This is a genomic window from Amycolatopsis sp. WAC 04182 (assembly GCF_003947465.1).
Classification (GTDB): Bacteria; Actinomycetota; Actinomycetes; order Mycobacteriales; family Pseudonocardiaceae; genus Amycolatopsis.
In genome coordinates, this window is record NZ_QHJJ01000001.1 from 1 (window position 1) to 230,686 (window position 230,686).

Consider the following 230,686-nt stretch of genomic DNA (forward strand, 5'->3'; position numbering starts at 1 on the left):
TCACCCGTTCGCCACTAATCCACCCCGAAAGGCTTCATCGTTCGACTTGCATGTGTTAAGCACGCCGCCAGCGTTCGTCCTGAGCCAGGATCAAACTCTCCAACAATGTCAAATTTGATCGAGGCAAATTTTCTTGCTCTCAAAGGAACCCCAAAACGAGGTTCAAATACATAAGCTCTACTGGCTTAGTTCACTAGCACACTGTTGAGTTCTCAAGCAACACACCCCAGATCACACCGAGCAAAACCCGACCTTATCCGAAGCAGTCATTTCTTGGCTTTTGTCCGGAGCACACCCTAACACCTGCTCGAAACTGCCGTTTCAGCGGGGGTAGAGTTACCTCTCCGGTTCGGGACCACCCACTCTACCACCATCCGATGGGAGCTTGGTTCGTGTTCCCGGCGGCCGCTCGGTTTCCCTGGCGACGAAGAGAACATTACACGGCCCGAAACCGGCGTTTACAGGGGGGTCCCTTTTTTCGCGCCGGGGCTCTGACCTGCGTCGATCGGGCTCTCCCCCGGAACCGGCTCGCCATGGGTGGCGACCACCGTCAGGACGACGAGGGCGGCGGCGAGCCCGGCGGTGATGTGGATGGGCGCCGGCGTGAACGACGCGCCCAGCACGAGCACCGCGGTCACCGGGAAACCGATCGCGATCGGGCGGCATTCGTTGGTGGGTCCGATGTGCATCAGCCAGACGCTGAGCAGATAGATCGCGACGGGCACGGTCGTCGCCATGGCGGCGGGCAGGGATGCGACGTGCCCGGTGTGGGTGTCGTAGTCGACCGCGACTTCGAGGCCGGCGCCGAGCGCGGCCGCCGACGCGAAGATCAGGTAGTGCCCATAACCCCAGCTCGCGACGGTGAACAGGCTTTTCGCCTTCTCGAGGCGAGCATGCCCCGGCTGGTCGAAGTACAGCCACCACAGGGAGAACACCAGCACGAGCCCCGCGGCGGCGAGCGAGATCAAGCTGCCGGTGTGCTTGCCTTCGTCCAGGCCTTCCTTGACCGCGGTGGTCGCGCCGAGGATGGATTCACCCAGCACGATGATGGTGAACAGGCCGTAGCGCTCGGCGATGTGGTGCGGGTGCCAGCCCGTCCAGCGTTTGCGTTCGGCGATCACCGGGACCGCGAGTTCGGCCACCAGGAGCAGGAAGAACGACGGCAGCCCCAGCGAATCCGGAAGACCGAGGCGGACGACCCACAGGATCTGGACGATCGTGATGCCGACGGCGTAGCGCAGCGCGGCCGGGCGGCAGTGCGGATCGGTCCGCGCGGCGCGCAGCCATTGCACGACCATCGCCAGCCGCATCAGGACATAGCCCGCCACCACGATCCCGAAGTCGCCTTCGAAGGCCGACGAGACACCGGCGGCGACGGTCAGCCCGCCCGCGATCTGGACCAGCGTCACCAGCCGGTACGGGACGTCGTCGGTGTCGAACGACGACGCGAACCAGCTGAAGTTCAGCCAGCCCCACCAGATCGCGAAGAACACCATCCCGAAGCTGAGCACCCCGTGCCCGATGTGGTTTTCGGCTATCGCGTGGTGCAGACCGGCGGCGGCCTGCGCGACGGCGACCACGAAACACAGATCGAACAGCAGCTCCAGCGGGGTGGCGACCCGGTGCCCTTCACCGGAATCGCGCATCTTCATCGGCCGGTACCAGACCCGCAGCCGACTCCGCCGTACAGAACTCTCCGCCATCAGTGCTCCTCGCAATGTCGATCTGCGGAGATCTTCGCAGCCGAAAGCGGTTCACACACTCGGAGGAACGCGCGGCGGGTGGGTCCGGGCCGGGTGCACCTCCCCAGGCGACCCCGCGCGAACCCACCCGCGCGAATGCCTCACCGGAACTCGGCTCGCCAGTGGTGTTGAGCCGGCCGCCGCCGAACGGTCCCCCGCGGACGCCGACGGCTGTCCACCGGTTCGTGACCGCGGGTGTCCATTCCTGAGAACTCCGGACTCACCACGATCGCTCCCGCCGATCGATCCATCCCCGATCGATCGACAGAAATACCACTGTCGGTAGCCAAGTCACAGCGGTGAAGGCTCCGTTAGGTGTACCCGGTTGCTCTGAGTAGCACCAGGGGCTGACAGGTGCAGTCACTCGGATGGAGCATCCGATCTTGCCGAAAGTAGTCATCGGCAGGTGCGGAAGACTCAGCCGCGTTGACTGTCGGCGGCAGCCCGCTCGGCTTCCTCCCGCTCGGTGAGCAAACGCCGCTTCCGGCGGGCGCGAAGTTCGATCACGGCGAGTAAAAGCGCCGAGCTCGTCAGGACGGCGGCGCACAACATGGCCGCGGTCAGCGCCGACGGGTAGCCGCCGTTCGCGCCGAGTACCGCGTGGAAGACCGAGGCCAGCACGACCGTGCCGATCGCGGTGCCGATCCGCTGTCCGGTCTGCAACGCTCCCCCGGCCACACCGGCCATCGACGTCGGGACGCATTCCAGGGTCAACGTGGTGTTGGGCGAGATGACCATGCCGCCACCGACACCCGCGACGAGCAACGGCAACGCGAACCACCACCCCGCCGCGGCGCCGGGGTCCTGACCGGCGAGAACGGCGACCGTGACCATCCCGGCGATCACCATCACCAGCCCGGTGACGGTGAGTTTGCGGCCCCACTTCGGCACCAGCCGTCCCGCGATCGCCGCCGACACCGCCGAGCCGAGGGCGAAGGAGGTGACGGCGAGGCCGGATTGCAGGGGCGTGTAGCCGAGGCCTTGCTGGAAGAAGATGGCGAAGACCAGCCACATCCCGGTGAACCCGCTGAAGTACAGCGCGCCGACGGCCGCGCCCGTCGCGTAGCCCGGGGTTCCGGTGAACAGACGGGTGTCCAGCAGCGGCGGACGGCCGCGCCGCACCATCGAACGTTCCCAGCGCACGAACGCGAAACCGAAGACCACCGCGACGAGGAACAGCCACCACAGGCTGCTGAGCCCGCCCTGTTCGGATTCGATGAGCGGAAGCAGGACACCGAGCACGGCGACACCCAGCAGCATGATGCCGACGAAGTCGATCTCACCCCGCAGGCTTCTCGCCGGTGTCTCCGGTTTCGGCAGCCATCTCAGGGCCAGCGCGAACGCGAGGATCCCGATGGGCACGTTCACGTAGAAGACCCAGCGCCAGCCTTCCGGGTCACCGAAGACGGCCAGGATCACGCCCCCGAGCACCGGCCCGACCGCGGTCGAGATCCCGACGGTGGCGCCGAACATGCCGAACGCTCGGCCTCGTTCCGCGCCGCGGAACAGGTCCTGGATCATCCCGCTGTTCTGCGGCGTCATCATGCCCGAGGCGAATCCCTGCAGGAGCCGCGCGATGATCAACGTCGTCTCGTTCGGTGCCGCGCCGGCGAACGCGCTGGTCAGCACGAAGGCGGCGAGCGCGAACAGGAACATGCGGCGGCGGCCGAGCGCGTCACCGAGCCTGCCGCCGGACACCAGCACCAGCCCGAAAGCCAGCGCGTAACCCGAAACCACCCACTGGATCCCGCCGCTCGACGCGCCGAGATCCTTCTGGATCGAAGGCAGCGCCGTGTTGACGATGCTGACGTCGAGCAACCCCATGAACCCGGCGGCGAGGGAGACGGCGAGCGCCTTCCAGCGCCGGGGATCGGGTTCGTAGGCGTTCATCAGGTGCTGGCGGCGATCCCGGGGATGCCCTTGAGCTCACCGATCAGCATCGACGTCACCTTGACCGGGTAGTCGTAGAGCGCGAAGACCGTCTGGTTCTTGCCGACCAGTTTGAGGTGCACCGGCGTCTCGCCCTTGTGCGCCAGCAGGGTCTGCTTCAGTTCGCTGACCACCGACTGGTCGATCTTCTCCGCCGCGGCCAGGAGCACCAGCGGCAGATCCTCGTCACCGTTGCCGACCTCGGACAGGTCGAGCGGCACGAGCCCGCCGCCGAAGATGGACATCTTGTCCTCGCGCCAGTTCACCCGGCCCTTGACCAGCACCGCGTTGTCCTCGATGAGGTCGGCGGAGAACATCGCGTACGACTTCGGGAAGTACAGCACCTCGAGCGAGGCGTCCATGTCCTCGATGGTGCAGATCGCCCAGGGCTCGCCCTTTTTGTTGACCCGGCGTTCCAGCGAGGTGATCAGCCCGGAGACGACCAGCTCGCCTTCCTTCGGCGGGTCGGCGAGGATCGCGGCGATCGGGCGCGGCGCGTGTTTGCGCAGGATGCGTTCGGCGCCGTCCAACGGGTGCGCCGAGACGTACAGGCCGAGCATCTCCCGTTCGTAGGCCAGGAGTTGCTTGCGCGGGTACTCCTCTTCTCCGAACTTCAGATGTGCGAGCGGCGACGAGGACACCGCGTCCCCGGCGTCGTCGTCCCCGCCGAAACCGAAGAGGTCGAACTGGCCCATCGCCTCCTGGCGCTTGAGCGGGACCACGGCCTCGACCGCGTCCTCGTGCACCTGGATCATCGAGAGCCGCGTGTTGCCGAGCGAGTCGAACCCGCCCGCCTTGATCAGCGATTCGATGACCCGCTTGTTGCAGGCCACCAGCTCGGACTTGTCGAGGAAATCGGTGAAGGAGGAGTACTTCCCCTTCTCCTCGCGGGTCTTGATGATCGACTCGACGACGTTCGCGCCGACGTTGCGGACGGCACCCATGCCGAAGCGGATGTCCTCCCCGACGGCCGCGAACCTCAGCGCCGACTCGTTGACGTCCGGCGGGAGCACCTTGATCCCGAGGCGGCGGCATTCCGAGAGGTAGACCGCGGACTTGTCCTTGTTGTCACCGACCGAGGTGAGCAGCGCGGCCATGTACTCCGGCGTGAAGTTCGCCTTGAGGTACGCGGTCCAGTACGAGATCAGGCCGTACGCGGCCGCGTGACTCTTGTTGAACGCGTAGCCGGCGAACGGGAGGATCGTGTCCCAGAGCGCCTTGATCGCCTCGGACGAGAACCCGCCGGGGAGGAGGTCGCTCGACTTCATCCCGGCCTCGAAGCCCTCGAACTCCTTCTCGAGGACTTCCTGCTTCTTCTTGCCCATCGCGCGGCGGAGCACGTCCGCGCGGCCCATCGAGTAGCCGGCCACCTTCTGGCCGATGTGCATGATCTGCTCCTGATAGACGATCAGGCCGTAGGTGTCGGCCAGGATCTCCTTCAGGGGCTCGTCGAGCTCGGGGTGGATCGGCTTGACCTTCTGCCGCCCGTTCTTGCGGTCGGCGTAGTCGTTGTGCGCGTTCATGCCCATCGGGCCGGGGCGGTACAGCGCGCCCACCGCCACGATGTCGTCGAACTGGGTCGGCTGCATGCGGCGCAGCAGGTCACGCATCGGCCCGCCGTCCAGCTGGAACACGCCGAGCGTGTCACCGCGGGACAGCAGTTCATAGGTCGCCTTGTCGTCGACGCCGAGGGTGTCGAGGTCGATGTCGATCCCGCGGTTGGTCTTGATGTTGTCGATCGCGTCACCGATGACGGTGAGGTTCCGCAGGCCGAGGAAGTCCATCTTCAGCAGGCCGATGGCCTCGCACGACGGGTAGTCCCAGCCGGTGATGATCGAACCGTCGTCGCGCTGCCACAGCGGGATGGCGTCGGTCAGCGGGTCGCAGGACATGATGACCGCGCAGGCGTGGACGCCGGCGTTGCGGATCAGGCCTTCGAGACCACGCGCGGTCTCGAAGATCGTCTTGCACTCTTCGTCGGTCTCGACGAGCGCGCGGACCTCGGCCGCTTCGCCGTAGCGCTCGTGCTTCGAGTCGACGATGCCCGAGAGCGGGATGTCCTTCGCCATGATCGGCGGCGGGAGGGCTTTCGAGATCCGGTCCGCGATCGCGTACCCCGGCTGGCCGAAGTGGACGCGGGCGGAGTCCTTGATGGCCGCCTTGGTCTTGATGGTGCCGAAGGTGATGACCTGCGCCACCTTGTCGACGCCGTACTTCTCGGTGGCGTAGCGGATCATCTCGCCGCGACGGCGGTCGTCGAAGTCGATGTCGATATCGGGCATCGAGACGCGCTCGGGGTTCAGGAACCGCTCGAACAGCAGCTTCTGCGGGATCGGGTCCAGGTTGGTGATACCGAGGACGTACGCGACCAGCGAGCCGGCGGCGGAACCACGGCCGGGGCCGACGCGGATGCCGACCTTACGGGCGTAGTTGATGAGGTCGGCCACGATGAGGAAGTAGGCGGGGAAGCCCTTCCCGATGATGACGTCGAGTTCGATCTCGATGCGCTCGTTGTAGTACGGGTCCGGGACGCCGTCCGGGTACCGCCACTTGAGACCGCGCGCGACCTCTTCCCGCAGCCAGCTGCCCTGGTCGTAGCCCTCGGGGACCTCGAAGAACGGCAGCCGGTCCTTGTGCGTGTACACGTCCTTGTAGGACTCGACGCGCTCGGCGATCAGCAGCGTCGAGTCGGCGGCGCCGGGGACCTCCTTGTCCCAGTACTCCCGCATGTCGGCGGCCGACTTCAGGTAGTAGCCGTCGCCGTCGAACTTGAACCGGTTCGGGTCGTTCAGCGTCTTGCCCGCCTGCACGCACAGCAACGCGGAGTGGGTGTCGGCCTGGTCCTTGGTGACGTAGTGCGAGTCGTTGGTGGCCAGCGGCTTGAGGTCGAGCAGCTTGCCGATCTCGAGGAGGCCTTCACGGACCGACCGCTCGATCGGCAGCCCGTGGTCCATCAGTTCGAGGAAGAAGTTGTCGGCGCCGAAGATGTCCTTGTAGTCCGACGCGGCCTGGATCGCCTCGGTGCGCTGCCCCAGCCGCAGCCGCGTCTGCACCTCGCCCGAGGGGCAGCCGGTGGTCGCGATGATGCCGTGGTGGTTCTCCGCGATCAGCTCACGGTCCATCCGGGGCTTGCGGTAGTAGCCCTGCATGCTCGCGAGCGAGGAGAGCTTGAACAGGTTGCGCAGACCGGTGGAGTTCTCGGCGAGCATCGTCATGTGGGTGTAGGCACCACCACCGGAGACGTCACCGCCCTCACCGAACTCGTCGGCGCCACGCTGGTTCGACTGACCCCAGAAGACCGGCTTCTTGTGGAACCGGCTCTCCGGCGCGACGTACGCCTCGATGCCGATGATCGGCTTGAGGTCGTGCTTGACCGCCTGCTGGTAGAACTCGTCCGCGCCGTACATGTTGCCGTGGTCGGTCATCCCGACCGCGGGCATGCCCAGGCGCGCCGCCTCCTTGAACAAGGGGGCGATCTTCGCCGCACCGTCGAGCATCGAGTACTCGGTGTGCACATGCAGGTGGACGAAGGAATCGTTCGACACCAGCGAAAACCTCCCCTAGGCAGACGGATCCCTGGCTGCTTGACGCGGGCCGGTCCTCCCACCTTATGCGCCGGGGCTCGACGGCGCCCGGGCGGGATGGCACCCCGGCGAGGGCCAGTCTCCACCTCCTGCCCGCCACCGCCAAGCACCGACGCGGTGCGGTTCGCGATGACCTCGGTTACCCCCGAACGGGGCGCCGGATCAGCTCAGCCGGGCCAGCCGCTCGTCGACCACCTCCTTGTCGAACCACTCCGGATCGAACCCTTGGCCACCGAGCTCTTCGAGCAGTTCCTCGTTCTCTTCGTCGTACGGATCGCGCAGTGCCTCCAGCAACATCTCGAAGCTCGGGTGGTCCTCGCACTCGGCCGGAGGCGCGGCGCGTTCGCCGTCGAGACAGCTCGGTGCCCCGGGGAGGGCGACCAGCTGCTCGATGCGGATCCAGTGCCTCCAGCTCTCCGCCTCGTAGACGAGCCGGTGGCCTGGCGATGTGACGACCTGGCCGAGTGTCACTTCGTCGTCGAAACGGTCGCCTTCACTGCTCTGCGCGTCGACGCTGAAACCTCCGTACGTGGTCTCGAACCGGTGATACTCCCGTTCGTCACGGTCGAACGCGGCCGCGAGGATCCGGTGCAGCCCGGCGAGGGTGACGTCTGAGCGGACTTCGAGCCGTCGCCAGATGGCGTCGTCCGGCTCGGACAGCGCGACCGCCAGCCTGAACCCGGTGACCGGCACGGGCGGGGGAAGGACGAGCGGCAACGGATCGGCGGTCGACATGCGGGGCAGCGGTTCGTAGGCCGGAAGGCCGAGCCATCGGCGCAGCTGGACCGCACGCTCGGGCAGATCGGGCCTCGGATCGGTCCCCAGTTCCAAGAGTTCGGGGACCCGCTCCCGGATCCAGGCGCCGCGGTCCGCTCTGACGATCAAGGCCGCTTCGACCTGGCTCCGGAACTCTTCGGGAGTAAGCGGTGCCTCGGTCACCTCGAAGCCGTTGCGAAGGACGGCCAGGGCGTCCTCCGGTTCGGGATGGAGCTCGATCACGTCGACCTCGCGATCGTTGACCACCACCTCGACCCCGACCGAGCGTTTGCCCGCGGTCAGCTTGGCGGCCAGGACGACCAGATCCTGATCCGCCTGGCCTTGGACGACACAGTCCGAAAGCTCGATCGGCCCGTGGAGCAGCTTCGGCCAGCGCTCCACCCTGGTCACGTCCAGAGGCGGACGTGGCCGGCGGGAGCGCCGGCTCTTCGGTCGTTTGGCGGGCTTGCGGCCACGGCTGACGGGGGACACGGGATCAGTATCGCCACCGGCACCGACAGTTTCGGCGTCGTGAACTGCGAGGATCGAAAAATGCTTGCCGACCTGGGCGCGGGTGTGCAGACTGACCAGCCGCCAAGATCACCGAACCGCCCGGAGAGTTGATGATCGACCTGCAGGCCATGAACGAACAGGTGATCGCGGAGTTCCGCGCGAACGGCCGCCACGGCGACGGTCTCCCGACGTTGCTGCTCACCACCACCGGCGCCCGCACCGGACGACGGCATGTGACGCCGATGCTGTTCCTGGCCGACGACGACCGCTACGTCGTCTTCGCCGCCAACGGTGGCGCGCACGGGCATCCGGACTGGTACCGCAACCTGGTCGCGGAGCCGTCTGTCGACGTCGAGGCCGACGGAGAAGCCTTCACCGCGCACGCGGTCGAAGTCACCGGAGCGGCTCGGGACCGTTTGTTCGCGAAGCAGGCGAAGGCGTTCCCGCGGTTGGCCGAGCATCAAGCGAAGACCACGCGGCCGTTCCCGGTGGTCGCGCTCCATCGCGTTTGACGTTCGCGGGGTCGCGGCGGCCTTGACCGCATGCGAGTACATGAAGGCCCCCTTCCTTGCGCCTGGCGCAAGGAAGGGGGCCTTCATGTACTCGGGAAGGTGTGAAGGTCGAATTCACGCGCGCTCGCTGTGACTGTGGTGTGCGCGAGGTGCATGTGGCGATCGTCGATTCCGTGAAGGCCTCCTTGAGGGACTCTGGGTCCCTCAAGGAGGCCTTCACGGCACAGCAGACCGCTGCACACGACCTTGTGACACTGGCCACTCGCGCTCGGGAATCCCGTGTCCTCACGGAACTCCGTGCCCGCGAAGGTGCCCTGTACGGGTTCCCCTTACCTCGCTGAAGCGGACCTCGCAGGCTGGATCCAGGCGCTCGGCCGAACGCTTGACAAAGCGTTGGGCCGACCGCACGATCTCGTCTCATGAACCTGTCTGACAGCCAGACAGCCGGACACGGTGGTCCACGACGCGTCAGCGCGATGGAGGCCGTTCTGGCCCACCTCCGCGGTGCCATCGAGCGCGGCGAGTACCCCGTCGGCGAGAAACTGCCGTCGGAATCCGCGCTCGGCAAGGAGTTCGAGGTCAGCCGTTCGGTCGTCCGCGAAGCGTTGCGGGGGCTGCAGGCGCTCGGACTCACCGTGTCCAAAACGGGTAAAGGGACCTTCGTGACCGCCACCGGGCCGGTCGAGAACCCCACCTTCGGGACCTACTCGGCCCGTGACCTGTTCGAGGTCCGGCGGCACGTCGAGATCCCCGTCGCCGGTTACGCGGCCTTGCGCCGCAGCACCGACGACCTGGACCTCCTCGGTCACCTCGTCGAGCGGATGGACGTCGAAACCGACAACACCGCGTGGGTGGCGCTGGACTCGCTGTTCCACATCACCATCGCCCAGGCATCGGGCAATCCGGTGTTCGGCAAGGTCATCGAAGAGATCCGGGACGCGCTGGCCCGCCAGTCGTCCTTTCTCAACCAATTGGGGGACCGTCGGACCCGCTCGAACAGCGAGCACCGTGAGATCGTCACCGCCATCGCCGCCGGCTCCGAAGCCGACGCCGTCGCGGCGATGACCTCCCATCTCGAACACGTCGAGTACGCGCTCACCACCATCGTGCGGCCGGGCCACACGACGCAGCAGAACAAGGACGACTGACATCGTGACCGAACAGACCCTCAGCGCGGACGACAGCAAATCCGCGCCGGTGCTCGCCGACGCCGGTGACGCCGGCTACGACAAGGCGCTGAAACCCCGCCACGTCAACATGATCGCGATCGGCGGCGCCATCGGGACCGGCCTGTTCCTCGGCGCGGGCGGCAGGCTCGCGCAGGCGGGCCCGGCACTCGCGATCGTGTACGCGGTCTGCGGCCTCTTCGCGTTCTTCGTGGTGCGCTCGCTCGGCGAGCTCATCCTGTACCGCCCCTCTTCCGGCGCCTTCGTCTCCTACGCCCGGGAATTCATGGGTGAGAAAGGCGCTTTCGTCGCGGGCTGGATGCACTTCCTGAACTGGTCGACGACCGGTATCGCCGATATCACCGCGATCGCGCTGTACGCGCATTTCTGGTCGTTCTTCACGCCGATCCCGCAATGGGTACTGGCGCTCATCGCGCTGGCGGTGGTGCTGGCGCTGAACATGGTTTCGGTGAAACTGTTCGGCGAGATGGAGTTCTGGTTCGCCATCATCAAGGTCGCCGCGCTGGTGACCTTCATGGGGATCGGGATCTTCCTGCTGGTCACACAGCAGCCGATCGACGGCACCACGCCGGGCTTCTCGCTGATCTCCGACCACGGCGGGATCTTCCCCGCGGGTCTGCTGCCGATGGTGCTGATCGTCCAGGGTGTCGTGTTCGCCTACGCGTCGGTCGAACTGGTCGGCGTCGCCGCCGGCGAGACGGAGAACCCGCGCAAGATCATGCCGAAGGCGATCAACTCGATCATGTGGCGGATCGGGATCTTCTACGTCGGCTCGGTCGTCCTGCTGGCGATGCTGATGCCGTGGGACTCCTACTCGAAGAACGAGAGCCCGTTCGTCACCGTGCTCTCGCATATCGGGGTGCCGCAGGCGGGCAACGTCATGAACCTGGTGGTGCTGACGGCGGCCCTGTCCAGCCTCAACTCGGGCCTCTACTCCACCGGCCGCATCCTCCGGTCGATGTCGCTGGCCGGATCAGCGCCGAAGTTCACCGGCGTGATGAACAAGAACCACGTGCCCTACGGCGGGATCCTGCTCACCTCCGCGGTCTGCGTGGTCGGTGTCGGCCTGAACGCCGTCGTGCCGAGCCAGGCCTTCGAAATCGTGCTGAACTTCGCCGCCGTCGGCATCCTCGGCACGTGGGCGATCATCGTGCTGTCCCATCTGTTGTTCGTCCGCAAGGCCAAGCGCGGCGAGGTCGAGCGTCCGTCGTACCGCCTGCCGTTCTCGCCCTACACCGAGATCGCGACGCTGATCTTCCTCGCCGCGGTCGTGGTGCTGATGGGCTTCGACGAGACCGGCCGGATCACCCTGTACTGCCTGCCGATCATCGGGCTCGCGCTGGTGGCGGGCTGGTTCGGGGTCCGCAAGCGGATCAACATGGACGTGTTCGAAAAGACGAAGCTGTGACCCCGGAGATCCGCGTCCCCGCACACGAACCGCTGGTGCACCTCCTCCGCGACGGAATGGTCGAGGGGGTGCACCACGGTTCGGCCGTGGTGCTCGCTCCCGACGGCCGCGTGCTGTTCGCCGCGGGCGACATCGAGGCGGCGTTCTATCCGCGTTCGGCGGCGAAACCCTTGCAGGCCACGACGATGGCGCGGCTCGGGGTCGACCTGAGCCCCGCCGGGTTCGCCGTCGCGGCGGCCAGCCACTCCGGCGAGGAGTTCCACCTGGCCGAGGTGCGCAGGACGCTCGACGACGCCGGGCTCACCACGGAGGATCTGCGGACGCCGGAAGACCTGCCTTTCGACCCGGTCGAGCGCGACGCGTGGGTCGCTTCGGGGCGGACGGCTTCGCGGGTGGCGCACAACTGTTCCGGCAAGCACGCCGCCATGCTCGCGACCTGCCGCCTGCACGGGTGGTCCACAGAGGACTATCTGACTCCCGGCCATCCGCTGCAGCGCGCGATCGCGGAGTGCGTCGAAGACTTGACCGGGCAACGCATCCCGAAGGTGGCCGTCGACGGTTGCGGCGCTCCCCTGTTCGCGGTCTCGCTGCGCGGGCTCGCCCGTGCGGTCGGCAAGATCGCCGCGTCGACGCCGGAAACACCCGAAGGCCTTGTCGCCGAAGGGATCCGGAAGCATCCGGAACTGGTCGCCGGCACCCGTCGCGACGTCACCGCGCTGATGCGCGCGGTGCCCGGACTGATCGCCAAGGACGGTTTCGAAGCCGTCCAGGTCGCCGCTCTCCCGGACGGGACGGCGATCGCGATCAAGATCGCCGACGGCGGCGACCGCGCGCGGCGGCCGGTGCTCGCCGCCACGCTCGCGCTGTGCGGTGTCGACCCGAACGTGCTGGACCCCACCCCCGGCCTGCGCGTGACGGGCGCGCTGGCCGAACCCGACCTCGCCGCTTGAGGAGCCTTCGATGCACCGCGTGGAACACGATCTGCTGGGGGACAAGGAAGTCCCTGCCGACGCCTACTGGGGTGTGCACACCGCGCGCGCCAGGGAGAACTTCCCCATCACCGGCACCACGATCTCCGCGTACCCGCATCTGATCGAGGCGCTCGCGTCGGTCAAGGAGGCCGCCGCCCAGGCCAACGCCGACCTGGGGTTGCTGGCGCCGGACGTCGCCGACGCGATCCGCCGGGCGTGCCGCGAGATCCGCGAAGGCGCGCTGCACGACCAGTTCGTCGTCGACGTCATCCAAGGCGGCGCGGGCACCTCGACGAACATGAACGCCAACGAGGTGATCGCGAACCGCGCGCTCGAACTGCTCGGGCACGAGAAGGGCGACTACGCCCGAGTGCACCCGAACGAGCACGTGAACCTCGGGCAGTCGACCAACGACGCGTATCCGACCGCGGTCAACGTCGCGACGATCATCGCCGTCCGCGAACTGGCCGAGGCGATGGTCGTGCTGGAACAGGCTTTCGCGGCCAAGGCCGTCGAGTTCCGCGACCTGCTGAAGATGGGCCGGACGCAGTTGCAGGACGCCGTCCCGATGACGCTGGGGCAGGAATTCGGCACCTACGCGGTCATGCTCGGCGAAGACCGGCTTCGGCTCACCGAAGCGGTGACGCTGCTGCACGAGATCAACCTCGGCGCGACCGCGATCGGCACCGGGCTCAACGCCGCGCCCGGGTACGCCGAAGCCGCCGTCGCGCATCTGCGCGAGATCACCGGCCTGCCCGTCGTTTCCGCGGCGGACCTCATCGAAGCGACACAGGACTGCGGCGCCTTCGTGCACCTTTCCGGCGTGCTCAAGCGGATCGCGGTGAAGCTTTCCAAGAGCTGCAACGATCTGCGGCTGCTTTCGTCCGGGCCGAGGGCGGGGCTCAACGAGATCAACCTGCCGCCGGTGCAGGCCGGATCTTCGATCATGCCCGGCAAGATCAACCCGGTGATCCCCGAGGTGGTCAACCAGGTCGCGTTCGAGGTCATCGGCAACGACGTCGCCATCACGATGGCGGCCGAGGCCGGGCAGTTGCAGCTCAACGCGTTCGAGCCGCTGATCCTGCACTCGCTTTCGGAGAGCATCACGCATCTGCGGTCGGCGTGCCTCGTGCTGGCGGAGCGATGCGTCTCCGGGATCACCGCGAACGCGGACGTGATGCGGGGCTACGTCGAGAACTCGATCGGGCTGGTGACCGCGCTGAACCCGAAGATCGGGTACGCGGCGGCGACCGAGATCGCCAAAGAGGCGCTCCTGACCGGGCGCGGCGTGGCGGAACTCGTCGTCGAGAAGGGGCTTCTGCCCGCCGAAGAGCTGGCGAAGCTGCTGAAGCCGGAGACGCTCGCCCGGCTTTCCTGAGACCCGCGGGGCGGTACCGGGCGGTCCGCCCCGCGCCAGGAAAGCGTCCTTCATCGCAGATTTCGCGATGAAGGACGCTTTCCTTTCAGGCGGGTGTGGTGCCACGCGAGTACGGTCGTAAGCGGAAGGTGATCCTCCGCACGAAAGGCGGCCAGCGTGCTCGACCGACTTCTCGACCGGTACCTCGGGCTCCCGCCCGCCGAAGGCCCCCGCCCCTCGGTGACCAAGGCGATCCCCGTCCCGATGTCCGACGGCGTCCGGTTGCTGGCGGATCGCTACGCCGTCCCGGGCGACGAGCCGCGGCCGGTGGTGCTGATCCGCACGCCGTACGGCCGCAAAGGCCTGATGGGCAAGATCTTCGGCGAGACGTTCGCGCGGCACGGGTTGCAGACGGTCCTCCAGAGCACACGCGGGACCTTCGGCTCCGGCGGCGAGTTCCGGCCGTTCCACCTGGAGAAGGAGGACGGCCTCGACACCGTCGCCTGGCTGCGCGAGCAGCCATGGTGCGACGGCCGGGTCGCGATGGCGGGCGCGAGCTACCTCGGCCACACCCAGTGGGCCGTCGCGCCGTACCTCGACGAGCCGCTCGAAGCGCTGTGTCTCGGCGTCACCGCTTCGGAGTTCGTGTCGACCTTCTATCCCGGCGGGATCCTCGCCGTCGACAACATGGTTTCGTGGTCGGCGCTGATCGGCCGCCAGGAAGGCCGGTTCGCCGGCCTCCCGAACCCCTGGCAGACGAAGAAGACCCGTCGCGCCATGGCGTATCTGCCGGTTTCCGGCGCCGACGTCGCGGCCATCGGCAAACAGGTGCGGTTCCTGCAGGACGTCTCCGCGCACGCCGAACCCGGCGACGACTTCTGGGCGCCGTCGGACCACAGCGCCGAGGTCGCCGCGCTGCGGACCCCGGTGTCCATGGTGACCGGCTGGTACGACCTGTTCATCTCCGCCCAGCTGCGCGACTTCAAGGAACTCGCCGCCGCCGGACGCGCACCGCGGATCACCATCGGACCGTGGGCGCACGGCGAACCCGCCAGTCTCAAAACCCTGATCACCGACCAGATCGGCTTCCTCGCCGCCCACCTCCTGGGTGATCGCGCGCCGCTGAGGCAGTCACCCGTACGCCTGTACCTCCAGGGTTCCGGGCGGTGGCTCGACTTCGAAAGCTGGCCGCCGGAGTCCGACGTCACCCCGTATTTCCTGCGCCCCGGCAGGCTTTCCCCCGACGAGCCGGTGGAGTCGAAACCGGGCAGGTTCACCTTCGACCCCGCCGATCCGACGCCGACCGCCGGCGGTCCCCTGCTGTCGGGTGTGCAGAAACAGCAGGACAACAAGGACGTCGAGGCTCGGCCGGACGTCCTGCTCTTCACCGGTGACATGCTGAAACGCGACCTCGACGTCATCGGCGAGATCTCCGCGCTCGTGCACGTCCGGACCGACATCGGGCACGGCGACGTCTTCGTCCGGTTGTGCGATGTGGACCGTCGCGGTGTCTCGCGCAACGTCACCGACGGCATCCTCCGTCTCCGGCCCGGCCTGCCGGAGTCCGATGTGGACGGTGTGGTCGCCGCCGAGATCCTGCTCGACCCGACGGCGTACCGGTTCCGGCGCGGGCACCGCCTGCGGGTGCAGATCGCGGGCGGCGCGTTCCCGCGCTTCGCCCGCAACCACGGCACCGGCGAGGCGGTGCACAGCGCGGTGGACGGGAAACCCGCGCGGTTCGAGATCTTCCACGACCCCGCGCACCCGTCCCGGATCACGTTGCCGATGTTCGAGGGTTAAGCCGGGACGACCCGCTGGTGCGTGGTCAGCCTGCCGTCGTCGTGCAGTACGTGGAACAGCAGCGACGGCGGCAGGTCGTAGTCGACCGGCCCGCCTTCACCCCAGGACCGCAGTCCGTCGCGCTCCCACGGGAACAGGATGCTCGACCCGACCGACGGCGCCGATCGCAGCGGCACGCCCGCGAACATCGTCGACGCCGCGGCGTGGACGTGCCCGCACAACAGGGCGACCACGCGAGGGTGACGCGCGAGCACCTCGGCCAGCTTTTCCTCGCCGTACTGGCGCATCGCGTCCACCAGCGGCAGCCCGAGCGCCACCGGCGGGTGATGGAAGGCGATGAAGGCCGGCCCGTCGCCGTCGCCGAGTACATCGTCCAGCCAGGCCATGGTCTCGTCGTCGAACTGCCCGTCGGGTTTGCCGGGGATGGTCGAATCGGCCATGACGAAGGTGACGTCGCCGACGGTGTGCGCCCCGTTGACCGGGGCGTCGTCCGGCGCCTGGCCGAGCAGTCCTTCGCGGAACGGCCCGCGCTTGTCGTGGTTGCCGGGGCAGACGAAGAGCGGGACGTCGGTCTTGAAGAGCTCGGCCGCGCGCCGGTATTCCTCGAGGGTGCCGTGGTCGGTGATGTCGCCGGTCACCAGGATCGCGTCGGCCGGTGTCGCCAGGCCTTCCAGGTACCGCATGACCCGTGCGGTGCGTTCGTCGGCGCGCTCCCCGCCGTCGAGATGGTTGTCGCTCAGATGTGCCGTCACGAACATCGTGTCACCCCATGTCTTCCAGATATGCCAACGTTTTCACCCAGTTCCGCACGAGCAGCTCCACCGCCGTCGCGAGGTCGGAGACGCGGATCGCCTCGGCGATCCGGTGGTGTTCGTCGATACTCTCCTTGGAGCGTTCGACGCCACCGAAATAGCGCGCGTCATAGCGTTTCAGCAGTGGCTTCGTCTGCTCGAGCAGCCGCAGCAGATGCGGATTCGTGCACCGTGAGACGAGCAGCGCATGCCAACGGTCGTCCAAAGTGGACAGGTCGCCCTGCCGCGCGAGTTCCGCGGTCATCTCGGCGGTGATCCTGTCCAGTCCACCGGTGAGCCCGGCGAGATCCTGCGGCGAACTCCAGCGCAACGCGAGCGATTCGAGCTCCGCGACCAGCGGGTACAGCTGCCGGGCCTCGTCCGGATCGAACGGCGGCACGAGGAAGCCGCGGCCCGGCGCCGAGACGAGCAGCCCGCGGTCGGCCAGCCCGATCAGCGCCTCGCGCAACGGGGTCCGGCTGACCCCCAGTTCGCGGGCGAGGTGCACCTCGTTGATGCGGCTGTCCGCGGCGATGCGGCCGTCGAGCACGCGGGCGGTGATCTCCTCCGCGAGGTCGCGCCGGAGCAGGTTCCTCGTCATCCGTGCAGTATTGCATGCACTTCGGTCGTACTGTATTCAGTTAGGCATGACGGACTTCGATGTGCACCGCGCCCGCGCCGAGACACCGGGCTGCGCGGAGGTGGTCCACCTCAACAACGCCGGATCGTCGCTGCCGCCCGCACGGGTGACCGACACCGTCGTCGATTACCTGCGGGAAGAAGCCCTGATCGGCGGATACGAGCAGGCCGCGGCGACCGTGGAGCGGATGAACGGCGTCTACGCCTCGGCCGCGCGCCTCGTCGGCGCCGAACCCGAAGACATCGCCCTGACCGACAACGCGACCCGGTCCTGGCAGGCGATCTTCTACGCGCTGCCGTTCTCCTCGGGCGACCGGATCCTGACGGCGAAATCCGAGTACGCGAGCAACGTCATCTCCTTCCTGCAGATCGCGAAGCGCACCGGCGCCGTCGTCGAGGTGGTCGACAACGACGAGTCCGGGCAGCTGGACGTCGAGGACCTCAAGCGCCGCGTCGACGGCGACGTCAAACTGATCGCCGTCTCCCACGTGCCGACCCAGGGCGGGCTGGTGAACCCCGCCGAAGAGATCGGCGCGGTCGCGCGCGAGGCCGGGATCCCGTTCCTGCTGGACGCGTGCCAGAGCGCCGGCCAGATCGACCTCGACGTCGCGCGCCTCAACTGCGACGCCCTCAGCGTCACCGGCCGCAAATACCTGCGCGGGCCACGGGGCACCGGGTTCCTCTACGCGCACCCGCGACTGCGCGAGCGCGTCGAGCCCGCGATGCTCGACCTTCACTCGGCGGCGTGGACCGCGCCCGAAACCTACGAAGTCGATCCGACGGCGAAGATGTTCGAGGTCTGGGAACGCGATCATGCCGCTCTGCACGGCCTGGGTGCGGCGATCGACTACGCCCTCGAATGGGGAATGCCCGCCATCGAAGCCCGCGTCGCCGCCCTCGCGGCGAAACTGCGCGACGCGCTGCGCGAGATCCCCGGCGTCCGCGTCCACGACCAAGGCACGCGCCAGTGCGGGATCGTCACGTTCAACGTGGCGAAAACACCGTCGCAGGAAGTGAAACAGCGCCTGGCGACGGCGAAGATCAACGTCAGCGTCACGGAAGCGACGTCCGCCCAATTCGATTTCGTCGAACGTGGATTGCCGCCGCTGGTCCGGTCTTCGGTGCACTACTTCAACACCGAGGACGACATCGCCCTCCTCGTCGGCGAAGTCGGGAAACTGGCTTAGCGGCGCGAAAGCTGCGACTCGGACGGCGGGGCGTACGGCAGCCCCGTCGTCTTCGCGCGCATACCGAGCACCAACGCCTCCCCCAGCAGGCTGACACCGATCGACAGCGTCACCGGCCGCGCGTCGGGATGCGCGCCTGCCATCGTGGCCAGGAAGCCGATCCCGAAGTTCACCACGAGCGACAGCACCCAGACGCCGAACGTCCAGCCGGTGTAGCGCAGCCACAGCACGCCGTCGCGCTCGAACAGTTTCGTGGTGGCGGCGCGCACCGCGCCGAGGCCGCACCCGACGACGGAACCCAGCACGAGCCAGGCGCCGTCCGTGAAGGTGAAGCTTTCGAGCTTGGCCAGGCCGTAGACCCCGATCGCGAGCAGGACCACCGGCGCCCCGAACACTTCGCGGGCGACGAGCGGCTCGCCGCGCAACCGGCGCACGACGATCACGATCACCGCGGCGACCACCAGTGCGATCAGCAACCAGGTCCGCATGAACTCCCCCTTTGTAGCATGACTGTGCCAAATAAAATAGCAAGGTCGTGCTATAAAGGCAACATGCCCAAGATCGTCGACCCCGGCGCCCGGCGCCTGGAGATAGCCGAAGCCGTCTTCCGGGTGATCCAGCGCGACGGTCTCGCGCAGGCGTCGCTCAGGAGCGTGGCCGAGGAGGCCGGTCTCGCGATCGGTTCGGTGCGGCACTACTTCCGCGGCCACGACGAGCTGATCGTGTTCGCCATGAGGTCGCTCGGAGACCGGCTCGAGGCGAGGCTGCTCGGGCATCTCCCCGCTCTGCTCGACCCCTCGACACCGCGCTCGCGGCGGCAGGAGATCACCGAAGAGCTGCTCGGCGAACTGCTCCCGCTCACCGAGCAGACCCGGGCCGAAACCGACGTCTGGCTGGCGTTTTCGGCCGCCGCGAAGAACCGCCCGGACCTCGCCGAGGAGGCCGCCCGCATGTACGACGGGGTCCGCGCCCTCGTCCGGCGAGTGCTCGACGGCGCGAACGAAGCCGGTGGCCTCCTCGAAGACCTCGACCTGGCCGTGGAGACCGAACGGCTGGCCGCGCTACTGGACGGACTCGCGCTGTCGACGGGCCGGACGTCGCCGGAGCTGATGCGCACGGTGCTCCGTCGGCATCTGGAGACCTTGCGATGCCCGGAATGAGCACGTTCTACGAGGTCGCCGCCCACGACCCAGGTCGAGTCGCGGTGATCGACGTCGACGGACACGAGACCACCTTCGGCGAGTTGTCGGCGCGCGCGAATCAGCTGACCCACGCCTTGCGCGCGCTCGGCCTCGGTGAAGGCGGCGGCGTCGTCGCGATCATCCACAATGGACTCACCTATTACGAGCTCCTGCTGGCGACCTGGCAGGCGGGGATGTACTTCACGCCGGTCAACCACCGGTCCTCACCGGGCGAGATCGCCTACATCGCGGCGAACAGCGGCGCCAAGGTCGCCGTCGCGGACGCGGACATCGCCGTCACGTGCACCGCGGAATTGTGGAGCCTGCACCGGTTTTCGCGCGGAGAGACGCCAGGCTGGGCGGACTACACGGCGTGGGGCGCGGACGGGCCCACCACCACGCCCGACCAGCGGACCGCGGGCCAGACGATGCTTTACACCTCCGGGACCACGGGGCGCCCCAAAGGCGTCCGGCGCGCCTTGTCCGGCCGCCCGCCCGCGCTGCACCCGATCCACGCGAACGTCCTCGAACGCCTGGACGTCCGGCCGGGGCACGGCGTGCACCTCGTCGCCTGCCCGCTCTACCACGCGGCGCCGGGCATGTTCTCGACCGCGATCCTGCATCTCGGGCACACGCTCGTGCTGATGGACCGGTTCGACGCCGAGGAAACGCTGCGGCTCACCGAAAAGCACCGCGTCACGAGTACGCATCTCGTGCCGACGATGTTCCACCGCATGCTCCGGCTGCCCGCGGACGTCCGCACGCGGTACGACCTGTCGAGCCTGACTTCGGTCATCCACGGTGCCGCGCCGTGCCCCCGGGAGATCAAGGAGCGGATGCTCGCCTGGCTCGGACCGGTGGTCCACGAGTACTACGGCGCGTCCGAGGGCCTGATCACGGCCGTGCACGCGCGCGATTGGCTCGCGGAGCCGGGTACCGTCGGCACACCGCTGGACGGCGTGCGGGTCAAGGTGCTCGACGACGATGGCGCGGAACTTCCCGCGGGCGAAACCGGCACGCTCTACTTCAGTTCCGCGCACACGAAATTCGACTACCACGACGATCCGGGCAAGACGGCCGCCGCGCGCTCCGGGGAGTTCGTCACCGTGGGGGACGTCGGCTATCTCGACGCCGCGGGGCGGGTGTTCCTGTGCGACCGCCGGACGGATCTCATCCTTTCCGGTGGCGTGAACATCTACCCGGCCGAGATCGAGGCGCGGCTGCTGGGGCATCCCGACGTGGCCGACGTCGCGGTGATCGGGGAACCGGATCCCGAGTGGGGACAACGGGTCGTCGCGGTCGTCCAACCGGTCGAGGGGACGGCCGGGGATTCCGCGCTCGCGAAACGGCTCGAAGAGCACTGCCGAGCCGAGCTCGCCGGGTTCAAGACGCCGCGCCGGTTCGATTTCCGCGAGCGACTGCCGCGGACCGAGAGCGGCAAGATGCTGCGGCGGACGCTTCGGGCGGAGTGAACGGCCCTTTCGGGCAGCGCCGATCGCGGTACGGTTCGCTCATGCGCCTGCGGTCCGTGACCACACTGCTCGCCACCCTCGTTTTCGCCCTGGCCGTCCCCGCGACGGCCGAGGCGACGCCCGGTTCCGGCGTGACCGGGACGATCTTCCACCAGAAGACGTTCGGGGGCACCGATTACGTGCTGCGTGAGGTCGTCATCCAGCCCGGCGGCTACACCGGCTGGCATTATCACGACGGCACGCTGCACGCGTACGTCAAGGCCGGCACGCTGACGCACAACTCGGCCGACTGCGGGCTCGACGGCCTGTACCGGAAGGGCGCCGTCTTCACCGAGCCGAGCAACACCGTCCACATCGGACGGAACCTCGGGACGACGCCGGTGGTGCTGGAGGTGCTCTACGTGCTGCCGCACGGGAGCCCGCTGTCGCAGGACACGCCGAACCCCGGTTGCCCGTTCTAGGCGCCGAACCAGCCCGCGACGTCCAGGCGGAAGCCGTCCGCGGGCGCCATCGTGCGTAGGTCCGTTTCGAGCGCGCGGACCCTGTCGGCGCCCAGCGTGGCCGCCCACTCCTTGCGCAGCTCCTCGAAGATCGCCGCCGTCCGGCCGAGCGAGTCGAACCCGCGGCCGGTGAGCCGTACGACCTTGCGCCGCGCGTCGGCCGGGTCGTCGACGCGCGCGACGTAGCCGAGCTGCTCCAGCTTGTCGACGGTCTTGCCCGCCGCCTGCTTGCTGACGCCGAGCCGCCGCCCGATCTCGCTCGCCGTCGCGCCCTCGCGGCCGATCGCCTGCATGGCGAAGCCGTACGCCGGGCGGACGTCGGGATGCCCCTGTTCGGCCAGCTCGGCGTGCATCCGGTCGATGATCGAGCGGAAGCCCGCGAACAGCAGCAGCGGCAGCTCGAACCCGGGCGGATCCGAATCACGCTTGCCCAAATCGACAACTTGGTTTACCTTTTCGTCAACCACGTTGACCATCTTAAGGGGAAGCCTTGTTCACCGATCACACCGTCGAAACCGCGCCCGAAGCCTCGCGTCGCTCGATGGAAGCGACCATCCGGAAGTTCGGCCACCTCCCCACCGCCGTCGCCCGGCAGGCGTCGTCACCGGAACTGCTCGACGGGTTCCTGAAACTCAGCGCGAGCTTCGAGCGGACGACGCTCGAACCCCTCGCGCGGGAGACGGTCGTGATGACCGTGGCGACCCGCAACGGCTGCGAAGTGTGCATCGAGATCCACACCGGCAAGCTGAAGGGTCTCCACGCGGACGACGACGTCATCGCGGCACTTCGCTCACAGGAGCCGGTGCCCGACGAGCGGCTGGAAGCCGTCCGGCAGTTCACGCTCGCGGTCCTCGAAACCGCCGGCGCCGTCGACGACGACACGCTGCGGACGTTCTTCGGATACGGATACACCGAACGGAACGCCCTCGAAGTCGTCATGGGCATCGGGGCCTACACGATGTCGACCTTGGCGAACAGGCTCATCCGGGCCTAGTCGCTCTCCGTGATCGCCCCTCGCGGCCCGGATCACTCCAATGGCCGCCGATCTTGATGTATCTGGGCAGTCCCGACCGCCTCTTCTCTTGTGTAGCCGAAAGTTCGCCACCCGCGGCGCGGCGCACACCGGCGGTCTGGCCTGCCGAGGGGGCAGACCAGACCGCCGAAACCGAAAACGTTCCACAGGTGTTGGGGGTGCGTGAAGGCCCCCTTCCCTCGACTGAGCCGAGGGAAGGGGGCCTTCACGTGTCTTCCCTCCGCATTTAGTCCTCTGATTGCGTCAGACCTCGAGCGCCCAGCGCACGTACCGCATCGTCGTCGCGAAACCGGCTTTCTCGAAGACCCCGGACGGATCCGCCGAGTCCACGTTCAAACTCGCGCGGTCGTACCCCTGCGCGGCGGCGGATCGCAGCGCGTGCCCCATCAGCGCTCCGGCGACACCTCGCCGCCGGTACTCCCGAAGCGTTCCGATCACCATGAAGTGCGCATCACGGACACCGGAGGCCTCTGTGTCGGCGTCCCAGCTCATGGTCACCAGCATCCCGACCGCGCGGCCCGCCTCACGGAGCAGGAAGCTGGTCTCGGGCCGGAAGGTCTGATTGGTGATCTTGTTCCGCCAGAGATCGGCGGGCATCGGCACGGCGCCCCAGTGGTCCCGGTACGCCTCGTTCCGGACATTCCGGAAATCCTCGTCGTTCCGCTCCGACCACGGCTCGATCCGGAACCCTGCCGGGATCACCGGACCGTCGACGTCACCGAGCGAGTGCTCCATGCGCTGGAAGTGGCGCACCGGTACGAAACCCCGGCAACGGACGAGCTCGGCCAAACCGGCGATGCGCTCGGGCCGGTTTACGTCCACCACGAGCTTCGCCGACGCGTGATGCAGCTCGTGCACCACCTTGGCCGCCGCCACACCCGCGTCGACGAGCGCGCCACCGATTCCTCGGCGGCGATATCCGGGATGCACTCCGCCGTCGAGGAAGACCCGATGGACCTCTTCCGCGGACGGCTTGAAACGGATCTTCACATAGCCGGCCATCACGTCGCCGTCGAAGGCGGCGAGACTCGCCCGCTCCAGATCCGCGTACGGGTCGATCAGCTCCTGGAGGGTGTCCTCCGCCGTGTAGTTCTCGCCGATCCCGTCGACGGTCTCCATGGCGTTGAGGAGGTCGGCCGACGCCTGGGCGTCCCGCGGGGTGAGCGGCCGCCACGTGAGGTCGTGCATGCGGCCGAAGGTAGCGCCGCGCGGGCGGGCTGTCGCCGGGTTTTCGGTGGGCGCAGTAGGGATCGAACCTACGACCGCTCGGGTGTAAACCGAGTGCTCTCCCGCTGAGCTATGCGCCCGGGAGGTGGCACCCGCGCACGGGTGCCACCGGTGAAGACTCAGGCCAGCGAGGCCACGGCCTTCTTCCACGCCTGCTGGTCGCGCGCCTCGCCGGGCTGGTTGACCTCGGCGAACCGCACGACGCCGTCCTTGTCGATCAGGAAGGTGCCGCGGGTGGCCAGGCCGGCCGCCTCGTTGAAGACGCCGTAGGCCTTCGCGACCTCACCGTGCGGCCAGAAGTCCGAAAGCAGCGGGAACTGGTAGCCCTCCTGCTCGGCCCACGCCTTGAGCGAGAACGGGGTGTCCACGGACACACCGATGACCTGGACGCCCTGGCCGTCGTAGTCCGCGAACTCGTCGCGGAGCTGGCACAGCTCGCCGGTGCAGATGCCGCTGAACGCGAACGGGTAGAACACGAGCAGGACCGGCTTCTCGCCCTTGAAGGACGACAGCGTCACGGACTGCTTGTTGTAGTCGTTGAGCGTGAAGTCCGGGGCTTGCGATCCGACCTCGACGGCCATACCGGCGGTTTCCTCTCAAGAGCGAACAGGGGCCTGCGACGACAACCCTATCGTGTCGATCGCGCGCCCGGAGAGGTCACCGCTTGGTCTTGGACGACTTCGGCGAAACCAGCCGCGTGCCCGCCCACTTGGGACCGGCGCTGATGTTGGCCGTCTGCGCCAGCCCGACCTGCGGCACCGCTTCGGCGATCTCACTCGGCTCGACATGCCCTGGCTGGCCCGTCTTCGGGGTCAGCACCCAGATCACGCCGTTCTCGTTCAAGGGGGTCCGGACCTCGATCAGCGTGTCGCCGAGATCACCGTCGTCCTCGCGCCACCACAGCAGCACCACGTCGATGACCTCGTCGGCGTCCTCGTCGAGGATGTCGCCGCCGATCTGTTCCTCGATCGCCGCACGAAGGTCGTCGTCGACGTCCTCGTCCCAGCCGATCTCCTGGACCACCATGTCCGGCTTGATCCCGAGCCTTTCGGCGACGCTGCTCTGATCAGCGTCTCCCGCGGCGACCACTGCTGTCACTCCTCCAACTACGACGGAGCGTGGTGTCGCGTCGGCCTGATCGGCCGGGCGGGCACCACACTCGGGTACACGATGCCCGTTAGCGAACACTGGTGAAGCGATCCGCGCAACCGTCCACACCGGATCTTGAACAACTCGTGTCGCGGCGTACGGACATTCAGCCCACTCTCACGGGGTCAATCCGGGCGCGCCTGGGCGCCCCCGAACGCCCTGCTTTAGGGTGAGAGAGAAAACGCGCGCGCGAGTACAGGCGCGTGCGAGGCGTGTCGCAATCGGGTCCGCGAACGTTACCGATCAGTAGCGGTGACGAGAACGGAACCGGAGGACGACGATGGACGGCGAACACGCCCGCGTACGAGCACAACCAGCTACCACCTTTCGCAAGGAGACCCCTTGGCCCCGCAGAACGACGGCGCCTCCGGCAAGGAGACCCCGGCACGCGTCCGCGTCATCCGTGACGGATTGGCGGCGCACCTGCCCGACATCGACCCGGAGGAGACCGCCGAATGGCTGGACTCCTTCGACGAGGCGCTGGCCAGGGGTGGTCAGCAGCGCGCCCGGTACCTGATGCTGCGCATCCTCGAGCGGGCCAGGGAACGCCACGTCGGCGTCCCGGCGCTGACGTCGACGGATTACGTCAACACCATCCCCACCGAGAACGAACCCTGGTTCCCCGGTGACGAGGAGATCGAGCGCCGCTACCGCGCCTACATCCGGTGGAACGCCGCGATCATGGTGCACCGCGCGCAGCGTCCCGGCGTCGGCGTCGGCGGGCACATCTCGACCTACGGCTCGTCCGCGGCGCTGTACGAAGTGGGCTTCAACCACTTCTTCCGCGGCAAGGACCACTCGGGCGGCGGCGACCAGATCTTCATCCAGGGGCACGCCTCCCCCGGCATCTACGCCCGCGCGTTCCTCGAGGGCAGGCTGTCCGAGAACCAGCTGGACGGCTTCCGCCAGGAGTACTCGCACGCCGGCGAGGGCGGCGGCCTGCCGTCGTACCCGCACCCGCGGCTGATGCCGGAGTTCTGGGAGAACCCGACCGTGTCCATGGGCCTCGGCCCGATGAACGCGATCTACCAGGCGCGGTTCAACCGCTACCTGCGTGACCGCGGCATCAAGGACACCAGCGACCAGCACGTCTGGGCGTTCCTCGGCGACGGCGAGATGGACGAGCCGGAATCGCGCGGCCTCATCCACGTGGCCGCCGGCGAAGGCCTCGACAACCTGACCTTCGTGATCAACTGCAACCTGCAGCGGCTCGACGGCCCGGTGCGCGGGAACGGCAAGATCATCCAGGAGCTGGAGTCGTACTTCCGCGGCGCCGGCTGGAACGTCATCAAGGTCATCTGGGGCCGCGAGTGGGACTCGCTGCTGCACGCGGACCGCGACGGCGCGCTGGTCAACCTGATGAACACCACGCCGGACGGCGACTTCCAGACCTACAAGGCCAACGACGGCGCCTTCGTCCGCGAGCACTTCTTCGGCCGCGACCCGCGGACCAAGGAACTGGTCAAGGACCTCACCGACGCCGACGTCTGGAACCTCAAGCGCGGCGGGCACGACTACCGCAAGGTCTACGCGGCCTACAAGTCGGCGCTGGAGCACCACGGCCAGCCGACGGTGATCCTGGCCCACACCATCAAGGGTTACGGCCTCGGCCCGTCCTTCGAGGGCCGCAACGCCACGCACCAGATGAAGAAGCTCACCCTCGACGACCTCAAGCTGTTCCGGGACGCTCAGCGCATCCCGATCAGCGACGAGGAGCTCGAGCGCGACCCGAAGCTGCCGCCGTACTACCACCCCGGCAAGGAATCGCCGGAGATCGAGTACATGATCGGCCGCCGGAAGGCGCTCGGCGGGTTCCTGCCGGAGCGGCGCCCGAAGGCCTCGAAGGCCCTCGTGCTGCCCGGCGACAAGGTCTACGAAGGCATCCGCAAGGGCTCGGGCAAGCAGGAGGTCGCCACGACGATGGCGTTCGTCCGGCTCGTCCGCGAGCTGGCGAAGGACTCCGAGATCGGCAAGCGGATCGTCCCGATCATCCCGGACGAGGCGCGCACCTTCGGGCTCGACTCGATGTTCCCGACGGCCAAGATCTACAACCCGCACGGCCAGACGTACACGTCGGTCGACGCGAGCCTGATGCTGGCCTACAAGGAGTCCGAAAAGGGCGTCATCCTGCACGAGGGCATCAACGAGGCGGGGTCCACCGCGTCGTTCACCGCCGTCGGCACCTCGTACGCCACGCACGGCGAGCCGATGATCCCGATCTACATCTTCTACTCGATGTTCGGGTTCCAGCGGACCGGTGACGGCCTCTACGCGGCGGCGGACCAGATGGCCCGCGGGTTCGTGCTCGGCGCCACCGCCGGCCGCACCACGCTGACCGGTGAGGGCCTGCAGCACGCCGACGGGCACTCGCTGCTGCTGGCGGCGACCAACCCGGCCGTCGTGGCCTACGACGCGGCGTGGTCGTTCGAGATCGCCCACATCGTGCGGGACGGTCTTCGCCGGATGTACGGCGAGACCGGGCCGGACGGCAACGGCGAGAACATCTTCTACTACATGACGATCTACAACGAGCCCTACCAGCAGCCCGCCGAGCCCGAGAACCTCGACGTCGACGGCCTGCTCAAGGGGCTTTACAAGTACGCCGACGCGCCGTCGGGCGACGGCCCGGAGGCGCAGATCCTGGTCTCCGGTGTCACCATGCCGGACGCGCTCCGCGCCCAGCAGATGCTGGCCGAGGAGTGGGGCGTACGCGCGGCCGTGTGGTCGGCCACGTCGTGGACCGAGCTGCGGCGCGAGGCCGTCGAGGCCGACCACGACAACCTGCTCCACCCGGGCGACTCCCCGCGTGTGCCGTACATCACGCAGAAGCTGTCCGGCTCGAACGGGCCGGTCGTCGCGGTTTCGGACTGGATGCGCGCCGTGCCGGACCTCATCCGCCCCTGGGTGCCGAACGACATGCTGACGCTGGGCACCGACGGGTTCGGGTTCTCCGACACCCGCCCGGCGGCCCGGCGGAAGTTCCTGGTCGACGCCCAGTCGATCGTGGTCGGCACGCTGAGCGCGCTCGCCAAGCGCGGCGAGTTCGACCGGGCGAAGGTGGCCGAGGCGGCGCGGAAGTATCGCCTCGACGACGTCGCCGCCGCGGGTCCGCAGTTGTCGGACTCCGGCAGCGCCTAGCGATGCCATGAACGGTCCGTTCCTTGCGAAATTTGCAAGGAACGGACCGTTCATTGCGTTCGGGACCGGACGAGCTAGGGTGAGACATCGGATGTTTGCGGAAAGGGTGAGCGAGTGTGACCAAGCGTCGACTGCCGAAGCCGAGTGAGCTGAAGCAGATCCTGCGACCGAAGCCGATCGTGCTCAACCCGACCGACCGGCGGCTGGCGGGCGCGCACACGATCGCCGACCTGCGGATGCTCGCCCGCAAACGCACGCCACGGGCGGCGTTCGACTACACCGACGGCGCCGCGGAGCTGGAAGACAGCCTCCGCCGCGCCCGGCAAGCCTTCCGCAGCGTCGAATTCCACCCGAACGTCCTGCGCGGCGTGTCCGATGTGGACACCGGCAAGGAAATCCTCGGCAAGCGTTCGGAGCTGCCGTTCGCGTTCGCGCCGACCGGGTTCACCCGCATGATGAACCACGAGGGCGAGGCCGCGGTGGCCCGCGTCGCGCAGCGCAACGGCATCCCGATGGGCCTGTCGACGATGGCGACGACGTCGATCGAAGATCTCGCCGCGGCCGCCCCGGAGGCCCGCAAGTGGTTCCAGCTCTACGTCTGGCGCGACCACAAGGCGGGCGAAGATCTGATGAATCGCGCCTGGGCCGCCGGTTTCGACACGCTCATGCTGACGGTGGACACCCCGGTCGCGGGCGCGCGGCTGCGCGACGTCCGCAACGGGCTGACCATCCCGCCCGCGCTCACCCTCAAGACCTTCGTCGACGGCGCGATGCACCCCGCGTGGTGGTTCAACCTGCTGACCACCGAACCGCTGACCTTCGCGTCGCTGAGCCAGTTCGACGGCACGGTCGCCGAACTGCTCAACCAGCTCTTCGACCCGACCCTGAACTTCGACGACCTCGACTGGGTCCGCCAGACCTGGCCGGGCAAGCTCGTGGTCAAGGGCATCCAGAACGTCGACGACGCGCGGGACGTGGTCAAGCACGGCGCCGACGCGGTGCTGCTGTCCAACCACGGCGGCCGTCAGCTCGACCGCGCACCGACCCCGATCGAACTGCTCCCGGCGGTGCTCGACGAGATCCAGGGCGACGCCGAGGTGTGGGTCGACACCGGCATCCTCTCCGGCGGCGACATCGTGGCCGCGATCGCGCGCGGCGCGGACGCGGTGCTGATCGGACGCGCGTTCCTCTACGGCCTGATGGCCGGCGGTGAGCGCGGGGTTCAGCGGTGCGTGGACATCCTGCGCGCCGAGATGGTCCGGACGATGCAGTTGCTGGGCGTCCGCACCCTCGCCGACCTCAAGCCGTCGCACGCCACCATGCGTTAGGCCGCGGCCGAAACCCCGGCAGGCGCGCTGCGGACCTGCTTCGCCGTGCGGTTCCAGCTCCACCAGCCGTGCACGACCAGCCCGGCGAACACGATGTAGACCGCCGCGGAGAAGTACAGGCCCGACGAGAGCTGAAGCGGCACGCCGATCGCGTCGACGACCAGCCACACCAGCCAGAACTCGACGAGACCCGCGCCCTGCGCGGCGAAGGCGACCAGCGTGCCGACGAAGATCGCGGCGTCGGGCCATGGCGCCCACGAGGCGTTCAGCGCGTCGAGGACCAGCGCCATCGCGGTGGTGCCGATCGCGAACGCGCCGATCATCGCCAGGCGCTCGCCGAGCCTGCCCTTGCGGACGACGACGCCGTAGACCGGGTCGCTGCGGCGGGACCAGGCCCACCAGCCGTAGATCGAGATGGCGAGGATCGCGATCTGCCTGGTCGCGAGGCCGCCGAGATGCGCCGAGAGGTAGACCGAGAACAACAGCACGGTGGCCCCGACCTGCACCGGCCACGTCCACAACGTGCGGCGCTGGGCCAGGAACACCACGGCCAGCGCGAAGATCTGCCCCGCCAGCTCGGCGAAGGAAATCCACTGTCCGAGCACCGTGACACCGTTGTGCAGCAGGAAGTCCACGTCCGCACCCCTCTCCGTCTCCCGCTCCAACATGCTCCGTACCGACGCCATTCCCTAGGGAGTGTGAGGTGCGGAACAGGCGGACGGCTCGAGAGACGCTCACGGGACGCGAAAAGGGCCCTCCACCGCGTGTTCCGCGACGACGGGCCCCTTCGACTCCACGCGGGCCCGGTGCCTTCCTCGATCACCGGGCCCGCGCGGATGCTCAGGAATCTACGCGACCGATGCCCACAGGCGAAGTCGGCGGCTCCGAATGGACCTCCTGCTTGGCGTTCCCGGCCTCCAGCTGGCCCTGAAGGTTGGCCAGCCAGCCCTGCCAGCGGTCCTGCGCCGGCTTGATCAGGCCGCCGCCGAAGCCGACGACGATCACGCCGCCGATGGTGGCGAGGACGGTGATCAGGACCGGTCCGGTGACCGCGGTCGCGATGTTCACCTGACCGAGTGCCGCGATGATGCCGAACGCCATGATCATCCAGTAGGCGATCGTGCCGAGCAGCCGTCCCGCGGGCCGGGTGGACAGCGCTCCGGTCACCAGGTCGCGGACGACCTTCGCGACGGCGGCCGCGACGATCACCAGCACCAGCGCCACCAGGATCCGCGGCAGGAACGCGATGATGTCGTTGAGCAGCGCGCTGACCGGATTGCTCTCACCGAATACGCCGAACGCGAGCTGCAAGGCGATCAGGAGAATGAAGTAGTACACGAGTTTGACGAGGATCCCGCCCGCGTCGACATTGGCGTTTTTGAGCGTTCCGGTGAGTCCGGTCTTCTCGATGAGCTTGCCGAAACCGATCTTCGACAGAACCAGTCCCAATGCCTTCGACACGGCTTTCGCGATCAGCCAGCCGATCAGCAGGATGATCAGGAATCCGAGCAATTTGGGTACGAAGGTGGCGACAAGGTTCCATGCTTGTCCCAGACCGTCTTTCAGCTGCTCGCCCACGGCGAACTCCCTCCTCTGCGCATCCGCGACCTACCCGGTGCGGCTTGCGAGGGATCGTTGAGCACGAGCACCGCACCGGCAACTCGGCGACCCACGATCGAGTGAGTGAGCTAGCGGGAAAAGATCGACAAGTCGCATACTTGTTCCACCGGTGGGGACCGGGGAGACGAGGCCGTCCGGCGCAGCGAAAAACGCTGGCGCCGGGCGGCCTCGAGTTTTATGCGAACACCTTTCACCATTCATTCGCCCATGACTGTCCACTACGGACTCGGGCGGCGTAAGGCCGCAGGATGAAGGCGACCTTTGCCCAGCCGACCAGGCCGTGTCCGGCAAGTCTGTTCGATGGGCTTCGTGATCCAGGTGGTTCCTGACGGTGCGGGCGGGTCGGCCTCGTACCGGGTCGTACTCGGCCGAACCCGCCCGTGCCGTCAGGGAGCACCTGGGCGCGAAGACCGCGAACACGACTTGCCGGACACGGCCTAGGATCGGCTGACCATGGCTGATGCGACCTCCGGACGGCGTGTGCCCAAGCACCACGGGCTGTCCGCCAAGACCCTCCGGCGGCTCGAACACGCCTCCGGACGGCTCGCGAGCGCGAGTGTGGCGGTGATGGAGGAGCGGCTGAGCTGGTTCGCCAGGCTCCCCGCCGACCAGCGCGCGAGTGTCCTGCTGATCACCCAGGCGGGTGCCGCCGGGTTCGTCGACTGGCTCCGCGACGCCAAGGAGGCCCTCTCCCTCACCACCGAAGCCTTCCGCGAAGCACCGGCCGAGCTTTCCCGGTGGGTGAGCCTGCGGCAGGCGGTCGGCATGGTCCGGCTGGCGATCGAGGTGTTCGAGGAGCAGCTGCCGGAGTTCGCCGCGAACGAGGCCGAACGCGCCGCGCTGATCGAGGGGATCCTGCGCTACGGCAGGGAGATCGCCTTCGCCGCCGCGAACTCCTACGCGGCGGCCGCCGAGGCGCGGGGCGCCTGGGACGCGCGGCTGGAGGCGCTGGTCGTCGACGGAATCGTCCGCGGTGACGCCGAGGAAGCGGTGCTCTCCCGCGCCGCCGCGCTCGGCTGGGATCCGGCCGCGCCCGCCACCGCGCTGGTCGGCACCCCGACGTCGGACGACCCGCCCGCCGTCGTGTTCGAAGTGCGCAGCCGCGCCGCGCGGGTCGGGCGTCCGGTGCTGCTTTCGGTGCAGGGCTCCCGGCTGGTCGTGGTCGTCGCCGGGCCCACCGACGGCAGCGTCAAGGACCGCGAGATCCTCACCAAGCTTTCGGTCGCCTTCGCCGAGGGCCCGGTCGTCGCCGGACCGACGGTGCCCACGCTCGCCGAAGCGCACCACAGCGCGACAGAGGCGCTGTCCGGTCTGCGCGCCGTCGTCGGCTGGCCCGGCGCGCCGCGGCCCGCGAGATCGATCGACCTACTGCCGGAACGCGCATTGTCCGGCGACCCCGAGGCCGAGCGCCTGCTCGTCGAGCAGATCGCGCGACCGCTCGAGGAGGCGGGCCCGGCGCTGCTGCGGACAGTGGAGACCTACCTCGACAGCGGCGGCGTCCTGGAGACCTGCGCGCGAACGCTGTTCGTGCACCCGAACACCGTCCGGTACCGGCTGCGGAAGGCGGCCGAACTCACCGGCCGCCATGCCGCCGAATCGCGGGACGCCTGGGTGCTGAAGGTGGCGCTGACGGTCGGACGGCTGGCCCGGGCCCGCGGGCTTTGGTAAACCCATTGGTGACGCTGCGCAGTGATAGACCTCATAGGGAAAGCTGGTTGAACCCGACAAGGCTTTTGGGTTAAGCGCGGTGATCAGGAAGGCGCTTTTGGAGGGTTCCGACAATTACGTCGGCCGGACTTGGTGAGCGTCGGCATCACGACCATGGTGGCCGAGCGTGTTCTCTAAGGGGGTGACAGTTGCAGTCCTCGCCCCCGGTCAGGGTTCCCAAGCCCCAGGCATGCTCTCCCCATGGCTCGAGCTCGACGGCGCCCGCGCGCGCGTCGAAGCCTGGTCCGAGCGAGCCGGTCTCGACCTCGTCCGCCTCGGCACCGAAGCGGACGCCGAAGAGATCCAGGACACCGCGATCACCCAGCCGCTGATCGTGGCGCTGTCACTGCTGGCGTTCGAGCACCTTCAGCGTGAGGCCCCGGTCGCCGCGGACGCGCCGGTCGCCGGTCACTCCGTCGGCGAGCTGGCGGCCGCCGCCGTCGCCGGGGTGCTGAGCCCCGAAGACGCGGTCGCGCTGGCCGCCGTCCGCGGCGCGGAAATGGCGAAGGCGTGCGCGCTGGAGCCCACGAGCATGGCCGCGGTCATGCTCGGCGACCCGGAGCAGGTCGTCGCGTGGCTCGAAGGCCACGGCCTCGCCGCCGCGAACCGCAACGGCGCCGGTCAGATCGTCGCCTCCGGCGCCGCCGACGCGATCGAGAAGATCGTCGCCGAGCCGCTGGAGGGCACGAAGGTCCGCGCGCTCAAGGTCGCGGGCGCGTTCCACACCTCCTACATGGCACCCGCGCGTGAAGCGCTGGCGGCCCACGCTGCGAAGATCACCCCGGCGGACCCGACGCGTCCGCTGCTGTCGAACGCCGACGGCCAGGTCGTCACCAGCGGGGCCGAGTACCTCGACCGGCTGGTCAAGCAGGTCACGAGCCCGGTGCGCTGGGACCTGACCATGGACGGTCTGGTCTCCGCGGGTGTCACCTCGACGCTCGAACTTCCGCCGGCGGGCACGCTGACCGGGCTGGTCAAGCGGCAGCTCAAGGGAACCGTGACCACCACCATCGCTCTGAAGACACCGGCCGAGCTGGCGAAGCTTCAGGGGCAGGAGGACGCTTCGTGACCGACCGATCCACTTTGCGGCAGGCGCCGGGCGCCGCCGGGACCCGCATCCTCGGTGTCGGGAGCTTCCAGCCCGAGAAGATCGTGACCAACGACGATCTCTCGAAGATCATGGACACCAACGACCAGTGGATCCGCGAGCGGGTCGGCATCGTCGAGCGCCGGTTCGCCGAGAAGGACGAGTCGCTGGTCGACATGGCGGTCAAGGCGGGCACCGCCGCACTGGCGGACGCCGGCGTGGATCCGTCCGAAGTGGACACGGTCATCCTGCCCAACTGCACGATGCCCACCCAGATCCCGAACGCCGCCGCACAGGTGGCCGACCGGATCGGCATCACGCATCCGGCCGCGTTCGACCTCAACGCCGCCTGCGCCGGGTTCTGCTACGGCATCGGCGTCGCCTCGGACCTGATCCGGGCGGGCAGCGCGAAGAAGGCGCTCGTCATCGGCGCCGAAAAGCTCACTGACCACGTCGACCCGGTCGACCGCGCGAACGCGATCATCTTCGCCGACGGCGCGGGCGCGGCGGTGGTCGGCGCGGCCGACACCGCGCAGATCGGCCCGGTCGCCTGGGGCAGCGCGGGCGAGCACGTCGACCTGATCTACATGCGCGACGACAAGTGGATCTACCAGGAGGGCCAGTCGGTCTTCCGCTGGGCGACCACGCAGATCGCACCGATCGCCATGCAGGCACTGGAACTCGCCGGGCTCGAACCGTCCGATGTGGACGTGCTCATCCCGCACCAGGCCAATCTGCGCATCGTCGAGGCCATCGCCAAGAAGCTGCGCGCCAAGGGCGCTCGCGAGGACATGGTCGTCGCCGACGACATCAGGTACTCGGGCAACACCTCGTCCGCGTCGATTCCGCTGGCGCTGGACCACATGCGCAAGGCCGGCACCGCGAAACCGGGCGACGTCGTGCTCGCCGTGGGCTTCGGGGCCGGACTCTCCTACGCGGGCCAGGCCTTCGTCTGCCCGTGATGAATACTTCCCCTGCGGACACCGTGTCCGCAGGGCAGCCGAAAGCATCACCGAGAAGGGAACAACCAGTGGCAGACAACGCAGAGATCCTCGCCGGCCTCGCCGAGATCGTCGAAGAGGTCGCCGGTGTGGCGCAGGACGACGTGACCGCCGAGAAGTCCTTCGTGGACGACCTCGACATCGACTCGCTGTCCATGGTGGAGATCGCTGTCCAGGCCGAGGACAAGTTCGGCGTCAAGATCCCGGACGACGAGCTGGCGAACCTGAAGACCGTTGGCGACGCGGTGAACTACGTGTCGGCCAACTCCAAGTAAGTCCGACTTCTTGATTGGCGCCGACCTTGGGGAGACTCCAATGAGCAACATCGACGTCGTGATCACCGGGATGGGCGCGACCACGCCGCTCGGCGGGGACGTCGCGTCCACGTGGGACGGCCTGCTCGCCGGGGCGAGCGGGATTCGCCGTATCGAAGCCGACTGGGTCGACGAACTCGAACTGCCGGTGAAGATCGGCGCCATGCTCGCCGTCGACCCGTCCGAAGTCCTGCCGCGGGTCCAGGCCCGGCGGCTGGACCGCTGTGAGCAGGTGGCGCTCATCGCCGCCCGGCAGGCTTGGGCGGACGCGGGCTTCGAGCAGCCGACCGACGAGCATCAGGATGTGGAACCCGAGCGCCTCGGGGTGACCATCGGTACCGGTGTCGGCGGTCCGGTCACCCTGATCTCCCAGAACGACCTTCTGCACAAGCAGGGACTCCGCAAGGTCTCCCCGCTGACCGTGCCGATGCTGATGCCGAACGGCCCCGCCGCTCACGTCGGGATCGACCTGAAGGCGCGTGCCGGCGTGCACTCGCCCGCCTCGGCCTGCGCGTCGGGCGCGGAAGGCATCGCCGCCGGCTACGAGATGATCCGCTCGGGCCGGGCCGACGTCGTGGTCGCCGGTGGTGCCGAATCGTGCATCCACCCGATCACCCTCGCCGGTTTCGCCCAGGCGCGGACGGTGTCCACCCGCAACGACGACCCGACGAAGGCGTCCAGGCCGTTCGACGTGAACCGTGACGGTTTCGTCCTCGGCGAGGGCTCCGGTGTCGTGATCCTCGAGCGGGCGGACCGCGCCAAGGCCCGCAACGCGCGCATTTACGCGCAGCTGAGCGGCTACGGGATCACTTCGGACGCGTACCACATCACGGGCAACCACCCGGAGGGCGTCGGCCAGATCGCCGCCATGCGGCAGGCGATGACGATGGCCGGGGTCTCCCCTGCCGACGTCGGCCACGTCAACGCGCACGCGACCTCGACGGTCGTCGGCGACGTCGGCGAGGCCGCGGCGATCCGCAACGCGGTCGGCGAGCACGTCGTGGTGACCGCTCCCAAGGGCGCGCTCGGCCACCTGGTCGGCGGTGCGGGCGCGGTCGAGGGCATCGCCACGATCCTGGCGATCTACCACGGGCTCATCCCGGCGACACTGAACCTCGAGGACCTGGACCCGAAGGTGCAGCTCGACGTCGTCTCCGGCGAGGCGCGCAAGGTCGAGCTGGGCGCGGCGATCAGCAACTCGTTCGGCTTCGGCGGGCACAACACGGCGCTGCTGTTCACCCCGGCGGCCTGATTTCAGTACGTGAAGGCCCCCTTCACTGCGTCTAACGCGGTGAAGGGGGCCTTCACGTATTTCTAGCGGTGGATCAGGGATGGATGAGCCAATGCGTCATGGGATGGTCGTCCTGGCAGGTGTAGATCTGCATCTGCGTGAGATCCGCGGTCTCCCCCTTGGCGTCCAGGCACCGGATCGTGTTGTCGCCGCCGCCGACCCTGGAGTAGATGAATTTCGGCACGTCGTTGGGGACCACCAACGGTGGGATCCACCGCTGGTTGCTGTTGTCGTTGCATTCCACCTGGTTGACCGGGGCCCGGTTGGTGTTCTTGCCGACGACGTTGAGGCAGAAGCCGCTGGCCTGGTTGACGAAGTAAACGGTGTTGTGGGTGTTGGGGACGATCGTCCATTTCTGGACCGCGTTGTTGTTGCAGGGCATCTGCACGACAGCCGCGAGTTCCGCCAGCGGGTTGCCCGGGTGTGGCTGGATGCACTTGTTGCTGCCGTAGTTGCGCACGCGGTAGTAGCCGTCCGCCCCCGCGGGCGGTGCGGCCAGCGCCGTCACCGCGAGCGTGGCGCTCAGCAGTCCGATGATCTTGGCCTTCATGATTCCCCTCGTCTCCCTGGGTGCCGCCGACCGCGGCCCGACGCGTCGAGACTGACCGGGAGCGCTGCGCCACAGCTGCGCCCGCGCTGCGGTGGAACGTTTCCGCCTCGGGCGACGACCTCTCCAGGAGGGGGTCTCATGCTGGTGCGGATTCTCGGGCCGGTGGACGTGGTGGCCGGCGGTGTGGTGCGACCGGTACGGGGGTCGCGTCGCAAGGCGTTGCTCGCCGTGCTGGCCTTGCGGGCGGGCGAGATCGTGAGCGTCGACCGGCTCACCGACGCGGTGTGGGGCGCCCGGCCGCCCGCGGCGAACACGGTGCAGACCCACGTTTCGGCGTTGCGGCGGATGCTGGGCGACCGCGACGCGATCGTGGCTCGCTCCCCTGGCTATGTCCTGAACGCGGCGACGGATCTGGGAGCCGCGCAGCGCCTGATCGAGCAGGCCGCACAGACGACGGATCCCGCCTCGACCGCGGCACGCCTGCGGGAGGCAGTGGCGTTGTGGCGGAACGCACCGCTGGCCGACGTCACCGGGATGACGTGGCTGGACGAGCAGGCCGAGCGGCTCGCGTTGCTGTGGCTCGACGCCGTGGAAGCGCTCGGTGAGGCACGGCTGGCGCTCGGCGAGCACGCGCGGCTAGTGCCCGAACTGGAGGAGTTGTGCCGCCTGCATCCATTCCGCGAGCACCTGCACCGGCAGCTGATGCTCGCGTTGTACGGCGTGGGAAGGCAGGCGGACGCGCTCGACGTGTACGACCGCCTCCGGCGGGCGCTGGACGATCAGCTGGGTGTCGAGCCGGGTCCGGCGCTGCGCGAGTCGCATGCCGCGCTGCTCCGTCAGGACACCGCCTTGGACCGGTCACCGGCGCCCCTCACCGCCGAGCCGAACAGGTTCTGCATCACCGGCTCCGGCGCGCGGATCGCCTACAACGCCACCGGCCGGGGATCCCCGCTGGTGGTCCCGCCCGGCTGGATCGCGGCGCTGGAGCTGGGCTGGCAAGACCCGGGACTACGCGCGCTCTACGCGCCCTTGCTGGCCGGGCACCGGGTGATCCGCTACGACATGCCGGGTACCGGGTTGTCCGGGCCCGTTCTCCGGCCGCGATCGCTGGACGACGAGGTCGAAGGACTGCGCACGGTCGTCGACGCGGCCGGAGCGGAGCGGGTGGCGCTGCTCGGTGTGTCGATGGGGGCGCCGGTGGCGCTGGCGTTCGCGGCCCGCTATCCGCACCGGGTGAATCACCTCGTGCTGTACGGCGGGTACGCCGACGGCCGCGCCATCGCGCCCGCGTCCGCCCGGCGGGCGTTCGTGGGCCTGGTCCGGGAGAACTGGGGCCTCGGCACGGAACTGCTCGCCGACGTCCTGATGCCCGACGGCGACGCGGCGGCCCGCGCGCGGTTCGTCCGCATGCAGCGCGCGACGGCGTCGGCCGAGGAGGCCGCCTGCCTGCTGACCACCTGCTACGAATACCGCGTCACCGAACTGCTCGACCGGATCACCGTCCCGACGCTGGTGCTGCACCGGCGAGAAGACCGGGCCATCCCCTACGAATCGGGCAGGGAACTCGCCACCCGGATCCGGGACGCCCGGTTCGTCGCGTTGGAGGGCCGCAGCCACCTGCCGTACGTCGGAGACGCGCACGCGGTCGTGAACGCGATCGTGGACTTCCTCGCTGTCACGCCTCCTGACGCTTGACCAGGTACCGCCCGGCCCACCAGGCCACTTCCACCAGCACGATCCCCACCCCGGCGCAGGCGAACGCCGACAACGTGTACGCGCTCACGCTCGGGTCCAGCGCGAAGAACTTCTGCGTGAACGGGATCAGGAACAGCGCGAGCGTCAGCACGACCATCCCGCCGATCAGCAGGATCTTCCACCACCGGTACGGCCGCGCGACGATCCCGAGGACCCACAGCGCGATCGTGATGAGCGTGATCAACGCGGTCGTCCCCGCCTGGATCTTGTCCAGTTCGGACTGTCCGGAGCCCTTGTACACCAGCAGGTAACTCACGAACGTCGCGGTGGCGATGACCAGCCCGGCCGGGACGGCCATCCGCATCACCCGCCCGACGAAGCCGGTGCGGGCGCGTTCGTTGTTCGGCGCCAGCGAGAGCACGAAGGCGGGCAGGCCGATCGTGAACCACGCGGTGATCGTGATGTGCCGCGGCAGGAACGGGAACGGCACCTGCGCGATGCCGACCATCAGCGCCAGCAGTACCGAGTACACCGTCTTGGTGAGGAACAGGTTCGAGACGCGCTCGATGTTGCCGATCACCCGCCGCCCTTCGGCGACGACGTGCGGCAAGGTGGCGAACTTGTCGTCCAGCAGCACGATCTGCGCGACCGCGCGGGTGGCCGGGCTGCCGGCGCCCATGGCGACGCCGATGTCCGCGTCCTTCAGCGCGAGGACGTCGTTCACGCCGTCGCCGGTCATCGCGACGGTGTGCCCCTTCGACTGCAGGGCACCGACCATCGCGCGTTTCTGCAGCGGGGTCACCCGGCCGAAGACGGCGCGTTCCTCGACGGTGTCGGCGAGCTTCTCCGCGTCGTCCGGCAGTTTCCGCGCGTCGACGGGCTTGTCCGCGCCCGGCAGGTCCAGGGTGCCCGCGACGGCGCCCACCGAGATGGCGTTGTCGCCGGAGATGACCTTGACCGCGACGTCCTGATGCGCGAAGAAGTCCAGCGTGTCCTTCGCGTCCGGGCGGACCTTCTGCTCCAGCACCACGAGCGCGACCGGTTCGATCTCGCCGGGCCCTTCGGCCGCGTCGACGGCCCGCTCGGCACGGCCCAGCAGCAGGACCCGCAAACCGCGCGAACCGATCTTCTCGGCCTCCGCCCGATGCTCGCCCTCGGGCAGCAGGACGTCGGCCGCGCCGAGCACCCAGTCGCCGTCGGGGCCGAACGAAGCACCACTCCATTTGCGCGCCGAGGAGAACGGCATGGTCGTGGAGACCCGCCAGCCCGGATCGGTCCGGTGCGCCTCCGCGATCGCCTGGAGGCTCGCGTTCGGGCGCGGATCGGCGGCGGCGAGCGCGGCCAGCACGTCGTCCACCGGATGGCCCGGCGTGATCTCCCGGACCTCGGAAAGCCGCATCGCGTTCTCGGTGAGCGTTCCGGTCTTGTCCGCGCACACCACGTCGACCCTGGCGAGTCCCTCGATCGCCGGGAGTTCCTGCACCAGGCACTGGCGTTTGCCCAGCCGGATGACACCGACCGCCAGCGCGACACTGGTCATCAGCACCAGGCCCTCGGGCACCATCGGCACGAGCGCCGCGACCATGCCGCGCAGCGCGTCCGGCCACGCCTGGTCGCCCGCGAGCTGGTTGTAGATCGTCAGCGCGCCCGCCGGGATGAGCAGGTAGGTGATGAACTTGAGGATCTTGTCGATGCCCTGGCGCAGTTCCGACTTCACCAGGGTGAACTTGCTGGCCTCCGCGGCCAGCTTCGCCGCGTAGGACTCGTCGCCGATGATGTCCGCGCGATAGGTGCCGCTGCCCGCGACGACGAAGCTGCCGGACAGCACCTTGTCGCCGGGCTGCTTGACCACCGGATCGGATTCACCGGTCAGCAGCGATTCGTCGACCTCCAGCGCGTCGGCCGTCAGCGCCGGGCCGTCGACGACGATCTTGTCGCCCGGCCCCAGCTCGACGAGGTCCCCGAGCACGACGTCTTCCGGGGCGATCTCGGTGCTCTGACCGTCACGGCGGACCGTCGGCTTCGCCTGCCCGACGATCGCGAGCCGTTCCAGTGTCCGTTTCGCCCGGAGTTCCTGGATGATGCCGACCGCGCTGTTGACGATGATCAGCCCGCCGAACAACCCGTCGATGAAGTATCCCGTCGACAGGATGAGCACGAACAGCACACCGTAGATCGCGTTGATCCGGGTGAAGACGTTCGCACGGATGATTTCGCCGGTCGTCCGGCTGGTCTTCGTCGAGACCGTGTTGGTCTGGCCCGCGGCCACCCGCTGGGCGACCTCTTCGCTGGTGAGCCCCCTCGAGGCGTCGGTCAGCAGGGCCGGCTGATCTATTGCCATGCCCGCGACTCTATTCCGCCCGGCTCACGCCCGCGTCAGCCTCGGGGACGATGTCGCCCTTTACTTCAGCATCTTTCGTGTTCGGGGTTGGTGCCGCCGTCGGTCGTGTCGACGCGCCACGATCCGCTCTCCAGCCGCAGCGGCAGCACCAGCCGCCAGCGGATGCACCCCTCCGGCAGGTACAGCGGCGCGTCCTCGACGTCCTGCGTACTGGTGAACGCGACGAGTACCCGGAGCATGGTCGGCGTGCTCGGCTCGATGCGGTAGACGAGGATGCTGCCGTCCCGAGTGGACTGATAGTCCTTCCTCCACTCCGCCGCGGTCTTGGTCTTGGCCCGCTCGCGGGTGACCACCGATGTCCACTTCGGATAGTCGCGGTCGTTGATGGAGTCGAAATACCCCTGCAGCACCTGCCGGACGCTCTGGTACTGCGGATGCGCGAAGACGTCCGGGGTCACCTCGACGACGGGCGAGCCGGGCTGCTGCTCCGGGGCGACGGACGTCGGCGACTCGCTCACGACCGGCTGGGTGGGCGCGGCTTCCGGGCGCGTGTAGAGATCACGTGCCAGCAACCCCACGGCGACGGTCAAGGAGATCACGACCACGAGAACGGGGATCAGCCACCGCTGACGAGAGAGGGGGCGAGGCTGGGCGGTCACCCTGAAAGGTTAGCCGCCCGCCTCCTCCGTCATCACCGGCGTCTACCCGACTTGGTGCAGCCAGGTGACCGGGGCGCCGTCACCGGCGTGCCGGTACGGTTCGAGCGCTTCGTCCCAATTGGCGGCGAGGAGCTCGTCGAGCTTGTGCGCCAGCGATTCGCCGGTGCGGACCTTGCTCACCAAGGCGCGCAACTGGTCCTCGCCCACGACGATGTCGCCGTTGGCACTGGTCCTGCCGTGCCACAGGCCGAGGCCCGGAGCGAAACAGAACCTCTCGCCGTCGACCCCCGCACTGGGCTCTTCGGTGACTTCGAACCGGATCATCGGCCACGCCTTGAGCGCGGACGCCAGCTTTCCGCCGGTGCCCGAAGGCGCACGCCAACCACATTCGGCGCGGAGCTGTCCTGGACTGGCGGGCTGCGCCGTCCACTTCAACTCGACTCGGGCACCCAGGGTGCCCGAAATGGCCCACTCGACGTGCGGACACACCGCAGACGGCGACGAGTGGACGTACACCACGCCACGGGTGTTGCCACGGGTGCTCACTGCTGACCTCCGCTACTCGACGAGGGGCGTCTTCCCCTACGACCTCGCGAGCTGCGCTGGTCAGGTGGCTCGTGCCGCCTCCCGGTACGCGTGAGCACATTGTGCACCCCAACTGTGCTGTTTGGCCACATGAACACCACAAGTCGCACCTGATTGGGACGCAGGACTCGTGCGAAGGACGCCGCCACCTCACCGCGGGCACGTGCCGGCGACGCCGGGGGGATCCCTCACGCGGGTGATCGAGTTCGGCGGGCCCGGCGCGCGTGACCGCCTCGAGTACATGAAGGCCCCCTTCCTTGCGCCTGGCGCAAGGAAGGGGGCCTTCATGTACTGGCCAACGTTCCGTGAAGGCCTCCTTGAGGGACCCAGAGTCCCTCAAGGAGGCCTTCACGGACTTGCCGGCCTGCGGCCTCGGTCAGCCTTGGGCGCCGAGGGACTTCGCCGCGGCGAAGGTGTCCACCAGGCCGGTGCCCTTGTCGAAGCTCGACGTGTACGGCCCCGCGGCCACGTACGGCGAGCCGTTGGCGAACTTGTACGCCGTGCCCTTGATCGCTGCCTCGATGTCACCCGGGCTCGCGTTCGGCGCGACCTGGAACAGCTGCGCGACGATGCCGGCGATCTGCGGCGCCGCCATCGAGGTCCCGCTGATCACGTTGTAGGTGCCGAGGTCCAGCAGTCCCGGGCCGTTCTTGGGCTGGAGACCCTGTGTGCAGATCGGCTGCGTCGGGCGGCACGCCGAGAGGATGTTCTCCCCCGGCGCGGAAACGTCGGGCCAGCTCGCCTGGTCGGTCTTGAGGCCGCGCGAGGAGAAATCGGACACCGTGCCGTCGCGGGTGCCGGTGCCCTGGTCGTTGAACGACGCCGCGGAAAGCACGCCCGGCGTCTGGTCCTGCCCCGGCGGGTTGGACAGGTTCGCCGAACCGTCGCCGCCGTCGTTCCCGTTCGCCCACACCGTGACGACGCCTTCCGCGGCGAGAGCGCGCTGCAGCTTCACCGTCGCCGAGTTCGGGTCGAAGGCGCCGCCGCCGCTGGGGCCGTAGGAGTTGTTGGTCACCTTGATCGGCGGGCACACCGACGCCGCGACACCCGCGCCACAGGGCGCCTTGTGGTTCTCCAGCACCCAGTTCAGCGCCGCGTCCGTGCCGAGCACGAGCAGCGCGGCCCCGGTCGAGACCGAAACGATCTTCGAGCCCGGCGCCGAGCCGCCGACCTTGGTGCCGTCGGTCAGCGTCAGCTGGTTCCCGGCGGCGATGCCGGTGACGTGCGTGCCGTGGCCGCCCAGGGCGAGCGTGTCGGTGTCGACGGAGGTCGGGACGTCGACGATGCAGTTCGTGGCGGTGCCGTTCAGGCAGAGGCTCTTGAGGTTGCGCACCACCCGTGTCTTGCCGTCGGCGCCCTTGAAGGCCGGATGCGTCGGGTCGACACCGGTGTCGATGATCGCGACCGTGACGCCCCTGCCGTCCACGGGAGCACCACCGGCGTCCTTGAGCTGCGTCTGCGTCTGGAGGCTTCGCGTCGCCGTGGTGCCGGCACTACCGTGCGCCTTGAGCTTCTCGTTGCCTTCGACGTAGGTGACCCCGGCGGCCCCGCGGACCGCGCGCACCTGGTCCGCCGTGCCCCGGACGGCGACGACGCCGATCTTCCCGAACGAGGTGATCTTCTGGAGCCCGGCCGCGCGGGCGGCGCGTTCGGCGGTGGCGATGTCGTCGGCGTGCACGAGCGCGGTCACTCCCGTCCCGCCGGTGGCGGTCGAGAGCAGCCGGGAGAGTCCGGGGGCGACGGGTGCGAGCGGTCCCGCGGCCTGCGCGGGGGCCATCCCCGCGGCCGGGACGGCTAGCAGGGCGACGACGAGCGCAGCACGTCGACGCCAGTGGCGAAATGCGGCCATGGTGTTTCTCCTGGTGACAGGGGGCAGGAATCTGTCACCTACCAACGAGTACCACCCGGACGGGTGACGGTGCGCACGCGCATTACAACTTTTCGGAGCAACATCACCTCGCCTACCTGCGACGTGTCGTCTCGTTGCTCCGGATGGAGGCGCTAGTTTGTGCACCGAGACCGACGAGATGGGGAGGGGTTCGGTGCGACTCGTTCGCCTCGCTCAGCAGCCGTCCCGGGTGGCCGAGGACGTCCGCGCCGCGCTGGCTTCACTCGGCCGGGGCAGCAATGTCGTCGGCGGGGTCGCCCTGATCGGCGCCAGCCCGGTCGACGGCAGGCCCGTCGAAGCCGTCGTGGTCATGCCGAAGGGTGTCCTCATCGTCATCGGCGTCGACCTGCCGGATCCGGCACTGAAACTCGAAGCCCCGCTCGGCGGGCCGTGGAAGGCCGACGGCTGGCCGCTGGTCCACGGCGACACCTCGATCAATCCGGCCACGGACGCGCTCTCCCTGTCCGCCGCGTGCACCCACAAGATCGCGGACGTCGCCCCCGGCGCCGGGCCGATCGGCACGATCATCGCCGTCGGGCCGTATGTGGAGACGGTCGACCAGCCCGCCGCGGATCTCGCCGGCTCGGTCCGCGTCCTCTATCCGACGGCGACGACGATGCTCGCCGCGACGGTTTCCCTGGCCAGCGCACCGCATCCCCGCTCGGTCCAGCAGGCGCGGGAGCTGATCGCCGCGCTCGCTCCGGACGCGCCGCCGATGCCGGAAGAGGTGTTGCTCGGGGAAGGGTTCAGCGCCTACTCCGACAACGAGCCGACGGTGATCCGCGAGAACCCGCTCGTCGCGATCGCGCCGACCGTCCCGGTGCAACATCCGGGGAAGAAACCCGCGAAATCGGCAGCCCCTACCGCTCCTCCTCCGCCCGTCAAGCCTGTTCAGCAGGCCGTCGCCGTGAAGCCGGTTCCCCCGGCCACGCCGATCCCGCCACCGGAGTCCGCTCCCGCCGAGCCGGGTCCGAAGAAGCCGCCCCAGTCCAAGACGGTGAAATGGCTCCCGGTCGCCGCGATCGGCCTGCTCATCGTGCTGCTGGTCGCGGCCATCAGCGTCGCTTCCAGCGGCGACGACACCGCGTCCACCCAGACTCCCCCGCCGCCGACCCCGGCGACCAGTCCGCCGCCGCCACCGAGCAGCAGCGCGGTGGAGAGCATCCAGTTCACGTCGCGGGCGTCCGCCGCGGATCAGAAGTGCGCGTCGCACGCGTACGGCGACGTCCAGTCGAGCCTTCAGCAGACGAGTTGCTCCGCGGTGAAACGGGCCAGCTTCGCCGGCTCCATCGACGGCCGGGCCGCCGCGGTGACGATCGCCGTCGTGGAATTCCCGAACACCCAGCAGGCGACCGCGTTCAAGGCCACCGCCGACACCCCCGGCGGGGGCGGCATCCTCGACCTCGCCACCGAGACCAACCAGTGGCAGGGCGACGTCCCGGTGTTCGAGGGCGCCGCCTACCAGAGCGGCCTGGACGGGAAGGCGGTCCGGCTGGTCCAGGTCGTCTGGGTGCCGGGACCGTCCACTCCGGACGATCCCGGCCTCGTTCGCGGCGCGAAGGCCGCGCTCGAACTGCCTGTGAACGGCTAGAGCCCGTACGCCTCCAGCAAGCGCAGCCATACCTCGCTGATCGTCGGGAACGACGGGACCGCGTGCCACAGCCGCGACAGCGGGACCTCGCCGACGATCGCGATCGTCGCCGCGTGCAGCAGTTCCGCCACGTCCTGCCCGACGAAGGTCGCGCCGAGGAGGACACCGCGTTCGGTGTCGACGACGATCCGCGCCTTGCCCGCGTAACCGTCCGCGTGCAGTGACGAACCGGCCACCGCGATGTCGATGTCGACGACGCGGTGCGGCTTGCCCTCTTCCGGCCCGGCGAGCCCGACCGAAGCGACCTCCGGGTCGGTGAACACCACCTGCGGGATGGCGTGGTGATCGGCCGTGGCGCTGTGTTCGCTCCACGCGGCGGAGTCGACGGGCTTGCCCGCGGCCTGCGCGGCCACCGCGTCGCCCGCGGCCCTTGCCGCGTATTTGCCCTGATGGGTCAGGGGCGCCCGGCCGGTGACATCGCCGACGGCGAACAACCACTCACCGTCCACAGCGGACACCCGGCCGTTGTCGTCCGTCGTGAGCGGCGCGCCCGCTTCGAGCCCCAGTGTCTCGACGCCGAGTCCGTCGGTCGCCGGGCGGCGGCCGGTGGCGACGAGTAATTCGTCGACGACCAACCGCTCGCCGCCTTTCAAGGCCAATTCCTTACCGCCGTCCACAGCGGACACGGAGTCGATGCCGGAGCCGGTGTGCACGGTGACCCCGGCTTCGCGGAGACCCGCGATGACGGCGTCTCCCGCGAACTCCGGCAGCCGGGGCAGCGGACGTTCGCCCGAGATGATCAGGTGGACTTCGGCGCCGAGCGTGGCGAAGGCCTGCGCCATTTCGACACCGACGACACCGCCGCCCAGTACGCCGAGGCGGCCGGGAACCTTCTCCGCCGAAGTCGCCTCACGCGAACCCCACGGGGAAACGGTGTCCAGCCCGGGGATCGACGGCGTCCGCGGGACGCTGCCCGTGGCGACGATCACGGCGTGCCGCGCGGTCAGCACGTCACCGCCGTCGATCGTGATCTCCCGCTCACCGGTGATCCGCCCGTGGCCGCGGATCGGGACGATCCCGACGCCTTCCGCCCACTTGACCTGTCCGGTGTCGTCTCCCTTGCCGGTGAACCAGTCCCGGCGCGCGAACACCTCGGCCGGGTCGACCGCATCGCCCACCGGGACGCCGGGAACCCGTTTGGCGGCGGCGAGGAGGTTCCCCGGCCGCAGCAGCGCCTTGCTCGGAATGCAGGCCCAGTAAGAACATTCGCCGCCGAAGCGTTCGTGTTCGACGAGCGCGACCCGGAGGCCGCCCCGCGCTGCCCGCTCGGCGGCGACCTCGCCGACCGGGCCGCCTCCGATCACGATCACGTCAAAATCCTGTGCTGACATGCATTCAGCGCACACCACCGCGCAGCTTCGCGCAACCTGCCGCTATCCTCGTGTCGCTGCGTGAGTCATAGCCGCGGGTCAGATTTCGCCGTGCCGGTTACGCAGTAGAACGATCGAGCGCGGGAGGTTTTTCATGGCCAGGAACACTGCTGTGCATTTATTGGATGATCTGACCGGCGAGGCGGCCGAAGAAACGGTCGCTTTCGGTTTGGACGGAATCGCTTACGACATCGACCTTTCGGCCGACAACGCCACCGCACTCCGGGAAATCCTGCGTGCCTATGTGGCGAACGGCCGCCGGATCGGCGGACGCAAGCTGCGGCCGCGGGTCGTGCAGCGGCCCAAGGGCGCGCGCGTGGCCAAGTCGACCCCGAAGACCGCGGCCACCGCCGCGAAGGCCGAGTCGAAGACGGCCGCGAAGCCGGGCCGCAAGCCCGCCGCGAAGGGTGTCGCCGGCCGCAAGCCCGCTGCCGCCAAGGCGGCTCCCAAGACCTCCGCCGCGAAGACCACCGCGGCCAAGGCGGAGGCCAAGGCTCCGGCCAAAACCACGGCGAAAGCCACTGCCGCCAAGGCGAAGTCGGCCCGCGGCACGGCGGCGAAGGCCACCGCTGCCAAGGCCCCGGCCGGTCGCGCGAAGGCCGCGGCCGCGGCGAAGACCCCGGCCAAGGCCGCTCCGAAGGCCACCGCCAAGGCGACGGCCGCGAAGGCGGCTCCGAAGGCAGCTGCCGCGAAGACGACGGCTGCCAAGGCCGCTCCGAAGGCCGCGGCCAAGGCTCCGGCGAAGAAGACCGCGCGCGCCGCTCGCAAGGTGCCCGCCGTCACTTTCTCGGCCACGGAAAAGTAGTCGACAATCAAAAGGGCCCCATTCGGACAGTGACGAATGGGGCCCTTTTTGTGGCGTGAATGTTTCGGGTCGAATCACTCACGAATCTTTTCTCTGCGCGCCCTTGGCATGCCATTCCTGGTAGTGGTACCGCGTGTGCTGGAGCGAGCGGTGCCACCCCAGCTCCTCGGCCGAGGGCTTCCGGGTGGCGAGTTCACCCAGTCGCGCGGCCGCCGCCACGCGGACCGCGGCAGTGACTTCGGCGACACCTTTCCGCAGGCCATGCTCGGCGAGCGACGCGACGGGGCTTCGATGGGAGTCGAGCGGCCGGGGATCGGAGGGTGCCGAAGTGAGGTACCGCCCGACCCGTTCGGACGCGGTCGAAACGAGCAGCGTGGAATGCGCGAGCAAGCCCGTTCTCGTCCGGAAGACGGCGAAACCGCACAGCTTCGCGTCACCGACGAACAGGCCGCGATCACCGAGCCGCGACGGCAGCCCGAGTTCGGCCACCGTCGCGGTCATCAGTTCCCCGAGTGCTTCCAACGGTCTGACGGACTTCTCCGACAAACCGAGCCCCGGCAGGACGAGCGTGATGTTGAGATTGCCGGGGTCGTGGAACACGGTGCCGCCGCCGCTGGCCCGGCGCAGCACCGGGATGCCGTCCGCCGCGCAGACGTCGGCCTTGACCTCGCGTTCGATCTTCTGCCCCCGCCCCACGACCACACAGTCGGTGTTGCGCCAGATCCACAGGACCGGCGCCTCCGGTGCGGCGCGCAGGAGGGCTTCGTCGAATGCGAGGTTGTCGGCCGGGTCGTCGAACGAGGCGACGACTTCCGAGGGACCGATCACAGTGCTTTGAGTTCCTCCACGATCTCGCCCACCGACGATTTGGCGTCGCCGAAGAGCATGCTGGTCTTCGCATCGTAGAAGAGCTCGTTGTCGATGCCGGCGAAGCCCGAGCTCATCGAGCGTTTGAGCACGATCACCGACCGGCTGTGGTTCACCTTGAGGATCGGCATCCCGTAGATGGGCGAGCCCGGATCGGTCTCCGCGGCCGGGTTCGTGACGTCGTTCGCGCCGATCACCAGCGCGACGTCGGTCTGGGCGAACTCGGAGTTGATCTCGTCCATCTCCTTGAGCTGCTCGTACGGGACGTCGGCCTCGGCGAGGAGCACGTTCATGTGACCCGGCATCCGGCCCGCCACCGGGTGGATGGCGTACGCGACCGTGATCCCCTTGGCCTCCAGCAGTTTCGCCATCTCGCGGACCACGTGCTGCGCCTGCGCGACGGCCATGCCGTAACCGGGCACGACCACGACCTTGTTGGCGTACGCCATCTGGATCGCGGTGTCGGACGCGCTGGTGCTGCGGACCGGCCGGACCTCGCCGGATCCGCCGCTCGCGACCGCCGTGCCGCCGCCGAACCCGCCGGCGACGATGGCCGGGATCGACCGGTTCATCGCCTTCGCCATCAGGTTCGTCAGGATCGAACCCGAGGCGCCGACGATCATGCCCGCCACGATCAGCGCGGTGTTGTCGAGCGCGAGCCCCATGGCCGCGGCCGACAATCCGGTGAGCGCGTTCAGCAACGAGATGACGACCGGCATGTCCGCGCCGCCGATCGGCAGCACGACCACCACGCCGAGCACGCCCGCCGCGACCAGCAGGCCGATCATCAGCAGCTCGGCGTCACCGCCGACGGCGATGACGACCGCGAACACGATCGCGGCGATCAGCACCAGCGCGTTCACCGGCTGCTGCAGTTTGCCCAGGGTGATCGGGCGGCCGGAGATGAGTTCCTGCAGTTTCCCGAACGCGATGTTCGATCCCCAGAAGGACACCGAACCGACGATCGCGGCGAACAACGACGCGATCGCGACATACGCGGGCTCGTGCGCGTAGCCCTCGGTGGTGCGGAACTCGACCCACGCGATGAGCGCGACCGCTCCGCCGCCGACGCCGTTGAACAGCGCCACCATCTGCGGCATCGCGGTCATCTTCACCTTGCGCGCGGACGGCACGCCGACGACGACACCGATCGCGACGCCGAGCGCGATGAGCAGCCAGTTGCTCATACCCGGCGTCAGGAGCGTCGCGATCACCGCGATGCCCATGCCGACCGCGGCGATCCAGTTGCCGCGCACCGCGGTGCGCGGACCGGTCAGGCCCATGAGTCCGTAGATGAACAGCGCGAAGGAAATGATGTAGAGGACGGCGATGAAGGTCGTCACTTGTCACCACCGTCTTCCGGCTTCTTCGCCTTGAACATCGAGAGCATCCGGTCGGTGACGAGGAAGCCGCCGACCACGTTGATCGTGCCGAAGGCGATCGCGATCACCAGCAGGATCTTGTTCAGTACGCCGTCGACCCCGAGGCCGAGCACGATCAGCCCGCCGAGCAGGACGATGCCGTGGATGGCGTTGGTGCCCGACATGAGCGGCGTGTGCAACGTGTTGGGCACCTTGGAGATGACCGTGAAGCCCACGAATCCGGCGAGTACGAGGATCGCCAAACTGCCTACGAGCATCACTCGCCTCCTTCTTCTTTTCCGGCCACGCAGGCCCCGGCGACGATCTCGTCGGAGAAGTCGAGCGCGAGCTTGCCTTCGGAATCGACGAGCAGTTCGAGCAACTCGGTGACGTTGCGCGCGTAGAGCTCGCTGGAATGCGCGGGCATCTCCGCGGCGAGGTTGAGCGGCGAGCAGATCGTGACGTCGTGCTCGACGACCTCCTCGCCCGGTTTCGTCAGTTCGCAGTTGCCGCCGGACTCTCCGGCGAGGTCGACCACGACACCGCCGGCGGGCATCCCCTTCACCGCGTCGGCGGTGACGAGGACCGGTGCCCGGCGGCCCGGGACGAGCGCGGTGGTGATCACGACGTCGAACCTCGTGATCGCCTCGGTGAGCCTGCGTTGCTGCTCGGCCTTTTCCTCGTCGGTCAGCTCGCGGGCGTACCCGCCTTCACCGACCGCCTCGATGCCGAGGTCGAGGAATTTCGCGCCGAGCGACTTCACCTGCTCGCCGACCTCGGGCCGGACGTCGTACCCGGTGGTCTGCGCGCCGAGCCGTTTCGCCGTCGCCAAGGCCTGCAGCCCGGCGACGCCGGCGCCGAGCACGAGCACCTTCGCCGGTGGCACCGTCCCGGCGGCGGTGGTGAGCATCGGGAAGAACCGGGTGAGTTTCTCCGCGGCCAGCAAGACCGCGCGATAACCCGCGACGCTGCTCTGCGACGACAACGCGTCCATCGCCTGCGCGCGGGAGATCCGCGGGATCGCCTCGACGGCGAAGGCGCGCACGCCCGCCGATTCGAGCGCCGCTATCCCCTCGGGATCACCCCTCGGATTCAGGAAGCCGATGAGAATGGTGCCCTGTTTGAGCTTCGCGACTTCGGCCGCGCTCGGAGGCGCCACCTTCACCACGATGTCGGCATCCCACGGATCGCCGATCACCGCTCCCGCCTGCTCGAAGGTCTCGTCGGCGAGCAGCGCGCCGGCGCCCGCGCCGGGCTCGACCACCACCCGCAGTCCGCGTCCGGAAACGCGCTCGATGAGTTTCGGTACCAGCGCGATACGGCGTTCGCCTTGTCCGGTTTCCCGGACCACACCGACCGTGAGCTGCTCGTTCTCTGCCGCCACAGGCGACCTCCTCGCTGGAGAGGACCACACGAACCCGCACTTCTTACCACGCCCGGCCGACAACTTTCCTGGCTGAACGTATCCGGACGGCATCTTTCCGTGACATCACTCATCACGATCGATCCAGCCATCGATCCAGGTGCGCGACCTCATAAGGGGCCAGGCGGGCTGAAGGGGACTTTCACCGCATCAGATGTGACGAAAGCGTCCTTCACCGCGTGACATGCGGTGAAGGACGCTTTCAGCCCACCTTGCGGGGCAGCGCTTTCCGCATCACGGAACGCTGCGCCAGTTCGGCACGCCCAGAAAGATCAGCCGCAGCCGCCGTTCGGCCGTGCGCCCGATCTCGTCGTCCCGCGAAGGCGCTTCGAGCAGCTCCAGCACCGTCGTGAGCATGGTCGTCACGATCAGGTCGGCGAGCAGATGGAGATCTTCGGTGCTCCATTCGCGGAGATTGTCGAAGCGCGCGAGGTCGACGGCGAGTTCGCTGACGAAGAGCTTGAGTTCGAACGCGATCGCCTGCCGGACCGGCCCCGTGCCGCCGTACCGCTCCCTGGTCAGGAAATGGAAGTGGTCCTCGTGCGCCCGCACGTGTTCGCGGAGGATGCGCACGGACGTCTTGATCATGTCGTTGTACGCGGCCGGTTTGGTGCGCGCCGACCGGATCATCGTGCGCAGCGTGCGCATCGACTCCTCGACGAGCGCGACGCCCAGTTCGTCCATGGACGCGAAATGGCGGTAGAACGCCGTCGGCACGATCCCGGCCTGCTTCGCCACCTCGCGCAGGCTGAGCCCGGAGAACCCTCGTTCCGCCACCAGGTCCAGGGCGGCGTCCAGCAGCGCCTGCCGTGTGCGCTGCTTGCGCTCCTGCCGGGAAACGGGCTCCGTTGTCACGACGGACAGCGTAATCGCCTCCGCGGTATCACCCACGTCACATCACCCTCCTCTCGCGTTGACAAGCGCGAGTATCGCCACTTCACTATTCAGTGTACAAGCGTTCACTGAATTTGGGAGAAGTGATGACGGCACTGGTACCGCGCAGGGCCAGGCGGCTGGCCTCGCTGGCCGAGGCCCTGCTCACGCCCCATGGCATGGACCGCTACCTCGAACTCGTCGATCCGATGCTGGTCCGCCGCGAGATCCGCGGCCTGGTCACCGACGTCCGGCGGCAGACACCCGACACGGTCACGCTGACCATCCGGCCGAGCCGCGCCTGGCGGGGACACGTCGCGGGCCAGTACGTGCGGGTGACCGTCGAGATCGACGGCGTCCGCCGGACCCGCTGCTACTCACCCGCCGGTTCGGAGCACGACGGATCACTGGAACTGACCATCAAGGCCGACCCGCAGGGGCTCGTCTCGCGGCATCTGAACCGCACGGTCACCATCGGCTCGGTGCTCGGACTGTCCACTCCGGACGGTGAGTTCACCCTGCCGTCGCCGAGGCCCCGGCGGATCCTGCTGCTGAGCGGCGGAAGCGGGATCACCCCCGTCCTGTCGATGCTGCGCACGCTGGCGGACGAGAAATACGAGGGCGATCTCGCCTTCCTCCACTACTCCAACGGCGCCGAAGACGCGCTCTATCGCGCCGAACTCGCCGACCTCGCGCGCCGGCTCCCCGGGCTGCGGGTGGTACACGCGTTCACTCACGCCAAGACCGGCGGCGACCTCCACGGGTTCTTCTCGAAGGAGCACCTCGCCGAGGCCGCGCCGTGGTACCCGGACGCCGAAACCTTCCTGTGCGGTCCGAAACCCCTGATGGATTCGGTCTGCGAGGTCTTCGAGGCCGACGGTCTCGGCGCACATCTGCACACCGAGGAGTTCACGCCGCCGGCGCTCACCTTCGACACCGAGAACGCCGAAGGGCAGGTTCGGTTCGCGCGCAGCGGCCGCGAATTCGCCAACTCCGGGAAACCGTTGCTGGAGCAGGCCGAAGAGGCGGGACTCAGCCCGGAACACGGCTGCCGGATGGGCATCTGCTTCTCCTGCACGCAGATCAAGACCTCCGGTTGTGTGCGCAACGCCAAGACCGGCGAGACCTCCAGCGAAGAAAACGAAGAGATCCAGCTCTGCATCTCCGTCCCGGTCGGGGACGTCGAGATCAACGCTTAGAAAGGAGCCCGTGATGACCGGCTTGCAGGACAAGCTCACCCCCGCCCAGGTCGAGGAGTTCGGCCGCGAACTGGACGAGATCCGGCAGCGGATCGTCGCCGATCTCGGCCAGGCCGACGTCGACTACATCCACAACGTCATCAAGACCCAGCGCGCGCTCGAGGTCGCCGGCCGCGGGCTGCTGTTCGCCGGGTTCTTCCCGCCCGCGTGGGTCGCCGGGGTGACCGCGCTCTCGGTGGCGAAGATCCTCGACAACATGGAGATCGGCCACAACGTCATGCACGGCCAGTACGACTGGACGCGCGACCCGGCGCTGAGCTCGCAGAAGTTCGAATGGGACACCGTCGCGCCGTCGGAGAACTGGCGCCACTCCCACAACTACATCCACCACACCTACACCAACATCCTCGACAAGGACCGCGACATCGGTTACGGCGTGCTGCGGATGGACACCGCGCAGAAATGGCACCCGTACTACCTGGGCAACCCGGTGTACGCGACGCTGCTCGCGCTGTTCTTCCAGTGGGGCGTCATGCTGCACGACCTCGAGTTCGACCGCGTCGTCAAGGGCGAGCGCAAGTGGTCGGACAACAAGGAGGTCGGCCTGAAGATGCTCAAGAAGGCCGGTCGCCAGGTCGGCAAGGACTACGTGCTGTTCCCGCTGCTGACCGGTCCGCTCGCGCCGCTGACCTTCCTCGGCAACGCCACCGCGAACCTGACCCGCAACCTGTGGGCGTTCTCGATCATCTTCTGCGGGCACTTCCCCGCCGACGTCGAGAGCTTCACCGAGGAGGAGACCGAGAACGAGTCGCGGGGCCAGTGGTACCTGCGGCAGATCCTCGGCTCGGCGAACATCACCGGCGGCAAGCTCTTCCACATCATGACCGGGAACCTCTCGCACCAGATCGAGCACCACCTGTTCCCGGACATCCCGGCGCGCCGCTACCCGGAGATCGCGGGCGAGGTGCGGGCGATCTGCGAGAAGTACGGCCTGCCGTACAACACCGGCCCCCTGTACAAGCAGCTGTTCTCGGTGGCCAAGAAGATCGTGAAACTGGCCCTTCCGTGGAACGGTGAGCCCCGCACACCGGCTACCGTGGAGAGCGACAAGACCCTCCGAGCGGCTTAAGGTGTCTGACATGGTCGGTCAGTTCGAAAGCACCAAGGACGTGGTGCAAGAGGTCACCGAGTCCGCGGCCACCCACATCGGCAACATCGCGACGATCATCACCGGCGCGATCCGGGACATCGCCCGCGAAACCGGCGACTGGCTGACGGACGTCATCGAGATGCGCGAGGCGTCCCAGCGGGCGCAGGCCGACGAGGGCCGCGCCGAAGACTAGGGAAAACCGGATGGGCACGAGGCGGGTGGCCACGGCACGCTGAAGCCGTGATCACCTGCCTCGCCCTGCTTCGACGCGTCCTCGGCGCACAGCTGAGCCGCGCGTACTGGGCCGAGCTGGCGTGGGTGATCATCGGCGCGCCGCTGACGCTGGCGTTCGTGGTGCTCGTCGTCGTCGGGCTGTTCCTCGGCGCCGGCCTGAGCCTGCTCACGATCGGGCTGCCGGTGCTCATCGGTGTCCTGGCGGGCGCGCGGCTGATCGGCGTCGCCCACATCGGCCTGGCGCGTGGCCTGCTCGGGACGACGGTCACCCCGCCCGCCCGTCGCGAACCACGGCCGGGGCTGTGGAACGGCGTCAAAGGGCGGCTCGGGGATCCGCTCGGCTGGCGGTCGATCGCCTATCTGCTGATCCGGCTGCCGCTTTCGGTGATCGAGTTCTTCCTGGTCGCGAGCCTGTTCGTGTACGCCGTGAGCACGCTGACCTATCCGCTGTTCTGGTTCACCCTGAACGGCGAGGCCATGCCGGCGTTCGACCTCCGCGTCGACACCTGGCCCCTCACCCTTCCGCTCGCCCTCACCGGGCTGGCCGTGCTGCTGGCGATGCCGTGGGTGGTCCACGGCCTCGCCGAATTCGACCGCCTGCTGGTGCGCGGGGTCCTGGGCGCCGAGGACCTCTCCAAACGCGTCCGCGACCTCGAACGCAGCCGCGCGACGGCGGTCGACGACGCGACGCGGCGGCTGCGCCGGATCGAGCGCGACCTGCACGACGGCGCGCAGGCCCAGCTGGTCGCGCTGGCGATGAAGCTCGGCATCGCGAAGGACGAGCTCGCCGGCGGCGGCGACATCGAGCAGGTCACCGCCCTGGTCACAGCCGCGCATTCCAACGCGAAACAAGCTCTGATCGAGCTGCGCGACCTCGCCCGCGGCATCCATCCCGCCGCGCTCGACGCGGGCCTCGACGTCGCTCTGTCCACTTTGGCCGCGGGCTCGGGCATCGACGCGCGGATCACCGTGGACCTGCCGGACCGGCCGTCGCCGTCGATCGAGACCATCGCCTACTTCACCGTGGCCGAGCTGCTGACGAATGCCGCCAAACACACTTCCTCCGCGATCGAGGTCGACGTGGGTATCGTCGGCGAAGACCTGCGGCTCGTGGTGCGCGACGCCGGCGAAGGCGGGGCCCGGCCGGTACGCGGTGGAGGGCTCGCCGGGATCGCCGAGCGGCTCGCGACAGTGGACGGCGGGCTCGACATCGACAGCCCTCCGGGAGGGCCTACGGTGATCAGCGCGGTAATACCGATACGGAAATAGGGGGCGGCGTGCGCGTCGTGATCGCGGAGGATTCGGCCATCCTCCGGGCGGGGCTCGTCGAACTGCTGAACCTTCGGGGGCACGAGGTCGTCGCGGCCGTCGCCGACGGGGACAGCCTGTGCGCGGCGGTGCGCGAACACCGCCCCGATGTGTCCATTGTGGATATCCGGATGCCGCCCACGCACACCGACGAAGGGCTGCGCGCGTCCATCGCGCTGCGCGCGGAACTGCCGGGATGCGCGATCCTGCTGTTCTCGCAGTACGTCGAGACGCAGTACGCGACGGAACTCCTGGCGGATCGCGCGGGCGGTGTCGGCTATCTGCTGAAGGACCGTGTCGCGGAGGTGTCGGACTTCCTCGACGCACTCCGGCGGGTGGCCGACGGCGAGACCGTGCTCGACCCGGAAGTGGTCAGTCAGCTGTTCACCGCCACCCGGAAGACGGACGCGCTCGCCGGACTGACACCGCGGGAGCGTGAGGTACTGGGACTGATGGCCGAAGGACGGTCGAACTCGGCCATCGCGGCGGCGCTGTTCCTTTCGGCGGGCTCGGTGGAGAAGTACGTGTCGAGCATCTTCGGGAAGCTGGCGCTGCCTCAGTCCGAAGGGGACAACCGGCGGGTTCTCGCCGTGCTGCGGTATCTGGAGTCCTAAGACGGGCTGAAGGGGACTTTCCCCGCGTCTCATGCGGTGAAGGACGCTTTCGTCGCGTCGCACGGACCTGTCGGCGAATTCGCGGCCACGCGGAGGATGCCTGATCGGCGCGTGATCTTCAGCGAACTCGCGTGATTGGACGGCGAACTCACGTGACTGGAGAGCGAACTCGCGTGATTGGACACGGAACTCACGGCGGATCCGGCCTAGCGCGGCTCCAGCGGGACCCCGTCCACCTCCGGCAGGCACAGCTGCACCCAGGCGACATCCCGCCAGGCCCCGTGCTTGTACCCGATCCGCCGGTACGTCCCCACCGGCTCGAAGCCCAGCGCGCGATGCAGCCCGGCGCTCGCGTCGTTCGGCAGCACCATTCCCGCGCAGAAGTTCCGGAAGCCGCGCGACGCCAGCTTGTCCAGCAGCGCCTGATAGAGCGCGCGTCCGCCACCCGTCCTCCGGCGGCCGAGCTCCAGATAGATACTGACCTCACATGACCAGCGATAAGAAGGCCGACCGCTGAAGGGGCCTCCGTAGGCGTAGCCGGCGACGCGGCCTTCGTCGTCTTCGAGCACGAGCCATGCGTGCGATCGCTGTGCCTTGGCGATGCGCTCGGCCATCTCGTCCGGCTTGGGCGGCTCGGTTTCGAACGAGATCACCGTGTCGGTGACATACGGCGCGTAGATCTCCGCGCACGCCGTCGCGTCGGCTTCCGTCGCTTCCCTGATCACCATGGCGACCATAGTAACCGAGACTGCCACTATAGTGAGCAGCATGTCGGATCCCTTGTCCGCGTCGCTCGCCGCGACGCTCCAGTCCGCGAGACTCGACCAGAACCTTTCGGCCAACGCCCTCGCCGAGATGTCGGGCGTGTCGAGGGCGATGATCGGCAAGATCGAACGGGGCGAGGCGCAGCCGACGGCGGTCCTGCTCGGCAGGCTTTCCGCCGCGCTCGGGATGACGTTGTCCGAGCTGATCGCCCGCGCCGAACACGGCGACCGGCGCCTCGTGCGCGCCGCCGATCAGCCGACGTGGACCGACCCCGACACCGGGTACGTGCGCCGCGCGGTCTCGCCCACGCTCGGCGGGCCGCTGGAACTGGTCGAGGTCGTGCTGCCCGCGGGCGCCGAGGTCGCCTTCCCCGCGCACACCTATGCGCTGACCCATCACCAGATCTGGGTGCTCGACGGGCATCTGCGCTTCCGCGAGGGCGACGTCGAGCACGAACTCGACGCCGGCGACTGCCTTCAGCTCGGCATCCCCCAACCGTGCGCCTACGTCAACCCGACCGGCGAGCCGGTGCGATATCTGGTCGCCCTCGCCCGGCGGCACGCCTGATACTCGGGTGATGAACCGGCGGGCACTCGCGTACGTCGCGGCGAAAGCACGCGGCGGGCACGAGGCCGGGCTGCCGGTGACGCTGCACTTCCATCCGGACAGGTCCACAGTGGACGGACGACCGCTGCTGGCGGCGATGGCCGAGGACGGGTTCTACCGCAACCAGTTCGAAACCGGGACGAGCAACGGAGGGCTGACCGCGTATCCCGGTGGAGATCGCTGGCACTGGGAGAGCCGGATGTTCGGCGGCGCCTACGACGACGCGCCCGCCGCCGAACGGCCGAAGTACGGCGCCTTGAACTTCCGCCGCCGTGCGACCGGCGGCGCGCCGAGATTCGGCTCCGCCCATTTCCGGATGGCCGCGCACACGGTCTCGCGGACGACGTTCTGCTACCCGGACAGCGTGCTGAACCCGGCGGATTTCGGCTGCGGCACCAGGGTTTCCGCGCTGATCGCACTGGCGGAGCAGGACGAATCCGATCTTCTCGACGACTACATCGAGGCACACGTCCACGGTCCGGTCGATCTCACGAAGGACGTCGAAGCCCTCGCTCTCGACCCTAGCCACCGCGGCACCGACGTCGAAAAGGCCGCGGCGCGACTCGGCTGCCCGGTCGAATGGCATCCTGGTTTCCGCCTCTCCATCGAAGAACTCGAACGGCACCCCGGGTACCGCGGTCCCGAATTCGTCGAACTCGGCCTGGCGCTGGCCGAAGACGGTCACCTCGACCCCCGTGTCCTCGGCGAAGCCCGCGGCGTCGACCAGCAAGCCCTCAAACGCGTCTGGCACTACGTGGCGCGCTTCGGGGCACTACCGTGAAGAGCATGTATTCCACGGAGATCGAGGTGCGCACCGGCAGCGTGGCCGTGGTGCACGACCTGACCAGGGACGCCGAGGCCTTCCTGCGCGACGCGGACGCCGAGGACGGGATCCTGCACGTCTTCGTCCCGCACGCGACGTCCGGCCTGGCGATCCTCGAGACCGGCGCCGGCAGCGACGAAGACCTGCTCACCGCCATCGACGAACTGCTCCCCCGCGACGGCCGCTGGCGGCACCAGCACGGCAGTCCCGGTCACGGCCGTGACCACGTCCTGCCCGCGCTGCTGCCGCCGTTCGCGACGATCCCGGTGCTCGGCGGCGTGATGACGCTGGGCACCTGGCAGTCGGTCTGCCTAGTGGACACCAACCTGGACAACCCGGTCCGGCGTGTCCGCTTCAGCCTTCTGGAGGGTTGAGCGGCCCGGCCACAGCGCGAGCACCAGCCCCGCCGCGAGCAGTCCGGCGAGCACCCACACCCCGGTCGCGACGTCCGGCGCGCCGGGCACGCCCTGCAGCAGGCTCCGTAGCCCTTCCGCGGCGAACCGGAACGGCGTCCAGGACCACAGCACCGCGCGGTACGCGGGATTCAGCAGCTCGGGCACCTGACCCGCGACGGCGGGCGCGACCAGGTAGAGCGGGCCGAGGATCGCCATCGCCCGTACGCCGAGCAGCCGCAGCAGCCCGGTCTGCAGGGCGGCGAACCCGGTCGAGGTCAGGAGAAGGAAGCCGAGGACGTCCCAGCCGAGCGGGAGCGCGGAGTCCCACAGCTTCAGGAATCCGGCCAGCACTCCGGTGACCAGCACGCCCGCCGAAACTATCTGCGTGAAGCGCGCGGCGGCTCCCGCGTCCCGGCCGATCCGCCGTCCGGCCAGGATCAGCACGGCGCCCGCGGCCAGGCAGCCGACCCACGCCAGCGCGCTCAGCGCGAGCGGCGCGACCCGGCCCGCGGCGCTCGCGGGATGCAGCGTTTCGACCTTCGGTGTCCCGCCCATCGCTTGCGCGGCGCCGGTCAGTGCCTGTTGCGCGATCTGCGTTCCGGACGGGTTCACCGCGCCGGAGACCACGACCGTCGACGGCAGCTCGAGAACGCCGTAGACCTCCTTGTCCTCCAGCAGTTTCCGGCCCTCCTCGGGGGAGGTCACCCGCCACGAGACCTGGCCGCCGCCGTGGGACGCGATCTTCTTCGCGGCGGCCTCGAGCGGGCCAGGAGGTGCGGCGACGGCGATGGGCAGCCCGTCGGGCGCGACGGTGGCCTGCGCGCCGAAGGTGAGAAAGCCGAGCAAGACGGCGACCAGCGCACCGGCCGCCGCGGCGAGTAAGGCGAAGGCCCCGGCGGGGCGACGGTTCGACATGACCGTCCTCCATTTATTCGTCAGCTGTTGAATTAGCTGCCAAGGTAGGCGTCCCGCCCACGGAAGTCAACAGACGTTGAATAAGGTCACCGGTACCGTCGACCGCGTGACTACTCCGCACCGGCTCGTGCTGTGGGACATCGACCAGACCCTCGTGGACCTGCGCGGCACCGGCGCCGCCTGGTACACGACCGCGCTCGCCGAGGTCGCCGGCGTCGAACTGCGGGCGATGCCGAATTTCGGCGGCCGCACCGAACGCGCCATCAGCGCGGACATCCTGACCTCGCACGGCGTCGAGCCCACCGAGGAGAACGTGCGCAAGCTCTGGCTCGCGCTGATCGCGATCTCCGAAAGCCACGCCCCGACGCTGGCTTCGAGCGGCCGGGCGCTCCCGGGCGCGAAGGACGCGCTGAACGCCTTCGCGACGCAGGGCGGCGTCGTCCAGACACTGGTCACCGGGAATCTGCCGGAGATCTCCGTGCACAAGCTGACCGCGTTCGACCTGCACGAGCACGTGGACTTCGAGATCGGCGGCTACGGCTCGCTCTCGGCGCACCGCCCCGATCTGGTGCCCGCCGCCGTCGGCCACGCTTCGGCGAAACACGGCACCGAGTTCGCGCCGGCGTCGGTCGTCGTCATCGGCGACACCCCGGACGACGTGCGGGCCGCGCTCGACAACGGCGCCGTCGCGGTGGCCGTCGCGACCGGGCAGTTCAGCGCGGAGGAACTGGCCGACGCGGGCGCGCACACGGTGCTCGGAGACCTGTCCGACCTGGCAGCGGTGCGTGCGGCCGTGCTGGGGGACGTTAACTAAGCTCGCTTCATGGCATACCCAGGCGGCAACGGCTGGCCGGAGCAGCAACCGCAGCAGCCCTACCAGCAGCAACCCCCGCAGCAGGGCTACCCGCCCCAGAATCCGCCACAGTACGCCCAGCAGCCGTACCAGGGTTACCAGCAGTTCCCGCAGCAGACGTACCAGGGTTTCGCGCCGGAGCCGCCGAAGAAGGGCAACAAGGGGCTGTGGATCGGCCTCGGCGCGCTGGTGCTGGTGATCGCCGTGGGCGCCACGCTTTTCTTCGTGCTGCGTGACGGCGAAGAGCCGCAGCCCCAGGCCGGGCCGCCGCCTTCCTCCGCGCCGGTGCCGCCGTCGTCTTCGGCCTCGAAGCCGCCGTCCTCGAGCAGTGGCGCCCCGAAGGACAACAAAGTGCCCTCGACGACGCCCGGCTGGCAGGGGATCCTGTCGGTGAAGGACAAAACCGCCTACGACCTGCCCCCGTCGGGCTGGAAGACCGAGCCTGGCCAGATCGTCGGCTACAACGAGGGCGAGTTCAAGATGGTCATCCACGAGGCGTCGACGTACAAACTCGGCGCCTGCCCGGATGCCCGAGGCTCGAACCGCGGTGTCGTCGGCTTCGCCACCGCGGACCGGATCCCGGTCGAGAACGCCGCCAGGGGCGCCGTCCGGCTCTGGATCCAGTCCGCCACCGGCAAACCGGACGTCCCGATGCCCGACATCACGCAGGTCCCGATCGCGAGCGGGTCGATCCAGGCCGTCAGCTCGACCGGGACGTTCACCCCCGCCGAAACCGAGGACTGCCGCGCGCCGAGCGTGAAGGTCACTTCGGCCGCGTTCAAGTCCGGCGACCAGACCATCTGCTTCGTCATGGCCATCGACCAGGGCACACCGGACGCGCTGCCCGAGGCGGACGCCCAGAAGATCCTCGCGAGTCTGAGGCCGCAGCAATGACCGGCCCCGGTGGGCGGATCGACGAACCTCGGCCGTGGTTCGTCGATCCGCTCACCGGGCAGCCACTCGAAACCGAGGCCGAGCAGACGAGACCGCTTCCGGTCGTCCGGGACGCCATCCCGGCGCGCCGGCGCCTCCGCCTCAGGCCGACGCTGGGTGTCCTCGGGCTGGCCGCCGTCCTCGCCGTCGGCACGACGGCCACCTATCAGGCCAAGACCGCGCCTCCGCCGCCGTCCGCCCACGATCTCGTCCTGCCCGACCCCGCACCCGCCACGCGGATCCGGCCCGTGATCGCGGGCTGGCAACCGGTGGTGTCCGACGATCACCCGTTCGTCTACGACGTCCCGTCCGACTGGAAGCTCGAAGAGCCCGACGTCGCCATCGGCTACGAGACCCCGGCCGGGGACCTCGTCACCCTGCAGGGAGTCGCACGGTTCCGCCGCGCGTTCTGCCCCAGCACCGATCTCTCGGCGCGCGCGACGGCGGGATTCACCACCATCGACGAGGGCGAGGTCGGCGGCCTCGCCGAAGCCGCCGAGGAAACGACGCTGCGCTGGGCCGAAGCGGCGTACGGGCGATCCCCGAAGACGGAGATCGGCGAAACCGGGCCGGTGCCGGTCCTGGACGGCGGGACGACCGCCACCGCCGTGACCACCACCGTCGTCCCCGCCCCGGACGGACCGTGCCCCGCCCCGTCGGTCTCGATCACCGCCATCGCCCTCCCGCTGCGCGCGCTGCCCGGATCAGGCCGCTACCACGTCCTCCTGGTACTGGCGGACCAGCAGATCCCCGGCGCGATAGCCAGAGGTGTCGTCCTCAAGATGGGTGAGAGCATCCGTCGCGAGTAGCACTCCCCTAAGGGAAAAATGGGTCCCGTGCCGGATGTGTCCGAGCACCTCCCGGACCTAATTTGAGTTCCATGCCAAAAGGGGGAAGCGGGACGGCCGCGCCGGGCCGGACGCGCAAGATCATCACGGTGCTGAGGCACCGGCTGCCTTTCACCAGCCTCGTCACGCTGACCATGCTCGCGCTCGCCTTGGCCACGGGCGCGCTCTGGTCGGCCGCCGAGGACCGCGCGGTGTACCCGTACATCGCGTATGGGCTGCCGTCGCTCGAATCAGGCCGGTGGTGGACCTTGTTCACCGGACCGCTGTTCGCGGTCGTCCCGCTGTACTACTTGCCGATGGTGCTCAGCTTCGCGTTGTTCGCCGGGTTCGCGGAATGGCGGCTCGGCACCCGGCGGGCGATGGCCGTCGCCATCGGCGGCCAGTTCGTCAGCGTGCTGGTGGCGGTCCAGTTCCTGGCGCTGAGCCGCAACTCCGGCTGGGAATGGGCGGAACGGGTCGCGGGCAGCCTCGACGTCGGGTTCTCCGGCGGCGCGCTCGCCGCGGTCGCGGTCGCCAGCGCCACCCTGCGCCCGCCGTGGCGGCTGCGGCTGCGCGCCGGGCTGTGCGTCTACGCCGGTGTCGCGATCATCTTCGTCGGCACGCTCGCCGACCTCGTGCACTTCTTCGCCCTCGTCCTCGCCCTGCCGTTCGGCCGGAAGTTCCTCGGCGCCAAGGACTCCTCGCGTGAACGGAGGCCGAGCCTGCGCGAGTGGCGGTTCTACGTCATGGCCGGTCTGCTGGTGCTGACGGTCGCCGAACTGGTGATGTCCTTCGTGCCGGGCAACGGCCCCTTCGGTTCGTCCGAAGAGCTTTCGCTGTCCACCTGGGAAGTCGTCATCCTGTGCCTGATCGTGGTGCCGATCATGAACGGCCTGCGCAAGGGCAGCCAGGTCGCCTGGTGGTGCGCGATGATCCTGACCTCGTTCGTCATCCTGCAGGTGATGGTCTACGGCGGGGTGCTCACGCTGGCGGAGATCTTCGGCGAGGACGCCGGCGTGGTGGATCCGCCGCTGTTCTTCGTGGACAACCTGCTCTGGACGGTGGAATTCGCCCTGCTGGTCTCTTCGCGCGGCGCCTTCCGCGTGCCGTCGCGGCGGAAGTGCCGCCGTCTCGGCCGGATGGGCAACCCCGCGCTGGCCCGCACGCTGCTCAGCCGCCACGGCGGAAGCACCCTTTCGTGGATGACGACCTGGCCGCAGAACTCGTACTTCGTCGCCGCGGACGGCAAGTCCTACCTCGCCTACCGGCGGCACGCCGGGGTCGCCATCGCGCTGGGCGACCCGATCGCCCCGGACGGCGCCGCCGACCGGACGATCGCCGAGTTCATCACGATGTGCGAGAACACCGGTCTCGTGCCGTGCCTGTTCTCCGCGACCGGCGACACCACCGCCAAGACCGAAGAGCTCGGCTGGAAGCAGGTCCAGGTCGCCGAGGACACCCTGATCGAACTGGAAACGCTGGAGTTCCGCGGCAAGCGCTGGCAGGACGTGCGGACCGCGCTCAACCGGGCCAAGAAGGACGGCATCGAGTTCCGGCTCGTCCGGCTCGCCGACCAGCCGCGCGCGGTGATCTCGCAGGTCCGCGCGATCTCCGAGGAGTGGATCAGCGACAAGGGTATGCCGGAAATGGGCTTCACCCTCGGCGGCGTCGACGAGGCGATGGATCCCGAGACCCGCGTGGGTCTCGCGGTGGACGCCGACGGCGTGGTCCACGGCGTGACGTCGTGGCTGCCGGTCCACACCGGTGCGGGCGCGATCGGCGGCTGGACACTCGACGTCATGCGCAAACGCGCCGACGGGTTCCGTCCGTCGATGGAGTTCCTGATCGCGTCGTCGTGCCTGGCCTTCCGCGAGGAAGGCGCGAAGTTCGTCTCGCTGTCCGGCGCCCCGCTGGCGAGCTCCGGCGAACCCGCGCACGCCGTCGAGCGGGTGCTGGACGCGCTCGGCACGATGATGGAGCCGTTCTACGGCTTCCGTTCGCTGCACGCGTTCAAGGCGAAGTTCCAGCCGCGCCACGTGCCGCTGTACCTCGCGTTCCGCGACGAGGCGGACCTTCCGCGGATCGGGATCGCGCTCGGCCGGGCGTACCTGCCGAACACCGGGCTGCTGCGGCTGGCGAAGCTCGCGCGGTCGGGCAAGAAGCCTCAGCGTCTGTCGGTGAACCCGCAGCCGGCAAGGACTTCTTCGCTGGCTTCACAGTAGAAGCGGCGTGTTGCGAAAGCCACTTTCGCAACGTTGAAGGTTGTGGCGGAGGTACTGGTGCTGCGGGCTTCTACCTCGCCTTGCCCCAGGGGAAGCCTCAGCGCAACGTCGAAGGCGGCGGCGTGATGGTCTTGCGGTCGGCCTCCGGGACACCCCGGTAGGTCTTGAGGATCTTCAGGATCAGCTCGCGGTCCGCACCGCCCGGCGCGTCCTGGCCCGAATAGACGGCCAGGGCCGCCGAGGCGTCGCCCAGCTCCGGCGCGATCACTCCGACCAGGGCACGCTGGGCGCCACACGGGCCCGGCGGGGTGACGACCTCCGCGAGGACGATGCTCGCGGGGACCTTCTTGCCGGTACCGAGGGTGAACTCGGCCTGCTGGGGCGGTTCCGGGGTGATCTTGGCGGTCAGCGGGCCGTTCTCCGGGTTGTAGGCGCTGACGGCGAGGTCGTCGACCGCCTTCCGCGCCGCGGCGGTGGGATCGGAGACCTTCACGTTCGCCACGCCGGCGCCGCCGAGCCTGCTTCGCTTTTCCTGCGGGCAATAACCCTCGCCGACGAAGGCGCTGGCGACCATGCTGATGCCCGGGACCTGGGTGCCCTTCTCCCAGCCGTGGAGCGTGCCGGGTTTCGGCGTCCAGTTCGGCGGGACGTCGTAGGCGTAGACGCCGTCCTTCCCGGCCACCGACTGCCAGCCTTCGATCACCGGCGGCGCGACGACCTGGGGCGAAGGCGTGTAGACGACCGGGGCCCGGGTGGTCGGCGCGCTGCTGTCCGAAGAACTGTCGCTGCTGTTCGAGAGAGCGGCGACCGCGATGACACCGATCGTCGCGAAGAAGCCGAACATGGCCCTTCGCCCGCTCCGCGACATCGGCTGCTTCGCCGGCTTCTGCGGCTCCGGTTCGGCTGGAGCCGGGGTTTCGGGAGCAGGCGTGTAGCCGGACGAGTCCGAGGGCTGATAGCCCCCGAACCCGTCCAGCGCCGCGTTGTCCTCGTAGCCCGGGTAATCCCGGCGCTTCTTGCCGAACATCACGAACGGACGAGTTTGACCAGGTGCTCCACGACCGCGTCGACGGCGATCTCTTCACGGTCTCCGGTGCGGCGGTCCTTGACCTCGACGACACCGTTCGCCAGGCCGCGCCCGACGACGAGGATCGTCGGCACACCGACGAGTTCGGCGTCCGCGAACTTCACGCCGGGGGTGGCCTTGCGGTCGTCGAGGACGACCTCGATACCGGCGGCGTCCAGTTCGGCGGCGAGCTTCTCCGCGCCCGCGGCGACCGTCTCGTCCTTGCCCGCGATGACGACGTGCACGTCGAACGGCGAGACCTCGCGCGGCCACACGATGCCGAGGTCGTCGTGGTTCTGCTCGGCGAGCACGCCGACCAGCCGCGAGACGCCGACGCCGTACGAACCCATGGTGATGCGGATGGGCTTGGAGTCCGGGCCCAGCGCGTCGAGCTCGAACGCGTCCGCGTACTTGCGGCCCAGCTGGAAGATGTGCCCGATCTCGATACCGCGCGCGGCGACCAGGGTGCCCTTGCCGTCGGGCGACGCGTCGCCCTCGCGGACCTCGGCGGCCTCGATCGTGCCGTCACCGGTGAAGTCACGGCCCGCGACCAGGTCGACCACGTGGTGGTCGCGCTCGTCGGCGCCGGTGACCCAGGCGGTGCCGTCGACGACGCGCGGGTCGAGCAGGTAGCGGACGCCGTTGTCCTTCAGCGCCTTCGGGCCGATGTAGCCCTTGACAAGGAACGGGTTCTTGGCGAAGTCGGCCTCTTCGAGCAGTTCGAACTCGGCGGGCTCGAGCGACGCTTCGAGGCGCTTCGTGTCGACCTCACGGTCTCCGGGGAGACCGATGGCCAGCAGCTCCCACTCCTTGGCGCCCGGCTGGCGGGTCTTCACCAGGACGTTCTTGAGCGTGTCCGCGGCGGTGAAGGTGCGGCCGAGGCCGGCGTCGTTCAGGAAGGTGACCAGCGACTCGATGGTCGGGGTGTCCGGCGTGTGGTGGACCTTCGCCTCGGGCAGCCCCTCGATCGGCTTGGCCTCGGGAGCGGGCGTGGTGACCGCTTCGACGTTGGCCGCGTACCCCGATTCGGTGCTGCGGACGTAGGTGTCCTCACCCGTCTCGGCGACGGCGAGGAACTCTTCGGAGGCCGAACCGCCCATCGCGCCGGAGGTCGCCTTCACGACGACGTACTCGATGCCGAGGCGGTCGAACAGCTTCGTGTAGGCCTGGCGGTGCAGCTCGTACGACTTGGACAAGCCCTCGTCGTCGAGGTCGAAGGAGTAGGAGTCCTTCATGACGAACTCGCGGCCGCGCAGGATGCCGGCGCGGGGGCGCGCCTCGTCGCGGTACTTCGTCTGGATTTGGTACAGGACGACCGGGTAGTCCTTGTACGAGCTGTATTCACCCTTCACGGTGAGCGCGAAGAGCTCTTCGTGCGTCGGGCCGAGAAGGTAGTCGGCGCCCTTGCGGTCCTTGAGGCGGAACAACGCGTCGCCGTACTCGGTCCAACGGCCGGTGGCCTCGTAAGGCTCCTTCGGCAGCAGCGCGGGGAACTGGATCTCCTGCGCGCCGATGGCGTTCATCTCTTCGCGGACGACGTTCTCGATACGGCGCAGCACCCGCAGGCCCAGCGGCAGCCAGGAGTAGCCGCCCGGGGCCACCCGGCGGACGTAGCCGGCGCGTACCAGGAGCCGGTGGCTCGGTACCTCGGCGTCCGCCGGATCCTCACGCAGGGTGCGAAGGAACAACGACGACATCCTGGTGATCACTTCTGGGCTCCTCGCTGGAATTACGTGCTGAGACGTTCTGCGCAGCGTAGTCACCCCGCCCCGGGCCGGTTCAACCGGTTATCGCGGGCGCCCGGTTTTGTCGGTGGCCGCCGCTAGCGTGCCGCCATGGGTATCGAACTGGGCATGATCACGATCGACTGCGCGGATCCGCGCGGGCTCGCGGCGTTCTGGACGAAGGCGCTCGGGGTCGAGGTGGATCAGGACCACGACGGCGAGTTCCTGATCCTGCACGCCGAGAAGGAGAACGGGCCGGTGTTCGCCTTCCAGCGCGTGCCCGAGGAGCGGGTGGGCAAGAACCGGGTCCACATGGACTTCGGTACCGACGACATGGAAAAGGAGGTGGAACGTCTGATCGGATTGGGCGCGAAGAAGCTGGACGGACACGAGATGCCGGGCTTCGCCTGGACGGTGCTGGCCGATCCCGTCGGCAACGAATTCTGCGTGGCCACCCACGAGGGCTGAGGCGGGCCGCGATGGTCAGAATGGCGGCATGACGGAGCGAGCCATCCTGCCCTGGTCCGACATCGAGCTGCCCGAGGGCCTGAGCGCGCGGCTCTACGACGGCTGGGGGCCGCTGCCGGACGAGGGCCTCGATGACGTCGAGGTCTACGTGCTGCCGTACGACACCGGTGCCGAGCCGATGAAGCTGCTCTCCCGGCTTCCGTCGCTGAAGCTCGTGCAGTCGTTGTCGGCCGGGGTGGAGAAGCTGATCCCGCTGGTGCCGGCGGGGGTGCGGCTCGCCAACGGGCGCGGTCTGCACGACCTCAGCGTGGCCGAGCACGCGCTGGCGCTGATCCACGCGTCGCAGCGGGATCTGCCGCGCTGGTTCGCGCAGCAGGCGACGGCGTCGTGGGAGCGCGAGCACACGCGTTCGCTGGCCGACAGCCGGGTGCTGCTGGTCGGCCACGGCTCGATCGGTCAGGCCATCGAGCGGCAGCTCGTCGCCGCCGAAGCGATCGTGACCAGGGTGGCGAGCACGGCGCGGCCCGCGGAGAGCGTGCACGGCGTGAGCGAACTGGCGGACCTGCTGCCGTCCGCCGACATCGTGGTTCTGATCCTGCCCGAAACGCCCGCGACCATGGGTCTGTTCGGTGCCGCGGAACTCGCCGCGCTGCCGGACGGCGCCCTGGTGGTGAACGTCGGGCGGGGTTCGGCGATCGACACCGCGGCGCTCACGGCCGAGGCCGTCTCCGGGCGTCTTCGTGCCGCGCTGGACGTCGTCGATCCGGAACCGGTGCCCGCCGGGCATCCACTGTGGACCGCGCCGGGAGTGATCATCACGCCGCATATCGCGGGCGGGTCGGCGTCGTTCTACCCGCGCGCGAAGCGGCTGGTCGCCGAGCAGTTGCGCCGGTACGCCGCCGGTGAAGAGCCGCTGAACCTCGTGAACGGTAAAGACGGTTAGAACCGTCCTGGCCACTCACGAGCCCTGTGTCCGAGCCGAGGTTTTGCCCAGCCGGCGGCGTTGCGCCACCAGCAAGACGCGAAGGGGCCTATCGCCGCATCAGACGCAGCGAAAGCTCCCTTCATCCCAGCTGTGACGAGCACACCCCACCTGAACCTCGTGAACGGTAAGGACGGTTAGAACCGTCCTTACCACTCACGAGCCGAGAGAGGCGCTACTGCCAGTGCGTCCGGTAGGCGAGCCAGCCCCGCATCGCCGCGGCGAGACGGCGCTGCGCCGCGCGGACGCCCGTCGTCGCGGGCGGTTCCGGTAGCCGAGACGCGCGTTCGGCGTGCCCGGCCAGCGCGACGCCGAACGCGGTGACCGCCCAGACCGGGACACCGGCCAGTACGGGGCGCCGCCGCAGCAGGCGGTCGACGTCGGCGGGTTCGTGCCCGGCGTCGAGCAGGTACGGGACGAGGGCGACCAGATCGAGCCAGCCCGCGCCCCGCGCCGGGTAGCGCCAGTTGGTGACCAGCACCCTGCCCGGCCCCGTCCGCACCAGGTATTCGGGCTGGATGTCGTTGTGCAGCAACGTGTCCCCGGCCGACCAGGGATGCCAGGACGTCTCCAGCTGGACGAGCCGGTCGAGGTTGCGGACGGCCCAGCCGTCGAGGTCGTCCGGCGGTTCCTTCGCCAGTTCGTGCCAGCCGCGCAGGAGCGGGCCGAGATCGTCGAGCGCGTCCGGGACGTCGGGCAGCGGGCACGGCGTGAGCGTGCGCCCGAGCGCGCCGAAGGTGGCCAGCACCGCGGAGAGGTCCGGCGATCCCGGCCGCAGGTTCGGCCTGGTGCCGTCGAAGTCGGCGAACGCGAGCACCAGCCACTCACCGTCCACAAAGGACAGAAGCTTCGGCGTGGGCGCCTCGGCGGGAAGCCGTCGCGCGATGGCGGCCTCCGTCCGGTATCCGCCCGCGCGCGGGCTGCCCGCCGGGATCGCCTTCAGGAAGACCCAGCCATGACCGCGTTCGAGTTCGAGCCGCGCGGCGACACCGCCGTCGAACTCCGGGGTCTGCCACAACGAACGACGGACGACCGACCCGAGCTCACGCTCCACGGCGTCACGCGTCGCCGACGGCAGATCATGCCAGCCGAGGCGTGCGGAAACCGGCAACGCCCTACCACCCCCAGCGATCTCATCCGAGAAGATCGACTGTACCGAAATCCGCCTTTTCGGGTGACAACCGGTCAGGTCGGAACGGGCTTCACGTACCCGGCCCAGCGCTGGAACTCGCTGAACCCGACACGCTCGTAGACGCCGAGGGCACGATGGGTGTTGTCCTGGTCGACGTTGAGCGAAGCCCGCTGGAAACCGTCGGCCTTGGCCTGGACGAGCGTGTGCCCGAGCAGCGCGCCCGCGATACCGCGCCCGCGAAGGCTCGCGTCGGTCGCGACGTGGCTGACGTACAGATCCTTGACGCCGGTGGCCGCCGTATCGGAGGCGAAGTGGGCGCTCAGCACCATCGCGACCACCCGGTCCCCCTCCGGGCTCAGCAGCAGGAACGACAGGTGCGGCTGGAAGTCCTTCGCGCCGACGATCAGATGCCGCCAAGCCTCCGGGGACTGCTCCGTGCTCCCCCAATGGTCGGCGAAGGTCTCGTTACGGGACCGCAGCGTGAGCGCCTCGTACTTCTGCTCGTACGCGACGAGCGGGAACTCTTCGGGCAGCGGCTTGGCATGCGGGATCGACCCGAGGTCCGCCCGCATGTCGACGAACCACCGGGCGTGCTCGTACCCGGCGTCCACGAGTACCTCGGAGAGCCAGCGCTGTTTGGTGTTGGCCGCGGCGTGCAGTTCCAGCGGCACGTCCGGGTGGGACTTCGCGTGGAGTTCCTTGCCCGCCTCCTCGAACCAGCCGATGAGGCGCGCGGCGATCGCGTCGTCGCGGTACGCGGGGTGGACGAGCGTCTCGACCCGCATCATGTGCACCGGATCCGCCGCGTCACGCTTCCGGAGCAGGCCGTAGGCGACCAGGGTGTCGCCGTCCCAGGCGCTGGTGGACGCCGTCGGCAGGTCGACGGTCGGCGTACCGATCTCTTCGGCGAGATCCTCCGCGCTGTAGTGCTCCTCGATCGGCTCGACACGCTCCGCCTCGGCGAAGGTCTCGGCCAGTCGCGGCATGTCGTCCAAGGTCAGTGGGCGCCAGGTCAGGCTCATGCGGACGAGGCTAAGCCCGCGCCTCGGGGTGACGCACTCCATTTAGTTACGCTTCCGTGGTGCTCGTGCTCCTCCCCCCTTCCGAGACCAAGGCCGCCGGCGGCACCGGCGCGCCGCTGGACCTCGACGCGCTGTCGTTCCCGGAGCTGAACCCGACCAGGGCGAAGCTGGCCGACGCGCTGACCGAACTGGCCGTCGACGTCCCGGCCAGCGTCGCCGCGCTCGGCATCACGCCGCGGCAGGCCGACGAGGTCGCCCGCAACGCCGAGCTGTGGACCTCGCCCACGATGCCCGCCCTGCGCCGCTACACCGGGGTCCTCTACGACGCGCTCGACGTGAAGTCCTTCACCAAGGCGACGCTGGCGAAGGCCGAGAAGCGTCTCGCCGTCGCTTCGGCGCTGTTCGGCGTGGTCGCGGCGACCGATCCGATCCCGGCGTACCGGCTTTCGGGTGGTAACGCGCTGCCGTCGCTCGGCACCATCCGCAGCGTGTGGAAGCCGGTCCTCGAACCGGCGCTCCAGGCTGTCGAGGGGCTCGTCGTCGACCTGCGGTCCGGGACCTACTCGGCACTGGCGAAGCTCCGCCCGGACGCGGTGACCGTGCGCGTCGTGACCGAGGACGCGAAGGGCAACCGGACCACGGTGAGCCACTTCAACAAGGCGTACAAGGGACGGCTGGCCGCGGAGCTGGTGAAGTCACGCAGCGAACCGTCCACTGTGGAGCAGCTGATGCGGGTCCTGACGAAGGCGGGCCTCGACGTCGAGCGCACCGGAGACCACAGTATCGAGCTGCTCACCGGCGACGGAGCGCATTAGTTCCGTACCCCTACGGGCTCCTTCCTCGGTTGTTCCGCCAGGTGCACATGCGGAAAGTGATTTCCAGCCACCTGGAAAGGAACCACCGTGAACAGAAGACAACGGCTACTGGGGATCGCCACCGCCACCCTCGGCTGCCTCTCGGTCCTCCTGCCCGCTCCGGCGGCCGCCGCGAACCTGCCCGCCGTCACCCCGACGGATCAAGCGGTCGTCCCCGGTGGACTGCACACGAACTCCATCGGCGGCACCCCCGCCTCGGTCAAGGACCACCCGTTCATCATCGCCGGCCTGCGCGAAGGCGGAACGCGGCCGCAAGGGCAGACCTGCACGGGTTCGGTCGTCGCGCCGCGCAAGATCCTGATCGCCGCGCACTGCAAGGACGCGGCTGGCGAGAAGTCCTTCCTCTACGGGCTGGACGACCTCAACGCCGGCGGCGGAACGCGGATCGGCGTCGTCAGCTACGAAAAGCACCCGAAGTACGTCAACTTCGACCAGGGTTACGACGTCGCGGTGGTCACCACGGACGCCGACATCCCGGTGCCGGGCGGCCAGTACGCGAAGGTCGCGACGTCGGCCGACACGGGCCTGAACCAGCCGGGCAAGTCCGGGCTGGGGCTCGGTTACGGCAAGAAGGATCACAACGACGACACGCGCAACGTCGAACTGCACAAGTTCACCCTGCCGATCGTGCAGGGAAGCAACTGCAACGGCGTCGGCGCGGGCTTCAAAGACGCGACGATGATCTGCAGCGGCTACAGCGACGGCCGCGTCACGATCCTTCCGGGTGACAGCGGCGGGCCGCTCATCGTGGACGGCAAGATCGTCGGCGTCGCGTCCTGGAGCCGCAGCGATTTCAAGTGGTACAGCGTGTACGGCAGGCTCAACAACGAAATGGGCGACTGGGTCAAGCAGCAGATCGGCGAACCGCAGAACCCGGAGACGTTCTCGCTCGGGGTGACGCCGTCCTCGCTCAAGGTCGAGCCGGGCAAGTACGTCTCGGCCACGGTGACCAGCAAGCCCGGCAAGAACGGCGCGGAGAAGGTCGATCTCAACGCTTCGGGACTTCCCGAGGGCGCGACGGCCACGTTCCAGCCCACGTCCATCACCTCGGGTGAGTCGGCGAAGGTGAGCATCGAGGTTCCCGCCGGGACGGCCGAAAAGGACTACGCCGTCACGATCTCGGGCAAGGGCACCACCGACACCGCGACCACGAACCTGACGCTGACCGTCGGCGACGGCGCCCCGCAACCCGGCGAGCTCAAGGTGGGCCTGAGCCCCGCCAGCGGGACGTCGCAGCCCGGTTTCTTCAGCAACGTCACGGTTTCCGCCTCCGGCGGCACGGGCGCGATCACGTTGTCGGCGTCCGGGCAGGGACTGCCGTTCGCACCGTTCTTCAACCCGAAGACGATCTCGAGCGGTGGCAGTTCGACCATGCAGGTGGTCGCGCCGTTCCAGCGCGGTACGTACCCGGTGACCGTCACCGCGACGGACTCGGCGGGCAAGACCGCCACGGCGACCTACACCCTCACGGTCCAGTAGCGAGTGTCATGAAAGGGTCGTTCAGGACATATTTCGTCCTGAACGACCCTTTCATGACATTTCAGGACCGGGAAAGCACCGCCATGGCGGCATTGTGCCCGGGGATGCCGGACACACCGCCGCCCCGCACGGCCCCGGCACCGCAGAGCAGCACCCGCTCGTGCGCCGTTTCAACGCCCCAAAGTCCCACCTGAGCCGCATCCGCGGCGTACGGCCACGACAGATCGCGGTGGAAGATGTGTCCCGCGGGCAGCCCCAGTTCGGCTTCGAGGTCCAGCGGCGTCTTCGCCTCGACACACAACCTGCCGTCCGGCGAACGCAGCACGCAGTCTTCGATCGGCTCGGCCAGCACACTGTCCAAAGAGGACAAGGTCGCCCGCAGCGCCTCGTCGCGCGCGGCATCGTTGCGCCCTTCGAAGAGCCGAGCGGGCATGTGCAGCCCGAACAACGTCAGCGTCTGCACCCCGGCGGCCTGTTCGGCCGGGCCGAGGATCGACGGGTCGGTCAGCGAATGGCAGTAGATCTCGCACGGCGGCAGCGACGGGATCCGGCCCGCGGCGGCCTCGGCGTGGGCCGTCGCCAGCTGCTCGTAACCCTCGTTGACATGGAACGTGCCACCGAACGCCTCACGCGGGTCGACGCCCGGATCCCGCAGCCGCGGCAGCCGCGACAGCACCATGTTCACCTTGAGCTGCGCGCCTTCCGGCGTCTCCGGCGGCTCCTCCCCCAGCAACCGCGCGAGCGCTCGCGGTGCGACGTTCGACAGCACGTGCCCACCGCGCACGGTGAATTCGTCGTCGCCGAGCCGGTAACGCACGGATCCGCCGGGATCGATGGACAACACCTCGGCGCCGGTCACCAGCCGCGCCCCGGCCGTCCGCGCGGCCGACGCGAGCGCCCCGGTCACCGCGCCCATCCCGCCGACCGGCACGTCCCAGTCGCCGGTCTCGTTGCCGATCACGTGGTAGAGCAGGCACAGGTTCTGCCGGAAGTCACCGGCTCCGGCGAAAGTGCCGATCAGCGCGTCGGTCAGCACGACACCGCGGACGGTGTCGTCGCCGAACATCCCGGTGAGCGTTTCGGAGATCGGTCGTTCGAACAGCGCGTCCCATGCCTCCGGCTCGATGCCCGAACGCAGTTCCTCCCTGGACACCAGCGGTTCGGTCAGGGTGGGGAACGTCCGTTCCGCGACCTGAGCCGTCATCGCGTAGAACCGCCGCCACGCCTCGAAGTCCTTTGTGGACCCGGTGAGCGCGGAGAACGACGCCGCCGTACGGCCGTCGTCGCCCGTGTCGACAAGGAGACCGCCATCGCCGACAGGTGTGTACGAAGACATCCGCCGCCGCCGGAGATCGAGCCCGAGACCGAGCTCCGCGATGATCTTGCGCGGCAAGAGGCTCACCAGGTACGAGTACCGCGACAGCCGGACGTCGACGCCGGGAAAGGCACGGAAGGAGACCGCCGCCCCGCCGACCTCGTCGCGCCGTTCCAGCACCAGCACCGACCGGCCGGCCCTGGCCAGGTAGGCCGCCGCCACCAGGCCGTTGTGCCCGCCACCGACGATCACGGCGTCAAAGGACTCCATGCAAAGCCTCCCAGCGAAACGACAGTGCGCCGCGGTCATCGTGACCGCGGCGCACGCCGTTCGCAAGGACTCAGAAGGTGATGGAGAAGCCTTCGATCGTCCCGCTGTCGAACCGGTAGACGTCACGGACCCGCAGTTTCCAGGTCCCGTTCGCCGGTTCGGACGAGGCGTTCACCGTGTACGACGTGTGCACGCCGCTCGCCTCGCCGATCCCTCCCGCCTGCTTGAGGCCGAACACCGCACCGCTCGGCCCGATCAGGTCTATCGCCAGGTCACCGGTGTAGGTGTGCGCGATGTCGACCTTGACGGGCAGCGTCGCCGACGCCTTGCCGTCGCAGCCTTCCTGCGTCACCGAACTGGTCACCGCGTCACCCGCGTCCGGAATGGACACCGGTGTCGTGGTGGTTTTGGCCCCGCACGTGGGCGTGGGGCCACCGCCGCCGATGAACGACACGTTCAGCAGTTTGTTGACCGTGCCGGACGGCAGTCCCTTGAGCACGCCGTCGGAGGCGTTGGTCACCAGCGCGTCGCGCGTCTGCTGCGCGGTGGCACCGGAATTCGCGGCGAGGTACAGCGCCGCCGCCCCGGCCACGTGCGGCGTGGCCATCGACGTCCCGCTCATGTTCGCCGAACCACCGTTGGACGTGGACAGCGACGTGATGTTGCTGCCAGGGGCGAAGATGTCCACGCACGAACTGTGGTTGGAGAACGAGGACTTGTTGTCGCTCTGGTCCGAGGCGCCGACCGTGATCGCCTCGGGGATGCGGGCGGGGCTGACGTTGCAGGCGTTCTGGTTCTCGTTGCCCGCCGCCACCACGTAGACGAAACCCGCCGCGATGGACTTCTTGATGACGTCGTCGCCGAGCCCGACCTGGTCCATCCGCAGGCTCAGGTTCGCCACCGCCGGTTTGGTGCCGTTCGCGGTCAGCCATTCCGCCGCGTCCACGATGGCGGAGTCGGGACCGTTGCCCGAACAGTCGTTGCCCAGCACCTTCAGCCCGACGAGCTTGACCTTCTTCGCCACGCCGTAGGTCTTGCTGCCGATGGTGCCCGCGGTGTGACTGCCGTGCCCGTTGCAGTCCTTCCCGTTGCCGCCCACGAAGTCCTTGCCGATGGACGCGCGCCCCTCGTACTCCGGGTTCTCCGGGTTGATCCCGGTGTCGAGGTCGTACGCCGTGACGCCCTCGCCCGTGTTCGGATAGGTGAAGCTCTTGTCCAACGGCAGGGTCTTCTGGTCGACGCGGTCGAGACCCCAGGTCGGGTTGGTCTGCGTGCCGACGGCACGCGCGGTGCCGTCCTGGTAGACCGCTTTGACCGCCGGGTCGGCCGCGAGCCGCCGAGCCTGTCGCTCGGACATGCCCTTGACCGAGAACCCGCGCAGCACGTTCTTGTACGCCGACCGGACCTCGCCGCCGTAGCGGCCGGTCAGCGCGGCCGAGGACTGCTCGACCGCCAGGGTGCCGACGTCGTGGAGCTCCACGATGTACTGCTCGCCGTAATGCTGCTTCGCCTGCACGACAACGCCTTCCGCCTCCGCGGCGAGGGCGTTGCCCGCGGCGAGCGCGGCCAGCGCGGTGGCCGCGACGGCCACCACACCGGCCCGCACGCCGCGCCGCATCAGAGGCCCGCCACGTTCAGCAGCCTGTTGGTCGAACCGGTGCCCGGGCTCTTGACGACACCGCTGGTGGCGGCGTTGGCGAGGCCGGAGGCGACGGCGGCGGGGGTCGCCGACGGGTTCGAGGTCAGGTAGATCGCGGCCGCGCCGGCGACATGCGGCGTCGCCATCGAGGTACCGCTCATCTGCTGGGTGCCGCCACCATTGCGCAGGGACGTGATGCTGGTGCCCGGCGCGAAGATGTCGGTGCAGCTGCCGTAGTTCGAGAACGTCGACCGGCGGTCGTCGCTCTGGGTGGCGTTGACGGTGATGGCCTCACGGACGCGGGCCGGGCTGGTGGAGCAGGCGTCCGTGTTGGAATTGCCGGAGGCCACCGTGTTGGTGATGCCCGCGGAAACGGCGCGGCGCACGGCGGCGTCGACACCGGAGTCGGCCGGGCCACCGAGGCTCATGGTGAGCACCGACGGGCCCTTGGCGTTCTTCACGACCCAGTCGATCCCGCTGATGATCTGCGAATACTGGCCGCTGCCCTGGCAGTTCAGGACGCGGACCGAGACGATCTTGGCGCCCTTGGCGACGCCGTAGGTGGCGCTGCCGACCGTGCCGGCGACGTGCGTTCCGTGGCCCTGGCAGTCGCGGGCGTCGCTGTCGTTGTCGATGAAGTCGTACCCGCTGGTCGCGCGGCTGCCGAAGTCGGACTGGCGGTAGTCGACACCGGTGTCGAGGACGTAGACCGTCGCCCCGGCACCGTCGTTCGGGTAGGTGTACTTCTTGTCCAGCGGCAGGTTCTTCTGGTCGATCCGGTCCAGGCCCCAGGTCGGGTTGGTCTGGGTGCCGGTCATGTGGGCGACCGCGTCCTGCTGGACGAAGTCGACGTTCGGGTCTGCGGCGAGGCGTTTCGCCTGTGCCTCGGTCATCTTCGCCGAGAAACCGTTCAGCGCGGCGGTGTAGGTCGCCTTCACCTGGCCGCCGTACTTGGCCGCGAGGCCTGCGTCGCCGCTCTTGAGCGAGACGATGTACCCGTCCGTGACGGCTCCCGGCACACCGGCGCCGCGGATCTGCCCCTCGGCGGCCGCGGCCGGTCCGGCGAAGGCCACGGTGGCCGCCGCACAGGCCCCGGCGAGTACCGCACCCGCGATCCGGTGACGTCGAAGTTCTCCACGCATTTCCTGAGCTCCGTTCACTCGAACAGGTGGTTCGCGCCGGCGGGATTCCGGGCCGGCGCCGTGACGTGCAGTCACGCTGCACTCACTTTCGGGTGGCGGGACCTGCGCGAACAAGCGAGGCAACACTCCGTAGGACTACGTATCTAATAGGAGAACTCCCCGTCCCTACGAAAGTTCTGTGACGGTCCGAGTGGGTTCCGTGATCACTAAGCAGGCGCTTAAGCTGCGTTCACTCGAACGGTGTGGTTCGTGAAGCGGGGGTGACCCGGCAATGGTGATCGGTGGCTGCCGACGCAGGACGAGCGCGCCCGTGCTCGTCGGCCGTGAGGCGGAACTGCGCGAACTCCTCGACGGCGCGATGCGCTCGCCGTCGGTGCTCATGCTCGAAGGCGAAGCGGGGGTGGGCAAGACCCGGCTCGCCGCCGAACTGCTGGCCTGCCCCGAACTGGGCGGACGGCCGGTCCTCACCGGAACCTGCCAGCCGCTGCGCGAGCCCTTCCCGTACGGCGTGGTCTTCGACGCGCTGAAGGACGTCCGCCCGGCGCGTGATCTCAATCCGGTGACCGGTGTCCTCGCGCCCTATCTGCCGGAGCTCGCGGCCTTCCTGCCGGAGCCGCCGCCCCGGCTCGGCGATCCGAGGGCCGAACGGCACCGGCTCTTCCGTGCCGTCCGGGAACTGCTCGGCTCACTGGGCCCGCACGTCCTCTTCATCGAAGACCTCCATTGGGCGGACGACGGATCCCGCCGCCTGCTGCGGTTCCTGATGACCGACCCGCCCGCGGGCCTGACCCTCCTGCTCACGTACCGGCGCGAAGAGACGCCCGGCGGCATCCCGCTCGGCAGCGCCTACCGCCCGGCGTCCGGCACCGCGCACGCGCTCGTCGCACTCCGGCCGTTGGACCGCGATGGCGTCCAGGCGCTGGTTTCGGCGCTGCTCGGCGAAGCGAACGTGTCCGCCGAGTTCGCCGCGCGGCTGCACGAGCGGACCGCGGGGATCCCGTTCGTGGTCGAGGAGATCGTGCACGCGATCGGCGGCCTCGATGGCGCGGTGCACGCCGACGGCGCGACCGCACGGCACCTGCTCGACACGGTCGAAGTCCCGGCGCTGCTGCGGGAAGCGACGGTCGAACACCTCGTCGCGCTGCCGCCCCCCGCCCGGCGGATCGCCGAAGCCGCCGCCGTTCTCGCCACACCGTCCACTTCGGACCTGCTGGCCGCCGCGGCCGCGCTCACCCCCGAGCGGGCCCGCCGCGCGCTCGTCCTCGCGCTGGAACGCAACGTCCTGGTGGAGACCGGTGAGGGCACGTACGGCTTCCGGCACGCGTTCGCCCAGCAGGCCGCGTACCGCACCATCCCCGGCCCCGATCGCCAGGAGCTGCACCGGCGGGCCGCGCGGCTGCTGCGCGACCGCCTCCCGCAATCCCTGGTACGGCTGGCCGAGCACTGCCGCAAGGCGGGTGACCGGGCCGGCGCGCTGAAGTACGGCGAAGCGGCCGCGGATCAGGCGTCGGCCGTCGGTGATCTCGCGACCGCGACGGATCTGCTCCGCACCCTGCTCGACGAACCGGGCCTGCAACCGTCCGATGTGGACAGACTGGCGGTCAAGTTCAGTTCGGTGGCGTGCAACGGTCTCGCGCAGACCGAGGTCGTCCCGGCACTGGAGCGGCTGCTCACCGACGGCAGGCTGTCCGGACGCCTGAGCGGCGAGGTCAGGCTGGGGCTCGGGCTCCTGCTGGTGCGCCAGGCGGGCGGGCTGGAGGCGGCGAGGACCGAGATCGAGATCGCCGTCAACGACCTCGCCGACCGGCCCGACCTGGCCGGACGCGGGATGGGCGTTCTCGCGCAGCCGTGGGTCGGCGCGACCCCGCTGCGGGAGCACCGGCGCTGGATGGACCGGGTCGACGGGCTCATCGAGCGGGCCACCGACCGGCGGCTGAAGATCATCCTGCTGGCCAACAACGCGGCGTCGCGGCTGCACATCGGGGACGCGCGCGGCTGGGACATGCTGGACCGGGCGCCCACCAGCGTCGGTTCCGCCGACGAACAGCGGCATCTGGCGCGGCTGCACTGCAACAGCGCCGACGCCTGCGCCTGGACGGGCCATCATCGGCGGGCCAGAAGCCTGCTGCACAGCGGGATGCAGCTGGCCGCCGACTGCGGGGCGCCGTACGTCGTCAGCACCGCCCGCGCGACGGCCGTCCACACCGACTGGCTCACCGGGAACTGGGACGGCCTCGCCGAACGGGCCTGCGCGCTGATCGACGAATACCGCGACCTCCTGCCCGTGACCAGTGAACTATGCCTTGTCCTCGGCCTGCTCGCCGCCGCCCGCGGCGAATGGGACGAGGCCGCGGCCCGGTTCGCCGGCACCGCGGCGGACCAGCCGGAGAACGCGTTCACCCCGGTCGCGATCGCCGCGCACGCCGGGATGGCGGGCATGCTGCTCGCGCAGGACCTCGGCGAGGCCGCCGTCGCGCAGGCCGAAAAGGGACTGGAACTCTTGCGCGCCAAGGGTGTCTGGGCCTGGGGCGCCGATCTGCTGATGGCCGCCGTCGACGCGTACTGCGCCACCGGACGGGACGCCGAAGCGCAAGCGCTGACCGACGAGTTCGAACGCGAGATCGGCGACCTGGACGCGCCGTCGACCCGGGCGGCGCTGGCCGCGAACCGCGGGCTGATCGCGGCGTCCCGAGGCGAGCACGCGGAGGCGATCGAGGCCTTCGAGCAGGCGAGGACCCGGTTCGAAGCCCTCCCCGCGCCGTATCACGCCGCACTGATCGCCGAACGGGCCACGCGCTGCCGTCTGGCCCGCGACGAGGACGTCGCCGAGACCTTCGCGGCGCTCGCGGAGACCTTCGACCACCTCGGCGCCACCCGCGACGCCGCGCGCTGCCGCCACGCCTTCCGGTCCACCGGTGCGGTCGCCCCTTCGCGGCGCGGCCGCCGCGGTTACGGCGACGAACTGTCCCCCCGCGAGCGCGATGTCGCCCGCCTGCTGGCCGCCGGGCACACCAACCGGGAGATCGCCGAGGTGCTGTTCCTGTCGCGGCGCACGGTGGAACAGCACGTCGCGAGTGTCCTGCGGAAGCTGAAGGTGCGGTCGCGGAGCGAGCTGGCGCGACTGCGGTCGGCGTAGCCGCGCCACGAGAATTAATTCGGTTGCGCGCGCCCGACGGCGTCCGCGATGATCGTGCGCGATCCGGCAGGGAGCCGGTGGATGCGACAGGGAGGTGCCTCGTGCTGATGACTGTCCGGGGCCTTGGCCGCCCCCATCCACTCGCCCCTCGCGGCTGAGCCACGACGCTCGCCCGGTGGGGCATCCCTGATCTAGGAGAACCCACCAGTGCGCAAGCACGATCTCGAAGAAGAAACCTACAACCGCCCGAGCCGCACCCGTCGTCGCCGTTTCGACGACGAGCCCGAACCCGCGCGCGGCGGACGGCTCACCGAAGCCGAACGCGTCCGGCTCGCCCGGCTGCGTGAGGACGCCTACACCGAAACCGCCATCCCCGACGGCGCCGACCGCTGGAGCACATGGGGAGAGGCGGAGCACGGGCCACTGCCGCGCCCGGACTGGGTGATCACCGAACTGGCGGCGGTGGACACCGAACTCGGCATCCTCAAGACCGGCAAGGAGGCGGACGTCCACCTCGTCCGGCGCAATCTGCCCGGTACCGAGGGTGTCGTGCTCGCCGCCAAGCGGTATCGCAGTGGCGAGCACCGGTTGTTCCATCGCGACGCCGGCTACCTCGAAGGCAGGCGGATGCGGCGGTCGCGGGAGATGCGGGCCATGGAGTCGCGCAGCAGCTTCGGCCGCAACCTCATCGCCGAACAGTGGGCCGTGGCCGAATTCGGCGCGCTGAGCAGGCTTTGGGCGGTCGGCGCGCCCGTGCCGTACCCGGTGCAGCGTGACGGCACCGAGTTGCTGCTGGAATTCCTCGGCGACGGCGAGACGGCCGCGCCGCGCCTGGCACAGGTCCGCCCGGAGCCGGAGCAGTTGCGGGAACTGTGGTTCCAGACCTCGGCGATGCTGGAACTGCTGGCGTCGCAGGGGCTCGCGCACGGCGACCTCTCGGCGTACAACCTGCTCGTCCACCGTGAGCGGATCATGGTGATCGATCTGCCGCAGGTGGTCGACATCGTGGCCAATCCGGGCGGGCTGGAGTTCCTCGCGCGGGACGTGCGGAACATCGCGACGTGGTTCCACTCGCGGGGGCTGCCGGAGCGGCTCACGGCGGTTTCGGAGCTGATCGAGGAGCTGAAGGAGATCGCCGGTCTCCGGTGACCGTCCACAGTGTCATGAAAGGGTCGTTCAGGACGTGACGGGTCAGGAACGACCCTTTCATGACACGCAGGGAGAAGCCGTCGTGGAGACCCTGCCCACAATCGGTCCCTCCGGTTGGGCGGCCGGATAACGGTCCGGTACAGTAGTGACAGACCGCAACCGGCGGCGTGGATGAGTGGTGTCCGTCGCCTCCAAAGCCAACCGAATGGCTCGCGGTATCCGTATCAACCAATTGGCGCGCGGTGTCACGCAGACGCGGTGTGCCGGGTTCGTCCCTGTGAACGCCCATCTGTGCACACCATCTTGCCTTGCCTGCGTGCGGGCAGCCCGGGCCTCCTTGCGACGTGCCACGTCCGAGAGGCATTTGTGACAGTCACGTTCAACTCCGGCCACACCTCACCGTCGGCCCGGCAGCACCGCAAGCCGCGCACCCGCCCCGCGGGTGACTCGATGCTGCACAACGACGCCGTCGAGAGTGTCAAGGCCACCACCTGGGCGGAGCTCGGGCTTCCCGAGCCGCTGCTGCGGGCACTGGCCGACGCCGGTATCACCACCCCGTTCCCGATCCAGTCGGCGACCATCCCCGACGCGCTCTCCGGCCGCGACGTGCTCGGCCGCGCCCAGACCGGTTCCGGCAAGACCCTGGCCTTCGGCCTCGCGATGCTGACCCGGCTCAACGGCGGCCGCGCCCGTCCGAAGCACCCGCGTGCGCTGATCCTGGTCCCGACCCGCGAGCTGGCCATGCAGGTCGCCGACTCGCTGACCCCGCTGGCCAAGTCGCTCGGCCTGTGGTGCCGCACCGCCGTCGGCGGTATGGCCTTCACCCGCCAGGCCGACGCGCTTTCCCGCGGCGTCGACCTGCTGATCGCCACCCCCGGCCGGTTGTCGGACCACGTCCGGCAGGGCACCGCGTCGCTGTCGGACTGCACCTTCATCGCGCTCGACGAAGCCGACCAGATGGCCGACATGGGCTTCATGCCGCAGGTTCGCGAGATCCTCGACCTGACCCCGCGTGACGGCCAGCGCCTGCTGTTCTCCGCCACCCTCGACGGTGACGTCGACCGCCTGGTCCGCGCGTACCTGACCAACCCGGTCACGCACTCGGTCGCCCCGTCGACCGCCAGTGTCACCACCATGGATCACCACGTGCTCCAGGTGTCGCACCAGGACAAGCAGGACGTCATCACCGAGATCGGCGCCCGTGAGGGCCGCACGATCATGTTCGTCCGCACCAAGCACCACGTGGACCGCCTCACCGAGCGCCTGCGCGAGAAGGGTGTCCACGCGGCCGCGCTGCACGGCGGCAAGACCCAGGGCCAGCGCAACCGCGTCCTCGCGGACTTCAAGGAAGGCTACGCGCCCGTCCTCGTCGCCACGGACGTCGCCGCGCGCGGTATCCATGTCGATGACATCTCGCTGGTGCTGCACGTCGACCCGGCCGCCGACCACAAGGACTACCTGCACCGCGCGGGCCGCACCGCGCGCGCCGGGGCGTCCGGTGTCGTGGTCACGCTGGTCACCCACGACCAGCGCCGCATGGTGCGCCGGATGACCGACCGCGCCGGTGTCCGCGCCGAGCAGACCACGGTCCGCCCGGGCGACGCCGAGCTCATCCGCATCACCGGTGCGCAGCAGCCCAGCGGCGAGCCGGTCGTCGAGCGTCGTCGTGAGTCTCCGCGTCGTGGCGGTGGCCGCGGCTACGGTGGCGGCGACCGCGGCGGTTACCAGGGTTCGCGCGAGGGTCACGGTCACCGCGAAGGCGGCCGTCCCGGCGGCTTCCGCGGCCGCCCGCGTCGTGGCGAGTCCGGTGGCGGCAACGGCCGTCCGCAGCGTCCGGGCGGTCGCCCGCGTCGCAGCTACGACAGCTGAAGTAACTGAAGCCGGTTTACCCGGCGGCTAGTGCCATGAAAGGTCCTTTCCTTGCAAATTTTGCAAGGAAAGGACCTTTCATTGCGTTCGCTGTGGGGACCACCACGCCCGGCGCCGAACGCCGGATGGGAGACTGCGGGACGTGACTTCTTCCGGCCCCGCTTCCCAGAACCTCCCGCCCGACCAGGTCTTCGACTGGCTCGACGTGGAAGCGGAGAAGCGGGCCGAGGCCGGGCTGGTGCGCAAGCTGCGCATCCGGCAGGCGCAGGAACCGGAGCTGGATCTCGCGGGCAACGACTACCTCGGGCTCGCCAGGGACAAACGCGTCGCCGGTGCCGCCGCCGCTGCCGCATTGCGCTGGGGCGCCGGAGCCACCGGCTCCCGGCTGGTCTCCGGCACCACCGAGGTCCACGCCGAACTCGAGCACGAGCTCGCCCGCTTCTGCGGCACACAGGCCGCGCTGGTCTTCTCGTCCGGCTTCACCGCGAACCTCGGCGCCGTCACGGCGCTGTCCGGCGCGGATTCCGCGATCGTCACGGACAAGTACATCCACGCCTCGCTGATCGAGGGCTGCCGCCTGTCCCGCTCGGACATCGCCGCCGTCGCGCACAGCGACCCGAACGCCTTCAAACACGCGCTCGCGACCCGCCGGAAACCGCGCGCGCTCGTCGTCACCGATTCCGTGTTCTCCGTCGACGGCGACATCGCCCCGCTGGAGCAGCTCGCCGGTGTCTGCCGGGAGCACGGCGCCTCACTGCTCGTCGACGACGCGCACGGCTTCGGTGTCCTCGGCGAGGGCGGCCGCGGCGCCGTCCACGCGGCAGGACTCTCCGGCGCGCCGGACGTCGTCACCACGATCACGCTGTCGAAATCCCTTGGGGCGCAAGGCGGAGCGGTCCTCGGACCGCGTCGGGTGATCAAGCATCTCGTGGACACCGCGCGCAGTTTCATCTTCGACACCGGCCTCGCGCCCGCCAGTGCCGCCGCCGCGCTGGCCGCGCTCACCGCGTTGAAGGCCGAGCCCGAGCTGGCCACCAAGGTGACCGAAGCCGCCGGAAACCTCGCGATGCAGCTGAAATCGGCGGGTTTCCGGGTCAGCCTCCCGGACGCGGCGGTGATCTCGGTGCAGGCGCCGTCCCCGGAATCGGCCGTCGCGTGGGCGGCCGCGTGCGCCGATCAGGGCGTGCGGGTCGGCTGCTTCCGTCCGCCGTCCGTGCCCGACGGCATCTCCCGGCTGCGCCTGACCGCGCGGGCCGACCTCACCGAGGCCGACGTGGACCGCGCGGTCGGGGTGATCACGGCCGCGGCGCCTCCCGGCGCCACATCGTGATGTGCGGGATCCCGTCTTCCATGAACTCTTCGCCTTCGACCACGAAGCCGTACTTGGCGTAGAACTTCGTCGCGTAGGTCTGCGCGTCGAGGACACACGGCGCGTCCCCGATCCCCGCGAGGGCGGTCTCCATCAGCCGTCCCGCGAGCCCTTTGCCACGTGAGCGGACGGCCGTGCAGACCCTGCCGATGCGGAAGGTGCCGCCAGCGTCCTGCAACACCCGCAAGTACGAATCGACGGCGACGGAACCGCCGATCCAGAGGTGCCGCGTGCCTGGCAGGAGGTCGCGTCCGTCGATCTCGTGATAGGCGCAGTCCTGCTCGACGACGAACACGTCCACGCGCAGGCGGAGGATGCCGTGCAACTGCGCGGCGGTGATCTCGTCACCGGCGACGGACAGCGGGAACGACGAGGTCTCGATGATCGGGGTGTCGGTGCTCACGCCCACTTGTTAGCACATCGGACGTGAAGAAGGCATCGATCAGCCTATCAGGCCCCGGTTCTTCTGCTGGGAGATCTCGTTCGCGAAGTGGGAGACACGGGTGTAGACACCGGGTTTGCCCGCCTTCGCGCAGCCTTCGCCGAACGACACGATCCCGATCAGCGTGTCGCCCACCATGAGCGGTCCGCCCGAATCGCCCTGGCAGGCGTCGATGCCGCCTTCGGGGTAGCCGGCGCACACCATGTCGCTCGGGTCGTAGCCCGAGTACGCGGTGCGGCAGGTCTTGTCGCTGACCACCGGGACGACCGCGCTGCGCAGGTACTCCGACCGCGCGCCGCCGTCGGCGACCCGGCCCCAGCCGAGAACGGTCGCCTTCGTGCCTTCGCTGTACAGGTCGGCGTCGCCGCTGTCCGCGACCTTCGCGGGCCGGTACGGCAGCTGACCGCTGACCGTCATCACCGCGATGTCGTCACCCTTGCCGGGATCGCCGCTGTAGTCGGGGCTGACCCAGATCCGCGAAACGCGCAGCTCCACGCCGTCCCGGGAACGCTTGTTGTCCCGCCCCGCCACCACGCGGACATCGGCGCGTTTGACCGCGACCGCGCAGTGCGCCGCCGTCGCGACCGTCGTGGAGCTGACGATCACCGCGCCGCAGTACTGGTTGCCGCCGCGATCGGCCAGGTAGACCGCGTACGGGTGCTGCGAGACCGAAGCCTTGCCGCCGCCCACGATCCTCGGCTGGGCCGCCTGCTCCGGCCCGCTCGCCGAGCTGTCGTCCGCCGACGCGCTGTTGACCGCGACCGGCACCATCACGGCCGTCGCGAGTACCGCTCCGACCGCGAGCAGCAGCGTGCGACGTGACTTCTTGGGCATGTTCTGTCCCTTCACCGGGGCGTACGTACGGTCAGACCCTGGGAAGTCATTCGACTCCAGCGCGTACACGAGCGATCGCGAATACCCTAATCGGAGAAAGCCCGATGTGGTGTCACTGAAACGGGTGGACCTGTGCTCACCGAACGCATCTGTCACCCTGGACCTCGTGCGGGCTACGGCGACGATTCTGGCGGCTACGGCCCTTCTGCTCTTCTCGTGTTCGAGCCCGGCCGTCACCAGCGGCCCGGCACAAACCTCTTCGGCGGCAACGACTCCGTCGACCTCGGCCCCGCCACCCACACCCGTCTGGCAGGTCGGCGCGAAGCCGCTTCCCTTGCGCGGCGACGGTTTCGGGCAGATCCTCCCCACTCCGCCCGTGCTGGCGAACCGTTCCCTGCCGACCGCCGACCTGCTTCCGCCGCCCGCCGGAAACCGGTTCTCGGGCACGGTGAATCCCGTTCCCGACGACGTGCTCGCTCGCAGCACCTGGCAGGCGGGCTGCCCCGTCTCCGCGGGCGAACTGCGTTATCTCACGCTCTCGTTCTGGGGTTTCGACGGCCGCGCGCATACCGGGGAAATGCTCGTGAACGCGTCGGTGGCGAACGCCGTCGTCACCGTATTCGGGCAGTTGTTCGCCGCGAAGTTCCCGATCGAGGAAATGCGCGTGACCGCTCCCGCCGAACTCACCGCTCCCCCGACGGGTGACGGGAACAACACCAGCGCCTTCGTCTGCCGTCCGGCCCGCGGCCAGACGAACTGGTCCGCGCACGCGTACGGGCTCGCGATCGACGTCGACCCCTTCTGCAACCCGTACACGAAGGGCGACCTCGTGCTGCCCGAGCTCGCGTCGGCGTACCTCGACCGGGCAGACCGGCGGCCGGGGATGATCACCGCCGGGGACCCGACCGTGGCCGCCTTCGCCGCGATCGGCTGGACCTGGGGCGGCACGTGGACGACGCCGAAGGACCGGATGCACTTCAGCGCCAACGGGCACTGACCGGGAACAACCGCACGCCGTGACAAGTTGGCTAGAGTCGGAACCACCCCGCTCCCCGCCGCAAAGGAAGACAGCGTGCCCCACTACGACCTGGTGATCGTCGGTACCGGATCGGGTAACTCGATCCTCGACCCGCGTTTCGCGGACTGGAACACGGCGATCGTGGAGAAGGGCACGTTCGGTGGGACCTGCCTGAACGTGGGCTGCATCCCGACGAAGATGTTCGTGCACGCCGCCAACGTCGCGGCCACGCCCGCGACGTCGTCGAAGTTCGGCGTCGACGAGGAGCTGACCGGGATCCGCTGGCGCGACGTGCGCGACCGGATCTTCGGCCGGATCGACCCGATCGCCGCCGGCGGCCGCGAGTACCGCGTCCAGCACGAGGACAACAAGAACGTCACCGTGTACGAGGGCGAAGGCCGCTTCACCGGGCACAAGGAGCTGCGGGTCGGCTACTCCGACGGCCGCCCCGCCGAGACGATCACCGCCGACAGGTTCGTGCTGGCCGCGGGCGGGCGCCCGGTGATCCCGGACGTCCCCGGTCTCGCCGAAACCGGCTACCACACCTCCGACACGGTGATGCGGCTCGACGAGCTGCCGTCGAGCATCGTGATCCTGGGCGGCGGGTACATCGCGGCCGAGTTCGCGCACGTCTTCGCCTCGTTCGGGGTGAACGTGACCGTGGTCAACCGGTCCGGCGCGCTGCTGCGCTCCGAGGACGACGACGTCAGCGCCCGGTTCACCGAACTGGCCTCGCAGCGGTTCGACGTCCGGCTCGACCGGAAGACCGTCCGCGCGCGCAAGACCGCGTCGGGTGTCGCTCTGGATCTGGAGGGCCCGGAAGGCGCCGAGACCGTCGAGGCCGACGTGCTCCTCGTCGCGACCGGCCGCACCCCGAACTCCGACCTCCTCGACGTCGCCGCCACCGGCGTGACCACGGGTGAGCGCGGGCACGTCGTGGTCGACGAATACCAGCAGACCGTGGTCGACGGGATCTACGCGCTCGGCGACCTCTCGTCGGTCTACGAGCTGAAGCACGTCGCGAACCACGAGCAGCGCGTCGTGCAGCACAACCTGCTGAACCCGGACGAGCGAATCAAGGCCGACCACCGGTTCGTCCCGCACGCGGTGTTCACCTCGCCGCAGGTCGCTTCGGTCGGGCTGACCGAACGCGAGGCGCGCGAGCGTGGCGTGTCGTACGTGACGTCGCACCAGGACTACGCGGGCATCGCCTACGGCTGGGCGATGGAGGACACCACCGGCTTCGCGAAGCTGCTCGCCGACCCGGCCACCGGGCAGCTGCTCGGCGCGCACATCATCGGCCCGCAGGCGTCTTCGGTGATCCAGCCGCTGATCCAGGCGATGAGCTTCGGTCTCGACGCGAAGAGCATGGCGCGCGGGCAGTACTGGATCCATCCGGCGATGCCGGAACTGGTCGAGAACGCGCTGCTGAACTTGCCTCTGGACTGACCCCTGCCCGCGTTTAGTCCTCTAGATGCGGGGCGCATCCCGGTGGGGCTCAGCGACCATGTCGCGAAAGCCACTTTCAGGACATCACACGTCGCGAAAGTGGCTTTCGCGACACGTCTCGACCGCAGGGTTCTCCAAGGGGCACATCAGCGACGCACTACAGCTCCACTGACGTTGCGAAAGCGGCTTTCGCAACCTGCCCGCCTGCGCCTCACCCCCGCATTTAGAGGACCAAACGCGTCTCAGACGACGCGGTCGCAGGCGCGGGCCCCGTTCCGCGCCGCGAGCGCGCCGACCGCGTTCCCCTCGGCGTCCGAGGCGCCCATCAAGACGGCCGAGCGGGCCCCGTCACGCTGGAACCGCTCGCCCGCCTCGATGTAGCGGCGGATCGCCGCCAAGAACTCCTCCCGCGCGGATGCCGCCCCTCCGGGCACCGCGCGGACCCCCGTCGCCCCCTTGAGGACGTCCTTGGCGTCGTCCACCTTCGTCGCGACGTGGTGCTGCCACTTGCGCAGCTCCGTCGCGGCGTCCCCCTTCGGGTCCGGCCAGTAGCGCTGGATGTCCGCGCCGCTGTCCTTCCACACCCGCACGCACACCCGGTCCACGGCGCGGTAGAACTCGTGCGGCGAGGCCACAGCCGCGGGCCGCTCCGGCGCCACGGCGACGCACACCGCGGCGAAACACGCCAGAGCCGCCCCGTACGCCAGTCCCTCCACCACGCCGACCCCCAGGACCCGAGTTTTGAACAGGTTCAACTCGATCAGGCTATGGCTTCGCCCCGGGGTGGGTCAAGGTGTTTTTTGAACGCGTTCAGACGAAGCGGCGGCGACCGGCCAAGGCGCCGAAGGTCATCTGCGCCGCGAAGACGACGAGCATCATGATCCAGGGCACGGTCCAGGCGTGGGTGAGGTCGTGAAGCAGCCCGAAGAGGAACGGCCCGACGGCCGCCATCAGGTAGCCGATGCCCTGCGCCATCCCCGACAGCCGCGCGGTGTCCTCACCGGTGCGCGCCCGCAGCGCGATCACCGTCAGCGCGAGCGAGAAGACGCTCATCCCGAGCCCGATGAGGATGCACCAGAGCAGCGGCGAGGCGGACGGCGCGACCATCATGCCGACCATGCCGACGAAGCCGAAGACGCCCAGCCCGACGATCCACGGGCTCTGGCTCTTGTGCCGCGCGGCCATCGGGGCCACCACGAGACTGATCGGGACGGCGATGAGCGACATCAGCCCGAGCAGCAGTCCGGAATCGCCCTTGCTCACCCCCGCGTCGATCATCACTTCCGGCAGCCAGCCCATCACGACGTAGGCCAAAAAGGCCTGAGTTCCGAAGAAAAGCGTGACCATCCACGCAAGGGGGCTACGCAGGAGCGATCGCCCGCTACCCTGCTTGCCTGCCTCGGCAACGGGCGCACGCCCCGCACCACGGGCTGCGAGAATCCAGACGAGGAGTGCGAGCACCGCCAATACGGACCAGGCGCCGAGACCTTGGCGCCAGCCGCCGAACGCGTTCTCCAAGGGAGGGGTGAGCGCGGACCCCAGGGCGCCCCCGCCCTGCAGAGCGGCGGTGTACACGCCGGTCATCATGCCGACACGTGCCGGGAAGGAGTCCTTGATGACGACCGGGATCAGGACGTTCGCCAGGGCGATTCCCGCCGTGGCCACCAGGGTTCCCCCGAGCACGACGTACGGTCCGTCGAGCACGCGCAGTACGAGGCCGACGGCCAGCACCGAAAGCGCGGACGCGATGGCCGCGCCGATGCCGAACCGCCGGGCCAGCAGAGGGGCGGCGAGACCGGCGGCGGCGAAACAGAGGCCGGGGAGCGTGGTGAGCACGCCCGCCCAGGTCGCCGTGGCGCCGAGGTCGTCGCGCATCTCGCCGAGAATGGGGCCGACACTGGTGATGGCCGGGCGCAGGTTGAGCGCCACCAGGATCACCGCGACACCGAGCAGCACGCCGCCGGTGATCACTCCCGGCCGCCACCCCGTTTCGATCGAGCCTTCGAGTTCGAGGCTTTCATCGAATGGGGAAACGGGTTCTCGGGAGTCGACACGCACGTCGGCTAGTATCACATACATAGGATGATTGGATGAAGGGACAACGCTGTGCCATTGGCCACCACGCGCCGTGCCGGCCTGGTCGATCAGGTCATCGAGCAGCTGCGTGACGCCGTCACGCAGGGAGAATGGCCCATCGGTCAGCGGATTCCGACCGAACCGGAGCTGGCAGGGCAGCTCGGCGTCGGGCGCAACACCGTCCGCGAGGCCGTTCGCGCCCTCGCGCACACGGGGCTGCTCGAGGTCCGGCAGGGCGACGGGACCTACGTGCGGGCGACGAGCGAGGTCTCGGGCGCCATCCGGCGGTTGTGCGGTTCGGAACTGCGCGAGGTGCTGCAGGTGCGGCGCATCCTCGAGGTCGAAGGCGCCCGGCTCGCGGCCGCGTCGCGGACCGACGAGGAGGTCGCCGAGCTGAAGGCGCTGCTCGACCGCCGCAACGCCGAGCTGCGCGAGGGCCATTGGGAGGATTTCGCCCGCCTCGACGCGGAATTCCACTTCGCCGTCGTCCAAAGTGGACATAACACCCTGCTGACCGAGATGTACCGCGGGCTCACCGAGGTGATCACGGCCAGCGTGGCCGCCACGTCGAACGTGACGCCCGGGCGCGAGTACCTGCCGGAGATAGGGCATGAAGGCCTCGCCGAGGCCATCGCCGACCGCGACGCCGACCGGGCCGCGACCGAGGCGTGCGGTTTCCTGGACGAGCTCCTGGCCAGGGTGGAGCAGGACGAGAGCTGAAGGGGACTTTCCCCGCATAAGACGCAGCGAAAGGGCCCTTCACCGCATCACATGCGGTGAAGGGCCCTTTCAGCCCACATCAGGGCAGGGTCAAGATCTCCGCGCCGTCCTCGGTCACCACGAGGGTGTGCTCGAACTGGGCCGTCCACTTCTTGTCCTTGGTGGTGACGGTCCAGTCGTCGGCCCAGATGTCGTAGTCGATGGTCCCGAGGGTGATCATCGGCTCGATCGTGAACGTCATGCCCTGCTCGATGATCGTGTCGACCGACGGCTCCTCGTAGTGCAGGACGGTCGGCGCGGTGTGGAACGCCGGTCCGACGCCGTGGCCGGTGAAGTCGCGCACGACGCCGTAACCGAACCGCTTCGCGTACGCCTCGATGACGCGGCCGATCACGTTGAGCTGCCTGCCGGGGCGGACGGCCTTGATGGCGCGCATGGTCGCCTCGCGCGTGCGCTCGACCAGCAGCCGCGCCTCCTCGGAGACGTCACCCGCCAGGAACGTCGCGTTGGTGTCGCCGTGGACACCGCCGATGAACGCGGTGACGTCGATGTTGCAGATGTCGCCGTCCTCGATCACCGTCGAGTCCGGGATGCCGTGGCAGATCACCTCGTTCAGCGAGGTGCAGCACGACTTCGGGAACGCGCGGTAGCCCAGCGTCGACGGGTACGCGTGGTGGTCCAGCAGGAACTCGTGGATCACTTTGTCGATGTCGTCGGTGGTCGCACCGGGTTTGACGGCCTTGCCGCCCTCCTCGAGCGCCTGCGCCGCGATCCGGCCCGCGACTCGCATCGCCTCGATGACCTCGGGCGTGCGGACCCCGTTGCCCGTGTCGCGTTTCGGCGCCGGCCGGTCGACGTACTCGGGACGGGCGATGCCGGCGGGGACGACTCGCCTCGGCGTCTGGACGCCGGGCTTCAAGGGGGATCGAACGGACATGAGCCCAGCCTACGACCTGACGGCTAACCGAGCCCCGCCAGGAAGCGCTGGGCGGCCTCGACCGCGGGCCTGGACGTCCCCGCGTCGGTCGTCAGCACCGCGAAGGCCAGGTCACCGGTGTAGCCGACGAACCAGCCGTGTGCATGCGTGCCGTCGCCGAACTGCGCCGTCCCGGTCTTGCCCCGGACGTCCGCCAACGGCTTGAGCAGCGTCGCCGTGCCGTCGGTGACGACCTCGCGCATCATCCCGCGGAGGGCGTCGAGCACCTCGGGCTTGATCGGCTTGCCGAGCCCGGACGACGTCGTGGCCATCCCCCGCACCAGCGTCGGCACCGGGACCTTCCCGGACTGGACCGTCGCGGTGGCGACAGCCAGCCCGAACGGGCTCGTCACGACGGTCCCCTGCCCGAACCCGTTCTCCGCCCGCTGCGCGACGGTGTTCGCCGGCGGGACCGAACCGGTGATCGTGGTCAGGCCCGGGATCACGAAGTCGGCGCCGACGCCGAGGTCGCGCGCGGCGTCGGTCAGCGCGGCGGGCGGCAGATCGGTCGCGAGTTTCGCGAACGTCGTGTTGCAGGATTTGGCGAACGCCGTGGACAGCGGGACGACGCCGAGCGCGAATTTGCCCTCGTTCGGCACCGTCCGGTTTTCGAACGTGGCCGTGCCGGGACAGTCGACGGGACTGTCCGCCCGCACCGAACCCGCGGTCAGCCCCGCGACGGCGGTGGCCATCTTGAACGTGGAACCCGGCGGGAACCGGCCGGTGAGCGAGATCGCTCCCTGTGTGTCGGCCGGGGCGTTCTGCGCGACCGCCAGCAGTTCGCCGGTCGACGGCTGGATCGCGACCAGCGCGGAGGCCGTCGGGACCGGGGCGAGCGCCCGCTCCGCCGACCCCTGCGCCTTCACGCTGAGCGTGCTGACGACCGCGGGCGCGGGCTTGGGGTTCTCGGAGTGCAGGTCGATGATCTCGCCACCGCCCGTGTCGAGCGTGACGACGCGCCAACCCGCGGAGCCCTCCACCTGGTCCTCCACGAGCGACCGGACCGCCGGCAGCACCTGTTTGCCGAAGTTCTTGTCGTCGGGCAGGAGCCTTTCCTGCTGACTGAACCGGACGCCGGGCAGGTCGTAGATCTCGGGTTTCACCTCTTGGTAGCTGTTCGCCCGCAGGCTCACCACCGGATAGCCGGAGCCGGGTTTGAGCGTCTTCACCCCGTCGCGGATCGACTGGCCGGTCACCGACGCCTCGAACCGGTTGAGCGCCGCGCCGAGTTTGTCGGTGACGGCCACCAGATCGCCGGCCTTCGCCGGGTCGAGCACCACGCTGACGACCGTCTGCGGGCGCAGCAACGGCATCCCGTCGCGGTCCAGCACCGGCGCGAGATCCGGCGGATCGGCCTTCAGCGCGATGCTCTGCTGCGCGGCCAGCTGCGGATGGAGCGCCGTCGGCAACCAGCGCACCTTCCAGCCGTCCTGCGTGGAATGGACCTGCGCGTCGGCCTTGTACGTCCAGTTCCGGCCGCGCGGCAGCTTCCAGGTGAGCTGATAGGTCGCCGTCCCGTTGTCCGCCCCGGACGCGTGCTTGACCTGCTTGTCCACGATGGTGATCGACTCGGGGGAAAGCGCTTTCCGAGCCATCTCCAGCGACGCTCGCGCGGCCTCCGGCGAATCGGTGAAGGAGGCCGCGGTGACGACGTCACCGGAGGAGAGTCCGCCGAGGAAGCCCGAGATGGCGTCTTCAGGACCGGAGTCGGCGAAGAGGCCGCACCCGGCGGCCGAGAGACCCACCACCCCCGCGAGCACGACGACGGCGACACGACGACCTGCAGGCATGCCTCGAATCCTGCCAGCCCCGGCCCGATGCGGCCGGACGCGACACGGCCTGGCCGTGTCCTCTAAAACAGAACCGTCGCGTACTGGCCGACCTGCTGGAAGCCGATCTTGCGGTAGGCGGCGAGTGCCGGGCTGTTGTAGGCGTTGACATACAGGCTCGCCGTGCGGCCCATCCCGCGGACGAGCCTGGTCACCACCGACGCCGTCCCGGCCGTGCCGATCCCGCCGCCGCGGCGTTCCGGATGCACCCAGACGCCCTGGATCTGGCCGACCGTCGAGGACATCGCGCCGATCTCGGCCTTGAAGACGACCTCGCCGTCCTCGAACCGCGCGAACGCCCGGCCGCCGGCGATCAGCTCCGCGACGCGGGCGCGATACCCGGCGCCACCGTCACCGGTGCGGGGGTCGACGCCGACCTCCTCGACGAACATGGCGATCGCGGCCGGGAGATACCGGTCGAGTTCCTCCGGGCGGACCGCGCGGACCAGCGGATCGGCGGCGACGGTCGGGATGCCGTCGAGCGCCAGCAGCGGCTGGTCGTGCCGGACTTCGCGGGCGGGGCCCCATTCCGGCTCGAGTTCGTCCCAGAGCCCCAGCACCTGCTCGGCCGGGCCGACCAGTGAAGAACAGGTCCGCTGACGCCGCAGGGCGCGATCGGCGAAGGAACGCAAAGCGGAGGCGTTGCCGCGCAAGGGGATCAAGTTCGGCCCGGAGAAGCACAGCCCCTGGAGCCTGCCCGCGCGAACGGGGCGGGAATCCGCGGCCCAGAGCTCACCACCGAGCCGCCAGGGGTCGAGACCCGCGGTCTCCACCCTGGCACTCACCATGCAGCTGCCGACCGGGTCTGTGGCGAGCGCGGCACGGACCGCGGGATAGTCCCGATCATCGAGCAGCCGTGCACCTGCAAGCCGCAACACCACTCCAGGGTGCCAGATCGGCGGCGTAAACGGAACGCAAGCTTCACGACACGCTGAGAGAACTTCGGCAGGTCGGGGCCATCAAGCGCCATGAACGGTCCTTTCCTGGCAAAATTTGCGAGGAAAGGACCGTTCCTAGCATGGTCTCGACCACTCAGCCGACGGTGACGGTGGGCTCTCCCTCGCCGATCGTCTGGCCCGACTCCTCGGCGATCCGCATGGCCTCTTCGATCAGCGTCTCGACGATCGCGTGCTCGGGCACGGTCTTGATGACCTCGCCCTTGACGAAGATCTGGCCCTTGCCGTTGCCCGAAGCGACGCCCAGGTCCGCCTCGCGCGCCTCGCCGGGGCCGTTGACGACACAGCCCATGACCGCGACGCGCAGCGGGACCTCCATGCCCTCCAGCCCGGCGGTCACCTGCTCGGCCAGCGTGTAGACGTCCACCTGCGCGCGGCCGCACGAGGGGCAGGACACGATCTCGAGCTTGCGCTCCTTGAGGTTCAGCGACTGCAGGATCTGGATCCCGACCTTGACCTCTTCCACCGGCGGCGCGGACAGCGAAACGCGGATGGTGTCGCCGATGCCCTGGCGCAGCAGCGCGCCGAAGGCCACGGCCGACTTGATGGTGCCCTGGAACGCCGGGCCCGCCTCGGTGACGCCGAGGTGCAGCGGGTAGTCGCACTGCTCGGCGAGGATCTCGTACGCGCGCACCATGACCACCGGGTCGTTGTGCTTCACGGAGATCTTCACGTCGTAGAAGTCGTGCTCGGCGAACAGCGACGCCTCCCACAGCGCCGACTCGGCCAGCGCCTCCGGGGTCGCCTTGCCGTACTTGTCCATGATCCGCTTGTCCAGCGAACCCGCGTTGACGCCGATCCGGATCGGGGTGCCGTGGTCCTTCGCGGCCCGCGCGATCTCCTTGACCTGGTCGTCGAACTTGCGGATGTTGCCCGGGTTCACCCGGACCGCCGCGCAGCCCGCCTCGATCGCGGCGAAGACGTACTTCGGCTGGAAGTGGATGTCGGCGATCACCGGGATCTGCGACTTCCGCGCGATCGCGGGCAGCGCCTCGGCGTCGTCCGCCGACGGGCACGCGACGCGCACGATGTCACAGCCCGCAGCGGTCAGCTCGGCGATCTGCTGCAGGGTCGCGTTGACGTCGGAGGTGAGGGTGGTGGTCATCGACTGCACCGAAATCGGGTGCTCGCTACCGACGCCGACCGGCCCGACCTGCAGCTGTCGGGTCTTGCGACGCTCGGAGAGGACGGGAGGAGGAAGCGCTGGCATACCTAGAGCGACAGTCACGCCTTCAAGCGTACCTACCCCGATCGGCGGACATACACGACGTCAGCCGTCACGGTGAGCAGCATTACCTGGGCAGCCCAACGGTGTTGACAGCGCGCTCCGTAACCACCCTCCCGCGTCACTGGAACAGCTTGACCGGGTTCACGATGTCGGCGGTGACGGTGAGCAGAGTCACCGCGCCGCCGATGAAGACGAGCACCATCGTGACCGCGGACAGCTTCGTGTAGTCGACCGGACCACCCGGCCCCTTGCCCCGCAGTTTCCGGAACCAGTCCCGGACCCGCTCGAACCAGACGACCGCGATATGCCCGCCGTCGAGCGGGAGCAGCGGCAGCAGGTTGAACACGCCGATGAAGAAGTTCAGGCTCGCCAGCAGGAGCACGAAGATCTCCCACAGACCGCGCTCGGCGGCCTCGCCACCGATGCGGCTGGCGCCGACGACACTGACCGGGGTGTTCGGATCGCGCTCGCCGCCGAAGATGGAATCCACCACCGCGGGGATCCGCGAGGGGAACTCGATCAGCCGTTTGGCGGTCTCGGAGAACATCGTGCCGGTAAAAGAGAACGTCGCCCCGACCGCGTCAACGGGGCCGTAGCTCAGCATCGGCGGCGCGGTGTTCTGGATCGGCGAGGCGCCGATCATGCCGACGTCCTTGACCGTGGTGTTGTTGGAACCGTCGGCGACCAGCCGCTGCACCCGCGGCACGTCGACGGTCAGGTTCAGCCGCTGCCCGTTCCGTTCGACCACGAACGGCGTCGGGCCACTGGCGACCTGGACGGCGGCGAGCATTTCGCGCCAGGTCTTGATCGGCTTGCCCGCGACGGAGACGACCTTGTCGCCCGCCTGGAGGCCGGCGGTCTTCGCGGGGGTCGGGGCGTCAGGCGGGCAGGCCGTGTCGTTCAGCTGCTCCACGGTGGTGGCCGCGCGGGCGCACGACGTGGCGCTGATCACGGCCTCGGTGGGGGCGGCCTGCGCGGCCGGATTCGGCAGGCCCATGGTGACGGCCATCAGGTAGAGAATGACGAACCCGAGGATGAAGTGCATCGCCGAGCCCGCCGACATGACGACGGTGCGCTTCCAGGTCTTGAAGCGCCACATCGCGCGCTTCGACTCTTCCGGGGTCACCTCGTCGAGCGCGGTCATGCCCGCGATGTCGCAGAACCCGCCGAGCGGGATCCACTTCACGCCGTATTCGGTCTCGCCGCGACGGAAGGAGAAGATCGTCGGCCCGAAGCCGATGAAGTAGCGCCGGACCTTCATGCCGAAGGCCTTGGCCGCCCACATGTGGCCGGCTTCGTGCAGCGCGACGGACAGGCAGATGCCCAGCGCGAACAGCACGATCCCGAGAATGAAGACCACGCGCTACTTCCCCTTACCGATCAGCGCACCGGCACGCGCGCGAGCCCAGCGCTCGGCAGCAAGTACGTCATCCACGTCGCGAGGTTCGCGACGCCATTCGTCGGCGGCTTCCACCACCTGGGCAATAGTGTCCACAATCGAGGTGAAGCCGGTGTTCTGTGCCAGGAAGGCGGCCACCAGTTCCTCGTTCGCCGCGTTGTACACCGCCGGAATGCAGCCCCCGACCGTCCCGGCGTGCCTCGCCAGCTCGACGGCGGGGAACGCTTCGTTGTCCAGCGGCTCGAAGGTCCAGCTCGCGGGCTTGTCCCAGACGCACGCGGCCGCGGCGCCGGGGACGCGGTCCGGCCAGTGCAGGGCCAGCGCGATCGGCAGCCGCATGTCAGGGGGGCTGGCCTGGGCGATCGTCGAGCCGTCGACGAAGGTCACCATCGAGTGGATGATCGACTGCGGGTGGACGACCACGTCGATGCGGTCGGTCTCGATGTCGAACAGGAGCTTCGCCTCGATCAGCTCCAGCCCCTTGTTGACCAAGGTGGACGAGTTGATCGTGATGAGCGGGCCCATCGACCAGGTCGGATGCGCCATCGCCTGTTCGACTGTGACGTCCGCCAATTCCTCGCGTTTGCGGCCGCGGAACGGCCCGCCCGAAGCGGTGAGCACGAGCCGGGCGACCTCGGACTCCCGACCGGCGCGCAGGGCCTGCGCGATCGCGGAGTGCTCGGAATCGACCGGGACCAGCTGGCCGGGTTTGGCCGCGGCCAGGACCAGAGGGCCGCCCGCGATCAGCGACTCCTTGTTGGCCAGCGCGAGCGTGGCGCCGGTGGCGAGCGCGCGCAGGGTCGGCGGGAGCCCCTGTGAGCCCGGAAGCGCGTTGAGCACGACGTCGACCGGGGTGGCGTCGATCATCTCGACGACCGCGTCGGCCCCGGCGAAGATGCGCGGGAGCTTGAAGTCGCCGCGGTTGTAGCCGCGCTTCTGCGCCTCGGCGTACAGCGCGAGCTGCAGGTCTTCCACGGCCGTCGGCCTGCTGATCGCCACGGCGTCGACCTGGTGCGCCAGGGCCTGCGCGGCCAGCGCGGCGGGGTCGGAGCCGCCCGCGGCGATCCCGGCGACCCGGAACAGCTCCGGGTTACGGGCCGCGACGTCGAGGGCCTGGGCGCCGACCGATCCGGTCGAACCGAGCACGAGCACACTTCGCGAGGTAGTCATCGGGGCTCATTGTCGCTTGGGGCCCGTCGGGCGCGTGCAGCCAGGTGTGGGATCATTCGCGGGCAAGCGAACCATCGGGTTTTGAGGAGTTGATCGTGGCGAGCAAGGCGGTCGAAAAGCGCGGCCGGGTGGGCGTCGACACCGTTGACCCCCGCGACGAGCCGTCGGCCGAGTGGGGCTGGCACGGTTCCTTCCCGAAGGCGACGCGGATCGCGGGCTGGCTGAGCGCGATCATCCTGCTGGTGATGCTGTACGGCAACCACCACGGCTGGACCGAGAACCTGTGGCTGATCGGCCTGTCCCTGCTGCTCGTGTTCGGCCTCGTGCTGGACATCCGCAAGCAGCGCACGGCCTGGCGCAAGTAGCTTCTGCACGGCTCATCGGCCCCCGTTCTCCTTCGAGGACGGGGGCCACTTGCCGTTCTGGGCCCACAGCTCGTTGACGATCTTGACCGCGTCGCCGGCCTCGATCCCGTAGCGATGCCGGTACTTGGCCGCCGGCCGCTGGACCGCCGCGGCGACGTCCCCGATGGCGACGTTGTTCCAGGAGTCGTTCGGGTAGAACTGCCGCATCACGGCGAGGAACCTGCCGGTCGCCCAGACCGGGTCGGTCCGCTGCTCGAAACTCCCCCAGCTCGCGCGCTGCTGGAAGAGCCCGACCGAGTCGCCGAGGCCGCCGTCGAGGTTGGCGATGCTCGACTCGACGATCACCGTGGCGATCGCGATGGCCGCCGCGCGATCGTTGAGCCCCTGTCTCTGGACGGTCTCGACGATCACTCTGGCGCACGAGGTGTTGTACGGGTTCATGTAGCCGCGCATCTTGGTGGCGAGCTGCTGGTTGAGGCTTTTGGCGGCGTCTCCGTCGTCGGTCGACGCGCCCGTCCGGACGCAGGGCAGGGCGGTGTGTTCGACCTGGTCCGGACGGATCTCGGTGGGTGGGAGCAAGAGCAGGAGAATCGCGAGGGTCGTCGTGAGCATGTGCGTGTTCTAACGGCCACAGCCACCCAGCGTGCGCGACCCGCGTGAACCGCTACCCGACGACCACCCTTTTGAGTTAGGTTCCCCCTCATGAAGCTGCGCTGGGGTGTCACCGCTGTCGTTTCCGCTCTCGCCGCCGTCCTGCTGCCCGGCGTGGCCACCGCCGCGCCCGCGTCTCCGGCGTCGTTGCCGATCGTGCGCTGCGAGTTCACGCCGACGCCCGAAAACCCGGCGGCCCGCCCGGTGCTGCGCCCGCTCCCCTTCGCGCTGACCCGCGGCACCGTCGACGTCACCTTCCGCTTCAACTACGGCCCGGTGACCGTCCGGCTGAACCGCGCCGGTGCCGCTCCGTGCGCCGTCCACAACCTGGCGAGCCTTGCGCTGCAGCGCTTCTACGACCACAGCCAGTGCTGGCGCCTGACGAACTCGTCGCGCCTCGGCGTCCTTCAGTGCGGCGACATCTACGAAGCCGAGAAGGGCGGTCCGGGCTACAAGTTCCCGGACGAGGTCGACGGCACCGAGACCTACGAACGCGGCACCATCGCCATGGGCAACCAGGGCCCCGGCACCAACGGCAGCGAATTCTTCGTCGTGCACTCGTTCGCGAACATCCCGAAGAACTACTCGGTGATGGGCAAGGTCGTGCGGGGTATGGAGGTGCTGGACCGGATCGTGGCGAACGGCATCATCCCGACCGATCCGAACGGCCCGCAGGACGGGTTGCCCGCGAAGCCGGTGAAGATCCAGAAGGCGACCGTCGGTTTCTGAATCTCAAGAGCTTGTGTGCATCGCGTGTCGCCTGCTTCGATGCACACAAGCTCAACCGCCACTGATCAACTTTCACACCGCACGAAGTCGGGAATAGCCTTCGATTCGGCCGGATCCTTTATCGAGTGAACCGGAACTCCTTCAGGAGCTCTGGCCCGAGAGACCTGGATTCCGTGCAAGCAAGCATTGCACCAGAAGTAGATCGTCGCATACCTGGTTTCGGGGTAGCCGAGATATCTGAACTCCAACTGATACTGGCCACAGCGAGGGCACGGATGCCTACCCATCTGACCGAGATTCTCGTCGATGATCGACGCCATCACCCGCATCCAGTCATGTCTGCGCGACATCAGAACCTCCCTCGGTTCTTATAGTAGACCCAGAACTGCTCTTCAGCAGCATACGCAGAGTTTTCCCAATCAGATCTGTCCGTATGTTCTCCATAAAGCCGGAACTGCATCACGTGGGTTCGTTCGTGTCCGATCGTTTTAATGAGATCCTCCATCGAGCGAAATGCGTCCGGAAAGAGCAAGATCTTCCCATCGGGAGAAGTGTGCCCGAATACATTTCTGCCCATGAGGTCTAAGCTGCGATCGATCTTGAAAGACACCCCACCGAGGTCGATACCACCCGCTTTCGCGGCCCGTATGACAGCCCGCTTCTGCATCGGGACCTCAAGCTCAGCGAACGGCCCTGTGTTCGCCGTTCGCCTTGACATCACCTCCGTTTCAGCTGACGTTTCGGAGTCCTCGCAGGCGAACGCCGTCCGTGAGGTACCACCGTTGAAGTCGTCCCGGACAACGCCACCGCCGCAGTTGTCCCAAGCCGACACCTGCGAAGGCAGGAGCGGCGACGGGATCGGCGCGTCGACGGTTTTGACCACCGGGTTCTTCGGGTCCAGGACCTCCTTGAGGAAGCCGTCGTAGATCGACACCAGATCCTGAACGTTGTCGAGGACTCCGGCGACCACGTTCGCCGCCACGTTCGGCGACGACGAGATCTGCGGCCCGCTCACAAAGGGGTTCTTCGCAGCGTCTGGGATCGGGTCGGCGACCCGCTCCGCCTTCCTCTTCTGGTTGATCCGCGCCAAGAGACCGGGCGGCGGGGGCGGAGGCGGGGGAGCGACCCACTTCGGGGGCCGAGGACCAGGGCCAGGACCTGGGCCAGGGCCCGGGCCAGGGGGGTTGCTTCCGCTCCTCCACGAAGGATTCCAAGCCCTGTCACTCCGGGTGTCCACCCAATAGCCAAGGCGGCCACTTCCGGCATAACAGTTCCGGAAGCCAAAGCCACAGTATGCCCGCCACGTCTCGCGAGGCGTGCTGGCACAACGATTGCCGGCCGCGTCCGCGAATTCACCGCAAGTTGGCCCAGCGGGCGGCACGTCCCATAAGAAGTTGTAGGCATTGCCGATCCATCCGCCGAGCCGGGACGCGAGCCGGCCCGCTCCCTTCCAGGGGTTGTAGGCCGGCGGCGCTGCTACCGGAGCCGGAGCCGGGGGCGCGGGAGCGACCACACGGTGACCGTCCGGGTCGATTCCATTGAGCGAACTGGCGTTCCCGTACGTATAGCGGTTCGCTCCCACCGAAGGAGTGACCGGCAGGGAAATGCTGTCCCGTGCGTTGAAGGTCCCCGAACCCGGTGAGTACCACCGCGCCCCCATGTCGACCGAACCGGTGCTCGGATCCGTGTAGTCCGACTGGAAACCCAGTGCGCTCGAGACACCGTTGGACGCGGTCTTCCCGCCGAACGGGTCGAAGGTCGCCGAGCCGGTCAGGACTCCCGCGGACGCGTCGAGCATGCCGACGACGTCCGAGTGCTGGTCGGTCAGCGTGAGCTGCGCAGTGCCGTCCGGCGAGCGCTGGGCCAGCACGCCGTCACCGGCCCCGCGGGCGAAGGCCGACGAGCCGTCCGAGACCAGGTCGAGGCTCAACCCGTCGTAGGACATCGCCGCACCGTTTCGCGACGAAGTGCGGTCGAGGCCGTCGTATTCGTAGCTGACACCGCCCTGTTTGACCGCACGGTCGAAGCCGTCGAATCCGGATTGGACGGTTCCGGCCGGACCGGTTCGCGAGACCAGAGTTCCCCGCGGGCTCCACGAGAAGCCTTCGGCGCCCTGGGTCAGCTGACGGTTCCGCTCGTCGAAAGTCGACGTCTGGTCTCCGGCCTTGATCCTGTTACCCGAGTCGTCCCAGCCGTAGCCGACGGTCGTTCCGCCGGCGCTCCACGACTTCAAGCGGCCGGCGTGGTCGTAGGCGTAGGTGTTCTCGGCGGCGCCCGCGACGCCGACCGTCTTCTTCGCTGTCAGCCGGTCGTTGAGGTCGTAGCCGTAGGTCAGCGACGCCACGGACTTGCCGTCCGCGCCCTTCAGCTCGTCCTTGGATTGACGGCCGAAATCGTCATAGCCGTACGTCCGCAGGCGCCCCGAGCCGTAGTCGAGGCTCGCCACCTTCCCCGCGTCGTCGTATCCGATCGTCTGCTTGACGCCGGTCAGGCCGTCCTGCTGGGTATCGAGCCGCCCCTTCGCGTAGGTGAAGACCGCGGTTCCGGCACCGTCGACCCGCTTGGCCAGCCGTCCGCTGTCGTCGTAGCCGTACGTCGACGTGCCGGCCGTCGGCCCGGTGCTGGTGAGCAGACCGCCACGATCGTTGTAGGTGAACGTCTTTTCCCCACCGGGCGTGTCGACGCCCAGCAACCTTCCTGCCAGGTCGAACCGCTGCTTGCGTTCCGTCGTCGCTTGTTCGGCACCCGTCGCGGTCTCGGACTTCAGCCTGCCGAGCGTGTCGAACACGGGTCGCCGGACGACGTCACCCGGTGCCCGGACCGAGGCCGGTCTGCCGCCCAGGTCGTAGGACGTCGTCCACGTGCGATCCGCCGCCGCGGGATGCGCCTGTGTCGCGGGCTCGATGACCGATTCCGGCAGTCCCAGCGAGTTGTACGTCTGGTAGGTCGCGTTACCCCGGCCATCCGTGATTCGCGTCCGGTTCCCGGCGGCGTCGTATCCGAAGCTCGTCGTGATGGTCGCCGATTCGGAGACCGGTTCCTGCTGCTTGACGAGCATGCCCCGGCTGTCGTATTCGAAACGGGTCGTGCGGCCGAGAGCGTCGGACACGGACACCTGGTTGCCGTCAGCGTCGTAAGCCGCCGCCGTCTTGCGCAGGATCCGCTCTTCCGGCGAAAGGCTGTAGACGCCCGTCGCACGGCCTACCTGGTCGTAACTCACGTACTCGGTGCGGCCGTGCCCGTCGGACTCCCGGACCTGTCGTCCCGCGAGGTCGTAGCCGTGTCGCGACACCACTCCGGCAGGGTCGGTCGCCTTGATCCGCTGACCGAGCACGTCGTACTCGTAAGCGGTGAGCTCTCCGGTCGGGGAAGTCACCGACCGGAGGTTGCCGGAGTCGTCGTACCGCAGCTTCGTGACGAAAGCGGCGGGGTCGGGGCGGCGTTCCAAACGCGTCGCCGTGACCTGACGGCCCAGGTCGTCGTAGGTCGCCTCGACCCGTGACAGTGTGGGGTCCGTCGCAGAAAGCATTTCCCCTTCGGTCGTGTAGCCGTACTTCCAGACGCCACCAGGGCGGTCGCCCGCCTCAGGATCCGGGTCGATCCGCTCCACCGGCCGGTTCAGCTGGTCATAGCGGTACCGGGTGACGGCGCCGAGAGGATCGGTCTGCGCCAGCAGATTGCCCGAGGCGTCGTACTGCCGTTTCGAGACCGCCTTGGCCGCGGAGGAGTCTCCCGGCTTGCGGTAATCCGCCGACGTCGCCTGGATCATCCGGCCGAGCCGGTCGTACGAATTCGTCACGACGTTGCCGTTCGGATCCCGGCTCTCGGTCACCTCGCCGAAGGTGTTGTAGCCCGAGGTGCTCTGCGGACGCGTCGTGGCGGCCGCAGAACCCGCGGTCTCCGCGGAAACCGGGGCGAGCGTGGTGACGGACAACCGCCCCACCTTGTCGTAGACCAGGTTGGTGGTGAACCTTGCCGCGTCCGCACCGGAGACATTCCCCCGCGGTGCCGTGACCGAGGTGACCGAGCCGCGTTGGTCGTAGGCGACGGTGGTGGTGAGCTTCTCGGTCAGGCTCTTCGTCACCGATGTGCTGGTCTGGCGGCCCGCCACGTCGTAGCGGAACTCGGTCGTCTCCTGGTTCCCCAGGTCCAGTCTCGTGCTGTTCGAACTCTGTCCGGTGTGGACGACCTTTTCGACGTCGCCGCCCGATCCGTAGGTCCAGGCGATCCGGTTGGCGAGGCCGGTCGGGTCGACCGTCTTGGCGACGCCTCTTCCCGCGGCGTCGTATTCGTACGTGGTGACCCGGCCGCCGGGCTCCACGAGCTTGGTCTTCTGCCCCGCGGCGTCGTAGCCGAACTCCTGCAGGGTGATGTCACGCTTGGGCGCGCTGGGGTTGAACGGATCGCTCACGTTGTGCGCGATCACCTTCCAGGGCTTCCCGTCGCCGAAGTACTGGTATCGGGTGGTGCGGCCCATCGAGTCGGTCTCGCGGACTCTCCGCCCGGCCAGGTCATAGCCGTAAGAGGCGAGAACCAAAGTCGGCGCAGAGGACGTGTCGCCCTCTCCGTCGGTGTCGCCGCCTTCGCCACCCGGGTCCGTCGCCTGGCCGTGCCAGGACCGCAACCGGACCTCGGCGAGCGCGTTGCGCGCCGTGTACCCGTACTCGTACTTGTTTCCAGCGGGGTCGACCATCCACATCTTGTTGCCGAAGTGGTCGTATCCGAAGTGGGTCGTCCCACCCTCAGGGTCGGTCACCTGGTTCTGCCTGCCGAAGGCGTCGTAGCCGAACGTCGTGACCCTGCTGGGATCCCCGCCGGTCAGGTCCTTGTTCTCAGTACGGATGACGCTGCCGTCTGCGTCATAGGCGGTCAGTGTCTGCGCGGTGTGCGTCACACCGGTGATCGGATTCGTCACCCCCGGCCCGGTCACGGAGACCGGCTTCGAGCGTGCGTCGTAGGCGTATGTGGTCGTCGATCCACTCGGATCCGCGTCGCTGACCACGGTTTCGGTCTTCTTGCGACCGAGGACGTCGTAGGTGTAGGACGTGCTCAGCCCCGCCGGGTCGACGACCTTCGCCAGATCGCCGTTGCGGAAGTACGAGTAGGCCGTCACTCCGCCGCGCGGATCCGTGGTCTTGAGCAGCGAGCCCGCGGGAACGTTGCCCCCGCCCACCGCCGCCTCTGACCCATTCGCGTATTCGTGCCGCGTGACCTCACCGGCGGCGTTGGTTTCGGTCGTCAGCAACCCACGAACACCCAGGTCCGTGTACGCGTAGTTCGTCGCGAAGGTCGCATCCGAGCTGCCCGCGGAACGCGCGTCCCTGGAGGTCAGAAGCTTGTCGTTGCGCGGGTCCGTGACGTCCGCCGAGTTCAGGTAGTAGCTGTAGTAGGCGGTCTGGCAGTCCCCAGGCGCCACCCGGCAGGTCTTCCTCGAGACGACGTTGCCACGCTCGTCGTTGGTGAGCACCAGGACGTTGCCGAGCTCGTCGCCGATGGTGGTCTGGAATCCCTTTTCGTCGTAGTCGTAGGTGCGAACCCCTTGACCGTTGACGGGTCCACCGACCCAGGTTCCGTCACCGCCTACCGGTCCACCGCAATACGAGGGGTCGCCCGGTGTCGGCGGCGCACTCGGATCACAGGGAACGGGGTCCGGCGGCAACGGCTTTCCGCCGGAATCCCGCTTGTCCTCCTGCCGGAGCCCCTGGCCCAGCGGGGCGACGTAGCGGAGGATGCGGCCGCGAACCGGGTCGTAGTCGTAGAAGTGCAACCGGTTCGCCGGATCCGCCACCTGAGTGGTCCGGATCAGGTTGGTCTCGGTCCCGGTGACGACAGGGCGGCCGAGGCGCCAGCGTCCGCCGTCCCGGTCGACGACCTCGGAGAGCCGGTCCGCCGCGGCGTCGTAGCTCAGCTGGGCGGCCACCCTGCCCGTGGGCAAAGTGATCTTGGAGAGGTAGCTCGCACCCGTACGCGCTTGGTAGTGGGCCGCGGCGGTCGTCGGCCCGACCGGGTACTCGTAGAAGGCGACTTCGTCGATCTGGCCGGAGAAAAAGCGGCGTGCGTCGGTGCCCCAGGCCGGCCAGGCGGACGGCGGAACCGTGTAGGCCGCGCCGATCTGGTTGTAGACGACGTCGTCATGCGAGATCTCGCCCTGGACCGAACCGGCCTTCTGCCCGTCGAGGTACAAGGTCTGAGTGGCGAGCGAGCCGGAGAGCACGACGTGATGCCAGCGGTCGTCGTTCACCGCCGTAGCCGAGGTGATCGGCGCGGCCGCGCCGTTCCAGAACTGCCCGCGCAACTTTCCGTCGGTGCCGACGTAAAGCACCGGCACGGCACCGGACGGCGTGCCGCTGATCGGCGCCTTCTGGTACCCGAAGAGCGGTCCACCCGTCGTGGTCTTGAACCACAGTTCGACCGCGAGATCACGGTTCTTGCGGACCATTCCGTCCGGCAACGTGACCACGGAGGACGTTCCGTTGAACGAAGCCGCCGTGTTCGCCCCATCGGTCAACGGACCCGGCTGCCCCAGGACGACGTCCTTGTAGGTCCCGTTGTCCTTGCCGAGCTTGAGCCCGTTCTCACTGGCCGCGGTGGTACCCGCGGACTCTCCCAACCGCCAGTACGACGACGGCCGCGAGTCCACGACGGAACTCCGGTAGTGGGAACCCGCCGTGTAGTCGTAACCGGTGCAGCCGCCGTCGGGATCGCAGACCTTGGTGAGGCGATCGCCGTCGTAGGTGTAGTTCCAGGTGAGCTGCTTCCCGTCGATCGGATCGGTGCTGACCGACGTGACGTGGCTTCCGGTCCAGCCGAAGTACAGGATCCGGTCGCTCGTGCGGCTGATCGCTCGCCGAAGTTGTTCGGGTGTCCCGTAATCGAGCTCGATGTGGTTGCCGGCGTGGTCGTAGATCTCGATGAGCCTGCCGTCCGGCCTGAACCGGTACAACGTCGCCGATTTGTCGGTCAGCACCCAGCCGCCGCCCGCGGCTTCGACCTCGATACGGAAGTTCGCCTGCCGCCCGGATGGCGGCGCGAACGTACCGTCGTGGTTCCGTCCGAACCTGACCTGTTGGCCATCCGGATAGGTGACGACCACGTTTCCGGAGCCGTCGCCGTCAGGGACGACCTTCATGTCGTACCGCGTCGACCACCCTGCCCCGAAGAGGAGATCCTTGCGGGGATCGAGGCTGTTGTAGGTCCGTCCGACGGTCAGCTCCGGCCCCTTCACCTGCAGGGCCGCGTCGATGGCGCTGGTGAAGTAGTTCCCGGTCTGCGGATCGAAGTCACGCTGTGCGCCGCTGTAGGGCGCGTTGGACAGATGCGAGGTGATCTCCGGCTGCGGCACCGCCGTCAGCAGGTGGCTCGGCGGGAGCTTCTGACTCTCGGAGTTCCCGTCGAAGGCGAAGGCCCGCCACTGATAGTCCTTGCTCCACCTCAGCCCACCGACCGGGACCGTCCAGGTCCGCTTCGTCACGTAGCCCGAGTCCACACAGGACACACCGGTGAGCGTGCCGTCGGGTTTCGGCACGTATTTTTCGCACACCTCGAAGCGGTACTTCAGGGCCGACGAGACCGGAGCGTCGACATCGACGGCGTCGACCCACAGCTGCGGTGTCAGGGTCTGCGAAGAGAAACCGTTGGGCGGGTATTGCGCCTTCACGATCGGCGGGACGTCGAAAACGGTCATCGCCAGCCGTGTCGGCGGGATCTGTTCGTCCGTGAACCAAGCGCCGCCACGGCGCAGCATGCTGAAGTCGAAGAAGTAGTCGCCCACATCGATCGCCTTGATGGTCGCGTCAAGGGTGACCGAATCGCCACGGGGGACGTCGCGAGGCAACGAAGCGGCTTCGATGGCGCCGACCGGCGCACCCGCCTTGGTGAACACGCGATATCCGAGCGCGAAGTTCGCGGCGGTCCAGGTATCCGCGCCGCGGTTGGTGACGGTGATCTTGACCTTGCCGCTCTGCACACGCGTCACCGGCGGCTCGGGCACCCCGCGATCGACCCGGTATTCGGCGTCGTATGCGGAATGGGTGACGAACAGGCGGGGCGGATTGGCGGTGCGGTTACCCGTGAACTTCTTCCATCCGAAGCGATCCGTCTCGGACGCGCGCACAGACAGGCCGTAGTTGGGCTGCGCGCCCGTGACCCACCGCTGCACCAGATCGCGCCCCGCGACGCCGAGCGGGATCAGCTCGGTCGCGGACGGACAGCTCGAAGCGTGTTGGTAGAGACCGATATACCCGTGTGCGAAAGACTCTTGCGCGAGAGCGGCGCCGTAGGCGGGGCCGGGGAAAGCGCTCGACGTGTTCCAGGGCGCGATGACGTCGTGCACGGTGACCGGCCTCGGCTGGCAGGACCACGACCAGCTGCTCTTGAGCGTCAGCTGCGCGCCGAGGATCTTGTGGTTGCGCAGACGGTTCTCAACGCCTCCGAACGACAGATAGCTGGCGGCCTTGGAGGAGCCATTGGTGCCGACCTTGAGCTCCGTCCCGCCATCGATCCGCGAACCGCTCTGGAAGACCGCGCCACCGTCCGACACCGTCGTGTCGACGCTGGGGTCGACCTCGACCGGGAACTTGCGCGCCGGATCCCGGAGCCAGGTGGCGTCGAGATCCACTCGCAGCACCGTCCGGCCATCGCGTTCCAGCAGCCGATAGGTGACGCCCTCGGATCTTGTCTGTTCGCCGGTCTCGGGGTCGGTCCGTGAATCGACCATGAAGCCGGCCGGAATCCGGGCCCTTTCCCGGCCCTCCGCATCGAGCAGCACGACGTCCCCGCCCGCCAGCGACGCTCGAAGCCCCTTGAGACGCAAAGGAAATTCCCAGCTCGTCGGCGCGTTCGCCGATTTGAGGACGAGGGTTTCCTTGACCCCGCCGGGAACGACGTCGAACCTGACGTCCGATTCGGGTCGCACCGATGGGTAGACGACGCGACTGCCGGACACGGCGCCCCCCTGGCGCGCGGCGTCCGAGAGGCCGAAACCGAACTGGTGTTCATCGTCGATGCGAACATCGACCAACCCGTCCGCCGACACCGCCGAAGCGAAGTTCAGCGCCACGCTGTCCCCGCCGTTGCGCCAGCCTTCGTTCCGTTCGCGCGGGACGAGCGCCGTGTCGATCGGCAGGTAGGTGCCGTCCGGCGCACGGTAGTTGATCGCCTCGTCACCGAACTCCGTGGTCAGCGTGCCGTCGGCGTTGGCGAACGTCCGATCCGTCGCCGTCCGCCGATCCGGCAGCTCCCTGCTGGTCTTCTCGTCGAAACCCCGGACCTGGGCGGTGACCGGTTCGACCTTGACCGCATTCTCCCGGACGTTCTCCGTACCGGCGGGGATCGGCGGGTACTTCGCCTGCAAGGACTTCGCTGCCGCGACATTGGCCGGACCGCCGGCCTCCGGCTCACCGGACGCCGCGTCCCCCTGCTCTTGGCGTGGCGACAACGCCATCGCCTGCTGGAGCAGCTCGGCGTCGGAAAGGCCGGACGCCCCGTACCGGGTGGCGGGCCCGAGCAATCCGGCCACGAGCGCGACGGTCAGGCCGAGCAGGCCGATCCTGCTCAGCAGACCGGTTCCCCGTGTGCTGTCCCGGTGCGAAAAAGACATGGATAGACCCGTCCTCGTGAAGTGAAGTCACTGCAGGGATGGAAAGGTGGCGGTCTCGCCCGGGTGCGGCCGGAATCTCCTCCGACCGCACCCGGGCCTCGTCACCGGGCCGTCAGAACGACGGCCTGGGCAGCGGTCCGCCACGGTAGGCCGTGCCGTCCGGAACCGATGCCGACCGCATCGCCGCGGCCGCCGCCGGGGTGGGCGAATAGGCGTAGGTGACGCCGTCGACGTCCCGGAACGTCACCACCACCCCGCCCCCTGAAACGCTCGTGACGGCCGGGTCGGTGGCCGACTGATACGCCGCACCCGTCCGGGAATCGATCAGCTGACGCCAGGCCTTGTAGTTCGTGCTGCCGGGCGCACTCTGCTCGGTCGTGTAGACGTAGCCGTCGTTGGCCCGGACAGCGACGTGCACGATGCCGCCCGAATCCACCGTCGCGGCGGGCGGTCCAGCCGCGACGAGGCCTGCCAAGGGGACCCAGCCGCCAGAGAAACCGTCGGCCTTCTCACGCTGGGTGACCACTGCTCCGTCGGCCCGGGTCACGAAGGCTTCGAGCGAGTTGTCCGGGTTCGGAGCCCCCGCCAGTTTTCCGGTCCCCCCGCTGCCCGACACAGCGGTCCAAGCGCTGAGCGCGCCGTTCGCATAAGTGGCCTTGGTGTAGGCACCGGCAGTCGTCCTCGCCACGAGGTCGATCCCGTCACCCTGCACCACGGCGGTGAGATCGCCGGCGAGCCCGGACGACGGGAGCACCCGCCACGGCAGGTACTGCTTGCTCCCCCCATCCTGGGGGCGCGCCCAGAGTTTGCCGAGGTCGTCGATCATGAACGCGGTGCCGAGACCCGCCCGCTGAACGAGCGAAGCGGCATCCGGCGTCCAGCCACCGAACCCGGATACGGCAGGCCAGGTCGTGGTGCCCGCGGCCAGAGTGCTGGTGCGGCTTTCACTGTCCTGCCCGAGTGCGACGACACGCAAGCTGTCGTCGGCGAGCCGGACCGCGGAGGGAGTCCCGGTGTACGCCTGATGTCCGGGCACGACGGTGAACTCGACCACGGTGACGTCGTCGGAACGCTGGCGGCCATGGATCAGCCTGCCGAATCCGTCCACGTAGAAGTGCTGAAGCCTGCCACCCGCTCCTTCGAGCACGATGCTGGGCGCGTTCGTCCGCACTGGGACCGACGGGCGGGCGGGCACCCCCGTGTTGACGAGCTTGCAATCGTCCGTCGTGACGGAGAGCTGCCAATCCGCGCCGATGGTGCCGATGACCGTCGGACCGGGAGCCCAGGTGCCGCCTCCGAGGTAGCGGTACCACTTGATCTGACCGTTGTTCTTGTCGAGCGTGTAGAGGACGTCGCCGCCCGCGGACGCCATCTGGGAGAAGTTCTGCCAGCCACCGGCGCCGACGAGCTTCGCGTACTCGATCCAGCGCTGGCTGTTCGCGTCGTAATGGAAGCGGTGGAGGTCTCCGCCGGGTGTGCGCGCGTAGAAGACACCGGCACCGGCCCCGACGATCATGTCGTACCGGGTGGTCGCCCAACCGGTGTCGATCAGCCGATCGGTCCACACCTTGGTGGTCTCGTCGTAGCGGAGCCAGGCCAGGATGCCGTCGTGCGACCAATAGATGTCGCCCAGCGAATCGACGGTGATCCTGTTGCGCTGAGAGGGATGTGTCACGCCTCGCCAGCCAGTGGCGATGATCTGGCCCACCCCGCCGTTCTCCCAGCCTGTCGCCAGCCACCGCTGACGCAGGACGTCACCGTTGTCATTGATCAAGTACATCCGGCCGTCGGGACCGGCCAGGGTCTTGCCCGCCCAGGTATTGCCGATCGTCACGTTGCCGGTCCACGACCTCGCGCCGGTCTCGGGCTCGTTGTGCCGGTCGAGCTGCAGCACCGTGTCGGGTTTCGTGTAGAAGACACCCGCGTTCGCCCGGCAGGTGATCGTCTCGGCGGCCGCGACCTGTGTCCCGGCCACCGCGGTCACACCACTGAACAGGATGGTGAAGGCGGAGCAAAGAACCGCAGATCTCCGGACAGACCGTCTCAGGCGCATGGAAATCCTTTTCGTAATGTGAAGGTAATTCGGGCAGCGTCGCCGCGCTCCACCACGAAGGCGTGGTGGAGCTGCGAGATCTTGGGTGAATCGTGAAGACGTGGCGTCAGCGAAACGCCGACTGGACGAACGAACGTGCCCCTGATCCCGAACGATCGGACGCAGTCCCATCCCCCAGTACCAACCTCCGGCTTCGGCCGGGCTCACCCTCCCGCGAGCCGTCCGATGATCACATCGGCGCGCTCCGGCGCCTGTTACCGAATTTCTTACGATTCGGCTGTCTGGCCTACATCCGACGAATGTCATCCTCGCTCGCGGCCGTGCCCGCGCCGCCCCGTCTCACAGTGCGGGAAGCCGAACCCGCGCCGGCCAGCGGCTGAGCAATTCAGGCGAAGTGCCCTTGTCCTGATCCGGTAGTCTGGACGCCAAGGTCGAGAGGCGCTGCAACGGACCGCCGGGTCCGCCACGCTCGGCCCCGGACTTCACCGCAAGGGCGCCTCCCACGACATGGGAGGAGCGCTGGATGAAAACGACCGCCCTGCGAAAGCTGCTGGATGAGCGCATCGTCGTGCTTGACGGGGCGTGGGGGTCGATGCTTCAGAACGCCGGCCTCAAGCCGGAGGATTACCGCACCGAGCGGTTCCAGGACCACCCCCGTGACATCACCGGCGACCCGGACCTGCTGAACATCACGAGGCCCGACGTCGTACTCGACATCCACCGCCAGTATCTGGACGCCGGCGCGGACATCACCACGACGAACACCTTCACCGCGACCACCATCGGCCAGGCGGACTACGGGCTCGAACACCTCGCGTACGAGATGAATCTCCGCGGCGCCCAGATCGCCCGCGAGGCGGCGGACGCGGCGGGCGGGAAGTTCGTCGCCGGGTCGGTCGGGCCGCTGAACGTCACGTTGTCGCTGTCGCCCAAGGTCGAGGACCCGGCGTTCCGCGCGGTGACCTTCGACGAGGTGTACGCCGCGTACGCCGACCAGATCAAGGCGCTCGCCGAGGGCGGCGTGGACCTGCTGCTCATCGAGACGATCTTCGACACGCTCAACTGCAAGGCCGCGATCGCCGCCGCCCGCGACGTCGCACCGCATCTTCCGCTGTGGATCTCGGTGACGATCGTCGACCTGAGCGGCCGGACGCTGTCCGGGCAGACGGTCGAGGCGTTCTGGAGCTCCATCGAGCACGCGGATCCGCTGCTCGTCGGCGTCAACTGTTCGCTGGGCGCCGAGGAGATGCGCCCGCACATCGCCGAACTCTCTCGTCTCGCGGGCACGTACACCGCCTGTCACCCCAACGCCGGCCTGCCGAACGCGTTCGGCGGGTACGACCAGACGCCCGAGGAGACCGGCGGGCTGCTCGGCGACTTCGCCACGGCCGGGATGGTCAACGTCGTCGGCGGCTGCTGCGGCACGACCCCCGCGCACATCAAAGAGATCGCCGACGCCGTCCGCGGGATGACCCCTCGGAACGTCCCGGCGCCGAAGCCGCACACGCGGTTCAGCGGGCTCGAGCCGTTCGAGATCGGCAAGGACACCGGGTTCGTCATGATCGGCGAGCGGACCAACGTCACCGGGTCCGCCAAGTTCCGCAAGCTGATCGAGGCCGACGACCACCAGGCCGCCGTCGACGTCGCGCTGGAACAGGTCCGCGGCGGGGCGAACCTGCTGGACGTCAACATGGACGCCGACCTGCTCGACAGCGAAAAGGCGATGACCACGTTCCTGAACCTCATCGCCACCGAACCCGAGGTCGCCCGGCTGCCGATCATGATCGACAGCTCGCGCTGGACGGTGCTCGAGGCCGGGCTGAAATGCGTGCAGGGCAAGGGAGTCGTCAACTCCATCAGCCTCAAGGAGGGTGAGGAGCAGTTCCTCCAGCAGGCCCGGCGCATCCGCGACTACGGCGCGGGCGTGGTCGTGATGGCCTTCGATGAACAGGGCCAGGCCGACACCGCCGACCGGAAGGTCGAGATCTGCGGGCGTGCGTACGACCTTCTGACGCAGCAAGCCGGTTTCGTCGCCGAGGACATCATCTTCGACCCGAACGTGCTCGCGGTCGCGACCGGTATCTCCGAGCACAACGGGTACGCCAAGGCGTTCATCGACGCGCTGCCGCGGATCAAGGAACGCTGCCCCGGCGTGCACATCAGCGGCGGTATCTCGAATCTCTCCTTCTCCTTCCGCGGCAACAACGTCGTGCGCGAGGCGATGCACTCGGCCTTCCTGCTGCACGCGGTGCGCGCCGGGCTGGACATGGGCATCGTCAACGCCGGGCAGCTCGCGGTCTACGAGGACATCCCCAAGGATCTGCTGGAGCTGGTCGAGGACGTGCTCTTCGACCGCCGTGAGGACGCCACCGACAGGCTGGTCACGTTCGCGGAAACGGTCAGCGGCAAGGGAACCCAGCGCACGGTCGACCTCTCCTGGCGCGACAACACGGTCGAGGCACGGCTCAGCCACGCGCTGGTGCACGGCATCGTCGACTACATCGAAGAGGACACCGAGGAAGCGCGCCAGAAGCTGCCGAAGCCGCTGGAGGTCATCGAAGGCCCCCTGATGGACGGCATGAAGATCGTTGGCGACCTGTTCGGGTCCGGCAAGATGTTCCTGCCGCAGGTGGTCAAGAGCGCGCGCGTGATGAAGCGGTCGGTGGCCTACCTCGAACCGTTCATGGAGGCCGAGAAGGAGAAGGCGCGCCTCGAAGGCCGGATCGAAACCCGCCAGGGCAACGGAAAGGTCGTCCTGGCGACGGTCAAGGGCGACGTGCACGACATCGGCAAGAACATCGTCGGCGTCGTACTGGGCTGCAACAACTACGAGGTGATCGACCTCGGTGTGATGGTCCCGGCTTCGGTCATCCTGGACACCGCCGTCTCCGAAGGCGCCGACGCCATCGGGCTTTCGGGTCTGATCACTCCTTCGCTGGACGAGATGGTCAACGTCGCCGCCGAAATGGAGCGGCGCGGGCTGAAGCTGCCGCTGCTGATCGGCGGTGCGACCACGTCGCGCCAGCACACCGCGGTCCGCATCGCGCCCGCGTACGAGCACACGACCGTGCACGTCCTCGACGCCTCCCGCGTCGTCGGCGTCGTCGGTGACCTGCTCGACGCCGACCGCGCCGAAATCCTCGACAAGAAGAACCGCGAGGACCAGGAAGAGCTGCGCGTGCAGCACGCGAACAAGCAGCGGACGCCGTTGCTGACGGTCGAGCAGGCGAGGGCCAACCCCGAGAAGGTCTCCTTCGACGACATCCCGACGCCCGCGTTCACCGGTGTCCGGTACGTCTCGCCGTCGCTCACCGAACTGCGCGAGATGATCGACTGGACCTTCCTGTTCCTGGCCTGGGAGCTGAAGGGCAAGTACCCGGCGATCCTGAACAACCCGGTCGCCAGGGAGCTGTTCGACGACGCGAACACGCTGATGGACCAGATCATCGCCGAAGAGCGGTTCCAGGCGAAGGGCGCGTACGCGTTCTGGCCCGCGCACTCCGAGGGTGACGACATCATCCTCGAGTCGGGCGTCAAGTTCCCGATGCTGCGTCAGCAGACCAAGAAACCGCTGTCGCGGCCCAACCGCTGCCTGGCGGACTACATCGCCCCGGCCGGCGCGGGCGATCACCTCGGCGGCTTCGCGGTCACCATCCTCGGCGCCGAGGACTTCGCGGCCGAATTCGAGGCGGACCAAGACGACTACCGCGCCATCATGGTGAAGGCGCTCGCGGACCGGCTCGCCGAGGCGTTCGCCGAGTACCTCCACCTCAAGGCGCGACGGGACTGGTTCGAGCCGGACGCCGATCCGAAGCTGGAGGACCTGCACGCCGAACGGTTCCGCGGCATCCGCCCGGCGCTGGGCTACCCGGCGAGCCCGGATCACAGCGAGAAGCAGGAGCTGTTCGAACTGCTCGATTCCGACCGGCTCGGGATGGGCCTGACCGAGTCGTTCGCGATGACGCCGGCGGCGAGTGTCAGCGGGCTGATCTTCGCCCACCCCGATTCGCGGTACTTCACCGTCGGACGGCTGGGCAAGGACCAGGTCGAGGACTACGCCGCCCGCCGCGGCCTCGAACTGTCCACTATGGAGCAGTGGCTGCGGCCGAACCTCGCCTACGAGCCCGAATGACACAATGATCGGGTGACTGCCGAGGGCTCGGACTTCCTGCAGCTGGACATCGGGGACGCACCGCCGGGGCGCCGGTCGGACTGGCTGGCGTCGCGGTTGCGGCACGCCATCTCCGACGGCCGCCTGCCGGTCGGCAGCAGGCTGCCCGCGACCAGGGCGCTGGCCGCGGATCTGCGGGTCTCCCGCGGTGTGGTCACCGAGGCCTACCAGCGGCTGGTCGAGGACGGTCATGTCGCCGGACGCGGCCGCGCGGGCACGGTGGTCGTCGCGGCGCCGGCCCGGACGAGGGAGCAGACGACGCCCGGTCCTCCGTCCGCGGGCACGATCTTCCAGCCCGCGCCGGGGATCGGCGTCTTCGACTCACTGCGGTCGACCCCGGCGAGGATCGACCTGTCCCCCGGCGTGCCGGATCTGACGGCGTTCCCGCGAACGGCCTGGCTCCGCGCCGAACGCACCGTGCTCAACAACCTCTCGGCGGCGGATTTCGGCTACGGCGACCCTCGGGGCGCGCCCGCGTTGCGGCTCGCGATCGCGCACTGGATCGCCCGCACCCGGGGGATCACCGCCGACGCCGACGACGTGCTGATCGTCGCCGGTGTCGCGCAGGGCCTCGGCCTGCTGGCCCAGGTGCTGTGCGACAACGGGATCTCCGAGATCGCGGTCGAGGATCCGAGTTCGCTGGGCGCGCGGCAGCATCTGCACGACCGGCGGCTGGCGACGCCGCCGATCCGCGTCGACGACGACGGGGTCGACGTCGGCGAGCTCGTGCGCAGCGGCGCGCCCGCCGTGCTGCTCACGCCCGCGCACCAGTTCCCGACCGGTGTCGTGCTCGGCGGGGAACGCCGTCGCGAGCTCATGCGCTGGGCCGCGGACGGCGGCCTGATCATCGAGGACGACTACGACGCCGAGCACCGCTACGACCGTCCGCCCGTCCCCGCTTTGCGCTCGATGCTCGCCGAGCAGGTCTGTTACGCGGGCAGCGTGTCGAAGTGGCTCGCGCCCGCGCTCCGGGTCGGCTGGATGCTGGTCCCGTCTCGGTACCGGGACGAGGTGGTCGCGGCCAAGCGGTTCGCCGACCTGGGCAACGCCGTCCTCCCTCAGCTGGTGCTCGCGCATCTGATGGAGTCCGGCGAGATGGAGCGGCAGCTGCGGTTCGTGCGCAAGCGGCACCGCCGCCGCCGGGACGCGATGATCGACGCGCTCCGGACGCATCTCCCGGACGCCGTGGTGCACGGCGCCGCCGCCGGGCTGCACCTGACGATCACCTTCGACGCGGAGTTCTCCGATCTCGACTTCGCCGCCGCCGCGCTGGAGCAGGGTGTGAAGGTGCAGCCGCTGTCGTGGCACTGTCAGCGGCCGATGAATCCGGGACTCGTCCTCGGCTACGGGGCGAGCCCGGCGAGCGACATCGCCGAGGGCATCGCCGTCCTTGGCAGGCTCCGGCGCTAGCGACCGACGAACTGCCGGGGGAAGGGCAGGAGCGCGGACGGGTCTTCGACGTGGGCGTTGTGACCCAGTCCGGGGAACTCGACGGTGAAAGAGCTGAACGCGCGAAGCTGCTCGGGACGGCTCATGGGGTCGTGCTCCCCCGCCGCGAGGACGACCGGGCAGCGTGCCGCGCCGAGCAGTCCGCGCATGTCCGGGGCCCCGACGGCGAACGCGCGGGGGTCCAGCGCCAGCCGCCAGCCACCTTCGGTTTCGGCCACGCCGTCGGGATCCGCGTCGGCGATACCGACCAGGCCGGCGATCTTGAGGAAGCCGCGTTCGGCGTCCTCACGGGACGGGAACACCCTCGGCGGTTTCGCGGCCATGGCGGCCGCCCGCGCGAGGTCGGCTTCGCTCCATTCGACCTTGACGCCGACCGCGAGCAACCCGGCGACCTTCACCCCGAACCAGCCGGAGGCCAGCGCGAGCCCGACCACCCCGCCCAGCGAATGCCCGACCACCAGTACCGGTCCGCGCTCCGGGAGCGCGTCGGCGACCGCCGCGGCCAGTCCGCCGAACGAGTAGTGCGGCAACCAGGGCGATCCCCCGTGACCAGGCAGGTCGGGCGCCAGCCAGCGATATCCCGGCTGCGCCATGAGGCCGTCCCAGACCGCTCCTGTCGCGCCGAGGCCGTGCAGCAGGAGCACGGCGGGGCCTTCGGTTCCGGCGGTGCGCATCTTCAGGGTGTCCACCGGACGGATCTTTCCGCAGTCCCCCTTGCGCGGGCTAGTCTCGACGCCGTGATCACCGATCCGGACGTATACACCCGGGGCGTGCCGTACGAGCACCTCGCGTCGCTGCGCCGGGAATCACCGGTCGTGCGCGTCGACGATTTCTGGGCCGTGCTGCGGCATTCCGACGTCAAGCACGTGCTGAAGAACCCGAAGCTGTTCTCGTCGCGGCTGGGCGGGACGCAGATCCGGGATCCGGCGACCGAACAGGACCTCGGGTACGTCCGCCGGATGATGCTCAACATGGATCCGCCCGAGCACGCCCGGCTGCGGGGGCTGCTCACCAAGGCGTTCACGCCGCGCGCGGTCGGCAGGCTGACCGAGCGGATCCAGGGCTGGGCGCGGGAGCTGATCGCCGGGGTCCGCGCGGACGGCGAGTGCGACTTCGCCGTGGTCGCCGCCGATCTCCCGCTGCTGACGCTCGCCGAGGTCTTCGGGATCCCCGAGCAGGACCGGCGGCTGATGTACGACTGGAGCAATCGCGTGATCGGCTATCAGGACGCCGACTACGCGGTGAGCGCGACCGTCGAGGCGGACGAGGTCACCGATCTCGCGCGGGCGGCGCTGGCGGTCCGGCCGGTCCCGGGGCCGGACGGGTCGATGCCCGATCCGCGCACCCGCGCGGGGATGCCGGATCTCTACGCGTACGCCACCGCGCTCGGCGAGTACAAACGCCGGAATCGCGGCGAAGACGTGATGAGCAACCTGATGGGTCACGTGGAAGACGGTGGCCGGGTGTCCATCGCGGAGTTCGAGAACCTGTTCTGGCTGTTTTCCGTGGCGGGCAACGAAACGTTGCGTAACGGCATCCCCGGCGGAATGCTGGCGCTGCTTTCGCATCCGGACCAGTACCGGCGGTTGCTCGCCGACCGTTCCCTGCTTCCCTGTGCGGTGGAAGAGATGCTGCGCTGGTGGACGCCGGTCGTGCATTTCCGCCGGACCGCGACCGAGGACGTCGTCCTGTCCGATGTGGACATCCGCGCCGGCGAAAAGGTCGTCGTCTGGTTCTCGTCCGCGAACCGCGACGAGACCGTCTTCGAGGATCCGGACCGCTTCGACATCGGCCGCACTCCGAACGATCACCTGACCTTCGGGCACGGCCCGCATTTCTGCCTCGGCGCCCAGCTCGCCAGGGTGCAGCTGCGCGCGATGTTCGAAGCGGTCCTGGACCTGCTCGGCGAGGTCGAACTCGCCGGCGATCCGGTGCGGCTGCGGTCGAACTTCCAGAACGGGCTGAAATCGCTGCCGATCCGCTGGTAGCGACGAGCCCCTTCCCGCCCCCGAGCGCGGGAAGGGGCCCATCACCCCCTGGTCATTCGGCCGCGGCGAACTCCGGTTCGGCGACGGTGGAGCGGGCTTCGGCCTTGCGCATTCCGACGACTCCGGACAGGGCCACCAGGACACTGATCACGGCGATGCCGGTGACGACGGTGAGCGCGGGCGCCAGCCCGTTCAGCAGCGCGGCCGGGCCGGTGGCACCAGCGGAGTTGCCGGTCAGGACCGCGGTCACCACGGCGAGGCCGATCGCGCCGCCGACCTGGATCGACGTGTTCAGCAGCCCGCCGGCGAGCCCCTGCTCGTCGTCGGAGATGCCGTTGGTCGCCTGGATGTTCAGCGAGGAGAACGCCAGCATGAAGCCGATGCCCAGCAGGATCATGCTCGGCAGCACCGAACCGGCGTAGCTGGAGCTCTCGTCGATCCGCAGGAACAGCGCGTACCCGATGACGTGGGCGACGACACCGGCGAGGATCGTGCGCGGGGTGCCGAGCCGGTCGATCAGCGGCTCGATCCTGGGCGAACCGAAGGCCACGATCAGCGCGGCGGGCAGGAAACCGAGCGCGGTCTGCAGCGCGGACCAGCCCAGCACGTTCTGCAGGTACAGCATGACGACGAACTGGAAACCGATGTAGGCGCCGAAGAACGTCGCGCCGCCGAGGTTGGCGCGGGCCAGCGGGCCGGAGCGCAGGATGCCGAGGCGGAGCAGCGGGTGCTTGCTGCGCTTCTCGATGAACACGAAGGTGACGAGCAGGGCGAGCGCGAGGGCGAACGAGATCAGCGTCCGCGGCGCGGCCCAGCCGATCTCCGGGGCCTCGACCACGGCGAAGACCAGCAGGAGCGAACCGGCGGCGCCGGTGATCGCGCCGGGGAAGTCATAGCCGCCACCGGTCTGCGGCCGGTAGGACGGGATCAGCTTGATCGCGGCGACCAGCGCGGCGAGCGCGATCGGCACCGGCAGCAGGAACGTCCAGCGCCAGCCGACCTCGGTGAGCAGACCGGAGAAGACGAGACCCGCGGAGTAACCGCTGGCACCGAAGACGGCGAAGATGCTGATCGCCCGGTTGCGGGCGGGGCCTTCGTGGAAGGTCGTGGTGATGATGGACAGCGCGGCCGGTGCGGTGAACGCGGCGGCCAGCCCCTTGATGAAGCGGGTGGCGATCAGCAGCGCGCCGTCGTCGACGAGGCCGCCGAGCAGGGAGGCGAGCGCGAAGACCGCGACGGCGACGAGGAAGACCCGGCGCCTGCCGAGCAGGTCGGCGGTGCGCCCGCCGAGGAGCAGCAGGCCGCCGTAACCGAGCACGTAGGCGCTGATGATCCATTGCAGGGCACCGGTGGAGAGGCCGAGTTCGGCCTGGATGGACGGGAGGGCGACGGCGACCATCGACACGTCGAGCGCGTCGAGGCCCACGACGACGGACACAGTGAGCAGGACACCCCAGAGGCGCGCGTCCCACCTTGTCGAGCTGGTGGACAGCTGCACGGAAGAACTCATGAGCCGTACAGTACATGCACACGCATCTAATGCAAGTGCATTTAATGACTTTGCATAAAATTCACGTGCATGCTATCTTGGGCCGCGTGAGCGACGTCGCCGAACAAGACCTGCTGCGGGAGTGGCACGAACTGTCCGCCCGGCACGCGGCGGTCTTCGGACGGCTCGAGTGCCGCCTTCAGGAGCGCCACGGCCTCGGTGTCACCGAGTTCGAAGCCCTGGAACGACTGGTGAACTGCGTAGTCGGCAAATGCCGCGCGGCCGACCTCACCGAGGTCGTGCACCTGAGCCAGAGCGCCACCTCACGACTCGTCGCTCGCCTCGAGCGCGAAGGGCTCGTCCAGCGCGCGCTCTGCGAGTCGGACCGGCGCGGGATCTTCGTCGTCGTGACCGACGAGGGCCGCCGTCGCTACGAAGAGGCGAAGCCGACGCACCGGGCGACCCTCGAAGAGACCCTCACCATCGACGCCTGAACCTCGGCAGCCGGGTCAGCCCCGGGCGAGCTCCTCGCGGATCGCCGGGACGACCTCGTTCCCCCAGCGGCCGAGCGCACTGTCCGTCGTGGTCCCGTCTTCGACCGGGAAGTAGATGAACCCCGCGGCGCCGTGGTCGCGCACCGCCGGAACCAGCTCCTCGACCCACTGCTCCGGCGAGCCACCGACCCACCGTCCCTCGTCGTCACGCGGCGACGACAGGGGCTTTTCCGTTATGCGGCCAGGGAAGTTGTAGATGGTGGCGATCTCGCCAGGATCGCGGCCCGCGTCGGCGGCGGCCTGGTCGATCACCGGGCGGGATTCGGCGAACCGCGGGCTGAGCCAGTCCGCGGCGTGCCCCGGGATCCAGCCGTCCGCGAGTTTTCCGGTCACCGCCAGGGATTTGGGCCCGACAGCGCCCGTCCAGACCGGGGGCGCGGGCGCGACCGCCGGCACCAGCCCGTCGACGGAGTAGAACTCACCCTCGAAGGTCACCGGTGCCCCGCCGCCGGAAAGGGCCTTGATCAGGGTGATCGCCTCCCCCATCGCCCGGACCGCTTCGGCGGGCGTCCGGTGCTCGACACCGAGTTTGGCGATTTCCCGCCAGAGGCCGCCCGCCCCGATGCCGAGCGCGACCCGGCCACCCGAGAGCGCCGAAAGCGACGTGATCGTCCTCGCCAGCATCGGCGCGGGACGGCTCGGCAGGTTGGTGACGTTGACCGCGGCCGTGACCCGCGAAGTCCGGCCGAGGATCACGCCCAGTGCCGCGTAGGCGTCGAGCCGGTCGGCGAAGTACGGGTGATCGGACAGGCTGACCAGGTCGAGTCCCGCCCGGTCGGCCTGGTCGGCGTGCCGCAGGAGGTCTTCCACCTCGCCGACGCCGGTTTCGAGCCCGAATCCGAACAGTGTCATCACCACTCCTTAAGTTCGCAGTACGCACTATTTGTATCACGAACTACTTCTCGCTGTCGAAGTAAAGAATGTTTGACACCATGTCTAGAACTCTTTACCTTGGGTCTCGTGGCAATGGAAGAGAAACGCGCGTGGATCATGGTGGTGGTCACGGTCTTCGGCTACGCCGCGTACCTGATCGTCGTCCTCCGCCGGGCGGGCTCCGGCCCGCTCGTCGATGTCCCTTACGTGGCGGCGTTGTTGTGGACGATCGGCGCGGCCATCGTGGCTTCGATCGTGCTGCACGTCGCCGCGGCGGCCGCCTCACCACGCGACGCGGGCCGCAAGGACCAGCGCGACCGCGAGATCGGCCGGTTCGGTGAGCACATCGGACAGTCGTTCGTCGTGATCGGCGGTGTCGCGGCACTCGTCATGGCGATGGCGGAACTGGACCACTTCTGGATCGCCAACGCCGTGTACCTCGCCTTCGTCCTGTCCTCCCTGCTCGGCTCGATCGCGAAGATCGCCGCCTACCGCTGGGGATTCCAGGCATGGTGAAACCGACCAAGGTCACGAACTCCATCCGCGCCCTGCGGTTCGCGAAGGGTGAGATGACCCAAGCGGAACTCGCGGACCGGATCGACGTCACCCGCCAGACGGTGATCGCCATCGAACAGGGCCGCTACTCGCCGTCCCTGGAGATGGCCTTCCGGATCGCCAGGGTGTTCGGCGTCGGGCTCGACGACGTTTTCCAGTACCCAGACCAGGAATGAGGCCGCCGTGAAGGCGATCGCCCAGAACGAGTACGGCACCACCGATGTCCTGTCCCTGACCGAGCTGCCCGAACCCGAAGCCGGACCGGACGGTGTCGTCGTGCGTGTCCGGGCGGCGGCGGTCGATCCCGGGGTCTGGCACCTCATGGAAGGCACGCCGTACTTGGTGCGCTTGATGGGGTTCGGCGTACGGAGACCGAAGGCCCGCGTCCGCGGGCTCGACTTCGCCGGCGTCGTGCACGCCGTCGGCGACGGTGTGACGCGATTCCGGCCGGGCGACGAGGTTTTCGGCACCTGCCAAGGTTCCTTCGCCGAGTACGCACTGACCACAGTGGACAAGATCGCCCGGAAGCCCGAACGGCTCGGCTTCGACGAAGCGGCTGCCGTGCCCATCTCCGCTTTCACCGCGCTCCAAGCGCTTCGCGACAAAGGCCGGGTCGCGCCCCGGCAGAAGGTCCTGGTCATCGGCGCCGGCGGTGGCGTGGGCACCTTCGCGGTGCAGATCGCCAAGGCGTTCGGCGCCGAGGTGGACGGCGTATGCGGCACGGGCAAGGTCGGCCTCGTCCGCACCCTCGGCGCGAACCGCGTTTTCGACTACACCCGCGAGGACTTCGGCGGCGGCTACGACCTCATCCTCGACACCGCGGGCAACCGGCCGCTGTCCTCCTTGCGGAAGTCCCTTACCCCGCAAGGCACTCTCGTCCTCGTCGGCGGCGAGAGCGAGGGGAAGTGGATCGGTGCGGTAGGGCGCAATGTGCAGGCGCTGCTGCTCGGGCCGTTCGTGAAGCAGAAGCTCCGCGGCCTGTTCTCCACGGAGAACCACGATGATCTCCAGACGCTGCGAGCGCTTATCGAAGCGGAGAAACTGACGCCCGTCGTCGACCGGGCCTACTCGCTGGCCGAGGTGCCCGAAGCCATCCGTTACGTCCGCGAAGGACACGCACGCGGCAAGGTCGTCATCACCGTCTGATGTTCTCCCCCGCGTCGGACTCCGGCCATCTTGGCAGTGTTCGGTGTCGGAGAGCGATCCGCCGAGTGCCGAGGAGACCACCGATGTCCGTCAACCGCCGCGACCTGTTGCGAGGCGCCGCCACCGCCGGTGCGCTGGGGCTGGCCTGGCCGTTGAGTTCGCGGATGACGATCGCTCAGGCCGAGGAGGCCGCGGCGGCGCTGGGGGCGACCTGGGACGAAGCTCCGTTCACCCTCGGCGTCGCGTCCGGCGACCCGGTCCCGTACGGCGTCGCGCTCTGGACCAGGCTCGCCCCCAAGCCGATGGAGTTCGAGCAGCCGCTGGACGACACCGTCGAGGTCGCCTGGGAGGTCGCCACCGACCGCGGGTTCCGCCGCCGCGTGGCGAGCGGGACGGCGCCCGCCACCGCCGGGCTCGGGCACAGCGTCCACGTCCCGGTGTCCGGGCTGGAGCCGGGCTCGCAGTACTACTACCGCTTCCACGCTCTCGGCAAGGTCAGCCGGATCGGCCGCACCCGGACCGCGCCGGTCGGGCCGGTCCGGCGGGTGCGGTTCGCTTCGGCGAACTGCCAGGCGTTCCACGACGGGTTCTACGCGGCGCACGCCGGGATCGCGCGGGAGGAGCTGGACTTCGTCGTCCACCTCGGTGACTACGTCTACGAGCACGGTCAGGTCGGCGGGAACCCGCTGCGCGATCACGAAGGCCCCGAGGTGCTGACCCTGCCGGCATACCGGCGGCGGCACGCGCTCTACAAATCCGACCCCTCGCTCCGGGACGCCCACGCCGCCCACCCCTGGTTCATCACCTGGGACGACCACGAGGTCGTCAACGACTACAGCGGTACCACCCCGTCGTTGCGGGCGCGACGCTCGGCGGCGTACCAGGCCTGGTTCGAGCACATGCCGGTGCGCCCCGACCACCCCTCGACACCGAGGATCCACCGGCAGCGCCACTGGGGCGACCTCCTCGATCTGTCCATTTTGGACCTCAGGCAGTACCGGTCGGCGCAGAACCTGCCCGACGGCACGATCCTCGGCGCGGACCAGAAAGCCTGGCTCAAGGACCAGGTGACCGGCGCCGGCGAGGCGTGGCACTGCTGGGTGAACTCGATCATGCTGAGCCAGCTCGCGAAGCCCGGCGGCGGCTACATGTTCACGGACCAATGGGACGGCTTCCTCGCCGAACGCGAGGAAGTGCTGACCCATGTGGCCCAGAGCGGCCTCGAAGACCTCGTCGTGATCACCGGCGACTGGCATTCCGCGTTCGTCGACGACATCCGACCGGATTTCGCCGATCCGGCCACCCCGGTGATCGGCACGGAGTTCACCGCGCATTCGGTCTCCTCCGGCGCCTACTCCCCCGAGTGGAACGCCACGAACGGGCCGAAGATGGGCGCGGCGAACCCGCACCTCAAGTACTTCGAGGGAAACCGGTACGGCTACGACGTCTACGAGGTCACCCCGCGCCGCTGGAGCACGCATATGCGGGTGATCGGCGACCGGCGCGACCCGCGTTCCCCGGTGAGCACCCTGACGACGTTCCACGTCGACCGCGGCAGGCCCGGGTCGTACGAGGACAGGTCCACCATCACGTCTCCGGCGCAGTACCGGCGGCGCTAGGCCAAAAGGGGAGCCGGGAACTCAGAAGAGGGGCGGCGACGCCCTTTCGGAGCAGCGCGGTTCACCGCACGCGTTCTCTTTTCACCTGCCCGATGAATTCACGACAATTCTTCCGTGCGGCTAATCTGGGCTTTCCACTGGGAACGAGCCGCGGGAGAAAGCAATGAAGAAGAAAATCGCCGCTTTAGTCATGGCCGCCTTTTCGGCGGCCGGAATCCTGGCCGCTTCACCGGCCTCCGCGGCGACCGAGGGAAAGTTCCCGCCCTACGGATGCGGCAGCGATCGCTATGGAATCCTCTTCGGCGAGGGCATTTCCCTGACTTGTTTCGCCCTGCCGGGACACTCGGAGACCTACCGGGTGGTCGCCCACTGCACGTCCGGATCCTCCTATTGGTACACCGTCGGACATTGGGTTCCAGTCGGTTTCGGCCCGTCGACGGCGGAATGTCACGGCGCGCTGCTTTCGAGCGCATACGTGGCCGGATATCACGTAGACGACTTCTAATATCCGAATGACACGATGTCGATCTTGACGGCGCGGTTCAGCGTCCGCTCCCGGCAGGTCCCCACCGGCCCACTTCCGCGGTGAGCCACCGATGCAGGGAAAAGGCCAGTTCGACCGGCGCGTCGTACTGGATCAGATGCCCGGCCTCGGGAATGACGTCCAGGAGGGCACCGGGAATCGCGTCGGCGAGGCGCTTCGCCCGGTCCACCGGGATCCACGTGTCGTCCGCGCCCCAGATCACCTTCACCGGCAACGCCAGTTCCGGATAGCGGTCCTGGATCTCGTCGGTGTACCGGACGTCCGCCTCGGCGATCTGCCGGTAGAAGGCGTGTTGTCCGTCCGCGTCCAGCCAAGGCCCGGTCAGCGTGGCCAGCTGCGCGCCGGTGAGCCCGCGATGGGAGGCCGTCCCGATGTAGGAGTCCAGCGCTCCCTTGTGCACCACCGGGGGCTGCGCCTGGAAGACCTCGGCGTTCTCCGCGACGAGCCGGAAGAATTCCGAACCCCACGGCCGCAGCGCGACGACGTCCACAAGGGCGAGCGAGGCGTACTCCGCACCGTGCAGCAGCTTCGCGCGCAGAGAAACGGCCCCGCCGTAGTCGTGGGCGATCACGTGCGGGGCGGCCAGCCCCCAGTACTCGAGCAGGTCGGCGAACAGCTCGCCCTGCGTCCCGAGATCGACGGCGTGGCCGGGGTCCTTCGACGAACGGCCGTACCCCGGCATGTCCCAGACGTGGACGGCGAACTCCGCGCTGAGCGCCCGCGCGAAGGGCGCCCACAGTTGCGCCGACCACGGTGTCCCGTGGCACAGCACCACCGGGGCGCCTTCGCCGAGGCGTTCCCACGCCACCGAACGGCCACGCCACTCGAACGTCCGCGACAACTCCAGCTCGCCGAAACCCATGATCGCGATCGTAGCGGCGTCCACCGGCTCAGTCCGGCAGCTGCAGTTCCGTATGCCGTTTGGACAGCATCTCCGCCAGCTCACGGAGTTTGACGTTCATGTTCTGCGACGTGTGCCGCAGCACCTCGAACGCCTCCGCGGCGTCGATCCCGCGCCGCGCCATCAGGATGCCCTTCGCCTGCCCGATCGCGTCGCGGCTGTCCAGCGCCTGCTGGAGCTGCTCCTCCTGGAGCTGGCCGCGCGTGACCGCGTGCGTCGTCGCCAAGGCCAGTGACGCGTGCGTCGCCAGCAGCAGCAACACGTCACGGTCGGCCCGGGCGATGCCGTGCGGGCTTCGCGAGTAGACGTTCAGCGCGCCGGAAAGCTGCGAACTCGACGCTTCCGGCAGGAGGGCTGTCGAGACCAGCGAGTGGAACCCGAGCGCCGCGGCGGCCGGACCGAAACGGGGCCATCGGGCGTCTTCCGCGAGGTTGTCGCTGAACGCCGCCGCCGGCCCCGAAACCCGCGCCGCTTCGACGCAGGCACCCTCGCCGTACTGGTACTGCAACTGATCCAGCTCGCCGGCGATCTCGTCGGTCCGCACCGGCGTGTGGAACCCTCCGTCGGGATCGAGGAGGGTGACGCTGACCAGATCCGCGCCCGGTACCAGATCACGCGTCGCGAAGACCACCCGTTCGAGCACCGCCGCGATCGAGCCGGAATCCAGCAACGCCCTGGTCAGGGCTACGAACTGGGTGACAAGTGGCCCGGCGAGGAGCCGGGCGCCGTTTTCGGAGGTCACCGGCAGGTCGCCGTCGCCGACATCCTCGACGAATCGGTTCTTGTCCTGCTGCCAGTCGATTTCATCGGCCAAAGCCCGCCTCTCCCACTTCTGCACATCGGCGTGATGCACCACGGGAATCACCGGCGGGAACCGGCGCCGAGCGCGCACCATCAACCGCCGCAACCAACCCGGTTACCGGCGGATCGGCGCTAACTTCTCAACGCTCAGAACCGCTTTCGGAAGCCGACCTTAGCCGAATGCGATCACCCGGCCTACCGCGACCCACGTTCGGCCCGTCCCGGATCACCTCTTCCGGTCGCACCGGCGACGACCGGTTCGGCCACCTGGCGTAACTCCGCACCGGCCGGACGGCTCCCGGCTCATGTTTCACCTCGGGCCGCGGTGGTACCCGTGCCGGTGTTGCCGAAAACTCCGGGGGTGATCACAGTGTCCTCGCTCCAGGCCGCGGCGCAGCGACGGATCATCGCCGACTGCTTCGCGCGCACAGGGCTCACCTTGGAACAACTGTGGCTGAGGTACTTCGCGCTGGGCGGTGATGTCAGCGAAGTCGACTTGGCGGCCTACCTGCGGGGAGTGCTCCCCCTGCCCAGAATCCAGCGGGACATGGTGGCCCACGCGGTCAACGAACGGCTCGACGAGCTCTCGGGCGCGCGACGGGCGCCGTACAGCCGCGACGTCGGAGAGGACAGCCGCCCTCGCGGTCTCCTGGCCGCGCTGGTGGGTCTCCTCGACGGCGCCCAGCGGGTCTCACCCGAGCGGCTGCCCGCGATCGTCGCCGCGGCGGGCCGGGCGCTGGACCTGGAGCTGACGGTCTACCTCGCCGACTACGAACAGCGGCAGCTCTTCCCGCTGAACGGCGAGTCCGCCTCCGGCCGCGTGGCGCTGCCCATCGAGACCAGTACCGCCGGCCGGGCCTACCGGCGCGCCGGTACCGAGCTGACCGAGGAGCCGGGCGGGCCGCGGATGTGGGCCACCCTGCTGGACGGCGACGAGCGGATGGGCGTCCTCGAGATCGAAGCCGTCGCGGACGCCGACCTGCACGACCCCGCCCTGCGCACCCAGTGCCAGTGGCTCGCGTCGCTGTCCGGCCACCTCATCGCCGCCGCGATGCGCTACGGCGACGGCCTCGACATGCCCCGTCGGCGAAGACGGCGCGACCCCACCGCCGAGCTGCTTTGGCAGAACCTGCCCCCGTCGACGGCGGCGACGGGCGACTTCGTGGTGGCGGGCGGCGTCGAACCGGCCTACGACGTCCGCGGAGCGACCTTCGACTACGCCCTTTCCGAAACGACGGCGTGGCTGGCGATCTTCGACGCGGGCCGGGACACCGCGTCCTCGGGCCTGGTGGTCTCGGCGGCGCTCGCGGCCTACCGATCCGCCCGCCGTGAGGGCCAGGATCTGCGTGGCCAGGAGAGTGCTGTCGACAAAGCGCTTTCGGCACAGTTCGGTGACGGCACCACGGTCCGCGGCACGCTGGCCGAAGTGGACCTCACCCAGGGCACACTGCGCCATCTCGAAGCGGGCGGGGAGCCCCCGCTCGTGCTCGGCACCGGGCACGAGCCGGCCACAGTGGACAGTGCACGGCGGCCACCGTTCGGCGAGGGACGCCCTCGGCGCATCGAGACCGCCCGCCTCCGGGCTGGAGATCTCCTTGTCCTGCACACCGAAGGCCTCACGAAAGCACGTGCCGCCGTCGGCGAACGATTCGCGCTCGCCGACAGCCTGGACGCCGTCGCCGAGCACGTACCGCCGGAAATCGTCCGCCGCGTGCTCGATGCGGCGAAGTCCCATTGCCGCAGCGGTTTCACGGGCGACGCCGGACTGCTGATCGCCCGCTGGCCGGGCCCGCGGTGAAGCGGCTCAACCGCGGAAATCGACGTCTTCGGTCTTGACCGTCCCTCCCTTCCGGCCCGGCGCGACCTGGTTCCGCCAGTACAGATTCGTGTGCGCGATGACCTGCTCCGGCTTGGGCGCACCCCACTCCGATTTGTCGAAGGTCGTGTGCGCGTCGCCGACCAGCGTCGCGTCGTACCCGCGGACCATCGCGCCGTGCAGTGTCGAACGGATGCAGGCGTCGGTCTCCGCCCCGGCGACCACGAGCCTGCCGACACCGAGCTCGGCCAGCACCTTCTCCAGATCCGTGTCCTCGAACGAGTCCCCGTAGGACTTTTCGACGAGTGGCTCGGAGTCTTCGCGGTCCAGTTCGCCGACGATGCGCCACTCTTCGCTGCCTCGCACGAGTCCGTCGTCGGAATGCTGCACCCACACGACCGGCACGCCTTCCCGCCGCGCCTTGCCGACGAGAGTGCCGATGTTCGCGACCACGGAGTCACGCTCGTGGGCCTCGTCGACGACGCCGTTCTGGACGTCGACGACGAGGAGCGCGGTGTTCGGCCGGTTGGCGAGTGTGGTCATTGCGGGGTTCCCTCCAGGTCAGGCTGCTGGGGCAGACCTTAACCCGGGCCACCGACAAAATCCGGCGATCAAGCTCCCGGAACGGCCAGCGCCTTCGCGTTGCGCCGGACGCCGGACCACGCCCGGTCGCCGCACAATCCGCAGGAAGGGCCGAAGAATTCCGCACGGGCCCGCTCGTCACCGGAAAGCCAGAACCGGAACCACGCCGTGATCGCGCCGCGGAACCCGCCGCCGTCGCCGACCGGCGTGAAATGGGTCGCTCCGCCGAGTTCGCCGTAGATCGCGGGGACCTGGTCCGCGAGGCGGTAACGCGGGATGACCAGCAGCCCGGGAACGACGACGGTGTCGAACTGCCCGCCCAGGAAGAAGGAAGGTCCCTTCAGCGCCGTGGCCGAGCCCTGCGGTCCCGGCTCGATCGGGATCGTCGTGGTGACACGGGAATCCGCGCCGGCGACGATCGCCCCGCCGCCACCCTGGGAGTGGCCGGTGGCGCCGATGTGCGCCGTGTCGATCTTCCCTTGGTACGGACTGCCGGGCCGGGAGTTCTCGGCGATCAGGGTCGTGGCCCCGGCCAGCATCTCCTGACCGGACCCCGCGTTCGGGGTGTCGGCCGCCGCGACCACGAAACCGTGGGAAGCCAGATGCCGCAACAGGCCGTCATAGATCTTCGGGTTCGCGCCGGTCCCGTTGCCCCACAGGATCACCGGGTGCTTCTCCAGCCGCGAAGGCCGATACACGGTGTGGGCGCTGTCGAGGGCTTCGACGGTCACCGCGTAGGGCCCCGGTTCACTCCACCGGCTCTCGATACCGGCCTCGGCCGTCGCGGCGGGCGTGACACCCACGGTCGTGAGCACGACCATCCCGGCGATCAGTATCCGTGCGCGAAGTTTCCCCATCGTGGCCACCGTCCCGTTCCGTCCGGGCCGCGTTGCCCGTGACGCTCCTCCCAGCGTGTCGGCACGGTCACCGTACGTCCATGGGGCCGATCACAAGATCAGGCGAACGAGTCTTGTGATCGGCCCCAAACCGGGTCAGCCGATGAGCTGCCAGAGGTAACTGGGGCCGCGAACCGTCCGTGAAGGCCTCCTTCCCTACTCTGAGGGTAGGGAAGGAGGCCTTCACGACCTCCGACCAGCGCGCCGCACTGTCCACTGTGGTCTTCACCCGAACGTCGAAAGCCCGTCCAGCAGCCTGTCGACGTCCTCCGTGCTGGTGTACGGTGCCATCCCGACGCGGAGCGCCGGGTCGTCCAGCTTCAGGGCCGCGAAGACTTCGTAGGCGTAGAAGGAACCCGCCGGTGCCACGACCTTCCTCTCGGCGAGATACTTTTGCGCCTCGCGCTCGCGCCCGCCGAGGCTCATCAGGACGGTCGGTGTCCGGTCGTCGGCCTTGCCATGGACGGTGACGGCGTCGCCCAGTCCCTTCTCCAGCCTGGCGAGCAGCAGGCTTTCGTGCTCGTGCAACGAGATCATCGAGTTCGCCAGCCGGTCCCGCCGCGATCCGGCCGATCCCGGGTCGAGTGCGGCGAGGAAGTCCACGGCCGCCGTCGCGCCCGCGAGCATTTCATACGGCAACGTCCCGAATTCGAACCGTTCGGGCACAGTGTCGGGCGACGGCACGAGCTTGTCCGGCTCGACGGTTTCCAGCAGGGCGGGCGACGCGCCGAGCACTCCGCAGTGCGGACCGAGGAACTTGTACGGCGAGCAGACGAAGAAATCCGCTCCCAGCGCGGGAACGTCCACCAGGCCGTGGGCGGCGAAGTGGACTCCGTCCACGAACACCAGCGCCCCGGCGTCGTGGGCGAGATCGGCGATCCGGCGGATCGGCGGCTTCGTGCCGAGGACGTTCGACGCCGCCGTGACCGCGACCAGCCTCGTCCTTTCGGTGAGGACCAGGGAATCGAGGTCGAGTTCGGTGGTCCGAGGATCGATGTCGAGCCGGCGGACGGTCACCCCGGCTCGCTCCGCGGCCTGGACCCACGGCCGGACGTTGGCGTCGTGATCGAGACGGCTGACGACGATCTCGTCGCCCTCGCGCCAGCTTTTGGCCAGGTGCCGGGAAAAGTCGTACGTCAGCTGTGTGGCGCTACGGCCGTGGACGACACCTTCGGCGGGTACGCCGAGGAAGTCGGCGTACGCGGCACGGAACGCGGCGACGGCGTTCTCCGCGTTGAGTTCGGACGGACTGACCTTGCCCCGGTTCGACAGCGGCCCGGTGAGTGTCCGGGCGATGGCGTCGGCGACGGGCCGGGGTGTCTGGGTACCCGCGGGTCCGTCGAAGAAGGCGGTTCCGTCGGCGAGGGAAGGGAAGTGGAGCCGGAGGGCGGCGACGTCGATGGCCATGTCCTCGACTCTGACATTCGACGAGGGACCGAGTAAACGCTTCGTGGCCGGAACTTTCTCCGGCCACGAAGCGCTCGGACTCAGTACAGCTTCAACCGGTACGCGCCGGACTGCGCGGTGCCGGCGAACAGATACCGGCCGTCCGCGCTGATCGCCAGGGAGAGCACCCTGGGATCGGGCAGCGTGCCGGGCACGGGCGACCAGGTGCGGCCGAAGTCCGTGCTGCGCAGCACGCCTCCCCCGGTCGTGTTGCTCGCGAACCACACCCGGAAGTCGAACGGATGCGGCAGGATCCGGCTGATCTCACGCGGGTCTTCGCCGTCGTGGACGCGGCGGAACGTCCGGCCGCCGTCCTCGCTCAGGTGGATGCCCGCGCCGCCGATGAGCACGCGGCCGCCACCCCACCGGCTGACGGAGATCGAACTGACCGGTTGGCTCGTGACGTGGGTCCAGGTCTTGCCGCCGTCGTCCGACCGGGACAGGCCGTCGGAGTCCCCGCCCCAGACCCGGTCGGGGTTCCACGGATCACCGGCGAACGCGATGAAACCGTTGTCGGTCGTGAGCTTTTCCCAGGTCTTCCCGGCATCGTCGCTGCGGTGGAGCACGTAGCCACTGGGCGCGAAGGCCGACACGAGGATCCGGTTCGGATCGGCCGGGTGAGCGAAGATCGTCCTGGGGAGCCCTTCCTTCGCCTTCGCCGCGAACTGCCAGGTCCGCCCGCCGTCACCGCTGCGGAGCACGTCGAGCGAGAACCCGTTCCGGGTCACCTGCCAGACGACGTCCGGCCGTCCCGGCGACACGGACAGGCGCGCGTCCTCGTGCAGCCGGTCGGTGGGATGCGACTGCCAGACCCGGTCCGCCGCGGAGACCTTGCCGCGCGGGAGCGGGGTGTTGTAGATCTCCTGCACACCCGCCGCGACGACACTCTCGCGCAGGAGGTTCCCGGTGGTCACGAGGTCGCGAATGGATTCGGCCGGCACGCCGATCTGCTGATACCCGCTCTTGCCGCCGTCCGCGTACACGCCACGGTAGAGCGAGGAGATGAGCGTGGTGGCGGGTTTGCCCGGCACGGCGGGAAGCTCGATCATGTCGCTGACGCCCTCGCCAGGGGCGGGCACCGGTTTGCGGGTCCAGGTGCGGCCGAAGTCCGAGCTGACGTCTATGTCGTTATACGTCGAGACGTACAGGCGCCCGCCGACGAAACGCGGTTCGCGCAGGGACTGCTCGCCGGGATCGCGCCGCAGCACGGTCCAGGTCTTGCCACGATCGGTGGAGCCGTGCAGTTCGGAGCCGACCGTGACCACCAACCGCTCGCCGTCCGCGGCGACCTGGTTGATCTCGCCGTTGGTCCGGTAGACGAGTTCGGCCTGCGGCTCCTTGCCGCTGACCCCGCGGACCGCCCAGAGCGCGTATTCGGGGTAGACCGTCGTGAAGTAGGCGTCGTCGCCGACCATCGTGAGCTTGAGCGCGCCGACCGGTGAGGCGACCCCCTCGCGCGGCCAGGTCCTCGGCACGTCGTTCCAGTGCTCGCCGCCGTCGATGCTGACGCTCAGCGAGTCGAGGTTCTGCACCACGACGACCCGGCCTGCCGGGTCCGTGGCCATCCCGAACGCGCCGTCGGGGTACCACTCGCGCAGGGTCTCCCAGGTCTGGCCACGGTCGGTGGTCCGCAGCAGCATCCCGTGCCACTCGCCGGGCATCCCGCCGGGCGAGTTGCCCACCGCGAGCATCCGGTCCGGGTTCACCGGATCGGCGAAGAATCCCTGGATGGAGGTGTCCGCCGGCAGCCCCCTGCGCACGGTCCACGAGGCGCCGCGGTCGCCGGAGAGCCACAGGGCGGGCGGGCCGGGCACCATCATCGCGAGCCCGGCGGGTGAAACCGCCAGCAGCCCGCCGACGCTGTTCGGGCCGACCGGATCCCAGCCACCGTGCGGCAGCCCGGTGGCGTTGACCTGGGCGGGCGGCAGCTGGGGTTCGGCGGTGGCCACCGACGTCGCCCCGGTGGTCCCGAGAACCGTCAGCAGCCCGAGAACGAACATGCGTTTGGTGATCGATCTCAGTTTCATGCGGGAGATCTTGGCGCAACTTCCCGAAAAGAGATAGAGGATTCGTCGGATCTTTGCCTGGCGATAACCCCTTGCCACCTCGCCGAACCCTTGTCAAGGCTTGACAACAGCAGAACTCATCCGATCACTAGCGGACGACGATCGCGATCAGCGCGGCGACGAGCAGGGCGAGGTACGCGATGGCGTGCGCGCGATCCGGGATCCGGCCGACCACCCGGCGCGTCACGGCGATGGTGGGCAGCGATCCGCACAGCAGCGCGCCCGCGGCCACCAGATCGATGTAGCCGAGGTGGGCGGAGCCCGGAGCCGTGCCCGTCGCCGCGAAGGCGTAGACCGCCGTGCCGATCACCGCCACCGGCAGGCTCAGCGGGTTCGCCAGCGCGGCCGCGTCGGCCATCGGCAGACCCTTGCGCCGCATGAGCGGGACGGTGAGGACACTGCCCCCGACCCCGAGGAAGCTCGCCACGGCACCGATCCCGGTCCCGCCCGCGGTGGTGGTGATCCCGCCGAGCGCACGCGGCAGGCTGTCGTCCCGCCTGCTCACGAACCCCTTCCGGAGCATGCTGTCGGCGATCGTCAGCGCGAGGTAGGCGACGAAGAGCCACCGCAGGACACCCTCGTCGGCCACGGTGGCCCCGAAGGACCCGAGCGCGGCACCCAGGCCGATGAACGCGATGAGCGGCCACAGGTAGTCGCGGCGAAGCCGTCCCGTCCGCAGTTGTGCCACGGTCGCGCTCCCGGCGTTGACCACCATCACCGCGGTCGACGTGGCCACCGCCACGTGCATCGCGCCCAGCGCGTGTTCGGGCTGCGCGAGCGCGAAGGCGTAAACGACGGGGACGGTGATGAATCCGCCGCCGAATCCGAAAAGGACGGTGGTGACCCCGCTCAGGCAGCCGAACCCGAGGAGCACCGAGATCTCGATCAGCACTCCTTCGACGGTAGGTGCCCACAGGGCGGCGGGCATTCGAAAGAACGCCAGTTTCTTTCGCTGATCGGACAGCAGGCGTAGCCTCGATGACGTGCGTGACATCCCCATCGACGAGGTCGACCACCTCGACCGCGCGGTGGTGGCGATCCGCACCGATTACCCGCCGGGGCACCGGATCCTCCCGCATCGGCACCGACGGGCGCAGTTCCTCTACAGCGCGACGGGATCGATGCGGGTCGAAACGGCCGACGGCACGTGGACCATCCCGACGCGGCGGGCCGTGCTCGTGCCGCCGGAGACGGTCCATCAGGTCTTCACCACGACCGTGAGCACCCGGAGCCTGTACATCGAGCCGAAGGCGGTGCCGTGGTTCCCGCGCCGCTGCCAGGTCGTCGAAGTCTCCGCGCTGCTCCGGGAACTCCTGAACGAGGCCGTCGGCGTGCCGGAGCTGTACACCCCGCGCGGGCGGGACGCCGCGGTCATCGGCCTGACCCTGCACGAAATCCGCCGCTCCGCCCCGGTCCGGCTCGATCTCCCCCTGCCGTCGCACGAACGGCTCCGCGCGTTGTGCGAGTCCTTTTTGGACGACCCGGACATCCACGAACCGGTGGGCGCCTGGGCGTCCCGGCTGCACGTGAGCGAGCGGACGCTGAACCGGCTCTTCACCGCCGAAACCGGATTGAGTTTCGCCCGCTGGCGGCAGCGGGCCTGCGTCCTGCATTCCCTGTCACTGCTGTCGGACGGTCTTCCCATCGCCGGGATCGCCGCCTCGCTCGGCTACGAGAGCCCCGCCGCGTTCTCCACGATGTTCACGCGGCTTCTCGGCACCTCGCCGAAGGACTACCGCGCCGCTGTCTCAAAGTGAGACACGACACCCCTCCCACGGTTCCGCCCGCGCCCCTACCTTCCGTTCAAACCCAGGCGAACAAGGGAGTTCAGCGCATGAGCAAGAACGTACTCGTCACCGGTGCCGCACGAGGAATCGGAAAGGGGATCGCGCTCCGGCTCGCCGCCGACGGGCACGACGTCGCGGTCAACGACATCGCCGCCAACGAAGCGGAACTCGAGGCGGTCGCCAAGGAGATCCGCGCAACGGGACGGCGCTCCGCGACGCTCACGGCGGACGTTTCGGACCCGGAGTCGGTCACCGCCATGGTCGCCGAAACCGCCGCCGCGCTGGGTTCCCTGGACGTCATGGTCGCGAACGCGGGGATCGCCCAGGTCCTGCCGCTGCTCGAAGTGACCCCGGAGGACTGGGACCGGATGATGGCCGTCAACGCGCGCGGCATCTTCCTCTGCTATCAGGCCGCGGCCAAGCAGATGATCCAGCAGGGGAACGGCGGCAAGATCATCGGCGCGGCGTCCATCGTCGCCCATCGCCCGTTCGCTTTGCTCGGCCACTATTCCGCGTCCAAATGGGCGGTGCGCGGGCTGACCCAGGCCGCCGCGATGGAATGGGCCCGCCACGGCATCACCGTCAACGCGTACTGTCCCGGCATCGTCGGGACGGCCATGTGGGACCTCATCGACGAGAAACTGGCGGAATCGGAGGGAATCCGGAAGGGACAGGCGATCGAGAAGTACTCGAACCTGATCCATCTCGGGCGGGTCTCCGTTCCCGAGGACGTGGCGGCGTACGTGTCGTATCTCGCCTCCCCGGATTCCGATTACATGACCGGCCAATCGGTGATGATCGACGGCGGGATCCAGTTCTCCTGATCGTCCGCACGGGCTCAGCCCCGCTGAGCCCGTGCCGCCCCGACGCAGTAGACGCCGAAGGCCGCGACGCCGGCGGCCACCACGAGGAGCAGCACGGTCCCGAACGGCTGAGCGGCCAAGGTCCGCAGGGCGGCGTCGAGCCCGCCGGAGCGGGCCGCGTCATGCGTCAACGCCGCGAAGCCGATGAGTACCGCGACCACCCCGAACACGACACCCCTTGCCACGTAACCAATCCTGCCGAGCCGCTCCACCCACCGCCGGGTACCCGACGGGAGCCGTGAGAGGTCGAGATCCTGCTCGAAGGTCCGGCGAACGCCCTTCACCACCGAACCCACCGCGACGCCGAACACGATGACGGCCACCACGGTCACCAGGAACGGCCCGGCGGGCAGGCCGAGCAGGCGCGCGGTGAACTCCTGCTGTTTCTGGTCGCCGCTGCCCTGCTGTCCCGCGCCCGCGGCGACCCTGGCCGCGTAGACGCCCAGGGAAACGCCCACCACGCAGCGCACTCCGGACGTCACCCGCTTGACGGTCCGGGTCCTGCGTTTGTCGATCCAGGTGTAGCCGACCGCGGCCAGCAACGCCTGCCACAGGCCGTAGGCCACCAGTCCCGCCGCCAGCACCCACAGCAGCACACCGCCCATCGCGGTCGAGCCGACCTCCGCGATCGCGCCACGACCGTCGGCCTCCTGGCCGCCACCGCCGACGGCGACGCGCACCGCCAGGTACCCGATGAGCAGATACACCAGGCCGTAGCACCCCATCCCGATCCGTCCGAGCACTTGGACGGCCTTGTTGTGCCGCACCTGTCTCGCCTTGGTCGCGGACATCCGGTCCACCTCCTCCTGAGTCTCCATCGAGTGTCACGGCCGACGGCCATGACCGCCGCGCGACTGGTCCGTCCGGCCCAGTGGAGAGGAGGTGGTGTGGCGCCTAAGCGAGGAGCCAGTCGCGCGTGTCGCGGTGCCTGCCGAGCCCGACGGCGTCGAACTCGTCGAAGTGGTCGCCCTTGACCACACCGAGCCGCCGAAGCGCCTGGGAAATCGGACTGCCGCCGGCCGGAGCGGGCTCGCCCTCGGCCAGGTGCAGCGGGCCGAGGACCGTCTCGCCGCCGTCCCATACCTGCGCGGATTGCGTTCCGACACCGCCAAAGTACTCGGCCTCGACGTACGCCACGGCGCCGTGCTCGGAGCACTCGGCGAGCACTGTCCGGAGTTCCCCATCGTCGAGCAGTGCCTCGGGCAACGGCATCAGGGACAGGCTGCGGTCGAGCGAGACGAGCCGCGCGCCCCCGATCGCATCGAGCAATTCACCACGCGCGGACTCGGTGACGAGGACGGCTTGCAGGCAGTACACGACCGCATCCTGTCATCTCGGTGCCCGCCGCAGGATCTTTTTCCGGCCGATGTCGATCGGCGCCGGGTCCTTTCGTAGCCAGGGTGAGGGACGAGAAGCGCCCTCCGTGCGGAACTCACCGAAGGAGCATCATGACCGCGACCTACACCTTCGACGTCTTTTCCAGCCTCGACGGCTACGGCTCCCACACCGGCGATTGGGGCGGCTACTGGGGCAAGCAGGGCCCCGAACTCCTCCGGCACCGGCTCGCCCTCTACTCGGAGGAGCAGCGGATGGTCTTCGGCGCCACGACGTTCCGCGCGAACATGGAGATGCTGAACGCGGAGATCGTGGAGCGCGAGGCTCTGGACCCGTGGGTCTCCCGGCTGAAGCACCTGCCGGCGACGGTGGTGTCGACCACGCTGCGGGAGCCACTCGACTGGCCGGACGCGACCGTCGTGAGCGGGGACGCGGTCGACGTCGTCGCCCGGCTCAAGGCGGAGTCCGACGTGCCGCTGCGCTCGCACGGGAGCCTCGCGATGAACCGGGCGCTGCTGGCAGCCGGCCTCGTCGATCGCGTCCAGGTGACGGTTTTCCCTGTGATCACCGGGAAAACCGGAGCAGACTCGATCTTCCGGGGCGCGGCCGACTTCGACCTCGAACTACTCGAGAGCCGCACCTTCGACGGGCGGATCCAGGAGCTCGTCTACCGGCCCACCCGGCACGAATCGAGCTGACCATCCACAAAGGACGGTCGCGTCGACCCGGCTAGACGGTGCTCGGCGCGACCGCCGGACGGCGGTGGGAACCGAGCCAGGGAGCGAGCAGCTTCTCCAGGTCGGCGTCCGACAACGCGTACGGCCCGCCGTGGAACTCGTGCCACCGCGAAGCGTCCCGCGCCGCCATGTACTCCACCTCGAACGCCCGCATCAGGACGTACGTGAAGGTCACCGAGCTGAACCGGTCGCCGAGCAACGTCCTGGCCTCGCGCGCGACACCGGTCGCGCCGTGGCCGATCACGTCCGCGAGCTTCAGCTCCTCCGCAGCCGGGTCCAGCAGGCTGGGGGCATACATCACGACAAAATCTCCATCACTGAAAGGAAGGACTCAGTTCTCGGCGGCGAGCTGACCGCACGCCGCCGCGATCTCCTGACCACGCGTGTCACGCACCGTGCACGCCACTCCGCCCGCGTTCACCAGCCGGACGAACTCCCGCTCCACCGGCTTCGGCGAGGCGTCCCACTTGCTGCCCGGCGTCGGGTTCAGCGGGATCACGTTCACGTGCACCAGCTGGCCGAGGTGCTGCCGAAGCCGCTTCGCCAGCAGCTCGGCACGCCAAGGCTGATCGTTGACGTCCCGGATCAGCGCGTACTCGATCGACACCCGGCGGCCGGAGGTGTCCGCGTAGTACCGGGCCGCGGACAGGACCTCGTCCACCGACCAGCGCTCGTTCACCGGCACCAGCGTGTCCCGCAGCTCGTCGTCCGGCGTGTGCAGCGAAACCGCAAGCCGCACCTGCATCTTCTCGTCCGCCAGCTTGCGGATCGCCGGCGCGAGACCCACCGTCGACACCGTCACCGAACGCTGGCCGATGCCGAGCCCGTCCGGCGAGGGGTCCGTGATCCGCCGGACCGCCGCCACCACCCGCTTGTAGTTCGCCAGCGGCTCGCCCATGCCCATGAAGACGATGTTCGACAGACGGCCGGGGCCGCCGGGCATCGATCCGTCGCGCATCACCGCGGCGGCGGCGCGGACCTGGTCGACGATCTCCGCGGTCGACAGGTTCCGGTCGAGACCGCCCTGACCGGTCGCGCAGAACGGGCACGCCATGCCGCAGCCTGCCTGGCTCGAGATGCACAGCGTCGCCCGGTCCGGGTAGCGCATCAGCACGCTCTCCAGCAGCGTCCCGTCGTGCGCGCGCCACAGCGTCTTGCGCGTGGTGCCGTCGTCGCACGCGAGCGCCTTGATCTCGGTGAGCAGCGTCGGCATCAGATCACCGACGAGCTTCTCCCGCGACGCCGCCGGGATGTCGGTCATCTCCTCCGGGTTCACCGTGAGCCGCGAGAAGTAATGGTTCGAAAGCTGCTTCGCGCGGAACGGCTTCTCCCCCAGCTCGGCGACGGCAGCGGCCCGCTCGGCGGCGGAAAGGTCGGCGAGGTGGCGCGGCGGCAGGCCGCGCTTGGGCGCGTCGAAGACGAGAGGGAGGGCAGTCATAGCTCACTCAGTCTCCCATGTCCACCTTTGACGCGCCCGGGCCGCCCCGGATCGCTGTTTCCCAGGTCACGTGAACGGCGCCGGGGCCGGCCGTGCGGATCGCATATCAGGAGACGTCGGGAGGTCACGCCCGGTCCGAGACTCGGTCAGGTCGCGCGCCGAGTAACGATGGGGTTGCCATGGGGTCCGAAGAGGTCAGACCGCGGCTCGACGGAATCGAGATCACCGATCTCGAACCGGAGCTCTGCTTTCTCGTCACGCCCAACGGGGGACAGTTCCACCTCGCCGTGCCCGCCCGGGAGTTCCGCGCGTGGGCGAGCCGCTGCGACGGCACCCGGACCCGCGCCGAGCTGCTGGCCGGCATGGCTCCGGACTACGAGGAAATGCTGGAGATCCTCGAAGCGGACGGCTGCCTCCGCCCCGGCCCGGACACCGGGACGGACGACGTCGCCGCCACCTCGATCCTTCTCACCGGCTCGCCGTCGCTCATCGAGCCCTTGGCCGAAATCCTCGCCGGCAGCGGGTACGCGAGCGTCGAGACGATCCCCTACTTCCATGATCTGTCCGAAAGGGACATCGAGAACACGGTCGTGGTCGCGGCCTTCGATCACCCCGCCTACACCGAATTGATCGCGCTGGACGCCTTGTGCGCCGGAAGCGGGGTGCGCTGGCTGCCGCTGCGCCGGGAACGCGGCCGGGTGATCGCCGGACCCGCGATCACCCCCGGCGGCATCGATTTCGCCGACGTCGTCGCGCGGCGCCGCTCCGCCGCGCAGGACCCGCGTGTCGTCGAGGCGTTCCTTTCGGCTCCCTCGGGCTCCACCCCGCTTCGGCCGGGCGTCGCCCGCTGGGCGCTGACGACTCTCGCCGTCCATCTCGAACGCTGGCTCTCCGGCGGACGATCCGGCATGACCACCGGCGAGATCGAACTGAACCCGGCGGACCTCACCGAGATCCGCCGCCCGATCCTTCCCGTACCCGACCGGGCCCGGCCCGTTCCCGCCGCGACCGACCCCGAGCTGCTGGTGGACGACCAGACCGGGATCGTGACCGGCGTCGGCGAAATCCCGCCCGCACCAGGTATGCCCGCCCGGCTGCGGGTCTGCGCGGTCGAGGTCGCGGACATGCGCCGCGTGACGAACTGGCCCAACGACCGGCGGGCCTTCGGCACGTCGTGGCACGACTTCGACCTCGCGCGTCAGTCGGCCATCGGCGAAGCGGTGGAGCGCTACTGCGGGAGCTGGCTCGCTCCGGAACGCGAAGTGTGCTTCGGCAGCTACAAGCAATTCGCCCGCTACGGGCTCCCTGCGCTCGACCCTCGGCGGTTGAACCTCTACTCGGCCACGCAGTACCGGTCCCCGGGTTTCCCGTTCGCGCCGCTGACCCGGGAAACGGAATGCTCGTGGGTGGAAGGCTTCTCCCACACCACGGACGAACCCGTGTGGGTTCCGGCTTTCCTGTTCTCGAACGAACGCCGGCCGGGGGAAGCGCGGTTCGCCGATCCGCTGATCGCCGGCCTCTCGAGCGGGATCACCGAAGAGCACGCCCTCACCTCCGGCCTCGAACAGGTCCTCGAGCGCGACACGACCATGCTCTGGTGGGCGAACACGCCACGCCTCGGCAGGCTCACGATCCCGGACGAGATCCGGTCGCTCATCGCCGACGCCACCGACGACTACGACGTCACGCTCATCCCTTTGGACAACGAGTTCGACGTCCCGGTGATCGCCGCGGTGGTCCTCGACCGCGTGAAACGCCGGCTGTCGATCGGCTTCGCGACCCGGCCGGACGCGTTGGAGGCCGCGAAGAAGGCGCTCGCCGAAGGCTTCATGCTTCAGCACACCTACCGCGCACTCGACGACGAACGCGAGCTGTCCGGCATGCGCCGGGACCTGCCACATCTGGGCGACCTCAAACCGCACCGCGCGCCCTGGATCATGGACCTGCCGAAACGCGGCTGGGACGACCTTCCCGCACTAGGGGAACGGCGGCTCAAGGCCTACCAGGCCCGCGTCGAAGCGCGGGGGTTCGAGGTGATCAGCGTCGACCTGACGACCTGCGACGTCGCGGCCGCCGGATTCCACGCCGCGCATACGCTGATCCCGGGGCTCGTCTCGAATTTCCCCGCCGGATCGCCGTTGTGGGGCAACGGAAGGATCGCTGACGCGGCGGTGGCACTCGGCTGGCGGGACGAACCACTCGCCGAGCACGAACTCAACGTCTTCCCGCTCCCTCACGCGTGATGGCCATCTCCTGAGACCCAGATCACCGAAAACGGGTTGTCGTACGACTGTTTCCGATATATCGTGAACATGTCGGAACAGTACGTAGAGAGGATCCACATCATGCGACGACGACCTTTCCCTCCAGAACACGGCCGCCCGGCCTTCGGCCCTTGGGCCCGCGGCGGCTTCGGCGACTTCCCGCCGGGTCCGGGCGGACCGGGCCACCGGCACCGGCACGGCCGCCGCGGCGGCCCCGGACGGCGCGGCAAACGTGGTGACGTCCGGGCCGCGATCCTGGCGCTGCTTTCCGAGCAGCCGAGGCACGGCTACGAGATCATCCGCGAGATCGGCGAACGCAGCGGCGGCTTCTGGAAGCCGAGCCCCGGCTCGGTCTACCCGACCCTGCAGCTACTGGCCGACGAAGGCCTGGTGATCAGCAAGGACGAGAACGGCAAGAAGCTGTTCGAGCTCACCGAGTCCGGCCGCGCCGCGGCCGAACAGCAGGACGCCGTCCCGCCGTGGGAGCAGATCGCCCACGACGTCGACCCGGCCGAGGTCAACCTGCGCAAGGCGGGCGCGACCCTGGCCGCGGCGGTCGCGCAGGTGATGCACGCCGGCACCGAAAGCCAGCAGGCCCGCACCGTCGACGTGCTCAACGAGGCACGCCGGACGATCTACGGCATCCTCGGCGAGGCAGAAGACGCCACTCCGGAAGAGGACGCGGAGTGACCTGGCACGACGAGGCCGGTGGGCTTGGCGCGCGTATGCACGCGATAGCCCACCGGCAGCGTCAGCCGCTTCTCCCCGGCACCTGACGAAACCTCGTTCAGGCGCCGGACCTCCGCGATCGCCTTCGCCGCGACCGGGGCGCTGAACTCGATCTTCAGCACATCTTCCATCGCGGCGGCGTCCTCGAACAGCCACCGCGTCATCACCTTGCGGCAGTCGAATCCCTGACGGGCGAAGAACTTCTCCACCGCGGGCGGGTCGTAGTGCGGCAGATCCAGCCGCATCCAGCGTCCGTACGGTTCACTCGTCACATCGAGATCCACGATCATCATCAGCCCGCCCGGACGCAGCACCCGCTCCGCTTCACGAAGGCCGGGTTCACAACCGGGGCCGAAGAAGTACGCGGTGCGCGCGTGGACGACGTCGAAAGCCGCGTCCGGCAAGGGAAGCCGCTGCGCACGTCCTTGCCGCACCTCGACGTTCTCCAGCCGCCCCACCCTTTTCCGCGCGTCACGGACGAGCGGCTCATGGGGTTCGATCCCGACCACCGATCGCGCCGTCGCGGCGAACCGCGGCAGGTGGAAACCGTCGCCACAGCCGATGTCGAGTACGTCCGCGCCGGACCAATCGCGATATCCGGCGAGCACGCGCCAGATCTCGTCGTCGACGTCCTGCGCCCGGTTCTCGACCTCGTAGGCCTTTTGGTAGTACCAGATGTTCGGGCTCGGCAACACCTCCTCACCGCCGCGGCGGAAGGAGGAGACGGCTCGGGGAAACCAGCGCACGGAAGCTCCAACGAAGGGACACCGGGCCGGGTTCCGGGTAGTCCGGGGCGAAATCTTTAACGGAAACAATGCGGTCAGCGACTAGACTTTACTCCCACCGGTAAGGGAGAACCGCATGTCGCTCGGCTCGGCCGCCCACACTTCCGTCATACCTTCGGGAATCCCGTGCTGGATCGAGCTCGCGTGCAGAGACGAAACGGCCGCGCAAACCTTCTACAGCGGGCTTTTCGACTGGGAGTACGTCGTCCAGCGTGATCCGGCGACGCCGACCGGCCGCTACTCGATCGCGACGTTGAACGGCGTCCCGGCCGGTGGTCTGTACCGCGCGGGCACGGGCGGGCCGTCCGGCTGGAGCGTCCACATCTCGGTTCCCCAGGCGGCCGCCGCCGCCGAATGGGTGGACAGTCTCGGTGGCCGGGTCACGCTCGGACCGGTGGCGATCCCCCATCGTGGCAACATCCTCCACGCCGTCGACGCGTGCGGCGCGCACGTCGTCTTCTGGGAGCCGCCCGCCACCTGGGAGTTCGCGACAGGGGTGCCGAACACCTTCAGCGGCGCGGATCTCAACACCCACGACGGAGCGGCGGCGGATCACTTCTACTGCCGCCTTTTCAACTACACCAGCCACCAGATCGGCGACGGAGCCACGCTCGACTACGCCGAATGGCTCATCGAGCACGAACCCGTGCTGTACCGGTATGTGATGGGTTCGGAGTACCGGCCGGACACTCCCCCGCACTGGATGGTCTACATCGAACTCGATCCGGCCCGCGGCGCGGACGCCGCGGCGGGTCAGGCCCTGATGCTCGGCGGCGCCGTCGTGGTCCAGCCCTACGACACCCCGTACGGCCGGATGGCGATCCTCGCCGACCCGGACGGTTCGGTGTTCGCCGTGATCGACCACTCCCGCGCCGTCGAGGGCTGGGGCACCGCCGAAGTCGACGATCCCTACGACGACTGAGCGTCAGATACCCGCCCAGAATCGGCAATCGTGGACCGCCGCGAGGTCGACCGGGCCGATCGCGCCCGGCGCCAGCGACTGCGTCCGCGGTGAAGGACGCCATTTCGGCAGTCCTTCGCCGTCCGGATCACCGGAGCGCGCGAACGCCGTCCAGTAGCGAATCATTCGCGCTCCCAGTTCCTGCTGCGCGGGCGTCAAATTCGCCGGAAGCGCGACCACATCGGACAAATAGGCCAATTCGGCTCCGTGAGAGGCGCCCATGCGCATTCCGGGCGGGGCCGGGAGAAGCGACGGTCCGTCCCGATCCGCGAACTCGTAGCCGAAAGTCCGGGTGCGCTCGCGCAGCAATCGCTCGGTCTCCACCTGCGGGCAACCCCAGATCCGGTCGGTCATCGCGTCCGCGAACGCCATCGACGGTCCACCGTGCTTCGCCGACGGGTACCGGGCGGCGACCAACGGTGCCTTCTCCCTGAAAGCGGTCTTCAGCAGTCTCTGATACTGCTCCTCGGTGAACGGATGCCCGGGGTACATGGCGACGAACATCCTCGCCTCGTCCCTCGTGATCCCCGTCAGCACCGGCACGCGGGCGAAGCGACCCGCCTTCAGCGCCTCGGCCGGATGCTCGGGGAGCAGGCCGGTGCCGAACGCGGGTGGCGCGAACGGCTGGTTCACCAAGGCCTTGACCGGCAGCCGCCGGAGACAGGCGACGTCGGCGCACCCGAGTTTCCCGGCCGCGTCGGCTCCCATCGCCTCGACGTCCGCTCGGGGCAGGTACGGCGTTCCCGCGGGCAGACCAGGGACGAATCCGCCGTCCGGCCAGTTCAAGGTGCACGGACTGCTCTGGATGATCACGCGATGGAACAACCCCGCCGCCGACGGGGAGGCCAGCTGGGCGCAGGCACTCATCGAGCCGGCCGATTCGCCGAAGAGCGTGACATTCCCTGGATCTCCCCCGAAGGCGCGCGCGTTGCGCTGCACCCAGCGAAGCGCGGCCTGCTGGTCTTGAAGGCCGAAAACGCCGGAGTCGCGGCCGAGTTCCGGATGCCCGAAGAAGCCGAACACCCCCAGCCGATAATTCACGGTCACCACGACGACGTCCCCGCCCAGCGCCATGCGCTTGAAGTCGTAGTCGCTCCCCGCCCCGTACATGAAGCTGCCACCATGGACCCAGACCATCACCGGACGCGGCTTCGGCGCCGGCTTGGCCGGGCTGATCACGTTGAGATACAGGCAATCCTCGTCGTCGCTCGGCGCCGGACCGAGTCCGGCCTCCTGCGCGCATCGAGGTCCCGGTTCGGTCGCGTCCCGCACGCCGGCCCACGGTCGGGGACTTCGGGGTGGCGCCCAGCGCAGGTCGCCGACAGGTGGCGCCGCGAACGGAATACCTTGGAAACTCCGGTATTCGCCCGTGCTCACGCCTCGGACAGCACCGGAATCCGTGCGGACGACCGGGCTTTCCCCCGCTTCCGCCACGGTCGTCGTCAGGGCGCCGAGCGTCACCACGCTCAGTGCCATGGACAGAAGCCGCTTACTCAGCCGTTGAGTGCGCATGACCCCGACCATGACAGAGCGCCGGGCCCGTCACAGGGACTTGGCCTAAAGAGGCACGAATGCGGAGAGCAGCAGCCAGGAGACGACGGCCGAAGGGAGCAACGAGTCGAGCCGGTCCATCAGCCCGCCGTGCCCCGGCAGCATGTTCCCCATGTCCTTGACGCCGAGGTCACGCTTGATCAGCGACTCGACGAGATCGCCCAGCGTCGCCGTGCAGACGATCGCCGCGCCGAACAGCACGCCCTGCCAGGCGTGACCATCGAGGAGAAGGCTCAGGGTCAGCGCGCCGGCGACCACACCGGCCACGAGCGAACCGGCGAACCCTTCCCAGGTCTTCTTCGGGCTGATGCTGGGCGCCATCGGATGCTTGCCGCCCAGTACACCGGCGATGTAGCCGCCGGTGTCCGAAGCGACCACACCGATCATGAAGGCCAGCACCCGGCCGACGCCGTCCGCCGGCGGGACGAGCATGGCGGCGAAGGCGCCGAAAAGCGGGATGTACGCGGCGGCGAAGACCGACGCGCTGATGTCGCGCAGGTAGCCGTCCGCGCCGCCGGGCAACCGCCACAGCAGGCAGACGAGCACCGTCAGCACGAACGCCGTCAGCGCGCCTTCACGGCCGTACGGCCACGCCAGCCAGATCATCGCCTGACCGCCGACGAGCACCGGGACCAGCGCGATCCGGATGCCCGCCGCGCGTTTCAGCGCCCCGGCCAGCTCGATCGTGCCGACCGCGATGGCGATCGCGATGATGCCGATGAACAGATAGCGCACGGTGAGCAGGGACGTGACGATCGCCGCCCCCAGCAGCAGCCCGACCCCGATCGCGGCGGGCAGGTTGCGGCCGGCGCGGGAAACCTTCTTCGCCGGTTCCGGCTTCTCGGCCGGAACCGGTTCCGGGTTCTCCACCCGGTCCTCGCGTTCCTCGCTCACCTGGCTCATCAGACCTCGAGTAGCTCGGCTTCCTTGTGTTTCACCAGCTCGTCGACCTTGTGGCTGTAGGTGTCGGTGAGGTTCTGGAGTTCCTTCTCGGCGTGGACGACCTCGTCCTCGCCCGCCTCGCCGTCCTTCTTGATCCGGTCGAGCTCTTCCTTGGCCTTGCGGCGGACGCTGCGGATCGAGACGCGGGCGTCCTCACCCTTGGCCTTGGCGACCTTCACCATCTCCTTGCGGCGCTCTTCGGTGAGCTGCGGGATGACGATGCGGATCACGTTGCCGTCGTTGCTCGGGTTGACCCCGAGGTCCGACTCGCGGATCGCCTTCTCGATGGCGTTGAGCGAGGTCTGGTCGTAAGGCTTGATCAGCGCCATCCGGGCTTCGGGGATGTTGACGCTCGCCATCTGGTTCAGCGGGGTCGGCGCGCCGTAGTACTCGACGACAATGCGCGAGAACATCCCGGGGTGGGCCCGGCCGGTGCGAACCGACGACAGGTCCTCCTTGGCGACGGACACCGCTTTTTCCATCTTCTCCTCGGCGTCGAGGAGGGTCTCGTCGATCACGGCAACTCCCGTAGTTGTGTATGCGTACCGATTGCGAAGATCAGAGCAGGCCTACGCGGGCACCCCGTCGGCGGGGGTGTCGACCAGGGTGCCGATCCTCTCACCACTGACCGCGCGGGCGATGTTCCCCTCGGTGAGCAGATTGAACACGATGATCGGCATGTTGTTGTCCATGCACAGGCTGAACGCGGTGGCGTCGGCGACCTTGAGATCCCGTTCCAGCACCTCGCGGTGACTGATCTCGTGGAACATCTCGGCGGTCGGGTCGCTCTTCGGGTCCGCGGTGTAGACGCCGTCGACGGCCTTCGCCATCAAGACGGCCTCGCAGCCGAGCTCGAGCGCGCGCTGCGCGGCGGCGGTGTCGGTCGAGAAGTACGGCATGCCGACCCCGGCGCCGAAGATGACGACGCGCCCCTTCTCCAGGTGACGCTCGGCGCGGCGCGGGATGTACGGCTCGGCGACCTGCCCCATGGTGATGGCGGTCTGCACGCGGGTCGGCAGGCCCTCCTTCTCCAGGAAGTCCTGCAACGCCAGGCAGTTCATGACGGTGCCGAGCATCGCCATGTAGTCCGCGCGGTCGCGGTCCATGCCGCGCTGCGACAGCTCCGCTCCGCGGAAGTAGTTGCCACCGCCGATCACGACGGCGATCTGCACGCCCGTCCGCGCGACGTCGGCGATCTGCTGAGCGACCGAGTGCACCACATCCGGATCAACCCCGATGGAACCGCCGCCGAACATCTCGCCGCCCAGCTTCAGCAGCACCCGCCGGTATCCGCCTTCGACCCGGACACCCATGTCGCCCTCCCTAATGCTCCGAACCCGACTGTGCCCCGTCCCCGATGGACGGAGACGGGGCACAGTGGTGATTCTTGTGTTCCGCGCCTGGATCAGGCCTGGCCGACCTCGAACCGGGCGAACCGGCTCACGGACACGCCGGCCTCGTCGAGCAGGGCCTTGACGGTCTTCTTGTTGTCCTTGACCGACGGCTGCTCGAGCAGGACGTTGTCCTTGTAGTACGCGTTGACCTTGCCCTCGATGATCTTGGGCATGGCCTGCTCCGGCTTGCCCTCTTCGCGGGCGGTCGCCTCGGCGACGCGGCGCTCGTTCTCGACGATCTCGGCCGGGACCTCTTCGCGCGTGAGGTACTTGGCCTTGAGCGCGGCGACCTGCATGGCGGCGCCACGAGCGGCCTCCGCGGCGGCCTCGCCCTCACCGGTGTACTCGATGAGCACGCCGACGGCGGGCGGGAGGTCCGCACCGCGACGGTGCAGGTACGTGGTGGTGGTGCCCTCGTAAGCGGCGACACGGCGCAGCTCGAGCTTCTCACCGATGCGGGCGGCCAGCTCCTGGACCTGCTCGTCGACGGTCTTGCCGTCGAGCGTGGCGGCCTTCAGCTTCTCGACGTCGCTGGTCTTCTCGGCCTTCGCGACCTCGACGATCTTCGCGGCGAGGGCCTGGAAGTCCTCGTTCTTCGCGACGAAGTCGGTCTCGGAGTCGAGCTCGATCAGCACGCCGCCTTCACCGGCGACGAGGCCCTCGGCGGTGGCGCGCTCGGCGCGCTTGCCGACGTCCTTCGCGCCCTTGATGCGCAGGAACTCGACGGCCTTGTCGAAGTCGCCGTCGTTCTCTTCCAGCGCCTTCTTGCAGTTCATCATGCCGGAGCCGGTCAGCTCGCGGAGACGCTTCACGTCTGCGGCGGTGTAGTTCGCCATCGTGGGTGTGTCCGTCCTTTTTCAGGTACGAGAAAAGTCTTTGGGGAAGTCACCCGTGGGGCCGCCCGGAGGCGGCCCCACGGTCTGGGTGCATCAGGAGGAGGCGGTGGCCTGCTCGGCCGGAGCCTCGGTGGGGGCCTCGGTCGCGGCGGCGGCTTCCTTGGCGTCCGCGGCGGCGGTCTCGGAGCCGGCGAGCAGCTCCTTCTCCCACTCGGCCAGCGGCTCGTCCGTGGCGACGCCGGCCTCGGGCTTGGCGTCGGCGGAGGAACCGTTGCGGCTGGAGCGGGCCATCAGACCGGCGGCGGCGGCCTCGGCCACGACCTTGGTCAGCAGCGCGGCCGAACGGATGGCGTCGTCGTTACCCGGAATCGGGTAGTCGACCTCGTCCGGGTCGCAGTTGGTGTCCAGGATCGCGACGACCGGGATGTTCAGCTTGCGAGCCTCGCCGACGGCGATGTGCTCCTTCTTCGTGTCGACGATCCACACGATGCTCGGCACCTTGGCCATGTCGCGGATACCGCCGAGGGTCTTCTCGAGCTTGTCCTTCTCACGGGTGAGCGTGAGGATTTCGCGCTTGGTCAGGCCGGCGAAGCCGCCGGTCTGCTCCTGCGACTCGAGCTCCTTCAGGCGGAGAAGACGCTTGTGCACCGTCTGGAAGTTGGTGAGCATGCCACCGAGCCAGCGCTGGTTCACGTAGGGCATGCCCACACGCGAAGCCTCGGCGGCGATCGCTTCCTGAGCCTGCTTCTTCGTGCCGACGAACATGATGGTGCCGCCGTGCGCGACGGTTTCCTTGATGAACTCGTACGCACGGTCGATGTAGGTCAGCGTCTGCTGCAGGTCGATGATGTAGATGCCGTTGCGCTCGGTGAAGATGTAGCGCTTCATCTTCGGGTTCCACCGACGGGTCTGGTGCCCGAAGTGCACGCCGCTGTCGAGCAGCTGCTTCATGGTGACGACGGCCATTGCCGGAATCAACCTCTTCTGTGTCGTGCGCGCCCGGCTCCGCCGGAACGCGCTTGCTCGGTTCGTCGCTCTCGGCCGGGTGGCCGATCGCCCTGGTGCCGATGCTCGGGCCCGGACCCGGGAGCGAAGTACCCCAGGGACCGCCGGGCCGTGTGCCCCCGGCTGTCCTGACCCTCCGTGAGGAGATCGGCCATCGGGAGCGCGCACGTGCACGCGAAGTCAGTCCGCTGCCGCGGACCGCGCAAAAGAGTCTACTCCCTGTCGCCACCGGGTACCGCACCGGCAGCCCCTGATGAGAGGGGTTGTCCACAACCGCCTCGGTTATCCACAGATTCCACCGGCGCGCCCCGCACGCCACGCCGGTACCCCAACCTCGAACACATGACATCCACGACTTCTTCCCGCCTCGTCACCAGGCATTCCTTCGCGATCGACCGCACCGGCGGCAGGCACCGCCGCCCAGGGCCCGCCCGGCGCCTTCCCCGCCTCGCGATCCTCGCGACCGTGCTCGCGATCCTCACGTCCGCGACGACGCCTGGGACGGCGAGAGGGGCGCCCTCTGCGCAGGGGCGCCTCTCCTGGCCCCTCTCGCCGACACCCAGCGTCACCAGGTACTTCGAGCCGCCCTCGACGCCGTACGGCCCCGGCCACCGGGGCGTCGACCTCGCCGCGCCACCGGGTGCGAACGTGCTCGCGGCTGCCGAGGGAGTGGTGATGTTCGCCGGCCAGGTCGCCGGCCGCGGAGTGGTGTCGATCGATCACGACGGAGGCCTGCGCACCACCTACCAACCGCTCGCCCCGACGGTCACCGCGGGTGATCAGGTCTACCGAGGCCAGGTGCTCGGCACGCTCGCGGCCGGCCACCCGGGCTGCCCGGAGCCGGCGTGCCTGCATTTCGGTGTCCGGCGGGGCGAGGAGTACGTCGACCCGCTCACGGTGATCGGCGAGCCGTCCGAGATTCGCCTCAAACCCTGGGAAGGAGACTGAGTGAGCGTTCCGGGAACGGCGGGTACCCGTGGCCCGCTGGGTCGCCCGGCTGGGTCTTGTGGCCCTGCTTCGTGGCCCCGGCCCAGTTTCGCCCAATGGCGCGATTCGCGTGGCTGGGGAGCAGACACGCCGGGACGGACTCCGCACCGGGTGATCCGGCTGGAGACACGTGTCGTCCATCCAGACACAGGTGTCGTCCGACTGGACACGCAGGGGCAGGGGCTCCGGTAGCGCATCAAGGTTCCGACGCAGGCCTCGGGTTTTCACAGCCAACCGGAGGCGACCCGACAGGTCCTCGCGGATCAGGACGACGGCTAGGCCTGCTCGACCAGCTTGGCCCGCAACCGCATGACAGCGCGGGTGTGCAGCTGGCTGACCCGCGACTCGGTGACGCCGAGGACCTTGCCGATCTCGGCGAGCGTCAGGCTTTCGAAGTAGTAGAGCCCGACCACGATCCGGTCGCGTTCGGTGAGCTGGGCGATCGCCTGCGCGAGCTGACGGCGGTTGTCCTGGTCGACCAGGACGGCCACCGGGTCGACGGCGCCGTCGTCGGGCAGGGTGTCGACCAGTGAGCCGCTGTCCTTGCCCGCGGCGACCAGGTCTTCCAAGGCGATGACGCTGGTCAGCTGCATCTGGCCGTAGAACTCGCGCAGATCGTCGACACTGATTTCGAGCTCGGCCGCGAGTTCGGCGTCGGTGGGAGTGCGGTTCAGCCTGGCGCCGAGACGTTCCAAGGCGCGTTCGGCTTCGCGAGCCTTGCTGCGCACCGCTCGGGGGACCCAGTCCTGGGAGCGGAGGTCGTCGAGGATCGCGCCCCGGATGCGCTGCATGGCGTAGGTCTCGAACCGCAGGCCCCTGGCGGGTTCGAACTTCTCGATCGCGTCGACCAGGCCGAAGATCCCGGACTGGATCAGGTCGCCGACGTCGACGTGGGTCGGCAGCCCGGTGCCCACCCGGCCGGCGACGTACTTGACGAGCGGGGCGTAGTGCAGCACGAGCCGGTCGCGCACGACCTGGTCCGGGGACTCGGTGAACTCACGCCACAGCGCCTGGATCCCGGCGTCCACTTCGTAGCCGGTCCGCGCTGCGGGCGCGACGGCAGGACCGTCCCCGCCGGGGCGGTGTTTCCCGGCGGCTTCGGTGACATGTGGGTCGGCGGTCATCGGGCCGCCGTTCTCAGCATGCGACTCAGCGTGGTCTCCGTGCTCGTGCGGATGCGCGTGCGCCGCCGGTTCGGGCCGCCGGGTCACCTGCCGAGTCCTCCCCGGCATCATCGGGCCCGGGGGTGCGCGCGGTCGTGGATCGCCTTCAGCCGATCGACGGTCACATGAGTGTAGAGCTGCGTTGTAGCCAGCGTAGCGTGACCAAGCAGTTCCTGAACGCTCCGAAGATCAGCGCCGCCTTCGAGCAGATGCGTGGCCGCGGAATGCCTCAGACCGTGCGGCCCCATGTCGCTCGCGCCCGGCACCGAACCGACGGCGTCGTGGACGACCCGGCGGGCCGTCCGCGGATCGAGCCTGCCTCCCCGTGCTCCGAGGAAGAGCGCCGCTTCCCCCGGTCCCTTCGTTTCGACGGCGAGCTTTCCCCTGCCCTCGTCCAGCCACGCCCGCAAGGCCGCTTCGGCGGGGACGCCGAACGGCACGACGCGCTCCTTGCCGCCCTTGCCCAGCACGAGCACGACCCGGCGGGAGAAGTCGACGTCACCCACATCCAGCCCGCACAGTTCCGAGACCCGCACACCGGTCGCGTAGAGCAGTTCCACGATGGCACTGTCCCGCAAAGCCACCGGGTCGCGCTGTTCGGCACCGGCGGCTGAGAAGCGCATGACGTCACTGGCCTGCTCCGCGCGGAGGACTCCGGGAAGCTTGCGGTGCGCGCGCGGCGCCACCAGCCGCCCGCCCGGGTCAGTCGCGAGTGCCCCGCCTCGGTGAGCCCACGCGGTGAAGGTGCGGGCCGCCGCCGCTCGCCTCGCCAACGTCGTCCGGCTTGCGCCCTCCTCGCGTTGCCGGGCGAGCCAACCGCGCAGTGTCCCGATGTCGAGATCGGAGAACCGGGCACCGTTCCCGTCCACGAACCCCAGCAGCGACACCACGTCACCGAGGTAGGCACGCACCGTGTGCGCGGACAGCCCGCGTTCGAGGGAGAGGTGCCGCTCGAAGTCGTCGATCAGCTTCCGGACAGGCTCCGGCAGCGCGGCACGGGCGGCGCGCAGATCGGGTCTGCGGGCGCGTTTCCCCGTGCCGTGGGGACCTTCGGTCGACGGCATGCCGATCACGCTGCGCGATGTACGGCGGATGGTCAAGTATCGCCGCACCCTGTTGCGGTGTCCGTGGTCGGATCGTGCCGGGATGGCGTCTCATGGGTAGGCCAGTCAGGTCTTGGCGGCCCGTCTTCGCCACCCTGTGTCACCCCTTTCCGCGAAGCCGTCGAGTTCGAGTGCCGGAAGCAGGGAACGGACACGTTCGACGGGGATGCCGGACTCGGCGGCGATCCGTTCCACGGGCCTCGCCGACCGATCGGACAGCGCGTCGTGCACTCGCAGCGCCTCAGGACCGAGCCGATCGGTGGGGCGGCGCGGTTTCGACGGATCCGCTCCCGCCGCGCCGAACCGTCCCGCAGTCTCGAGGATCTCGTCGACCGAGGTCACCAGCGTGGCCTCGCCTTCACGGATCAGCGCGTGACAGCCGGCGGACATCCCGGAAGACACCGGCCCCGGCATGGCCATCACGACCTTGCCGAGCGCTCCGGCCGTCGTCGCGGTGTTCCGCGCGCCGCTGCGCCTGCCTGCCTCGACCACGACGGTCCCTTCCGTGAGCGCCGCGATGAGCCTGTTCCGGACCAGGAAGCGATGCCTCGCGGGGGTGGTGCCCGGCGGGTACTCGCTGACCACCGCGCCGGTCTTCCCGATGGAGCGCAACAAGGTCGCGTGCTGGGCCGGATAACCGACGTCGACACCGCAGCCGAGCAAGGCGACTGTCGTTCCATCCGCGCTTAACGCGCCGCGGTGGGCCGCGCCGTCGATGCCGAACGCCGCCCCCGAGAACACCGGGATCCCCCGGCTCGCGAGGTGGTAGCCCGCCTCGGCCGCGTTGTGTTCGCCGTACCCGGTCGCCGCGCGGGCACCGACGATCGCGATCGCCTGGTCCACGGCCTCGTCGAGCTTCGCGGGGCCGCGTACCCACAGCGCCAGCGGTGGTGCCACGCCGGAAACGCCCCTGCTGTGGGCCACGGCCAGCGAAAGCAACGGCCAGGCCGGCCATTCGTCGTCCTCCGGGATGACGAGACGGGCCTCGCCTGCCTCAGCCCGCTCCAGATCCCGCTCGGCGTAGTCGTGTGCTCGCCGCGCGGCGGTCTCGTCGCGCACCTTCGGCGGGCACTCGGCGCTTCGCACTCGTTCCGCGGCGACGACGGGACCGAGTTCACCGACGAAATCGGCCAAGGCGGGTGCCGGCGGCTCGGCCACGCGCAGGAGATACGACCGGGCGACGCGTTCGGCGTCGAGTTCACTCATCCGGATGACCTCTCTCGGAAGTTCAGGGCAGCCGCGACCTCGTCCGCATCCGGCTTGTCTGCGCCCTTCAGATCGGCGAGCGTCCAAGCGATGCGAAGGCAGCGGTCGGCGCCGCGCGCGGTGATCGCGCCCCGCTCCAACGCTCGGTCCAGCAACGCCGTGACCTGCGGCGGCAGCGCGAACTCACGGCGCAGGGCCGGGCCGGGCACCTCCGCGTTCGTGAGCCAGCCTTGCTCCGCCCAGCGCTTTCCGGCTCGTTCGCGTGCCTCCAGCACTCGCTCGCGGACGGCCGCCGACGCTTCGGGCGGCTCGCTCAGGTGCGCGCTGAGCGCGGAAAGCGGGCGCAGCCGGACCCGCAAATCCACCCGATCGAGTAATGGCCCGGAGAGCCGGCTCAAGTAGCGCCTCCGCACGGTCGAGGAGCACGTGCAGTCGGCGTCCTTCGCCGGAGCGCAAGGGCAGGGATTCGTCGCCAGCACCAGTTGAAAACGTGCCGGGTACCGCACCGCGCCCTTGACCCTCGCGATCCGCACTTCGCCCTCTTCGAGCACCGTGCGCAGCGACTCCAGCCGCTCCGGGCCGAATTCGCACACCTCGTCGAGGAACAGGATTCCCCGGTGCGCCCGGCTGATCGCGCCGGGCACGGCGAGGCCGCTTCCCCCACCGATCAGGGCGGGCACGCTGATCGAGTGATGCGGCGCGACGAACGGCGGCACGGTGACGAGCGGCGCGGACTGCGAAAGCGAACCGTCGATCGAATGCACCGCTGTCACCTGCAACGACTCTTCGGAGGTCAGTCGCGGAAGGAGGCCGGGCAAACGCTTGGCAAGCATCGTTTTGCCTACCCCGGGAGGCCCGGTCATGAGCAGGTGATGCCCGCCCGCCGCGGCCACCTCCAGTGCCCACCGCGCTTCCGGCTGTCCCACGACGTCGGCGAGGTCGGGCACCCGCGGCGGCTCCTGGACGACGGACGGCTCGGGACGGGCGAGTTCCCCTTCGCTCTTGAGCCAGTCCACGAATTCCGTCAGCCGTGCCACCCCGCCGACCTCCAAGCCGTCCACGAGAGCGGCTTCGAACAGCGACTCGGCGGGGACGACGGCCGTCCGGTACCCGGCGTTGCGCGCCGCCAGCAGGCCCGGCAGGACCCCGCGGACCGCCCGCACCCGGCCGTCCAGGGCGAGTTCGCCGAGCAGCACGGTGTTCAGCAGTTTCGTGGCGGGAACCGATCCGGTCGCGGCCATGACCGCCGCCGCGATCCCCAGGTCGTAACCGGACCCCACCTTCGGCAGATTCGCCGGTGACAGGCCCAGGATCACCCGCTCGTCCGGCCAGGTCCGCCCCGAATTGCGGACGGCGGAGCGGACCCTGTCCTTGGCCTCTTTCAGCCCCGTGTCGGGCAGTCCGACCATCGTCACCTTCGGCGAGCCGCCGCCGATGTCGGCCTCGATCTCGATCATCCTGCCTTCGACGCCCAGCAACGCGACGGACCAGGCCCTCGCCAGTGCCATTCAGAACGCCGCCTTGATATGCCGCACCTTGGGCTTGGCGTCGGGCCGGGCGACGATCGCGATGATGTCGTAGCGAACCGGGCACCAGCGGAGCATGAACTGGCGCTGCCACTGGTATGCGAGACGGCGGATGCGGTCCGCCTTGTCCGGGGTCACCGCCTCGGCGGGCGTGCCGAAACCCACCCCGCTCCTTGTCTTCACCTCGCAGAAGACGAGGCGTTTGGTGTCGGTCGCGATGAGATCCAGTTCGCCGTCACGGCACCGCCAATTGCGGCTCAGGACGACATAGCCCGTCTTCTCCAGATGCCGGACCGCGAGTTCCTCGCCCCATTTGCCCAGCTCGATATGTGGTGCTCCGGCGGACGGCTGATCGGCCGTGCTCGTCATCTCGATCCCCCTCAGCGATCGTCACGGTGCGTGTGCGATCAACGCTGCCAGGGTGAGGGGGCGGCGGACAGACCCGATTTCGCCGCCTGTGGACAACCGGGGTGTTGTGGATGGTTCGGCCGTCGCGGAAGCTCACCGGCCGGAATCGTCGGTGGGGTGTGCTAAGCGCGCCGGAGATACGGGGAAGGCCCCCTTCAGGAGACGAAGGGGGCCTTCACGAACGTTGCGAAGATCAGCCGGAGAACGGCCCGTCTTCCGGCAGCCGGAGGTCCGGTTTGTCGAGTTCTTCGACGTTGACGTCCTTGAACGTGATGACCCGGACGTGCTTGACGAACCGCGCCGGCCGGTACATGTCCCAGACCCACGCGTCGGACATGCGGACCTCGAAGTACACCTCACCGCCACCGTCGCGCACCTGCACGTCGACGGCGTTGGCCAGATAGAACCGCCGCTCGGTCTCCACCACGTACGAGAATTGGCCGACTATGTCGCGATACTCGCGGTAAAGCGAGAGCTCCATCTCGGTCTCGTACTTCTCGAGATCCTCTGCGCTCATGAAATCCGCGCCCCTCCTCGCGATTTTGCTGCTGTTCCAGCGGCGGAGCGTTCATTGTTACCCACGTAAGGGCCGAGGGCACGTATCGGCACGCTCGGGTTTTCCAGCGCCGCGACGGTCAGCACCACCGGGTGAGGCGGCAGCGCGCGGTGCGCGGCGGCCGCGGTGGCCACGTTCGTGTACGACCAGCGATGGACCGGGCTCGGACCGTGAGTGTTCAGAGCCGCGCTGTGGTCGGTGGTGCTGTACCCCTTGTGCACGTCGAAACCGTAATGCGGGTGGACGTCGTGCAGGTCGCCCATGATCCGGTCCCGGGTGACCTTGGCCAGCACGGACGCCGCCGCCACACAGGCGACGGCCTTGTCCCCTTTGAGCACCGGGATGCTCGGGGCAGGCAGCCCGGACACGCGGAATCCGTCGGTCAGGACGTAGCCGGGCGTGGTCCGCAGCGCCGAGACGGCGCGCCGCATGCCTTCGAGGTTCATGACGTGGATGCCGAACAGGTCGATCTCGGCCGCCGGGACGACGATGACCGAGTAGTCGACGGCACGCTGGACGACCCGGTCGTACACCCGGTCGCGGGCCTTGGCCGTGAGCACCTTCGAGTCGGTGAGCTCGGGCAGGCGGGCGGCGTCACCCGGACGCAGGACGCAGGCGGCCACGACGAGCGGGCCGGCGCAAGCACCGCGCCCTGCCTCGTCGACTCCGGCGACGGGCCCGAGGCCCCGCCGGTCCAGCGCACCCTGCAACCCCCAGAAGAGGTCGCCACGCACCACTGCCCGCGGCGGCCGAAGCGGCTCGGCCGGTGTGAGCGGTACAGGAAATCTCAAGGCCTTACCGCCTCCGGTCGACCGCCTTGCGCACTCCGGCCGTCATCCGCCTGCCGAGGAAGAGCACGGGCCACGCCGAGGCGATGCCGACGCCGAGGGGAAGCCCCTGCTGCCAGGCGGGCGCACTGAGCGCCAGCGGCTGGGCGTTCGCCTGCGGGTTGTGGTCCGAAACGCCACCCCAGCGGCCGGGCGGGAGCACGATGATCCGCGCCTTCCCGATGATGTTCTCGACCGGGATCGCGCCGTTGACCCCGCCGCCGCCCTGGCGCCGTGAGTCGCTCGAGTTGTTGCGGTTGTCGCCCATCACCCAGACATAGCCGGCGGGCACCTTGACCGGAGCGAACGTGTCCTGGACGGGCTTGCCGCTCTCGTCCACGTTGGAACCCGGTTCCCAGTGGATGTACGGCTCGTCGAGCGCCTTGCCGTCCACGATCACCCGGTTCTGGGGATCGCAGCACTGCACCGTCTGCCCGGCGGTCGCGATGATCCGCTTGACGAAGTCACGCTCGTCCGGCGGCGCGAACCCGATCAGGGAACCCAGCGTGCGGAATCCGGTGACGAAGATGTTGCTGGACTCCGGCGTGTCGATCTCGCCGACCCAGGCGGGCGGTCCCTTGAAGACCACTACGTCGCCGGGGCCGGGATCGGTGAAGTCGTACGTGATCCGGTCGACCAGGATCCGGTCGCCCGTGCATCCCGCGCAGCCGTGCAGCGTGGTCTCCATCGATCCCGAGGGGATCATGTAGACCTTGGCGAGGAACTGCTGGATCAAGATCGTCAGCACGAGTGCGACGACTATCAGGATCGGCAGTTCCTTCCAGAACGACCGCTTCTTGTTGACCTTGCCGAATTTCTTGGATCCGGATCGGCCCCGTCGGGAGGCCCTGGTAGGGCGCTCCTCGTCGGGGCGATCGGGCTCGTCTTCGGAGGTGTTCTGGGACACGGGTTCGACCACGACGCCAGGTTACCTGTAACCGTGCGGCTACCTACTTGGCGGAGGTCGTCTCGCGGTTTTCGCGGCGTTCCTTGATCTTGGCGGCCTTGCCGCGCAGCTCGCGGAGGTAGTACAGCTTCGCCCGGCGGACGTCACCGCGCTTGAAGACCTCGACCTCGGCGATGTTCGGCGAGTGCACCGGGAAGGTGCGCTCCACGCCGATGCCGAACGACACCTTGCGGACCGTGAAGGTCTCGCGGATGCCGCCGCCCTGGCGACGCAGCACGACGCCCTGGAAGATCTGGTTGCGCTCGCGGTTGCCCTCGATGACGCGGACGTGAACCTTGAGCGTGTCGCCCGGTCGGAAGTCCGGGATGTCGGAACGCAGTGACTGCGCGTCCAGCGCGTCCAGGGTGTTCATCGGTGGTCCGTCCTCGTCTTCGTATGGCTTACGTGCAGCTTGGGCGCGCAGTGTCGGGCACTGCGACCTACCCGGGGGCTGATGGCGTTCCGGCGAACTTCGCGGCCTTGATACCCGGCTACGCAGGGCTTCAAGTTTCGCGCGTCCGCTCACGCCAACCTGTCAAGTATTGCAGACCAGGTCTCAGGCGTTCGACCCGGCCTGGCCGGTGTCCTCGTGCAACCGCTCGAGGACGCCGAGATCGTGCTTGTCGAGACTACCTTCCGGCAGTTGCCCGATCAGTTCGGGCCTGCGCCTCACGGTGCGTTCCAGTGCCTGGTCGCGGCGCCAGCGGTCGATCAGCGCGTGGTTTCCCGAGCGCAGGACGTCCGGCACGGCCAGGTCGCGCCAGACCTCCGGCCGGGTGTAGCTGGGGCCTTCGAGCAGGCCGTCGGAGAACGAGTCCTCTTCGGCGGAGCGCGCGTTGCCGAGGACTCCGGGCAGCAGCCGGACGACGGCCTCGACCATCACCAGTACCGCGGCCTCGCCGCCGACCAGCACGTAGTCGCCGATGGAGACCTCGTCGACGGGCATCCGCTTCGCGGCGTCGTCGATCACCCGCTGGTCGATGCCCTCGTAGCGGCCGCACGCGAACACCAGGTGTTCCTCGGCGGCGTACTGATGGGCCATGGCCTGGGTGAACGGCCGTCCGGCGGGGGTCGGGACCACGAGGCGGGTGTTCTCTCCGCAGACGTCGTCCAGGGCGGGGCCCCAGATCTGCGGCTTCATCACCATGCCGGGCCCGCCGCCGTACGGCGCGTCGTCGACGGCGCGGTGGACGTCGTGCGTCCAGTCCCGCAGGTCGTGCACGCCGACCTCGATGAGGCCGCGGTCGATCGCGCGCCCGAGCAGCGCGGCGCGGAGCGGGTCGAGGTATTCGGGGAAGATCGTGACTACGTCGAGGCGCATCAGGCGTCCAGCAGGCCTTCCGGCGGGTCGAGGACGACGCGGCCACCCGGGACGTCGACGGCCGGGACGATCGCCTTCACGAACGGCACCAGCACCTCGCGTCCGTCGTGCTCGATCGACAGCAATTCGCCGGCGGGCGAATGCACGATTTCGAGCACCTTGCCGAGGACCGTGCCGTCGGCGAGTTCGGCCCGGAGGCCTTCGAGTTCGTGGTCGTAGAACTCGTCGGGGTCTTCGGTCGGCGGCAGCGTCGAGGTGTCCGCGATCAGCAGCGCGCCGCGGAGGGTCTCCGCGACGTCCCTGGTCAGCACCTCTTCGAAACGCACCAGCAGCCGCCCGCTGTGTTCGCGGGCGGCTGCGATGGTGAGGTTTCTGCTGCTGCCGTCACGCAGCTTCGTCGTGACGGCCGAACCGACCGCGAACCGCTGTTCCGGCGAGTCCGTGCGCACGTCCACCGCGAGTTCCCCGCGGATTCCGTGCGCCTTGGCGATCCGGCCTACTACGACGTCCATCCCGTTGTGTCCTTGGTCAGCGATCGGTGTCGACGACGTCCACGCGGACGCCGCGGCCACCGATGCCGCCCATGACGGTGCGCAGGGCGGTCGCGGTACGACCGCCCCGGCCGATCACCTTGCCGAGATCGTCGGGGTGCACGTGCACCTCGAGCGTGCGGCCACGGCGGGTGGTCAGCAGCTCGACCCGGACCTCGTCCGGGTTGTCGACGATCCCGCGCACCAGGTGCTCGAGGGAGTCAGCGAGGAAGCTCACGCCTCGGCCTTGTCACCCTCGGCGGCCTCGGCCTTGTCGGCTTCGGCCTTCTTCGGGGCGGACTTCTTCTTCGGCGTGGTGGCCTCGGCGGAGGCCGAGTCACCGGCGGCGGCGAGCGCGGCGTTGAACAGGTCCTGCTTCGACGGCTTCGGCTCGGCGACCTTCAGGGTGCCCTCGGCGCCCGGCAGGCCCTTGAACTTCTGCCAGTCACCGGTGATCTCGAGGATGCGCTGGACCGGCTCGGTCGGCTGGGCACCGACGGACAGCCAGTGCTGAGCCCGCTCGGTGTCGACCTCGATGAAGCTCGGCTCTTCCTTGGGGTGGTACTTGCCGATCGTCTCGATGGCCTTGCCATCACGGCGGGTGCGCGCGTCGGCGACGATGATGCGGTAGTACGGCGCACGGATCTTGCCGAGACGCTGCAGCTTGATCTTGACGGCCACGGGTGTGGGTACTCCTCAGTTCTCTCTGATGCATGTGGAAGGCGCACGCCAGCCGAGTGGGGACACGGCTGCGCACACCCGAAGGGTGAGCTCGGGCGCGGTGAGAGGGTCCGGCCAAAGCAGGCAAGCGTACATTCTGCCAGACGCCGGCTGACTGTCAGAACGCGGCTATCCCGAGCGAGGCGAGCAGGATGGTCACGGCCGGGAGGAAGTTGTTCACCTGGTGGGCGACCACGCTGCCGAGCAGCCGTCCGGTGAACACCCTGGCCAGCCCGATCGGGATCGCGATCACCAGCAGCAACGTGGTGCGCAGCGGTTCGAGGTGGCTCGCCGCGAAAACGGCCGTGGAGACCAGGAAGGCCGCGATCCTCCCCCAGCGTTCGGTGCGCCAGGTGAGCCGTTCCACCGCGCCCCACAGGAGGCCGCGGTAGATGATCTCCTCGCAGATCGGCCCGACCAGCCACAGGTAGATGAACATGACCACGGCCGCCGAGACCGACATCCGCCGGTCCTCCACGAGCGCGCTGATCGCCGACGTCGCGTTCTCGTTGCCCACGACCTGCGTCCAGGCCCACGCGGCGAGCGAGGTGAACCCGAGCCCGAGCACCCCGAGCTTGAGGCCGACCTTGACGTCGGCCCAGCTCCAGCCGATCCGCAGGTCGATGACCGGGCCGTTGCCACGCAGGCGGGTGATCAGCAGCGCGACCCCGGCGGCGATCATCGTCGGCACCATCGTGCCGAGCAGCACCATGCGCATCGGCAGGGGCTGACCGGGCTGGACGTCGCCGAGCAGGACGCTGATGAACGCCGCCGACGCCAGCAGGACGGCTTCCACCAGGAGGAAGGCCCCGAATCCCCAGCGATGCGGCGGTGGCGTGTCGGGCGCGGCCACCTCACCTCCGGTAGTGACTTCTTCCGTCAGCTCGTCCGGCGCGGCCTCGGGGATCGGCTCCCTGGGCTGAGATACGGTCACGCCGGTCCTCCGGTGATCGTTCGGTTACTCAAAGACTCTAACCGCCTGGACCGGCGATCACCTCGCCGCGAAGAGCAATACAGCCGGTGGGAGGTTGTTGGCCGCGTGCGCGATGACGGACGCGCTCACCCGGCCGGAGAGATAACGGGCGAGACCGATGGCGATGCCCTGGCCGAACAACGCGATCGTGCGCGCGGCCTCCCCGTGCAACTGGGCGAACACCAGCGCGGTGACCAGCAGGATCACCCACGAGGGCAGGCGATGGAAGCCCATGGCGTTCCACAGCGTGCCGCGGAAGAGCAGTTCTTCGGTGACCGGGGCGGCGAAGACGACGATGACCGCGGCCAGCACCAGCCAGATCGTGTCCCCGTCGGTGGTGCCCGACAGTTCGGTGATCGGGCCGGGAGAAACGTCGGAGAAGGTCCTGTCGTCGCTGTCGGTCCCGTAGACGGCGAGCAGGAGCAGGTTGAGGAGGTAGCCGGCGGCGAGCGCGGCGGCCCCGCAGGCGAGCCCGATCCGGACGTCGCGCCAGGTGGGTTTGAGCCCGAAGTCCGTGCGGAGCCCCTGCCCCCAAACGCGTGAGCCGACCGCCGGGCCGAGACCGAGGACGAGGGTCGGCAGGAACGCCAGGATCAGCAGCGGGCCGACGTCACGCAGTTCGAGCGGGTCGTAGCCGCCGAAGCGGCCTGACATCAGGAAGCTCATGACGAGCGTGACGAGGTGGTATCCGGCGATGCCCGCGAAGAACGCTACGAAGCCCCAGTGCGCTCCGAGCACCAAACGCTCGCGAGCCTGCCCGTCGTCCACCACGCCTCCACGCTAAGTGCCGCTCCGGTCACCGGTGGAGTCGGGTCAGGCGTAGATCTTGCCACGCAGGACGATGTGGCTCGGATGGCGGAGTACCGCGAGATCCTCACGCGGATCGGACGGGTAGACGAGCAGATCGGCCGAAGCGCCGTCGACGATTCCCGGCACGCCGAGCCATTCTCGGGCCGCCCACGAAGCCGAAGCCAGCGCCTGTTCCGCGGACATGCCCGCCTTGTGCAGCGCCTCGATCTCGTCGACGAGCCTGCCGTGCTCGACCATGCCGCCCGCGTCGCTTCCGGCATACACCGCGACGCCCGCCTCGATCGCCGTCGAGACCATCTCCCCCACGCCGGCGTGCAATGCCCGCATGTGGTCGGCGTACACCGGGTATTTGCCCGCCTTGTCCGCGATACCCGGGAAGTTCTCGATGTTGATCAGGGTCGGCACGAGCGCGATCCCGCGTTCGGCGAGGACGTCCAGTTGGTCCGGGAGGAGTTCCGTGCCGTGTTCGAGGCAGTCGATCCCCGCGCCGATCAAACCGGGCAACGCGGCCTGGCCGAACACGTGCGCCGTCACCTTGGCGCCCTCGGCGTGCGCGACGGCGATGGCCTCGGCGAGGACGTCGTCGGGCCAGAGCGGCGCGAGATCGCCGGCCCCGCGGTCGATCCAGTCGCCGACGAGTTTGACCCAGCCGTCGCCGTCACGCGCTTGCTCGGCGACCGCCTTCGGCAGCTCGGAAGGGTCTTCGAGTTCGATGCCGAGGCCGGGGATGTAGCGCTTGCGCAGGGCGATATGCCGCCCTGCGCGGATGATCCGCGGCAGGTCGGCCCGCTCCTGCAACGGCCGGACGTCGATCGGCAGCCCGCAGTCGCGGATCAGCAGCGTCCCGGCGTCTCGATCGGTGATCGCCTGTTCGGCGGCCTCTTCCAGCGTGGTCGCGCCGCCGACGCCGATGCCGGGGTGACAGTGCGCGTCGACCAGCCCGGGCACCAGAAAGCCTTCCCGGACAACGGTTTCCGCTCCGGCGACCGGTTCGGTGGTGATCCGGCCACCGGTGACCCACAGCTCGCGGTGCTCGCCGTCCGGCAGGACGACGCCGGCCAGGTGCAGCGCCTCCACGGGCTACTTGTCCTTCGGCAGCTTGAACTTCTTCGGGTCGAACCCGGGTACGTCGTTCATGCCGCCGAGCTGGGAAAGGTCGGGCATCCCGCCACCGGCGCCGGGCATCCCGCCCGGAGGCAGCATCGGCATGCCGCCGGGGAAGCCGCCACGGACCTTGGGCTGCGTCGGGCCGCGCCCCTTGCCCTTCTTCCCCTTCTTGCCCTTGCGGTTCTTGCTACCGCCGCCTCCGCCGCCGAAGCCGAACCGGCCCGCCATCTGCGCCATCATCTTGCGCGCTTCGAAGAATCGGTTGACCAGGTCGTTGACGTCGCGGACGGCGACACCGGACCCCTTCGAGATCCGGACGCGGCGCGAGGCGTTGATGATCTTCGGGTCGGCCCGCTCGGCGGGGGTCATCCCGCGGATGATCGCCTGCAGTTTGTCGAGCTGCTTGTCGTCGACCTGCGCGAGCTGGTCCTTCATCTGCCCGGCGCCGGGCAGCATGCCGAGCAGGTTGCCGATCGGGCCCATCTTGCGGACCGCGAGCATCTGCTCGAGGAAGTCTTCGAGAGTGAGCTGGCCGCTGCCGAGCTTGGCCGCCGTCTGCTCGGCCTTCTCCTGGTCGAAGTGCTGCTCGGCCTGCTCGATGAGGCTGAGCACGTCGCCCATGCCGAGGATCCGGCTGGCCATCCGGTCCGGGTGGAAGAGGTCGAAGTCCTCGAGCTTCTCACCGTTGGAGGCGAACAGGATCGGCTGGCCGGTGACCTGGCGGACCGACAGCGCGGCACCACCGCGGGCGTCACCGTCGAGCTTGGTGAGCACGACACCGGTGAAGCCGACGCCGTCGCGGAACGCCTCGGCCGTGGTGACCGCGTCCTGACCGATCATCGCGTCGACGACGAACAGCGTCTCGTCCGGCGAAACGGCGTCGCGGATGTCCGCGGCCTGCTTCATCAGCTCTTCGTCGACGCCGAGACGGCCGGCGGTGTCGACCAGGACGATGTCGTGCTGGGCGCGCTTGGCCTCGTCGATGGCGCGGCGGGCGACGTCGACCGGGTCGCCGACGCCGTTCCCGGGCTCGGGCGCGAAGACCGCGACCCCGGCGCGCTCGCCGACGACCTGCAGCTGCGTGACCGCGTTGGGGCGCTGAAGGTCACACGCGACCAGCATCGGCGCGTGGCCCTGCTTCTTCAGCCACATCGCGAGCTTGCCCGCGAGCGTCGTCTTACCGGCACCCTGCAGACCCGCGAGCATGATGACCGTCGGCGGGTTCTTCGCGAACGTGAGCCGCCTGGTCTCGCCGCCGAGGATGGTGACGAGTTCCTCGTTGACGATCTTGATGACCTGCTGCGCCGGGTTCAGCGCGCCGTGCACCTCGGCGCCCTTGGCGCGCTCCTTGATCCGGGCGATGAAGTCCTTGACCACAGACAGCGCGACATCCGCCTCGAGCAGCGCGATACGGATCTCGCGCGCGGTGGCGTCGATGTCGGCGTCGGAGAGCCTGCCCTTGCGAGACAGGGTCTGCAGGGCGGACGTGAGCCGATCGGAGAGGGTGTCGAACACGGGTGTGCACGCTCCAGCTGGGTCGTTGTGGCTCGCCGGTACCAACCGGCGGCTTCCCAGGGTAGTCGGTGTCCGAGGTCAGCGTTTGACGCGGTTGCGCACAGCCAGCAGGGTCAGGCCGAGCAGCGCCGCAAACAGGGCTCCGGGACCGATCGCCCCTCGCAGACCGGTACCGGAGCCCCTACGGAAGGCTCGCCTCCCCGCGAGCCGACCGTAAGCACACTTGGCGAGCTTCGCGGGACTCGGTATCGCCGGACCCCCAGTACCAGGCGATTCGCTGCCCGCGCTCTCTCCGCGCGATGGCATAACCTTGCCCGGTCACCCTGGGGTCACGGCAGCGTGAAGACCCCCAACTCCCCCTGAGTAGATCTACTCAACTGGTCTTGGCCGACGACGCCGACGACGTCGACGACGCAGCCCGCTTCGCCCGCGTCCGCGCCTGGCGCGCCTTGTCCGCCGCTTCCTTGGCTTTCTCGACCGGCCTCTGCTGCAAGGCAGCCAGCAGCCGCGTCACGCCTTCGGCCTGTTCGGCGGCGGTCGGCTGGAGGACGTCGTCGCCGTCCAGCTTGGCCTGGATGAGCGCTTCGAGCGCTTCGCGGTAGTGGTCGGTGTACCCGCCGGGGTCGAAATCCTGGGTGAGGTCCTCGATCAGCGAAACCGCGTTCCGCAGTTCCCCGCGCCGCAGGTCGACGTCCTCGTGCAGGAACGGGAAATCGGGCCGCCGGATCTCGTCGGGCCACAGCATCGTCTCGAGCAGGATCACCTGGTCCCGCACGCGCAGCGCGCCCAGTGTTTCGCGCTGCCGCAGGGTCACCTTCACGATCGCGATCCGCCCGGACTGCTGCAGCGCCTCGCTCAACAGCACGTACGGCTTGGTGCCGGCGGGCTCCGGTTCGAGGTAGTAGCTGCGCGCGAAGTACATCGGGTCGACCTGCTCGGCGGGGGTGAAGGCGACGACGTCCATCGACTGGGTGGTCGGCGGGAGCAGCGACGCGAAGTCCCCGGAGGTCAGCAGGACGACGTCGCCGTTGGGGACGGGGTAGCCCTTGGCGATCTCGGCCGCGGGCACCTCGGCGCCGTCGACCTCGCAGACCCACTTCACCCGCACCCGGCCGCCGTCGGGCTCGTGCACCTGATGGAGGGGGACGTTGTGCTCTTCGGTCGCGCTGTACGCCTTCACCGGAATGGCGTAGGTACCGAATCCGATCGTGCCTTTCCACACCGCTCGCATGGCCCACCTCCGCCTGGTCAGCGTATCCACGCGCCGAAGGGGCGGGACAGCTACAAACGGGTGTCAGGGGCGACCGATTCGCTCACACATTCGAATGACGGGCGCGACTCCGCCAGCGCATCCGCCGAACAGTCGACAGCGGTGGCCGCCGCACGGAGCACTTCGGCGACGACCTCGACGTCGACCATCGGGGCGGTGGCCAGCGCGCCTTCCCCTCCCCCTTCGACCCGGCCGGCCATGCCTTCGAGCGCGATGGCGAGGGCATGCTGCCCAGCGACGAGGTGCCGGACCACTTTGAGCAGTTCGGGCACGGTCGCGGCGGTACCGGACGCGGTGAGGGAGACGGCGAGATCGTCCGCGCACGCGCGGAGGTGGGAGGCCACGACCGTCGGCGGAAGCGTGACACGTTGTGGACCGGGCGAGTCCTGCTCGTGGTCGAGCACGTGCTCACCGCCCCTCCGGCTCCTTCGGGTCTCGACCGCGCACATCCTGCCACCGCTACCCTCCGCGATTCGCGCGACACCCCGATCCGGCCCGCGGGGTCAGGAAGCGGCGGCCAGCAGCGCGGCTTCGATCTTCGACCGCCACTGCTGGTCGACGCGGCCCGTCCGCGGCGCGACGGCGAACGAGTCGACGACGGCGCCACCGAGCGTGGCCACCTTCGCCCAGCGCACCTCGGCCTCGCACCGGCGCAGCGCCCCCGCGACCCGGTACAGCAGCCCGATCCGGTTCGCGGCCCGCAGTTCGACCACGACCGTGTCGTGCCCGCTGGTCTCGTCGTCGAACCAGATCACCTTCGCCCCGGCCGACGGCGTCTCCCCTCCGCCGTAGTCCCGTTCCTTGGCCGCGAGCCGCTGGGTGAGCGGCAGCGTCCCGGCCACCGCCCGCGCGAACTGTTCACGCAGCAGGGTGACGTCGGGCAGCGAGCCGAACTTCGGCGACGCCGTGAACACGCCCGCCCGTCCCCCGTCGTGCCCGCGCAGCACCGCCGCGTGGACCTCGAGCGAGTTCAGCGCGAGCACCCCGGCCGCGGGAGCCAGCAGTTCGGCGCGCGCCGGGACCGCCAGCACCACGGTCACGACCTTGCCGGCGGCGGTGATGCGCACTTCGCCACGGCCGGACGCGACGGCTTCGGCGACGAGTTCCCGCTGTTCGGCACCCATCGGCTCCGGCGGCACGAAACCCTTGCCGTGCAACGCTTCTTCGCAACCGGACACGAGTTCGGCGAGCAGCCGCGCCTTCCAGTCCGTCCACACACCGGGCCCGGTGGCCAGCGAATCGGCCGTCGTCAGGGCGTGCAGCAGTTCCAGCAGGACGAGGTTCTCGTCGAGTGTCTTCGTCACGCGCTGGATCGTGGCGGGATCGCTGATGTCGCGCCGCGTCGCGGTGTGCGGCAGCAGCAGATGATGCCGGACCATCGCCGCGACCAGCGCCGAATCGGCGTCCGACAGCCCGAGCCGGGCCGCCACCTGTGCGCTGATCTTCGCGCCGAGTTCGGAATGGTCCGCGTCGCGGCCCTTGCCGATGTCGTGCAGCAGCGCGCCGATCAGCAGCAGATCCGGCCGCGAAACGGTGGTCGTCAGTTTCGACGCCTCGACCGCGGCACGCACGAGATGCCGGTCGACGGTCCAGGAGTGCACCGGCGACCTCGGCGGGAGATCCCGCACCGCCCCCCATTCGGGGAACAAGCGCGCCCACAGGCCTGTGCGGTCCAGCGCCTCCACGGCGTCGACGAGTCCTTCGCCGGCGCCGAGCATTTCCACCAGCGCCTTGAGGGCGTCGGCGGGCCAAGGTGCGCGCAGCTCAGGCGCCGTTTCGGCGAGGGCCCGCAGGGTCCCGTGCGCGATGGGCTTCCGGATCCGCGCCGACGCCGCGGCCACCCGCAGCAGCAGGGCGGGATCCTTGGCGGGCACCGCGTCCCGCGCCAGCGCGACCTCGTTCCCGTGCAGGACGACCCCCTCGTCGAGCGGCGTCCGCGCCGGCCGCCGGCCGAACCGCGCCTTGGGCGGTTCCACAGTGGACCGGAGCGCGACGTCCACCGCGTACGCGATCGTCCGCCCGACACCGGAAAGCTTGCGCGCCAACGTGAACCGGTCGCCGAACCCCAGCTCGCCCGCGACCGTCTCGGCCTCCGGCGCGCTGAGGATGTCCCGCTCCCGGCGGAGTTCCCGACGCAGTTCCGTCCGGACGTCGAGCAGCAGGCTCTTGGCCGCCAGCAGTTCCTCGCCGGGTCTCGCCGTCAGCTGTGCCGCCGCCAGCGCTTCCAAGACCGCGAAGTCGCGAAGCCCGCCCCGGCCGTGTTTGAGATCCGGCTCGGCGGACTGGGCGATCTCGCCACTTCGGGCCCAGCGCTGACGCACCGCGTCCGCCAGTTCGTCCATCCGTTTCCGGGCGGTCCGCCGCCACTGGTCCCGTGCCGCCACCGCCAGCCTCGCGGTGATCTCGGCGTCCCCGGAGATGTGGCGGATGTCGAGCAACCCCATCGCGGTCCGCAGATCCTCGGACGCCACCTTCAGCGCCTCACCCGGAGTGCGCACCGAGTGGTCGAGGCCGATCTTGGCGTCCCACAACGGGTACCAGATCGCGTCGGCGATCTCGCCGACCCGTGAGTTCCCGTTGTGCAGCAACAAAAGATCGAGATCGGAGAAGGGCACCAGCTCGCTGCGCCCCAGGCCGCCGACGGCGGCCAGCGCGACACCGGGTTCAGCGGTGTCGACGCCGGCCGCCGAAGCGCCCTTGCCCAACCAGAATTCGTAGAGGTCGACCAGGGCCGCCCGCAACGCGGTCGCCCCCAGCCTCCCGTGCCTGCCCTCGAGCAACCGCTCGGTGGCCTTGACCAGTTCACCCCCGTCGGCCATCCGTGACGCCTATAGGGCGTCCGAGCCGCGCTCACCGGTGCGTACCCGGATGACCGTCTCCACCGGCGTCACCCAGATCTTGCCGTCACCGATCTTGCCGGTGTGGGCGGCCGTGGTGATCGCGTCGAGCACCTTCTCGACGTTGGAATCGTCGGTGACGACCTCGACCCTCAGCTTCGCCACGAAGTCCACGGAGTACTCCGCACCCCGGTAGACCTCGGTGTGGCCCTTCTGCCTGCCGTAGCCCTGCACCTCGCTGACCGTCATGCCGAGCACGCCCAGCTGCTCCAGCGCGGAGCGGACGTCGTCGAGCGTGAACGGCTTCACGATCGCGGTGATCAGCTTCATGCCTTGCTCTCCTCGAGTTTCGTGGCCGCGTTTCCGGTGGACGACTTGACCGGGATGGAGCTCGGCTGGCCGAGGCCGCCGCCCGATCCGGTGAAGTCGTACGCGCTCTCCGCGTGCTGGGCCTCATCGATACCACTGACCTCGTCCTCCGCGCTGACGCGGAACCCGCCGAGCTTCTTGATCACCCAGCCGATGATGAAGGTGAGCACGAACGAGTAGCCGAGGACGACGGCCGCCGCGAGCGCCTGCTTGCCCAGCTGGCCGAGACCACCGCCGTAGAACAGGCCGTCGACGCCGAGCGAGTTGACGCTGGTGGTGCCGAAGAAGCCGATGAGCAGCGTGCCGACGAGACCACCCACGAGGTGGACACCGACGACGTCGAGGGAGTCGTCGAAACCGAAGCGGAACTTGAGGCTGATCGCCAGCGCGCACAGGGCACCGGCGATGAGACCGATGGCGATCGCGCCCAGCGGGCTGACGAAACCGGCCGCCGGGGTGATCGCGACGAGGCCCGCGACGGCACCGGAGGCGGCGCCGAGGGTGGTCGGCTTGCCGATCTTGATCTGCTCGATGATCAGCCAGCCGAGGATGGCGGCGGCGGTCGCGACGGTGGTGTTGGTGAACGCGACGGCGGCGAGGTCGTTGGCGGCCAGCGACGAACCGGCGTTGAAGCCGTACCAGCCGAACCACAGCAGCGCGGCACCCAGCAGCACGAACGGGACGTTGTGCGGACGTCCGGTGCCCTTCGGCCAGCCCTTGCGCTTGCCGAGCACGATCGCCAGCGCCAGGCCCGCCGCACCGGCGTTGATGTGGACGGCGGTCCCACCGGCGAAGTCGAGCGCCTTGAGCTGGTTGGCGATCCAGCCGCCGACCGAATCGGCGCCGATGAAGCCGTTGAACGAGAACACCCAGTGCGCCACCGGGAAGTACACGATGGTCACCCACACCGCGACGAACAGCGTCCAGCCCCAGAACTTGGCGCGGTCGGCGATGGCACCGGAGATCAGCGCGGGCGTGATGATCGCGAACATCAGCTGGAACATCACGAAGGCGAACAACGGCAGCGCGTCCGCACCGGGCCAGGCGACCTCGGGCGCGGTGTCGGTGGCGGCGGTCGCGAACCCGGCGAGTTTGCCGGAGATGTTCGAGAGACCGGCGAAGTCGAAGTTACCGAGCAATCCTCCGCCGATGTCGTTGCCGAACGCCATCGTGAAGCCGTACAGCGTCCAGAGGACACCGACTACGGCGAGCGCGATGAAGTTCATCATCAACATGTTCAGGACGCTCTTCGCGCGGACCATGCCGCCGTAGAAGAACGCCAGTCCCGGTGTCATGAGCATGACCAGCGCGGCGCTGATCAACACCCATGCGGTGTCTCCTGCGTTCAGCACAATCTTCCTCCCGTGCCTGGGGTGTACTGCGCAGGAATCTTTGGACCGCGGTGTTTCCTCGGGCGGCGATTAAGGTTTCACCCGCGTGAACTGTCGGTGCGGCGTTGTTACGTCCAGGTTTCCGGAGACCGGGTGCGTTCTGTCCGGTTGCGAAACCTCATGGTCGAATAGGTCCATGAACGCACGTGTATCCGGCCATGACCCGCTGCCACCGGAGATCGTCCGGTCTCTGCGGTGTTCGGTCTGCGGTGACCCGGTCGGGGTAACCGATCGCACGGTGCGTTGCGGGAGTGGCCACTCGTTCGACGTAGCGAAGCAGGGTTACGTCAATCTTCTGCACGCGCGCATCCCGGCCGGCACCGCGGACACAGCGCCGATGGTCGCGGCTCGCGTCGACCTCCTCTCGTCGGGTGTCTATCTGCCTCTTGCCGACGCGCTCGCGAAGGTGGCTTCGGACCACGTCGAGAGCGGGATGATCATCGACGCCGGGGCGGGCACCGGGTACTACCTGGCGCACGTGCTCGACGCCGTCCCCGCGGCGTACGGGCTGGCGCTCGACGTCTCCGCCGTCGCCCTGCGCCGGGCCGCTCGCGCACACGCGCGCGCGGGCGCGGCCGTGTGGAATCTGTGGGAACCCTGGCCGGTGGCGGATTCGAGCGCGTCACTCGTCCTCAACGTCTTCGCGCCCCGCAACGCCCCGCAGTTCCACCGCGTCCTGACCGCGGACGGGCTGCTGGTCGTCGCGACACCGAACCCAGGACACCTCGGGGAGCTGGGCGACCTGGTGATCTCCGTCGACGGCGGGAAGGACGCGCGGCTGGAGGACACCCTCGGCGAACGCTTCACCCGGGTCGACCGGCACGAGGTCACCCGGCGGGTGACGCTGGCGCCCGCCCAGATCCGCCAGGTCGTCGAGATGGGGCCGAGCGCCCACCACCTCCACCGCGACGGCCGCCGCGAACGCCTCGACGCGATCGACGCGCCGGTGGACGTCACCACCTCGTTCAGCGTCACGCTGTACCGGCCGGTGCCCTGATGGAGGCGCCCGCGACCCTGCTCGCCGACGCCGCATGGGTCAGCGCCCGCATCGGTGGGGCCGCGAAACTCTACAGCTGCTCGCGGCCCGAAGTGCTCGGCACGATTTGGTGGTATTCGCTGTCTTCCGTCCTCGTCGCGCCTTCCGTCGAGTCACTCGTACGTGGTGAACCACTGGACCCGTCGCTCGACGCCGTCACGATCGACCTCGTCCCGGACGGCCGCTTCACCGGCGCCCGGTCGTCACGGCTCCTCGACGGCGGCCTCGCCGAACTCGGCGCCGCGTTCGCCGGGACGCTGAGCACGGCGATCGGCACCATTTCGGCCGTCACGGGGGCGAATCCGCGCGCGCTCGGCGCGATCGCGACGGATTCGATCGGCAACCGCCTGCTGTGGACCGGCGACACCGCACGGGCGATCGAGCTGGCGGCACCGCTCGTGGCCGCGATCGGGCTCGGGATGCCGGAACCGCGGTTCTCCCGGATCGGGCGGAACACCGTGGTGCGCCGTGCTTCCTGTTGCCTGATCTACGAAGCGGGCAATCCGAAGTGCACCAGTTGTCCCCGGCAGACTCCTGAGGAACGGGACCGGCGGCTGCGCGCCGCGCTCGGTTAGTGCGTCGGTTTCGGTGCAGGAGGCCGGATCGCCGTTCCGTGAAGGACTCCTTGAGGGACCCAGAGTCCCCCGAAGTTCCCCTCACGAGCCTCGGAACATCGCTTTGAACCCCAGCAGCACCACCGACCACAATGGTGGCGCGTGAAGGACGCGGCAGCGTCGGACTGGCTCAAATCCGCAGAGCCCGCCGCACCGACCTGATGACGACCTAAGGGCCGAAGGCGCCCTTCGCCGCGTCAGACGAGGCGAAGGGAGCCTTCATCCCACCACCGCCCCCGCCCACGAACACGGCGCGTTCGTCCTTCTCCTCGAAGAGAACCCGAATCACCACACACACCGCCCCGTTCACACGGCGGCGAGATTCTCACCGGTCAGCGCGGCCACCATCGCCGCACGCGAGCCGACCCCCAGTTTGGTGAAGATCCGCCGCATATGCGCGGAAACGGTGTTCAGGCTGATTTCCAGGACGCCGGCGATCTGCTTGTTCGTATAGCCCCGGCCGACCATGCGCGCCACTTCGTGCTCGCGCGGGCTGAGCAGGTCGTGCGGCTCCGGCGCCACCGGCACGAGCAGGCATCGGACGCCGTGCTCGGTGACGTCGAGCAGTGGCTTCCGCTGCACGGCGGCGCCGTCGTTCAGTTCCATGACACGTCTGACGAGTGATCTCGCCAGGCTTCGTACGGCTTCGTCCTCCGTGACGACCGCCGCCTTCTGCCGTGCGAGGTCGTGTATCGATGAAGCAGGAAATCCCATCACCGGGCTCGTGGACATAGACCGGCCTCCCCCCTCTAGGTCTCCCTCCCTCTCTAGCAAACCCCTCCGACAGGAAAAGCGCATCGTCGATTTGTGTGACAAGTACGAACTAGTCGATTCATGTCACGCAGGAACGTGTGACTACCGGTGCTCACGGTGCACGGGCAGGCTCGGATCCGTGCTCACCGACGCACCGCGCCGGCGATCGCGGATTTTCACCGGAGCAGAGGAGAACGGTTATGAGCCGTGGCTATGCGGCAGTGGACGGCGAGCTGGAAGACGAGCTGAGCCGGGAACTCGAGGCCGAGTTCGAAAACGAACTCGAGGACGAACTGGAAGGCGAATTCGAGGACGAGGACGAGTTCGAAGACGAGCTCGGCGGCCTGGCCAGTGAGCTCGAAGACGAGCTGGAGGACGAGGTCTACGGCGAGTACGAGGACGAAGACGAATTCGAGTCCGAGTTCGAGGCCGTCGTCCGCGAACTCGAGGACGAGTTCGAACTGGAGTCCGAGGACGAGGACTTCGCGCATCCGGCGCGCCGGCAGTATCCCGACGCCGAAATGATGGCGCAGCTGGCCTTCCAGGCCGAGAACGCGGAGACCGAGGACGAGGCGGAGGCCTTCCTCGGCGCGCTCGCGCCGTTGGCGTTCCAGGCCGCGAAATGGGCGGCGCCGAAGATCATCAAGCACGGTCCGCAGCTGATCCGCGGCGCGGTCAATCTCGGTCGCAAGCTGTGGCGGAACCCGGCGACCCGTCGCGCCGTCCGGCACATCCCGAAGATCATCGGGCGCACCGCGCGCGACGTCGGGCGCCGGTACGCCGACGGCCGCCCGATCAACGCCAGGTACATCACGCGCAGGCTGGTCGGCCACACCGTGAACAGCGCGCAGAACGCGCCCGCGAACCGCCGGAGCCAGCAGCGCCGTCGCGGACGTCCCCAGCAGCGCCGTCGTCGCCCCGCCGCCCGCGGCGGACGCAAGACACAGTCTCGGGCCAGGGCGGGCGCCGCCCGTCGTGGCAAGGCGCGCGGCCGTGCGCGCCGCCGCTGAGTCTCTGTTGGTGAACCCGCGTCCGCGATCGACGTCGGCAGGGCGCGACCTGGCCTATCAGGTCGCGAAGGAGCTGAAGGCGCCCTGCCACCGCGATAGCGGGGCCTACGGCCGGGGCGGGTTCACCCGCAGGGGCGCTTTCCCGAACGGAACCTCAGCTCCGCCTACACGCTCTGAGGCGCTGCCCGCGGCATCCGGTGAATCGGCCTCGTCCACCGGGTTCCGGCGGGCGAGGCCGTCCGGGGAAGACGAGCTGACCGCTTGGCTGCTGTCCCAGGCCACCAACGTCGAACGGCATCTGGAGGCGCTGCGGCCGTTCCGCTGGTCGGAATTCGGCGACCCGGCCACCGGCCCGAGCCGGGCGCATCTCGCGGCGGTCAACCGGACGATGGCGACCTTGCGGAAACCGTTGTACTCCGCGACCCACGCGGTTCGCCGTGCCGCGGACGAAGCGGTGGCGCGGCGGGGTCAGGCCGAACTCGCGCGGCTGCTGCGGGCGAAGTCCCGGGCGCAGCGCTGGGTCAGGACCACCGAGCGGGTGTGGGACTTCTACCTCGATCTGTTCAACCAGCGGCAGGGCGCGTTCGCCCCGTGGCTGGTGGCGTGCGACCGGGTGGCGCTCGACTGCTATCAGTACGCCTATCTCGGGATCGGGCGGTGGCGGTCGATCCCGACCCCGCCACCGTTCTGCTACCTGCGCACCGGGTCCGGCCCAGCCACCTCGCGTCGCGGGATTCCGTTGCGGCGCCTGGGGAACCGGCTCAATCCCTTCCCACTGATCCAGCTTCCGTACCACCGGCTGGTGAACCCGTGGACGCTCGGCGCGGTGCTGCACGAGGTGAGCCACAACCTGCAGAACGATCTCGGCATCGCCAGGGCGATCCCGCTGCAGGTGGCGGCGAGGCTCGTCGAAGCGGGGGTGCCGCGGGAGGTGACCGGCGTCTGGGTCAGGTGGAACCGGGAGACGTTCGCCGACCTGTCCGCGTTGCTGCTGGGTGGCCCGGCGGTCGTCGGTTCGCTGTTCGACGTCATCGGACGCACCGAACTGGAAACGACGGGATTCGCTCCGCGCGCGGTGCACCCGGTGCCGTACCTCCGCGCGAAGATCTCGGTGGAGCTCTTGCGCCGCATGGGTTTCACCCGGCACGCGGAGTCGTACGCGGCGATGTGGCACAAGCTGTACCCGCGGGCGAAGCTGGTGAACGCGCCGCCGGCGCTGCTGAGGACGGCGGACAAGGCGATCCCCGTAGTGGTGGACGCGATGTGCTACACGTCGTTCCCCTCGCTGGGGCACCGCCCCCTGGCGAAGGTGCTGCGGTTCGAAGCCAAAGAACAGGCGATGATCGAAGAAGCCGCGGAAAGACTGGCCGATGGGGTCTCCCCCGGTGTGGTGCCGGAACGGTTCCTGATCGGCGCGGTCCGGTTCGCGCTCGACGAACGGATGGCACCGCCGAAACGGCTTTTCGGCTTCTTCATGGAAGAGCTCGGCAGGAGGGCGAGATGACGCTCGACACCGAATTCTCCCGGCTGGGCAAGGAAGTGAACCAGGTGGCCGCGTGCTGGCGGGCGTTGGAGATCAGCGTCGCCGAAGACCGGCCCGCCGGCGTCGGGCTCGCCGCGGCGGATCATCTCGCCGAGGTCGTCCTGGACGGCACCGGAGAGGTCGAGGCGGCCACACGCGCGACACAGCGCCCGGCGAGCGCGGAGTCGTTGCACACCACGGCGTCGTCGCTGCTGAACCTGCGACGGCGGGTGGACGGGCATTGCCGTTCGCACCACGCGGTCTCCGGGCTGCTGCGCGCGGTGCACGGACGGGAACAGGAATGGCGGGGCTGGGCGAAGAGCTTCCACGCCGGGGTGGACCAGTGCGCCGCCGCCTTGTCCTCGGCGGAGGACGTGATGGTGCGGTGCTGGCGTGAAGCAGTGGAACTGGCCGAATTCAAGGGATGTGGGGCGACCCGATGACGATCAACGACGACCGCGGTGCGACGTTGCCGCGCGCACAGGACATCGACAGCGCGTATCCGCTGTCGACCGGGCAGTACCCACCGCCGGCGGCGGCACCCGGCAAACTCGCCGAACAGACGATCAGCGACACGCTCGGCTGGAAATGGCGCGAAGGCGACACGAAGGGTTTCGTGGCCGCGCTGACCGGGAGCTTCGAGCTGAAAGAGGTCCAGGGGCGCACCGAGGCGAAATGGACTCCGCGCGGGTACGCGATCCAGGCCGACCTCGGCGCCGTCACCGGCGGCCAGGCCTCGCTCGCGGCGAGGGCCAGGAGCGCGGTCAAGGACTCGCTGGCGCTGCTCGATTCGCTCCGTCCACTGAGGACGGACGCGGATCCCGAGAACGGCGAGGGTTTCCGCGCGCTCGTCCGGCACGATCTCGAACAGATCCGGCAGGAGCTGGAGAGCCCGCTGATCCGGGTGGCCCGGGTCGATCAGCTCTTCCTGCTGCTGCTCGGGAACGGTGGTCTCGCGGTCGGCGCCGGAGACCGTACGCAAGGGCACCTCGGCCAGCTGAGGGACGAGTTCGGCCTGGTCTCGGGGAAGGTCAACACGATCGAGGAAGAACGGATCCAGACCTCCTTCATCACGCTGACGGATTGGGTGGTCTCGTTGTTCAGAGGCTGGCAGGACGCACGCGACAAGATCGACCCGTTCTCGCAGCCTGCCGGCGGTCAGCCGTTCTTCGGCCCCGCCGTGGTCGCCCTCTCCCGGCTGCTGTCCGCGACGGCGTCGCAGGTCGACGAGGTCGTCGCGATGCTGCGGTCGGTGTTCGTCCAGCAGGAGGACCTCGAAGTGCTCCGGGTCCCCGATCCGCAGGGCGGGACGATGTCGCTCGGCGGGCTGCTGCGCTGGATCCGCGAGTTCGCCACCTTCGAGGGCGGCAAGCTGATCGAGTCGGCGGGCAAGGAGGGCGTCGGCACGTCGTTCCTCCAGATCGCGACGCGGCTGCAGCGGATCGTGGCGAACCTTCCCCGGCAGAACACCGGCGGTCCCAACGGGGACGTGCCGGGCAACTTCCGCGCGTCGCTTCCTCCCGGCTTCTTCAGCTCCCGTGTGCAGCGGGCCATCGACGAACTCGACGACCATCTCCAGGAGGTCGTCCGGATCGCCGAGCCGATCGGCCGGGGAGGCTCGCCGTCATCGGCCGATCCGAACCCGCCCGCCCCGCCCACCCCCCAGCTCACGCCGCCGACCGGCCGGACGCCACCGGTGCCGTCGGTCGCCGAACTCCGTGAGGGGCACGGCATCCAGGAAGGGCAGGCACCACCCGAGGCGGAGGAACCGCCGAAACCCCGGACCCCGCGCAAGCGGACCGGGCAGTAGCCGGACCCGTACGGGAGGAAGACGATGGGCACGGAAAAGGAATACCGGGAACTCTTCGACCGGGTCGCGGCCCTGCGCGGCCAGGTCGCCGGGAAGCTCGCGAACGAACTGGGCAGCGATCCGAAACTCGGCGACGCGGTCCTCAAACAGCTGGACGACATGCTCACTGCGGTCGAGGCCGAGCAGCGGGGCAAACCGGGGCCCGCGGACGGCGGGATCGCGCAGCTCGTCGGTCTCGGCGACGGTTCGGCCGCGGATCTCGGCGCGACGGCGATGCCGCCGGGGGTCGACGCCTACGACGAGACGGTCGCCTCCGAACGGGTCATCGCGGTCGGCGACCTGTACTACCTGTACCAGCACGAACGGATCGGCGTGTTCCGTGTGGTGCAGAAGCTGCAGGAGCTGTTCCAGGGCGGCGCCATCCGGCTTTCGGACGGCCCCGGCGCTTTCGGGCTCTACCGGTTCGACCGGCGCGACGTCCTGCGCTACACCCGGCGGGACCGCGTCAGCGCGTATCGGCGCGTCCTCGGCTACGGCAAGGGACTCGGCTCGGCGAACTCGCGGCCGAACACCGATTTCCACCAGCTTTTCACCCAGTTCAGCAACCAGGTCGCGTTGTTCTGGCGGGACAAGCGGATCTCCGACGTCGTCCGCGAACGCGCGTACGACCCGAGTTTCGGCAGCGTGGCGGTCGTCCGGCGCAGCGGTCTCGACCTGCGGAACAACCTGAAGTTCACCTCGTACGGTCACCTGAACGTCCTGCGCGTCGAGGTCATGCAGCTGCTGACCGAGGCGTTCAAGATCCTCGGTTCGGAGGACGTGCTTGACCTGTTCGGCGCGGCCAACGCGTGGGACACCGTGGACGAGGTGCTGATCCGCTACTTCGATCAGCGGCTGGTGTCCTCGCCGCGCCAGCGGATGGCGGTCACCGGACGTCAGGTGCTGCGCTGGCTCGCGGCGCCGCACATCCTCGAGACCACCCGGTCCGAGTTCGAGGCGCTGCTGCTCGAAATCGCGGAGCCCGCCGAAGAGTGGCTGACGTCGGCGCAGTCCTTGCGACTGGCCGACCGGACGAACTCGCGAGAGGTCCTGCCCGCCGATCGGCAGCGGCCTGCCGGGGTCGCGGTCTCCCGTGAGCCGCGTCCGGTCACGCCGCGCCGGAACGGCCACCGCCCCGGCACGGTGATCACCCTGGACCGTAAATAGCCACGGGCTGGGAACGATGGCCACGGGGTGGGACGCGAGGTAGCGTCGGGCGCGATGAGTGAACGCACCTGGGGCTTCCGCACCCGCGCCCTGCACGCGGGCGGGACGCCCGATCCGGCGACCGGCGCCCGCGCCGTGCCCATCTACCAGACCACGAGCTTCGTCTTCGAGGACGCGGCGGACGCGGCGAACCTGTTCGCGCTGCAGAAGTACGGCAACATCTACAGCCGCATCGGCAATCCGACGGTCGCGGCCTTCGAGGAGCGCTTGGCCAGCCTCGAAGGCGCGATCGGCGGGGTCGCGACCAGCAGCGGTCAGGCCGCGGAGTTCCTGACCTTCTCCGCCCTCGCCGAGGCCGGCGACCATATCGTGTCGGCGGGCGGGCTCTATGGCGGGACGGTCACGCAACTCACCGGGACGCTCCGCCGCTTCGGTATCGAGACCACCTTCGTCGACGGAGACCGCATCGAGGACTACGCGGCCGCCGTCACCGACCGCACGAAGCTGATCTTCACCGAGGTCATCGGCAATCCCGGCGGCGGGATCGCCGACATCGCCGGGCTGGCCGAGCTCGCGCACGCGCACGACATCCCGTTGGTCGTCGACGCCACGCTGGCGACGCCGTACCTGTGCCGTCCGATCGAGCACGGCGCGGACATCGTGCTGCATTCGGCCACGAAGTTCCTCGGCGGGCACGGGACCACGCTGGGCGGTGTGGTCGTCGAGTCCGGGAAGTTCGACTGGGGCAACGGGAAGTTCCCGCGGATGACCGAGGTCGTCGAGAGCTACGGCGGCCTGAAGTACTGGGAGAACTTCGGCGAGTACGCGTTCTGCACCCGGCTCCGCGCCGAGCAGTTGCGCGACATCGGCGCGGTCCTTTCCCCGCATTCGGCCTTCCTCCTGCTGCAGGGGGTCGAGACGCTGCCGCAACGGATGGACGCGCACGTCGCCAACGCGCGAGCCGTCGCGGAGTACCTCGCGAACGACAGCCGGGTGGCCTGGGTGAACTACGCGGGCCTGCCGGATCATCCCCACCACGACCGCGCGAAGAAGTACCTGCCCGCCGGTCCGGGCGCCGTGTTCTCCTTCGGTGTCGACGGCGGCCGCGCGGCCGGGGAAACGTTCGTGAACTCCGTCGAGCTGCTGTCGCATCTGGCGAACGTCGGGGACGCGCGGACCCTGGTCATCCATCCGGCGTCCACCACCCACCAGCAGCTCTCCGAGGACCAGCTGCGCTCGGCGGGGGTGGGAGCGGATCTGATCCGCCTCTCGGTCGGGCTGGAGGACGTCGACGACATCCTGTGGGATCTCGATCAGGCACTCGGCAAGGCGGTGGCGGGATGACCTACGACGTCGGCGCGGTCGAACGCCGCCGCATCCTTTCGCGGACGAGGTCGGTGACCATCGTCGGCGCCTCGAACAACCCGGCGCGGCCGAGCTACTTCGTCGCGACATACCTGCTCTCCTCCAGCAAGTACGAGGTCACCTTCGTGAACCCGAGGCTGGACGAGCTCCTCGGCCGCCCGGTGTACCCGTCGCTGGCGGACGTGCCCGGCGAGGTCGACCTGGTCAGCGTCTTCCGCAAGCACGACGACCTCCCCGGCGTCGCCGAGGAGGTCGTCAAAGCCGGAGCGCGCACGCTCTGGCTGCAACTGGGCCTGTGGCACGAGCCGGTCGCCGACCGCGCGAAGGAGGCGGGCCTGGACGTGGTGATGAACCGCTGCGTCAAAATCGAGCACGCCCGGTTCGCCGGTGGGCTCCACCTCGCCGGTTTCGACACCGGTGTGATCAGCTCCCGCCGCCAGTCCGCCCCCTGACCAGCGCGACCGCCGCCCGTGAGAGGGTGGCGGCATGGCCAAACCGACGCCGCTGCAGATCAGGAACATCGTCATGGCGGTGCTCATGGTGGGTGCCCTGGTGTGGAACCTGTCGATCGGCGGCGCTTGGTGGCTCACCGCGATCTTCTCGATCGGCACCGTCCTCTCGCTGCTCTCCGCGTACCTGAACCGGCCCGGCGCTCAGCCCTGAGCGGCCTCGAAACGCGAAGCGAGATCCGCGCGGCCTCGTTCGGAAAGCGCTCCGAAAAGCCGTAGGCGCGCCATTCCGCCGTCGGGATAGATGTCGAGACGGACCTCGGTCACCTCGGGCCCCTCGGCGAGGGCGAACCGGTGCCGGGTGTCGGGCTGCAACCGCGTCTTCGGCAGGAGTTCGACCCATTCGCCGTCGCCGTCCCGGCCGCTGAGCGACGCCCAGCCCGGCGCGTTGCCCTTGAGGTTGCTGTTGTCCAGTTCGGCGAACCGGACGACGCCCGCGCCGGCGAGGCGCACCGTGACCCAGTCGTTCCCGTCGTCCCGGCGCCGCGCGGTCTCCCAGCCCTCGGCCTGATGCGCGGCGAGCCCCGGCGAGAAGAGGTTGTTGGGCGAGGAATAGAACATGTCGCTGCAGCCGGTGACCACCGCGCCGTTCTCCAGCGCGGCGAGGTCGAGCGCGCCGAGATCGAGCAGCCGCGGATCCGGGATCGGCGTGCCGTGCACCCGCAGCCGGGCCACCCCGCCGTCCGGATGCATGGTCAGCCGGACATGCGTGTAGCGCTTGCTCCCGCCGATCTCGAAGAAGTTCTCCGTGTGTCCCGCCGCCGCGCCGCGTTTCACGAGCACGTCCCAGTCCGCTCCGGCCAGTTCGGCGGCGTTGGGATAGCCGTCGACGGCGCACGCCTCGACCGAGACGAACGGCGGGTAGTTCCCCTTGAAGAACGCGGTGTCCACGATGACGCCGGTGATCGCGCCCGCCAGGCCGAGCCGGACGACGGCCTGGTCGTCGCCGGGCTCGCGGTGCCGCCGGGTCTCCCAGCCGTCGTAGACCTGGCCCTTGGGGCCGAAGGTCTCCGTCTGATGCGCGGGAACCCAGGGATTGACCAGGTTCTCCTTCTCGGCGAACAACTCGTCCGTCGCCCACATCACGGTCCCGCCGAACTTGCGCGAGGCCAGATCGGGCCGGGCTGTCCACTCAGGACGGTCGTTCACGGCATCCTCCATCTCAGCAGTCACCCCGGGTCAGCAGAACGCCTGCCGGGTCTTCACCGGTGATCTCCTCGCCTCGCAACCACGTGCTCCGGACGACACCGGCGAGCGGCCGTCCGTGGTAGGCGCTGACCGGGTTGCGGTGCTTCAGTTTCGCGACGTCGACGACGAAGGCCTCGTCGGGCGCGAACACGCTGAAGTCGGCGTCGTAACCCGGCGCGAGATGTCCCTTGCGCCGCATCCCCGCCTGCGCGGCCGGATGTTCCGCCATCCAGCGGACGACGTCGGTGAGGGCGAACCCGCGCTGCCTCGCCTGCGTCCAGACGGCGGGCAGGCCGAGCTGCAGACCGGCGATTCCGCCCCACGCGAGCCCGAAATCGCCACTGTCGAAGCGTTTCAGCTCCGGCGTGCACGGCGAATGGTCGGTCACCACGCAGTCGATGACACCGTCGGCGAGGCCCTTCCACAGCAGTTCGCGGTTCCCGGCCTCGCGGATCGGCGGGCAGCATTTGAACTGCGTGGCGCCGTCGCCGATCTCCTCCGCGGTGAAGCTCAGGTAGTGCGGGCAGGTCTCGGCGGTCAGCCGGACGCCGTCGCGCCGCGCGCTCTCGACCATCGGCAGCGCGTCCGAAGAGGACAGATGCAGGATGTGCGCGCGGACGCCGGTCTTCCTTGCCAACTCGATCACCTGCGCGATCGCCACGTTCTCCGCGCCCCGCGGCCGCGAGTGCAGGAAGTCTTCGTACTTCTCGCCGTGCGGATCGGGCGCGTGGTCGATCGCGTCGGAATCCTCCGCGTGCACGATGATCATGCCGTCGAAGGTCCGCAGTTCGGTCATCGCCTCTTCGAGCCCGCGCGCGTCCAGCGGCGGGAACTCGTCGACACCGGAATGCAGCAGGAACGACTTGAAACCGAAGACTCCGGCCTCGTGAAGGCCGCGGAGATTCGCGAGGTTGCCGGGAATCGCCCCGCCCCAGAACCCGACGTCTACGTGCACCCGCCCCTCGGCGGTCTTGCGCTTCACCTCCAGCGACGCGACGTCGACCGTCGGCGGCAGGCTGTTCAGCGGCATGTCCACGATCGTGGTGACCCCGCCCGCCGCGGCCGCGCGGGTCGCCGAGGCGAAACCCTCCCATTCGGTGCGGCCCGGATCGTTGACGTGCACATGCGTGTCCACGAGCCCCGGCAGCAGGACGACGTCCTCGCCGAGTTCGAGCACCCGGTCGCCGTCCAGATCCGCTCCGGCGGGCTCCACCGCGACGATGCGGCCCTTGTCCACACCGACGGTCGCGGGTACTTCGCCGGCGGCTGTCACAGCCCGGGCGGCCTTGATCACCAAGTCCATCTAGAGCCTCCAACTTCCACTGAGTGGAATCGAGGTTTCGCACTCCGACATTAACTCTGGCCACCCTGCTCGTCAACGAGCCCAGGCGGCGCTACCTTCGCTGGGTGCAGTTAGAAGCCGAGTTCACCAGCGAACCGTTCCACGGCGAGGGCCCGCCACCCGAGCATGCCGTCAAAGCCCGCGACACCGCGGAGGACGCGGGCCTGTCCGCCGACTTCGGCCCGCTCGGCACCCTCGTTCGCGGCGACGCCGACGCCCTCCTCGACGCGCTTCCCGCCATCGCCAGGGCGGCGCTGGACGGCGGCGCCACCCGGGTGACCCTCCAGCTCCGGCAGGTCGGCGACGAAACGACCGAGCCCGCCGTCGAATTGCACAGCGCGCTGGCCCGGCTCATCGGCGACGTCGAACGCGAACTCGGCGGCAAACTCGACACCCTCGACCGCGCCGCCAAGCAGCGCGCGGTGCGGCTGCTCAAGGAACGCGGCGCGTTCGGCCTCCGCAAATCGGTGTCGACCGTCGCCGAGGCGCTGGGGGTCACGAGGTTCACGGTCTACAACTACCTCAACCGGGACCAAGACTGAAGAGTGGATTCAACAAAATGTTGACGGCAGCGGAAGCGCCGCCGTACCGTCGGTTCCCGTGCCACTCACCATTCGAGAGTTCAACGAGGCTCCCGCTCAGGACGTCCGGCCGGCGCTGACCGCCTGCCTCGACGTCCCACGCTGGGTGGAAACCCTGCTGGCCAGGCGCCCGTACGCCGACCTCGCCGCTTTGCTCGCCACAGCCGAGGCGCTCGCCCCGTTGCGTCCCGAAGAGATCCGGCGCGCCATGGCCGCCCATCCCCGGATCGGGGAGAAAGCGGACGGGAAAAGCACCGAAGCGGGCTGGTCCCGCTCGGAACAGTCCGGTGTGGACGGTGACGCGGCGCGCGAGTTCGCCGCGGCCAACGCCGAATACGAAGCGACGTTCGGCCATGTCTTCCTGGTCTGCGCGAGTGGCCGGAGCGGCGCCGAGCTGCTGGAAAACCTGCGTTCGAGGCTTTCGAACGACCCCGAAAAGGAACTCGAAGTGGCCGGTCAAGAGCTGGCCGAGATCGCCGCGCTGCGGCTGGAGAAGGCGGTGACGGCATGAGCCTCGTGACCACGCACATCCTCGACACCGCCGCGGGACGGCCGGCGGCCGGCGTCGGGGTCCGGCTCGAAACCGGCGCGGGCGACCCCGTCGCCGAAGGGCGGACCGACGCCGACGGCCGGATCCGCGACCTCGGCCCGGACACCCTGGAACCCGGGGTCTACCGGCTGGTCTTCGACACCGGCGCCCACCTCGGCCCGGGATCCTTCTTCCCCGAAGTCACCCTGACCTTCCGCATCGCCGACGGGACCGAGCACCACCACGTGCCGTTGCTGCTGAGCCCGTTCGCCTATTCCACCTATCGAGGGAGCTGATCGCCCGTGGCCATCACCCTGGGCCCCAACCAGTACGGCAAGGCCGAAGTCCGGCTCGTCACCGTCCAGCGCGAAGGCAGCGTGCACCACCTCAAGGACCTCACCGTTTCGACGTCGTTGCGCGGCGATCTCGCGGCAACGCACCTCACCGGCGACAACGCCGACGTCGTCGCGACCGACACCCAGAAGAACACCGTCTACGCCTTCGCCAAGGAAGCCCCGGTCGGCGAGATCGAGGACTTCGCACTGCGGCTCGGACGCCATTTCGTCGGCTCGTTCGAGCACATCACCGGCGCCCGGATCCTGATCGACGAACACGGCTGGAACCGCATCTCCGGCCACGACCACGCGTTCTCCCAGGCGGGCAGCGAAAAGCGGACGACCGCCGTGACCGTGCAGGGCGACCAGGCCTGGGTGGTGTCCGGTTTGGACGATCTCGTGGTGCTCAAGTCGACCGGCTCGGAGTTCCACGGCTTCCCGCGCGACGAGTACACGACGCTGGCCGAGACGAACGACCGGATCCTCGCCACCGCCGTGACCGCGCGCTGGCGCTACCAGGGCGACGGGATCGACTGGGCCACGAGCCACGCCGAAGTGCGGCGGATCCTGCTGGAGACCTTCGCGGACAAGCACAGCCTCTCCCTGCAGCAGACGCTGTACGCGATGGGAGAGGCTGTGCTCAAGGAACGCGAAGAGGTGGCCGAAGTCCGGCTTTCGCTGCCGAACAAGCACCACTTCCTGGTGGATCTGTCACCGTTCGGACTGAAGAACGACAACGAGGTCTTCTACGCCGCCGACCGTCCGTACGGCCTGATCGAGGGTGTCGTCCTCCGTGATGACGCCGAGGACGCAGGCCTGGCCTGGCACACCCTCGCCGCCTTCTAGGGCACCGGCAGCGGCATACCGGGGACGCTCTGGTCGGCGGGAACGACCCCGTCGACCAGGAACGCGTTCACGATCTTGTCCACCGCGGGGTTCCCGTCCGCGTAGAGCCCGTGGTCGCCCTCACCGGTCACGGTCAGCATGCGCGAGTTCGCGAACCCCGCGTGCGCCTTCCGGGCGCCCTCGATCGCCGTGGCCGGGTCGTGCTCGGAGTGGACGATCAGCACCGGCGGGACCCCTTTGCCGTCCAGTTTCGGCAGCGGACGCGGTTCCTTGTCCCAGAACAGGCAGACCGAGGCGTTCAACGTGCCGCCGCCCGCCAGGAGCAGACCGCGGTCGAGGTTCCGCTGCGAAGCGCGGATCAGCGACTCGCGGGTGCCGGTGAAACGCCCTTCGCCACAGACGGTGTTCCAGAAGGTGGCGTCCGCCGCGTCGGACTGGTCACCCGCGGCCTCGACAGCGGCCTTGGCCTCGGGCTTGGCCTGCTGGTTCTCCATCGCGTCCCGGACCTTGACCAGCAGATCGGCCAGCGCCGGGAAGGTCGCCTTCTTGTAGAGCAGGTAGATGATGGCGGTGTCGAGTTCCATCGGCCCGGTCCCGTCCATCGGGTTGCGGGACAAGGCATAACGGACCCGCTCGTAGGTCTGCCGGACCTCTTCGCCGTTGGTGCCGAAGTGGTACTTCGCGTCGTACCGCGCCATCCACGGCAGGAAGTCCTGCCGCCAGCGTCGTTCGAAACCGACCGGCTGCCGGTCGAACGTCTTCTGCCAGTCCGTGGTGAACTCCGTCGAGGAGTCCAGCACGAACCGCCCGGTCCGCTGCGGGAACTGCTGGGCGTAGTGCGCTCCCAGCCAGGTGCCGCCCGAGTACCCGACCCAGTTGATCTTCTCCCGGCCGAGCAGGGCCCGGAGCAGGTCGAAGTCCCTGATCGTCTGGTAGGTGGTGATCAGCGGCCCGAGTTCGCCGCCGGCGCTCTGACAGGACTTGGCCGCGTACTCGGCGTTCGCCAGGATCTGGTCCAGATTGCGCGGATCCCGGTCGCGCGGATCCAGCTTCCGGATGCCGTCGACGGCTCCCCGGCAGGTGACGTTGGTGCTCTTGCCGGTCCCGCGCACGTCGATGCCGATGATGTCCTGGTGCTCGCGCAGTTTTTCCTGCCCGCGGAACATCGTCGGCTGCCAGCGGCCGGCGCCGCCCGGCCCACCAGGGTTGGTGAGCAGCGAGGCCGTCGACGGCCCGGTGGACTTCAGCCTGCTGACCGCGATGGTCAGATCCTGCCGCTCCCCCGCCCGGTCCCAGTCCCGGGGAGTGCGGAACGTCGAGCATTCGAGCCCGCTGATGTCGGTGCCCGGCGGCAACGAGATCAGGTCCGATTCGGCGCAGGGATGCCAAACCAGCTTCTGCTCGGCGTAGTGGGCCGGGACGCTCGCCGAAGCCGGTGTGGCTCCGGCGAGCAGCCCGCCCACGATCACCGGGAGCATCCCGGCTGCCAAGAGCCGCTTCATGTTCTTCCCCCTTCTTCCTTGGATTCCCAACGGCTCACGACGCTAGGGCCGGGCACACCACGCGGACATCGACCGCAGGTAGCGCCGGAAGGTGAACCAAGGATCGAGGGACGGCTAGGACCGAGGCACAAGTCCCGCCGCGGTGGCCTTGCGCTGGAGTTCGTCCGTGGTGGTCGCGTTCCGCGCGTCCGGGGCCTTCGTGGAGACCGCGGTGGTTCCGCCCAGCGCCTTGAAGATCAGGTCGGCTTCGGCCTTCATGCCCGCCGCGTACGGGTGATAGGCCACCGCCCGGAACAGGTCGGTGGTCTTGCCGCTCACCCAGGCCGCGTCACCCGAACAGGCGTCGTGACCGAGGCTCGGCCCATAGGTGTCGACGTAGCGGGCGCCCTGTTTGTGGGCGGCCGTCGACACGGCCTTGTTGAGCGCGCGCTCGACCTCGTCGGCCCAGGCGTAGTCACCGTCGGCGAACGGGACCACGCTGGGGCAGTAACCCGTCGGGGGCACGATCCGCGGGTAGCCGACCAACACGATCGTGGCGGCAGGCGAACGCTCCCGGACCCCCTTGACCACCCGTTCGAGGTTCCGCTCGGTGTTCCGGAGAGCGGCGAGCAGGGTGTCGGTCCCGTTGATCGTGAAGTGGTCCTTGCACGGTGAGCCGGTCGGATCGCTGTCGCGCAGTTCGGGACACGTACCGACCAGGCTGCCGAAGACGCCGTAGTCGTTGCCGCCGATGCCGATGGTCACCAGGTCGGTGTCCAGCGTCAGCGCGTCGAACTGCGGCGGCGCGCTGGCGAGGGCCAGGCTCGGCGAGGGCACCGTCTGCGGCTTCGTCATGTTCGTGGTGTCCGCCGACGAGCAGCTGACGTCGGTGAAGGCGCCCGCTTTGGAGTAAAGCCCGAGCTTGGTGGCGAGCCAGGCCGGATAGTTGTTGTTCGACCGGAAGCACCAGCTCGCCTGCTGCCACGGGATCAACGGGCCCGCGGTGTAGGAGTCGCCGAGAGCGACGTACTTGCGGAAGGACGGGGTCTCCGCGGCGTTCGCCGGTGTCACCGAACTCGCTAGAGAGACGACAGCCACCAGGGTGGCGAGGACAAGTCGGGCGGTACGGCGCATGGCGACCTCGTGATCCGTCGTTGGACTACCGGCCGATCCTGGCAAGTTCCCACCGCGGTCCACAATAGAAGTGAGCATCTTTCACGTTTCAGGGGTTAGATAGAACGCTCTATCATGGCGAAGTGACTGGAACGCGGGAACGCATCGTGAACGCCGGCGCCGAGCTGCTCCGGCGCAACGGGTACACCGGCACCGGGGTGAAGCAGATCGTCGAAGCCGCGAAAGCGCCGTTCGGCTCGCTGTACCACTTCTTCCCCGGCGGCAAGGAACAGCTCGGTGAGGAGGTCATCCGCACCTCGGGGATGATGTACCTCGCGTTGTTCGAGATCTTCTTCGCCGACGAACCGGACCTCGTCCACGGTATCGAGGCGTGCTTCGCCAGCGCCGCCGAGACCCTGAAGGCGACCGACTACGCCGACGCGTGCCCTATCGCGACGGTCGCGCTGGAAGTCGCCAGCACCAACGAGAAGCTGCGGATCGCGACGGCCGACGTCTTCACGGCGTGGATCGAGACGGGCGCCGAGAAGCTGAGCAAGTACGGCCTCGAACCGGAAGCCGCGCGGCGCCTCACGATCGCTTTGGTGAACAGCCTCGAAGGCGCGTTCGTGTTGAGCCGTTCGCTGCGTAACACCGAAGCGCTCGAGGTCGCGGGCGCCTCGTCGGTGGCCTTCGCGCGCACATTGCTCCCCGCTGCGTGAAGCACCGACGGCAGGCTTCTGAACACCGGGATTTACCCGCAACGGACAACGGCTTCCGGCCGACCTAGCGGTCGCCAACACCGGAATCCGTTTGGGGAGCCCATGATCATCAGGAAGCTCGTGATCGGCACCATCGCCGCGGCCGCACTGCTCACCGCGGGCGCGGTACCCGCGACCGCCGCCGAGGTCCAGCCGTCCACCCTCACCACGACCGCCGGCAGCACGCGGATCGACGCCGGGCAGAGCGTCACGATCTCCGGGAAGCTCATCAAGGCCGACGCCACTCCGATCGCGGGCGCCGAGGTCGGCATCTCGTTCTGCTTCAACGGCTTCTGCGGCGAGGCCCAGGCCAAGCCGGTCACCGACGCCGCCGGCGCGTACAGCGCGACACTGACCCCGATCCGCACCGGCCACTACCGCGCCGACTTCTTCTCGGCCGACCCGTCGATCGCGAACTCGGGCGCCGACACCGCGAAGATCGTCGTGCTCCACCCGGCGGAGATCACGTCCTTCGCGGCGGGCCGGAACGCGGCCAAGGCCGTCACCGCGTCCGGCACCATCGAATTCCCCGGCCGGTACACCGCGAACCCGATCCCGGTCGAACTCCAGTACTTCTCGTTCAGCACCTACCGCTGGACCACGGCGGCGACGGTCACCGCCACCTGGAACGGCACCACCTGGGCCTTCGCGGCTTCGGCCGAACACCGCAAACCCGGCGCCTGGCGGGCCTTCTACGCGGGTTCGCCCGAGATGTTCCACGCTGCGGCGAGCGACCTCGTCTTCGTGCTCTGACCTTCCCCCGAACTCGCGTGATCATTGAGGAGTGACGCAGAGGTGCCGGGTCGCGGGGATTCGCTCGCGACCGTGTCGCGAAAGTGGCTTTCGCAACCCGCCACCTTTGCCTTACCCCTTGATAAAGGCGACACTCGCGTGATCAGCGGCGTAACTCACGTGTTCGCCGTTCAATCACGCGAGTTACGCCTCCAATCACGCGTGTGTCGCTAACGGGACGCGAGATACGCCCGCCAGTCCCCCACAGAGGAGATGTCCGTCAGTTCTGGAGAGTCCACATAGGACGAACGGAGGACGGTGGCGAGGCAGGCGGCGCCGTCCTCCAGTTCGACGACGCCCAGCTCCAGTTCCGGTGGTTCGGCCGGGACGAGGTGGTCCCGCAGCACCGTGAGCGGCAGGTCGTAGACCTCGCCCACGACGGACGCGGAACCGCCCTCGTGCATCGCCGGGAACCGGTCGCCCACGGAGAAGTACTGGTACTTGGGCGCGGAGCGGGCAACGCAGCACAAGGGCGCGCCCTGCAACTGTTCGTGCAGCGGACCGCCGCGCATCCCGCCGCCGTTGAGGAACATCAGAACCACGACATGATCCCTTCGATCCCGAAGTACACCCCGAACACCGCGGCCAGGATCCCGAGGATCCAGCCGATCTCGCGGATCTTGCCCTTGCAGATCTTGATCAGCACGTAGGCGACCAGCCCGGCGCCGATCCCGTTGGTGATCGAGTAGGTGAACGGGATCAGCGCGATGGTCAGGAACACCGGGATCGCGAAATCCAGGTCCTGCCAAGGGATCCGGCGGCACTGCGCCATCATCATGCCGCCGATGACCACCAGCGCGGGCGCCGCGGCCTGCGCCGGGACGACGGCCGCGATCGGCGTCAGGAACAATGTGGCGGTGAACAACCCGCCGGTGACGATGCTCGCCAGCCCCGTCCGCGCGCCTTCCCCGACGCCTGCGGCCGATTCGAGGAACACGGTGTTCGGCGCCGATCCGGTGACGCCGCCCGCCAGCGCGCCTGCGCCGTCGACCAGCAGGATCCGGCCCATCCCCTCGACCTTGCCGTTCTTGACCAGCCCCGCCTCCTCCGAGACGGACGTGATCGTGCCCATCGCGTCGAAGAAGCCGGACAGCACCAGCGTGAACAGGAACACCGCCGCCGTCACCGCGCCCGCCGACCCGAACCCGCCGAAGAGGTCGATGTCGCCCAGCAGACTGAAATCGGGATGCGCCACGACCTGGTCAGGCACCTTGGGTTCGACCAGCCCCCAGCCTTCGACGTGGAACACGCTGTTGATCAGCACCGCGAGCCCGGTCGCGACCGCGATGCTGATCAGCACCGCGCCCGGCACCCCGCGGCTCACGAGCACGATCATCAGCAGCAACCCGAGGCAAAAGATCGCGATCGGCCAGCCTTCGAGGTGGCCGGCGATCCCCATCCGCACCGGCACCGTCGACTGGGCGGAGTCCGGTGTCCTGGTCACGAATCCCGCGCTGACCAGGCCGACCAGCGCGATGTAGAGCCCGATGCCGACGGTGATCGCGACCTTGAGCGCCATCGGGATCGCGTTGATGATCCGTTCCCGGATGCCGGAAACGGCCATCAGCACGATGCAGAAGCCTTCGAGGACGACGAGCCCGAAGGCCTGCGCCCACGTCATGGCCGGCGCCATCTGGAAGGCGACGACACCGTTGACGCCGAGACCGGCCGCGAGCGCCAGCGGCGCGTTGCCGACCAGTCCCATCAGGATCGTGGTGACCCCCGCCGCCAGCGCGGTCGCGGTCGTGATCGCCTCGGTGCTCAGCCGGGCGCCGGTGATGTCGGCCGACGCGCCGAGGATGAGCGGGTTGAGCAGCACGATGTAACACATCGCGACGAACGTGGTGATCCCGCCGCGCACCTCGCGGCCGATCGTGCTGCCGCGGTGGGAGATCTTGAACCAGCGGTCCAGCCCGGACAGCCGCCTCGGCTCGGGCGAGGGCAGGTGGGGACGCTCGGTACCTAATTGGGTCATGCCTACTCCACAACGTTGTGGGGCGGGAAGAGTTTCTCAGTAGGCCTTCTTGTCGGGTTTCGACAACCAGGCCTGGAAAGGCGCGAAAGAGTCCGGAAGGGACAGTTGGCCGACGGGTAGTGACCAGGTCTCGCGCGGGCGGGAAAAGAGGTCGTAGAACTCGCGGTCGTCGAAGCCCGCCTCGGCCGCGTCGTGGCGGTCCGCGGCGTAGACGACCTTGCCGACACGCGCCCAGAGCGCGGCGGAAAGGCAGAGCGGGCAGGGCTCGCAGGAGGTCACGAGGACGCAGCCGTCGAGTTTGTGGTCGCCGATCGCCTGGCAGGCCGCGCGGATCGCGACCACCTCGGCGTGCGCCGTCGGATCCAGCGTCGGGGTCACCTGGTTGGTCCCGGTGGCCAGCACCGAACCGTCCCGGACGATCATCGCGCCGAACGGGCCGCCGCCGCGCTCGACGTTCGAGGTGGCCAGCTGGACGGCCTCGGCGAGCCATTTCTGCTCGTCGGACTCCGAAATGGACAGACGGGTACCCACGGATGTGCTCCTAGCTCGGAAAAGTACGGATATCAGGTGCCGGTGAGGTGCTCCGGGCGCACCGGGACGCGGGGCAGCGCGAGCCCGGTGGCCGCACGGATGGCCGCGACGATCGCCGGGGTGGACGAGATCGTCGGCGGTTCCCCGACCCCGCGCAGACCATACGGCGCGTTGGGGTCGGGCCGTTCCAGGACGTCGATGTCCATCGGCGGCATGTCCAGCACGGTCGGGATCAGGTAGTCGGTGAACGACGGGTTGCGGATCTTCCCGCCGTCGGTCTGGATCTCCTCCATCACCGCGAGCCCGAGCCCCTGCGCGGAACCGCCCTGGATCTGGCCGAGCACCGCCTGCGGGTTGAGCGCCTTGCCGACGTCCTGCGCGCAGTCGAGCGCGACGACCTTGATCAGGCCGAGTTCGGTGTCGACGTCCACGACCGCGCGATGTGCCGCGAAGCCGTACTGGACGTGCGCGTTCCCTTGCCCTGTCTCGGGATCGATGGGCACGGTCGGCCGGTGACGCCACTCCACGGTCTCGTCGAAGACCTCGTCGCCGAGGACGTCGGCGAGGTCCGCGAGCACGCTGCCGTCGGCGGCGACGACCTTGTTCGCGACGACGTTCAGCTTCCCATCCGCGGCGAGCTTGCCCGCCAGATGCTTGTGCAGCCCGGATCGCACCGCGACGCACGCCGCCTGGACGGCGCCACCGGTGACGTAACTCTGCCGGGAGGCCGACGTCGAACCGCCGTTGCCGATGTTCGTGTCCATCGGCAGGATCGTCACCTGGTCGATGCCGAGTTCGGTCCGCACGATCTGCTGCATGATCGTGACCAGGCCCTGCCCGACTTCACAGGCGGCGGTGTGCACGGTCGCCGCGGGTTCGCCGCCGACGAGTTGCAGCCGCACGCGGGCGGTCGAGTAGTCGTCGAAGCCCTCGGAGAAACAGATGTTCTTGATGCCGACCGCGTAGCCGACACCGCGGACGACGCCTTCGCCGTGCGTGGTGTTGGAGACGCCGCCGGGCATGCGGCGAAGATCGAGCTCCTCGTGCGCGACCGGCAACGGCTTGGCGCGCAGGCGTTCCAGCAGCTCGGCGACCGGGGCGGCCGAGTCGACCACCTGACCCGTCGGCATGACACTGCCTTCGGCCATCGCGTTGCGGATCCGGATGTCGACCGGGTCGAGGCCGCAGGCTTCGGCGAGCTTGTCCATTTGGGACTCGTAGGCGAAGCCCGCCTGCACCGCGCCGAAGCCACGCATCGCACCACAGGGCGGGTTGTTGGTGTACACGCCCCAGCAGTCGACCGACGCACTGTCCACATTGTACGGTCCGACGCCGAGGGTGGCGGCGTTCGCGACCACCGCGCCGGTGGACGAGGCGTACGCGCCGCCGTCCAGGTACAGCTTAGCCCGGACGTAGACGAGGCGCCCGTCCTTGTCGGCCCCGTGCTCGTAGTACATCTTCGCCGGGTGGCGGTGCACGTGACCGTAGAAGGATTCCTCGCGGTTGTAGACCATCTTGACCGGCTTGCCGGTGTGCAGCGCCAGCAAACACGCGTGGACCTGGATCGAGAGGTCCTCGCGGCCGCCGAACGCGCCACCGACCCCGCCCAGCGTCAGCCGCACCTTGTCCTTGGGCAGCCCCAGCGCGGCGACGATCTGCTGCTGGTCGACGTGAAGCCATTGCGTGGCCACGTAAAGGTCGACACCGCCTTCGGTGTCCGGGATCGCCATACCGGATTCGGGGCCGAGGAAGGCCTGGTCCTGCATGCCGACCTCGTAGACGCCGGACACCACGACGTCGGCCTTCACCGACTGGTCGCCGTGCCGGATCTTCGCGTACCGCACGACGTTCCCGCCGGGGTGCAGCTCGGCTCCCTCGCCGGCGGCGGCCTTCTCGGAATCCGTCACCGGTTCGAGGACCTCGTAGGAGACCTTGATCCGCTTCATCGCCCGGCGCGCGGTCTCGGGGTGGTCCGCGGCGACGAGCGCGACGGGCTCACCCTGGTAGCGGACGACGTCGACGGCGAGCACCGGCTGGTCGGAGTGCTCCAGGCCGTACTTGTTCACCCCGGGCACGTCTTCGTGGGTCAGCACCGCGTAGACCCCTTGCACGGCAAGGGCTTCGGTGATGTCGATCCCGGTGATCCGCGCGTACGGGTGCGGGCTGCGCAGCGTCGCGCCCCACAGCATGTCCTCGTGCCACAGATCGGAGGAGTAGGCGAATTCGCCGCGCACCTTGACCGTGCCGTCGGGCCGCTGCGGGCTCGTCCCCACCCCGTTTCCGGTGGTCTGCTTGGAGACTTCAGTGGTGGTCATACCGTCTCCCTCAGCCGCGCACTGGCCACGGCCAGCTCACGGGCGATCTCGTCTTCGGATTCCTCGCGCAGCGTTCCGCCCTCGACGACGGTCGCGCCGCCGACGTACAGCCGCTCGACCGGCGGCGTCGTGCCGAGCACCAAGGCGGCGACCGGATCGGTGATCCCGGAGTAGTTCAGGCCGTTCAGGTTCCAGACCGCGAGGTCGGCGAGCTTGCCCACCTCGATCGAACCCAGGTCCTTCTGACGGCCGAGGCAGCGCGCGCCGCCCATCGTGCCCATCCACAACGCCTCGCGTGTGGTCAGCGCACGGGGTCCGCCGCGCTGGCGGGCCTGGAGCAGCGACTGGTGCAGTTCCTCGCCGAGGCCACCGGATTCGTTGGACGCGGCGCCGTCGACGCCGAGCCCGACCGGCACCCCGGCGTCGAGCAGCTGCCGGACCGGGGCGATCCCGGCGCCGATACGCCCGTTGGACGTCGGGCAGTGCGCCGCGCCGGTACCCGTGGCGCCCATCCGCCGGATCGCGTCCGGGGCGAGGTGGATCGAGTGCGCGAGCCAGACGTCGTCGGCGAGCCAGCCGAGTTTGTCGGCGTACTCGGCCGGGGTGCAGCCGACTTCGGCGAGGCACTGCTTCTCCTCGTCGACCGTCTCGGCGAGGTGCGTGTGGAGCCGGACGCCCTTGCGGCGCGCCAATTCCGCCGCGCCGGTCATCAGCCGCTCGCTCACCGAGAACGGCGAACACGGACCGGCCGCGATCTGCAGATGCGCGCCGGCGGAGGCGTCGTGAAAACGCTCGATCGCGGCCTCGGTGCCGAGCAGCGCGGCCTCGGTCTCCTCGACGAGATTGTCCGGCGGGAGCCCGCCCTGGGACTCGCCCCGGTCCATCGAGCCGCGCACGACGTGCAGCCGGACGCCGACCCGGATCCGGGCGGCGGCGAGGGCTTCGACCTGGTCGCCGCCATCACGCGGGAAGACGTAGTGGTGGTCGGCGACCGTGGTGCACCCGGTGGTCGCGAGCCTCGTCAGCCCGGCCGTGGCCGCCGCGTGGGTGATCTCGGCGTCGAGCCTGCCCCAGATCGGGTACAGCGCGACCAGCCACTCGAAGAGCGTGTGGTCGGCGGCGAGGCCGCGCGTGGCCCACTGGTAGAGGTGGTGGTGGGTGTTGATCAGACCGGGCGTGACCAGGAAACCGGAGCCGTCGACGCGTTCGTCGTATTCGCCGTCGGGCGCCTTCCCCGCGCCGACCGCCGCGATCCGGTCGTTCTCGATGACGACGTGGCCCGAGGCGTACTCGGTGCCCGCTCCGTCGACCGTGGCGATCGCGGCGTTCTCGATGACGGTCTTCACGTGGTCTCTCCCCTGGTCGCGGCCAGCCGGACGGCGTCGAGGATCTTCTCGTATCCGGTACACCTGCAGAGGTTCCCCGCCAGCGCCTCGCGAATCTCCTCGTCCGCGGGATTTTCGACGCGGTTCAGCAGATCGTGCGCGGCGACCACGAGGCCGGGCGTGCAGAAGCCACATTGGACGGCACCGGCGTCCACAAAGGACTGCTGGACGCGATCCAGCTTGTCGCCTTCGGCCAGCCCTTCGACCGTGCGGACCTCGCGGCCTTCGACCTGACCGGCCGCGACCAGGCACGAACACACCGGGACGTCGTCGAGATACACCGTGCAGGAACCGCATTCGCCCTGTTCACAGGCGTTCTTCGAGCCCGGGAGCCCGAGCCGCTCGCGGAGGACGTACAGCAGGCTTTCACCCTCCCAGACGTCGTCGGCCTGGCGGGACTCGCCGTTGATCGTCACGTTCACGCGCACTCGCGTTCACCCTTCTGGAAGTCGTTCCACGCCCAGGTCAGCGTTCGCCGCGCCAGGACGGACAGCGCGTGCTTGCGGTAGTCGGCGCTGCCGCGGACGTCGTCGATCGGCGACGCCGCCTCCGACACCAGCTCGCCGAACCGGCGTTTGACGGAATCCGTGATCGAAGCCTTGGTGGCCCAGGGAAGTTCGTCGCCGAGGAACTCTTCGGCCGCGGTCGCGCGGCGCGGGGTCGGCGCCGCCGAACCGACGGCCGCGCGGATCTCGCGGGTGTCCAGATGCAGCGCCAGCGCGAACGAACAGACCGCGATGACCATCGCGTTGCGCGTCCCGACCTTGGCGAACTGCTGCGGACCGACCTCGGCGGGCAGGTGCACCGCGGTGATCAGCTCGTCGGGTTCGAGGGCGTTGCGTTTGACGCCGAGGTAGAACTCCTCGGCCGGGATCAGCCGCGTGCCGCGGACGGACGCGGCCTCGACCTCGGCGCCGAGCACGAGCAGGACGGGATGCGTGTCCCCGGCGGGCGAGGCGGCGCCGAGGTTGCCGCCGACGGTGCCCCGGTTGCGGATCTGCGGTGAGCCGACGGTGCGCGAGGCCATGGCCAGCGCGGGCAGAACTTCACCCAGCTCAGCGATCACCCGGACGTAGGGCACCGAGGCGCCTAGGCGGATCCTGCCGTCGGTCTCCGTCCATTCGGCGAGTTCGGTGACCCGGTTGAGATCGAGCAGCGCGTCCGGGCGGCGGTGGTCGAAGTTGAGCTCCACCATGACGTCCGTGCCGCCCGCGATGGGCACCGCGTCGGGCCGCTCGGCCTTGACGGCGAGCGCCTCGGTCAGCGAGCTGGGGCGCAGGAAATCCACTCTCGGGCTCCTCGGTTCGGCGGCGATGTGTGACGGCTGACTCAGTAGACGCCCTGTGCCCGTATGGCGGCAACGGTGCCGAAGCATGAAATCTCCCCTGCCCGGCCGGGCCGTTTTGTGCTTTCCTACAAACCTGATGACGACCGTGAAAACTCTGCTCGCGCTCCCCGGGCTGCGCTTGCGCGTACGCGCCGGGACGGCTTTGCTCGACCGTCCGGTGTCCCGGATCTACGTCACGGAACTGTCCGATCCCGGGCGCTACGTGTCGGCGGGCGAGCTCGTCCTGAGCGGGTTGCTGTGGTGGCGCGGCCCGGGTGATTCGGAAGCGTTCGTGGCGGCGCTCGCGAAGGCCGGGGCGGCGGCCCTGGCGGCGTCCGGAGCCGACTCCGACGGGATTCCCGAAGACCTCGTCGAAGCCTGTACGCGCCATGGGATCCCGTTGCTGGAGGTGCCGGCGGACCTGTCGTTCTCGGTCGTCACCGAACGCGTCGTGCTGGCGTTGGCCGCGGCCGCGGAAGGCGCTCGCAAACGTTTGCTTTCAGCGGCGACGGAAGACTCGTCGGTCGAGGCCCTCCTGGAGCGGGCGCGCGGCGAGATCGGCCTCCCCTGCTGGGTGGTACCCGTCGGCACCCCGTCGGATCTCGTGCGCCGGTTCGTCGCCGCGGGCGGGCGTTCCCTGGAAGCCGACGACGTCTCCCTCCGTCCTGTCGGCGGCAGGCACGCGTTGCCGTGGCTGCTCGCGATCGGCGGCAGGCTGACCGCCGCCCAGGCGGAGATCGCCGAGGAACTCGCCGGGCTGATCGGGCTCGCGCGCACACGGGCGGACGAGGTCCGCGCCGTCACCGACAGGGTGCTCGAACCGTTGCTCGCCGCACTCGACGAGGGAAGCGATCCACATGCGGCGCTGACCGCGACCGGGCTGCGCGGTGATCTGCGGGTCGTCGTCGCGCGCACCGAAGGATCCGAAGCGGCACGCGGCATCCTGACCGAACTCCTGCCGCCGGGAGCGCTCGTCGGCCCCGCCGGGGAAACCACCTGGGCACTGGCCGAGGACGACGGCGAATGGCCGGAGGACTGGCCCGCCACGGTGACCCACACCCTGACCGGCGTGGAGTCCTTGTTGCCGTGCCGCCGGGTGCTGATCGGCGTCAGCGACCGCTCCCCCGTTTCCGTACTGCGGGGCGCGAAAGAGGTCGCGCGCTACGCGCTGGCCGTCGCGGCGGAACGGCCCGGCACGATCGAGGTCGTCCCTGGCGGGGAGATCGGCATGCACCGGCTGCTGCTGGCGGGCGCACCCGACGACCTGCGGGCGGCGTTGCGGCGGCGGGTACTGGGACCGCTGCTGAGCTACGACGCCGAACAGGGCACCGATCTGGTGCACACCCTGCGCGTCTACCTCGAATGCTCCGGCTCGCCGACGCGGGCCGCGCGGGCACTGCACGTCCACGTCAACACCTTGCGGTACCGGATCGGGCGCGCGAGCGAACTGCTCGGCACCGACCTGACCGAGTTCACCGAACAGCTCGACGTCTATTTGGCCTTGTCGGCAGGGAGCTGAAATGGGCATCACCACGGCGAAAGAAGCCGCCTACGACCCGCGCGTGGTCGCCTTCGGCCGGATGATGGGCGCCGCGAACCGCCTCGAATACCTGCTCGGCCGCGCGCTGGAGGCCGAATGCGGGATCTCGCACCTGATGTTCGAGGTCCTGCTCATCGTCGGCAGGTCGGGTGAAGCCGGGATGAGCATGCGCGCGATCGCGCAGGAGCAGGTGCTGACCACCGGCGGCGCGACCAGGCTGGTCGATCGGATGACCACGCTCGGCCTCGTCGTCCGCTCGTCCGACGCCCAGGACCGTCGCGTGCAACTCGTACGACTGACCGCGCAAGGCGAGGAGACGACCGTGCGGGCCGCGCGGGTGCACGTCGAGAACATCCAGCGGCTGTTCCTCGATCCGCTGCCCGCCGACCACCGTGACCGGTTCGCGCAGGACCTCCGGACGCTGAGCCACTCGGCGCGTGACGCACTCCCCAAACTCCGCTAGGAATATCTGACCAGTCAGACATCGTTGAGTCCCGTCATGAAGCTCATCTATGTCTTCGACGCGTACTGCGGCTGGTCGTACGGGTTCGCCCGCACCATGGCCGACGTCGCGCACCGGCATCCGGACCTGCCGGTCGAAGTGGTGTCCGGCGGCCTGTTCCTCGGTGGGCGCCGCGTCCCGATCCGGCAGTTCGGCTACGTCCAGGGAGCCAACGCCGAGATCACCCGCCGGACCGGCGCGCCGTTCGGGGAAAGCTACGAACGGCTCATCGCGGACGGGGAGTTCGTCATGGACTCCGAGGCCGCCGCCTGCGGGATGGCGGCGTTGCGCGAGGTCGGGCCGGACCGCGCGGTACGCCTCGCGGCACTGCTGCAGGAGGCTTTCTACCTCGACGGGCTGAGCCTGTCCGAGGTCTCGACCTATCGCGTGGTCGCGCAGCGGGCAGGCCTGGACGGGGACGCCGTCGAGGCCGCGCTGGACCGGGTTTCCGCCGCGGACGATTTCCGGCGGGCACGGGAATTGGGCGTCACCGGATACCCGACGCTGCTCGCCGCCTTGCCCGCGGAGGAGGGGGAACGGGTCGTCACGCTGGTCTCCGGAAACGCGAGCGCGGAGGAAGTGGAGCGGCGGATCGGCGCGCTGGTTTCCTAAACTGCGAGCATGCCTTCGACACTTCGACCGGCGATACCCGCGGACGCCGACGCCGTCGCGAAGATCTGGTACCGCGGCTGGCAGGACGGCCATCTCGGCAACGTGCCCGACTCGCTCGTCCGCATCCGCACCCGTGAGTCGTTCTGGGAACGGGCCGCGGAACGCGTCGGCGACACGACCGTCGCCGTGCTGGACGGTGAGGTGGCGGGTTTCGTGATGGTCGTCGGCGACGAGGTCGAACAGGTCTACGTTTCTTCGGATCACCGCGGGAGCGGAGTGGCCGGCGTACTGCTCTCGGAGGCCGAACGGCTGGTGAGCACAGGCGGGCATTCACGCGCCTGGCTCGCGGTGGCACCGGGGAACGCGCGGGCGCGGCGGTTTTACGAGCGGTGCGGGTGGGTCGACGAGGGCGAGTTCGACAATCGGGTCACCGGTCCGGAGGGGATGGTTTCCGTGCCTTGTCGGCGCTATGTGAAGACGGTTGCTTGACCCTCTTCGCAATTAGTCGACTAAGTGCGTCTGAGTTCGGGCGCTTTGCCCAGCAACGTCGCCCTTTAGCGGCAAGTACGCCTAAGCGTGTTCACGCCACAACGAGCAGATCACCCTTCAGGCGTACTGCTCTCGGAGGCCGAACGACTGGTGAGCGCGGGCGGGCATTCACGCGCTTAGGCGGCTTTACGAGCGGCGCGGGTGGGTTGGCGATGGGGAGGTCGACAATCGGGGTCAGCGATCCGGAGGGGATCGTGAGTAATTGCGTCTGGGTTCGGACGCTTTGCCGGCAATGTCACCCTTAAGCGGCAAGTACACCTAAGCGTGTTCACGTCACCACGAGCGAATCACCCTTCAGTGGTAAATGCGCCCGTTCATGGTGACTTAAAATTACGAACATTTGTTCGATTTGTTCGGGTATTCTTGAGGCGTGTCCGAGACCTTCCTTCCCGAGTTGCCGCAGGAGTTGTGGCGTGCCGGCAAGCTGGAGCTTGCGCATGGTGTGCAGCAGTCCTTGCAGGTGATTCGGATGGCGACCGCCGGTTTGGGGAAATTCCTGGCGGAGATCGAGTCTCGTGGCGTCAAGGACTTGTATGGGTATGGGTCTACGGCTGCGTGGTTTGCGGATGTGGCGGGGTTGTCGCGTGGTGAAGCTGGTCCGGTGGTGAAGCGGGCGATCGCGTTGAACCCGACCCGCGCCTTGGATGGCACCGAAGTTCCCGCAGCGCTGCCCGCCACCGCCGCTGTCGCCGCCGAAGGCATGGTCGGAGATGAGCGGATCGACCAGATCCTGGAGATCTTGAAGAAGCTCCCGGCCGACACCTCCGCCGAGGATCGCGCCTATGCCGAGAAGACTCTCGCCGTCCTCGCTCGCGATGCCGGTCCCCGGCAGCTCGCGGAGGCTGAAGCGAACCTCCTCGCCTTGCTCGACCCCGACGGCAACGAGCCCAAAGACCCTGAACCTGCCGAGCCGCGCCGGGAAATCACCCTGGAACGCCGCAAAGACGGCTTCTGGAAGCTGACCGGTCTGCTCGATGACGAGACCGGAGCCCGTACCGCCGCCGCCCTGGAGGCCTACGCCCAGCCGCGGCCGGTCGATGAGTTCGGCCAAGCCGATCTGCGGATGAAGCGCGAACGCCTGGGTGACGCGTGGGTCGACATCCTCGACCTCGCCATCGCCTGCCCGGACCAGCCGGGCACCAGCGGCTACCGCACCTTGCTGCATGTCACCATCGGCCTCGACGAACTCAAATCCGGCCTCGGGACCGCGTGCCTGGACTTTATCGGGACGATGACCGCCCGGGAAGCACGGCTGGCCGCCTGCGACTGCCTCATGCTGCCGGTCGTGATGAGCGCCGCCGGAGAGCCCCTCGACGTGGGACGACTGCGACGGTTCGTCACCCCCGGCCAACGCCGGGCACTAAACCTCCGCGACGGCGACGGCGGCTGCGCCTTCCCCGGCTGCCACCGCAAACCCAAGAACTGCCACGCCCACCACATTCACCACTGGGCAGACGGCGGACCCACCGACCTCCGAAATCTGGTGCTGCTGTGCGGTTTCCATCACCGCCTGATCCACCACGGTGACTGGGAAGTACGCATGGCCGCCGACGGGCTACCGGAATTCATCCCACCCCAATACCGAGACCCTCTCCGACAACCCAGACGCAACACCCTCCACCACCACTGAACCCCGAGGAGCCCGCCAGCCACACCGGCGACGGGCCCCTCGCCATGCCCACGCCCCGATGCTCCGCGAAGGACTCCTGCCGCGATGTGCGCGCAAGCCGGCCGCAACACTCCACTGGCTCGCCAGGAATCCGAGAACAACGGATCACTCAAGATGATTTCCGGCTCACCGGAGGAACTCGCCCGCGAAATACGCGCTCTGACATACACGTGTTCATAACCCTGAGCCATCAGGTTCTGCCGCCGATGAGTAGCTTCATCCACCAGAACAGAGCCCGGACTCCCCAAATGCTCAATCGCGAGGAGCCGAACCCAGATACCCCAACACCATCTCGGTCGTCTCACTCGCCCAAACATCCCAGCCGAGACCGTCGGACCAGTACCGACCACTCGCGGCCCGATGCACGCAGGATCCGATGATGGTCCGGCTCGCCATCCGGATCGCCCGTTCCTCGTCCGCCCGCCGGATCTCGCCGAAGCAAGGCCGGGCGGCCTCCACGAAATCGCGCTGAATCGTGTCCAGCGCACGGAGTCCGCGATCGCGCCCTTCGGCGCGCTGGCTGTCGAGCAGTTCGGAGAAGATCCGGTCGTGACGGGCGAAGGTCCCCGCCAAAGCCTGGGTGAATGCGCCGACCACACCGCTCAATCCGGGCTCCGCGGAGCGAAGCGCTTCGTTGACGCCGGCCTCCAGCTGTCCGAGCAGCTGGTCTTTCACGGCGTACAGCAGCTGGTTCTTGCCGTCGAACCGGCGATAGATCGTGCCCACCGACATTCCCGCCCGCTCGGCGACCGCCGCGACGGTGAACTCCTCGAAGCCCTGGCTCGCCAGAACGTGTTCGGCCGCGGCCAGCACCTTCTGCAACGACTCCCGGCTGCGGGCCTGCTGCGGCGGCCGGAAGCCCTGTTCGACGGATTGGCTCACCGGCCGCACGTTACCGCACCAGGATGCGAATGATAACTTTCGTTCGCATTCAGCGACAGCGAGGAGGCCGGCCGTGGTGAGCATCGAGGTGCGAGACGCCTACGTCGATTTCCCGATCTTCGACGCCAAGACCCGGTCACTGAAGAAACAGGTGCTCGGCAAGGTCGGCGGCAAGATCGGCACCGACGCGAAGGTCCCGATCATCGAGGCGTTGAGGGACATCTCCCTCTCCCTGAGCGAAGGCGACCGCGTCGGCCTGGTCGGGCACAACGGCGCCGGGAAGTCCACGCTCCTGCGGTTGCTGTCCGGCATCTACGAGCCGACCAGGGGCAGCGCTCGGGTCGTCGGACGGATCGCGCCGGTGTTCGACCTCGGCGTGGGGCTGGATCCCGAGGTCTCCGGCCACGAGAACATCCTGATCCGAGGCCTGTTCCTCGGCATGAGCCGCAAGCAGATGACCAAACGGATCGACGACATCGCCGAGTTCACCGAACTCGGCGACTACCTGCACCTGCCCTTGCGCACCTACTCGGCCGGCATGCGGGTGCGGCTCGCGCTCGGCGTGGTGACCACCATCGACCCGGAGATCCTCATCCTCGACGAGGGACTCGGCGCGATCGACGCCGCGTTCCTCACCAAGGCCCGCGAACGCCTGGTCGACCTCGCCCGCCGCTCCGGCGTGCTGGTGTTCGCCTCACACTCCGACGAACTGCTACGGGAACTGTGCTCCACAGCCCTTTGGATGGACGAGGGCCGTATCCGCGCACGCGGCTCACTCGACGAGGTTCTCGCGACCTATCACGGCGATCAAAGGAAGATCTTGACCAGCTGATCCTGTCCGTCCGGATCCCGCAGCACGACCTGTTTGCCGTCGCGGAGTTCCGCGTCGACGAATTCGTAGATCAGCAGCGCGCGGTTGACCAGGTCGACCTTCTTCAACCCGGTGCGCTCCTGCAGTTTGCCCAGCGCGTCGACCGCCTCGGCGATCAGCGCGACGTTGACGCGATCGACCACCGCGGGGCGGCCGGTCGCGGTCTCCTCGACCGATGGCATACCCGCTCCCTTCTCTGCGGCCGGAGGGCCGCCTGCCCATGGTGGCATAAAACCACATTTTCCACACCAAAAATGTGTGAGATGGGTTGCGACTTCCCTCACGGCGGCCCTACAGTGGGTCTCGGCCCTCCGGGGCCGAGCCGGACCGGCATCCGTCCCATGCGACGGACGGCAAGTGCGACCACTCACTTCGTCGGCCTGGTAGGAGGATCTGCGGCGTGCGAGCTGGAGGGAAGCTCGCGAGCCGCAGATGCGAGGGGGAAACGGAGGCAGCTGGGGAATCGCCTCCGGGCAAAAGTGGTCCCCAGCTTGACGCGCCAACCCCGGCTCGCCTGACTGGGTCGGAAGGGCATGCGCATGGCTGCCGAAATCGAGGGCCCGGGTGAGACCGCGCCCGTGGAAGCAGTATCGAGCTGGGACGAAACACCGACCCAGCTCGCCCGCGTCAGGATCGAGACGTCGGAGTTGACGGCGGAAGCGGCGGTGCCCGCGAGCCAGACACACCGGCTGCTCACCACGATCCTCGACACGCTGGTGGTACTCGGAGCCGTTCTCGGCCCGGCACTGACGCTGCAGGTGGTTCCGGCCACCTTCCCGGCGGGAGTGACGGCCGGGACGATCGCAGGCCAGCTCGCCATGCTGGCGCTCGTCGCGAGGTCCGTGCACCACCGGGGAAAATCCGGCCCGCTGCCGACGGACTGAGGCGGGAAGGGCGGAGCAGCGGCTGAGTGAGCGCCTGCCACGAAAGGCGCTCACTCAGCCGCTGCTCACGAAGTCCGTCGCGCGTAGCCGTCCAACTCGGCCCGGGAGAACGAAAGCTCCCCCACGTCCACGGCTCCGCAATCCAGGCCGCGCACCAAGAAGTTCGCCAAGGCCTGAGCGGTCGCCGGTTCGTCCAGCACCCCGCGCCCGGTCCGGTCCGCGTAGTCCCGCAAGCGGCCCAGCGCGGCCGGGAAACCTTCGCGGAAGAACGCGTACGTGGCGGCGAACCGGGTCGGCAACTGATGCGGGTGCAGATCCCAGCCCTGATAGAAGCCGCGTTCGAGGGATCGCCGCACCAGCCGCAGATGTTCGCGCCAGGCCGGGAGGATCGCGTCGCCGACGGGCAGCTTGTTCGTCGAGCCGTCGGAGAGCCGGACGCCGGTGCCCGCGGCCGAAACCTGCATGAGCTGCTTGGCGAAGTCGGCGGCCGGATGTTCCATGCTCTGGTACTCGGCGCTGATCCCGAGCCCGGCGCTGTAGTCGTAGGTTCCGTAGTGCAGACCCGAACAGCGGCCGCGCGCGGCTTCGATGATCCGCGGGACCGCCACCGTCCCATCGATGTCCACAATGGACTGGGCGGTCTCGATCTGGACTTCGAACCGCAGCGCGCCCTCGGGCAGGCCGTAGGCGGATTCGAGGCGCTCCAAGACGTCCGCCGCCACTTCGACCTGCTCGACAGCGGTCACCTTCGGCAGCGTGACGACGAAACCTTCCGGCAGCGGACCGCTTTCCAGCAAACCGGCCAGGAAGAGGTCGAGGGTGCGGATGCCGCGGCGGCGGGTCGCCTGCTCGAAGCTCTTGAACCGGATGCCGACGAACGGTGTGCCGCCCGTGACGGCGAGGGTCCGCCCGGCGGCGAGCGCGATGGCGTCCTCTTCGTCGTCGCCCGGCCTGCCGAGACCGTCCTCGAAGTCGATCCGCAGATCCTCGATCGGCTCGGTCAGCAGTTTGGTCCGGACCCGGTCGGCGATGTCCGCGGCCAAGCCCAGCCGGTCGGCGTGCTCGCCGAAGACCCGCAGCGCCTGCTTGCCCCAGTCCGCCACGAGCCGCGTCTTGTACTGCGACGCGGGCACGTACACGGTGTGCACCGGCTGGCGGCCGGGCGGCTCACCGGGATATTTGGCCGTGACGCGCGCGTCGGCCTCGGCGAGGCGCGCGTCAGCGGCGGTATAGACGTCCTCGGTGAGCCGCCCGTTCCCCATTTGTCTACTTGATCCGTTCGTAGGCGGGCAGGGTCAGGAAGTCCGGGAACTCGTCGGCGAGCGCGACCTGCTCGAACAGCTCGACGGCGGGCTCCAGCAGCTCCGGCTTGATCTCGGCGGCGAGTTCACCGCGGACCTCGGCCAGCACGCCGCGCACCAATTCTTCGGTGACCTTGTCGCCGGTGTCGAGCTGCGTGCCGTTGCGCACCCACTGCCACACCTGCGAACGCGAGATCTCCGCGGTGGCCGCGTCCTCCATCAGGTTGTGGATGGCGGCCGCGCCGTTCCCGCCCAGCCACGAGGCGATGTAGCGGATGCCGACGTCGACGGCGGCGCGCAGCCCGGCCGCGGTGGCGCTGCCCGGCGTCGAAGCCGCGTCGAGCAGCTGGTCGGCGGTGACGGACACCTCGTCGCGGGTGCGGTCGAGCTGGTTCGGCTTGTCGCCGAGGACCTTGTCGAACTCCTCGCGGCAGATGTCCACCATGCCGGGGTGCGCGACCCAGGAGCCGTCGAAGCCGTCGCCCGCTTCACGGCTCTTGTCGGCCCGGACCTTGTCGAGCGCCGCGGCGGTGACTTCCGGGTCCTTGCGGTTCGGGATGAACGCGGCCATGCCGCCGATCGCGAACGCGCCGCGCTTGTGGCAGGTGCGCACCAGCAGTTCGGTGTACGCGCGCATGAACGGCGCGGTCATGGTCACCGAGTTGCGGTCCGGCAGGACGAACTTCTCGCCCGCGTCACGGAAGTACTTGATGACGCTGAAGAGGTAGTCCCAGCGGCCGGCGTTGAGACCGGAGGCGTGCTCGCGCAGTTCGTAGAGGATCTCCTCCATCTCGAACGCGGCCGGGATGGTCTCGATCAGCACGGTCGCGCGGACGGTGCCGTGCTCGATGCCGAGCGTCTTCTCCGCGTGGGTGAAGACGTCGTTCCAGAGCCGGGCTTCGAGGTGGCTCTCCATCTTCGGCAGGTAGAAGTACGGGCCCTTGCCGCGGTTGAGCAGTTCCTGCGCGTTGTGGAAGAAGTGCAGGCCGAAGTCGACCAGCGCGCCGACGGCCTGACGCCCGCCGAAGGACAGGCCGCGCTCGTCGAGGTGCCAGCCGCGCGGGCGGACGACGATGGTCGCGTGCTCGACGTCGTCACGCAGGGCGTAGCTCTTGCCGCCGCTTTCCAGCGTGATGGTCTCGCGGACCGCGTCGTAGAGGTTGACCTGGCCGGAGACGACGTTCGCCCAGTGCGGCGTGTTGGCGTCCTCGAGGTCGGCGAGCCAGACCTTGGCGCCGGAGTTCAGCGCGTTGATGGTCATCTTGCGGTCGGTGGGGCCGGTGATCTCGACGCGGCGGTCGCGCAGCGCGGGCGGGGCCTCGGCGACCTTCCAGTCGCCCTCGCGGATCTCCTTGGTCTCCGGCAGGAAGTCGAGTTTGCCGGTGGTCCTGGCCTCCTCGCGGCGCTTGCTCCTGGCCTGCAGCAGCTCGTCGCGGCGGGCGGCGAAGGCCTCGTGCAGGCCGGCGAGGAAGGCGAGCGCCTCCGGCGTGAGGATTTCGTCCCCGCGCTCGACCGGATCGCCGAGCACCTGAGCTTCAGACATGAGCAACACCCCGAGTTCGGATAAACAGTGACATTCCCAAAGCAAAACGTCCCTACGGTTTTACATGACGGACTATAGTTTCTGCATAGCGGAACATCAACGCCGACGTAAGGAGTACCACGGTGGCAGCGGAGAAGAACGGGCGCGACGGCGGCGTCCAGTCCCTTCAGCGGGCCTTCGAGCTCCTCGAGCATCTCGCGGACACCGGCGGAGAGGCCAGTCTTTCGGAGCTGGCGACCCTGTCCGGGTTGCCGATGCCGACCATCCATCGGCTGATCAGGACGCTGGTGGACCTCGGTTACGTCCGGCAGAACACCAACCGCCGGTACGCGCTGGGCGCCCGCCTCATCCGGCTGGGCGAGAACGCCAGCATGCAGTTCGGCTCGTGGGCGCGGCCGCTTCTCGCGGAACTGGTCGACGAGGTCGGCGAGACCGCGAACCTCGCCGTCCTGGAGCGCGACGAGGTCGTGTACGTCGCCCAGGTGCCCTCGAAGCACTCGATGCGGATGTTCACCGAGGTCGGACGGCGTCTCCTGCCGCACGGCACCGGCGTGGGGAAGGCGATGCTGGCGCATCTGCCGTCCGACGACGTCACGGCGCTGCTCGCCAGGACAGGCATGCCCTCCTACACCGAGCACACCTTCACCGACCAGGACGCGCTCCTGCGCGAGCTGGCGAAAATCGCCCAGCAGGGTTACGCGCTCGACGAAGCGGAGCAGGAGCTGGGCGTCCGCTGCGTGGCCGTCGCGGTCCCGGGCGCGCCGGTGCCGGCGGCCGTCTCGGTGTCCGGGCCTTCGGGGCGGCTGACGATGGAGGCCGTCGAGCGGATCGCGCCCGTCGTCCAGCGGATCGCGAACTCGCTCGGTTCGACCCTTTCGCAGGACGGGGTCACCGTTTGAGCCTGGCCTCCAAACCGTCGAGCATCCTGTCCAGCCCGTAGCGGAACTTCTCGTCACGGAGCCGGACCGGATCGGTTTCGGCGACGGCCCTGGCGAGCATTTCCCGCTGATGCGGATGCCCCTGCACCGCCTCCTCGACGGCGGGCCGCAGCCGCTCCGCCCAGTCACGTTCGCTTTGGCCGCTTTTGGCGATCGTCGTGAGCCAAGCCGCCTCCGTTGTCCCCATGCCGATGACGTAGGAGATGACCGCGCTGATCGCCTGCTCGGCCTCGTCGCCGGGGAAGCCCGCGGTCACGAAGACACCCAGCAGCCGCTCGTTGAGCCGCATGACGTTCGGCCCCAGGTACGACAGGCCGACCGAGCCGAGCAGTGAAGCCACCCACGGGTGCCGCAGGATCATCGCGCGGACGCTTTCCGCTCCCACGACGGCCGCTTCACGCCACCCCGCCGGGCCGTCGCCGTCCGGCACGGTGATCTCGCCGTAGACCTCGTCGACGACCAGTTCGATCAGCTCGTCGCGGTTCGCCACGTGCCGGTAGAGCGAGGTCGCGCCCGCGTTCAGCGCGGTGCCCAGCCGCCGCATGCTCAGCGCGTCGACACCTTCGACGTCCAGGAGCCGGACGGCCTCGGCCACGATCTGCGCCTGGCTCAACGCGGGTTGATCCCGCTTCCGGCGAGGACGGGTCCACACCGACTGGATCGGCTGCTCCTCGATAGACATGCCCCCACCCTAGCGCACGAAGTACCCCCTTGCGTACGCCGTTTCGTTCTGCGTACAGTGTGCGCATCCACCGAACAACGTACGCAAACACTTCTGGGGGTATCCCGATGAACGAGCCCGTCCGCGATCCACGCCGCTGGTGGATCCTGATCGTGCTGTGCCTGAGCACGCTCGTGCTGGTCGTCGACAACATGGTGCTGACGGTCGCCGTGCCGCCGCTGGCCGAAGATCTCGGCGCGAGCGCCCAGGACACGCAATGGATCCTGGATTCCTACATCCTCGTGTTCGCCGGCCTGCTGCTCACGTCGGGAAGTCTCGGCGACCGGTTCGGGCGCCGGAAGGTGATGCTCATCGGGCTCGTCCTGTTCGGGGTGGCCTCACTCGTCGCCGCGTTCGCCGCGAATCCGCTCGAACTGATCGTTTCCCGCGCGGTCATGGGCGTCGGCGGCGCGTTGATCATGCCGAGCACGCTGTCGATCCTGATCACCGTCTTCGACGACGAAGAGCGCCGCAAGGCGATGGCGGCCTGGAGCGCGGTCGCGATGATCGGCCTGATCGGCGGCCCGGTGCTGGGCGGCGTGCTGATCGCGTGGTTCTGGTGGGGCGCGGTGTTCCTGATCAACGTGCCGATCGTCGTCATCGCCGTGCTCGCCGCGCTGACCCTGATGCCGGAATCCAAGGGCCCGTGGCAGAAGCCGGACCCGCTCGGCGCGATCCTGTCCGCGACCGGCATGGTCGCACTGGTCTGGACGATCATCGAACTGCCCAAGCACGGCATCACCGAGGCCGGAACGCTGATCCCGCTGGCGATCGCGGTGGTGAGCCTGACCGGTTTCGTGTTCTGGGAACGGCACACGCCGTCGCCGATGGTCCCGCTCAAGCTGTTCCGCAAGCGCAACTTCAGCGGCGGCAGCCTGTCGCTCACGCTCGTGCAGATCGGCAACGGCGGTCTGCTGCTGCTCCTGACGCAGTACCTGCAGTTCGTGCTCGGCTACACCCCGACCGAGGCGGGTCTCGCGTTCATCCCGATGGCCGTCGCGTCGCTGCTGTTCAACACCCTCGGCGCCACACTGGGCCAGAAGATCGGCAACCGCGCCCTGGCCACCGTCGGGATGACCGTGATGGCGGGCGGCTTCGGCCTGCTCGCGACGATGTCGGCGAACGAGGGCTTCCTGCTGCCCGCGATCGCGCTGTTCCTGCTCGGCGCGGGCGGCGGGCTGGCGATGCCGGCGGCGATCGCTGCGCTGATGGGCGAGGTCCCGGAGGAGCAGGCCGGTGTCGGCTCCGCGCTCAACGACACCATCCAGCAGCTGGGCGCCGCACTCGGCATCGCGATCCTGGGCAGTGTCGTGTCGGGCCTGTTCACGGCGAACATGCCCGAGTCCGCCCCTGCGCAGGCCCGGCTTTCGATCGGTGACGCCTTCGCGACCGGCGACGGCGGCCTCATCAGCGCGGCCCGCGAGTCGTTCACCTCGGCGATGTCGACGACGTTCCTGGTGAGCGCGGTGGGCGTGCTGGCCGCGGCGGTGGTCGCGTTCCTGGTGATGCGGGACAAGAAGACCGCGCCGGTTTCGACCGAAGTTCCGGTCTCCGTCTGACCGCGAAGTCCGCGAAGGCCCCTCTTTCGGCTGAGCCGGGAGAGGGGCCTTCGCCGTAACCTCGAGGTGAGCCGAGCGAGGGGATTTCAGATGGTCGACGCGATGATCACCTGGATCGGGCAGAAGCTCGCGGAGAAGGCTCTCGACCGAGCGGTGCCCTCAGGCGGAAGGAAAAGACAGCGGCACGATCTCAGCGTCCAAGGCGCCGAAGCGACCAGCGACCTCGACATCACCGTGAAGTACACCTTGCCGTACTGCCGGGGTGCGAAGGCACCGGTCGTCCTCACTTTGCGGAGGGTCGACCGGTTCACCGAGAGCCTGAGACTGGACATGGTGCTCGGGGAAACCGCCCGTGTGCGGCTGAAACGAGGCCGCTACGAGATCACGGCGAAGATCCACGAACTGTCTCCCCGGCTCGGCCCGGAGCCGATCCTTCACGCCGTCGGGTCACAGTTGCTGTGGCTGGGCGGCAACGGCACCGCGAAAGCCTGTATCCGTCCGGCTCCGGTGCTCATCCGAGCCGCCGGGTCTCCCCCGGCGGTCGGCTTCAGGCGCCCGGGATGCCTGATGTGCGATGGCCCCGAGGGGAACTACGGACTCTGCCTGGACCACCGCCTCCACGTCTCCCGCTACATAGTGGAAGTGCTGGTCCCCCGCATGCGCGCGGCCTAGCCGCCGAGCAGGGCCTCGACGAACGCGCCGGGCTCGAACGGCGCCAGATCGTCCGGCCCCTCCCCGAGGCCGACCAGCTTGACCGGCACCCCGAGTTCGCGCTGCACCTGGAAGACGATGCCGCCCTTCGCGGTTCCGTCCAGTTTGGTCAGCACGATGCCGGTGACGTCGATGACCTCCGAGAACACGCGGGCCTGCATCAGCCCGTTCTGCCCGGTGGTGGCGTCGAGCACCAGCAGCACCTCGTCGACCTTCGCCTGCTTCTCGACGACTCGTTTGACCTTGCCCAGCTCGTCCATCAGGCCGGTCTTGGTGTGCAGACGGCCGGCGGTGTCGATCAGGACCGTGTCCACGCCCGCCTCGGTGCCGCGTTTGACGGCGTCGAAGGCGACCGCCGCCGGGTCCGCGCCTTCCTTGCCGCGCACGACCTCCGCGCCGACCCGCTCGGCCCACGTCTGGAGCTGGTCCGCCGCGGCGGCGCGGAAGGTGTCGGCCGCGCCGAGCACCACGGTGCTCCCCTGCGCGACGAGGACACGGGCGAGTTTGCCGGTGGTGGTGGTCTTGCCGGTGCCGTTGACCCCGGCGACCAGCACCACGGCGGGCTGCTTCACCCCGTCGACGGTGTGCGGCAGCGCGCGGACGGCCCGGACCGCGTCGGTCGACAGGGCGGCGGTCAGCACCTCCTGCAGCACCGCGCGCGCGTCTTCGGAGGTCCGCACCGCACGGCGCTTCAGCTCGTCACGAAGGCGCTCCACGATTTCGGTGGTCGTGGCCGCACCGAGGTCCGCCATGAGCAGCGTGTCCTCGACGTCCTGCCAGGAATCCTCGTCCAGGTCACCGGCGCCCAGCAGGCCGAGCAGGCTCTGCCCGAACACCGACCGGGACTTGCCCAGCCTGCCGCGCAGCCGCTCCAGGCGGCCCGTGGCCGGGGCGATCTCCTCAGCGGGAGCCGGAGCGGGCGCGGGCGCCGTTTCCTCGGCGGGTTCGGGAAGTTCGACGTCGCGCACCGTGCGCTGCGCGGAATCCCTCGGCACCGCCGCGTCATCCCCGACGGCGGGCTGCCCGTCGGTCTCCGGGCGATCCTCGACCGGGTGTTCCGGTTCTTCCTCGGCCTCGTCGGTCTTCTCGCCGCCAGGGGCGAGAGCGATCCCGCCGGTCGCGGTATAACCGCCGCCCTTTGGCTTCTCGACGACGTCGGCAGCCTTGGACTCGTCCAGGCTGATCCGGCGGCGGCGCGCGATGAGCAGCCCGGCCACCAGAACGGCGACCAGGACCACGACGGCAACGACAACGATCCAGAACCAGGGGGTACTCGACACGGCGCCATCCTCGCATCCGCACCCCGTCGCGCTCAGACACCCCACGGGAAGGAAGCCGATCTTGTCAAGCATCCACTGGATAGGACTCATTTCGGACAAGAAGAAACGGTCCGGCTTGCGCGAGATCCGGAACGACGGCTAGACCACTCCGAATGACGGTTTCTTCCGGCACTGGGGTCCGGGTGATCGGGCTCATCTCCGGCACGTCGATCGACGGGATCGACGTGGCGGCCGCCGAACTGCGCGCCGAAGGGGACACCGTGGTGCTGTCCCCGCTCGGCCAGCTCGAAGTCCCTTATCCCGAAGCGCTCCGCGAGGCCTTGCTCGCCGCCCTGCCCCCGAATCCCTGCGACGCCGAGCAGCTCACGAAACTCGACACCCTGGTGGGCCAGGCCTTCGCCGAGGCGGCCGCGCGTGGGGTCGAGGAACTGGCCGGCGGTGAGGCGGACGTCGTCGCCTCGCTGGGCCAGACGGTGTTCCACTGGGTCGAAGACGGCACCGCGCGCGGCACGCTGCAACTGGGGAACCCGGCGTGGATCGCCGAACGCACCGGTCTGCCGGTGGTGGCCGACCTGCGCGTCCGCGACGTCGCCGCCGGCGGGCACGGCGCACCGCTCGCCAGCACGCTGGATGCGTTGTGGCTACGGGAAATGGCCGCTTCCGGCCCGGTCGCGGCGCTGAACATCGGCGGGATCGCGAACATCACCGTGGTCCCCGCGAGTGGCGCGGTCCTGGCCTACGACACCGGACCCGGCAACGCCCTGATGGACATCGCCGCGCACCGCGTCACCGGACTTCGCGCCGACATCGACGGAGCGCTCGCCCTGCGCGGCAACGTGCGGCCCGACCTGCTCGCGAAGCTCCTGCTCGACCCGTACTACGCGGCCGAGCCGCCGAAGTCGACCGGCAAGGAACTGTTCCACGGCACGTATCTCGACGCGGCGCTCGACGGGCTCCCGCCGATCGGCGCGGAAGACCTCCTGGCGACGCTGACCGAACTGACCGCGGTGACGATCGCCGCGGAATGCCGTCGCCACTCCATCGCCACGGTGATCGTCTCCGGCGGCGGCGCCGACAACCCGGCGCTGATGGCCGCGCTCGCCAGGAACCTGCCGGGTACGGCGCTGAAGACCAGCGACGACCACGGGCTGCCCCGCGCGGGCAAAGAGGCATACCTGACCATTCTGCTCGGCTGGCTGACGTGGTCCGGCGTCCCGGGGAACCTCCCGTCGGCGACCGGCGCCCGCGGCGACCGGCTGCTCGGCAGCATCACCCCGGGCGCGGGTCCCCTGCGGCTCCCCGCCCCGCACAGCTCAACCGTGACCCGGTTACGGGTAGCGGCGAAGACCGGCGAGCGATAGGAGATACGGATGCGCGCACTTGACCTCGCGATCATCGGGCTTTTTCTGGTCGGCATGCCCTTGCTGGGCGTCTGGATCGGCGGCAAACAGAAATCCGGCTCCGACTACTTCGTCGGCGAAGGCAAGATCTCCTGGTGGGTGGCCTGCCTCTCGGTGGTCTCCGCGGAGACCTCCACCCTCACTGTGCTCTCCGTGCCGACAGTGGCCTACATCGCCACCCCCGGCGACGGCGGGATGACGTACCTGGCACTGGCGATCGGGTACATCGCCGGCCGGATCGTGGTGTCGATGGTGCTGTTGCCGCGCTATGTGGCGGGCAACCTGGTCACCGCCTACGCCTTCCTCGGCAAACGCTTCGGCGGCGGGTTGCAGGGCACCGCGTCGGTGACGTTCCTGCTCACCCGCACCCTGGCCGACGGCATCCGGCTGTTCGCCACCGCGATCCCGATCAAGGTGGTGATGGCGGCCTACGGCCTGAACGTCTCGTACTGGACCATCGTGATCGGTCTCGGCATCGCGATGGTGCTCTACAGCTTCTTCGGCGGGGTCCGCGCGGTCGTCTGGGTCGACGCGATCCAGATGCTCTGGTACGTCCTCGGCGCGGTCGTGGTGATCTGGGCGATCTCCGGCAGGCTGCCCGACGGCTGGTTCGACAAGGCCGTCGACGCCAACAAGTTCCAGATCTTCGACTTCTCCTCGAACATGCTCACCGGCCAGTACGCGTTCTTCACCGCGCTGATCGGTGGCGCGGTGCTCTCGATGGCCTCGCACGGTTCGGACCAGCTGATCGTGCAGCGCCTCCAGGCCACCAACGATCTGCGCGCCGCGCGGAAGGCCTTGGTGGCCAGCGGTTTCGTGGTGTTCCTGCAGTTCGCGCTGTTCCTGTTCATCGGTGTGCTGCTGTGGGCGCTGTACAACGGTCTCGCCCCGACGAAGCCGAAGCCGGAAGGCTTGGGGCTGGCCAACAAGGACGAGTTGTTCGCGAACTTCATCGTGAACGACCTGCCGAGCGGTCTGTCCGGGTTCGTGATCGCCGGGATCCTCGCCGCCGCACTGAGTTCGTCGCTCGGCGCGCTGGCCTCGTCCACGGTGACCGACGTCTACGAACGGGTGATCGGCCGGGAACTCCCGGAGGCCGACCGGCTGAAGCACGGCCGGATCTGGACGATCGTCTGGGCGGGCGCGCTGATCCTGTGCGCGGGGTTCTTCGCCTCCTCCAACAAGACCTCGGCCGATCCGATCGTGGTGCAGGCGCTCGGCATCACCGGCTACACCTACGGCGCGCTGCTCGGCGCGTTCCTCCTGGGCCTGCTGATCAAGCGGGCGAGGCAGGCGGACGCGATCGTGGCGTTCGTGTCGACGGTGGTCGTGATGGCCTTCCTCATCCTGGGCGTCAAGTTCAACAAACCGGACGGCAGCCTGATCGGCGTCGACTTCAGCAAGGCCTCCGGGAACACGGTGGCGCTGGCTTGGCCTTGGTACACGCTGTGCGGCGTGGTGATCACCCTCGTGGTGGGCGGATTGCTGTCGCTGCGGCACGGGAGCGTGGACCCGCTGGCGGAGCCGGACGTGAAGGAACCTTCGCAAGTGTGACCTGAGTCACAACTTTGAACCGTCTCTCCCTCTCCTCCGTGTCGGCTGCGGGACCTGCCTGACGACGGCGGGCGAGGAGAGGGAGAGACGATGAAGCGAGCAACCGTGTCCATAGCGGTCGGCGCCCTGCTGCTCGGCGGTGGCGCCACCGCCTACGCCGCGAGCGATTCCGGCGCGAACGGGAAGCAGCGCCCCGTTCCGGAGACCGTCAAGGTGCCGGAGGGCAACAAGCACCTAGCCACCTACCGGGGCGAAGGCGTGCAGATCTACGGCTGCGCCAACGGGGCATGGGCGCTGATCCAGCCCGCCGCGACACTGGGCCACCGCGGGCGGGCGATCGCCCTGCACAGCAAGGGTCCGGTGTGGACGTCCACTGTGGACGGCAGCACGGTCGGGGCGGCGGCGGTTCCCGGTGCCTCCAGCCCCAGGCCGGACGCGGTACCGGAAGTGCTGCTGAAGGCGAACCTGAACAGCGGTGACGGGATCTTCGGCAAGGTCACCTACGTCCAGCGGCTCGACACCCGCGGCGGACTCGCTCCGGCGGGCACCTGCGCGGCCGGCGCGCAGACGGCCGTCCGGTACTCCGCCGACTACGCCTTCTGGTCGCGAAGTAGAAGCTAGGCGGGGACCGGATCCTCTTCGGAGGTCCGCAACCGCTGCGAGATCACCTTCGTGATGCCGTCGCCCTGCATCGAAACGCCGTACAGGGCGTCGGCGATCTCCATGGTCGGCTTCTGGTGGGTGATGATGATCAGCTGCGAAGAGTCCCGCAGCTGCTCCAGCAGCCCGATCAGCCGTCGCATGTTGGTGTCGTCGAGCGCGGCCTCGACCTCGTCCATGACGTAGAAGGGCGAAGGCCGGGCGCGGAAGATCGCCACCAGCATGCCGACGGCGACAAGCGACTTCTCGCCACCGGAGAGCAGCGAGAGCCGCTTGACCTTCTTGCCCGGCGGGCGCGCTTCGACGTCGACACCGGTGGAAAGCAGATCGTTGGGCTGAGTGAGCACCATGCGCCCCTCACCGCCCGGGAACAGCACGCTGAACACCGTCTCGAACTCGCGCGCGACGTCCTCGTACGCGGACGCGAAGACCTCGAGGATCTTTTCGTCGACCTGCTTGATGACGGCTTCGAGGTCCTTGCGGGTGTCCTTGAGGTCTTCGAGCTGGGTCGAGAGGAACTTGTACCGCTCCTCCAGCGCCGCGAACTCCTCCAGCGCCAGCGGGTTGACCTTGCCCAGCAGGCTCAGGTCCTTCTCCGCGCGCTTCGCCCGGCGGGCCTGGGTGTCGCGGTCGAAAGGCATCGGCGGCGGCGGGGTGACGTCCTCGCCGCGTTCCTTGGCGGCCTCGTACTCGGCCATCTCCCCCGCGCTCGGCGGCACGGGGACGTCGGGGCCGTACTCGGCGACGAGATCCTCTAGACCGATGCCGAAGTCTTCGGCGATCTTGGTTTCGAGCTGTTCCAGCCTCAGCCGCTGCTCGGCGCGCAGCACCTCGTCACGGTGGACGGCGTCGGTGAGCTTCTCCAGTTCGCCGGTCAGTTCGCGGACCTTGCTGCGGACCTGGGTCAACGCGGTCTCCCGCGACTGCCGCTGCGCCTGCGCCTCGTCCCGCTCGTGGGCGGCGCGCTGCACGGAGACCTCGATGCGCTCCAGCGCGATCTCGCCGCCGTTGACCACCGCGTTGGCGATCTCGGCGCCGCGTTTCCGCGCGGCCCTGGACTTTTCGGCGCGTTCGCGGGCCTGCCGCTCGGCGTGCGCGGCCCGGCGGAGCGATTCGGCCTTGCCCTGGATGCTCCGCGCGCGCTCCTCGGCGGTGCGCAGCGCGAGCCGGGACTCCATCTCCTCCTGGCGGACCGTGCCGAGGTCTTCGGCGGCCTGGTCACGCTCGGCCGTGTCCGGATCCTCGTCGACTTCCTGGTCGGCGACGGCGGCCAGCCGCTCTTCGAGTTCGGCGAGCTGCCGCAGCGCTTCTTCGCGGCTCTGCTCGACCTTGGCGCGCTGGTTGCTCAGCCGGTCCATTTCGGCCTGCGCGGCACGCGCGGCCTGCTGCATCCGGTTCAGCCGCTCGGACGAGCGCGCCTTGCGGACCTTCGCGTCCCCGAGCGCTTCCTTGGCCCTGCCGACCTCTTCGCGCCGGGCGGCCTGTCCGGCGCGGGCGCCTTCGAGTTCCGCGGCGGTGCGTTCCAGCGCGCGCTCGGCGGCGCTCAGCCGATCGCTCGCCTCGTCGACCGCGGCCTGCACCTCGATGACGCTCTCGCTGCGGGCGGACCCGCCGACCGCCCAGCGCGCGCCGAAGACGTCGCCTTCGGGCGTGACCGTGCTGACTTCGGGATACACCTCGACGAGACGGCGCGCGGACTCCAGACCGTCCACAATGGCCACCCGGTCGAGCGCGTGCTCGACGGCGGATCGCAACGCGGGCGGCGCGGTGACGACTTCACGCGCCCAGCGCGCGCCCTCGGGCAGCGACGGCCACGAGCTGGTGTCCACAGTGGATTCCAGCCCGCCGAGCAGAATACCCGCGCGCCCGGAGTCGTTGTCCTTCAAGAACTTCAGCGCGGCGAGCGCGTCTTCGCCGCCGTTGACCGCGACCGCGTCGGCGACCGGGCCGAGCGCCGCGGCCAGCGCGACCTCGTGACCGGCTTCGACGGTGAGCAGCGCGGCCACCGAACCGAGCAGGCCCGGCAGTTCGTGCTGCGCGCCGAGCAGCGCGCCGGCGCCGTCCTTGCGCCGCAGGCCCATCGACAGCGCCTCGACGCGAGCCTTCTCCGACGCGATCTCGCGTTCGGCGGCCCGCTCGGCCTTGACCAGCTCCTCGACCCGCGCCTTGGCGGCGTTGTTGGCCTCCACCGCGCGGTCGTGGTGAGCCTGGAGGTCGGAATCGTCGGATTCCTCGACGCCCCCTGCGGCCTTGGCCTCTTCGAGCTCCTCGACGGCGATCTCCGCCCGCTCGGCGGCCTCTTCGAGCGACACGGTGAGCCGGTCGATCTCGTCGGAGGTGGCGCCGTTCTTGCTGCGCAACGCCTCGACCTGACCGGAGAGCTTCGCGAGCCCCTCCCGGCGGTCGGCGATCGCGCGGACGGCGGCCATATGCGCGCGCTCGGCGGCCTGGACGAGGTGTTCGAGCTGCTCACGCCGCTGGACGGTCTCTGAAAGCACCATCCGGGCTTCGGCGACGGCCTCGTTGAGCTCCTGCTCCCGCTCGGCGACCTGCTCGGCCTCGGCGAGCAGCTCGTCGGGGTCTCGGCCGGTGCTCGCCTGCTGCACGTCGGACGAGAGGTGCCGCTGACGCTCCAGCGCGAGCCGCACGGTGCCGCGCAACCGCTCGGTCAAGGCGGAAAGCTTGTACCAAGTCTCCTGTGCCGCGGCCAGCTTCGGGGCGTCCTCGGCCAGCGACGCTTCGAGCTCGGCCTCTTCGGCGGCGACGATCTCCAGCGCCTGCTCGACTTCGGCGCGCCGCTGACGGGCGACGCGCTCGTCGGCTTCTTCCTTGGCGATGCCCTCGCGCTGGGTGACCAGGTCGTGGGCGAACAGCCGGAGCCGGGCGTCGCGCAGCTCGGACTGCACCCACTGCGCCTTGCGGGCGATCTCGGCCTGCTTGCCCAGCGGTTTGAGCTGGCGGCGGAGCTCGGTGGTGAGGTCGCCGAGGCGGTCGAGGTTGCCCTGCATGTTCGCGAGCTTGCGCAGGGTCTGTTCCTTGCGCTTGCGGTGCTTGAGGACGCCTGCGGCCTCTTCGATGAAGGCGCGGCGCTCCTCGGGCTTCGATTCGAGGATCGCCGAGAGCTGGCCCTGCCCGACGATGACGTGCATCTCGCGGCCGATACCGGAGTCCGACAGCAGTTCCTGCACGTCCATCAGGCGGCAGCGGTCGCCGTTGATCTCGTACTCGCTCGCGCCGTCACGGAACATCCGGCGGGTGATCGAGACCTCGGAGTACTCGATGGGCAGCGCGCCGTCGGCGTTGTCGATGGTCAGGGTGACCTCGGCGCGCCCGAGCGGGGCGCGGCCGGCGGTCCCGGCGAAGATGACGTCCTCCATCTTGCCGCCGCGCAGGTCCTTCGCGCCCTGGGTGCCCATGACCCAGCGGAGCGCGTCGAGGACGTTCGACTTGCCGGACCCGTTCGGTCCGACCACGCAGGTGATGCCCGGCTCGAAACGCAACGTCGTCGCCGAGGCGAAGGACTTGAAGCCCTTGAGCGTCAGGCTCTTCAGGTGCACGTCGTGCTGACCCCTCTGGCTGCGGGAACCGGTCTTTCAATCGACCCAGGCTACCTGTGTGCTCACGGTGATCGTGGGACGCGGGGCCTCAGCGCTCCACGAACCCGCGCAGCCCGCCTTTCGCGGGCGACCACCGCTCGACGACGTGATCCACACTTCCGGGTGATTCCCCGGATCGCAAAGCGGCCAAAAGCCGCTCACAGTGTTCACGATCACCCTCCGCTATCACCTCGACACGCCCGTCGGCCAGATTGGCCGCGCTGCCGACCAAGCCCAGCTCAAGCGCCCTGCTGCGGGTCCACCAGCGGAAACCGACACCCTGCACCCGGCCGTGCACCCACGCGGTCAGCCTGATGTGCGTTACTTCTTCACTCACGTTCCCCATCGTGCACCATGCGGATGAACGCGGAGGGTGAACACGACGTGCGCTGTAGTTCGCAGACGGTGAAGCGGCGGTGATAATCTCCGCGCCGGGTCCCCACTTTGGGCTACCTCGCCCGGGTAGCCGCACTCCCCGAAGTCCCCCATCCGAGGAGCCAGCACATGCCCCGTCCCGACGGGTCTGATCCGAGCGCACGCGTGTCCGTGGCACCGCCGCGCGGCGCCACCGGCAAGCTCAACCGCGCAGGCTACGCCGTACTCGGCGTCAGCGGCCTCGTGGTGGCGACGGCCTTCGCCGCGATCGCCGAACTCGCGGGCCCCGGCGTCTCCGCGACCGCGGGCGGCACCGGCGTGCCCGGCGGCGGACAGGGCATCGCCCCCGCCGGCGTCCAGCTGGTCCCGGGCAACGCCGTCCCCGGCGGCCCGATGACCGTCAGCGGCTCGCCGACCCCGGGCGCGCCCTCCAGCTCGACGGCGCCGCCGACCACGGTGACCTCGGTGGGGGCGGACGGCAAGGAGACGACGAGCGTCGTCACCCCGCCTCCGCCGAACCCCGGCCCTGGGCCGGGCACCACGGTCTTGCCGCCTACGACGCCGACCAAGCCCACCACCACGAAGACGACTCCTACAACCCCCCCGACCACGTCGACGCCCTCCTCGTCGGACCCGTCGGATCCCCCGACGAGCACGCCGAACGGCAGCTCCAGCCCCGGCGGCGCCCCCAGCGAGTCGACTCCGGGCAAGTCCAGCACGTCGGGCACCGACACGTCCATGAGCAGCGCCCAGTAAGACTTGAGGTCCGTGAAGGCCTCCTTGCCTACCGTGAGGGTAGGGAAGGAGGCCTTCACTACTTTTGCGGCGTGTGTCGGGTGGCTTCCTCCCGGCAGGAGTTGCGAAAGCCACTTTCGCAACGTTGAAGGTTGCGAAAGTGGCTTTCGCAACGCGTTCCCTCCCCGGGTCTCACATTTCGAAGCGGTAGCCCATCCCCGGCTCCGTCAGCAGGTGCCGCGGCCGTGAGGGTTCCGGTTCCAGTTTCCGCCGCAGTTGCGCCAGATACACCCGCAGGTAGTGCGACTCGGTCTCGTAGGTCGGCCCCCACACCTCGTGCAGCAGCTGCTTCTGCGCCACCAGACGGCCGCGGTTGCGCACCAGCAGTTCCAACACGCCCCATTCGGTCTTGGTGAGGTGCACTTCCTTGCCGTCCCGGCGCACCTTCTTCGCCGCGAGGTCGATCCGGAACGATCCCGTGTCCACCACCGCGTCCGCACCGTCCACACCGGACGACGCCGAGCGGCGCACGGCGGCCCGCAGCCGCGCCAGGAGTTCGTCCATGCCGAAGGGTTTGGTGACGTAGTCGTCGGCGCCGGCGTCGAGGGCCTGCACCTTGTCGGCCGAGTCGCCGCGCGCGGACAGCACGATGATCGGCACGGTCGTCCAGCCGCGCAGCCCGGCGATCACCTCGGTGCCGTCGAGGTCGGGCAGGCCGAGGTCGAGCACGACGACGTCGGGTTTGGTCTCGGCGACGGCCTTCAGCGCGGCCGTCCCGTCGTGCGCGGTGATCACCTTGTAGCCGCGGGCGGACAGGTTGATCCGCAGGGCTCGCACGATCTGCGGTTCGTCGTCGACGACCAGCACGGTCGCCGACGCGGTGTCTGCGCTCATCGCACTCGCTCCTCCTCTTCGTTCTCGAGGCCCTCTTCGTCGAACGCGAGGAGGCTCTTTTCCGGATCCTGACCAACATATGCGGGCAGCGAGATGACGACGGTGAGCCCGCCGCCGGGCGTGTCCTCCGCCCGGATCCGCCCGCCCATCGCCTCGGTGAACCCCTTGGCGACCGACAGCCCCAGTCCCACGCCGGGCACGCTGTCCCGGTCTCCCCCGAGCCGTTGGAACGGCGCGAACGCCGAGTCCGCGGTGCCCTTCTTGAGCCCGCGCCCGTGGTCGACGATACGCAGTTCGACGTGCTCCGAATGCGTGCTGGCGCGGGCCGAGACCGGCTCTCGCGACCTCCCGTGCCGCAGCGCGTTGTCGATCACGTTCGCCACCACCCGTTCCAGCAGACCGGGATCGGCGCAGACCGAGGGCAGCCGCGAGTCGATCGCGACGACGACCGAGGCCGAGTTGTCCACATTGGACAGGGCGTGCGAGACGACCTCGTCGTAGCCGACCGGGCGCAGGTGCGGACGCACCGCGCCGGTCGCCAGCCGGGAGGAGTCGAGCAGATTGTCGATCAGCCCGGCCAGCCGGTCCGCCGATTCCTCGATCGCTTCGAGCAGTTCGTCGGTGTCCTCTTCGGACAGTGAGATGTCGGTCGCGCGCAGGCTGCCGATGGCCGCCTTGATGGACGTCAGCGGCGTCCGGAGGTCGTGTCCCACGGCGGAAAGCAGTGCCGTACGGAGTTCGGTCGCCTCGGCCTTGCGCTCGGCGCGGATGGCCGCCTTCGCCGTCCGCTGCTGGCGCAGGGCGAGCAATGCCTGCCCGGCGACGGCTTCCAGCACTCCCCGGTCCGACGCGGGCAGCGCGCGCCCCCGCAACGTCAGGTGGACGTCGGCGGTGACGGCGATGTCGGCGTCGGCCTGGTCCGGGTCGGCGCACGGATCCGTGCCGGCGCTCGCCACCCGTTTCCACTTCCCGTCCCGCTTTTCCAGCAGGGTCACCGAAGTCAGGCCGAAGTTCTCGCGGACCTTCTCCAGCAGCCGCTCGATCGGGTTGGTGTGGGTGAGCACCGTCCGCGCGTACGAAGCGAGCAAAGCGGCCTCGGTCCGCGCTCGCGCGGCCTGCGTCGCACGCCGGGCCGCCGTGTCGACGACCGCCGCGACCAGGACCGCCACCAGCACCATCGCGACCAGCGTGATCACGTTGCGCGGTTCGTGGACGGTCAGGTTGTACAGCGGCGGGGTGAAGAAGAAGTTCAGCAGTCCCGCCGAGAACACCGCCGCGAGCAAGGCGGGGCCGAGCCCGCCCGCGAGCGCGACCAGCACCGTCGCGAGGACGTAGTCGACCACGTCGGTGGAGAAGTCGAGCTGATCCCTCAGCAGGACCCCGAGCAGCGTCGCCAGCGCCGGCAGCACCAGCGAGAGCACCCATCCGGTCAGGCGGCGTGAGGGCGTCAAAGGGCTCCGGTTGAACCGGGCGCGCAGCCGTCCGCCCGCTTCGGCGTGCGTGACCATGTGGACGTCGATCGGGCCGGACCGCTGGACCACGGCCGCGCCGATGCCCTCGTCGAACAGCCTCGCCACCCGTGACCGCCGCGAGGTCCCGACCACCAGCTGGGTCGCGTTCACCCCGCGCGCGAAGTCGAGCAGCGCCGTCGGCACGTCGTCGCCGACGACGGTGTGGAAGGTCGCGCCGACCTCTTCAGCCAGCTTCCGGTACTTGCCGACCGCCGTCGGCCCCATCCCGGCGAGCCCGTCACCCCGCAGGATGTGCAGCACCTGCAGTTCGGCGCCGGCGCGGTTCGCGATCCGGCTCGCGCGCCGGATGAGCGTCTCGCTCTCCGGGCCGCCGGTGATGGACACGACCACCCGTTCGCGTGCTTCCCAGGTGTCGGTGATCTTCTGCTCGGCCCGGTACCGCTGCAGGGCGACGTCGACCTGGTCGGCGACCCACAACAGCGCGAGCTCCCGCAGCGCGGTGAGGTTGCCGGGGCGGAAGTAGTTGCCCAGCGCGGCGTCGATCCGCTCGGCCGGGTAGACATTGCCGTGCGCCAGGCGCCGCCGGAGCGCTTCGGGCGTTATGTCGACCAACTCCAGCTGCTCGGCCCGCCGCACGACCTCGTCGGGCACCGTCTCCTGCTGGGTGACGCCGGTGATCCGCTCGACGACGTCGTTGAGGCTCTGCAGATGCTGCACGTTGACCGTGGACAGGACGTCGATCCCGGCGGCGAGCAGTTCGTCGATGTCCTGCCAGCGCTTCTCGTTGCGCGAACCCGGCACGTTGGTGTGCGCGAGTTCGTCGACCACGGCGACCTCGGGGGCGCGGGCGAGCAGCGCGTCGAGGTCCATCTCCTCGAACTCGTGCTCCCGGTGCGCCGACCGGCGGCGCGGCACGGTCTCCAGCCCTTCGACGAGCTCCGCGGTCTTCTTCCGCCCGTGCGTCTCGACCAGGCCGATGACCACGTCGGTGCCCCGATCGAGGCGTCGCCGCGCCTCGCCGAGCATCGCGTAGGTCTTGCCGACGCCCGGGGCCGCGCCGAGGTAGATCCTCAGCTCACCCCGGCGCGGCTTGGTCGTGTTCTCGTCCACGTCTGTCAGTGTGCTCCTCCGGCCGCGTCGCGCACGGCCAAGTTGACCTTCAGCACATTGACGCCCGGCACACCGATCCCGGCGCCGCTCGTGTTGTCGGCCACGAGCTGCCGGACCTTCTCCTCGGACAGGCCCGTGTTCCTGGCCACTCGCGGGATCTGGAGGTCGGCGTAGGCGACGCTGATCGCCGGATCCATCCCGGAGCTCGACGCCGTCACCGCGTCCGCGGGCACCTGCGACTCCTGGACACCTTCGCGGGCGGCGATGAGCTTCTTGCGCTCACCGATCGCGGCGACCAGGTCCTCGTTGTACGGGCCCTTGTTCGACGCGCCGGACGACGACGGGTCGCCGGGGCCGAGGGCGTCCTTCGAGCCCGCGGACGGACGGTTGTGGAACCACGGGTCCTTGGCCGGGTCGGCGGCGACCGGGTCGATGCCGATCAGGGACGAGCCGACGGCCTGCCCGTCCTGGGTGATGATCGAGCCCTCCGCGTTGCCTTCGAGGCCGGGGATCCGGGAGACCGCCCAGACACCCAGGGGGTAGACCACACCCAGCAGGACCGTGAAGACGAGCAGGACACGCAGCCCGGCGAGGGTCTGCTTCAACAGTGCGTTCATGAGTCACCCGATTCCAGGGATGAGACGGACGAGCAGGTCGATCAGCCAGATCCCGAGGAACGGGCTGACGATGCCGCCGAGGCCGTAGACCAGCAGGTTGCGGCGCAGCAGCGCCGAGGCCGACGACGGCTTGTACCGGACGCCGCGCAGGGCGAGCGGGATCAACCCGACGATGATCAGCGCGTTGAAGATGACCGCCGAGAGGATCGCCGACTTCGGTGTCGCCAGCTGCATGACGTTGAGCGCGCCGAGCTGGGCGAAGATGCCGGTGAACATCGCGGGCAGGATGGCGAAGTACTTCGCGAGGTCGTTGGCGACGCTGAAGGTGGTCAGCGCGCCGCGGGTGATCAGCAGCTGCTTGCCGATCTCCACGATCTCGATCAGCTTCGTCGGGTCGGAGTCGAGGTCCACCATGTTCCCCGCCTCCTTGGCGGCGGAGGTCCCGGTGTTCATCGCGACGCCGACGTCGGACTGCGCGAGCGCGGGGGCGTCGTTGGTGCCGTCGCCGGTCATCGCGACCAGCCGCCCGCCTTCCTGCTCCTTCTTGATCAGCGCCATCTTGTCTTCGGGCTTGGCCTCGGCGAGATAGTCGTCGACGCCCGCGTCCTGCGCGATGGCCTTGGCGGTGAGCGGGTTGTCCCCGGTGATCATGACGGTCTTGATGCCCATGGCGCGGAGCTGGACGAACCGCTCCTTCATCCCTGGTTTGACCACATCGGACAGCCGGATCACGCCGCGCACGAACGCTTTCGCGCCGTCGTACTCCGCGACCACCAGCGGGGTCCCGCCCTGCTGGCTGATCTCGTCGACGACCTTTTCAGTCTCGTCCGGCATGTCGCCACCGCGTTCGCGGACCCACTCGCGCACCGCGGCGGTGGCGCCCTTGCGGACCTGCCGTTCGCCGATGTCGATGCCGCTCATCCGGGTCTGCGCGGTGAACTCGACGAAGTCCGCGAGCTTCTCGTCGGCGGACGCCGTCTCCGCGAGCCCGTGTTCCCTCGCGACGAGTTCGACGATGCTACGGCCTTCCGGCGTGCCGTCAGCGAGGCTCGACAACCGGGCGGCCTTGGCGATGTCGTCCATAGTGGACTGTCCGACCGGGATCAGCTCGGTGGCCTTGCGGTTGCCGAAGGTGATCGTGCCGGTCTTGTCCAGCAGCAGCGTCGAGACGTCGCCGGCGGCCTCCACCGCGCGGCCGCTCGTGGCGAGCACGTTGCGCTGCACCAGCCGGTCCATCCCCGCGATCCCGATCGCGGACAGCAGCGCGCCGATCGTCGTCGGGATCAGGCAGACCAGCAACGCGGTCAGCACGATCACGGACTGCTGGCTGCCGGAGTAGCCCGCCATCGGCTGCAACGCCACCACGGCGAGCAGGAAGATGATCGTCAGTGTGGAGAGCAGGATCGTCAGCGCGATCTCGTTCGGCGTCTTCTGCCGGGAAGCGCCTTCCACCAACGCGATCATGCGGTCTACAAAGGACTCACCGGGTTTGGTGGTGATCTTCACGACGACCCGGTCCGAGAGCACCGTGGTGCCGCCGGTGACCGCGCACCGGTCGCCGCCCGATTCGCGGATGACCGGGGCCGACTCGCCGGTGATGGCCGATTCGTCGACGGTCGCGATGCCCTCGACGACGTCACCGTCACCGGGGATGACCTCCCCGGCCTCGACGACCACCAGGTCGCCGACGCGCAGGTCGGCACCCGGCACGGTTTCCTCGTCGCCGTCTTCGGTGAGACGGCGGGCGACGGTCTCCTTCTTGCTGCGCCGCAGGGATTCCGCCTGCGCCTTGCCCCGGCCTTCCGCGACGGCCTCGGCGAGGTTCGCGAACAGG

Annotated in this window: 207 protein-coding genes, 1 tRNA gene, 1 rRNA gene and 1 pseudogene (1 of these 210 cut by a window edge); 93 read left to right on the forward strand and 117 right to left on the reverse strand. The window is 69.0% G+C overall.

What is annotated here, in order from left to right; genetic code table 11:
- The 5 genes from DMH01_RS00005 to DMH01_RS00025 form a co-directional block, all read right to left on the reverse strand.
- Positions 1-106: ribosomal RNA gene (locus tag DMH01_RS00005) — 16S ribosomal RNA — on the reverse strand; the annotation flags it as partial.
- Between the two features lie 352 nt (positions 107-458).
- On the reverse strand, positions 459-1,703 hold the full coding sequence (locus DMH01_RS00010; RefSeq protein WP_125673078.1) for a low temperature requirement protein A: 1,245 nt from the start codon (positions 1,701-1,703) through the stop codon (positions 459-461).
- Between the two features lie 456 nt (positions 1,704-2,159).
- Positions 2,160-3,632, reverse strand: coding sequence for an MFS transporter (locus DMH01_RS00015; RefSeq protein WP_125673079.1), 1,473 nt, complete (start codon positions 3,630-3,632; stop codon positions 2,160-2,162).
- On the reverse strand, positions 3,632-7,216 hold the full coding sequence (dnaE, locus tag DMH01_RS00020; protein ID WP_125673080.1) for a DNA polymerase III subunit alpha: 3,585 nt from the start codon (positions 7,214-7,216) through the stop codon (positions 3,632-3,634). Before dnaE ends, DMH01_RS00015 begins: the two co-directional genes overlap by 1 nt.
- A gap of 201 nt (positions 7,217-7,417) precedes the next feature.
- Positions 7,418-8,422: a plasmid pRiA4b ORF-3 family protein gene (locus DMH01_RS00025; protein WP_233621359.1), complete on the reverse strand. Its 1,005-nt coding sequence runs from the start codon at positions 8,420-8,422 to the stop codon at positions 7,418-7,420.
- Positions 8,423-8,634: 212 nt separating this feature from the next.
- On the opposite strand from DMH01_RS00025, the gene DMH01_RS00030 reads away from it, so the two are divergent.
- The 6 genes from DMH01_RS00030 to DMH01_RS00055 all read left to right on the forward strand — a co-directional run bounded on the left by DMH01_RS00030 (position 8,635) and on the right by DMH01_RS00055 (position 15,759).
- A complete protein-coding gene (locus tag DMH01_RS00030; protein ID WP_125673081.1) occupies positions 8,635-9,036 on the forward strand; it encodes a nitroreductase/quinone reductase family protein in 402 nt (133 codons plus the stop codon).
- Positions 9,037-9,512: 476 nt separating this feature from the next.
- A complete protein-coding gene (locus DMH01_RS00035; protein ID WP_125674255.1) occupies positions 9,513-10,184 on the forward strand; it encodes a FadR/GntR family transcriptional regulator in 672 nt (223 codons plus the stop codon).
- Between the two features lie 4 nt (positions 10,185-10,188).
- On the forward strand, positions 10,189-11,631 hold the full coding sequence (locus DMH01_RS00040) for an amino acid permease (protein ID WP_125673082.1): 1,443 nt from the start codon (positions 10,189-10,191) through the stop codon (positions 11,629-11,631).
- The gene (locus DMH01_RS00045) at positions 11,628-12,581 is read left to right on the forward strand and encodes an asparaginase (protein ID WP_125673083.1); all 954 of its coding nucleotides are present in this window, start codon (positions 11,628-11,630) and stop codon (positions 12,579-12,581) included. The genes DMH01_RS00040 and DMH01_RS00045 overlap by 4 nt, the downstream gene beginning before the upstream one ends.
- Before the next feature lie 10 nt (positions 12,582-12,591).
- Entirely contained in the window at positions 12,592-13,980 is a 1,389-nt protein-coding gene (aspA, locus tag DMH01_RS00050; protein ID WP_125673084.1) for an aspartate ammonia-lyase, read from the forward strand.
- A gap of 156 nt (positions 13,981-14,136) precedes the next feature.
- Positions 14,137-15,759, forward strand: coding sequence for a CocE/NonD family hydrolase (locus DMH01_RS00055; RefSeq protein WP_125673085.1), 1,623 nt, complete (start codon positions 14,137-14,139; stop codon positions 15,757-15,759).
- Here the strand turns inward: DMH01_RS00055 and DMH01_RS00060 are convergent.
- Both DMH01_RS00060 and DMH01_RS00065 read right to left on the reverse strand, forming a co-directional pair.
- Positions 15,756-16,517, reverse strand: a complete 762-nt coding sequence (locus DMH01_RS00060; RefSeq protein WP_125673086.1) for a metallophosphoesterase — start codon at positions 16,515-16,517, stop codon at positions 15,756-15,758. The genes DMH01_RS00055 and DMH01_RS00060 overlap by 4 nt on opposite strands.
- 4 nt (positions 16,518-16,521) lie before the next feature.
- The gene (locus tag DMH01_RS00065) at positions 16,522-17,151 is read right to left on the reverse strand and encodes a GntR family transcriptional regulator (protein ID WP_125673087.1); all 630 of its coding nucleotides are present in this window, start codon (positions 17,149-17,151) and stop codon (positions 16,522-16,524) included.
- Between the two features lie 46 nt (positions 17,152-17,197).
- On the opposite strand from DMH01_RS00065, the gene DMH01_RS00070 reads away from it, so the two are divergent.
- Positions 17,198-18,376 (forward strand): aminotransferase class V-fold PLP-dependent enzyme, encoded by a 1,179-nt coding sequence (locus DMH01_RS00070; protein WP_125673088.1) that lies wholly within the window; start codon positions 17,198-17,200, stop codon positions 18,374-18,376.
- Here the strand turns inward: DMH01_RS00070 and DMH01_RS00075 are convergent.
- Positions 18,373-18,864 carry a DUF1453 domain-containing protein gene (locus DMH01_RS00075; RefSeq protein WP_125673089.1) on the reverse strand — a complete coding sequence of 164 codons (492 nt, stop codon included), beginning with the start codon at positions 18,862-18,864 and terminating at the stop codon, positions 18,373-18,375. The genes DMH01_RS00070 and DMH01_RS00075 overlap by 4 nt on opposite strands.
- Positions 18,865-18,927: 63 nt before the next feature.
- Here DMH01_RS00075 and DMH01_RS00080 point away from each other — a divergent pair, with 63 nt between their 5' ends.
- The 3 genes from DMH01_RS00080 to DMH01_RS00090 are packed head-to-tail and all read left to right on the forward strand — an operon-like array spanning position 18,928 to position 21,490.
- Positions 18,928-19,536 (forward strand): TetR/AcrR family transcriptional regulator, encoded by a 609-nt coding sequence (locus tag DMH01_RS00080; protein ID WP_125673090.1) that lies wholly within the window; start codon positions 18,928-18,930, stop codon positions 19,534-19,536.
- Complete coding sequence (locus tag DMH01_RS00085) at positions 19,533-21,029, forward strand: AMP-binding protein (RefSeq protein ID WP_125673091.1); 1,497 nt, start codon at positions 19,533-19,535, stop codon at positions 21,027-21,029. Before DMH01_RS00080 ends, DMH01_RS00085 begins: the two co-directional genes overlap by 4 nt.
- A 41-nt stretch (positions 21,030-21,070) precedes the next feature.
- The gene (locus DMH01_RS00090) at positions 21,071-21,490 is read left to right on the forward strand and encodes a cupin domain-containing protein (protein WP_125673092.1); all 420 of its coding nucleotides are present in this window, start codon (positions 21,071-21,073) and stop codon (positions 21,488-21,490) included.
- On the opposite strand, the gene DMH01_RS00095 is transcribed toward DMH01_RS00090, so the two are convergent.
- A complete protein-coding gene (locus DMH01_RS00095) occupies positions 21,487-22,005 on the reverse strand; it encodes a MarR family winged helix-turn-helix transcriptional regulator (RefSeq protein ID WP_125673093.1) in 519 nt (172 codons plus the stop codon). The genes DMH01_RS00090 and DMH01_RS00095 overlap by 4 nt on opposite strands.
- 14 nt (positions 22,006-22,019) lie before the next feature.
- On the opposite strand from DMH01_RS00095, the gene DMH01_RS00100 reads away from it, so the two are divergent.
- Positions 22,020-22,523 carry a carboxymuconolactone decarboxylase family protein gene (locus DMH01_RS00100; protein WP_125673094.1) on the forward strand — a complete coding sequence of 168 codons (504 nt, stop codon included), beginning with the start codon at positions 22,020-22,022 and terminating at the stop codon, positions 22,521-22,523.
- Positions 22,524-22,805: 282 nt separating this feature from the next.
- Here the strand turns inward: DMH01_RS00100 and DMH01_RS00105 are convergent, their stop codons facing one another.
- The 4 genes from DMH01_RS00105 to DMH01_RS00120 form a co-directional block, all read right to left on the reverse strand.
- On the reverse strand, positions 22,806-23,750 hold the full coding sequence (locus tag DMH01_RS00105) for a GNAT family N-acetyltransferase (protein WP_125673095.1): 945 nt from the start codon (positions 23,748-23,750) through the stop codon (positions 22,806-22,808).
- Positions 23,751-23,797: 47 nt separating this feature from the next.
- Positions 23,798-23,869 (reverse strand) — tRNA-Val (locus DMH01_RS00110).
- A gap of 39 nt (positions 23,870-23,908) precedes the next feature.
- On the reverse strand, positions 23,909-24,370 hold the full coding sequence (locus DMH01_RS00115; protein ID WP_037342406.1) for a peroxiredoxin: 462 nt from the start codon (positions 24,368-24,370) through the stop codon (positions 23,909-23,911).
- 76 nt (positions 24,371-24,446) lie between these two features.
- Positions 24,447-24,878 (reverse strand): DUF3052 domain-containing protein, encoded by a 432-nt coding sequence (locus DMH01_RS00120; RefSeq protein WP_034311133.1) that lies wholly within the window; start codon positions 24,876-24,878, stop codon positions 24,447-24,449.
- A 402-nt stretch (positions 24,879-25,280) separates the two neighbouring features.
- Between DMH01_RS00120 and aceE the strand changes: the two genes are divergently transcribed.
- Positions 25,281-28,076: a pyruvate dehydrogenase (acetyl-transferring), homodimeric type gene (aceE, locus tag DMH01_RS00125; protein ID WP_125673096.1), complete on the forward strand. Its 2,796-nt coding sequence runs from the start codon at positions 25,281-25,283 to the stop codon at positions 28,074-28,076.
- A 116-nt stretch (positions 28,077-28,192) separates the two neighbouring features.
- A complete protein-coding gene (locus DMH01_RS00130) occupies positions 28,193-29,404 on the forward strand; it encodes an alpha-hydroxy acid oxidase (protein ID WP_125673097.1) in 1,212 nt (403 codons plus the stop codon).
- Here the strand turns inward: DMH01_RS00130 and DMH01_RS00135 are convergent.
- Both DMH01_RS00135 and DMH01_RS00140 read right to left on the reverse strand, forming a co-directional pair.
- Positions 29,401-30,039 carry a nicotinamide mononucleotide transporter family protein gene (locus tag DMH01_RS00135; RefSeq protein ID WP_125673098.1) on the reverse strand — a complete coding sequence of 213 codons (639 nt, stop codon included), beginning with the start codon at positions 30,037-30,039 and terminating at the stop codon, positions 29,401-29,403. The genes DMH01_RS00130 and DMH01_RS00135 overlap by 4 nt on opposite strands.
- Before the next feature lie 205 nt (positions 30,040-30,244).
- A complete protein-coding gene (locus DMH01_RS00140; protein WP_125673099.1) occupies positions 30,245-30,982 on the reverse strand; it encodes a hypothetical protein in 738 nt (245 codons plus the stop codon).
- 495 nt (positions 30,983-31,477) lie between these two features.
- Between DMH01_RS00140 and DMH01_RS00145 the strand changes: the two genes are divergently transcribed.
- From DMH01_RS00145 to DMH01_RS00165, 5 genes are all read left to right on the forward strand, one after another.
- The gene (locus DMH01_RS00145; protein WP_005164946.1) at positions 31,478-32,692 is read left to right on the forward strand and encodes a CdaR family transcriptional regulator; all 1,215 of its coding nucleotides are present in this window, start codon (positions 31,478-31,480) and stop codon (positions 32,690-32,692) included.
- Positions 32,693-32,873: 181 nt separating this feature from the next.
- Complete coding sequence (locus tag DMH01_RS00150; RefSeq protein ID WP_255431974.1) at positions 32,874-33,800, forward strand: ACP S-malonyltransferase; 927 nt, start codon at positions 32,874-32,876, stop codon at positions 33,798-33,800.
- Positions 33,797-34,780, forward strand: coding sequence for a beta-ketoacyl-ACP synthase III (locus DMH01_RS00155; RefSeq protein ID WP_125673101.1), 984 nt, complete (start codon positions 33,797-33,799; stop codon positions 34,778-34,780). The genes DMH01_RS00150 and DMH01_RS00155 overlap by 4 nt, the downstream gene beginning before the upstream one ends.
- A gap of 68 nt (positions 34,781-34,848) precedes the next feature.
- Positions 34,849-35,094: an acyl carrier protein gene (locus DMH01_RS00160; RefSeq protein ID WP_004559006.1), complete on the forward strand. Its 246-nt coding sequence runs from the start codon at positions 34,849-34,851 to the stop codon at positions 35,092-35,094.
- Between the two features lie 40 nt (positions 35,095-35,134).
- Entirely contained in the window at positions 35,135-36,385 is a 1,251-nt protein-coding gene (locus tag DMH01_RS00165; protein ID WP_125673102.1) for a beta-ketoacyl synthase, read from the forward strand.
- Between the two features lie 73 nt (positions 36,386-36,458).
- Here the strand turns inward: DMH01_RS00165 and DMH01_RS00170 are convergent, their stop codons facing one another.
- Positions 36,459-36,974 carry an RICIN domain-containing protein gene (locus DMH01_RS00170; RefSeq protein WP_125673103.1) on the reverse strand — a complete coding sequence of 172 codons (516 nt, stop codon included), beginning with the start codon at positions 36,972-36,974 and terminating at the stop codon, positions 36,459-36,461.
- A 138-nt stretch (positions 36,975-37,112) separates the two neighbouring features.
- Here DMH01_RS00170 and DMH01_RS42620 point away from each other — a divergent pair, with 138 nt between their 5' ends.
- Positions 37,113-38,669, forward strand: a complete 1,557-nt coding sequence (locus tag DMH01_RS42620; protein WP_158633174.1) for an alpha/beta fold hydrolase — start codon at positions 37,113-37,115, stop codon at positions 38,667-38,669.
- Here DMH01_RS42620 and DMH01_RS00180 read toward each other — a convergent pair.
- From DMH01_RS00180 to DMH01_RS00195, 4 genes are all read right to left on the reverse strand, one after another.
- A complete protein-coding gene (locus DMH01_RS00180; protein ID WP_199745317.1) occupies positions 38,650-41,010 on the reverse strand; it encodes a cation-translocating P-type ATPase in 2,361 nt (786 codons plus the stop codon). The genes DMH01_RS42620 and DMH01_RS00180 overlap by 20 nt on opposite strands.
- Before the next feature lie 65 nt (positions 41,011-41,075).
- The gene (locus tag DMH01_RS00185; RefSeq protein ID WP_125673104.1) at positions 41,076-41,669 is read right to left on the reverse strand and encodes a hypothetical protein; all 594 of its coding nucleotides are present in this window, start codon (positions 41,667-41,669) and stop codon (positions 41,076-41,078) included.
- Between the two features lie 42 nt (positions 41,670-41,711).
- Entirely contained in the window at positions 41,712-42,215 is a 504-nt protein-coding gene (locus DMH01_RS00190; protein ID WP_091599164.1) for a DUF3145 domain-containing protein, read from the reverse strand.
- A 415-nt stretch (positions 42,216-42,630) separates the two neighbouring features.
- Complete coding sequence (locus tag DMH01_RS00195; protein WP_125673105.1) at positions 42,631-44,103, reverse strand: S8 family serine peptidase; 1,473 nt, start codon at positions 44,101-44,103, stop codon at positions 42,631-42,633.
- A gap of 193 nt (positions 44,104-44,296) precedes the next feature.
- On the opposite strand from DMH01_RS00195, the gene DMH01_RS00200 reads away from it, so the two are divergent.
- Entirely contained in the window at positions 44,297-45,733 is a 1,437-nt protein-coding gene (locus tag DMH01_RS00200; RefSeq protein WP_199745318.1) for a hypothetical protein, read from the forward strand.
- Here the strand turns inward: DMH01_RS00200 and DMH01_RS00205 are convergent.
- The gene (locus DMH01_RS00205) at positions 45,730-47,103 is read right to left on the reverse strand and encodes an NAD(P)/FAD-dependent oxidoreductase (RefSeq protein ID WP_233621360.1); all 1,374 of its coding nucleotides are present in this window, start codon (positions 47,101-47,103) and stop codon (positions 45,730-45,732) included. The genes DMH01_RS00200 and DMH01_RS00205 overlap by 4 nt on opposite strands.
- 154 nt (positions 47,104-47,257) lie before the next feature.
- On the opposite strand from DMH01_RS00205, the gene DMH01_RS00210 reads away from it, so the two are divergent.
- A complete protein-coding gene (locus DMH01_RS00210; RefSeq protein WP_125673106.1) occupies positions 47,258-47,968 on the forward strand; it encodes a histone-like nucleoid-structuring protein Lsr2 in 711 nt (236 codons plus the stop codon).
- Positions 47,969-48,046: 78 nt separating this feature from the next.
- Here the strand turns inward: DMH01_RS00210 and DMH01_RS00215 are convergent, their stop codons facing one another.
- The 5 genes from DMH01_RS00215 to DMH01_RS00235 form a co-directional block, all read right to left on the reverse strand.
- Positions 48,047-48,796 (reverse strand): lipoate--protein ligase family protein, encoded by a 750-nt coding sequence (locus DMH01_RS00215; protein WP_125673107.1) that lies wholly within the window; start codon positions 48,794-48,796, stop codon positions 48,047-48,049.
- The gene (locus DMH01_RS00220; RefSeq protein WP_125673108.1) at positions 48,793-50,178 is read right to left on the reverse strand and encodes an NAD(P)(+) transhydrogenase (Re/Si-specific) subunit beta; all 1,386 of its coding nucleotides are present in this window, start codon (positions 50,176-50,178) and stop codon (positions 48,793-48,795) included. The genes DMH01_RS00215 and DMH01_RS00220 overlap by 4 nt, the downstream gene beginning before the upstream one ends.
- On the reverse strand, positions 50,175-50,474 hold the full coding sequence (locus tag DMH01_RS00225) for an NAD(P) transhydrogenase subunit alpha (protein ID WP_007032801.1): 300 nt from the start codon (positions 50,472-50,474) through the stop codon (positions 50,175-50,177). The genes DMH01_RS00220 and DMH01_RS00225 overlap by 4 nt, the downstream gene beginning before the upstream one ends.
- Positions 50,474-51,580: a Re/Si-specific NAD(P)(+) transhydrogenase subunit alpha gene (locus DMH01_RS00230; RefSeq protein WP_125673109.1), complete on the reverse strand. Its 1,107-nt coding sequence runs from the start codon at positions 51,578-51,580 to the stop codon at positions 50,474-50,476. Before DMH01_RS00230 ends, DMH01_RS00225 begins: the two co-directional genes overlap by 1 nt.
- Before the next feature lie 273 nt (positions 51,581-51,853).
- The gene (locus DMH01_RS00235; RefSeq protein WP_125673110.1) at positions 51,854-52,510 is read right to left on the reverse strand and encodes a TetR family transcriptional regulator; all 657 of its coding nucleotides are present in this window, start codon (positions 52,508-52,510) and stop codon (positions 51,854-51,856) included.
- Between the two features lie 89 nt (positions 52,511-52,599).
- On the opposite strand from DMH01_RS00235, the gene DMH01_RS00240 reads away from it, so the two are divergent.
- The 5 genes from DMH01_RS00240 to DMH01_RS00260 are packed head-to-tail and all read left to right on the forward strand — an operon-like array spanning position 52,600 to position 56,997.
- Complete coding sequence (locus DMH01_RS00240) at positions 52,600-53,691, forward strand: ferredoxin reductase (protein WP_125673111.1); 1,092 nt, start codon at positions 52,600-52,602, stop codon at positions 53,689-53,691.
- A gap of 13 nt (positions 53,692-53,704) precedes the next feature.
- Positions 53,705-54,820, forward strand: coding sequence for an acyl-CoA desaturase (locus tag DMH01_RS00245; RefSeq protein WP_125673112.1), 1,116 nt, complete (start codon positions 53,705-53,707; stop codon positions 54,818-54,820).
- Between the two features lie 10 nt (positions 54,821-54,830).
- Positions 54,831-55,034 (forward strand): hypothetical protein, encoded by a 204-nt coding sequence (locus tag DMH01_RS00250; protein ID WP_125673113.1) that lies wholly within the window; start codon positions 54,831-54,833, stop codon positions 55,032-55,034.
- A 47-nt stretch (positions 55,035-55,081) separates the two neighbouring features.
- On the forward strand, positions 55,082-56,344 hold the full coding sequence (locus DMH01_RS00255; protein ID WP_125673114.1) for a sensor domain-containing protein: 1,263 nt from the start codon (positions 55,082-55,084) through the stop codon (positions 56,342-56,344).
- An 8-nt stretch (positions 56,345-56,352) separates the two neighbouring features.
- Positions 56,353-56,997, forward strand: coding sequence for a response regulator transcription factor (locus DMH01_RS00260; protein WP_125673115.1), 645 nt, complete (start codon positions 56,353-56,355; stop codon positions 56,995-56,997).
- A gap of 206 nt (positions 56,998-57,203) precedes the next feature.
- On the opposite strand, the gene DMH01_RS00265 is transcribed toward DMH01_RS00260, so the two are convergent.
- A complete protein-coding gene (locus DMH01_RS00265; protein WP_199745320.1) occupies positions 57,204-57,734 on the reverse strand; it encodes a GNAT family N-acetyltransferase in 531 nt (176 codons plus the stop codon).
- A 31-nt stretch (positions 57,735-57,765) separates the two neighbouring features.
- Here DMH01_RS00265 and DMH01_RS00270 point away from each other — a divergent pair, with 31 nt between their 5' ends.
- From DMH01_RS00270 to DMH01_RS00280, 3 genes are read left to right on the forward strand one after another with little or no spacing between them, the layout of a single operon-like run.
- Entirely contained in the window at positions 57,766-58,329 is a 564-nt protein-coding gene (locus DMH01_RS00270; protein WP_125673116.1) for an XRE family transcriptional regulator, read from the forward strand.
- A gap of 10 nt (positions 58,330-58,339) precedes the next feature.
- A complete protein-coding gene (locus tag DMH01_RS00275; protein WP_199745321.1) occupies positions 58,340-59,149 on the forward strand; it encodes a DUF3626 domain-containing protein in 810 nt (269 codons plus the stop codon).
- 5 nt (positions 59,150-59,154) lie between these two features.
- Positions 59,155-59,565: a secondary thiamine-phosphate synthase enzyme YjbQ gene (locus DMH01_RS00280; RefSeq protein WP_125673117.1), complete on the forward strand. Its 411-nt coding sequence runs from the start codon at positions 59,155-59,157 to the stop codon at positions 59,563-59,565.
- Here DMH01_RS00280 and DMH01_RS00285 read toward each other — a convergent pair.
- Positions 59,503-60,501: an ABC transporter permease gene (locus DMH01_RS00285; protein ID WP_125673118.1), complete on the reverse strand. Its 999-nt coding sequence runs from the start codon at positions 60,499-60,501 to the stop codon at positions 59,503-59,505. The genes DMH01_RS00280 and DMH01_RS00285 overlap by 63 nt on opposite strands.
- 127 nt (positions 60,502-60,628) lie before the next feature.
- On the opposite strand from DMH01_RS00285, the gene DMH01_RS00290 reads away from it, so the two are divergent.
- The 4 genes from DMH01_RS00290 to DMH01_RS00305 all read left to right on the forward strand — a co-directional run bounded on the left by DMH01_RS00290 (position 60,629) and on the right by DMH01_RS00305 (position 65,336).
- Entirely contained in the window at positions 60,629-61,315 is a 687-nt protein-coding gene (locus DMH01_RS00290; protein ID WP_125674261.1) for an HAD hydrolase-like protein, read from the forward strand.
- A 9-nt stretch (positions 61,316-61,324) separates the two neighbouring features.
- Positions 61,325-62,248, forward strand: a complete 924-nt coding sequence (locus tag DMH01_RS00295) for a hypothetical protein (RefSeq protein ID WP_125673119.1) — start codon at positions 61,325-61,327, stop codon at positions 62,246-62,248.
- Complete coding sequence (locus tag DMH01_RS00300; RefSeq protein ID WP_125673120.1) at positions 62,245-63,096, forward strand: hypothetical protein; 852 nt, start codon at positions 62,245-62,247, stop codon at positions 63,094-63,096. The genes DMH01_RS00295 and DMH01_RS00300 overlap by 4 nt, the downstream gene beginning before the upstream one ends.
- 71 nt (positions 63,097-63,167) lie before the next feature.
- A complete protein-coding gene (locus DMH01_RS00305) occupies positions 63,168-65,336 on the forward strand; it encodes a bifunctional lysylphosphatidylglycerol flippase/synthetase MprF (protein ID WP_125673121.1) in 2,169 nt (722 codons plus the stop codon).
- A 97-nt stretch (positions 65,337-65,433) separates the two neighbouring features.
- On the opposite strand, the gene DMH01_RS00310 is transcribed toward DMH01_RS00305, so the two are convergent.
- Both DMH01_RS00310 and DMH01_RS00315 read right to left on the reverse strand, forming a co-directional pair.
- The gene (locus tag DMH01_RS00310) at positions 65,434-66,363 is read right to left on the reverse strand and encodes a hypothetical protein (protein ID WP_125673122.1); all 930 of its coding nucleotides are present in this window, start codon (positions 66,361-66,363) and stop codon (positions 65,434-65,436) included.
- Positions 66,363-68,111 carry a proline--tRNA ligase gene (locus tag DMH01_RS00315; RefSeq protein WP_125673123.1) on the reverse strand — a complete coding sequence of 583 codons (1,749 nt, stop codon included), beginning with the start codon at positions 68,109-68,111 and terminating at the stop codon, positions 66,363-66,365. The genes DMH01_RS00310 and DMH01_RS00315 overlap by 1 nt, the downstream gene beginning before the upstream one ends.
- A 126-nt stretch (positions 68,112-68,237) precedes the next feature.
- Here DMH01_RS00315 and DMH01_RS00320 point away from each other — a divergent pair, with 126 nt between their 5' ends.
- Together DMH01_RS00320 and DMH01_RS00325 are read left to right on the forward strand one after the other, a co-directional pair.
- Positions 68,238-68,594, forward strand: coding sequence for a VOC family protein (locus tag DMH01_RS00320; RefSeq protein ID WP_125673124.1), 357 nt, complete (start codon positions 68,238-68,240; stop codon positions 68,592-68,594).
- Positions 68,595-68,622: 28 nt separating this feature from the next.
- Positions 68,623-69,537, forward strand: coding sequence for a 2-hydroxyacid dehydrogenase (locus DMH01_RS00325; protein WP_125673125.1), 915 nt, complete (start codon positions 68,623-68,625; stop codon positions 69,535-69,537).
- A 214-nt stretch (positions 69,538-69,751) separates the two neighbouring features.
- On the opposite strand, the gene DMH01_RS00330 is transcribed toward DMH01_RS00325, so the two are convergent.
- Positions 69,752-70,687, reverse strand: a complete 936-nt coding sequence (locus DMH01_RS00330; RefSeq protein WP_125673126.1) for an aminoglycoside phosphotransferase — start codon at positions 70,685-70,687, stop codon at positions 69,752-69,754.
- Between the two features lie 74 nt (positions 70,688-70,761).
- Entirely contained in the window at positions 70,762-71,730 is a 969-nt protein-coding gene (locus DMH01_RS00335) for a GNAT family N-acetyltransferase (RefSeq protein WP_125673127.1), read from the reverse strand.
- A 59-nt stretch (positions 71,731-71,789) separates the two neighbouring features.
- Between DMH01_RS00335 and yaaA the strand changes: the two genes are divergently transcribed.
- Both yaaA and DMH01_RS00345 read left to right on the forward strand, forming a co-directional pair.
- Entirely contained in the window at positions 71,790-72,545 is a 756-nt protein-coding gene (gene yaaA / locus DMH01_RS00340; RefSeq protein WP_125673128.1) for a peroxide stress protein YaaA, read from the forward strand.
- A gap of 87 nt (positions 72,546-72,632) precedes the next feature.
- Positions 72,633-74,084, forward strand: a complete 1,452-nt coding sequence (locus tag DMH01_RS00345; protein ID WP_125673129.1) for a trypsin-like serine protease — start codon at positions 72,633-72,635, stop codon at positions 74,082-74,084.
- 61 nt (positions 74,085-74,145) lie between these two features.
- On the opposite strand, the gene DMH01_RS00350 is transcribed toward DMH01_RS00345, so the two are convergent.
- The 3 genes from DMH01_RS00350 to DMH01_RS00360 form a co-directional block, all read right to left on the reverse strand.
- Entirely contained in the window at positions 74,146-75,669 is a 1,524-nt protein-coding gene (locus DMH01_RS00350) for an NAD(P)/FAD-dependent oxidoreductase (protein WP_125673130.1), read from the reverse strand.
- Between the two features lie 70 nt (positions 75,670-75,739).
- Positions 75,740-77,287, reverse strand: a complete 1,548-nt coding sequence (locus DMH01_RS00355) for a S8 family serine peptidase (RefSeq protein ID WP_125673131.1) — start codon at positions 77,285-77,287, stop codon at positions 75,740-75,742.
- Positions 77,287-78,450: a S8 family peptidase gene (locus DMH01_RS00360; protein WP_125673132.1), complete on the reverse strand. Its 1,164-nt coding sequence runs from the start codon at positions 78,448-78,450 to the stop codon at positions 77,287-77,289. The genes DMH01_RS00355 and DMH01_RS00360 overlap by 1 nt, the downstream gene beginning before the upstream one ends.
- 310 nt (positions 78,451-78,760) lie before the next feature.
- On the opposite strand from DMH01_RS00360, the gene DMH01_RS00365 reads away from it, so the two are divergent.
- The 4 genes from DMH01_RS00365 (at position 78,761) to DMH01_RS00380 (ending at position 85,934) form a co-directional block, all read left to right on the forward strand.
- The gene (locus DMH01_RS00365) at positions 78,761-81,586 is read left to right on the forward strand and encodes an AAA family ATPase (RefSeq protein WP_125674262.1); all 2,826 of its coding nucleotides are present in this window, start codon (positions 78,761-78,763) and stop codon (positions 81,584-81,586) included.
- Positions 81,587-81,793: 207 nt separating this feature from the next.
- Entirely contained in the window at positions 81,794-82,735 is a 942-nt protein-coding gene (locus DMH01_RS00370) for a serine protein kinase RIO (RefSeq protein WP_125673133.1), read from the forward strand.
- A gap of 366 nt (positions 82,736-83,101) precedes the next feature.
- Complete coding sequence (locus DMH01_RS00375; RefSeq protein ID WP_125673134.1) at positions 83,102-84,604, forward strand: DEAD/DEAH box helicase; 1,503 nt, start codon at positions 83,102-83,104, stop codon at positions 84,602-84,604.
- Between the two features lie 142 nt (positions 84,605-84,746).
- Positions 84,747-85,934 (forward strand): 8-amino-7-oxononanoate synthase, encoded by a 1,188-nt coding sequence (locus DMH01_RS00380; RefSeq protein ID WP_125673135.1) that lies wholly within the window; start codon positions 84,747-84,749, stop codon positions 85,932-85,934.
- Here DMH01_RS00380 and DMH01_RS00385 read toward each other — a convergent pair.
- Both DMH01_RS00385 and DMH01_RS00390 read right to left on the reverse strand, forming a co-directional pair.
- Positions 85,900-86,382, reverse strand: a complete 483-nt coding sequence (locus DMH01_RS00385) for a GNAT family N-acetyltransferase (RefSeq protein ID WP_125673136.1) — start codon at positions 86,380-86,382, stop codon at positions 85,900-85,902. The two genes, DMH01_RS00380 and DMH01_RS00385, sit on opposite strands and share 35 nt — an antisense overlap.
- 33 nt (positions 86,383-86,415) lie before the next feature.
- The gene (locus tag DMH01_RS00390; protein ID WP_125673137.1) at positions 86,416-87,249 is read right to left on the reverse strand and encodes a trypsin-like serine protease; all 834 of its coding nucleotides are present in this window, start codon (positions 87,247-87,249) and stop codon (positions 86,416-86,418) included.
- Positions 87,250-87,583: 334 nt separating this feature from the next.
- Here DMH01_RS00390 and DMH01_RS00395 point away from each other — a divergent pair, with 334 nt between their 5' ends.
- Complete coding sequence (locus tag DMH01_RS00395; RefSeq protein ID WP_125674263.1) at positions 87,584-88,246, forward strand: M15 family metallopeptidase; 663 nt, start codon at positions 87,584-87,586, stop codon at positions 88,244-88,246.
- Positions 88,247-88,321: 75 nt separating this feature from the next.
- Positions 88,322-89,716 (forward strand): mycothione reductase, encoded by a 1,395-nt coding sequence (locus tag DMH01_RS00400; protein ID WP_125673138.1) that lies wholly within the window; start codon positions 88,322-88,324, stop codon positions 89,714-89,716.
- Between the two features lie 242 nt (positions 89,717-89,958).
- Here the strand turns inward: DMH01_RS00400 and DMH01_RS00405 are convergent, their stop codons facing one another.
- Entirely contained in the window at positions 89,959-90,471 is a 513-nt protein-coding gene (locus DMH01_RS00405; protein ID WP_233621364.1) for a hypothetical protein, read from the reverse strand.
- A 55-nt stretch (positions 90,472-90,526) separates the two neighbouring features.
- Positions 90,527-91,774, reverse strand: a complete 1,248-nt coding sequence (locus tag DMH01_RS00410; protein WP_125673139.1) for an MFS transporter — start codon at positions 91,772-91,774, stop codon at positions 90,527-90,529.
- Positions 91,775-91,822: 48 nt separating this feature from the next.
- Between DMH01_RS00410 and DMH01_RS00415 the strand changes: the two genes are divergently transcribed.
- Entirely contained in the window at positions 91,823-92,512 is a 690-nt protein-coding gene (locus DMH01_RS00415; protein WP_125673140.1) for a FadR/GntR family transcriptional regulator, read from the forward strand.
- Positions 92,513-92,591: 79 nt separating this feature from the next.
- Here DMH01_RS00415 and map read toward each other — a convergent pair whose 3' ends face one another.
- The 6 genes from map to dxr all read right to left on the reverse strand — a co-directional run bounded on the left by map (position 92,592) and on the right by dxr (position 100,070).
- Entirely contained in the window at positions 92,592-93,449 is an 858-nt protein-coding gene (gene map / locus DMH01_RS00420; protein ID WP_125673141.1) for a type I methionyl aminopeptidase, read from the reverse strand.
- Between the two features lie 23 nt (positions 93,450-93,472).
- Complete coding sequence (locus DMH01_RS00425; RefSeq protein WP_125673142.1) at positions 93,473-95,278, reverse strand: penicillin-binding transpeptidase domain-containing protein; 1,806 nt, start codon at positions 95,276-95,278, stop codon at positions 93,473-93,475.
- A gap of 62 nt (positions 95,279-95,340) precedes the next feature.
- Positions 95,341-96,195: a GNAT family N-acetyltransferase gene (locus DMH01_RS00430; protein ID WP_125673143.1), complete on the reverse strand. Its 855-nt coding sequence runs from the start codon at positions 96,193-96,195 to the stop codon at positions 95,341-95,343.
- 154 nt (positions 96,196-96,349) lie between these two features.
- Positions 96,350-97,501 (reverse strand): flavodoxin-dependent (E)-4-hydroxy-3-methylbut-2-enyl-diphosphate synthase, encoded by a 1,152-nt coding sequence (gene ispG, locus DMH01_RS00435; RefSeq protein WP_076155264.1) that lies wholly within the window; start codon positions 97,499-97,501, stop codon positions 96,350-96,352.
- Between the two features lie 118 nt (positions 97,502-97,619).
- Entirely contained in the window at positions 97,620-98,861 is a 1,242-nt protein-coding gene (locus DMH01_RS00440) for an RIP metalloprotease (RefSeq protein ID WP_125673144.1), read from the reverse strand.
- 3 nt (positions 98,862-98,864) lie between these two features.
- Positions 98,865-100,070 (reverse strand): 1-deoxy-D-xylulose-5-phosphate reductoisomerase, encoded by a 1,206-nt coding sequence (gene dxr, locus DMH01_RS00445; protein ID WP_125673145.1) that lies wholly within the window; start codon positions 100,068-100,070, stop codon positions 98,865-98,867.
- A gap of 95 nt (positions 100,071-100,165) precedes the next feature.
- Here dxr and DMH01_RS00450 point away from each other — a divergent pair, with 95 nt between their 5' ends.
- The gene (locus DMH01_RS00450; RefSeq protein ID WP_034311011.1) at positions 100,166-100,435 is read left to right on the forward strand and encodes a DUF2631 domain-containing protein; all 270 of its coding nucleotides are present in this window, start codon (positions 100,166-100,168) and stop codon (positions 100,433-100,435) included.
- A 12-nt stretch (positions 100,436-100,447) separates the two neighbouring features.
- On the opposite strand, the gene DMH01_RS00455 is transcribed toward DMH01_RS00450, so the two are convergent.
- The gene (locus DMH01_RS00455) at positions 100,448-101,047 is read right to left on the reverse strand and encodes a hypothetical protein (protein WP_125673146.1); all 600 of its coding nucleotides are present in this window, start codon (positions 101,045-101,047) and stop codon (positions 100,448-100,450) included.
- A gap of 90 nt (positions 101,048-101,137) precedes the next feature.
- Between DMH01_RS00455 and DMH01_RS00460 the strand changes: the two genes are divergently transcribed.
- Positions 101,138-101,815 carry a peptidylprolyl isomerase gene (locus tag DMH01_RS00460; protein WP_125673147.1) on the forward strand — a complete coding sequence of 226 codons (678 nt, stop codon included), beginning with the start codon at positions 101,138-101,140 and terminating at the stop codon, positions 101,813-101,815.
- A 349-nt stretch (positions 101,816-102,164) separates the two neighbouring features.
- Here DMH01_RS00460 and DMH01_RS00465 read toward each other — a convergent pair whose 3' ends face one another.
- Entirely contained in the window at positions 102,165-111,413 is a 9,249-nt protein-coding gene (locus DMH01_RS00465; RefSeq protein ID WP_125673148.1) for a LamG-like jellyroll fold domain-containing protein, read from the reverse strand.
- 112 nt (positions 111,414-111,525) lie between these two features.
- Positions 111,526-113,397, reverse strand: a complete 1,872-nt coding sequence (locus DMH01_RS00470) for a tachylectin-related carbohydrate-binding protein (RefSeq protein ID WP_158633175.1) — start codon at positions 113,395-113,397, stop codon at positions 111,526-111,528.
- Between the two features lie 592 nt (positions 113,398-113,989).
- Here DMH01_RS00470 and metH point away from each other — a divergent pair.
- Both metH and DMH01_RS43625 read left to right on the forward strand, forming a co-directional pair.
- Positions 113,990-117,598: a methionine synthase gene (metH, locus tag DMH01_RS00475; protein ID WP_125673150.1), complete on the forward strand. Its 3,609-nt coding sequence runs from the start codon at positions 113,990-113,992 to the stop codon at positions 117,596-117,598.
- Between the two features lie 12 nt (positions 117,599-117,610).
- Positions 117,611-117,802 (forward strand): annotated as a pseudogene (locus DMH01_RS43625) (GntR family transcriptional regulator); the annotation flags it as partial.
- 23 nt (positions 117,803-117,825) lie between these two features.
- Here DMH01_RS43625 and DMH01_RS43630 read toward each other — a convergent pair.
- Positions 117,826-118,053: a hypothetical protein gene (locus DMH01_RS43630; protein WP_370323347.1), complete on the reverse strand. Its 228-nt coding sequence runs from the start codon at positions 118,051-118,053 to the stop codon at positions 117,826-117,828.
- On the opposite strand from DMH01_RS43630, the gene DMH01_RS00480 reads away from it, so the two are divergent.
- The gene (locus DMH01_RS00480; protein ID WP_370323348.1) at positions 118,001-119,047 is read left to right on the forward strand and encodes a PLP-dependent aminotransferase family protein; all 1,047 of its coding nucleotides are present in this window, start codon (positions 118,001-118,003) and stop codon (positions 119,045-119,047) included. The genes DMH01_RS43630 and DMH01_RS00480 overlap by 53 nt on opposite strands.
- On the opposite strand, the gene DMH01_RS00485 is transcribed toward DMH01_RS00480, so the two are convergent.
- Entirely contained in the window at positions 119,044-119,775 is a 732-nt protein-coding gene (locus DMH01_RS00485; protein ID WP_125673152.1) for an alpha/beta fold hydrolase, read from the reverse strand. The genes DMH01_RS00480 and DMH01_RS00485 overlap by 4 nt on opposite strands.
- 48 nt (positions 119,776-119,823) lie before the next feature.
- Here DMH01_RS00485 and DMH01_RS00490 point away from each other — a divergent pair, with 48 nt between their 5' ends.
- On the forward strand, positions 119,824-121,074 hold the full coding sequence (locus DMH01_RS00490; RefSeq protein WP_125673153.1) for a cytochrome P450: 1,251 nt from the start codon (positions 119,824-119,826) through the stop codon (positions 121,072-121,074).
- A gap of 52 nt (positions 121,075-121,126) precedes the next feature.
- On the opposite strand, the gene DMH01_RS00495 is transcribed toward DMH01_RS00490, so the two are convergent.
- Entirely contained in the window at positions 121,127-122,584 is a 1,458-nt protein-coding gene (locus DMH01_RS00495) for an MFS transporter (protein WP_125673154.1), read from the reverse strand.
- A gap of 86 nt (positions 122,585-122,670) precedes the next feature.
- Here DMH01_RS00495 and DMH01_RS00500 point away from each other — a divergent pair, with 86 nt between their 5' ends.
- Positions 122,671-123,057 carry a MarR family winged helix-turn-helix transcriptional regulator gene (locus tag DMH01_RS00500; RefSeq protein ID WP_125673155.1) on the forward strand — a complete coding sequence of 129 codons (387 nt, stop codon included), beginning with the start codon at positions 122,671-122,673 and terminating at the stop codon, positions 123,055-123,057.
- Between the two features lie 15 nt (positions 123,058-123,072).
- Here DMH01_RS00500 and DMH01_RS00505 read toward each other — a convergent pair whose 3' ends face one another.
- A complete protein-coding gene (locus DMH01_RS00505) occupies positions 123,073-123,969 on the reverse strand; it encodes an LLM class flavin-dependent oxidoreductase (protein WP_125673156.1) in 897 nt (298 codons plus the stop codon).
- A gap of 108 nt (positions 123,970-124,077) precedes the next feature.
- On the opposite strand from DMH01_RS00505, the gene DMH01_RS00510 reads away from it, so the two are divergent.
- From DMH01_RS00510 to DMH01_RS00530, 5 genes are all read left to right on the forward strand, one after another.
- Positions 124,078-124,506 (forward strand): hypothetical protein, encoded by a 429-nt coding sequence (locus tag DMH01_RS00510; protein WP_125673157.1) that lies wholly within the window; start codon positions 124,078-124,080, stop codon positions 124,504-124,506.
- Positions 124,500-124,721 (forward strand): helix-turn-helix transcriptional regulator, encoded by a 222-nt coding sequence (locus DMH01_RS00515; protein ID WP_125673158.1) that lies wholly within the window; start codon positions 124,500-124,502, stop codon positions 124,719-124,721. Before DMH01_RS00510 ends, DMH01_RS00515 begins: the two co-directional genes overlap by 7 nt.
- A 7-nt stretch (positions 124,722-124,728) precedes the next feature.
- Positions 124,729-125,691, forward strand: a complete 963-nt coding sequence (locus tag DMH01_RS00520) for an NAD(P)-dependent alcohol dehydrogenase (protein WP_125673159.1) — start codon at positions 124,729-124,731, stop codon at positions 125,689-125,691.
- An 83-nt stretch (positions 125,692-125,774) separates the two neighbouring features.
- Entirely contained in the window at positions 125,775-127,310 is a 1,536-nt protein-coding gene (locus tag DMH01_RS00525) for an alkaline phosphatase (RefSeq protein WP_125673160.1), read from the forward strand.
- Between the two features lie 163 nt (positions 127,311-127,473).
- Entirely contained in the window at positions 127,474-127,815 is a 342-nt protein-coding gene (locus tag DMH01_RS00530) for a hypothetical protein (RefSeq protein ID WP_125673161.1), read from the forward strand.
- Between the two features lie 37 nt (positions 127,816-127,852).
- On the opposite strand, the gene DMH01_RS00535 is transcribed toward DMH01_RS00530, so the two are convergent.
- Both DMH01_RS00535 and DMH01_RS00540 read right to left on the reverse strand, forming a co-directional pair.
- Complete coding sequence (locus DMH01_RS00535; protein ID WP_125673162.1) at positions 127,853-128,716, reverse strand: alpha/beta fold hydrolase; 864 nt, start codon at positions 128,714-128,716, stop codon at positions 127,853-127,855.
- Between the two features lie 28 nt (positions 128,717-128,744).
- Complete coding sequence (locus tag DMH01_RS00540; RefSeq protein ID WP_370323319.1) at positions 128,745-129,569, reverse strand: GAF and ANTAR domain-containing protein; 825 nt, start codon at positions 129,567-129,569, stop codon at positions 128,745-128,747.
- Positions 129,570-129,917: 348 nt separating this feature from the next.
- Between DMH01_RS00540 and DMH01_RS00545 the strand changes: the two genes are divergently transcribed.
- Complete coding sequence (locus tag DMH01_RS00545) at positions 129,918-131,354, forward strand: PP2C family protein-serine/threonine phosphatase (RefSeq protein ID WP_125673164.1); 1,437 nt, start codon at positions 129,918-129,920, stop codon at positions 131,352-131,354.
- Positions 131,355-131,360: 6 nt separating this feature from the next.
- On the opposite strand, the gene DMH01_RS00550 is transcribed toward DMH01_RS00545, so the two are convergent.
- The 5 genes from DMH01_RS00550 to DMH01_RS00570 all read right to left on the reverse strand — a co-directional run bounded on the left by DMH01_RS00550 (position 131,361) and on the right by DMH01_RS00570 (position 137,254).
- Positions 131,361-131,915 (reverse strand): cysteine hydrolase family protein, encoded by a 555-nt coding sequence (locus DMH01_RS00550; protein ID WP_125673165.1) that lies wholly within the window; start codon positions 131,913-131,915, stop codon positions 131,361-131,363.
- A 68-nt stretch (positions 131,916-131,983) separates the two neighbouring features.
- Entirely contained in the window at positions 131,984-132,811 is an 828-nt protein-coding gene (locus tag DMH01_RS00555; RefSeq protein WP_233621365.1) for an acetylxylan esterase, read from the reverse strand.
- A 264-nt stretch (positions 132,812-133,075) separates the two neighbouring features.
- Positions 133,076-134,257, reverse strand: coding sequence for a cysteine desulfurase-like protein (locus tag DMH01_RS00560; RefSeq protein WP_125673167.1), 1,182 nt, complete (start codon positions 134,255-134,257; stop codon positions 133,076-133,078).
- An 80-nt stretch (positions 134,258-134,337) separates the two neighbouring features.
- Positions 134,338-136,323 (reverse strand): exo-alpha-sialidase, encoded by a 1,986-nt coding sequence (locus DMH01_RS00565; protein WP_125673168.1) that lies wholly within the window; start codon positions 136,321-136,323, stop codon positions 134,338-134,340.
- Between the two features lie 127 nt (positions 136,324-136,450).
- Positions 136,451-137,254, reverse strand: coding sequence for a sulfite exporter TauE/SafE family protein (locus DMH01_RS00570; protein ID WP_125673169.1), 804 nt, complete (start codon positions 137,252-137,254; stop codon positions 136,451-136,453).
- A 91-nt stretch (positions 137,255-137,345) separates the two neighbouring features.
- On the opposite strand from DMH01_RS00570, the gene DMH01_RS00575 reads away from it, so the two are divergent.
- Positions 137,346-138,119 (forward strand): helix-turn-helix domain-containing protein, encoded by a 774-nt coding sequence (locus DMH01_RS00575; protein WP_125673170.1) that lies wholly within the window; start codon positions 137,346-137,348, stop codon positions 138,117-138,119.
- A 77-nt stretch (positions 138,120-138,196) separates the two neighbouring features.
- Positions 138,197-138,973: an acetoin reductase gene (locus tag DMH01_RS00580; RefSeq protein WP_125673171.1), complete on the forward strand. Its 777-nt coding sequence runs from the start codon at positions 138,197-138,199 to the stop codon at positions 138,971-138,973.
- Positions 138,974-138,987: 14 nt separating this feature from the next.
- On the opposite strand, the gene DMH01_RS00585 is transcribed toward DMH01_RS00580, so the two are convergent.
- Both DMH01_RS00585 and DMH01_RS00590 read right to left on the reverse strand, forming a co-directional pair.
- Positions 138,988-139,803 (reverse strand): DUF1206 domain-containing protein, encoded by an 816-nt coding sequence (locus DMH01_RS00585; RefSeq protein ID WP_125673172.1) that lies wholly within the window; start codon positions 139,801-139,803, stop codon positions 138,988-138,990.
- Between the two features lie 103 nt (positions 139,804-139,906).
- The gene (locus DMH01_RS00590; protein WP_125673173.1) at positions 139,907-140,329 is read right to left on the reverse strand and encodes a hypothetical protein; all 423 of its coding nucleotides are present in this window, start codon (positions 140,327-140,329) and stop codon (positions 139,907-139,909) included.
- 131 nt (positions 140,330-140,460) lie between these two features.
- On the opposite strand from DMH01_RS00590, the gene DMH01_RS00595 reads away from it, so the two are divergent.
- Positions 140,461-141,045, forward strand: coding sequence for a dihydrofolate reductase family protein (locus DMH01_RS00595; RefSeq protein WP_125673174.1), 585 nt, complete (start codon positions 140,461-140,463; stop codon positions 141,043-141,045).
- Positions 141,046-141,076: 31 nt separating this feature from the next.
- Here DMH01_RS00595 and DMH01_RS00600 read toward each other — a convergent pair whose 3' ends face one another.
- Both DMH01_RS00600 and rlmN read right to left on the reverse strand, forming a co-directional pair.
- Positions 141,077-141,382: a hypothetical protein gene (locus DMH01_RS00600; protein WP_125673175.1), complete on the reverse strand. Its 306-nt coding sequence runs from the start codon at positions 141,380-141,382 to the stop codon at positions 141,077-141,079.
- Positions 141,383-141,415: 33 nt separating this feature from the next.
- Positions 141,416-142,522: a 23S rRNA (adenine(2503)-C(2))-methyltransferase RlmN gene (gene rlmN / locus DMH01_RS00605; RefSeq protein WP_125673176.1), complete on the reverse strand. Its 1,107-nt coding sequence runs from the start codon at positions 142,520-142,522 to the stop codon at positions 141,416-141,418.
- A 179-nt stretch (positions 142,523-142,701) separates the two neighbouring features.
- Here rlmN and DMH01_RS00610 point away from each other — a divergent pair, with 179 nt between their 5' ends.
- Positions 142,702-144,765 (forward strand): YcaO-like family protein, encoded by a 2,064-nt coding sequence (locus DMH01_RS00610; protein WP_125673177.1) that lies wholly within the window; start codon positions 142,702-142,704, stop codon positions 144,763-144,765.
- A 102-nt stretch (positions 144,766-144,867) separates the two neighbouring features.
- The gene (locus DMH01_RS00615) at positions 144,868-145,476 is read left to right on the forward strand and encodes a PadR family transcriptional regulator (protein WP_125673178.1); all 609 of its coding nucleotides are present in this window, start codon (positions 144,868-144,870) and stop codon (positions 145,474-145,476) included.
- On the opposite strand, the gene DMH01_RS00620 is transcribed toward DMH01_RS00615, so the two are convergent.
- Positions 145,422-146,261, reverse strand: coding sequence for a class I SAM-dependent methyltransferase (locus DMH01_RS00620; protein WP_125673179.1), 840 nt, complete (start codon positions 146,259-146,261; stop codon positions 145,422-145,424). The two genes, DMH01_RS00615 and DMH01_RS00620, sit on opposite strands and share 55 nt — an antisense overlap.
- Before the next feature lie 115 nt (positions 146,262-146,376).
- On the opposite strand from DMH01_RS00620, the gene DMH01_RS00625 reads away from it, so the two are divergent.
- On the forward strand, positions 146,377-147,222 hold the full coding sequence (locus DMH01_RS00625) for a VOC family protein (RefSeq protein ID WP_125673180.1): 846 nt from the start codon (positions 146,377-146,379) through the stop codon (positions 147,220-147,222).
- A gap of 3 nt (positions 147,223-147,225) precedes the next feature.
- Here the strand turns inward: DMH01_RS00625 and DMH01_RS00630 are convergent, their stop codons facing one another.
- From DMH01_RS00630 to rpsB, 6 genes are all read right to left on the reverse strand, one after another.
- Positions 147,226-148,737 carry a carboxylesterase/lipase family protein gene (locus DMH01_RS00630; protein ID WP_125674266.1) on the reverse strand — a complete coding sequence of 504 codons (1,512 nt, stop codon included), beginning with the start codon at positions 148,735-148,737 and terminating at the stop codon, positions 147,226-147,228.
- An 81-nt stretch (positions 148,738-148,818) separates the two neighbouring features.
- Positions 148,819-149,715 carry a phosphatidate cytidylyltransferase gene (locus DMH01_RS00635; RefSeq protein WP_125673181.1) on the reverse strand — a complete coding sequence of 299 codons (897 nt, stop codon included), beginning with the start codon at positions 149,713-149,715 and terminating at the stop codon, positions 148,819-148,821.
- Positions 149,715-150,272 carry a ribosome recycling factor gene (gene frr / locus DMH01_RS00640; RefSeq protein WP_034310934.1) on the reverse strand — a complete coding sequence of 186 codons (558 nt, stop codon included), beginning with the start codon at positions 150,270-150,272 and terminating at the stop codon, positions 149,715-149,717. The genes DMH01_RS00635 and frr overlap by 1 nt, the downstream gene beginning before the upstream one ends.
- Before the next feature lie 51 nt (positions 150,273-150,323).
- Complete coding sequence (pyrH, locus tag DMH01_RS00645) at positions 150,324-151,067, reverse strand: UMP kinase (protein ID WP_005154669.1); 744 nt, start codon at positions 151,065-151,067, stop codon at positions 150,324-150,326.
- A 92-nt stretch (positions 151,068-151,159) separates the two neighbouring features.
- The gene (gene tsf / locus DMH01_RS00650; protein WP_125673182.1) at positions 151,160-151,984 is read right to left on the reverse strand and encodes a translation elongation factor Ts; all 825 of its coding nucleotides are present in this window, start codon (positions 151,982-151,984) and stop codon (positions 151,160-151,162) included.
- 93 nt (positions 151,985-152,077) lie between these two features.
- Positions 152,078-152,950, reverse strand: a complete 873-nt coding sequence (gene rpsB, locus DMH01_RS00655) for a 30S ribosomal protein S2 (RefSeq protein ID WP_125673183.1) — start codon at positions 152,948-152,950, stop codon at positions 152,078-152,080.
- Positions 152,951-153,331: 381 nt separating this feature from the next.
- Here rpsB and DMH01_RS00660 point away from each other — a divergent pair, with 381 nt between their 5' ends.
- Complete coding sequence (locus DMH01_RS00660; RefSeq protein WP_125673184.1) at positions 153,332-153,937, forward strand: murein hydrolase activator EnvC; 606 nt, start codon at positions 153,332-153,334, stop codon at positions 153,935-153,937.
- Positions 153,938-154,251: 314 nt separating this feature from the next.
- Here DMH01_RS00660 and DMH01_RS00665 read toward each other — a convergent pair whose 3' ends face one another.
- The 22 genes from DMH01_RS00665 to DMH01_RS00770 form a co-directional block, all read right to left on the reverse strand.
- Entirely contained in the window at positions 154,252-155,187 is a 936-nt protein-coding gene (locus tag DMH01_RS00665) for a FliA/WhiG family RNA polymerase sigma factor (RefSeq protein WP_199745322.1), read from the reverse strand.
- Between the two features lie 20 nt (positions 155,188-155,207).
- Positions 155,208-156,203 (reverse strand): tyrosine recombinase XerC, encoded by a 996-nt coding sequence (locus tag DMH01_RS00670; protein WP_125673186.1) that lies wholly within the window; start codon positions 156,201-156,203, stop codon positions 155,208-155,210.
- A 105-nt stretch (positions 156,204-156,308) separates the two neighbouring features.
- Positions 156,309-157,448 (reverse strand): DNA-processing protein DprA, encoded by a 1,140-nt coding sequence (gene dprA / locus DMH01_RS00675; RefSeq protein WP_125673187.1) that lies wholly within the window; start codon positions 157,446-157,448, stop codon positions 156,309-156,311.
- Positions 157,445-158,956, reverse strand: coding sequence for a YifB family Mg chelatase-like AAA ATPase (locus DMH01_RS00680; protein WP_125673188.1), 1,512 nt, complete (start codon positions 158,954-158,956; stop codon positions 157,445-157,447). Before DMH01_RS00680 ends, dprA begins: the two co-directional genes overlap by 4 nt.
- Entirely contained in the window at positions 158,957-159,343 is a 387-nt protein-coding gene (locus tag DMH01_RS00685) for a YraN family protein (RefSeq protein WP_125673189.1), read from the reverse strand.
- 232 nt (positions 159,344-159,575) lie between these two features.
- Positions 159,576-159,899, reverse strand: a complete 324-nt coding sequence (locus DMH01_RS00690) for a DUF2469 domain-containing protein (RefSeq protein ID WP_003096226.1) — start codon at positions 159,897-159,899, stop codon at positions 159,576-159,578.
- Positions 159,896-160,675: a ribonuclease HII gene (locus tag DMH01_RS00695; RefSeq protein WP_125674267.1), complete on the reverse strand. Its 780-nt coding sequence runs from the start codon at positions 160,673-160,675 to the stop codon at positions 159,896-159,898. Before DMH01_RS00695 ends, DMH01_RS00690 begins: the two co-directional genes overlap by 4 nt.
- 58 nt (positions 160,676-160,733) lie before the next feature.
- Positions 160,734-161,684, reverse strand: coding sequence for a signal peptidase I (lepB, locus tag DMH01_RS00700; protein WP_125673190.1), 951 nt, complete (start codon positions 161,682-161,684; stop codon positions 160,734-160,736).
- Between the two features lie 31 nt (positions 161,685-161,715).
- Positions 161,716-162,084 carry a 50S ribosomal protein L19 gene (gene rplS / locus DMH01_RS00705; RefSeq protein WP_005154717.1) on the reverse strand — a complete coding sequence of 123 codons (369 nt, stop codon included), beginning with the start codon at positions 162,082-162,084 and terminating at the stop codon, positions 161,716-161,718.
- Positions 162,085-162,267: 183 nt separating this feature from the next.
- Positions 162,268-163,032 carry a tRNA (guanosine(37)-N1)-methyltransferase TrmD gene (gene trmD, locus DMH01_RS00710; RefSeq protein WP_125673191.1) on the reverse strand — a complete coding sequence of 255 codons (765 nt, stop codon included), beginning with the start codon at positions 163,030-163,032 and terminating at the stop codon, positions 162,268-162,270.
- On the reverse strand, positions 163,032-163,544 hold the full coding sequence (gene rimM / locus DMH01_RS00715; protein ID WP_125673192.1) for a ribosome maturation factor RimM: 513 nt from the start codon (positions 163,542-163,544) through the stop codon (positions 163,032-163,034). Before rimM ends, trmD begins: the two co-directional genes overlap by 1 nt.
- A 16-nt stretch (positions 163,545-163,560) precedes the next feature.
- Positions 163,561-163,800 carry an RNA-binding protein gene (locus DMH01_RS00720; protein WP_003103110.1) on the reverse strand — a complete coding sequence of 80 codons (240 nt, stop codon included), beginning with the start codon at positions 163,798-163,800 and terminating at the stop codon, positions 163,561-163,563.
- Positions 163,797-164,243: a 30S ribosomal protein S16 gene (rpsP, locus tag DMH01_RS00725; protein ID WP_005154724.1), complete on the reverse strand. Its 447-nt coding sequence runs from the start codon at positions 164,241-164,243 to the stop codon at positions 163,797-163,799. Before rpsP ends, DMH01_RS00720 begins: the two co-directional genes overlap by 4 nt.
- Positions 164,244-164,400: 157 nt before the next feature.
- Positions 164,401-165,216, reverse strand: coding sequence for a CPBP family intramembrane glutamic endopeptidase (locus DMH01_RS00730; RefSeq protein WP_125673193.1), 816 nt, complete (start codon positions 165,214-165,216; stop codon positions 164,401-164,403).
- Between the two features lie 57 nt (positions 165,217-165,273).
- Entirely contained in the window at positions 165,274-166,023 is a 750-nt protein-coding gene (locus DMH01_RS00735; RefSeq protein ID WP_125674268.1) for a CPBP family intramembrane glutamic endopeptidase, read from the reverse strand.
- A 45-nt stretch (positions 166,024-166,068) separates the two neighbouring features.
- Positions 166,069-167,142, reverse strand: a complete 1,074-nt coding sequence (locus DMH01_RS00740) for an amidohydrolase family protein (protein ID WP_125673194.1) — start codon at positions 167,140-167,142, stop codon at positions 166,069-166,071.
- Positions 167,143-167,145: 3 nt separating this feature from the next.
- Positions 167,146-168,687, reverse strand: a complete 1,542-nt coding sequence (ffh, locus tag DMH01_RS00745) for a signal recognition particle protein (protein ID WP_125673195.1) — start codon at positions 168,685-168,687, stop codon at positions 167,146-167,148.
- A gap of 373 nt (positions 168,688-169,060) precedes the next feature.
- Positions 169,061-169,918, reverse strand: a complete 858-nt coding sequence (locus DMH01_RS00750) for a Ku protein (RefSeq protein ID WP_125673196.1) — start codon at positions 169,916-169,918, stop codon at positions 169,061-169,063.
- Positions 169,919-169,968: 50 nt separating this feature from the next.
- Complete coding sequence (locus DMH01_RS00755; protein WP_125673197.1) at positions 169,969-170,361, reverse strand: hypothetical protein; 393 nt, start codon at positions 170,359-170,361, stop codon at positions 169,969-169,971.
- A 99-nt stretch (positions 170,362-170,460) separates the two neighbouring features.
- Positions 170,461-172,776: a [protein-PII] uridylyltransferase gene (locus DMH01_RS00760; RefSeq protein ID WP_125673198.1), complete on the reverse strand. Its 2,316-nt coding sequence runs from the start codon at positions 172,774-172,776 to the stop codon at positions 170,461-170,463.
- 9 nt (positions 172,777-172,785) lie between these two features.
- Positions 172,786-173,124 (reverse strand): P-II family nitrogen regulator, encoded by a 339-nt coding sequence (locus tag DMH01_RS00765; RefSeq protein WP_020630602.1) that lies wholly within the window; start codon positions 173,122-173,124, stop codon positions 172,786-172,788.
- On the reverse strand, positions 173,121-174,515 hold the full coding sequence (locus DMH01_RS00770) for an ammonium transporter (protein WP_199745323.1): 1,395 nt from the start codon (positions 174,513-174,515) through the stop codon (positions 173,121-173,123). Before DMH01_RS00770 ends, DMH01_RS00765 begins: the two co-directional genes overlap by 4 nt.
- 175 nt (positions 174,516-174,690) lie before the next feature.
- Between DMH01_RS00770 and DMH01_RS00775 the strand changes: the two genes are divergently transcribed.
- Positions 174,691-175,551, forward strand: a complete 861-nt coding sequence (locus DMH01_RS00775) for a putative RNA methyltransferase (RefSeq protein WP_125673199.1) — start codon at positions 174,691-174,693, stop codon at positions 175,549-175,551.
- Positions 175,551-176,165, forward strand: coding sequence for a (2Fe-2S)-binding protein (locus tag DMH01_RS00780; protein WP_125673200.1), 615 nt, complete (start codon positions 175,551-175,553; stop codon positions 176,163-176,165). The genes DMH01_RS00775 and DMH01_RS00780 overlap by 1 nt, the downstream gene beginning before the upstream one ends.
- Positions 176,166-176,510: 345 nt before the next feature.
- On the opposite strand, the gene DMH01_RS00785 is transcribed toward DMH01_RS00780, so the two are convergent.
- Positions 176,511-176,810 carry a helix-turn-helix transcriptional regulator gene (locus tag DMH01_RS00785; RefSeq protein ID WP_219149820.1) on the reverse strand — a complete coding sequence of 100 codons (300 nt, stop codon included), beginning with the start codon at positions 176,808-176,810 and terminating at the stop codon, positions 176,511-176,513.
- A gap of 347 nt (positions 176,811-177,157) precedes the next feature.
- Here DMH01_RS00785 and DMH01_RS42625 point away from each other — a divergent pair, with 347 nt between their 5' ends.
- The 8 genes from DMH01_RS42625 to DMH01_RS42905 are packed head-to-tail and all read left to right on the forward strand — an operon-like array spanning position 177,158 to position 184,533.
- Positions 177,158-177,967: a hypothetical protein gene (locus DMH01_RS42625; RefSeq protein ID WP_158633176.1), complete on the forward strand. Its 810-nt coding sequence runs from the start codon at positions 177,158-177,160 to the stop codon at positions 177,965-177,967.
- Between the two features lie 10 nt (positions 177,968-177,977).
- Positions 177,978-179,471 (forward strand): hypothetical protein, encoded by a 1,494-nt coding sequence (locus tag DMH01_RS00795; protein WP_233621367.1) that lies wholly within the window; start codon positions 177,978-177,980, stop codon positions 179,469-179,471.
- Positions 179,468-179,932 carry a hypothetical protein gene (locus DMH01_RS00800; RefSeq protein WP_125673202.1) on the forward strand — a complete coding sequence of 155 codons (465 nt, stop codon included), beginning with the start codon at positions 179,468-179,470 and terminating at the stop codon, positions 179,930-179,932. The genes DMH01_RS00795 and DMH01_RS00800 overlap by 4 nt, the downstream gene beginning before the upstream one ends.
- Entirely contained in the window at positions 179,929-181,299 is a 1,371-nt protein-coding gene (locus tag DMH01_RS00805) for a hypothetical protein (RefSeq protein WP_125673203.1), read from the forward strand. The genes DMH01_RS00800 and DMH01_RS00805 overlap by 4 nt, the downstream gene beginning before the upstream one ends.
- Positions 181,300-181,323: 24 nt before the next feature.
- Complete coding sequence (locus DMH01_RS00810) at positions 181,324-182,505, forward strand: hypothetical protein (protein WP_125673204.1); 1,182 nt, start codon at positions 181,324-181,326, stop codon at positions 182,503-182,505.
- A 54-nt stretch (positions 182,506-182,559) separates the two neighbouring features.
- On the forward strand, positions 182,560-183,849 hold the full coding sequence (locus DMH01_RS00815) for an O-acetylhomoserine aminocarboxypropyltransferase/cysteine synthase family protein (protein ID WP_125673205.1): 1,290 nt from the start codon (positions 182,560-182,562) through the stop codon (positions 183,847-183,849).
- Positions 183,846-184,322, forward strand: coding sequence for a CoA-binding protein (locus DMH01_RS00820; RefSeq protein WP_125673206.1), 477 nt, complete (start codon positions 183,846-183,848; stop codon positions 184,320-184,322). The genes DMH01_RS00815 and DMH01_RS00820 overlap by 4 nt, the downstream gene beginning before the upstream one ends.
- A gap of 34 nt (positions 184,323-184,356) precedes the next feature.
- Positions 184,357-184,533: a hypothetical protein gene (locus tag DMH01_RS42905; protein ID WP_167373560.1), complete on the forward strand. Its 177-nt coding sequence runs from the start codon at positions 184,357-184,359 to the stop codon at positions 184,531-184,533.
- Here DMH01_RS42905 and alc read toward each other — a convergent pair.
- Both alc and allB read right to left on the reverse strand, forming a co-directional pair.
- Complete coding sequence (gene alc / locus DMH01_RS00825) at positions 184,524-185,540, reverse strand: allantoicase (protein ID WP_125673207.1); 1,017 nt, start codon at positions 185,538-185,540, stop codon at positions 184,524-184,526. The two genes, DMH01_RS42905 and alc, sit on opposite strands and share 10 nt — an antisense overlap.
- A 1-nt stretch (position 185,541) precedes the next feature.
- Positions 185,542-186,870, reverse strand: a complete 1,329-nt coding sequence (gene allB / locus DMH01_RS00830; protein WP_125673208.1) for an allantoinase AllB — start codon at positions 186,868-186,870, stop codon at positions 185,542-185,544.
- A 104-nt stretch (positions 186,871-186,974) separates the two neighbouring features.
- Between allB and DMH01_RS00835 the strand changes: the two genes are divergently transcribed.
- Genes DMH01_RS00835 through pucL form a run of 4 tightly spaced genes read left to right on the forward strand, consistent with a single transcriptional unit; the run spans position 186,975 to position 189,200 of the window.
- Complete coding sequence (locus DMH01_RS00835; protein WP_125673209.1) at positions 186,975-187,451, forward strand: helix-turn-helix domain-containing protein; 477 nt, start codon at positions 186,975-186,977, stop codon at positions 187,449-187,451.
- A gap of 58 nt (positions 187,452-187,509) precedes the next feature.
- A complete protein-coding gene (gene uraD / locus DMH01_RS00840; RefSeq protein ID WP_125673210.1) occupies positions 187,510-188,001 on the forward strand; it encodes a 2-oxo-4-hydroxy-4-carboxy-5-ureidoimidazoline decarboxylase in 492 nt (163 codons plus the stop codon).
- A complete protein-coding gene (gene uraH / locus DMH01_RS00845; protein WP_125673211.1) occupies positions 187,998-188,315 on the forward strand; it encodes a hydroxyisourate hydrolase in 318 nt (105 codons plus the stop codon). Before uraD ends, uraH begins: the two co-directional genes overlap by 4 nt.
- A gap of 6 nt (positions 188,316-188,321) precedes the next feature.
- Positions 188,322-189,200, forward strand: a complete 879-nt coding sequence (pucL, locus tag DMH01_RS00850; protein ID WP_125673212.1) for a factor-independent urate hydroxylase — start codon at positions 188,322-188,324, stop codon at positions 189,198-189,200.
- Here pucL and DMH01_RS00855 read toward each other — a convergent pair.
- Positions 189,197-190,702 (reverse strand): alpha/beta hydrolase, encoded by a 1,506-nt coding sequence (locus tag DMH01_RS00855; RefSeq protein WP_125673213.1) that lies wholly within the window; start codon positions 190,700-190,702, stop codon positions 189,197-189,199. The genes pucL and DMH01_RS00855 overlap by 4 nt on opposite strands.
- A 114-nt stretch (positions 190,703-190,816) precedes the next feature.
- A complete protein-coding gene (locus tag DMH01_RS00860; RefSeq protein ID WP_125673214.1) occupies positions 190,817-191,815 on the reverse strand; it encodes an SGNH/GDSL hydrolase family protein in 999 nt (332 codons plus the stop codon).
- 146 nt (positions 191,816-191,961) lie between these two features.
- On the opposite strand from DMH01_RS00860, the gene DMH01_RS00865 reads away from it, so the two are divergent.
- Together DMH01_RS00865 and DMH01_RS00870 are read left to right on the forward strand one after the other, a co-directional pair.
- Entirely contained in the window at positions 191,962-192,513 is a 552-nt protein-coding gene (locus DMH01_RS00865; RefSeq protein ID WP_125674271.1) for a TetR/AcrR family transcriptional regulator, read from the forward strand.
- Positions 192,514-192,615: 102 nt separating this feature from the next.
- Positions 192,616-193,305, forward strand: a complete 690-nt coding sequence (locus DMH01_RS00870) for a hypothetical protein (RefSeq protein ID WP_125673215.1) — start codon at positions 192,616-192,618, stop codon at positions 193,303-193,305.
- Positions 193,306-193,514: 209 nt separating this feature from the next.
- Here DMH01_RS00870 and DMH01_RS00875 read toward each other — a convergent pair whose 3' ends face one another.
- Genes DMH01_RS00875 through DMH01_RS00905 form a run of 7 tightly spaced genes read right to left on the reverse strand, consistent with a single transcriptional unit; the run spans position 193,515 to position 200,838 of the window.
- The gene (locus DMH01_RS00875; protein ID WP_125673216.1) at positions 193,515-193,886 is read right to left on the reverse strand and encodes a gamma-glutamylcyclotransferase; all 372 of its coding nucleotides are present in this window, start codon (positions 193,884-193,886) and stop codon (positions 193,515-193,517) included.
- Positions 193,877-195,319, reverse strand: coding sequence for an NCS2 family permease (locus tag DMH01_RS00880; RefSeq protein ID WP_125673217.1), 1,443 nt, complete (start codon positions 195,317-195,319; stop codon positions 193,877-193,879). Before DMH01_RS00880 ends, DMH01_RS00875 begins: the two co-directional genes overlap by 10 nt.
- A gap of 36 nt (positions 195,320-195,355) precedes the next feature.
- Positions 195,356-195,850, reverse strand: coding sequence for a nucleoside deaminase (locus DMH01_RS00885; protein WP_125673218.1), 495 nt, complete (start codon positions 195,848-195,850; stop codon positions 195,356-195,358).
- A 32-nt stretch (positions 195,851-195,882) separates the two neighbouring features.
- Positions 195,883-198,165 (reverse strand): xanthine dehydrogenase subunit D, encoded by a 2,283-nt coding sequence (pucD, locus tag DMH01_RS00890; protein ID WP_125673219.1) that lies wholly within the window; start codon positions 198,163-198,165, stop codon positions 195,883-195,885.
- Positions 198,162-199,511 (reverse strand): 8-oxoguanine deaminase, encoded by a 1,350-nt coding sequence (locus tag DMH01_RS00895; protein ID WP_125673220.1) that lies wholly within the window; start codon positions 199,509-199,511, stop codon positions 198,162-198,164. Before DMH01_RS00895 ends, pucD begins: the two co-directional genes overlap by 4 nt.
- Positions 199,508-199,978 carry a (2Fe-2S)-binding protein gene (locus DMH01_RS00900; RefSeq protein WP_125673221.1) on the reverse strand — a complete coding sequence of 157 codons (471 nt, stop codon included), beginning with the start codon at positions 199,976-199,978 and terminating at the stop codon, positions 199,508-199,510. The genes DMH01_RS00895 and DMH01_RS00900 overlap by 4 nt, the downstream gene beginning before the upstream one ends.
- Positions 199,969-200,838: a xanthine dehydrogenase family protein subunit M gene (locus DMH01_RS00905; RefSeq protein WP_125673222.1), complete on the reverse strand. Its 870-nt coding sequence runs from the start codon at positions 200,836-200,838 to the stop codon at positions 199,969-199,971. Before DMH01_RS00905 ends, DMH01_RS00900 begins: the two co-directional genes overlap by 10 nt.
- Positions 200,839-200,974: 136 nt before the next feature.
- Here DMH01_RS00905 and DMH01_RS00910 point away from each other — a divergent pair, with 136 nt between their 5' ends.
- From DMH01_RS00910 to DMH01_RS00930, 5 genes are all read left to right on the forward strand, one after another.
- The gene (locus DMH01_RS00910; protein WP_125673223.1) at positions 200,975-202,396 is read left to right on the forward strand and encodes a PucR family transcriptional regulator ligand-binding domain-containing protein; all 1,422 of its coding nucleotides are present in this window, start codon (positions 200,975-200,977) and stop codon (positions 202,394-202,396) included.
- A gap of 1 nt (position 202,397) precedes the next feature.
- A complete protein-coding gene (locus DMH01_RS00915; RefSeq protein ID WP_125673224.1) occupies positions 202,398-202,880 on the forward strand; it encodes a MarR family winged helix-turn-helix transcriptional regulator in 483 nt (160 codons plus the stop codon).
- A 36-nt stretch (positions 202,881-202,916) separates the two neighbouring features.
- A complete protein-coding gene (locus DMH01_RS00920; RefSeq protein WP_125673225.1) occupies positions 202,917-203,531 on the forward strand; it encodes a DsbA family protein in 615 nt (204 codons plus the stop codon).
- Positions 203,532-203,540: 9 nt separating this feature from the next.
- Positions 203,541-204,020, forward strand: a complete 480-nt coding sequence (locus tag DMH01_RS00925) for a GNAT family N-acetyltransferase (RefSeq protein ID WP_125673226.1) — start codon at positions 203,541-203,543, stop codon at positions 204,018-204,020.
- A 430-nt stretch (positions 204,021-204,450) separates the two neighbouring features.
- Positions 204,451-205,710 carry an HNH endonuclease signature motif containing protein gene (locus DMH01_RS00930; RefSeq protein WP_125673227.1) on the forward strand — a complete coding sequence of 420 codons (1,260 nt, stop codon included), beginning with the start codon at positions 204,451-204,453 and terminating at the stop codon, positions 205,708-205,710.
- A 291-nt stretch (positions 205,711-206,001) separates the two neighbouring features.
- Here DMH01_RS00930 and DMH01_RS00935 read toward each other — a convergent pair whose 3' ends face one another.
- Positions 206,002-206,631 (reverse strand): TetR/AcrR family transcriptional regulator, encoded by a 630-nt coding sequence (locus DMH01_RS00935; protein WP_125673228.1) that lies wholly within the window; start codon positions 206,629-206,631, stop codon positions 206,002-206,004.
- Positions 206,632-206,704: 73 nt separating this feature from the next.
- Between DMH01_RS00935 and DMH01_RS00940 the strand changes: the two genes are divergently transcribed.
- On the forward strand, positions 206,705-207,463 hold the full coding sequence (locus tag DMH01_RS00940) for an ABC transporter ATP-binding protein (RefSeq protein ID WP_125673229.1): 759 nt from the start codon (positions 206,705-206,707) through the stop codon (positions 207,461-207,463).
- Here DMH01_RS00940 and DMH01_RS00945 read toward each other — a convergent pair.
- Positions 207,439-207,684 (reverse strand): hypothetical protein, encoded by a 246-nt coding sequence (locus DMH01_RS00945; protein ID WP_125673230.1) that lies wholly within the window; start codon positions 207,682-207,684, stop codon positions 207,439-207,441. The genes DMH01_RS00940 and DMH01_RS00945 overlap by 25 nt on opposite strands.
- A gap of 357 nt (positions 207,685-208,041) precedes the next feature.
- Here DMH01_RS00945 and DMH01_RS00950 point away from each other — a divergent pair, with 357 nt between their 5' ends.
- Complete coding sequence (locus tag DMH01_RS00950; RefSeq protein WP_125673231.1) at positions 208,042-208,386, forward strand: hypothetical protein; 345 nt, start codon at positions 208,042-208,044, stop codon at positions 208,384-208,386.
- Positions 208,387-208,451: 65 nt separating this feature from the next.
- On the opposite strand, the gene DMH01_RS00955 is transcribed toward DMH01_RS00950, so the two are convergent.
- Positions 208,452-209,648, reverse strand: coding sequence for an aldolase/citrate lyase family protein (locus DMH01_RS00955; protein WP_125673232.1), 1,197 nt, complete (start codon positions 209,646-209,648; stop codon positions 208,452-208,454).
- 4 nt (positions 209,649-209,652) lie between these two features.
- Positions 209,653-211,230 carry a malate synthase A gene (gene aceB / locus DMH01_RS00960; RefSeq protein WP_125673233.1) on the reverse strand — a complete coding sequence of 526 codons (1,578 nt, stop codon included), beginning with the start codon at positions 211,228-211,230 and terminating at the stop codon, positions 209,653-209,655.
- A gap of 122 nt (positions 211,231-211,352) precedes the next feature.
- Here aceB and DMH01_RS00965 point away from each other — a divergent pair, with 122 nt between their 5' ends.
- A complete protein-coding gene (locus DMH01_RS00965; RefSeq protein WP_125673234.1) occupies positions 211,353-212,129 on the forward strand; it encodes an IclR family transcriptional regulator in 777 nt (258 codons plus the stop codon).
- Here the strand turns inward: DMH01_RS00965 and DMH01_RS00970 are convergent.
- Positions 212,119-212,850, reverse strand: coding sequence for a TetR/AcrR family transcriptional regulator (locus tag DMH01_RS00970; RefSeq protein ID WP_125673235.1), 732 nt, complete (start codon positions 212,848-212,850; stop codon positions 212,119-212,121). The genes DMH01_RS00965 and DMH01_RS00970 overlap by 11 nt on opposite strands.
- Before the next feature lie 107 nt (positions 212,851-212,957).
- Here DMH01_RS00970 and DMH01_RS00975 point away from each other — a divergent pair, with 107 nt between their 5' ends.
- Both DMH01_RS00975 and DMH01_RS00980 read left to right on the forward strand, forming a co-directional pair.
- Positions 212,958-214,448 (forward strand): MFS transporter, encoded by a 1,491-nt coding sequence (locus DMH01_RS00975; protein WP_125673236.1) that lies wholly within the window; start codon positions 212,958-212,960, stop codon positions 214,446-214,448.
- Between the two features lie 90 nt (positions 214,449-214,538).
- Positions 214,539-215,120 carry a hypothetical protein gene (locus DMH01_RS00980; protein WP_125673237.1) on the forward strand — a complete coding sequence of 194 codons (582 nt, stop codon included), beginning with the start codon at positions 214,539-214,541 and terminating at the stop codon, positions 215,118-215,120.
- On the opposite strand, the gene ftsY is transcribed toward DMH01_RS00980, so the two are convergent.
- Positions 215,117-216,439 carry a signal recognition particle-docking protein FtsY gene (ftsY, locus tag DMH01_RS00985; protein ID WP_125673238.1) on the reverse strand — a complete coding sequence of 441 codons (1,323 nt, stop codon included), beginning with the start codon at positions 216,437-216,439 and terminating at the stop codon, positions 215,117-215,119. The two genes, DMH01_RS00980 and ftsY, sit on opposite strands and share 4 nt — an antisense overlap.
- Positions 216,440-216,591: 152 nt before the next feature.
- Here ftsY and DMH01_RS00990 point away from each other — a divergent pair, with 152 nt between their 5' ends.
- From DMH01_RS00990 to DMH01_RS01000, 3 genes are all read left to right on the forward strand, one after another.
- Positions 216,592-217,800: an anhydro-N-acetylmuramic acid kinase gene (locus tag DMH01_RS00990; RefSeq protein ID WP_199745324.1), complete on the forward strand. Its 1,209-nt coding sequence runs from the start codon at positions 216,592-216,594 to the stop codon at positions 217,798-217,800.
- A gap of 9 nt (positions 217,801-217,809) precedes the next feature.
- Positions 217,810-219,393, forward strand: a complete 1,584-nt coding sequence (locus tag DMH01_RS00995; protein WP_125673239.1) for a sodium:solute symporter — start codon at positions 217,810-217,812, stop codon at positions 219,391-219,393.
- 90 nt (positions 219,394-219,483) lie between these two features.
- The gene (locus tag DMH01_RS01000; protein ID WP_125673240.1) at positions 219,484-220,014 is read left to right on the forward strand and encodes a DUF3455 domain-containing protein; all 531 of its coding nucleotides are present in this window, start codon (positions 219,484-219,486) and stop codon (positions 220,012-220,014) included.
- Here the strand turns inward: DMH01_RS01000 and smc are convergent.
- From smc to kdpB, 7 genes are all read right to left on the reverse strand, one after another.
- Positions 220,011-223,610: a chromosome segregation protein SMC gene (smc, locus tag DMH01_RS01005; RefSeq protein WP_125673241.1), complete on the reverse strand. Its 3,600-nt coding sequence runs from the start codon at positions 223,608-223,610 to the stop codon at positions 220,011-220,013. The two genes, DMH01_RS01000 and smc, sit on opposite strands and share 4 nt — an antisense overlap.
- A gap of 88 nt (positions 223,611-223,698) precedes the next feature.
- Positions 223,699-223,995 carry an acylphosphatase gene (locus DMH01_RS01010; RefSeq protein WP_199745325.1) on the reverse strand — a complete coding sequence of 99 codons (297 nt, stop codon included), beginning with the start codon at positions 223,993-223,995 and terminating at the stop codon, positions 223,699-223,701.
- A gap of 244 nt (positions 223,996-224,239) precedes the next feature.
- Complete coding sequence (locus tag DMH01_RS01015) at positions 224,240-224,764, reverse strand: hypothetical protein (RefSeq protein WP_233621368.1); 525 nt, start codon at positions 224,762-224,764, stop codon at positions 224,240-224,242.
- Between the two features lie 187 nt (positions 224,765-224,951).
- Complete coding sequence (locus tag DMH01_RS01020; protein ID WP_034321063.1) at positions 224,952-225,653, reverse strand: response regulator; 702 nt, start codon at positions 225,651-225,653, stop codon at positions 224,952-224,954.
- On the reverse strand, positions 225,650-228,235 hold the full coding sequence (locus tag DMH01_RS01025; protein ID WP_125673242.1) for a sensor histidine kinase KdpD: 2,586 nt from the start codon (positions 228,233-228,235) through the stop codon (positions 225,650-225,652). The genes DMH01_RS01020 and DMH01_RS01025 overlap by 4 nt, the downstream gene beginning before the upstream one ends.
- A 5-nt stretch (positions 228,236-228,240) precedes the next feature.
- Complete coding sequence (locus DMH01_RS01030; protein ID WP_125673243.1) at positions 228,241-228,852, reverse strand: potassium-transporting ATPase subunit C; 612 nt, start codon at positions 228,850-228,852, stop codon at positions 228,241-228,243.
- A 3-nt stretch (positions 228,853-228,855) separates the two neighbouring features.
- Positions 228,856-230,686, reverse strand: partial view of a potassium-transporting ATPase subunit KdpB gene (kdpB, locus tag DMH01_RS01035; protein ID WP_125673244.1) — the 3' portion only. Its footprint extends 263 nt past the window's final position; only the last 1,831 of its 2,094 coding nucleotides appear in the window; the start codon falls outside the window, past its right edge; its stop codon occupies positions 228,856-228,858.

Coding starts and splice junctions, on each gene's coding strand:
- DMH01_RS00010 (WP_125673078.1), bottom strand. CDS start 1,703: ATGGCGGAGAGTTCTGTACGGCGGAGTCGGCTGCGGGTCTGGTACCGG.
- DMH01_RS00015 (WP_125673079.1), bottom strand. CDS start 3,632: ATGAACGCCTACGAACCCGATCCCCGGCGCTGGAAGGCGCTCGCCGTC.
- DMH01_RS00030 (WP_125673081.1), top strand. CDS start 8,635: ATGATCGACCTGCAGGCCATGAACGAACAGGTGATCGCGGAGTTCCGC.
- DMH01_RS00035 (WP_125674255.1), top strand. CDS start 9,513: ATGGAGGCCGTTCTGGCCCACCTCCGCGGTGCCATCGAGCGCGGCGAG.
- aspA (WP_125673084.1), top strand. CDS start 12,592: ATGCACCGCGTGGAACACGATCTGCTGGGGGACAAGGAAGTCCCTGCC.
- DMH01_RS00060 (WP_125673086.1), bottom strand. CDS start 16,517: ATGTTCGTGACGGCACATCTGAGCGACAACCATCTCGACGGCGGGGAG.
- DMH01_RS00065 (WP_125673087.1), bottom strand. CDS start 17,151: ATGACGAGGAACCTGCTCCGGCGCGACCTCGCGGAGGAGATCACCGCC.
- DMH01_RS00070 (WP_125673088.1), top strand. CDS start 17,198: ATGACGGACTTCGATGTGCACCGCGCCCGCGCCGAGACACCGGGCTGC.
- DMH01_RS00075 (WP_125673089.1), bottom strand. CDS start 18,864: ATGCGGACCTGGTTGCTGATCGCACTGGTGGTCGCCGCGGTGATCGTG.
- DMH01_RS00080 (WP_125673090.1), top strand. CDS start 18,928: ATGCCCAAGATCGTCGACCCCGGCGCCCGGCGCCTGGAGATAGCCGAA.
- DMH01_RS00085 (WP_125673091.1), top strand. CDS start 19,533: ATGAGCACGTTCTACGAGGTCGCCGCCCACGACCCAGGTCGAGTCGCG.
- DMH01_RS00090 (WP_125673092.1), top strand. CDS start 21,071: ATGCGCCTGCGGTCCGTGACCACACTGCTCGCCACCCTCGTTTTCGCC.
- DMH01_RS00095 (WP_125673093.1), bottom strand. CDS start 22,005: ATGGTCAACGTGGTTGACGAAAAGGTAAACCAAGTTGTCGATTTGGGC.
- DMH01_RS00105 (WP_125673095.1), bottom strand. CDS start 23,750: ATGCACGACCTCACGTGGCGGCCGCTCACCCCGCGGGACGCCCAGGCG.
- DMH01_RS00115 (WP_037342406.1), bottom strand. CDS start 24,370: ATGGCCGTCGAGGTCGGATCGCAAGCCCCGGACTTCACGCTCAACGAC.
- DMH01_RS00145 (WP_005164946.1), top strand. CDS start 31,478: ATGGCTGATGCGACCTCCGGACGGCGTGTGCCCAAGCACCACGGGCTG.
- DMH01_RS00165 (WP_125673102.1), top strand. CDS start 35,135: ATGAGCAACATCGACGTCGTGATCACCGGGATGGGCGCGACCACGCCG.
- DMH01_RS00170 (WP_125673103.1), bottom strand. CDS start 36,974: ATGAAGGCCAAGATCATCGGACTGCTGAGCGCCACGCTCGCGGTGACG.
- DMH01_RS42620 (WP_158633174.1), top strand. CDS start 37,113: ATGCTGGTGCGGATTCTCGGGCCGGTGGACGTGGTGGCCGGCGGTGTG.
- DMH01_RS00180 (WP_199745317.1), bottom strand. CDS start 41,010: ATGGCAATAGATCAGCCGGCCCTGCTGACCGACGCCTCGAGGGGGCTC.
- DMH01_RS00195 (WP_125673105.1), bottom strand. CDS start 44,103: ATGGCCGCATTTCGCCACTGGCGTCGACGTGCTGCGCTCGTCGTCGCC.
- DMH01_RS00210 (WP_125673106.1), top strand. CDS start 47,258: ATGGCCAGGAACACTGCTGTGCATTTATTGGATGATCTGACCGGCGAG.
- DMH01_RS00225 (WP_007032801.1), bottom strand. CDS start 50,474: ATGCTCGTAGGCAGTTTGGCGATCCTCGTACTCGCCGGATTCGTGGGC.
- DMH01_RS00240 (WP_125673111.1), top strand. CDS start 52,600: ATGACGGCACTGGTACCGCGCAGGGCCAGGCGGCTGGCCTCGCTGGCC.
- DMH01_RS00245 (WP_125673112.1), top strand. CDS start 53,705: ATGACCGGCTTGCAGGACAAGCTCACCCCCGCCCAGGTCGAGGAGTTC.
- DMH01_RS00250 (WP_125673113.1), top strand. CDS start 54,831: ATGGTCGGTCAGTTCGAAAGCACCAAGGACGTGGTGCAAGAGGTCACC.
- DMH01_RS00265 (WP_199745320.1), bottom strand. CDS start 57,734: ATGGTCGCCATGGTGATCAGGGAAGCGACGGAAGCCGACGCGACGGCG.
- DMH01_RS00270 (WP_125673116.1), top strand. CDS start 57,766: ATGTCGGATCCCTTGTCCGCGTCGCTCGCCGCGACGCTCCAGTCCGCG.
- DMH01_RS00275 (WP_199745321.1), top strand. CDS start 58,340: ATGAACCGGCGGGCACTCGCGTACGTCGCGGCGAAAGCACGCGGCGGG.
- DMH01_RS00280 (WP_125673117.1), top strand. CDS start 59,155: ATGTATTCCACGGAGATCGAGGTGCGCACCGGCAGCGTGGCCGTGGTG.
- DMH01_RS00285 (WP_125673118.1), bottom strand. CDS start 60,501: ATGTCGAACCGTCGCCCCGCCGGGGCCTTCGCCTTACTCGCCGCGGCG.
- DMH01_RS00295 (WP_125673119.1), top strand. CDS start 61,325: ATGGCATACCCAGGCGGCAACGGCTGGCCGGAGCAGCAACCGCAGCAG.
- DMH01_RS00300 (WP_125673120.1), top strand. CDS start 62,245: ATGACCGGCCCCGGTGGGCGGATCGACGAACCTCGGCCGTGGTTCGTC.
- DMH01_RS00305 (WP_125673121.1), top strand. CDS start 63,168: ATGCCAAAAGGGGGAAGCGGGACGGCCGCGCCGGGCCGGACGCGCAAG.
- DMH01_RS00310 (WP_125673122.1), bottom strand. CDS start 66,363: ATGTTCGGCAAGAAGCGCCGGGATTACCCGGGCTACGAGGACAACGCG.
- DMH01_RS00320 (WP_125673124.1), top strand. CDS start 68,238: ATGGGTATCGAACTGGGCATGATCACGATCGACTGCGCGGATCCGCGC.
- DMH01_RS00325 (WP_125673125.1), top strand. CDS start 68,623: ATGACGGAGCGAGCCATCCTGCCCTGGTCCGACATCGAGCTGCCCGAG.
- DMH01_RS00335 (WP_125673127.1), bottom strand. CDS start 71,730: ATGAGCCTGACCTGGCGCCCACTGACCTTGGACGACATGCCGCGACTG.
- DMH01_RS00350 (WP_125673130.1), bottom strand. CDS start 75,669: ATGGAGTCCTTTGACGCCGTGATCGTCGGTGGCGGGCACAACGGCCTG.
- DMH01_RS00355 (WP_125673131.1), bottom strand. CDS start 77,287: ATGCGGCGCGGCGTGCGGGCCGGTGTGGTGGCCGTCGCGGCCACCGCG.
- DMH01_RS00360 (WP_125673132.1), bottom strand. CDS start 78,450: ATGCGTGGAGAACTTCGACGTCACCGGATCGCGGGTGCGGTACTCGCC.
- DMH01_RS00390 (WP_125673137.1), bottom strand. CDS start 87,249: ATGCCCAAGAAGTCACGTCGCACGCTGCTGCTCGCGGTCGGAGCGGTA.
- map (WP_125673141.1), bottom strand. CDS start 93,449: ATGTCCGTTCGATCCCCCTTGAAGCCCGGCGTCCAGACGCCGAGGCGA.
- DMH01_RS00425 (WP_125673142.1), bottom strand. CDS start 95,278: ATGCCTGCAGGTCGTCGTGTCGCCGTCGTCGTGCTCGCGGGGGTGGTG.
- dxr (WP_125673145.1), bottom strand. CDS start 100,070: ATGACTACCTCGCGAAGTGTGCTCGTGCTCGGTTCGACCGGATCGGTC.
- DMH01_RS00455 (WP_125673146.1), bottom strand. CDS start 101,047: ATGCTCACGACGACCCTCGCGATTCTCCTGCTCTTGCTCCCACCCACC.
- DMH01_RS00460 (WP_125673147.1), top strand. CDS start 101,138: ATGAAGCTGCGCTGGGGTGTCACCGCTGTCGTTTCCGCTCTCGCCGCC.
- DMH01_RS00465 (WP_125673148.1), bottom strand. CDS start 111,413: ATGTCTTTTTCGCACCGGGACAGCACACGGGGAACCGGTCTGCTGAGC.
- metH (WP_125673150.1), top strand. CDS start 113,990: ATGAAAACGACCGCCCTGCGAAAGCTGCTGGATGAGCGCATCGTCGTG.
- DMH01_RS00495 (WP_125673154.1), bottom strand. CDS start 122,584: ATGAGTTCTTCCGTGCAGCTGTCCACCAGCTCGACAAGGTGGGACGCG.
- DMH01_RS00505 (WP_125673156.1), bottom strand. CDS start 123,969: ATGACACTGTTCGGATTCGGGCTCGAAACCGGCGTCGGCGAGGTGGAA.
- DMH01_RS00515 (WP_125673158.1), top strand. CDS start 124,500: ATGGTGAAACCGACCAAGGTCACGAACTCCATCCGCGCCCTGCGGTTC.
- DMH01_RS00525 (WP_125673160.1), top strand. CDS start 125,775: ATGTCCGTCAACCGCCGCGACCTGTTGCGAGGCGCCGCCACCGCCGGT.
- DMH01_RS00530 (WP_125673161.1), top strand. CDS start 127,474: ATGAAGAAGAAAATCGCCGCTTTAGTCATGGCCGCCTTTTCGGCGGCC.
- DMH01_RS00535 (WP_125673162.1), bottom strand. CDS start 128,716: ATGGGTTTCGGCGAGCTGGAGTTGTCGCGGACGTTCGAGTGGCGTGGC.
- DMH01_RS00550 (WP_125673165.1), bottom strand. CDS start 131,915: ATGACCACACTCGCCAACCGGCCGAACACCGCGCTCCTCGTCGTCGAC.
- DMH01_RS00555 (WP_233621365.1), bottom strand. CDS start 132,811: ATGGGGAAACTTCGCGCACGGATACTGATCGCCGGGATGGTCGTGCTC.
- DMH01_RS00560 (WP_125673167.1), bottom strand. CDS start 134,257: ATGGCCATCGACGTCGCCGCCCTCCGGCTCCACTTCCCTTCCCTCGCC.
- DMH01_RS00565 (WP_125673168.1), bottom strand. CDS start 136,323: ATGAAACTGAGATCGATCACCAAACGCATGTTCGTTCTCGGGCTGCTG.
- DMH01_RS00580 (WP_125673171.1), top strand. CDS start 138,197: ATGAGCAAGAACGTACTCGTCACCGGTGCCGCACGAGGAATCGGAAAG.
- DMH01_RS00585 (WP_125673172.1), bottom strand. CDS start 139,803: ATGTCCGCGACCAAGGCGAGACAGGTGCGGCACAACAAGGCCGTCCAA.
- DMH01_RS00595 (WP_125673174.1), top strand. CDS start 140,461: ATGACCGCGACCTACACCTTCGACGTCTTTTCCAGCCTCGACGGCTAC.
- DMH01_RS00600 (WP_125673175.1), bottom strand. CDS start 141,382: ATGTATGCCCCCAGCCTGCTGGACCCGGCTGCGGAGGAGCTGAAGCTC.
- rlmN (WP_125673176.1), bottom strand. CDS start 142,522: ATGACTGCCCTCCCTCTCGTCTTCGACGCGCCCAAGCGCGGCCTGCCG.
- DMH01_RS00610 (WP_125673177.1), top strand. CDS start 142,702: ATGGGGTCCGAAGAGGTCAGACCGCGGCTCGACGGAATCGAGATCACC.
- DMH01_RS00615 (WP_125673178.1), top strand. CDS start 144,868: ATGCGACGACGACCTTTCCCTCCAGAACACGGCCGCCCGGCCTTCGGC.
- DMH01_RS00625 (WP_125673180.1), top strand. CDS start 146,377: ATGTCGCTCGGCTCGGCCGCCCACACTTCCGTCATACCTTCGGGAATC.
- DMH01_RS00630 (WP_125674266.1), bottom strand. CDS start 148,737: ATGGCACTGAGCGTGGTGACGCTCGGCGCCCTGACGACGACCGTGGCG.
- DMH01_RS00635 (WP_125673181.1), bottom strand. CDS start 149,715: ATGAGCCAGGTGAGCGAGGAACGCGAGGACCGGGTGGAGAACCCGGAA.
- pyrH (WP_005154669.1), bottom strand. CDS start 151,067: ATGGGTGTCCGGGTCGAAGGCGGATACCGGCGGGTGCTGCTGAAGCTG.
- tsf (WP_125673182.1), bottom strand. CDS start 151,984: ATGGCGAACTACACCGCCGCAGACGTGAAGCGTCTCCGCGAGCTGACC.
- rpsB (WP_125673183.1), bottom strand. CDS start 152,950: ATGGCCGTCGTCACCATGAAGCAGCTGCTCGACAGCGGCGTGCACTTC.
- DMH01_RS00660 (WP_125673184.1), top strand. CDS start 153,332: ATGACATCCACGACTTCTTCCCGCCTCGTCACCAGGCATTCCTTCGCG.
- DMH01_RS00670 (WP_125673186.1), bottom strand. CDS start 156,203: ATGCCGTCGACCGAAGGTCCCCACGGCACGGGGAAACGCGCCCGCAGA.
- dprA (WP_125673187.1), bottom strand. CDS start 157,448: ATGAGTGAACTCGACGCCGAACGCGTCGCCCGGTCGTATCTCCTGCGC.
- DMH01_RS00680 (WP_125673188.1), bottom strand. CDS start 158,956: ATGGCACTGGCGAGGGCCTGGTCCGTCGCGTTGCTGGGCGTCGAAGGC.
- DMH01_RS00685 (WP_125673189.1), bottom strand. CDS start 159,343: ATGACGAGCACGGCCGATCAGCCGTCCGCCGGAGCACCACATATCGAG.
- DMH01_RS00690 (WP_003096226.1), bottom strand. CDS start 159,899: ATGAGCGCAGAGGATCTCGAGAAGTACGAGACCGAGATGGAGCTCTCG.
- rplS (WP_005154717.1), bottom strand. CDS start 162,084: ATGAACACCCTGGACGCGCTGGACGCGCAGTCACTGCGTTCCGACATC.
- trmD (WP_125673191.1), bottom strand. CDS start 163,032: ATGCGCCTCGACGTAGTCACGATCTTCCCCGAATACCTCGACCCGCTC.
- rimM (WP_125673192.1), bottom strand. CDS start 163,544: ATGGACGTCGTAGTAGGCCGGATCGCCAAGGCGCACGGAATCCGCGGG.
- DMH01_RS00750 (WP_125673196.1), bottom strand. CDS start 169,918: ATGCGAGCGGTGTGGAAAGGCACGATCGGATTCGGTACCTACGCCATT.
- DMH01_RS00760 (WP_125673198.1), bottom strand. CDS start 172,776: ATGGCCGACGGGGGTGAACTGGTCAAGGCCACCGAGCGGTTGCTCGAG.
- DMH01_RS00765 (WP_020630602.1), bottom strand. CDS start 173,124: ATGAAGCTGATCACCGCGATCGTGAAGCCGTTCACGCTCGACGACGTC.
- DMH01_RS00775 (WP_125673199.1), top strand. CDS start 174,691: ATGAACGCACGTGTATCCGGCCATGACCCGCTGCCACCGGAGATCGTC.
- DMH01_RS00780 (WP_125673200.1), top strand. CDS start 175,551: ATGGAGGCGCCCGCGACCCTGCTCGCCGACGCCGCATGGGTCAGCGCC.
- DMH01_RS00785 (WP_219149820.1), bottom strand. CDS start 176,810: ATGGAACTGAACGACGGCGCCGCCGTGCAGCGGAAGCCACTGCTCGAC.
- DMH01_RS42625 (WP_158633176.1), top strand. CDS start 177,158: ATGAGCCGTGGCTATGCGGCAGTGGACGGCGAGCTGGAAGACGAGCTG.
- DMH01_RS00800 (WP_125673202.1), top strand. CDS start 179,468: ATGACGCTCGACACCGAATTCTCCCGGCTGGGCAAGGAAGTGAACCAG.
- DMH01_RS00805 (WP_125673203.1), top strand. CDS start 179,929: ATGACGATCAACGACGACCGCGGTGCGACGTTGCCGCGCGCACAGGAC.
- DMH01_RS00810 (WP_125673204.1), top strand. CDS start 181,324: ATGGGCACGGAAAAGGAATACCGGGAACTCTTCGACCGGGTCGCGGCC.
- DMH01_RS00815 (WP_125673205.1), top strand. CDS start 182,560: ATGAGTGAACGCACCTGGGGCTTCCGCACCCGCGCCCTGCACGCGGGC.
- DMH01_RS00820 (WP_125673206.1), top strand. CDS start 183,846: ATGACCTACGACGTCGGCGCGGTCGAACGCCGCCGCATCCTTTCGCGG.
- DMH01_RS42905 (WP_167373560.1), top strand. CDS start 184,357: ATGGCCAAACCGACGCCGCTGCAGATCAGGAACATCGTCATGGCGGTG.
- alc (WP_125673207.1), bottom strand. CDS start 185,540: ATGGAGGATGCCGTGAACGACCGTCCTGAGTGGACAGCCCGGCCCGAT.
- allB (WP_125673208.1), bottom strand. CDS start 186,870: ATGGACTTGGTGATCAAGGCCGCCCGGGCTGTGACAGCCGCCGGCGAA.
- uraH (WP_125673211.1), top strand. CDS start 187,998: ATGAGCCTCGTGACCACGCACATCCTCGACACCGCCGCGGGACGGCCG.
- DMH01_RS00855 (WP_125673213.1), bottom strand. CDS start 190,702: ATGAAGCGGCTCTTGGCAGCCGGGATGCTCCCGGTGATCGTGGGCGGG.
- DMH01_RS00860 (WP_125673214.1), bottom strand. CDS start 191,815: ATGCGCCGTACCGCCCGACTTGTCCTCGCCACCCTGGTGGCTGTCGTC.
- DMH01_RS00870 (WP_125673215.1), top strand. CDS start 192,616: ATGATCATCAGGAAGCTCGTGATCGGCACCATCGCCGCGGCCGCACTG.
- DMH01_RS00880 (WP_125673217.1), bottom strand. CDS start 195,319: ATGACCCAATTAGGTACCGAGCGTCCCCACCTGCCCTCGCCCGAGCCG.
- pucD (WP_125673219.1), bottom strand. CDS start 198,165: ATGACCACCACTGAAGTCTCCAAGCAGACCACCGGAAACGGGGTGGGG.
- DMH01_RS00910 (WP_125673223.1), top strand. CDS start 200,975: ATGACGACCGTGAAAACTCTGCTCGCGCTCCCCGGGCTGCGCTTGCGC.
- DMH01_RS00915 (WP_125673224.1), top strand. CDS start 202,398: ATGGGCATCACCACGGCGAAAGAAGCCGCCTACGACCCGCGCGTGGTC.
- DMH01_RS00920 (WP_125673225.1), top strand. CDS start 202,917: ATGAAGCTCATCTATGTCTTCGACGCGTACTGCGGCTGGTCGTACGGG.
- DMH01_RS00925 (WP_125673226.1), top strand. CDS start 203,541: ATGCCTTCGACACTTCGACCGGCGATACCCGCGGACGCCGACGCCGTC.
- DMH01_RS00945 (WP_125673230.1), bottom strand. CDS start 207,684: ATGCCATCGGTCGAGGAGACCGCGACCGGCCGCCCCGCGGTGGTCGAT.
- DMH01_RS00950 (WP_125673231.1), top strand. CDS start 208,042: ATGGCTGCCGAAATCGAGGGCCCGGGTGAGACCGCGCCCGTGGAAGCA.
- DMH01_RS00955 (WP_125673232.1), bottom strand. CDS start 209,648: ATGGGGAACGGGCGGCTCACCGAGGACGTCTATACCGCCGCTGACGCG.
- aceB (WP_125673233.1), bottom strand. CDS start 211,230: ATGTCTGAAGCTCAGGTGCTCGGCGATCCGGTCGAGCGCGGGGACGAA.
- DMH01_RS00970 (WP_125673235.1), bottom strand. CDS start 212,850: ATGTCTATCGAGGAGCAGCCGATCCAGTCGGTGTGGACCCGTCCTCGC.
- DMH01_RS00975 (WP_125673236.1), top strand. CDS start 212,958: ATGAACGAGCCCGTCCGCGATCCACGCCGCTGGTGGATCCTGATCGTG.
- DMH01_RS00980 (WP_125673237.1), top strand. CDS start 214,539: ATGGTCGACGCGATGATCACCTGGATCGGGCAGAAGCTCGCGGAGAAG.
- DMH01_RS00990 (WP_199745324.1), top strand. CDS start 216,592: ATGACGGTTTCTTCCGGCACTGGGGTCCGGGTGATCGGGCTCATCTCC.
- DMH01_RS00995 (WP_125673239.1), top strand. CDS start 217,810: ATGCGCGCACTTGACCTCGCGATCATCGGGCTTTTTCTGGTCGGCATG.
- DMH01_RS01000 (WP_125673240.1), top strand. CDS start 219,484: ATGAAGCGAGCAACCGTGTCCATAGCGGTCGGCGCCCTGCTGCTCGGC.
- DMH01_RS01010 (WP_199745325.1), bottom strand. CDS start 223,995: ATGGGGAACGTGAGTGAAGAAGTAACGCACATCAGGCTGACCGCGTGG.
- DMH01_RS01015 (WP_233621368.1), bottom strand. CDS start 224,764: ATGGACGTGTCGGTGCCCGACGTGCTGGACTTGCCCGGAGTCGACTCG.
- DMH01_RS01020 (WP_034321063.1), bottom strand. CDS start 225,653: ATGAGCGCAGACACCGCGTCGGCGACCGTGCTGGTCGTCGACGACGAA.
- DMH01_RS01030 (WP_125673243.1), bottom strand. CDS start 228,852: ATGAACGCACTGTTGAAGCAGACCCTCGCCGGGCTGCGTGTCCTGCTC.